Below are 224,363 nucleotides of genomic sequence, written 5' to 3'. Positions count from 1 at the left end.
CTTCCAAGCAAAAATACGCCCGACCCTCGGCTACGCCATATAATCAGGGGCGAAACACAATTCTTGCCCACTCTCTTCGCTCCATCCGGGCTACAGGACCTCGGGTTACAATCCCCATCACAAAGCCATTTCGCCGCTCGATCCGGGACGCTAGCATGGCAGCGGCTATGCGGGGGCGACTGGTATGCGGTTCATCGTGACGATTGTGCTTGCGCTGCTGACGTTGCCGACGGCACCAGCCTCCGCGCAATCCGACCGCCCCGTTGCCGATCGGCTGCCGCTGTTTGCCAAGAACAACTGCCAACAGATTCGCGATCCCGGCAACCAATTGTTCTGCGGCGATGCCGAGCTTGCCGCCGCCGCCGAGAAGCTGAGCACGGCGATCGAGGCACGGCTCGCCCGCCTGCCCGATCGCCTGCCGGCGATCGAGGAGAATGCGATCTGGAACCGCCAGCGCAATCTCAGCTGCGGCATCGTCGGCCAGACCGCGATCCGCGCCGACGATTTCGACCGGGTGAAGGCGTGCCTGCTCAAGGTCACCGAGGAGCGCGCCGCAATCGTGCGCGATCCGGATTTCGACTGTCTCGCGGCCAACACCGCGGCGGGCGCGCTGATCTGCGCGGACCCGACGCTGGCGCTTGCCGAAACCGAGTTGAACAGCCAGGTGCTCGGCCTGATCGGCAAGCTGGACCCGACCGCAGCGCGCTTTGCCTTCGCCGAATATGGAAGGTGGACGCGAGAGCGCGATCGCAAATGCAATCTGGTCGGCAAGGAGAACGTGCCGCTCCTGGAGCTGGAGTCCGCGGAGGACTGTCTCGCCGACCATTTGAAGCGCAAGACCGATGAGATTCGCGCCGCGAAAGGCGACCCCAAGAAGGTGTTCGGCCGGCAGGTCGCGGCCCGCTCGCCCGACACCGACGCGATCGACTTCTGCGCCGCGCGGATTCACGCCGCCAATTCGTGTGGAAATTTCCTCCGCATCAACCGCGTCTACGCGCTCGACAGCCAAGTGACCGGGCAGGAGGCGCAGGTCACGGGCGAGATCGAGATGGCCGTGCTGGCGCCCTTCACCATGTGCAGCAAGGTCGCCTCCACCTGCACCGGCACCTGCTGGGATGCCAGGACCGGTCGTCCGCAGCCGGGAGCCAGCAACAAGGAGCGCGCCGCAGAAGCCTTCAACGTCACGCGCCGCCTGCGGATCCAGCGGACTTTTGCTTTCGTGAAAGCCGCCGATGGCTGGCGGTGTCGCGAGGACGAGCTGGCCCCGGTGAACTCGGGGACAGCGGGTGGGGGATCGTGAACTCTTACCCTCCCCTCGAGGGCAGGGCTATCGCATATGGATTTCACGAAGATTGTCCGCGGGCTTGCTCCGCCTCTCCCGCTTGCGGGAGAGGCCGACGCGCTCGCAGAGCGCGGCGGGTGAGGGCTCTCGCCACGCAGAGACGCCCTCCACAATTCAACAATCCCAACGCGGAGACACCCCCACCCCAGCCCTCCCCCGCAAGCGGGAGAGGGAGCCCAGCGCCGATGCCGCAGCATCGTGCACGCCATATGCGATAGCCCTCCCCTCCAGGGGAGGGTGAAAGCGACGCCTCAATCAAAACATCAGATTGTCCTTCACCAGCACCCAGCGGCCGCCCTTGACCTGCTGCACCTGGGTGATGGTGTTGGCGAGGTGGTCGGTCTTGGAGAACTTGGTCGGGGGCGAGTTGAAGATGTCGAGGAATTTGTCGCCCGACTCCAGCGCGTCCAGCATCTTCTGACCCGTGAGATCCTTGCCCGCCTTGTTCGCGTAGAACGCAAACGTCATCACCGCATTGTAGCCGATGATGGCCTGCGTATTGGCGTCGGTGCCAAACATCTTCTTGTAGTTGACCAGCCAGTCCTTGACCTTGCCCTTGGCGGTGTCCTCGTAAGGAATCTCGAAGCCGCTGGCGGCGTAGAGACCTTCGACAGCTTCCTTGCCGAGCATCGGCACCTCCATCACATTGGTCGGTGTCGCACCAAGGAAGGTGACGTCCCAGCCGAGCTTCTTGGCTTCGGTCATCGCCCCTATGGTCTCGCGGAGCACAGTGCCGAGCAGGACGAGGTCGCAGCCATCGGACTTCATCTTGGCAATCTGCGCGCTGAAATCGGAGGCGCCGCGCTTGTAGCTCGTGATCGACGCCGGCTGCACCTTCATCGCGGTGAGCTGCTGGTTGAAGCCGTCGAGCACGTTCTTACCGTACTCGTCGTCCTGATGCATGATGCAGGGCTTCTTGAAGCCCTTCCACTCCATCATGTATTTCAGCGCGGCCCGCGTGCTCTCGACGTAAGGCAAGAGGTTGTTGAACTTCAGCCGCTCCTGCGGCTTGGCCGGATCGAACTTGAAGGTGAACTCGGCCGCCGTCAGCGGGAAGAGCTGCATGACGCCGGCGTCGAACAGGATGTCCTGCGCGGCGAGCACTGTCGGTGATCCCATCGGTCCCACCATCGCGAAGATCTTGTCACGCTCGATCAGTTTTTGCGAAGCCAGCACAGCTTTTTTCGGATCATAGCCGCTGTCCTCGACGACCAGCCGAATCTTGCGGCCATTGATTCCGCCGGACGCATTGATCTCCTCGGTCGCCATCTTCATGCCGTTTGCGACCGGGACGCCCCAACCCTTGATCGGACCCGACAGATCCTGGTGAGTGCCGATGACGATCTCGGATGCCGAGATGCCCTCATTGGTGACCTTGGTCTGCGCCGCGGCCGGCAGATGCGTGAGCACCACTGCGCTCACCGCAAGGCCGAACGCCCTGAACGACTTCGACATTGATATCTCCTCTCCCTGGCCCGTGTTGCGCGAAGGGCGTGGCCATCGCTCCTTCGCTGATTTCAGCGTCGCCTGGCGCGCGTTCCTGCCATGCGCCTCACGCCACCGCACGCTGGCGATACATCGCCTCGATCTCCGCGGCGTAACGCTTGTTCACGAAGCCGCGCTTCAGCTTCATGGTCGGCGTCAGTTCCTCGTCCTCCGGGGTGAGCTGGCGCTCGATCAAATAGAACTTCTTGATGGTCTCGACGCGGGCGAAATTTCCGTTGACCTGTTCGATCTCGCGCCAGATCAGGTCCTGAATCTCCGTCGCCCGGCACAGGCTGGCATAATTGGTGAACGGGATGTCGTGGTCCTGCGCGAACTTCTCGACGTTCTCCTGGTCGATCATCACGAGGCAGGTCAGATACGGCCGCTTGTCACCGATCACCACGGCGTCCGAGATGTAGGGCGAGAATTTGAGCTGGTTCTCGATCTCGGAGGGCGTGATGTTCTTGCCGCCCGAGGTGATGATGATGTCCTTCATCCGGTCGGTGATGCGGACGAAGCCTTCATTGTCGATGGTGCCGACGTCGCCGGTGTGCAGCCAGCCGCGTTGATCGATGGTCTCGGCAGTCTTCTCCGGCTGGTTCAGGTAGCCCATGAACAGGAAGTCGCCCTTGATCAGGATCTCGCCGTCGGGCGACAGCGCGACCTCGCCCCAGGGCACGGCCGTGCCGACCGAGCCGAGCTTGATCCGCTCCGCCGGCATCATGGTGGCGACCCCGCAATTCTCGGTCTGGCCATAGACCTCGTGCATGTCGATGCCGAGCGCGAGATACCAGCGGATCAGCTCCGGGGCGATCGGCGCCGCGCCGGTGAAGGCAATGCGGCAGCGGTCGAGCCCGATCATGCGGCGGATGTTGCGGAATGCGATGCGATAGGCGAGGCGGTTGGCGAGGCGCAGCGATAGCGGCGGCGTCTTGCCCTCGAGCCGGCAATCGACCATGCGGTGGCCGACACCGATGGCGCGGCGATAGACCCATTGCTGGAGCGGCGTCGCATCCTTCAGGGCGATGGTGATGGCGGAATAGAATTTTTCCCAGATGCGCGGCACCGCCAGGAAAACGGTCGGCTGCACCTCGCGCAAATTATCCGGCACGGTCTCCGGGCTCTCGGCAAAGTTCATCACCGAGCCGAGCGCGACCGAGATGTAGTAGCCGCCGATGCGCTCGGCGACGTGGCAGAGCGGCAGAAAGATCAGCCGGTCCTCGTCTTCCTGCGCCGGGATGAAATCGTTGGCGTGGCGCATCTGATGCGTCACACTGCGGTTGGCATGCATCGCCCCCTTGGGCGGCCCTGTCGTGCCCGAGGTGTAGACGAGGATCGCGAGGTCGCCGGCGCTGCGGCTGTCGATCATCTCCTGCCACAGCGCCTCGCGGCCGACCATGTGGTTGCAGCCGAGCGCGCGGAACTCGTCGAGCGACATCACCATGTCGTCGGAGAAGCCGCGGAGGCCCTCCATGTCGAACACGATGATCTTCTGCAAGGTAGGACAGCGGGCCCGGCAGGCGAGGATCTTGTCGAGCTGCTCCTCGTCCTCGACGAAGATCACCTTTGTTCTGGAGTCGTTGACGAGATATTCGACCTGGGAGGATGCGTCGGTGGGATAGATGCCGGAGGAGACGCCGCCGGCGCACAGGATGCCCATGTCGGCATGGACCCATTCGGGCACGGCATTGGCGATGATAGAGCCGACGTCGCCGGGCATGAAGCCGATTGCGCGAAGCGCATAGGCGACTTCCTTTGAGATCTCCAGCCATTGGCGCCAGCTCGTCGGCTGCCAGATGCCGAATTTCTTCTCGCGGATCGCCGGCCTGTCGCCCCGCGTCTCGACGGCGCGCAGAAAGCTCTTCGCGATCGTATCAGCGACCGTCAGCACCGCCGGTCGGGCCATGCGCCTCTCCTCCTTGTCGCTTTCCCTTCCGCTGCCTGCCTTGCCGGCGGTCTATGTCTTACGGAGGGGCTCCTCCATCTAACGCCACGTTTTCTTCTTTTTCCAGCGCCGTTCGCCTCTGGCGCCCACTTCCTTGGCGCCAAGGTAAAATTCCTGAATGTCCTGGGAATGCATCAAGCGGTCGCAGGTGTCGTTCATGACGATCCGGCCGATCTCCAGGACATAGCCGTAATGCGCGGTCTCCAGCGCCACCTTGGCGTTCTGCTCGACCAGCAGGATCGACATGCCCTGCTCCTCGTTGACGCGGCGGATGATGGTGAAGATCTCCTTCACCAGCAGTGGCGACAGGCCGAGCGAAGGCTCGTCGAGCAGCAACAACGTCGGCCGGTTCATCAGGGCGCGGCCGATCGCCAGCATCTGCTGCTCGCCGCCGGAGAGCTGACCGGCCGGTTGGTCGATGCGCTCCTTCAGCCGCGGAAAATAGCCGTAGACGCGCTCCAGATCTTCCGCGACGCCGTCGCGATCCCGGCGCGGATAGGCGCCCATCATCAGGTTCTCGCGCACCGAGAGGAACGGGAAGACCTCGCGCCCCTCCGGCACGTGGCTGAGGCCGAGTCGCACGATCCTGTCGGCTTCCATGCGCTGGATCGGCTTGCCCATGAACTCGATCGCGCCCTTCTGCGGATCGAGGATGCCCGAGATGGTCTTCAGCACCGTGGTCTTGCCGGCGCCATTGGCCCCGAGCAGCGTGACGATGCGGCCGCGCGGCACCTCCAGCGAGATGCCGCGGATTGCCATGATCGGCCCGTAATAGCTCTCGATGTTCGAGAGCTTCAGGATGGTCTCGGGTGTCGCGGTCACATCCATCGCCTCAGGCTCCCAGATACGCGGCGACGACGTCGGGGTGCTGCTGCACCTCGGCCGGCGAGCCCATCGCGAGCACCCGGCCGTAGTTCAGCGCGATGACGCGATCGGAGACGCGGTTGACCAGCGACATGTCGTGCTCGACCATCAGCACGGTGACACCGAGCTCGTTCTTCAAGTCGCGGATCCAGAACGACATGTCGTCGGTCTCCTCGACATTGAGGCCGGAGGACGGCTCGTCGAGCAGAATCAGCTTCGGCTCCGAGCACAGCGCGCGCGCCAGCTCGATCACCTTGCGCACGCCGTACGGCAGGCCCGAGATCAGCTTGTCGCGATAGGGTTCGAGATCGAGGAACTCGATGACCTGCTCGACCCGGCGCCGGTGCACCTTCTCGTTGGCCCGCACGCTCGGCAGGAACAGCAGATCCTGCCAGAGCTGCGTGGTGGAATGGCGGTGGCGGCCGACCAGGAGGTTGGAGAGCACGGTCGCGTTCTCGAACAGCTCGATGTTCTGGAAGGTGCGGGCGATGCCGAGCTTGGCGATGTCGTAGGGCGGCTGCTCCGTGATGTCCTGGTCCTCGAAGAAGATGCGGCCCGAGGTCGGCCGGTAGATCCGCGAGATCAGGTTGAAGATCGAGCTCTTGCCGGCGCCGTTGGGACCGATGATCGAGAGGATCTCGCCCTTCTCCACCGCGAACGAGACCGCATCGACGGCCTTGAGGCCCCCAAAATGCAGCGACAGGTTCTCGGCGCGAAAATAGCTCATCGGTTGCGCTCCGACTTCACGTAAATCTTCTGCCGCTTGAAGGTGGCGCGCTTGTAGAGCGGAAACAGCTGGAAGAAGAGCTTGATCTTGAGCCAGCGGCCGTAGAGCCCGAGCGGCTCGAACAGCACGAACAGCACGATGATGATGCCGTAGATCGCGCCTTTCAGGCCATTGAGCGAGGCGAAGGCCGCGACTTTTGACTGGACGTTGCCCGCAGTCGTCGGGCTCGCACCAAATGTCGCGGTGATGCCGGCGATGATGCCGGGCATGTCGTCCTTGAGGTAAGTCAGGAACGGATCGATCATGACGATGAAGATCGCGCCCAGCACCGCGCCGTGCAGGCTGAAGGCGCCGCCGATCAGGATCACGATGATGAATTCGATCGAGAGCTGCAGCGTGAACATCTCCGGCGAGATGAAGGAGAGCTTATGCGCGAACAGCACGCCGGCAAGGCCGGTGATCGCTGCCGAGATCGCAAAGGACTTGACCTTGTAGAGCGCGACGTTGACGCCCATGCTGCGCGCCGCCGTCTCGGAGTCGCGGATCGCGACGAAGGCGCGCCCCGTCGGCGAACGCAACAGGTTGAGCGTGCCGACGATGGTCAGCACCAGCACGGCAAGACAGAGGAAATAGAAGGCCGGGCTGTCACGCGGGACCGTGACGCCGAGCAGCGACAACGTCTTGATCCGCATGCCCTCGTTGCCGTTGGTGACGCTCTCCCAGCGCGCCAGGACCTCCTCCACGATCAAGGCAAAGGAGATGGTGGCGATGACGAGGTAAATGCCGGTCAGGCGCAGGGCGGGAAAACCGACCATCGCGCCGATGATGCCGGTCAAGGCTCCCGCGGCGAGGAAGTAGACCGGGAACGGCACGTTGTATTTCTGCAAATAGGCCGCGGTATAGGCCCCGATCGCGAGGAACGCGGCGTGGCCGAGCGAGGCCTGGCCGGTGAACCCGGTGAGGATCAGCAGCGCCACGCCGACGGTCGCATAGATGCAGACGAAGACGAGCTGGCTCATCAGGTAGCTGGAGAGCACATAGGGCGCGATCAGCAGCAGCGCGACCAGGATGCCATAGGTGACGGCGTAGCCCGAATGCGGAAACAGCTTGATGTCGTCTTCATAGTCGGTCTTGAACAGGAAGCGCATGGCGTTCAGACCTTCTTGCGGACGTGGAGGCCGAACAGGCCTTCAGGCTTCAGGAGCAGCACGGTGAGCAGCACGATGTAGGGCGCGACGTCCTTCCAGCCTTCGGGCAAATAAAAGCCGGCCATGCTCTCGATGACGCCGATCAGCACGCCACCAACGACTGCGCCCGGGATCGAGCCGAAGCCACCGAGCACGGCGGCCGGAAACGCCTTCAGGCCGAGCACGAGGCCGACATTGGAGTGAATGAAGGTGATCGGCGCCAGCAGCACGCCGGCGCAGGTCGCGACCGCCGCGCTGATGGCCCAGACGATCGACACCACGCGCTTGACCGGAATGCCCATATAATAGGCCGCCAGCATGTTCTCGGAGCTGGCGCGCATCGCGGTGCCGAGCGTGGTCTTGTTGAAGAACAGCCAGAGCAGCGTGCACAGGATCATCGTCGCCGCGATCACCGAGAGCTTGTCGTAGGCGAGCACCAGCGAGCCCATGCGCAGCACGCCCTGGCTGAACGGCGTCTCGATCTTCAGATCGTCGGTGCCCCAGATCATGCCGGCGATCGAGCGCAGGAAATAGCCGAGCCCGATCGTCGCCATGATGATGGAGAATTGCGGATAGCCGAGGATCGGCCGGACCACCACGCGCTCGGCCAGCATGCCGAACAGCGCCATGGCGGCCACCGCACCGGCAAAGCCGATCCAGTAGTTCAGGCCCATCATGCCGATGAAGGTGAAGGCGAAGAAGCCGCCGAGCATCATCAGATCGCCCTGGGCGAAATTGACGACCTCGGTAGCCTTGTAGACGAGCACGAAGCCGAGCGCGATCAGGCCGTAGACGCAGCCGAGCGCAACACCGCTGACCAGCTGCTGAACGAAATCCAGCATCGCCGCGCATCCTCCCGATGCAACCGGCGGCTCTTCCTGACCGCCTTGTCGCATCTTGTGTCCAGTCGCTACGCAGTCGTTTCGCTGCGTCAGCGCCATTTGCCCAAGACCAATTCAGCCTGAACCGCCAAGCGCTGTCAACAAACGGTGACTTGCCTTTAGGATGACGGAATTTGTCGGCCGTAGATTCACGGTGCCGAAACATCTTCAAGTCATGGTCGCGGGCGATGCAAAACCGGATGGTGGACGTCATGAAGCCAGGCAGCTCGGCGCTGGAAGTCCTGGGGTTAACCAAGCGTTTTGACCGTTTGGCGGTCGATGGCCTCGATCTCACCATTCATGCCGGCGAATTCTATGCCCTGGTCGGCCCCAACGGCGCCGGCAAGACCACCACCCTGCGCATGGTCGCGGGCCTGCTGCGGCCCGATGCCGGCAGCGTCTCGATCTTCGGCATCGATGCGCTCCAAAATCCCGTCGCTGCCAAGCAGATGATGGCGTGGGTGTCGGACGAGCCGATGATCTACGACAAGCTGACGCCGCTCGAATATCTCGAGTTCGTCGCCGGTCTCTGGGGCATCGCGCCGTCCAGCTCGGAACCGGTTGCGCAGGAGCTTCTCGGCTCGCTCGGCCTCGTGCCGCACCGGCACGAACGCTGCGAGGGCTTTTCCAAGGGCATGCGCCAGAAAGTGGCACTGGCCGGCGCGCTGGTGCACCATCCCCGCCTCATCATCCTCGACGAGCCGCTGACGGGGTTAGATGCCGTTTCCGCCCGCCACGTGAAGGGTCTCCTCAGCGAGCGCGTCCGCGCCGGCTGCACGGTCATCATGACCACGCATATTCTGGAGGTGGCCGAGCGCATGGCCGACCGCATCGGCGTGATCGCATCTGGGCATCTGGTCGCCGAAGGCACGCTCGACGAGCTGCGCCGGCAGAACGGCCATGCCGATACCAGCCTCGAAGACCTCTTCATCGCGCTGGTGACGCTTCCGGACGCCGCATGAGCTCGGCGACCGCGCTGTCCTCGTTCACCCGTCACGAGCTCCGGCTCGCCTGGCGCGAATGGTTCGCCATGATGACGGGCGGACGGCGCAAGCGGGCACGCGCCGCCATGATCGGCCTGCTGTTCTTCGCCGCACTCTTGCACGTGCCCGCCTGGGCCGTGATCGGCCGCTTCGCCGACCTGCAACTGCCGCTCGACAAATCCTCGTTGATCGTGATCTCGGCGACGATCTTTCTGGCCTGGACCTTGATGCTGTCGCAGGCGATCGAATCGGTGACGCGGGTGTTTTACGCCCGCGCCGATCTCGACCTCATCATGTCCTCGCCGGCCAGGCTGGCCAATCTGTTCTCGGTGCGCATTGCCGCGATCGCGCTCACCGTCACGACAATGGCGCTGCTGTTCTCGACGCCCTTCATCGACGTGCTGGTGATCGGCGGCGGCGCGCGGTGGCTCAGCGCGTTCGGCGTCGTGATCGCGATGGGCCTTTCGGCAGCTGCGATCGCGATTGCCGTCACCATTCTCCTGTTTCGGCTGATCGGCCCGGCGCGGACGCGTCTCATCGCCCAGATCCTCGCCGCGATCATCGGCGCGGGCTTCGTGATCGCGCTCCAGGTCGCCGCGATCATGTCCTACGGCACGCTGTCGCGCTTCACCATCCTGACCTCGGGTCGCGTGGCCGCCTACGCGCCCGATATCGACAGCATCTGGTGGTGGCCGGCGCGGGCGACCATGGGCGACAGCGAAGCGCTGCTGTTGCTCCTCGCGCTTGCGCTCGTGCTGCTCGGAAGCGTCATGGCGATCTTCTCACGCCGCTTTGCCGACACCGCCATCGACGCGGCGGCGTATGGCACAGCCGGCCGCGTACGCGCCAAGGAGCGCCCGTTCCGCGGCGGATCGCGGCAGCAGGCGCTGCGGCGCAAGGAATTTTCGCTGCTCTGGCGCGATCCCTGGCTGATCTCGCAGACCCTGATGCAGCTGCTCTACTTGGTGCCACCGGCGCTGCTGCTCTGGCGCAATTTTGCCGACAGTTCGGCGGCGCTGACGCTGATCACGCCTGTCATCGTGATGGCGGCCGGACAGCTCGCCGGCGGGCTTGCCTGGCTGACGATCTCAGGCGAGGACGCGCCCGACCTGGTCGCAACCGCGCCGCTGACGCCATCCAGCATCATCCGCGCCAAGATCGAGGTGGTGCTGATCGCGACCGCCGTGATCTTCTGCCCGCTGGTTGCGGCACTGGCCTTCGCCTCGCCATTCCAGGCGGCAACCAGCGCCGGCGCGATCATCATCAGCGCAGCTTCCGCCACCGCGATCCAGCTCTGGTTCCGGGTGCAGGCCCGGCGCAGCCAATTCCGCCGCCGCCAGACTTCCTCGCGGCTTGCAACCTTTGCCGAAGCCTTCTCCTCGATCGGCTGGGCCGCCAGCGCCGCGCTGCTGCTTGCTCTTCCCATCGCCGGCCTCATCAGCGGCCTGATCACAGCCAGCCTCATCGCCATCACCTGGAAGTTCAGTCCAAGGCACGAATAAAAGACGCGGGGCGAGAGGTGCGACACTGACGCGCTGTTGATCGCAGTCCATTGGCCATGCGCAGCATAGCACGCTAGACTTTCTCCGAAGTCATCGGGGACGGATGCATGTGGCGACTGGTTTCGGCGGCTCTGGCGCTGTTCGGCGTATCCCTCGCACCTGCCCTCGCCCAGCAGCCACAGCGCAGCGAATGCCTGGCGATGGCGAACGCGGCGCCCCGCGCGCTGCCGGTCGCGTTCCGGCAGGCCGGCGGCTCAGCCGAGGTCGAGATCACCTATGCCGGCCACTCCACTTATTTCATCGATACGCCCGGGGGCCTGCGCATCGCCACCGACTATAGCGGCGCCTATCAGGTGGGACGGCGACCCGATGTCGTCACTATGAACCGGGCCCATAGCACCCACTACACGCTATTCCCGGACAAGCGCATTCCCCATGTGCTGCATGGCTGGGGCGAGGACGGCAAGCCCGCGGTGATCTCTGAGCGCATCAGCGACACCTTCATCCGCAACGTCACCACCGACATCCGCCGCTATTTCGGCGACGATTCCGGCGCCGACATGATCCGCGACGGCAACTCGATCTTCATCTTCGAGGTCGCCGGCCTTTGCATCGGTCATCTCGGCCATCTCCACCACAAGCTCGACGACAGCCATTTCGCCCAGATCGGGCGGCTCGACATCGTGATGGTGCCGATCGACGGCACCTACACCATGTCGCTGGACGGCATCTCCGAGATCACCAAACGGCTGCGCGCCTCGGTGGTGCTGCCGATGCACCGCTTCGCCACTCCGCTCGACGATTTCATGCGCCGGATCGGCCAGCAGTTCGAGATCGACCGGCGCATCGAGCGGTCGTTCCGGATCTCGCGGGATGCGCTGCCGTCGAAGCCGACGGTGATCATCCTCGACGGGGTCTGACGCGCAATTTTCTCCAAGTCCGCTGAGGCCCGCTCGTGCTGATCTCCTGGCGACAGGAGATCGACATGACAGATTTTGCGAGACTGTTGCACGCGGACGGGCCGAACCCGGAGCACGCGGCGGCGCTGCAGCTTTACGGCCGTTTCGTCGGCGACTGGGACGCCGAAATCACCGCCCACGGGCCCGATGGAACCAAGCACGTCGCGCCCGGCGAAATCCATTTTGGCTGGGTGCTGGAAGGGCGCGCCGTGCAGGACGTCTGGATCATCCCTCGTCCCGAGGGCAGCCCGGCCTTTCCGATCGCCGGCAATTGGTACGGCACGACGCTACGTGTCTATGACCCAACCATCGCCGCATGGCGGATTTCCTGGTTCGATCCCGGCCGCAGCGTGTTCCGGCAGCAGATCGGCCGTCCGCGCGGCGCGGACATCGTGCAGGAAGGCACGACCGAAGCCGGCGAGCTGACGCGCTGGAGCTTTACGGAGATCACCGGCGATTCCTTCCACTGGCTCGGCGAGGTCAAGCCTGCGACCGCAACCGATTGGCGGCTCGTCGTCGACGTGAAGGCGAAGCGGCGCAAGGCTTAAGATCGAATCGCTCTTGAATCAGTCAGCTCCGGGCGCGCAGCAACCTCTCCCGCTTGCAGGGGAGGTCGCGCCGAAGGCGCGGGTGGGGGCTCTCTCCACACTAGGAATCTCTCTGTGGCGGCACCCCCACCCCAGCCCTCCCCCGCAAGCGGGAGAGGGAGCGCACCTTCCGTGTGGCGGCAATCGAGCTTCATCTAGTCGATATCAGTCACACCGCCGCTGTGCACGCGATGATGGGTGCGGTTGCATGGCGTGCGCTGCTGCGTGACGAGATGAGATGCTAGGCTCCCAGCACAAAATACCAAAATACAGAGGGAGCGAACGCCGATGGCCGCAAGCGGGTTGCCCACTAATACCAGCGGGCTGTTTGTCGAGCCGCGCGAGGATTGGCTTGCGCAGCACCAGGAGGAGATCATCGATGCGGCCCGGCCGATCGTCGATCCTCACCACCATCTCTGGAATCGCGGGCATCGCTATCTGATCGAGGCGATGGCAGCCGACATCGCCTCCGGCCACAACGTCATCGCAACCGTCTATGTCGATTGCCGCTCGATGTATCGCGCGCATGGGCCAGAGGCGTTCCGGCCCGTCGGGGAGGTCGAGTTCGCCAATGGCGTCGCCGCGATGAGCGCGAGCGGTGTCTACGGCAAGGCGGCGATCTGTGCGGGCATCGTCAGCCACGCCAATCTGCTGCTGGGCGACGCGGCCAAGCCGGTGCTGGAAGCGGAGATCGCGGCGGGCAACGGCCGCTTCCGCGGCATCAGGCATTCCTCGGCCTGGGACGAGGACCCCGTCGTCGCCGGCATGTATGCGAACCGGCCGAAGGGCCTGTTGCGGGATCCGACCTTCCGCAAGGGTTTTGCCTGCCTCGCGCCGCTGAACCTCAGCTTCGATGCCTGGCTGTTTCATCCGCAGATCGGCGAGCTCACCGAGCTCGCGCGCGCCTTCCCCGATACCAGGATCGTGCTCGACCATTGCGGCGGCCCGGCCGGCGTCGGCCGCTTTGCCGGCAGACGAGAGGAAGTGTTTCCGCAGTGGCGCGCCTCGATCCGGGAGATTGCGAAATGCGAGAATGTGGTGGTTAAGCTCGGCGGGCTCGCAATGTGTCTGCTCGGCTACGACTTCCATTTGCGCGCGAGGCCGCCGTCATCCGAGGAGCTTGCCACGGCCTGGCGGCCTTATATCGAAACCTGCATCGAAGCGTTCGGACCCAAACGCGCGATGTTCGAGAGCAATTTCCCGCCGGACAAAGGCCAGTGCAGCTATCAGGTGATCTTCAACGCCTTCAAGCGCATCGCGGCGCCCCTGAGCGAGGCCGAGAAGACGGCACTGTTCTCACAGACCGCGATTGATTTCTATCGGCTCGCACTGCCGTCGTGACGAGAAAAGGGGCCGGGATGTTGATCCCGACCCCTCTTCCGTCGTGGCCGCTGGGAAGCGTCCTTGAAACTTTGTGAGTTCTAGCCTGCACCCATCAGCGAGGCTGGACGGCGTTCGCCGGTGGAGGTGAACATCTTCTTCAGCTTGTTGACGACGCGGATCAGGAAGCCAATTATCACGGGATTGGTCTTGCGGCAGAACGCGATCTTCTTGACGTGGCCTTCGACATGCCATTTGGCATGCGCGCCGTCGCGGAAGAAAATGACGTCGCCGGGACCGTAGCGCTTCGGCGGCATGCCGTCGCTTTCGAGCACGATCGATCCTTCCATGATCATGATCGTCTCGTCGATGTCGTAGTACCAGTTGAAGCGCCCTTCGGTGCAGGCCCAGATGATGGTTTGGGCCGTGCCGTCGGCGCTGGTGGACAGGACGCGCGAGCGCGACACCGGATTACCCTCGATGATCCAGGACGGCTCGATCGGCCGCAGCTCGAGATCCACATTGCAACTGCCGATTTCAATCATTGCGCGCGACATCTGTTTCCTCAGGGAATAAAATAGGTTTGGCCGGGTCGGAGCCCGGATTGTTTCCAATGATGATCGCAACGCTAGTGACCGCCTTTTAATTCTTCCTTACGCAGGCACCGACAATCAGCCCTAAGTTGCAGGTGCGAAGCAGCTAACGTTGAGATTCCGCTGCGAATTCGCGCACATGAACCCCTCTTTTCCGGGGTGCGACAAAATGCGCGAAAGTGACCATGGAAGGAGCCAATGCCGATGCCCGTCACGCCCGAGGTTCTGACAGCCAACCGCGAGGTCGTCGCCTGGCTCGGCGCCCTCGATGTTTCCTTCGGGCCGGACGAGGAGCCCTGGTTCACCATCGACGGCGTCGAGTCTGGGGGAAGACTGTCGCCGGGATGCTTACCTCTCCCCGACGGGGAGAGGTCGGATTGCCCCTGGCGATGCGAAGCATCGTCCAGTGCAATCCGGGTGAGGGGCCGCGGCATTCAGTGAGACCAGAACCCCTCACCCGGATCGCATCTTCGATGCGATCCGACCTCTCCCTACGGGAGAGGTGAACCGCGTCCTGGGCTGCTATTGGATCAAATCTAGCTTGCTACTTCGCCCACTCGCCCTTGCGGAACACCGGCACCTTGCTGCCGTCGGCGAGAATGCCGTCGATGTCGGTCTCGGCCGAGCCGATCATCCAGTCGATATGGATCAGGCTCTGGTTGCCGCCTTGCGCGGCGATCTGCTGCGGCGTGAGTTGCGCGCCGTTGATGAAGCATTTCGAGTAGCATTGGCCGAGCGCGATGTGGGAGGCCGCATTCTCGTCGAATAGGGTGTTGTAGAACAACAGCCCGCTCTGCGAGATCGGCGAGGAATGCGGCACCAGCGCCACCTCGCCGAGGCGGCGCGCGCCCTCGTCGGTATCGAGCACCTTGTTCAGCACCTCTGCGCCGCGCGAGGCCTTGGCATCGACGATCTTGCCGTCCTCGAAACGCACCGCGATGTTGTCGATCAGGGTGCCCTGGTAGGACAGCGGCTTCGAGCTCACGACGTGGCCGTAGACGCGGCGGCAATGCGGCGTGGTGAAAACCTCTTCGGTCGGGATGTTGGCGTTGCAGCTGATGCCGTTCTTTGAGAGCGAGGCGCCGCCCTCCCATTCGTGGCCGTCGGCGAGGCCGATGGTGAGGTCGGTGCCGGGACCCGAATATTGCAAAGCGCGAAAACGCTGACCGTTGAGCCAGTTGGTGCGCTCGCGCAGCACCGCATTGTGGCTCGCCCAATTGCTTATCGCGTCCTCGCGGTCGACGCGGGACGCGGCGAAGATCGCATCCGCGAGCTTGCCGATCGCGATGTCCTCGGGATCATTAGGAAACACCTGCTTGGCCCAGGACGGGCTCGGATAGGCGATGATGTTCCAGTTGGTATCGAAATTGACGATTTTTTCCAACGCCGGCTGATAGGCCATGGAGTTGGCCTTGCTGGCGCGCGCCACCTTCGACGGATCCTCGCCCGACAGCAGCATCGGATTGTCGCCGACGATGGCGAGCCGCGCGGTGTTGTCCGAGAAGGCCTTCGCCATGCCCTCGTACAGCCAGCCGGCGGCACGATCGAAACTGTTGTCCTGGCCGTGGCGGTAGCGCGCCAGCGTCATCTCCTCGTCCGACAGGATCGGCGTCACGATGCCGGCGCCGGCCTTGTAGGCGTGCACGGCAATCCGCCGCACCAGCGGCAGTGCGATGGCAGGCGCCGTCAGAAGAAGATCCTGCCCCGGCCGCAAGCCCAGGCCCACCTTCACCGCCACCTCGGCCAGCCGGTCGAGTTTCGCGGGATCGATGGGAGTAGCGGAATTGCGGTGATCAGTCATGCGGGGCCCTCTGCCGAAAGTCTCTCATTCAATCTAAGCCTAGCATCGCGAGGCGCAAGTGCGCGAGCACCTTGCGACACCGATAAGATACGCAGTTTCACGCATATTGGTTTTCAACGCGTTGCCGATTTCAGCACCCGGTCGACCATGGCGGGGGCAAGCCCGAGGTAATTTTTCGGTGAGGTGAGCGCCTCGATCGTGGCGCGGTCGATGCGGCTCGAAACGCGGGAGTCGGATGAGAGCGCATCTGCCAGCGTCAAGCCTTCCTCATTGGCGAGCCGGCAGGCGTCATAGACCACGTCATGCGCCTCCTGCCGTCCGATCTGCGGGGCGAGCCCCATCATGACGGCTTCGGCCACAATCAGGCCGCGACTAATGGCGAGATTGTCGTTCATCTTCGCCTCGTCCACGATGAGGCCTGCGAGCGCAAACTTCGCCTGGTGCAGCGCGCCGGCGCTCAGCACGAAGCTTTCGGGGATCGCCATCCATTCGGCGTGCCAGGGACCCGTGGCGCGCTCGAAGTCCTGCACCATGGCATCGAGCATCAGGCTTGCATGTTGGCGCACCGCCTTGGACGCCGCCAGCATCAGCTCGGAGGAGATCGGGTTGCGCTTCTGCGGCATGGTCGAGGAGGCGCCGCGCCCCTTGACGAAGGGCTCGTAGACCTCGGCAAACTCGGTCGAGGCCATGATTATGATGTCGAGCGCGATCTTGCCGAGCGAGCCGGTGACGAGCGCCAGGAAGTTCACGGCCTCGGCAAAGCCGTCGCGCGCGACATGCCAGGTCGAGGCGGGAACGCCGAGCTTCAGCTCGGCGCAGAGCGCCTCCTGCACCTCGAATCCCTTGTCGCCGAGCGAGGCCAGGGTGCCGGCGGCGCCGGCAAACTGGCCGACCAGGACGCGTGGCTTCAATTGCGCCAGACGCTCGGCATGGCGGTCGAACATCGCGAGCCAAATCGCGGTCTTGTAGCCGAACGTCACCGGCAGCGCCTGCTGCAGATGGGTGCGGCCCGCCATCGGCGTGTCGCGATATCGCTTGGAGAGGTCAGCGAGGATACGACGGAGTTCGGCAATGTCCTTTTCGACGATCTCGAGCGCGGCGCGCAGTTGCAGGACTACCGCGGTGTCCATGATGTCCTGCGTGGTCGCGCCCCAATGCACGTAACGGCCGGCCTCGCCGCATTGCTTCACCATCTGATGCACCAGGGGAAGGATCGGATAGCCGACGATGTCGGTCTCCCGCCGCAACAGATCGAAATCCAGCGCGGCAACATTGGTCCGGGCCGCGATCTGGTCGGCGGCATCCTGCGGGATCACGCCGCATCTGGCCTCCGCCTTCGCCAGCGCCACCTCGACCTCGGCATAGCGCGCCACCAGCGCAATGTCGGAGAACACCTCCCGCATCTCAGGCGTGCCGAAGGCGTCGCGGAACAGCATGGAGTCGAGCACAGTGGTCGAAGCGGGAAAAGCGGGCATGGGCGTTTCTTCGTGGCTGGGTGTTTTCTGTGAAGGCAGCTTACGCAGGTCGCGCTGTTCGGCAATGCCCGCCATATAGCCGATGTCGTCCTGGCGAAAGCCAGGACCCATTACCCCAAGGAGACGTTTGGCGAAGACACGCCGTCCGGTACTTCTACCGTCTGCAATCGAGAGATTCCGCGGTATGGGTCCTGGCTTTCGCCAGGACGACATCGGGGAGATGTTCGGCACTGCCGACTCCCTGCTCTTGCGGATTCAGCTGGCGGCAATCTGGCCCAAACCTCACATTCCATCGAGGTCGTATTCCCATCCGATACCGCATCACTGCCATCACGCGATCGTGGTGAACCTGACAGACCGTTCGGCGGACTCACAGACTTCAAGTCGTAATCCATTTTCGATTTTATTATTGCCTGATGTCGTTGTGAGGACTGAGTTTTCGACGTGCAGTTTCTGTTCCGGGATCACCTTCTCGACACCGACCGGCGCGAGCTGAGCCGCGAGCAGGTTCCCGTTGCCGTGGAACCACAGGTTTTCGACCTGGTCGTGCATCTCATGGAGAACCGCGACCGGGTGGTCAGCAAGGACGAGTTGATCGACAAGATCTGGCACGGCCGCAGCGTGTCCGAATCGACCCTGACCAGCCGGATCAACGCGGCGCGCAAGGCAATCGGCGACAATGGCGCGAACCAGGCGTTGATCCGCACCATCGCGCGCAAGGGCTTTCGCTTCGTCGGCGACGTCGAGGCGAAGCGCGGCGCGGCCGCGCCGGAACCCGGCCGCGGCGCGTCGGCGCCGCAGACCACGCTCGCGCTGCCCGACCGGCCCGCGATCGCCGTGCTGCCCTTCACCAATATGAGCGGCGACCGCGAGCAGGATTATTTCTCGGACGGCATCAGCGAGGACATCATCACCGCGCTGTCGAAGCTGCGCTGGTTCTTCGTCGTCGCGCGCAATTCCTCCTTTGTCTACAAGGGCCGCGCCGTGCACCTCCACGAGGTCGCGCGCGAACTCGGCGTACGCTACGTGGTCGAAGGCAGCGTGCGGCGCAGCGGCGAGCGCCTGCGCATCTCGGCGCAGCTCAACGACGTCTCGACCGGCAGCCATCTCTGGGCCGAGCGCTACGACCGCGAGCTGGCCGACGTCTTCGCGGTGCAGGACGAGATCACCGAGGCGATCGTCGCGGCGATCGAGCCGCAGCTCTATGCCGCCGAAAGCTTCCGCGCTCAGCAGAAGCCGCCGGGAAGCCCGGATGCCTGGGATTTCGTGATGCGCGCATTGTCGCATTACTGGCGCATTACGCGCGAGGACAATGCGGCCGCGCAAGGGCTGCTGGAACAGGCGATCGCGATCGACCCCGCTTATGGCAAGGCGCTGGGCCTGCTCGCGACCAGCCATATCTTCGGCGCGCATATGGGCTGGGCGGACATGGCTGTAACCGTGCCGGTCGCCGAACGCGCGGCGCTGGCGGCGGTGGAGGCCGATCGCGACGACGCCTGGGCGCATCACGGCCTCGCCTATACTTATTTATTCCGCCGCCGCTTCGACGACGCACTGGCCGAGTTCGAGCTGGCTCTCAAGCTCAATCCGAATTTTGCGATGGCGTACGCCTTCTACGGCGTGACGCTGTGCTACGCAGGACGATGGCAGGACGGCGACGCCGCCGCGCGCCGTGCGCTGCGGCTGAGCCCGCGCGATCCGCTCGCCGCGATCTATTGCGGAGTTGCGGCCTATGCCCGGTTCATCGGTCGCGACTACGAAGGCGCCGTGCAGATGGCGCGCGAGTCGCTGCGGCAACGCAGCGACTTCGTCGGCGCGCATCGTGTGCTGACCGCCGCCGCCGGCATGTCGGGAAGCTCGGCTCTCGCCGCGTCCGCCCTGGAAGGCCTGCGCCGCGCCCAGCCCGGCATTTCACTCGCATGGATCACGCGCGAGCTGCCGATGCTGCGCGACGAGGATCGCGCGCATTATCTGGACGGATTGCGTCGCGCCGGGATGAGGTGAGGACCTCCCCCTCTCCCCGCAAGCGGGGAGAGGCGAAGCGACCTACTCCTGCATCATCTCACCGCTGCCGCCGAACTCGGCAGGAAAATCCTTCAGCTTGGGCAGACCGTCGCGCATCGGCAGCACCGTCTCGGCGTAATTGACATGGACGCCGGGCATGAACGCCAACGTCGGGATGGTGGCGGTGAAGACGTCGACGAGGCCGAGCGGCGGATGGTTGGTCATGAGATGACCGCCGCACTTCTTACAATATTTGCGCTGGCTGAGCGGCGTCTTGGCGAAGGTCTCGACGTTCTGGGCGCCTTCGGTGATGCGCACGGCTTCAGGCTTCCACAGGCTGAAGGCGTTCACCGGTCCGCCCGACCACGACCTGCAAGAGCGGCAATGGCAATAGCCCATCGCCTCCGGCGCGCCCGTGACCTCGACCGTGACCGCGCCACAGAAGCAGTTTCCGACATGTTTCATTGGTATCTCCTTGATGAAGAATCGTTATCGCGCGTCGGCGCCCCGCGCATCGGTGGACGCGCGGAACGAGGCCAAGACTATACCGATCTGCGCCAGGGAATAAGCATCGACACGCGTTGTTTGTACTGCCGGTAGTCGTCGCCGAAGAGAGCGACGAGGTCGCGCTCCTCCAGCGCGATACCGACGAAGATGTAGAGCGTCGTCACGGCGGCGAACAGCAGGTGGCCCGCGGTCATGACCGGCGCCGCCCAGAACGCGATGATGAAGCCGAGATAGATCGGATGGCGGACGAAATTGTAGAGCAGCGGCGTCTTGAACCGCGCAGGCGCCGCTTCCTTGCCGACGAGATGGTTGGCCACCTGATGCAGGCCGAACAATTCGAAGTGGTTGATCATGTAGGTCGAGGTGAACACCAGCACCCAACCTGCGAAGGACAATGTGACGAGCGTCACGGCAAGATCAGGATCCTGGACCTCCCATATGACCGCAGGCAGCGGACGCCACTGCCAGAACAGGAGCAGCAATGACAGGCTCGCCAGCAGCACATAGGTGCTGCGCTCGACGGGCTTCGGGACGAACTGCGTCCACCAGGCCTTGAAGCTCTGACGCGCCATCACGCTGTGCTGGATGGCGAACAGCGACATCAGGAGGAGATTGACGATGACGGCCTCAACCGGCGGCGTGGCGGTTCCAGTGTCGATGGTCTTCGGCACGACCAGCCCCATGACAAAGCCGATGGCGTAGAGGATGGTGACGAAAAACACGAGATATGCCGCAATTCCGTACAGAAAGGCGACGAACTTGAATATGCGTGAGCCCGCAACCGCCGGGCTGATCGAATGAACCTGATCAATCTGGGACATGGAAAGCTCCGTTGTGCCAAAACATCGGCACTTGTTGGTAGTCCCACCATGCACCTCGGACGGGCCTGAGACTTTCGCTGACAATTGATTTTCGCCTGAGACGCCTTTGAGTTTTGCTTGAGACGACGAAAACGTGCGATTTTGCTTTGAAAACAATGTGCTCGACGGCGACCTGCGGGAACTCACCTGCGCCGGGGTCGCCGTGCCGTTGCAGCCGCAAGTGTTCGATCTGTTGCTCTATCTGGTCGTGCAACGCGCGCGTGTGGTCAGTAAGGGTGACCTGATCAGCCAGATCTGGAGCGACCGCATCGTCTCCGACTCCGCCTTGAACAGCCGAATCAACGCTGCGCGCAAGGCGATTGGTGATGACGGTGCGACCCAGCGGCTGATCAAGACCATTCCGCGCAAGGGTTTTCGTTTCGTCGGCGACGTCCGGGAAGAAATCCGGAAAGACCTGGCGGCTTCGTCTGCGCCCGCTGTATCCGTTCCTGCGCGGCCGCACACCGTGTCGGACCGCCCGGCGGTCGCGGTGCTCGCCTTCGAGAACATGAGCGGCGATCCCGCACAGGATTATTTCGGCGACGGAATCAGCGAGGACATCCTCACCGCGCTGTCGAAGCAGCGCTGGTTCATGGTGATCGCCCGCAACTCGTCCTTCACCTACAAGGGACGCGCGGTCCACGTCAGGCAGATCGCCGAGGAACTCGGCGTTCGCTACATCGTCGAAGGCAGCGTCCGCAAGGCGGACAACCGGGTGCGCATCACCGCGCAGCTCAACGACGCCACATCGGGCGGCCATCTCTGGGCCGAACGCTACGACCGCGAGCTCGTCGACGTCTTTGCCGTGCAGGACGAGATCACCAACGCGATCGTGGCGGCGATCGAGCCGCAGATCCATGCGGCGGAAAGTTTTCGCGCTCACCGCAAGCCGCCTGCGAGCCTGGATGCCTGGGATCTGCTGATGCGGGCGCTGTCGCACTACTGGCGCGTGACGCGGCGGGATCACGAGACCGCGAAGGCGCTGCTGGAGCGCGCGATCGAGATCGATCCGAATTATGGTCAGGCGTTGTCAGTGCTGGCGGCAAACCACATGTTCGGCGTGCATCTCGGCTGGGTCGAGCTTGCCGCGGTGGCGCCGGTCGCGGAATCCGCCGCGCTGGCTGCCGTGCGCTGCGACCATGAGGATGCCTGGGCGCATGCCGCACTCGGGAGCGTCCTGTTCTCGACACGCAGGCTGACCGACGCACTGTCCGAGTTCGAGCGGGCGCTCGCGCTCAATCCGAACTTCTCGCTGGCGCAGGGCTATTACGCGCTGGCACTGTCCTATGCCGGACGCTCGAAGGAATCGTTCGAGGCGGCGCAGAGGGCGATCCGGCTCTCGCCGCGCGATCCCTCGCTGGCGATCTATCATGGCATCGCCGGCTACGCGCGCTTTACCGAGCGGCACTATGACGAGGCGATCGCGCTCGCGCGCGAGGCGATCCGCCACCGCGGCGACCTCACCGGCGCCTACCGCGTGCTCGCGGTCTCCGCCGGCATGACCGGCGACGGAAAGCTTGCGGAGACCGCGCTGGGCGAGCTCCGCCGCACCCAGCCCGGCATCTCGCTGCACTGGATCGCGACGCAACTGCCCTGGGCCAATGAGGCCGACCGCGAGCACTATCTGGAGGGCTTTCGGCGCGCAGGGTTGCGGTGATTCCTTTTACCCTCCCCTGGAGGGACCCTGGAAGGGGAGGGTAAGAGCACAGTGGTGCTACGCGCGCTTGCGGCGCAGATGCACGATGACGTCGAGCCGCGCGATCTCGTGGCCGGGAAGCGCCTCGGGCACCCTGGTGAAAGTCAGGCCCTCGGCGACGTCGACCAGCACATCCTCGCCTTCGAGGTAGAAGTGCGGATGCACGGATGTGTCGGTGTCGAAGAACGATTTGATGCCGTCGGCCGCGATCCGGCGCAACAGGCCCGCTTCGGTGAACTGGTTCAGCGTGTTGTAGACGGTCGCGAGCGACAGATACATGTTCGCCGCCATCGCCTCGTCATAGAGCTTCTCCGCGGTGACGTGACGATGGCCGTTCAGGAACAGCAGCTGGCCGAGCGCCAAGCGCTGGCGCGTCGGGCGGAGGCCAGCCTCGTTCAGCAGTTGAAGACAGCGCTGCACGCCCTCATCCGGCTGCGGCCCGACGGCATCGGGCCCGCTGTCGTTACCGGCAGGGATATTCGTGGCGTACATGTCCATCGATCGTCTCACGTCTGCAAGAACCAGGACGCGCAACACGCTATCCCAGTTGCTATTCGATCGCAGAAGCGACGACTTGGCTTTGATCCGGATCAAATTTGGTACTTCGATTGCCGCCACACCGTCATTGCGAGGAGCCCTTGCGACGAAGCAATCCAGAATCTCTCCGCGGAAAGATTCTTCGCTACGCTCGCAATGACGGAGTTTGGCGCAACAGCGCCTGACACAATGTCGCTTGCGATCGTGGCCGCAGACAATGCTGCTCCTATTTTCCCTTAACCGGGATCGGCTTCGGTGCCGGCACTTGCGCCCATTCCTTGTCGGCGCGGGGACCATTGAGGTCGCCGGTCAGGCCAATGAGCTGACCGGGCAGCACGTCGAGGGTCTGTTGCCAGGTTTGGGTCTGGCACAGGATCTTGATCAGGCATCCCCTGAGCTTGAGGCGGTCGGGGGATTCGCGCCAGAGCGAGACCGAGTACGACTTGCCGTCTTCGGCATTGTAGATGTCGCCGGCAAACCGCCCCTCGGGTGTCGCCTGCAGGCCCATGATGAGCTGGTGGCCGAGCAGCATGCGGGCGCGCTTGTCGGGATCTGGATTCTGGCTGTCGCGGTAAGGCTGGCCGCGTTTGTCGGCCGGCTCCTTCATCCAGACGATGAAGCCGCAAATACGGTCGCGCGACGGACCGCAGCGCTCGAGCCGGATGCGGGCGCGGCCGTCCTCGACCAGCCAGGTGCCGCTCGGATCGGTGGACGCGGCGCCGGCGCGGCCGCCAAACGCCATCATTACGATCGTGATCGCGATGCGCAGCACGAAGCGAAGGAATATGTTCATCGGCAGCACCTTTCGTTGGATGGATCGCGGCGTCAGTTCAGTTGTGCCATCAGCGCGTCGGCGCCCTTGTCGAGCCCGGCGGTGGCGGCCGCGAGCGCACCGACGCTGGCTTTGATGTCGTAGGCGCCCGGGTACTGCTTGGTGACGTAGGCCGAGAGCAGGCGCGAGGTCGTGGCGTCGAAGATCTCGACGCCGTAGACGACCGAGCCGGTCATAGTCCCCTCGCCGTCGCGCGCGGCCTGCACGCCGTTGTAGACGGCACCGGCAAGGTCGAAGCGCGAGAGCGTGCCGAGCACCGGCGTGTTGGTGACGGCGCCGGTGAGCGTCAGCCTGATCCGCAGCGTATTCGGCCCGCGCTCGCGCACAAGCGCGAAGCGGCTGCGCAGCCGGTCGGCGAAACGGGTCTGCATGTAAGCGGCGAGCGTCGCCTTGTCCTTGTCGGACATGTCGCCGAACTGGTGATCCCTCCCCCGGTAGACGACGACGGGATCGAGGATCACTTTATTATAAGCGCGCCAGTCGACCTGCGTGGAATAGCGGTAGGGCACGCGGCCGGAGGCGTCCGACTTGTCCGGAGCCATGTAGGCCGAAGACGCCATCTCCGAATAGGGCACCGGCGCGACCGAGGCGCAGCCGGCCGCGGCCACGCAAAGCACCAGCGTTCCCAGACCGCGCAGGGCGATCGAGCGATTCATTCCAGACTCCTCTTGCGGCTGATTGGGAAGGCCAACCTTTAAAGTTGCGATGGCGACCGCAGCCCGCTTCGGGACCAGACGCGGCTGCGGCGCTCACCATTGCCAGCCCAAGGCATCGTCCGGGGCCATTTCAGATGCCTTAGGCCGTCTCAGTGTTTGCACTTATAAAACCGACCAGTTGGTTTGTAAAGTGCCGAAATGATGATCTGCCACCTTTGGCCGCTGGCGTGACTTTAGGCGGTGTGACCGCCGGACATCGTTAACGATGAATCAGGCCCGCTTGCGCAGGCTGGCCGCCTTTGCTGCACCGGATTTTGCCGCGCGCTTTACGGCCGGCTGTTCGAGGCCGGTCCACTGCGCGTCGTCGAGCAGACGCGCGAACAATCGCTGGTGCTCGTCGTTGCTGAGCGGCGACATGCCAAATAGCGAGCTCAGCAGCAAGCCCATCGCTCCGGCCCAGCGCAGCATCGCAAGATCGGGGTCGGCGGCCTCTTCCCTGATCGCCGCAATCCTCTCCATCTCGCGCTCGCGCGGCAGCGCCATCAGGTTGGGATTCTCGACCATGGCTGCAACCAGCGCCAGCGCGGCAGAATTCGGCGAGGTCGCCGCTTCGCGCACGGTGGCGAGCTGGGTCGCCAGATTGGGATTGGCGGAGGTCGCGCTCACCTTTGCCATATAATCGTTCGAGAACTCCTCGAACCGCGCCATCTGTCGTTCGAGCAGCGCCTTCAGCACCGCCTCCTTGGTGCGGAATTGGTGCATCACGCCGCCCTTGCTGAGGCCGCTCTCGCGCGCGATCGCATCGAGCGTCAACCGCCCCGGCCCGTCGCGCGCGATGATCGCGATGGCCGCTTCAAGCGCAGCGTTGCGGGACCGTTCGGAGCGCGTGGCGTTGTCCATGGCGGACTTGTCTGCGTGACGGGAGAATGAATCAAGTGAAAACAGGACGCGCTGTACATTTTTTGTGCGAACACTGTCGCGACTTTCATCTTGCGGCGCCGAACGAGACTATGTGAGCCTCGATATTGGATGGGGACTGGGATGGGCCGGCCGTCGCTTTGCGCGCGAGGACGTTGCGAAGCGCTCACGGCTGGTCTTGGTTGAGAAAGATACGACATGCCAAAACGAGTGTTGCTTGGTCTCCTCCTGGCTTGCGGCCTCACGGCCCCGGCACTGGCGCAAGAGCCGAAAACGGGGGGTGTGATCAATGCCGTGATCCAGCCCGAGCCGCCCGGCCTGATGCTCGCGATGGTCCAGAACGGCCCGACCCAGATGGTGTCGGGCAACATCTTCGAGGGGCTGCTGCGCTACAGTCCCAAGCTCGAGCCGCAGCCGGAGCTCGCCGAGAGCTGGAGTGTCAGCGAGGACGCCAAGACCTACACCTTCAAGCTCAGGAAGGGCGTGACCTGGCATGACGGCAAGCCCTTCACCGCCGCGGACGTGCTGTTCTCGGTCGAGATGCTGAAGCAGACCCACGCGCGCGCCCGCAACAACCTCGCCCAAGTGGACAAGGTCGAGGCGCCCGACGACTACACGGTGGTGTTCACCCTGAAGCAGCCGTTCGGCCCGTTCCTCGGCATCTTCGAGGTCGGCTCGATGCCGATGGTGCCGAAGCATCTCTATGAAGGCACCGACTTCAAGACCAATCCCTACAACAACGCGCCGGTGGGCACCGGCCCCTTCATGTTCAAGGAGTGGCAGAAGGGCTCGTTCATCCGCCTGGTCAAGAACCCGAACTATTACGAGAAGGGTAAACCCTACATCGACGAGATCTACTGGCAGATCATTCCCGACGCCGCCGCGCGCTCGGTGGCGTATGAGACCGGCAAGGTCGACGTGCTGCCCGGCGGCTCGGTCGAGAATTTCGACGTGCCGCGCCTGTCCAAGCTGAAGGACACTTGCGTCACCGGCGCCGGTTGGGAATTCTTCTCGCCGCTGGCCTGGCTGTGGCTCAACAACCGCCAGGGTCCGCTCGCCGACAAGCGGGTACGGCAGGCGGTCATGTATGCGATCGACCGCGACTTCGCCAAGGACGTGATCTGGAACGGGCTCGGCAAGGTCGCGACCGGCCCGTCGGCCTCGACCATCAAATATTACACCGACGACGTGAAGAAATATCCGTACGATCCGGCCAAGGCCAAGGCGCTGCTGAAGGAAGCCGGCTACAAGGGTGAGAAGATTCGCCTGTTGCCGCTCGCCTATGGCGAAACCTGGCAGCGCTGGGGTGAAGCGGTGAAGCAGAACCTCCAGGACGTCGGCATCAACATCGAGACGATCGCAACCGACGTTGCCGGCGGCAACCAGAAGATCGGCGACTGGGACTACGACATCGCCTTCACCTATCTCTACCAGTACGGCGATCCCGCGCTCGGGGTGGGACGCAATTACGTCTCCAGCGCCATCGCCAAGGGCCAAGTCTTCAACAATGTCGAAGGCTACTCCAATCCGGAGATCGACAAGCTGTTCGCCGATGGCGCCGTCGCGACCCCGGACACCAGGCGCAAGGAGATCTACGAGAAGGCGCAGAAGATCCTGGTCGAGGACGTGCCGGTGGCCTGGATGCTCGAGCTGCAATTCCCGACCATCATGCGCTGCAAGGTCAAGAACCTGATCACCACGGGGATCGGGGTCAATGACGGCTTCAAGGACGCATGGCTCGACAAGTGATAACGCGCTTGCGACCACCGCGGCAGCCTACTGCCACGGCGTCGCTCTAGGGCGAACTGATTCACGATGAAGTCGTATCGAGACGCTGAGGCATCGTCGGTGCCCACCTCTCCCAAAGGGAGAGGTCGGATCGCATCGTCAGATGCGATCCGGGTGAGGGGTTGCGCTCCCTCGTTCGACCTGAGCCCCCTCACCCGCGCCTTCGGCGCGACCTCTCCCCGTCGGGGAGAGGTGTTCCTCGCGGCGAGTCCGCCTCAACCAACTGGCATTCGAGTCTAGATGCTCTCCTTCGTCGCTCAGCGTGTCCTGAAGGGCGTGATCGTCCTGCTCGCGATCGTTGTCCTCAATTTCTTCCTGATCCGGCTTGCGCCCGGCGACCCCGCGGTCGTGATGGCGGGCGAAGCCGGGGCCAGTGACCAGGTCTTCGTCAAGCAGCTCCGGGAAAAATTCGGCCTCGACAAGCCGCTGCCCGAGCAGCTCTTCATCTACGTCAAGGGCGTCGTCACCCTCGACCTCGGCTTCTCCTTCCGCCAGCAGGCGCCGGTCGCAAAGCTGATTGGCGAACGGCTGCCGGCGACGCTGCTGCTGACACTGACGGCATTTGCGATCTCGCTCATGCTCGGCATCCTCTTCGGCACCTTCGCCGCGCGCTTTGCCGGAACCTTCCTCGACACGGCCATCACGGTGTTCGCGCTGATCTTCTACGCCATGCCGATCTTCTGGGTGGCGCTGATGGGGATCCTGCTGTTCTCGGTCACCATGGATTGGCTGCCGAGCTTCGGCTACGAGACGGTCGGCGCCAATCTCACTGGCCTTGCCCACGCGATCGACGTCGCAACACACCTGATCATGCCGGCGATGACGCTCGGGCTGTTCTTCATGGCGACCTACACCCGCATGACGCGCGCCTCGATGCTGGAGGTGAAGCGGCTCGACTTCGTCAAAACCGCGCGTGCAAAGGGGCTGTCCGACGCCGTGATCCAGCGCCGCCACGTGCTGCGCAATGCGCTGCTCCCCGTCGTGACGCTCGCCGGCGTCCATTCCGGCACGCTGATCGGCGGCGCCGTCATCACCGAGACCGTGTTCGCCTGGCCCGGCATCGGACGGCTGATGTACGACGCGCTGCTCCAGCGCGACTACAACCTGTTGCTCGGCGTCTTCGTGATCTGCTCCGCCATGGTGCTGATCTTCAACCTCATCACCGACCTGGTCTATCGACTGGTCGATCCGCGCATCGAATTCGCCTCATGAAACAGTTCTGGAAATCGATGCTGAAGAGCCCCAGCGGCGTCATCGGGCTCGTCATCCTGCTGCTTGCGATTTCGGTCGCGGTGTTTGGACCGATGCTGTTCCCGAACTCGCCCTGGCGCATGGTGCAGCGGCCGTTCCTGCCGCCGTTCACGCTGTCGACCGTGCCGCTCGGCACCGACGCGCTCGGCCGCGACGTGTTCGCCGGCATGATCTTTGGCGCTCGCGTCTCGCTGCTTGTGGGCTTGGTCTCCACGCTGGTTGCGCTGGTCGTCGGCGTCCCGATCGGCGCCATGGCCGGCTATTTCGGCGGCAAGGTCGACGACGCGCTGATGCGCTTCACCGAGTTCTTCCAGACCATTCCGAGCTTCGCGCTCGCGATCGTGCTGGTCGCAATTCTGCAGCCCTCGATCTATTCGATCGTGGCATCGATCGCGGTGGTGAGCTGGCCGCCGGTCGCCCGCCTCGTGCGCGGCGAGGTGCTGTCGCTGCGCACGCGCGAATATGTTCAGGCCGCGGTGGTCACCGGACAGAGCAATACCTGGATCATCCTGCGCGAGATCCTGCCGAACGCGCTGTCGCCAGTGATCGTGCTGGCTTCGCTGATGGTGGCGACCGCGATCCTCCTGGAATCCTCGCTGTCGTTCCTTGGTCTCGGCGATCCCAATCTGATCTCCTGGGGCTACATGGTCGGCGCCGGCCGCACCGTGATCCGCCAAGCCTGGTGGATCACCGTGTTTCCCGGCGTCGCCATCCTGATCTCGGTGCTCGGCCTCAATTTGATCGGCGAAGGCCTCAACGACGCGCTCAATCCACGCCTGTCGCGGGAGGGACGCTGACGATGACCGCACCGCCCGCCATCTCCATCAAGAACCTGAGAATCGCGCTGCCCAAGGGCGCCGAGCGTCCGTTCGCCGTCGATGGCGTGTCGCTCGATTTGCAGCCCGGCAAGATCGTCTGCGTCGTCGGCGAATCCGGCTCCGGCAAGTCGATGTGCGCGCATGCGCTGATGGGCCTGTTGCCGGACACGGTGTCGATCGCCTCCGGCGAAATCCAGTTCGAGGGCCGCGACCTGCTCAGACTGGACGATGACGGCTGGCGCGATCTGCGCGGCCGCAGGCTCGCGATGATCTTCCAGGAACCGATGACCGCGCTCAATCCGTTGATGCGGATCGGCGACCAGATGGCGGAGATGTTCGAGGCGCACGGCCTGCTCACGCCCAAGGAACGGCGCGCGAGAGCGCTCGCATTGGCGCGCGAGGTCGGCCTGCCCGACGCCGAGCGCATCGTGCGCGCCTATCCGCACCAGCTCTCCGGCGGCCAGCGCCAGCGCGCCATGATCGCGATGGCACTCGCGCTGGAGCCTGCCGTGTTGGTCGCGGACGAGCCGACCACCGCGCTCGACGTCACCACGCAGGCACAGATTCTCAAGCTGATCCGCAACCTCCAGCGCAATCGCAACATGGCGGTGATGTTCATCACCCATGATTTCGGCGTGGTCGCTGACATCGCCGACCAGGTCGTCGTGCTGCGCCATGGCAAGGTCGTGGAGGAAGGCTCGGCCTCAGCCGTCTTCAGCGATCCGCAGCACGACTACACCAAGGCGTTGCTCGCCGCCGTGCCATCGATGGACCCGCCGGTGCGCGAGCCTCTCGACGACCTAGCCCGGGCTGTCGAGGTGATCGGGCTTGACAAGACCTATGTCACCTCGGGCGGCTGGTTTCGCGAGGACCGCCGCGTCGATGCCGCGCGCGAAGTCAATTTCAACATCCTCAAGGGCGAGACGCTCGGTCTCGTCGGCGAATCCGGCTCCGGCAAATCGTCGGTCGCGCGGCTCGTAATGCGGCTGATCGAGGCCGACCGCGGCACGGTGCGAATCGGCGAGACCGATCTCACCTCTCTTTCGGGCAAGGCGCTGCGCGCCGAGCGCCATCGCATCCAGATGATCTTTCAGGACCCGTTCGCCTCGCTCAATCCGCGCCGCAAGATCGGCCACATCATCGCCGACGGCCCGATCGCGGCCGGCACTGATCCGAAGGTCGCATTCGACCGGGCCCGCGATCTCCTCAAGATGGTTGGCCTCGACGCCGGCGCGCTCGAGCGCTACCCGCATGAATTCTCCGGCGGCCAGCGCCAGCGCATCGGCATTGCGCGCGCACTCGCGCTCGAGCCCGAGATCATCGTCGCCGACGAAGCCGTCTCCGCGCTCGACGTCTCCGTGCAGGCGCAGGTGTTGAAGCTGCTCGAAGACCTCAAGGCGCGCCTCGGCCTCTCGATGCTGTTCATCACTCACGATCTGCGCGTCGCCGCCCAGATCTGCGACCGCATCGCCGTGATGCAGCGCGGCGCCATCGTCGAGCTCAAGCCAACCGCGCAGCTGTTCGCCGCGCCCGAGCACGCCTATACGCGTGAACTTCTGGCGGCGGTGCCGGGGCGGAAGGAGCGCGCGCCGGCAGCGTGAGCGACGGTCGCCCAGTTCTTCGAACTACAAGATTGTTCCAAAAACTTGCACGCGAGACGGGCGAAACATATTCGCTCGATCAGCATTTGCTTTGCGAGACTGCCTTGCCGGTGACGGCAAGAGTAAGCTGTCACCGGAATTCGCTCGCGCGCTAGTTGCAGCCGCGCGATAGGAAGCGGTGAACAGCCCAAGAACCTGGCAAAGAACACCCGACGTTGGGACGCCGGCGCGGTCACGAGCTTTTTATTCCGTCGTGAACGGGCACGCCATTTCAAAGTCGAGGACGACGCCATAGATGCTGATTGGATGATCGTTATCATCTCATGGCCTACTTGCCCACTGATATTCGGAGCCAACATGGGCGAAGTTATTCGATTTGTCTCGAGATCTGAGCGCGAGCGCGTGCGCCTCATTCGGGAGGCACGTGCAATCTACGACAGCATCTTCCCGCCATCCGATCCGGCCAGCGACGGGCAGGATGGAGACAACGGCCGCACGATCGGCGGCGATAGGAGTAAGCTCTCGTGATCAAGATCATCGCCGTGCTTTGCAGCCTCGCCACTCCGAGCAATTGTCACGAGCAGATCGTGACCACTTCCGATTTTGCTGAGGTCTCGGTGCAGTCCTGCCTGATGGGCGCGCCGCAGCTCGCCGACTGGATGAATCAGCATCCGGCTGAGCGCCTGGCGGCATGGCGTTGCGTGATCGGGAAGCAGGGCGGCAGGGGAATCTAGTGAGGAAGATTCTCGTCCTTTGCGACTTGAAACGATCGCTCGGGACGGCTCCATCAAATCACACAGTGACGACAATCCATCGCCGGGCTAACCTCGTCGCCGTTTGGCAATGAGGGGGAAGTCGGATGGAGGTCGCCAGCCTCGTTCTTCCCGTATTCGCGATCATCGTCACCGGCTGGTTCGCCGGCGAGCTCGGCTATCTCTCCCGCTCGCTTGCCGATGCCCTGGTGCACTTTGCCTACAACGTGGCGATGCCAGCGCTGCTGATCGTCACGATCGCGCAGGAGCCCGCGCGCAATCTGCTGGAATGGCGATTCCTGCTCGCATTCGGCGGCGGCTCGCTGATCTGCTTCGCGCTGGTGTTCCTGGCGGTCCGCGCGAGTGGCAAACACGATCTGGCCAGCAGTACCATCCATGGGATGGCGGCGGCGATGACCAACACCGGGTTCGTCGCACTGCCGATCCTGCACGCAATTTACGGCCAGCCCGCCGTTCTGCCCGCCGCGGTGGCGACAGTGTTCGTGGCCGCCGTGATGTTTCCGATCACGGTCATCCTGCTGGAAGGACGCGACTCGCACGGGTCCGCGCATCCCACGGGACTGGCGAAGCAGATCCTGCTCAATCCGATGGTGCTGTCGACGCTCATTGGGCTGGTGTGGGCGATCACGGGCTTGCCGATTCCAGCGCCGGTCGCGACCTATCTGAACATGATCGCTGCCGCGCTCACGCCCTGCGCGCTGTTTGCCATCGGACTTGGTTTGTCCGTCGAGGGCCTGCGATCCAACCTGAAGGCATCGTTTGCGCTCGCTGCAGTGAAGCTGGTGGTGATGCCTCTGATCGTCTACGGGCTCTGTGTGATCTTGGGCCTCGATCCTCTCTATACGATCGCTGCCGTCGTCTGCGCGGCCGTACCGACGGCGAAAACCGTGTACGTCCTCGCGCACGAGCACAAGGTCGAGGAGAAGCTGGTTGCGGCCACGGTCTCGATCACGACGATGCTGTCGGTCGCAACATTGCTGGTCGCGCTCTACCTGCTCTCCGGCCTCGCGACGGGCACACGCTGATCGGCCATCGGTCTATCTGGTGGTGTTGCTCCACGTGGGCACCGAATTGGTCACGCCGACCGACGGCCAATTGTACGATCCGATCGACGGCGCCGTGACGGTGCCGACCGTCTGTCCGGATGACCCATAGGACGCCCTCGGCTGCGCTGCCGGCGCTCCGGCACCGCCATAGGTCGGCGCCACCACACCGGTGCTGTAATGCCGGCTCGACCGGACCTTCTTCGCTTCAGCCGCGAAAGGCGCGGCAAGCAGTCCGGTCGTGACGAGCGCGGCTATGGCGAATTTGACGCTTGTCATGACTGTTCCTTTCGCCCCGCATGCGCCCCGATATGCCAACTGTTCATTCCTCAGAAAATTTCCATAGGTTCTCCGTTCATAACTCCGTGCGCACGCGAAGGTGCCGCAGCGCGTGCGCCCGCCGCCTTCGGATGGACCCGAATCAGCGCTAGTGCATTGGCTTCATTGACTTCTCTGGACGCAAGCAGCATGACCGGCGCCGAACTGAAGCAACTCCGCAACGACCTCTCCGATGCGCTCAAGCGCAAGCTCACCGCCGCCGACATGGCCAGGCTGTGCGGATTGCCGGAGAAGGGCGGCGCCGACACCATCCGGCGCTGGGAGGTCAGCGGCCCGATACCGTCGGCGACCAAGGTGCTGCGCGTGCTCGCGATGGCGAGCGAGCGCTATCCGATCCTGGAGAAGTTCGACATCTTCGATCGTCACGACATACGCGAGGAAGACCGGCCGGCAAAGCGCGCAGCCTTTCGCGCGCAGATGCGCGACGAGGCGCGGCGGCGTCTTGGTTAACAAGAGGCGCGCGCAAGTTACCTGCGAGGCGCCACGTTAAGCCTTCCTTCAGCATTTCTTAAGGCGGCATTAAGCACGAAAATCATTTGCAGCCCAATAAGTTACGTTGGGCGCCGCTGTGCCACGCATGTGACAGCATTTTCGTCAAAAGCGAGCTATCTGCAAAACCAACGACGGCGCGGAATGCGCGCCTGCCGGGGACCTTACGTGTTGGAGTTCAAGACGATGAAGAAGATTTTGTTTGCGACCGTTGCGCTGCTCGTGGTGGGCATGGCCGCGCCGGCCGTCGGCGCCGATCTCGGCAATCGCAACTATTACAAGGCGCCCGCGCCTGCCTATGTCGCGCCGATCTACAACTGGACCGGCTTCTACATCGGTGGCCATGTCGGCGGCGCGTTCTCCAGCGACAACAATTTCAACGGCCTCTCCACCGGCAACAATGGCAACGGCCGTTTCCTCGGCGGCGTGCAGGTCGGTGCGGACTGGCAGCTCAACCCGAACTTCGTGGTCGGCGTCGAGGGCCAGTATTCCTGGCTCTCCGGCAGCGTCGGCGCGGTATTCCCGGGCGGCATCGCCTACACCAACGACCAGCGCGGGCTCGGCTCGATCACCGGCCGTGTCGGCTACACCTGGGGTCCGGGCCTCCTCTACGTGAAGGGCGGCTATGCCTATTCGGACAACAACGAGAAGGTGACAGTCGGCGGCGTGCCGACCGGCTTCATCATCGATGGCGATCACCGCAACGGCTATACCGTCGGCGCCGGCCTCGAATACATGTTCGCGCCGAACTGGTCGGCCAAGGCCGAGTATCAGTACTACAACTTCGGCGACGCGCACTTCACCGCGGGCCCGCTGGTCGGCACCGGCAACTTCACCACCGACGACCACACCTTCAAGGCGGGCGTCAACTACCGCTTCAACTGGGCCAGCCCGGCCGTCGCGCGCTACTGAGCGGTTAGCAAAACCTTATCATCACGAAGGGCCGGCGATGTCGCCGGCCCTTCTTTTTTCGCTCTGCGGAACGCACGCAACCGATTGCACAAATTGCGATTTTTTAACCGGCGTGCCCGATACTCCCGGCCACAAAACAGAAGCAAGGGCGTGGGGGAATTTCGATGGCGATCCGTCTCAGTCTCGGCCGATTCAAGCCGCGGTTCAAACTGCCGAAATGGGGCGTGCGCGGCAGCCTGTTCGCGGCCTTCGCAGTGATCGCCGGCATGGGCCTCGTGATCTCGGCCGGCGCCGGCCTGGTGCTGCAGAATCTCGGTGGGCGCATGACCGAACTGAGCGGACGGGACATTCCGCGTCTTGCTGCAAGCCTGCAATTGTCGGCATTGAGCGCGAGCCTTGCGGCACAGGGACCTGCCCTGCTTGCGGCCCAAACCGAAGACGCCCTGAACGAGCGCACCAAGAAGCTGAAGGAATTGCAGGAGCAGACACAGCAGAAACTCAACGAGATCATCGAGCTCGGCGCTGACAAGACAGTCGTCTCTGGGTTAAGCGAGACCATCAAGAGCATCAACGAGGCGGCCCAGAGTCTGGCCAAGGCCGCCCGCGAGCGGCTGGATATCGCCGCCCTCCATGACAAGCAATATGACGCCCTGCGCAGCGCACAGAGCGCGTTCGTCGGCGCAGCCAGTCCGGCCATGCTGAACGCCCAGACCCAGGTCAACGCCATTCTGGGGTCGGCCAACCTCTCCGCCGAAGATGCCACCGAAGCCGCGCAGACCGTCGGGCAGCTCGGCAACGTCGTTGCCAGCGGCAATCTCGCAGCCGCCGACATGAGCGCGGCGCTGTCGGCGAACACGGCCGACAAGCTCGACGACATCCAGAAGGAATTCAAGACGGCGCAGGGACGCCTACGGTCCAACCTCGATTTGTTGCCGAACAATCAGGGCACCAAGATGCTGCGCGAGACGGCGGAAAAGCTGCTCGCGCTCGGCACCGGCAAGACCGGCGTATTCAATTTGCGTGAGAAGGAGCTCGACTCCGTCGACTACGGCCAGACCATCCTGGACGAGACGCGCAAGCTCAATGTCGGCCTCGGCATCAGCGTGCAGCAGCTCGTCGACGGCGTGCAGAAGGAGACCAACGCATCGACCTTCCAGGCCCGCCAGGACATTTCGCTTGCGACAACGGCGATGATCGCCCTTGGCGCTATGATGCTTGTCGGTTCGGCGCTGTTCGTCTGGCTCTATGTCGGCCGCAACATCCTGCGCCGCATCAGCGGCCTGCAGCGCGCCATGCAGCTGCTGTCGGCCGGCGATCTCGACACCGAGATCGCACGCGCGAAGCATAATGACGAGATCGGCGCGATGACCGACACGCTTCACGTGTTCCGCGACAGCATGATCGAAGCCCGGGCGCTCGCCAGCGAGCAGGACAAGGATCGTGTCGCGAAAGCCGAGCGTGCGGCGCGCATGGAAGCGAAGATCGCCGAGTTCGAAAGCACGGTGCGCTCCGCGCTCGACAATCTCGCGCAGTCGGCCAATTCGATGCAATCGACCGCACAGAGCATGTCGAACACCGCGGACCAGTCCAACGCGCTGGTGAACGCGGTCGCATCCGCCGCGGAGGAAACCTCGGTCAACGTGCAGACCGTCTCGGCCGGCACCGAGCAGCTGTCGTCCTCGATCGCCGAAATCAGCCGCCAGGTGGTCACCTCTGCGGAGATCGCCAAAAAGGCGGTCGACGAGGCCGGCGCCACCGATACGACGGTGCAGAGCCTCGCCGACAGCGCGAGCCGCATCAGCGTCGTGGTCGATTTGATCCAGACCATCGCCTCGCAGACCAACCTGCTCGCCCTCAACGCCACCATCGAGGCGGCACGCGCGGGCGAGGCTGGCCGCGGTTTCGCAGTGGTCGCCTCCGAGGTGAAGAGCCTCGCGAGCCAGACCGCCAGGGCGACCGAGGAGATCCGCACCCAGATCGCCAGCATGCAGGAGATCACGGCCTCGGCGGTCGGCGCCATCCAGGGCATCGGCCGGATCATCGGCGAGATCAATGACGTCACCACGACGATTGCGGCAGCCGTCGAGCAACAGGGCGCCGCCACCCGCGAGATCGCCCGCAATATCCAGCACGCTGCCGGCGGCACCAGCGAGGTCTCCAGCAACATCGTCGGCGTCTCCACGGCATCCGCCGAAGCGGGCGCTGCGGCGAGCGAAGTGCTGGGCGCTTCCGACGCACTGCGCCGCGAGGCCGACATGCTGCGCGGGGAGATCGACGCGTTCCTCAACAACATGCGGGCGGCGTAAGACGCCGGCCACATCGGGGCTGCACTCCCTCTCCCGCTTGCAGGAGAGGGCTGGGGTGAGGGTGCCTCCGCAATGGGACAGTTCGCAGCTTACTGGGAGTGTCCCGCGAGGAGAGAGCCCCCACCCGGCGCTTCGCGCCGACCTCCCCCGCAAGCGGGAGAGGTAACCGAGCTCCGGGCGCGACTGTCCCACATCGCGGAAAACCGTCGGAATGACCGCTATGCGGCGGCCGCCAGGCATCCTTTTTCGGCTGGCGCCCCGCGCGCGGCGGGGTTAAGCCGGTAGCATGAACTCGAAAACCGACACCGCGCAGTCCTCGGCCGAGGCTCTGCGTTACCCCTGGGAACAGCATCCCGATCCCGAAGAAGTGGTCGAGGTGCGGCCCGGTGTGCTGTGGGCGCGGCTGAAGCTGCCGTTTCGCCTCAACCATGTGAACATCTACCTGCTCGCCGATGGCGACGGCTATGCGATGATCGATGCCGGTTTCGGCAACGAGGAGACGATCGAGGCCTGGACAAAACTGTTCGACGGGCCGCTGAAGGGCGTCAACATCACGCGCCTGATCGTCACCCACTCGCACCCCGATCATGTCGGCCTCGCCGGGTGGATCGTCGAACGATTCAACTGCCCGCTGGTGATGTCGCAGGTCGAATATCTGCAATCGGTCTATCACCAGAACCGCGGCACCGAAGAGCGGCGCGAGGCGCAGCGGCTGTTCTTCCGCCGTCATGGCATGGACGAGTCGCTCACCGAAAAACTGCTCGGACGCGGCCAGGATTATCTCAAGCGCGTCTCGGTGCTGCCGCCGTCCTACCGCCGCATCTCCCACGGCGACGACGTCGTGATCGGTTCGCGCCGCTTCAAGGTGATCACCGGCGGCGGGCACGCACTCGACCAGGTGATGCTCTATTGCGCCGACGACAAGCTGTTCCTCTCCGCCGACCAGGTGCTGAGCAAGATCTCGCCGAATGTCAGCGTCTGGGCGGTCGAGCCCGACCAGAACTCGCTCGGCGAATATCTGGCCTCGCTCGCCAGCCTCACCACGACGCTCCCCTATGACGTGCTGGTGCTGCCCGGCCACGGCGTGCCGTTCTACGGGCTCAAGACCCGCATCAAGCAGCTTGCCGATCACCACGAGGAGCGCTGCCGCCTGATCGCGGAGGCCTGCCGCGAGGTGCCGCAGACCTCGCGCGCCTTGGTGCCAGTCGTGTTCAACAAGCATGTGCTGGACGAGCACCAGATGGGCTTTGCCGCCGGCGAACTGGTCGCCCATGTCAACTACATGATCGTCGAGGGCCGGCTGACGGCCGAGACGCAGGACGGCGTGTTGCGGTTCAGGACGACGTGAGCGCTGGGCCGCCGATGTCCCACGAGGCCATCCGCAGCCTAGTTTTGCGCGACGACGACAAGGCACTGAACGAGCTTCGGACTCTGGCGGCGGCGCGCGATGCCTTCGTGCGGCGGACCGCAATCGAGGTCATTGGACAGCACAAGCGCGGACCCGAACTCCGCGTGATTGTCATTGCTGCCTTTTCCGACCCGTCGGATTACGTCAGGCGCACCGCCTGCGGCATCGTCGAGCATTGGAAGCTTGCCGAAGCTCATGATCCCTTGCTGCCGCTCCTGAGGGAAGCGGAAGCGTCGACGCGCGAGTGCGCGCTCCGCGCCCTTGCGGAGATCTGGCGCGAGACAGATTTCCAGGCGGCGTTCGATCTCTACAGCCGCGATCCGGTGATCAGCGTCCGGAAAGAAGCCGCGTGGACTTTGCGGCAGAACGCCACCGCGGGCGATTGGCGACGGCTGTTCGGTGCCTTTTCCGGAGATCAGCTCCCCCGGCACCGGTCGTGGGCCTGCGAGATCGCCGAGACTTTCGGCGACCCAGATGTCCTGCCCGCGTTGGCTTCACTGACGAACGATGACGACGGGCATGTACGCAAATCCGCAGCGCGCGCCCATCAGGCGATCAGCGCACGCAATTAGCCGCTCACCTCACTTCATATTCGCGATCGCGTGCAGCGCCGCGATATAGCCGTACGGGCCCAAGCCGCAGATTACGCCGGTCGCCACGAACGAGATCTTCGAGTGGCGGTGATATTCGTCGCGGGCGTGGATGTTGGAGATGTGGACTTCCAGCACCGGGCCTTCGAATATCTTGATCGCGTCCATGATCGCCACCGAGGTGAAAGAAAAGCCGGCGGGATTGATGATGATGGCCTCGGCATCCTGTCGCGCCGATTGAATCCAATCGACGAGCACGCCCTCATGGTTGGACTGGTGGAAGGCCAACTTGAGCCCGAGCTCTGCGGCGGCAGCCTCGCAGCTCGCGTTGATCTGCGCCAGCGTCGTCGTGCCGTAGATGTGCGGCTCGCGCACGCCGAGCAGGTTCAGGTTGGGACCGTTGAGGATCATCACACGTTTCATCGGGGCGTCCTTTCGCATGAGCTGTCGGCACGACCGACCCGCGCCCCGCACCGGGGCGAGGCTATGACGTCGGCGCGACCGGCTCCGCAATCATGGACGGAGCCGCATCATGGACAAAATGTCCAAGGCAGCCCTTGCCCTCCCCCGGGTGCCAGTCCCGGCCGGCAGGCCTGTGCTAGACGGTTGATCCAAATCAACAATCGCCGCCGGACCGGCGTTATCAATTGGCACGCGCGCCTTGCCGCAAATGTGCGCAGGCGCATGGACATCGGAGCTGGAAAAGCTCTAAAAATTGGGCGGCCGCCTTGGGCCGAGTTCCGCTGCAGGTTTTGCCGATGGATTACAACGAGTTCTTCAGTTCCGCCCTCGACCGTCTCCACACCGAGCGGCGCTACCGCGTGTTCGCCGACCTCGAGCGCACGGCCGGCCGGTTCCCGCACGCGGTCTGGCACTCGCCCAAGGGCAAGCGCGACGTCGTGATCTGGTGCTCCAACGATTATCTCGGCATGGGCCAGCACCCGAAGGTGGTCGGCGCCATGGTCGAGACCGCAACCCGCGTCGGCACCGGTGCCGGCGGCACCCGCAACATCGCCGGCACGCATCATCCGCTGGTGCAGCTCGAGGCCGAGCTCGCCGATCTCCACGGCAAGGAAGCCGCGCTGCTGTTCACCTCGGGCTATGTCTCGAACCAGACCGGCATCCCGACCATCGCAAAGCTCATTCCGAACTGCCTCATTCTGTCGGACGAGCTCAACCACAATTCGATGATCGAGGGCATCCGCCATTCCGGCTGCGAGCGGGTCGTGTTCCGCCACAACGATCTGGCGCATCTCGAGGAGCTGTTGAAGGCGGCCGACCCGAATCGGCCGAAGCTGATTGTCTGCGAGAGCCTCTATTCCATGGACGGCGACGTCGCCCCGCTCGCCAAGATCTGCGATCTCGCCGAGAAATACGGCGCGATGACCTATGTCGACGAGGTCCACGCGGTCGGCATGTACGGCCCGCGCGGCGGCGGCATCGCCGAGCGTGACGGCGTCATGCATCGCATCGACGTTCTGGAAGGCACCCTGGCGAAAGCCTTCGGCTGCCTCGGCGGCTATATCGCCGCCAACGGCCAGATCATCGACGCCGTGCGCTCCTACGCGCCGGGCTTCATTTTCACCACCGCGCTGCCGCCGGCGATCTGCTCGGCCGCAACCGCCGCGATCAAGCATCTGAAGACTTCGAACTGGGAGCGCGAGCGCCACCAGGACCGCGCCGCCCGCGTCAAGGCGATCCTCAATGCCGCCGGCCTGCCGGTGATGTCGAGCGACACCCATATCGTGCCGCTGTTCGTCGGCGATCCCGAGAAGTGCAAGCAGGCCTCCGACCTGCTGCTCGAGGAGCATGGCATCTATATCCAGCCGATCAACTATCCGACCGTCGCCAAGGGCTCCGAACGGCTGCGCATCACGCCCTCGCCCTATCACGATGACGGCCTGATCGATCAGCTGGCCGAGGCTCTGCTGCAAGTGTGGGATCGTCTCGGCCTGCCGCTGCGCCGGAAGTCGCTGGCGGCGGAGTAGGCGCTCCTTTCACCCTCCCCTGGAGGGGGAGGGTCGGCGCACATTGAGCGCAGCGAAATGTGAGACGGGGTGGGGTGACGGTCTCTCCACCTCGAACGCTGCCCGTGTGGAAAGATCACCCCACCCCGCTCGCGCTGCGCGCGATCGACCCTCCCCCTCCAGGGGAGGGTGAGGGCCGGCCGCTGGCGCTAAGGCTTAACGACAACCCCAGTTCCCGGCCCCACCGGGCATTTCGCTGTCGCTTGCGACCTTTCAACGCGCTAGATTTGCTTGGGAAAATGAGATCGGGCGCTCCAGCGCCCAGGGAGAAGCGCGCTCGCCATGCTGCACGACTGGGGCGTGATCGCCGCCGCCTTCGGCTACATCGGCTTTCTGTTCCTGGTGGCGAGTCACGGCGACCGCCGTTCGCCGGCCGGGCCTGGCCGCGCCTCCGGGCTGATCTACCCGCTGTCGCTGGCGATCTACTGCACCTCCTGGACCTTCTTTGGCTCGGTCGGCTTCGCCACCCGCACCTCGACCGACTTCCTGGCGATCTATCTCGGTCCGATCCTGATGATCGGGCTCGGCGCCGGCGTGCTTCGGCGCGTGATCCAGCTCGCCAAAGCCCACAACATCACCTCGATCGCTGATTTCATCGGCGCGCGCTACGGCAAGAGCCAGGCGGTGGCAGCCACCGTGGCGCTGATCGCCATCATCGGCTCGGTGCCCTATATCGCGCTCCAGCTCAAGGCGGTGGCCTCCTCGCTCGGCACGATCCTGAGCGAAGACCAGGCCTTCTCCCACATCCCGATCCTCGGCGACATGGCGCTGATGGTGACACTGGCGATGGCGGCCTTCGCGGTGTTGTTCGGTACCCGCCACACCGACGCCACCGAGCACCAGCACGGCCTGATGCTGGCGGTTGCGACCGAGTCCATCGTCAAGCTGGTCGCCTTCCTGGCCGCCGGCATCTTCGTCACTTTCTGGATGTTCTCGCCGCAGGAACTGATCGAGCGCGCCATGAAGACGCCGGAGGCGGTGCGCGCCATCAACTACTCGCCGTCGATCGGCAATTTCCTGACCATGACGCTGCTGTCGCTGTGCGCGATCATGATGCTGCCGCGCCAGTTCCACGTCAGCGTCGTGGAAAATTCATCCGACGCCGAGGTCGGCCGCGCGCGCTGGCTGTTCCCGCTCTATCTCGTCGCCATCAATCTGTTCGTGATCCCGATCGCGCTGGCCGGCCTCGTCAGCTTCCCGTTCGGCACGGCCGACCCCGATATGTACGTGCTGGCCTTGCCGATCGAGGGCGGCGCGAATCTGCTCAGCGTCGCCGTGTTCGTCGGCGGACTGTCGGCGGCGACCGCCATGGTGATCGTCGAATGCGTCGCGCTCTCCATCATGGTCTCGAACGACCTCGTGGTGCCCTTGGTGCTGCAACGACGGCCGGAGGGACGCACCGGCGGCGCCGATTTCAGCGATTTCCTGCTGCGCTCGCGGCGGCTTGCGATCTTCGCCATCATGGTAATGGCTTATTTCTACTATCGCGCGCTCGGCAACACCCAGCTCGCAGCGATCGGCCTGTTGTCGTTTGCCGCCATCGCCCAGCTTGCACCAAGCTTCTTCGGCGGGCTGCTGTGGCGGCGGGCGACGGCGCGAGGTGCGATCGGCGGGATGCTGGTCGGCTTCGTGGTGTGGCTCTACACGCTGTTCATTCCGAGCTTCATGGATACCTCGACGACGGGCATCCTGCTGCTCCAGCACGGACCATTCGGAATCGAGGCGCTGCGGCCACAGGCGCTGTTCGGCGCCGATCTGCCGCCGCTGATGCACGGCGTCATCTGGTCGCTGTCGCTCAACATCCTCACCTATGTGCTCCTCTCGCTGGCGCGCCGACCGTCTTCGATCGAGCTGGTGCAGGCCGATCTGTTTGTCCCCAACACGCTCGCGCCAATCTCCCCGAGCTTCCGCCGCTGGCGCACCACCGTCACCGTGCAGGATATCCAGACCACGGTGGCGCAATATCTCGGGCCCGACCGCGCCCGCCATTCGTTCGAGGCCTTCTCGGCGCGGCGCAATGTCCGGCTGGAGTCCGGGGCGCCCGCCGATTTCGAGCTGTTGCAGCACGCCGAGCACCTGATCGCGTCCTCGATCGGAGCCGCGTCCTCGCGCCTCGTGATGTCGCTGCTCCTGCGCAAACGAACCGTGTCGGCCAAGGCGGCGCTAAAGCTGCTCGACGATTCCCATGCGGCGCTGCATTTCAACCGCGAGATCCTCCAGACCGCGCTCAACCATGTGCGTCAAGGCATCGCGGTGTTCGATGCCGATCTGCAACTAATCTGCTCCAACCGGCAGTTCGGCGATCTGCTCAACGTCCCCCCGCATTTCATCCAGTTCGGTACGCCCTTGCGTGAGATCCTGGAATTCATGGGCGTGAGCGATCGGCCCGAGCCGGGCGACCGCGAGGCGATGATCGAACAGCGGCTGGTCGCCTATACCACCGACAGCGAGCCGTATCTCGAACGCCTGCCGGAGCGCCACATGGTGATCGAGGTGCTCACCAATCGCATGCCCGGCGGCGGTTTCGTCATCACCTTCACCGACGTCACGCCCACCTTCGAGGCGGCGGAAGCGCTGGAGCGCGCCAATGCGACGCTGGAAAAGCGCGTCCGCGACCGCACCGAGGAACTGACCCGGCTGAACTCGGAGCTGGCGCTGGCCAAGAGCGCGGCGGAGGATGCCAGCATCTCCAAGACGCGCTTCCTCGCCGCCGCCAGCCACGACATTCTGCAGCCGTTGAATGCGGCGCGGCTCTACATCACCAGCCTTGTCGAGCGCCAGCACAATGGCGAAGAGACCCGGCTGGTCGAGAACATCGACGAGTCGCTCCAGGCCATCGAGGAAATCCTCGGTGCGCTGCTCGACATCTCCCGGCTCGATGCCGGTGCGATGACGACCTCGATCTCGAGCTTCAAGATGGCCGATCTGATGCGCTCGCTGGAGATCGAGTTCGCGCCGATCGCGCGCGCCAAGGGCCTTGAGCTCGCCTTCGTGCCCTGCTCGCTGCCTGTCGAGTCGGACCGGCTCCTGCTGCGGCGCCTGCTGCAGAACCTGATCTCCAACGCGATCAAGTATACCCCGCGGGGCCGCGTGCTGGTCGGCTGCCGCCGCCGCGGCGCCTCGCTCAAGATCTGCGTCTACGACACCGGCGTCGGCATCCCGTCGGTCAAGCGCGCCGAGATCTTCAAGGAATTCCACCGCCTGGAGCAGGGCGCTCGAATCGCGCGTGGCCTCGGGCTGGGGCTCTCGATCGTCGAGCGGCTGGCGCGCGTGCTCAAGCACGGCATTGCCATCGACGGCAATGCAAGCGGCGGCTCGGTATTTTCGGTGACGGTGCCGACGGCGAAGGCGATCACCCACACCGCGGCCGTGACCAGCGCGACGCCGCTGGCACACACGCCGATCTCGGGCGCGCTGATCGTGTGCATCGAGAACGATGCGGCGATACTCGACGGCATGCGCACGCTGTTGAAGGCCTGGGACGCCGAGGTGATCGCGGTCGCCGACCCCGAGGGCGCGATCACCGCGATCGAAGCCGCCGGACGGCGCGTCACCGGCCTGCTCGTCGACTATCATCTCGACCGCGGCAATGGCATCGCCGCCATCCGCGACATCCGCCGCCGCTTCGGCGACGGCATCCCCGCCATCCTGATCACCGCCGATCGCAGCCCCGCCGTGCAAATAGCTGCGCGCGACGAGAAGATCGCCGTGCTCAACAAGCCGGTGAAGCCAGCCTCGCTCCGCGCCCTGCTCGGCCAGTGGCGCACGCAGCAGATGGTGGCGGCGGAGTGAAACAGCCTTGCTGGCGAGGGCCAGCAGGTCTTCCGGTTAGGGTGCCAGCCGCGTGAAGACGTAATCGCGTCCTTTGGCGCGCGCTTCATGGCACGCGAAGCAGGTGCGATGCTGGGCGGCGTCGACCGGCTTGCCGTCGATGAAACGGCCAAACCCCCAGCCGCCGGTGGCGGCATATTTTTTGGAGTCCTTGACCATCACCTGGACCGTCGTGGCAGCGCCGGGAATCGTCGCGGACGCAAATTCAGGAGACTGTGTCCGCTTCCAGGCGCGCTTGACCAGAATGGTGCCGTCCGGGAACGGAAGCTTTCCGGCCTGATAGGCGTCGATTGCGGTCTGGTTGCCGACCACGGCGCGAAGCTCGTCGAGCGGCGCCGCCTCTTCGGCCGGCGCGATTAGCTCCCACGGCTTGTAGCCGGGCGGGATCGTGACGCCGAAGATCGGCGAGGCGTCCGCCGCGCTGCGTTCGGCCGGCCCTTCCGCGGAGGCAATCGTGACGAGATACGGCACGCAGGTCAGGAGCACGACGAGGACGACCACGGTGGGCGCGATCATCGTGGCGTAGGGAGATTTCTTCTTTTCAGGTTCGGATGGCGTCATGAGGTTTCATCAAGCTGGGTTCGACGGGGATCCTCGGTCCAGCCTGGCTGGACCGAGATGCTGACAGATGCTCAGACGCCGTCCGCCTCGATGACGGCCTTGGCAAAGGCTTGCGGTGCTTCCTGCGGCAAATTGTGGCCGATGCCGCCGGTGATCAGGCGAAACTCGTATCGGCCTGAGAACTTCTTGGCATAGACGCTCGGGTCGGGATGCGGCGCGCCGTTGGCGTCGCCTTCCATCGTGATCGTCGGCACGTCGATGATGGGAGCTGCAGCGAGCTTCTTTTCGAGATGCTCGTATTTCGCCTCGCCTTGGGCGAGCCCGAGCCGCCAGCGGTAGTTGTGGATCGTGATCGCGACATGATCCTTGTTGTCGAGCGCCGCCGCACTTCGATCGAAGGTGGCATCGTCGAACTTCCACTGCGGTGAGGCGAGCTTCCAGATCAGCTTGGCGAAATCGTGCGTGTACTTCTCGTATCCGGCGCGGCCGCGCTCCGTCGCGAAATAGAACTGATACCACCATTGTAGTTCAGCCTGCGGCGGCAACGGTGCGTTGCCCGCGGCCTGGCTGGAGATCAGGTAACCGCTGACCGACACCAGCGCGCGACAGCGGTCCGGCCACAGCGCGGCGATGATGTCCGCGGTGCGCGCGCCCCAGTCGAAGCCAGCGACAACGGCCTTCTTGATATCGAGCTTGTCCATCAGCGCGATGATGTCCACGGCCATTGCCGCCGGCTCGCCGTTGCGCGGCGTCTCGTTGGAGAGGAAATGCGTCGTGCCATAGCCGCGCAGATAAGGAATGATCACGCGATAGCCGGCCTTTGCCAGGATCGGCGCGACATCGACGAAAGCGTGAATGTCGTAGGGCCAGCCGTGCAGCAGGATCGCCACGGGACCGTTCGAGGGACCCGCCTCCGCATAGCCGATGTTGAGAACGCCGGCATCGATCTGCTTGATCGTGCCGAAGGACGCATTCGCTGCGGAGGATCGTGGCGCTTCCGTCTCGGCGCGGGCGAGATCGATCACGCCGAGTCCGACGGCGACGGTTCCCGCGGCGACGCCAAAGAACTTGCGGCGATGCTGGTCGATGATCTGCTTCATGGTGGGGTGCTCCCTTTGGGGTAGATGATGGTGCGTCAGATCAGCGCGACCGTGACGTCGATGTTGCCGCGGACGGCCTTGGAATAGGGGCAGGTTTGATGCGCTTCATCGATGATGCCGCGCGCAATCTCGCGATCGAGACCCGGCAGACTGACATTGAGGCGCGCCCTCAGCGAGTACGCGCCCTCCTCGAGCACGAGATCGATCTCCGCGTCGATCGCGCATTTCCTGGGAAGATCCATCTTGCGCTTGCGCGCCGCGATCTCCATCGCGCCTTCGAAACAGGCCGACCAGCCGGCCGCGAACAATTGCTCGGGATTGGTGCCGATGCCTGCACTGCCCGGCGGCGACAGCTTGACGTCGAGGCGACCGTCGGAACTGCGCGACATGCCGTCGTGTCGACCGCCGCTGGTGTGTGTCTTGGCCGTGTAAACCAATTTTGCCGCGTGCGTCATGAAGCTCTCCTTGCCGTCGCGCAACTGACTAGCAGCGGCTGCCGCAGGACACCCGTTTTGAGTTGTGAGAAGTTGTGAGGCCTCAGTTCGCGCGCCTCACAAAGGCCTGCATCCACGGTCTGATGCCGATGCAGGGAGACGCCTTGCCCGATCGCAACCATCTGCTATCGGGTCCCCTGGAAAGGATCAGGATTTCGCCATGACTGAACCGGCCGGGTCTGCGGTGGGAGCCCTATCGTTCGGGCCATTCACCGTGACGCCGCATGAACGGCTGGTGACGCGCGACGGCGTCGCGCTGCCGCTCGGCGCGAAAGCCTTCGACATGCTGATCGCGCTGATGTCGCGGCCGAACGAGGTCGTCAGCAAGTGGGATTTGATGGCGCTGGTGTGGCCCGGCCTGACCGTTGAAGAAGCCAGTTTGCGCTTTCACATCGCAGCCCTTCGCAAGGCGCTCGGCGACGGCAAGGACGGCGCACGCTACATCACCACGCTATCCGGCCGCGGTTATTGCTTCGTGGCGCCGATCTCGCAGACAATCATCCCGCCAGAGCGTCGCCCGGCACCGCAGGGCGGCCTGTCGCCGGTGAAGCTGCCCAACCGGCTGCAACGGATGGTCGGACGCGACGATGCGATCGCCGCCGTCTCGGACAAGCTCATCGCCTCGCGCTTCGTCACGATCGCCGGCCCCGGCGGCGTCGGCAAGACTGCCGTGGCGATCGCGATCGCGCACGACCTGCTCAAGACCTTCGCCGATGCCGCTCACTTCGTCGATCTTGCCGCGCTCAGCGATCCCGATCTCGTGATCACCTCGATCCTGCTGATGCTGGGCTTGCCGGCGCAGACCGACGATCCCTTGCCCGCGCTGCTCGCGCATCTCCACGACAAGAGGATGCTGCTGATCCTCGATAATTGCGAGCACGTCATCGCCGCTGTGGCGCCGCTGGCTGCGGAGATCTTCCACGCCGCGCCGCATGTCCATATTCTGGCCACGAGCCGCGAAGCCCTGCGCGTCGAGGGCGAGCAGGTCTATCGATTGGCGCCGCTCGCCGTTCCGCCGGACGGCTCCGGACTCACCGTCGCTGCAGCGCGGACCTATTCCGCACTTCAACTCTTCCTCGAACGCGCCACCGCCAGCGGCGCGCAGATCGCGCTCGACGATGCCAATGCCGCGATCATCGCAAGGATCTGCCGCAAGCTCGACGGCATGGCCCTGGCGATCGAGCTCGCCGCCGGCCGGGTCGAAGCCTATGGCCTGGAGCAGACGGCAATGCTGCTCGACGAGCGCCTCAATCTGCTCTGGCAGGGCCAGCGCACCGCGCCGCCGCGACAGAAGACGTTGCGGGCGACCTTGGACTGGAGCTACGGGCTCCTGTCCGACCCCGAGCGCCTGGTGCTGCGCCGGCTTGCGGTGTTCGCCGGGCACTTCACCATCGACGCCGCGCTCGAGGTCGTCCCGGACGAACGCGTCGATCGCTCCCACCTGTTCGACGCCATCGACAGCCTCGTCGCCAGGTCCATGGTCGCGCCGCGACCGATCGGCGCAATGATGCGCTACCGCCTGCTCGACACCACGCGCGCCTATTTGCTCGAGATCGAACCGAACGACGCGGAACTCGCCGCACGTCATGCCACCTACTACCGGCAATGGCTGGAGCAGGCGGGCTCGACATGGGCCATGGTGCCGAGCGCCGACGAACGGGCGATCCACTTCTCCGCACTTCATAACGTGCGCGCAGCGCTGGACTGGTGCTTCGGCACGGACGGCAACGCCAGTATCGGCATTGCGCTCGTCGCTGCGGCGGCACCGATCTTCCTCGCAATGTCGCTCCTGATCGAATGCCGGCGTTGGTCGGAACGGGCGCTGCTTGCGATCGATCCCTCCTCGCGCGGCAGCACTGAGGAAATGCACATCCAGGCTGCCCTCGGCCTCACTTTGATGTTCACGCGGGGCGGCAGCGAAGCGGCGCGCACCGCCCTGAGTCGGAGCCTTGCGATCGCGAAGGCGCGCGGCGACGAGATCAACCGGCTCCAGCTGCTCGGCCGCATGCATATCTTCCACGAGCGGATGGGAGAGTTCGACGCCGCGCTCGGTTACGCCCGGCAGAGCCTTGCCGTCGCCGAGGCGCTCGGCGATGCGGCCTCGATCGCACTCGCCCATTCGCTTCTGGGCGTCTCGCTGCATCTGGCCGGCGAGCATCGCGATGCGCTGACGATGCTGGAGGCCGCCTGGCAGGGGCCTGGCACGGAACGGATCAGCACGGTCTACGGCTTCGATCATCGCAACCGGGCCGGCATTTCGCTCGCACGAGAGCTTTGGTTGCAGGGCCGGCCCGCGCAGGCGCAGCAGCTGGCGCGGCAGACGGTCACCGAAGCCGCGCAGATGGATCATCCCATCACGCTCTGCATCGCGCTGATCTGGGCGGTCTCGATCGACCTCTGGAACGGAGATCTCGACGGCGCGGAAGCGAACATCGACCGCTTCATCGCACACGCTGAATCGCGCTCGATGGGCCCGTACCTCGCGGTCGGCCGAGGTGTCAAAGGCGAGCTGGCAATCCGGCGGGGAAACGCCGCCGCCGGCGTCGAGACGATCAGGGCTTGTCTGCGCGAGCTCCACGATGCCGGCTACGAGCTGCTCACCACGACCTTCAACATCGCGATGGTTCAGGGCTTGTTGGCACTCGGACAGATCGAGCAGAGTGCACGCCTGGTCGACGATGCGATCCGCCTCGTCGAGCAAAGCGGCGATCACCTCTTCATGCCGGAGCTACTGCGGATGAAAGGCAGAGTTCTGTTGTCGCTACCGCAGCCCAGGACTGAGCAAGCCGAAGCCCATTTTGTGCAATCCCTGGATTTGAGTCGCCGCCAAGGCGGAAAAGCCTGGGAGCTGCGGGGAGCGATCGATCTTGCCGGGCTATGTGCCGAACGCGGGCAGCGCGAGGAAGCGAAACGATTGCTCCAATCGACCCTCGAGGGCTTTGCCGAGGGCTCCGAAACGGCGGATATTAGCGCGGCCAGCGCGCTTCTGACGACGCTGTAGCGGCCCTCACCCCGTCGGAGTGCCCTGCTTCCATTGGCCGCCGGCGATCTTCGCGGCGGCAATGACGGCCTGAGTGCGGCTCTCGACGCCGAGCTTTTGCAGGATGGCCGAGACGTGCGCCTTGATGGTGGCCTCGGAGACGCCGAGCTCGTAGGCGATCTGCTTGTTGAGGAGGCCCTCCGAGAGCATCATCAGGACACGGACCTGTTGCGGCGTCAGCGTCACCAGGCGGTCGCGCAGGCGGGTCATGTCGGGGTCGGACGCGGCCGACAGATCGGTGTCGGCGGGAACCCAGACGTCGCCTTCCATCACCTTGAGGATGGCGTCGCGCAGCGTCTCGACACCGAACCGCTTCGGGATGAAGCCGGAGGCGCCGAAATCGAGCGAGCGGCGGATCGTGGCGCTGTCGTCGGAGGCCGAGACGATCACGACCGGGATCGCCGGGTATTGCGCGCGCAGATAGATCAGGCCGGAAAAGCCGGAGATCCCGGGCATCGAGAGGTCGAGCAGGACCAGATCCACGTCGGAGGTCTGTTCCAGCAACTTGGTCAGATCCTCGAACGATCCGGCCTCGTCGATCCTGGCCGAGGTCAGGACGCCCGCCACCGCCTGTCGCAGCGCGTCGCGGAACAGGGGATGATCATCGGCAATGACGAGATGGGTCGTGGGAGCGTTCATCGTTCTCTTGCTGTCGTTCGCGACCGGCCGACGAGTCGATGCGGCGGCGGGTCAATTCTTCCCTGCCCGGCCGTGGCATGCAAGTGCACATTATCCCTTTGCTGCAAAGGGGTTAATCCACAATCTCGTCCGGCCGCGCCGCACCCGATACCAGCACCGTCAGCTGCGCGTCAGTGCGCAAGGCCAAAAGTCGTATTGGGGAGGGTTTCACGGCGATGTTACCTTAACGATCAGGTCGCCCGGCTTTCCGACAGCAGCCGGGTCGCGAAACAACCGTTTGGGGAGCGAAAACTGATGACCATGGCTGCGACCGCGGACGGGACCGTCCGCACCCGAGGGATGACTGGCGAAGAGCGAAAGGTCATTTTCGCCTCTTCACTTGGCACCGTCTTCGAGTGGTACGATTTCTACATCTACGGCACGCTCGGCGCCTTCCTGGCAAAATACTTCTTCTCAAACGTGCCGCCGAATGTCGGCTTCATCTTCGCACTGCTCGCCTTCGCAGCCGGCTTTGCAGTCCGCCCCTTCGGCGCGCTGATTTTCGGCCGGCTCGGCGACATGATCGGCCGCAAATACACGTTCCTCGTCACCATGACGCTGATGGGCGTCGGCACCTTCTTCATCGGTCTGCTGCCGGGCTATGCGAGCTGGGGCCTCGCCGCACCGATCGTGTTGATTGGTCTGCGCCTGATCCAGGGCCTGGCGCTCGGCGGTGAATATGGCGGTGCGGCGACTTACGTTGCCGAACATGCCCCGCAGAACCGGCGCGGCTATTACACGTCGTGGATTCAGACCACCGCGACGCTCGGTCTGTTTCTGGCGCTGCTGCTGATCCTCGGCATCCGCACCGCGATGGGCGAAGAAGCATTCGGCGATTGGGGTTGGCGCATTCCGTTCCTGCTCTCCGGCGTCCTGCTGGCGGTTTCGATCTGGATCCGCTTGAGCCTGAACGAGTCGCCCGTGTTCCAGCGCATGAAGGAAGAGGGCAAGACCTCGAAGCGCCCGCTCACCGAAGCCTTCGGCGAATGGAGCAATGCCAAGATCGCTATCTTGGCGCTGTTTGGCGCCACGGCCGGTGAAGCGGTGGTGTGGTACGGCGGACAGTTCTATGCCCTGTTCTTCCTCACCCAGACCCTGAAGGTACCGGCCGTGTCGGCGCAGATCATGATCGTGGTTGCGCTCGCCCTGGGTACGCCCTTCTTCATCATCTTCGGAATTTTGTCCGACAAGATCGGCCGCAAGCCGATCATCCTCGCCGGCTTCCTGCTTGCGATGGTGACCTACTTCCCGATCTTCAAGGGCATCACCCACTTCGCCAATCCGAAGCTCGAAGCAGCGCTGGCAGCCTCGCCGGTGACGGTAATCGCCGACCCCAGCGAGTGCTCGTTCCAGTTCAAGGCAACCGGCACTGAGAAGTTCACCACCGGCTGCGACATCGCCAAGGCCGCACTGGTGAACTTGTCGGTGAACTACCAGAACCAGGATGCGCCGAAGGGCACGGCGGCGACGGTCAAGATCGGCGAGCAGACGCTTACGGCCACCTCGCCCGATTTCGCCAAGGCTTTGCCCGCAGCGATCAAGGCTCATGGCTATCCGGCTTCCGCCGATCCGAACGACATCAACTATGTCATGACGACGGTCCTGCTCTGGATTCTCGTGATTTACGTGACGCTGGTCTACGCGCCGATCGCCGCCTGGCTGGTTGAGCTGTTCCCAAGCCGAATCCGCTACAGCGGCATGTCGCTGCCCTACCACATCGGCAACGGCTGGTTCGGCGGCTTCCTGCCGGCGACGGTGTTTGCGATCGTGGCTGCTACCGGGAACATCTATTCCGGCCTGTGGTACCCAGTCGCCATTGCCGCGATGAGCCTGGTGATCGGTTTCCTGTTCCTGCCGGAAACCAAGGATGTCGACATCAAGCAGATCTAGTTGAGATCAGCCGGAACCAAGGCTCCGGCGATCAGACACGAACGGCCGCGGATTCCGCGGCCGTTTTGCTTATGACGTCGCGCCGACGAACTGCAGCACGATCTCGCGCCGATGCGGCCGGCTGCGATGTTCGATCAGATAGATCGCCTGCCAGGTGCCGAGCGCGAGCTTGCCGTTCAGGACCGGGACCTGAAGCGAGGCACCCGTCAGCATCGTCTTGATATGCGCGGGCATGTCGTCAGGCCCCTCGGTGTCATGCATCCATCCGGCGTTCTCGGGCGCGAGCCGAGACAGCGCCGTGCTGAGATCGGCGAGCACGGAAGGGTCGGCATTCTCCTGAATCGTCAGCGAGGCCGAGGTGTGGCGAATGAACAGCGTCAACGCGCCCTCGCGCGCGTGGGCTTCAGCGATGAACTTGGCTGCCTCGCTGGTCAGATCGGTGAAGCCGTGACCCGGCGCCTGCACGGTGAGCAGCGACGATGTGACGGTGGCGGCCTGCACCGACGAGGGCGCCGAACGCGTTACAGATTTGCCTGATGTCATCAAAAATCCCTCCGGAAGCGCCGTAGGGTGGGCAAAAGGCGCAAAGCGCCGTGCCCACGTCTTGTCTCGTCATCGTGGAAACATGGTGGGCACGGTGCAAGGCGCCTTTGCCCACCCTACAAGAGCTCAATGCTTTGGCCGCGCGAAGGGGTCCTCAAATCTTCCCCGACACGTCCTTCTGCACGCGGTTGGCCATGTCGATAAGCCGGCGCCAGGCTCTTTCCAGGAACGACATCACGCGGTCGACATCCTGGTCGCTCGGCAGCGGGATCTCGATCTTGCGCTCGCCCTCGGCGGCTTTCGGCTCCGCCTTCTTGAGCGGATCGGATTTCGGCAGCGGCTCGTCGATCTTGCCCGATACCGTCGGCCCGGCCGCGAACTGGCCCTTCAGCTTCTCGACTTCGGCCTGAAGCCGGCCGATCTCGGCATCGAGTGCGGACCGCTCGTCAGGCACCGCGTAGCAAGCCCAGCCGGCGCCGTTCTTGGTGCAGGTCGACATGGCGCCGGTGCGGGTGTCGAGCCGCAACACGCCCTCGGGGATCGGCGTCATGCTGTAGCGGCCGTTTTCACTGTCGGGAGCGGATTGCGCGGCGACGAAGCCGCCGCTGACGACCATCACCACGGCGAATGTCGCTCCCGCAAACCATGATGTTGTGGATGACGTCACAGGTCTCATCTTGCGCTCCGCCACGACGTGCAGGTGGCACTTTCGTAATTCTACACCCGCCGAGGCCATCCGCCGCCCAAAACGCACCACCGATATCAACGACCACGACGGTCCCTTTGATCCCGGCAGCGCGGCGAAATGGCGGCTGCATCCGCCGATCATGCGAAGAGCTGCTGCGGTGCGGCGTCACGCTGTGTGCAGCGCTGCTGTGTGCGCCAATATCATCAACCAAATCAGATACATAACGGAAAGCGACGCAATCGTGACTTGGCTTGACTTGATTATAGGCCATCAGTATGGTCCGCGCGGCTTTTGAGGGTGGCGGGCGTAATTTCCATTCAGCCGCGGCGTTTCGGGTCTTCGTTGCATGACACAGGGCACGGGACACGGTGAGAATGGAGATCGCGATAGATCGTCCGAGGAAGCTGCGCTTTCCGAACGGCTCGGAAGTCTTGATCAGCGGTTGTCCGAACTTCGGGACCGGCGGAGCAAGACCGAGCAACCCGCAGGTGACGGTGAAGACGGAGCGGCCAGAGCCTCGGCGATGGCGCTTGGTTTCCGGTTATCCTCGGAGTTGGTCGCCGGCGTCGTTGTCGGAGCGGGGATTGGCTGGGGGTTCGACCGCTTGCTGTCGACGTCGCCTTTCGGATTTATCGTGTTCCTGCTGCTGGGCTTCGTCGCCGGCGTGGTGAATGTGGTGAGAACGGCGGGCGCGGGTCAAAACAGGCGCGGTGGTTCTTAAGCGATCCCCAAGAGAGGAATGATCGTGCCGGCTCGCCGGTACGGGCCGGCCCGGCCGGCAGACCGAGACCCGCCGGCATCGCCCGGCAGACCAAGAGATGCCGCGCTGATGAAAATCGACCCGATCCACCAGTTCAACATCGAGCCTCTCTTCACTCTGGGCCATATCGGCAATCATACGATCGCCTTCACCAATTCGTCGCTCTACATGCTGGTGGCCGTGGCGATCATCTCGATCCTGATGCTCGCCAGCGGCACGCAGCTGATTCCCGGGCGTCTGCAGTCCGTCGCAGAAATCTCCTACGAATTCGTCGCCTCGACCATCCGTTCGACGGCCGGCGCGGAAGGCATGAAGTTCTTCCCGCTGATCTTCTCGCTGTTCATGTTCATCTGCGTCTCGAATCTGGTGGGTATCATCCCCTACACCTTCACGGTCTCGAGCCACCTGATCGTCACCGCGGCGCTTGCGCTCCTCGTGTTCTTCACCGTCCTGATCTACGGCGTCTACAAGAACGGCCTGAAATTCTTCAAGATTTTCGTTCCCCACGGCGTCCCCATCTACATCCTGCCGCTGGTCATGTTCATCGAGGTCCTGTCGTTCTTCCTGCGGCCGGTCTCCCACAGCGTCCGTCTCTTCGCCAACATGCTGGCCGGCCACATCGCGCTGAAGGTGTTCGCAGGCTTCGTCGCCATGCTCGGCTTCTCGCTCGGCGCCATCGGCTGGGTCGGCGGCGTGCTGCCGCTGGCCCTCACGGTCGCGCTGACCTCGCTCGAGATCCTGGTCGCGTTCCTCCAGGCCTATGTGTTCGCGATCCTGACCTGCATCTACCTCAACGACGCCATTCATCCGGGACACTGAGCGGTCCGGGGAATTTCCACCCACAACGCAATCTTTCTTCCAAGGAGTCTAAAATGGATCCGGCAGCAGCAAAACTTATCGGCGCGGGCATCGCGTGCATCGGCATGGGCGGTGCGGGCGTCGGCGTGGGCGTGATCTTCGGCAACTACCTCGCCGCAGCCGTTCGCAATCCGTCGGCCGCTCAGGGCCAGTTCGGCAACCTGATCTTCGGCTTCGCCGTGACCGAAGCGCTCGGCATCTTCTCGCTGCTGATCGCGCTGCTGCTGCTGTTCGTTCCGCTCTGAGGACGAGGTTTTTCGCGCCGTTCCAGTCCATGGGACGGCGCGCGTGACAGCAACAGGAGAACTCCATGGCTGAGAGTCATGGCGACGCAAAAGGTCCGGCGGCGGGCGCTCACACCGAGGCTGACGGTGGTCACCACGGTGGCGGTTTTCCGCCGTTCGAGAGCAGCAGCTTTGCTTCACAGCTGGTGTCGCTCGCGATCTTCTTCGTCCTGCTTTACGTGATCGTGTCCAAGCTCGCTCTGCCGCGCATCGGCGGTGCGATCGAGGCGCGGCAGAACAAAATCGAGGGCGACCTCGCCGAAGCGCAGAAGCTGAAGGACCAGTCCGACGCGGCGCTGAAGGCCTATGAAAGCGAGCTCGCTTCGGCGCGCACGCGGGCACAGGCGATCGGCAACGAATCCCGCGACAAGGCGAATGCGCAGGCGGACGCCGCGCGCAAGGTTCTGGAAGAGCAATTGGCGGCCAAGCTCGCCGGGGCGGAGAAGACCATCGCCTCGACCCGCGCTGCCGCCATGAGCAACGTCCGCGGCATCGCGGCGGATGCGGCAGGCCAGATCGTGCAGCAGCTCACCGGCGTCGTTCCCGACGCAGCGTCGGTCAATGCCGCGGTCGATGCGTCCTTGAAGGGTTAGTCGAGATGTTCTTCGAACCTGAATTTTGGGTCGCCGTCGCCTTCGTGATCCTGATGGTCGTGTTCGGCTATCTCGGGATCTTCAAGACGGCGATGACCGCGCTCGATCATCGTGCCGACCGCATCAAGGCCGAGCTCGACGACGCCGCACGTCTCAAGCAGGAGGCAGCCAAGGTGCTCGCCGACTACAAGGCGCGCAGTGCCGCGGCCGAGCGCGAGGCTGCCGACATCATCGCCAATGCCAAGTCCGAAGCCGAGCGCATCGCGGCCGACGCCAAGGCGAAGATGGAAGACTTCGTCGCCCGCAGAACCAAGACCGCGGAGAGCAAGATCGCGCTCGCCGAGGCCCAGGCGCTGGCCGATGTCCGCGCCGCAGCCGCCGAAGCCGCCGTGCAGGCCGCCTCGACGATCCTGTCGCAGTCGGTCAAGGGCCAGGTCGCCGACGACCTGCTCGCCAAGGGCATCAACGAGGTTCGGCAGAAGCTGAACTGAGGGGGGCGCCTTCACCAATCAAAAAGCCGGCGCGATGAGCGCCGGCTTTTTTGTTTTCGACGCCACGTCAACAAGTACGGTGTCATCACCCGCGCAGGCGGGTGATCCAGTACGCCGCGGCCCCTCGGTTCTAACCTTGCTGTCTCGGATTACTGGATTGCCCGCCGGAGCGCTCGCAGAAGGCGAGATCCGGTGGCGGGCAATGACAGCTGAGGTCGTAGCCAATTACTTCCTCTTCCGCCCCTTCGGCTCGGGCGAGAGTGCCTGCGGGTCGAAGCCGACATAGAAGATGTAGGAATCGGCGACCGCTGCCGAGGGCATCGGGTAAGCCAGGTCCTCGGCGACGAAGGTGAAGGGCACGCTGCCGCCCTCCGACATCTCGACCGTGGTCCGGTAGGCCTTCGAGGCGATCACCTTCTCGCCGACGCCGCCCTGCACCACTGCAATACGCAAGGGGACCTCGACCGTCGCAGGCGCGCCGGCGGGACCGGCGATGACACGGCCCTGGATTCCGATCCGGGCGGTGATATCGCCGCCGCTCCGGGCGCATTCGCGCGCCATTTTGGTGATCGTGGCCTGGAAGCGGATCTCATTGCCGACGGCCGGCTTGCCGCTGGCACCAACCGCATAGGTGGAGGCGCCGGCGCGCACGGTGACCTGCGGGCAATCGACGTCGTCATCGGCTGGCTGGCCGGGCGCGGGCGCCGGCTTGGGCTGGGCCGGCTCGTCGGACTTGCCTCCGAACAGGCTCTTGAAGCGGTCGCTCAAGGACTGGGCCGCCACCGGCGAAACGGACGCGAGCGCAATCGACAACGCCAGCGCGACCGCCGTCCCCTGCCGCAACGCATTCCGCGATGACCGAAGCTCCTTCACCATCGACACCCATACTCCATGACAGCATTCCGGCCGATCGCAGGCCGGCCCGCGCCGTTATATCGCCAAAATCGGCGAACCCAAGGCAGGTAAATTACGGCAGCAAGCAAGGCGGGGCGACCAAGACTTTGGCCGCAGGAGGTGGCGGCTCAGCCGCGAAAATCCTCATGCAGCAGGCCGAACAGCAGGTGATCCTGCCAGATCCCGTTGATGCAGAGATAGCGGCGCGCCAGCCCCTCGCGGGAGAAGCCGCACTTCTCCAGCACCCGGATCGACGGCGCATTGGTGGGGATGCAGGCGGCCTCGACCCGGTGCAGGTTGAGCTCGCCGAACAGCGTCGGCAGCAGCACCCGCAGTGCCGCGGTCATGTAGCCGCGATGGGCGTAGGGCTGCCCAATCCAGTAGCCGATGGTGCCGGCCTGCACGATGCCGCGCCGGACATTGGCCAGCGTGATGCCGCCGACCATGGCGCCGTCGAGCTCGCGAAAGATCAGAAAGGGATAGGAACGATCCGCGGCGATGTCCTCGGAATAGCGGCGCAGACGGCGGCGGAAGCCGGACCGGGTGAGATCGTCCGAGGGCCAGATCGGCTCCCAGGGCGTGAGGTAGTCGCGGCTGCTTTCGCGCAAGTGAGCCCATTGCAGGAAATCCGACATCTGCGGAGCGCGCAGCAGCAACCCGTTGCCGCGCGGCACGAGGGCGGCGGGTCCACTGGATGGCAGGCGAAAGAGGGCCATGGTGATGCTTCCGGGGGCGGCGCCCCTGCGCGGCTCCTAATGCAGCCGCGCCTTGGCGCGCGCCCGGGTCAATCCTTCCGCAAAAGACACCGCCGTGTCCAGCCCCCTGCCGCTGCCCAATGCGACGACCGCAGGGCGGCTGCGCGAAAGCAGCGCACGCGCGGCATCCCGGGTCGATTCGACGCTGACGGCGTCGATCCGGGCCACCAGCTCCTGCACGGTCTGCGGCCGGCCATAGGCCAGCACATGCCGGGCGAGCTGCTCGGCACGGGACGAGCAGCTCTCCAGCGCCATCAACAGGCCCGCCTTCATCTGCGCCTTGGCCCGCGCGATCTCGGCCTCGGTCAGGGTTTCCACCGAATCATTCATGATGTCGACCACGACCTCCATCATCTCCGGCGCGTCGGCGGGATCGGTGCCGGTGTAGAGGCCGAAGAAGCCGGTGTCGGTGTAGGGCGCGTGGAAGGTGTAGATGGAGTAGCAGAGGCCGCGCTTCTCGCGAACCTCCTGGAACAGCCGCGACGACATCCCGCCGCCGAGAATGTTGGTGAAGACCTGGAGCGAAAACAGCGACGGGTCGGTCTGCGGCACCCCCTCGAGCGCCAGCGTCAGATGCGCCTGCTCGAGCTCGCGGTGGACCACTTTGGCGCCGCCCTGGCCGAACTGGGCGGATTGCGGCTTCGGTCCCGGCGTCGCTTCAAAGCTCGCGAAACGCTTCTCGACCTCGGCGACAACCTGCTTGTGATCGACCGCGCCGGCGGCGGCCACCACCATGTCGGGCCCGCGATAATGCGTCGACAGATAGCCGCGGAGCATGTCGCGGTTGAAGCCGCGCAGCGTCTTGGCGGTGCCGAGCAGCGAACGGCCCATCGGCTGGTCGGGATAGCAGAGCTCGTTCAGATGCTCGAACACGACGTCGTCGGGGGTGTCCTGCGCAGCCCCGATCTCCTGCACGATGACGTTCTTCTCGCGCTCCAGCTCGTCCGACTCGAAAACGGGATTGGCGAGGATGTCGGCGAGCACGTCGAGCGCGAGCGGCACGTCGGCTTTCAGCACCCGCGCGTAATAGGACGTGGTTTCGGTCGAGGTGCCGGCATTGAGGTCGCCGCCGACCGCTTCGATCTCCTCGACGATCTCGCGCGAGGAGCGCGTGGTCGTGCCCTTGAACGCCATGTGCTCCAGAAGATGCGAGATGCCGTGCTCGTTCGGCTTCTCGTCGCGCCCGCCGACGCCAGCCCAGACGCCGAGCGCGGCAGTCTCGAGATGGGGCATCTTGTCGGTGACGATGGTCAGGCCGGAGGCAAGCTTGGAAATCTCGACGCTCATCCGGCAACTCCCTGCTTTGCGGCGCGGCTGACCGACAGCACGAACCGCTCGACCTCGGCCTGATCGTTCTTCATCACCTTCATGTGCTCGGATTTGGTCATCAATCCGTCGAGCCAGGCGGGCAGTTGCGGCCGCTGGCCGCAAGCCGCCTCGACCGCGTCGGGGAATTTGGCCGGATGGGCCGTGGAGAGCACGATGCTCGGGACCGTCGTGTCGGTGGTGTCGCGGTCGGCGACCGCGAGCGCCACTGCGGTATGCGGATCGACCAGCTCGCCCGCCTCGCGCCAGGCGGCGCGGATCGCAGCCGCAGTTTCGGTCTCGTCGGCGCGGCCTGCGTCGAACTCCCCGCGGATCGCGGCCAGCGTCGCATCGGGCAGCACGAAGCGCCCGGACTGCTTCAGAGAATCCATCAGGCGACGCACGCCGGCCGCATCGCGCTCGCCCGCCTCGAACAGCAGCCGCTCGAAATTCGAGGAGATCTGGATGTCCATCGACGGCGACGCCGTGGCGTGCACCTCGCGCACCTCATAGATCCCGGTCTTGAGCGTGCGGGCCAGGATGTCGTTGACGTTGGCGGCGATGCGCAGCGTGCGCACCGGCAGGCCTATGCGCTTGGCGACGTAGCCGGCAAAGATGTCGCCGAAATTGCCGGTCGGCACGACGAAATCCACCGCGCGCGCCGGTGCACCGACGGCGACGGCCGAGGTGAAATAGTAGACCACCTGGGCAACGATACGCGCCCAGTTGATCGAGTTGACGCCGGACAGCGAGGTCGCATCGCGGAAGCGATGGTTGTTGAACATCCCCTTCACGAGCGCCTGGCAGTCGTCGAAGGTGCCTTCGACGGCGAGCGCGTGCACATTGGCCGCACCCGTCGTCGTCATCATCCGCTGCTGGACCTCTGAGATGCGGCCATGCGGGAACAGCACGATCAGGTCGACATTCTCCAGACCCGCGAAGGCTTCGACGGCGGCGCCGCCGGTATCGCCGGAGGTCGCGACCACGATGGTGGTGCGCTGGCCGCGCTTGGCGAGCACATGGTCCATCAGCCGCGAGATCAGCTGCATCGCCACGTCCTTGAAGGCGAGCGTCGGGCCGTGGAACAGCTCCAGCACGAACTGATGCGGCGACATCTGGCGCAGCGGCACCACCGCGGGATGTCGGAAGGTGGCATAGGCCTCGTTGGCCATGCGGCCAAGCTCGGCCTCCGTGATCTCGCCGCCGGCGAAGGGGCGAATCACGTCGACCGCGACTTCCCAATAGGGACGGCCGAAGAAGCCCGCGATGGCCTGCGCCGAAAGCTGCGGCCAAATGGCCGGCACATACAGGCCGCCATCGCGGGCGAGCCCGGTCAGCATAACGTCACAGAAGCCGAGTTCGGGGGCCTCGCCCCGGGTCGAGATATAACGAGTCAAACTGCCCTCCAAAGGCCGACCGAGCCTGAGCCCGCTCGTTAAGCCTTTGATTTTACGAAAATACTTGTTAACAGCCAGCGGCTTTCGGCCACCATAAAGTGTTTTGCGGCATCGGGAAACCGCTTCCGGTCGCCCTCGTTGCTGAATGAAAAAGGGCTGCGGCATTGCCGCAGCCCTTCTCTTGGAAGGTCTGTCGTTGTGTGCAGACCGGTTTGCCTCGTCGGGTCCCCCGACCCGCTAAAACTGTTCGCTCAAGCTTTCGTCAGCTGCAATCAAATCGTCAAGAGCCAAAACGGCAGGCGACGAACGACGTTCCTATTTTTCCCGGCGCGCTCAGGGCATTCTGTCGCGGTTACGTGCAATGACTCGCTTTGTATTGCCGCTTTCTCCCGAAACCATGGCCGACCTGAGGAACGAATGCCGTGGCGACCGATTGGGTCGGCGGAGGGTGCCAGCCATCGCCCATGCATTGCCCGGCCGATGGCGACGCCGATCCGTCGACCGAACCGCTGCATCCTGGAGCAGCCGGTTCGGTCGTTGGCGGGAGATCAATTCATCCCGATTTCCACGGCGATCCGGATCAGATCGGAATGGTTCTTGGCCCCGAGCTTCTGCTTGAGGAGGGACGTGGTGTTCGCGACGGTCTTGTAGGAGATACCGAGCGCCTCGGCCACTTCGACGATTTTGTCGCCGCGTCCGAGCAGGCGGAGAATCTCGAGCTCCCGCGGCGTCATCTGCGAGGCGGGATTGGCCTTGATCGCCGCACCGGAAAACGTCACGGCTTCCGCGAGCTGCGGCGAGATGAAATTGTCGCCTGCGACCACCTTGCGCACCGCTTTCAGCAGGATCCTGGGATCGTCGCCCTTGGAGACATAACCCTGCGCCCCAAGCTCGACCGCCCGCACCACGAAGGCCGGATCGTCGTTCATGCTGAACATGATGATCTTGGCGCCCGGATCGTCCTTGCGGATGCGTCGCATCAGCTCGAATCCGGAGACATCAGGCAGGCTGATGTCGATCACGGTGACGTCGGGCCGCTTGCTGACATAGGCGCGATGCCCGGATTTGGCGTCGGTCGCCTCGTCGATACGGATCGAGTGGTCGGAGGCGAACAGGGTGCGACAACCGGACAGCACCACGGGATGGTCGTCGACGATCAGGACCCTGGTCGCCGGTCTGGCGGTATCTTGCATCGCGCGCTCTCTTGTTTTTCGACTCATAGACCGGCGGGAACAAATGGAAAGAGAGAATCCCACCAAAACACGTTAGAATTGACCTAATGTGGCAACGGCTCTCATTCCGGACGCAATTGTTTCTTCCGCTTGGCGCGAGTCTTCTCGCGGCACTGATCCTGGGCGGCATGCTGCTTCAGACCTTCGCAGGGGGCCAGCTCGCTGAGGAGAATGAGCCGCGCCAGCGTTCGGCCCGGGCAATCGCCACCGCGCTCAACAACACCCTGCACGCGTCGGACAATCCACGGCAGACACTCGATGCCTTTGTCCATTCCCTGGGTACCTCCTCCGATATCCAATTCCGCGCCGCCGAGGAGGGTCCCGCGCCCTCCCCGAAAGGCGGCCTGCGCAGCCTGCATGGCGTGCCGCAATGGTTCATCGAGCTGCTTGTCATCCCGGAGATGGACGCGGCGTCCCCGGTCATCATCGACGGCAGGCGTGTAGGAGATCTCGTCTTCCTCCCGGACCTGTCGGCCGACTTGTTCGAGAAATGGATCGGCTTTCTCGCGCTGATCTGCCTCGTCCTCGCGCTCATGGTGCTCACGGGCACCATCGCCTATGTCTTCGCAGGATCGGCGCTGCGGCCCCTGCGAAATCTCGGCGAGGGGCTCACGCGGATACGGCGCGGCGACTACGCAACGCCGATTCCCGTCGCCGGCCCGCCGGAGATCCGGCAGAGCTGCGAGGAGGCCAACGCGCTGGCCGCAACGCTGGCGCAATTGAGCGCGGACAATCGCGACCTCCTGCACCGCCTGGTGTCGCTCCAGGATGACGAGCGGCGCGACCTCGCCCGCGAGATGCATGACGAACTCGGACCGCTGTTGTTCAGTATCCGCGCCGGGACGATCGCCTTGATCGAGGCATCGCGACCTGCAGGAAATCTCGGCAATTCGGCGCAGGAGGTGCTGCAATCGGTCGAGGCGCTCCAGCAGACCAACCGCCGTATTCTCGACCGGCTGCGACCGCTCTATATCGAGGAGCTGGGCCTCGCGACCAGCGTGCAGACACTGCTGCAAAACTTTGGCAAGCAGTCACCGCATATCGGCCTGACGGCCACGATCGATCCCGGTCTCAACGGGATCGACGGACCGCTCGCCCAGACCGTCTATCGCGTGATCCAGGAGGCGCTGACCAATGTGCTGCGCCATGCCAAAGCCAGCAATGCCCATGTGCAGGCGACTGCCGCCGGCGAGACGCTCGTCATCGAGATCTCCGACGACGGCGGCGGCTTTCCCGCCGGCAACGTCTTCGGCCGGGGTCTGACCGGCATGCATGAGCGCGTGCGCGCGCTCAGCGGATCGCTGTCACTGCTGCGCGCGGATGACCGAACCTATGTGCGCTGCCGTCTTCCGGTCAAGACGACGCGGGATGCGCCATCATCAGGCTAAAGCGCGATGAGATTGGGGTGAATCGTCATCGCGCTTTAGGTTATTGCTTGAGCATGATCTTTTCGGAAAACCGCTGCGCACTTTTCCGGATCATGCTTTAGCACGCGCAACCGGCATGCGCGCTCTGCCGCGCCGGCTCGCACAGCGTGCTGCGGATCTTGCCTTCGGGGCTGAAGCGAAACGAAGCATGAATGTGCAGCGCGCCGGCGACTGAATATTCGAGTTCGACGCCATGAGGCGCGGGATGGATCTCCTCCAGTCCGAAACCCACCGACGCGAAGGCGCTGAGCCGCGGCTGCCAATAGGCTTCGAGCTCGCTCCGGCCGCAATATCGGTGCATGCCGTTGCACATGCATTCGAGCTGGGCGTCGTCGGCATAGAGATCGAGCAGCGTCGTGAGGTCGCCCTTCCGACAGGCGTCCACCCAGTCGACGACAATTCCCATCTGATCAAAATCACTCACGCTGCAATCCTCTGCCGGGGACAAGCACTGGCGGCTTAGGACTACACTCGTGAATATGCGCTGAACGGTAAAGCCCGGGCGATACCGGGTTTCCTCGTGGATCTACGGACAAATTCAGCTCGGCCGCCGCCCCCTCACCCACACCGCAAAAGCGATCAACAGGGCGCCTGCGAGCGAGAACCAAGTGATGGCGTATTGCAGGTGATCGTCTTTCAAATGCACGTCGAGCGGACCGGGACGTGGAATGCCGTTCTCGGGCATCGGCTGCTCCAGGTCGATATAAAACGGCGCAACCGTCCCCCAGCCGAGCGCGCTCGCGATTCCCAGATGATCGCGCACGAACCAGAGTCGCTTGTCGCGGTTCTCCGCCGGCGTCAGCCAGCCTGCTGGTTCCGGGAACCGGAGATAGCCGGTGAGCACGGCCGGCTGACCCGTGACGAGCTGACTCACCGCGCGATCCTCGACGCTGCGATCCTGCATCGTGTTCTCCACGAAGCCGGCATCGATCACGACCATCTCACCGCTCGGAAGCCGCGCCGGCAGGAACGCCCAGGTGCCGGGGCCGGCGGCGTCCTTGCGCACGGCCGAGCCGGAGGAATAGACCATCGCATCGGGCAGGGCTGCGTAGATTGCGGTGAAGCTGACGCGGCGAAATTCGTCGCGCGCGGGATTGAGCGCAGCCCATTGCGCGGGCGCAGGCAGCGCGACCGGCGCGGCCGCAAGCCGTTCGGTGAGAGCGGCGATCAACTCGTGCTTGGCTGTCCGGCGCTGCAATTGCCAGATGCCGAGTGCGACGAAGACGGCCGTCAGGAGCAACGTGAACAGCGCAAAGCCGACCACGCGAGGCTTGCGCACACTCCCGTTCATTTCGCGCGGTCGATGAGCCGGCCCGGCGCTGCCTTGTGGTGGAATTGCAGCGCGATCAGCAGCGACTTCATCGCGCGCAGCGGCAATAGCGTGGTGGCGAGGATCAGCGGCAGCCAGAGCACCGCATGCAGCCAGAACGGCGGCTGATACTTGACCTCGACGACGAGCGCGCAGCCGACCACGATCGCTCCGGCCAGCATGATGATGAAGATCGCCGGACCATCACCGCTATCGATGAAAGCGTAGTCGAGCCCGCAGCGGTCGCAGCGAGGCGCGAGCGTCAGGAAGCCCGCATAGAGCTTGCCTTCGCCGCAGCGCGGACATTTGCAGGCGAGCCCGCGCAGCGCGCTTTGCAGGACGGTGGTGTCGGACTCGGATGGGCCGGTGGTGTCGTTCATGATGGCAAACTCTATCACAGTTTCCGCCGAAGCTTCCGGCGGCCGGAAAGCGAAAGGGCGGCCCAGCGGCCGCCCCTTCTGATCATCTGCCTCGCAGGCTCAGTGCGCACCGTGGGCCATGGTCTCGGCGCCGTGTCCCCAGACATAGATGCAGAGGAACAGGAACAGCCAGACCACGTCGACGAAGTGCCAGTACCAGGCGGCGAACTCGAAGCCGAGATGCTGCTTCGGCGTGAAGTGGCCGGCATAGGCGCGGAACAGGCAAACCAGCAGGAAGATGGTGCCGACCAGCACGTGGAAGCCATGGAAGCCGGTCGCCATGAAGAAGGTCGCACCGTAGACGTTGCCGCCAAACGAGAACGCCGCGTGGCTGTACTCATAGGCCTGCACGCAGGTGAAGAGCGCACCCAGCACGACGGTGAGGATCAGGCCGTATTTCAGGCCCTGACGATCGTTCTCGAGCAGCGCGTGGTGCGCCCAGGTCACGGTGGTGCCGGAGGTGAGCAGGATCAGCGTGTTCAGGAGCGGCAGATGCCAGGGATCGAAGGTCTCGATGCCCTTTGGCGGCCAGGTGCCGGGAACGGAGCAGGCGCCGGCCTGGGTGCCGAGGCCGCAGCCGAACACCGCATCGCGCGTGGCATGGACGGCGTCGGCCGGGAACAGCGCCGCGTTGAAATAGGCCCAGAACCAGGCCACGAAGAACATCACCTCGGAGGCGATGAACAGGATCATGCCGTAGCGGTGATGGAGCTGCACGACGCGGGTGTGGTCGCCCTTGTACTGGGCTTCCTTGATCACGTCGCCCCACCAGCTCGCCATGGTGTAGAGCACGCCGACGGTGCCGACGCCGAACACGATCGGCGCAGCCGAGAACATGTGATGCATCCAAGCGATCGCGCCGACCGCCATGATGAAGGCCGACAGCGAGCCGACGGCCGGCCAGGGAGAGGGATCGACCAGGTGATAGTCGTGATGCTTGGTGTGCGCCGTTGCCATTTGCGGTCTCTCTCCTCAATCCCGTGCCTATCAGGCACTTATCCCCTTGTGTCCAACCCCCCGAGCCATGAGCCCGGCGATCAGAGATTTCCCTTGCGTTTGTCGCGTTCGCCGGATGCCAGCGGCTTCACCACGGGATCCTTCACCGGATAGAACGTGTAGGACAGCGTGATCGTGTTCAGCCCGTCGTTCTCGTGGTCGTCGGCGATCGACGGATCGACGTAGAACACGACCGGCATCTCCCGTTTCTCGCCGGGCGCCATGGTCTGCTCGGTGAAGCAGAAGCAGTTGATCTTCTGGAAATATGACCCGACCGTAAGCGGCGCGACGTTATAGGCGGCCTGGCCCGCGGTGGTGCGCGCGGCCTGGTTGGTCACGGTGTAGTAGATGGTCGTGACCTGACCGATATTGACCTCGATCTCGCTCTGCTCGGGCTCGAACTTCCAGGGCAGGCCCGGCGCGACGTTGGAATCGAAACGCACCGAGATTTTTCGCGCGATCGGGCCGGTCGCTGGCGCGGAGGTCGCGACCTGGGTGGTGCCGTTGAAGCCGGTAGCGCGGCAGAACCAGTTGTAGAACGGCACTGCCGCGTAGGATGCCCCCACCATCAGCGCCACCACGCCGCCGCAGATGGAAGCAACCACCACATCGCGACCCAGCCCGCGGCGCTTGGCCGGCTTGGCGCTGACGTCCTGCGATATGGTCGGCTCGTGATCCATCTTCCCTACATCGGCCGCACTAGAACCGCCGGTCCCTTGACCATGGTGACGGCGAAGAACAGCACCACGAGCACGCCGAGCGCGAGCGCGATCGCGATCGAGCGCTGACGACGGCTCTTCTTCTGCGCCTCGGTGAGGACGATTCCATCTGGCTCGGGTTTGTCGGCCATCCCTGCCTCATGCGCCCCATGCCATCGGAGCAAGCGCCCGGAACACGACCTCGGCCAGCAAGGTCGCGAATAGCGCGAACAGATAAAGGATGGAGAAGGCAAACAGCTTGCGGGTCGCGCGCAGCGACTGGCTGCGCTCGCGGCGCATGTAGACGTTGATGGCGAGCACCAGCATGCCGGCACCAAGGATCAGCGAAACGATGCCGTAGACGGCGTCGAAATAGCCGAGCGCCCAGGGTGCGGCAGCGACCGCGATCAGCACGATGGTGTAGAGTAGGATCTGGAGGCGCGTTGCGTCGGGACCGGAGACGTTGGGCAGCATCGGAATGCCGGCGCGGGCGTAATCGTCGGAGCGGAACAGCGCCAGCGCCCAGAAATGCGGCGGCGTCCAGAAGAAGATGATGGCGAACAGCAACAGCGGCTCGACGTCGACCGTGCCTGTCACGGCGGCCCAGGCCACCACCGGCGGCAGCGCGCCGGCGGCGCCGCCGATCACGATGTTCTGCGCGGTCCAGCGCTTCAGACACATCGTGTAGATCACGACGTAGAAGAAGATGGTGAAGGCGAGCAGCGCGCCCGCGATCCAGTTGACGAGGATGCCGAGCGTCATCACCGAGAAGAAAGCGAGCGTCATGCCGAACGCCATCGCCTCGGGACGGGTGATGCGGCCGCGCGGGATCGGCCGGTTCGCCGTGCGCGACATCTTGGCGTCGATGTCGCCTTCGAGCGCCATGTTGAGCGCGCCGGAGGCACCGGCACCGACGGCGATGCAGAGCAGCGAGGTGATCGCCAGCACGGGGTGGAAATGCCCGGGCGCCATCGCCATCCCGACCAGCGCGGTGAAGATCACCAGCGACATCACCCGCGGCTTGAGCAGCGCGATGTAGTCGCCGACCTCCGCTTCGGAGATGCGGGGATTGATGTCGATGGCGTTGTGGTCGAGGACGGACACTTAATTCAACTCGCTTCGTGAACAGCCGCGGCGCCCGTCTCGGGCGCCGCGGACGATGGCTTACTGCACGCGCGGCAGCACTTCGAACTGGTGGAAGGGCGGCGGCGAGGACAGCGTCCACTCCAGCGTGGTCGCCCCCGCACCCCAGGGATTGTTGCCCGCCGGCACCCTGCGCATGAAGGCGTCGAGCACGCAGTAGAGGAAGATCAAGACGCCGAAGCCGGAGATGTAGGAGCCGACCGAGGAGACCAGGTTCCAGCCTGCGAACGCATCGGGATAGTCGACGTAGCGGCGCGGCATGCCCGACAGACCCAGGAAGTGCTGCGGGAAGAACACCATGTTGACGCCGATGAAGGTGACCCAGAAGTGGGCCTTCGCCAGCGTCTCGTTGTACATGTAGCCCGACATCTTCGGGAACCAGTAGTACCAGCCCGCGAAGATCGCGAACACGGCGCCGAGCGACAGCACGTAGTGGAAGTGCGCAACGACGTAGTAAGTGTCCTGCAGCACGCGGTCGACGCCCGCGTTCGCCAGCACGACGCCGGTGACGCCGCCGACCGTGAACAGGAAGATGAAGCCCACGGCCCAGATCATCGGCGCGCGGAATTCGATCGAACCGCCCCACATCGTGGCGATCCAGGAGAAGATCTTCACGCCGGTCGGAACCGCGATGACCATCGTGGCGGCGACGAAATAGGCCTGCGTCGCCGAGGACATGCCGACCGTGTACATGTGGTGTGCCCACACTACGAAGCCGATGCCGCCGATCGCGACCATGGCGTAGGCCATGCCGAGATAGCCGAATACGGGCTTGCGCGAAAAGGTCGAGACGATCTGGCTGACCATGCCGAAGCCGGGCAGGATCAGGATGTAAACCTCGGGATGGCCGAAGAACCAGAACAGGTGCTGGAACAGCACGGGATCGCCGCCGCCGTCGGGTGCGAAGAACGTCGTGTGGAAATTGCGGTCGGTGAGCAGCATGGTGATCGCACCGGCGAGCACCGGCAGCGACAGCAGCAGCAGGAACACCGTCACCAGGATCGACCACACGAACAGCGGCATCTTGTGCAGGGTCATGCCCGGCGCGCGCATGTTGAAGATCGTGGTGATGAAGTTGATGGCGCCGAGGATCGATGAGGCGCCTGCCAGATGCAGCGACAGGATCGCGAAGTCGACGGCCGGGCCCGGATGACCGGAGCTCGACAGCGGCACATACATGGTCCAGCCGGCGCCGACGCCGTTGGCGCCCGGCTCGCCCTCGACGAAGGTCGACATCAAGAGCAGCGCAAAGGAGGCCGGCAGCAGCCAGAACGAGATGTTGTTCATGCGCGGGAACGCCATGTCGGGCGCGCCGATCATCAGCGGCACGAACCAGTTGCCGAAACCGCCGATCATTGCGGGCATGACCATGAAGAAGATCATGATCAGGCCGTGCGAGGTCACGAAGACGTTGTAGGTGTGCGTCTCGTGGAAGATCTGCACGCCCGGATACATCAGCTCGGCCCGGATCGCGATCGACATCGTGGCGCCGATGACGCCGGCGATGACCGCGAAGATCAGGTACATCGTGCCGATGTCCTTGTGGTTGGTCGAATAAACGTAGCGCCGCCATCCGGTCGGATGGGCGTGCTCGTCATGATGCGCGTGATCGCCGTGTGCCGCTGCGCTCGTTGCCATTTTCAAATCCTGCCTTGCGTCCCATTCGGACCTTATGCGGTCCCGCCCTTCATGTCGCTTTCAGTCCCTCGAGCCTGCGCCCGGCGCTTACTGCGTCGGGCCGGCCGCGGAGGCGTAGGTGCTGGTGCCGCCGCTCGCAAATTTCTTCTTCGCGGTCTCGACCCAGGAGGCGAACTCCTGGTCGTCGACCACGCGGATCGCGATCGGCATGAAGGCATGATCCTTGCCGCACAGTTCCGAGCACTGGCCGTAATACATGCCGGTCTTGGTGGCCTTGAACCAGGTCTCGTTCAGTCGGCCCGGAATGGCGTCGATCTTGACGCCGAAAGCCGGCAGCGCGAAGGCGTGGATGACGTCCGCGCCCGTGGTCTGGACCCGAATCACCTTGTTGACCGGCACCACCATCTCGTTGTCGACGCCGAGCAGGCGGGGCTGCTTGTCCTGGGCCATCAGCGAGTCGAACTCGAACTTGCCGTTATCAGGATAGGCATAGGACCAGTACCACTGCTTGCCCGTCGCCTTGACGGTCAGATCCGCCTTCGGCACGTCGAGCTCGAGGAACAGGAGGCGGAACGACGGCACCGCGATGCCGACCAGGATCAGCACAGGAACCAGGGTCCACACCACCTCGATCAGCGTGTTGTGGGTGGTCCGCGACGGCACCGGATTGGCCCTCGCATTGAACTTGATGACCACGAGCACGAGCAGCGCCAGGACGAACAGCGTGATCAGGGTGATCAGCACCAACAGGAAGTTGTGGAACCAGACGATGTTGTCCATCACCGGCGAGCCGGATTGCTGGAGCGTCCACTCCCACGGTGCCGGTTGCCCGAGCTCGGCGAAAGCCACACCGCCCGTCGCCAGCGTCAGACCCGCCACGGCCAATCCCAGCAACTGCCGGCCCATCCGGCCCATCGACATCCTCATGCCGTTCGCGCTCCCCTTACGAAATCACCCCACGTGCATTCCCCTATTTCCGGGAAACGCTTATTCGATCCGCCCGTCTGACAAACCGCCGCGCAAGAATACCTCTAAGAGGAATTGGGGCCAGATCGCTAGAACGCCGTAATCAAGCCTCTCAAACCATAATTCTTGATCTATCGCAATGCAGTCTTGGGCCTCATCTGCCAGGCATCACCCGCAAGATATTTCCTAGTAACATCAGACAAAAATGCCGTTTCCCGGTACGCTGCGACTTGACAGCGGAATTGCCCGCGGTAGGCACTGGCAAACAGCCGCGCAGGAACCTGATTCGTGCGGGCGATGGTGGTGCGCGGCGGCGCGGAATTTGCTTGGGAATTGCCTTCAAGACGCCGTCATTCCCGTATCAGTCCGTCAGGTGCGAGCGACCCAGGCGAGCAGAGGGACCGACCCGATGGGGCTTTCGAGATGCATGGCAAGGCAGGCTGGCGGCCTCACGATGCTGGCCGCCCTGCTGGCGGTTGCCTTCCTGGCGCTGCCCGGTCTTGCCCATGCGCAGGGCGCGGTGCGCTCCGTCCATGGTGACTGGCAGATCCGCTGCGACACCCCGCCCGGCGCCCAGACCGAGCAATGCGCCTTGATCCAGAGCGTGGTGGCGGAAGACCGCTCCAATGCCGGCCTGACCGTGATCGTGCTCAAGACCGCCGACCAGAAGAGCCGCCTGATGCGGGTGGTCGCCCCGCTCGGCGTGCTCTTGCCCTCCGGCCTCGGCCTCAAGCTCGACAACCAGGACGTCGGCCGCGCCGGTTTCGTCAGATGCCTGCCTAACGGCTGCGTCGCGGAAGTGGTGATGGACGACAAGCTGCTGGGCCAGCTCCGCAGCGCCAAGACCGCGACCTTCATCATCTTCGAGACCCCTGAAGAAGGCATCGGCTTCCCGCTCAGCCTGAACGGGCTGGGTGAGGGCTACGACAAGCTGCCGTAGGACGGCTCGACGACCGGGCGATTCCATTGTTTCCGTAATGTGAGGCTTGGCGCCCTCGCGGAACCGGTCCGAAACCATTATCTTGCCCCACATCCCCCGATAATGGACGGACGCATGACCAACCCTGCCACTACCTCCCTGCTCGACCGCGCCAATCTCGACCGCGACCAGGTTCGCAACGAGGTCGCGCGCGGGCTGGCCGGCGCCGACGATGGCGAGCTGTTCCTGGAGTACAGCCAGACCGAAGCGCTGATGTTCGACAATGGGCGGCTGAAGCAGGCGACCTATGACACCTCGCAGGGCTTTGGCCTGCGCGCCGTCAAGGACGATGCGGTCGGCTATGCGCATTCCTCCGACGTGTCGCTACCGGCGCTGATTCGCGCCGCTGATGCAGTCGCGGCCGTGCGCGGCGGCTACTCCGGCAGCTTTGCCGCCCCGCCAGCGCATACCAACGTGCGGCTTTACAGTGACGACAATCCGCTCGATGCCCCCGGCTTCGAGACCAAAGTAAAACTGCTCGCCGAGATCGACGCCTATCTGCGCGACAAGGATCCGCGGGTGCGGCAGGTCAGCGTCAGCTTAGGGGCGACCTGGCAGGTCGTCGAGATCCTGCGGCCCGACGGCGAAAGCTATCGCGACATCCGCCCGCTGGTGCGCGTCAACATCTCCGTCGTCGCCGGCCAGGGCGACCGCCAGGAGAGCGGCAGCAAGGGTTATGGCGGCCGCGCCGGCTATGCCGAGTTCATCGAGAGCAGGAGCTGGCGCGAGGCCGCCGACGGCGCGCTGCGCGAAGCGCTCGTCAACCTGGAATCGATTCCCGCCCCCGCCGGCGAAATGGACGTCGTGCTCGGCGCCGGCTGGCCCGGCGTGATGCTGCATGAAGCGGTCGGCCATGGCCTCGAGGGCGACTTCAACCGCAAGAAGACCTCGGCCTTTGCCGGCCTGATGGGCCAGCAGGTCGCTGCCAAGGGCGTCACCGTGGTCGACGACGGCACCATCGCCTCGCGCCGCGGCTCGCTCTCGATCGACGACGAGGGCACGCCGACCAATCGCACCGTGCTGATCGAGGACGGCATCCTGGTCGGCTACATGCAGGACCGCCAGAACGCGCGCCTGATGAACATGAAGCCGACCGGCAACGGCCGCCGCCAGGGCTACGCCCATGTGCCGATGCCGCGCATGACCAACACCTACATGCTCGCCGGCGAGCGCGATCCCGCCGAGATCCTCGCCTCCGTGAAGAACGGCGTGTTCGCCGCGAATTTCGGCGGCGGCCAGGTCGACATCACCTCGGGCAAATACGTGTTCCAGTGCACCGAGGCCTACAAGATCGAGAACGGCAAGCTGGGGGCGCCTCTGAAGGGCGCCATGCTGATCGGCAACGGGCCGACCGACCTGCACCGCATCCGCATGGTCGGCAACGACCTCGCGCTCGACACCGGCATCGGCACCTGCGGCAAGAACGGCCAGGGCGTGCCTGTCGGCGTCGGCCAGCCATCGCTGTTGATGGAGCGCATTACAGTAGGTGGAACGGGCGCATGAGCGTGGAAGAAAAGGTGACTGTCACCACCAAGCGGAAGAGCAGCGGCTGGGGCGGGCAGCTGATGCAGCTGGCCGGCATCGTCGCCGCCGTGTTCATTGCCAAGGGCGCGCTGGCCGAACCGTTCTACGTGCCGTCGGGCTCGATGGAGCCGACGCTCTTGATCGGCGATGCGCTGCTCGCCTCGAAATTCCCCTATGGCTACGGCACCTCGTCGCTGCCGATCCAGATCAACCTGCCAGAGACCGGCCGCGTCTTCGCGGAGACGCCGAAGCGCGGCGACGTCGTCGTGTTCCGCTGGCCCGGTGATCGCTCGCAGGCCTGGGTCAAGCGCGTCGTCGGCTTGCCTGGCGACCGCATCCAGATGCGGCAGGGCCAGCTCTTCATTAACGACCGTCCCGCTGAGCTGAAGCCCGATGGCGTTGGCGCTGCCGAGGACGACAATGGCGGCCGCGAGCCCGCCTACCGCTATATCGAGACGCTGCCGAACGGCGTGTCGCACCTGATCTTCAAGATGCGCGACAACGGCCCGCTCGACAACACGCCGGAAGTGACGGTGCCAGCAGGCCATCTGTTCGTGCTCGGCGACAACCGCGACAACTCCGCCGACAGCCGCGTGCCGCTGCGCTCCGGTGGCGTCGGCCTGTTGCCGATCGACAATCTGGTCGGCCGCGCGGACGCCGTGCTCGGCTCCTGGGATCTCGGCATCCGCGGCCAACCGGTGTGGACCTGGCTCTCCGGCTTCAGGCTCGCGCGGTTCTTCACCGCCGTGCATTGACTAAAGCGTAGATCGTAGGGCGGGCAAAGCGGAAGCGTGCCCGCCACTTCTGTCGCAACGTGGAGAGATGGTGGGCACGACGCGCGAAGAGCGCGCCTTTGCCCACCCTTACGAAGCCTCCGGTCGGCCATGAGCAAAGACGAATTCCTCGCTCTCGCTCTGCAAAACCCCGTCAACGCCGCGATCATCGATGAGCTCGGTCGACTCGCGCTGCCGGATGCGTGGCTGGTCGCAGGTTGCCTGGTGCAGTCGGTGTGGAACGTGCTCACGGGCCGCCCGATCGATCACGGCATCGCCGATTACGACGTGTTCTATTTCGACTCCGATACCTCGTGGGAGGCGGAGGACGCGGTGATCCGCAAGCTGAATGCGCGGCTCGCGCATCTCGGCGCCAAGGTCGAGATTCGCAACCAGGCGCGTGTGCATCTGTGGTACCCTGACAAGCATGGCCTGCCCTATCCGCCTTTGAGGCGCGCGTCCGATGGCATCGACCGCTTTCTCACGGAGAATACGCAGCTCGGCATCCGGCCGGCCGACGGGAATTTCGAGGTCTATGCGCCGCACGGGTTCGACGACGTCGCGAGGCTGATCGTGCGGCCCAATCGGGCGCTGAATTTTTCCGCTGCCAATTACGAGGCGAAGGCCGCGCGTTGGAAGGCGCTGTGGCCGGAGCTTACGGTGATTGCGGCGGAGTGAGATGCCGTAGGGTGGGCAAAGGCGCGAAGCGCCATGCCCACCATGTTTCCGCAATTGCAATAAGAAATGGTGGGCACGCTTCGCTTTGCCCACCCTACGGGACCGATGCCTTGGCTACGGCATCTTGCCTACCGCACCACGCCCGACGTGAATCCCGCCTTCCGCCGCGGCGGCTTGATTTCCTTTTTCAGGAAGCAGCGCGCCTCGCGCCCGGTGTAGCCTGGACGGGCATAGGTGAAGGCGCGGCATTTGTTGTCGGCGGTGCAGGCCGCCTTGCAGGCCTCCTCGCCTTCGCCGACCTTGAGCTCGAAATTGCGCAGGTCTCCGCCCGGACGATCGATCGAAGTTTCCACGCCCTCGATGCGCGGCTCGATCACGCCGGCGCCGCGGACGCCGGAGATGCAGCAATTGCCCGGCACGCGCGCCGGCACCGTGTTCTTGAGCCAGCACACCGCCGAGCCGCCTTCGACGTCGGGATAGTTGAAACTCCAGGAGCGGCAACGGCGGTCACGCTCGCAGAGCAGCGCACAATCCTCGGGATCACCCGAGGTGACCGGCGTGTTGAAATAGTCGCCGCCCGGGCGGTCGAACGCCGTCTGCGCGCGCGCCGGCACGCTCGCAAACACGAGCGAAAGCAGCAGCGCGGCGCATGCCACGACGCTTGCGATGACGCCCCCGGACAGGCGACCCTTCCCCATCGGAACAGCTTTCGAGTTATTGACGACGCTCAGGTTTTTTCAGCCGATCATTTGATGGCCGCAAACCTGTACGTGCGATGAACGCTCAGTTCCCGATCGTTAGCCTATTGGTCTAGAAAGCGTATTCCGCGTAGGCCGGTTCCACCGAACCCTTCCAGGGACCATTAAACTTATCCAGCATCTCCTCGGCCGGCGTGCGGCCGGAATCGATGATGCGATCAAGCGGCTCCAGATGCCGGGTCTCGTCGCGGCCGAGCTGGTCGATCCGGCCGCGCCGGCGCAGGCCGGCATGTGCCAGGACCAGGCACTCCTTGGCGATCTCGAAGAGATAGCGATCCCTGATCCGCGACTTGAAGCCGAAGCGCGGCACATCGTCGCGCAAGGCCTGACGTTCAGGCGCGCTCCAGTGCTTCACGATTTCCCAGGCGGCGTCGAGCGAGACGTCGTCGTAGAGCAGCCCGACCCAGAACGCCGGTAGCGCCGGCAACCGGCCCCACGGGCCACCGTCCGAGCCGCGCATCTCGAGATAGCGCTTGAGCCGCACCTCGGGAAAGATCGTCGAGAGATGGTTGGCCCAGTCCGACAACGTCGGCCGCTCGCCGGGCAGATTGTTGTTGCGGCCGTCGAAGAAGGCGCGGAACGAGGAGCCCGACACGTCGATGTAGTCCTCGCCGCGCTTGACGAAATACATGGGCACGTCGAGCGCGTAGTCGACATAGCGCTCGAAACCCATGCCGTCCTCGAACGCCCAGGGCATCATGCCCGAACGCGCATTGTCGGTGTCGCGCCAGATCTCGGAGCGGAAGGAGAGGAAGCCGTTCGGCTTGCCCTCGGTGAAAGGCGAGTTGGCGAACAGCGCGGTCGCGACCGGCTGAAGCGCGAGCGAGACCCGCAGCTTCTTGACCATGTCGGCTTCCGAGGAGAAGTCGAGATTGGTCTGCACCGTGCAGGTCCGGTACATCATGTCGAGGCCGTATTGACCGACCTTCGGCATGTAATTGGTCATGATCTTGTAGCGGCCCTTGGGCATCACCGGGATGTCCGCGCGCGACCAGGACGGCGTCATGCCGAGCCCGAGGAAGCCGATGCCGAGCGGGGTCGCGATCTCGCGCACTTGCGCCAGATGCGCCATCAGCTCGCTCTGGGTCTGGTGCACGTTCTCGACCGGCGCGCCGGAGAGCTCGAACTGTCCGCCGGGCTCGAGCGAGATGGCACCGCCGCCGGTGACGTCGTAGAGGCCGATGATGTTGCCTCTCTCCATGATCGGCTCCCAGCCGAGCAGGAGCTTCATGCCCTCGAGCAGCGCGCCAATGCCGCGCGCGCCTTCGTAAGGCACGGGTCGATGGCCTTCGAGCGTGAACGGCGTCTTCTCGTGCTCGGTCCCCAGGCGGAATTCGGAGGGGTCCTTGCAGCCGGCCTCGAACCACGTGACGAGTTCGTCGCGCGATTGCAGTGGCGTCATATCGATCTGGTCTCGCGCCATATCAAACTCTAATCAAAAAGCGCTTCGACCGAACGCGCGGGTGACGGGGAGGGTCCGCGAACCCGCCGGGCGCGCGGACGTGCTGGTTTGCCGCGCGATCATCGCGACGGTGTGCTTTCGTTGACGTTGGCGACGGGCGGCAATTTCATCTCGCCGCACGAACAGCCTAGGCGATCAAGCAGACCACTGAGCTTGACGGCGTCGGCATCCGATAGTTTCGAACCGACATATTTCTCGATTGCGGCCGAATAAGCGCCCCACATCCGCTTCTGCAACTCGCGGCCGGCTTCCGTGATCTCGACGAACTGGCCGCGCTTGTCGATCTTGCATTCGCGCCGCGAGGCGAGGCCTTCATCGACCAGGCGGTCGATCAGCCGCGAGGTCGAGTATTGCGGGATCAGCATCTGGCGTTCGAGCTCCACCGGCCGCAGCTCGCCAGAGGGGGCGCGGGACAGTTCGAGCAGCGCGTCATACCAGGCGAGCGGCGGGAACCCCGCTTTCTTCAGGTCCTGCTCGACGCAGTCGAGCACGCGGCTCTGCACCCGCATCAGGCGGATCCAGGCCGAAGTTGCCTCGGTCGATGGTTTGCGTTTCATGGTCGCGCTCAAGCTCGTCGCCCGCTCTTTACCTCACTCGATGCACCTGCATCAATCTTGACTATTTCATGCAAGCGCATGTAGTCGTTCTTTCGCCCCCACCAAGCGTCACGAGAAGGAAATTCCATGAAACTGTACTATTCGCCCGGCGCCTGCTCCCTGTCCCCCCACATCGCGCTCCTGGAAGCCGGCCTGCCCTATGAGCTGGTCAAGGTCGATATCCGAGCCAAGAAGCTCGAAAATGGCGAGGATTATCTGAAGCTGAACCCCAAGGGCCAGGTTCCTGCGCTGGGCCTCGATAGCGGTGAGATCGTGACCGAAGGCCCCGTGATTGTCCAGATGATCGCCGATCAGGCATCAAGCAAAGCGCTGGCCCCCGCCCGCGACAGTTCCGAGCGCTACAAGCTGCTCGAATGGCTCAACTTCCTCACCTCGGAGGTGCACAAGAGCTTTGGCCCGCTGTTCGCCCCGGCGCTGAACGACGAGGCCAAGGCCTTCTTCAGGGATCGCGTCATGGGCAAGCTGAAATATATCGACAGCCAGCTCGCCGGCCGCGACTACCTCATGGGCAAGCAGTTCACGGTCGCCGATGGCTATCTCTTCACGATGCTGACCTGGGGCGACCGGATGAAGTTCGACCTCTCCGCGATGCCCAACCTGACCGCCTACAAGGCCCGCGTCGCGGCGCGGCCGCAGGTGCAGGAAGCGCTGAAGAAGGAAGGATTGGTCCAGGCAGCGTAAGGCCAGATCACAACAGGCGAGATGATAAAGAGCCGGATCGATGATCCGGCTCTTTTGCTTGAACCGCTCGGGGAAACCCGGAGGTTCGAGATGTCTTGAAATCAATTTTACGAGCATTGTCGGAGTTAACAATAACTCCGCCTTGCGTGCTCGGCGGAGGTCACCATCCTTGTGAGAGCAATCCGGTTGGCTCTACTTCAGCTAGGGCCCGCAATGCGGGCCCCCGAACTGGGAAGCTCTCGTGACAACCGTACTCCTCCTCTTGCTCGCGAGTGCAATCACTGGAATGGCGACGGGGCTATTCTTCCGAGTGTGGGCTTTGTCGCTGGTCTCGCCGGCGACCGCGATCCTTGCCGCAACCGTCCTTCAGACCTCGGGCTTCGGATTTTGGACCGGCATTCCAATCGTCGTCGGCTGTCTTGTTACCGGCCAGCTGGCCTATCTGGCGGCGACGTTCCACCTGCACAGAGGAAAGCTCTCAATGCAGGACGAGATCGACGGCGAACCAGGCGAGCATAGCCATCGCCATATCGAAGAAGAGAACGAGTAGGGCCAGGCCGGCCCACGAGGGAATTTTTCTGCGCCGCCGTAGGAGCCCGCGGCGCGGCCACAGCCGACCCACCAGAAATAGCGGGGCGTGTCTTATCGCAACGCCGGCTGCGCTGTCTTGAGACACCGTCGGGATCATCGCGGGACACCTTCAATGCTAGTGGTCATCCGATGATTCATTAGCAAGAGCGGTGCCAGGGCGGAGCGAGCGTGGCTGGGATTTGAAGCGGCGCCGGTGACCCGATATCGGGCCGCGCATTCTCGCCGTTCGATCACGGAAAATAAAAAAGGCCGGATCGATGATCCGGCCTTTTGTTTCTGCGCAGTCTGCGTAGCCCGGATGGAGCGAAGCGTAATCCGGGTAACTCCAGCATCCGAGGAGATGCTGTCCCGGATTTCGCTTTCGCTCCATCCGGGCTACTGGCTCTCTTAGGCCGCCGCCTTCTTCGGCGCGAAGCGGCCGTAGAAAGTCTCGCCCTTCGCCGCCATCTCTTCCAGCAACTTCGGCGGGGTGAAGCGCGAGCCGTATTTGGCCTCTAACTTGTGGCAGAGCTCGACGAACTTCTTCGTGCCCATGAAGTCGATGTAGGACAGCGTGCCGCCGGTGAACGGCGCGAAGCCGAAGCCGAGGATCGAGCCGACGTCGGCCTCGCGCGGATCGGTGATGACGTGGTCCTCGACCGTGCGCGCGGCTTCCACCGCCTGCACCACCAGGAAGCGCTGCTTCAGCTCCTCGACGTCGAGCGTATCAGGGTCGAGCTGCTTCGGCTGCAACGCGGACAGGCCTGGCCACAGGCTCTTCTGGCCCTTGCCCTTCTCGGGATAGTCGTAGAAGCCCTTGCTGTTCTTGCGGCCGAGCCGGCCCTGCTTCTCGACCATCTCGACCATCAGCTTCTTCTGGTCGGGGTTGATGGCGTTGGGGCCGAGATCGGCTTCCGTCGCCTTCATGATCTTGAGGCCGAGGTCGAGCGCGACTTCGTCCGACAGCGAGAGCGGGCCGACCGGCATGCCGGCCATCTTGGCACAGTTCTCGATCATCGCCGGCGGCACGCCTTCGAGGAACATCTCGTTGCCTTCGGCGACGTAGCGGCCGACGCAGCGGTTGGCGAAGAAGCCGCGGCTGTCGTTGACGACGATCGGCGTCTTGCCGATCTGCCGGACGTAATCGAGCGCGGTCGCGAGCGCGACATCGCCGGTGTTCTTGCCGAGGATGATCTCGACCAGCATCATCTTCTCGACCGGCGAGAAGAAGTGGATGCCGACGAACTTGCCCTGGTCCTTGAAGCTCTCGGCCAGCGAGGTGATCGGCAGCGTGGAGGTGTTGGACGCGAAGATCACGTCGGGCTTCAGGTATTCCTGCGCCTTGGCGAAGGTCTCCGCCTTGACCTTGCGGTCCTCGAACACGGCCTCGATGACGAGGTCGACGTCCCTCAGCGCGGCATAATCCGCCGTCGCCGTGATGCGCGCGAGCAGCGCTTCGGCATCGCCAGGCTTGGCGCGGCCTTTCTTGATCTGCTCCTCGATCACCTTCTGGGCGTGCGCCTTACCCTTGTCGGCGCTCTCCTGGTCGCGGTCGATCAGAACGACGTCGAGGCCGGCACGGGCCGAGACGTAGCCGACGCTCGCGCCCATGAAGCCGGCGCCGATCACGGCGATCTTCTTCACCTTGGTGGGCGGCACGTTCTTCGGACGGCGGGCGCCCTTGTTCAGCTCCTGCATCGACAGGAACAGGCTGCGGATCATTGCAGCCGCTTCCTTCGAGCGCAGCACCGAGGTGAAATAGCGGGACTCCACGCGAAGCGCGGCGTCGATCGGCAGCTGGAGGCCTTCATAGACACAGCTCATGATCGCGCGCGCGGCCGGATAATTGTCGTAGGTCTCGCGGCGATAGATGGCGTTGCCGGCGGGGAACATCATCATGCCGGCCTTGGAGAACACCGGGCCGCCGGGGAGCTTAAAACCCTTCTCGTCCCAGGGCGCGACCGCCTTGCCACCGCCCTTGATCCAGTCCTTGGCCGCCTTGATGAGGTCGGCGGCGGGAACGATGGCGTGGATCAGGTTCAGCGCCTTCGCCTTCTCGATCGTGACCGGATCACCCTTGAGCAGGATCGTCATGGCGTCCTGCGGCGGCACCAGGCGCGGCACGCGCTGCGTGCCGCCGGCGCCGGGGAAGAGGCCGACCTTGACCTCGGGCAGGCCGAGGCGGGTCTTGGGATTCTCCGCGGCCACGCGATAGTGGCAGCATAGCGTGATCTCGAAACCGCCGCCGAGCGCGAGGCCGTTGATCGCGGCCGCCCATGGCTTGCCGGAGGTTTCGATCGAGCGCAGCACCTGCGAGAAGCGGCGGCTCTGGTCGAACAGCATCTGGTTCGCCGCGGTCTCGCCCTGCTCCTTGAAGAGCTTTGCGTAGGCCTGGTTCATGCCTTCGAGCATCGAGAGGTCGGCGCCGGCGCAGAATGCTTCTTTCGCCGAGGTGATGACGACGCCCTTCACCGCGGCGTCTGCCGTGGTCGCCTTGACGATGGCGTCGAGCTCGTTGGTCGAAGTCTCGTCGAGCACGTTCATCGAACGGCCCGGGATGTCCCAGGTGACGAGCGCGATGCCATCGGAATCGGTCTCAACCCTGAAGTTCTTGTACGACATGTTTGTTGCTCCTCGGTGCCGCAGCCGATGCCAGGCGCGGCGGTTGACTTAAGGTCTCGTAGGGTGGGCTAAGGCGCTCTTGCGCCGTGCCCACCCTCGTTCGCGGAGACAGCAGTGGTGGGCACGCTTCGCTTTGCCCACCCTACGACAGCTCGTTACACCCGCTCGATGATGGTCGCGGTGCCCATGCCGCCGCCGATGCACAGCGTCACCAGGGCGGTGGACTTGTTGGTGCGCTCGAGCTCGTCGAGCACGGTGCCGAGGATCATCGCGCCGGTCGCCCCGAGCGGATGGCCGAGCGCGATCGCGCCGCCGTTGACGTTGATCTTGGCGTTGTCGATGTCGAAGGCCTGGATGTAGCGCAGCACGACCGAGGCGAAGGCCTCGTTGAGCTCGAACAGGTCGATGTCCGACTTCTTCATGCCGGAGCGCGCAAACAGCTTCTCGGTGACGTCGACCGGGCCGGTCAACATCATCGCCGGCTCCGAGCCGATATTGGCGAAGGCACGGATCTTGGCACGAGGCTTCATGCCGTATTTCGCGCCTGCCTCCTTGCTGCCGAGCAGAACAGCGCCGGCGCCGTCGACGATGCCCGAGGAGTTGCCGGCGTGGTGCACGTAGTTGACGCGCTCGATCTCGGGGTGCGACTGCAGCGCGACGCCATCGAAGCCGCCCATCTGCGCCATCATCGTGAACGCGGGCTGGAGCTGCGCCAGTGACTGCATCGTCGTCGAGGGACGCATGTGCTCGTCCCTGGCGAGGATGGTGAGGCCGTTGATGTCCTTCACTGGCACTACGGACTTGTTGAAGCGGCCCTCGTCCCAGGCCTTGCCCGCGCGCTGCTGGCTCTGCACCGCGTAGGCGTCGACGTCGTCGCGCGAGAAGCCGTATTTGGTCGCGATCAAATCGGCCGAGACGCCCTGCGGCATGAAATAGGCCGGCACCGCCATCGAGGGATCCATCGGCCAGGCGCCGCCGGAGGCGCCGATACCGACGCGGCTCATCGATTCGGCGCCGCCGCCGATCACCAGCTCATGCTGGCCGCTCATCACCTGCGCGGCGGCGAAGTTCACGGCGTCGAGACCTGAGGCACAGAAGCGGCTGATCTGCACGCCGGGCACGGCGTCGCCGAGACCGGCCTTGAGCGCTGCGAAGCGCGCGATGTCGGAGCCCGCCTCGCCGACGGGATCGACCACGCCGAGCACGACGTCATCGACGGAATCCTTGGGCAGGTTGTTGCGATCCTTCAGCGCCTTCAACGGCACGGTGGCGAGCGCGAGCGCCGTGACTTCGTGCAGCGCACCGTCCGCCTTGCCGCGGCCGCGCGGGGTGCGAACGTGGTCGTAGATGAATGCCTCAGGCATGACGCCCTCCTGGTGTGATGTTCAGATCGATTGGGAGCGGGCAGCGGAAGCAGGCTCAGAACGCTTCCGCCGGCAATTCCATGATGGTGGCGCAGCCGGCCTGGATGCGCGCGAGATTGGCGGCGGTCTCCGGCAGCATCCGCTCCATGAAGAAGCGGCCGGTGACGAGCTTGGTCGAGAGATAGGGCGTCGCCCCGCTCTCGGCAATCTTCGCTTGCGTCACCTTGGCCATCTTCGCCCACATGTAGCCGAGCGCAACGAAGCCGAAGAGATGCAGGTAATCGGTTGCGGCAGCGCCCGCATTGTCCGGCTTCGCCATCGCGTTCTGCATCAGCCAGGTGGTGGCCTGCTGGAGATGGCCGAGCGAGGTCGAGAGCGGGGTGATGAAGGGTTTCAGCGCCTCGTCGCCGCCGTTCTCCTTGGCGAAGGCCATGACCTCGCCGAAGAAGGCCATGATGGCGCGACCGCCGTCGCGCGGCAGCTTGCGGCCGACCAGGTCGAGCGCCTGGATGCCGTTGGCGCCTTCATAGATCATCGCAATACGCGCATCGCGCACGAACTGCTCCATGCCCTGCTCGGCGATGTAGCCGTGGCCGCCATACATCTGCTGCGCCTGCACCGCGTTGGCGAAGCCGTAGTCGGTGAGGAAGCCCTTCAGCACCGGGGTCATCAGGCCCATGTGGTCGTCGGCAGCCTGGCGGTCCTTGGGATCCTCGGAGCGGTGGGCGACGTCGCTCTTCAGCGCGGTCCAGATCACGAAGGCGCGCGCGGCTTCATTGAAGGCGCGGATGGAGAGCAACGTGCGGCGCACGTCGGGATGCACGATGATCGGATCGGCTTGCTTGTCCGGCGCCTTGGCGCCGGTGAGTGCGCGGCCCTGGATGCGCTCGCGGGCATAGGCGACCGCGTTCTGATAGGCCACCTCGGACTGCGCGAGGCCCTGCACGGCGACGCCGAGGCGAGCCTCGTTCATCATCACGAACATTCCCTGCATGCCCTTGTTCTCTTCGCCGATCAGCCAGCCGGTGGCGTTGTCGTAGTTCATCACGCAGGTGGAATTGCCGTGGATGCCCATCTTGTGCTCGATCGAGCCGCAGACCACGCCATTGCGCTGCCCGACCGAACCATCGGCATTCACCAGGAATTTCGGCACCACGAACAGCGACACGCCCTTGATGCCGGCGGGCGCGCCTTCGATGCGGGCGAGCACGAGGTGGATGATGTTGGAGGCGAGGTCATGCTCGCCGGCCGAGATGAAGATCTTGGTGCCCGTGATCTTGAAGCTGCCGTCGGCCTGGCGCACCGCCTTGGTGCGCAGCATGCCGAGATCGGTGCCGCAATGCGGCTCGGTCAGGTTCATGGTGCCGGTCCATTCGCCGGCGACCATTTTCGGCACGTAGGTCTGCTTCTGTTCGGGCGTGCCGTGCACCAGCAGCGCCGCGGTCGCGCCCATGGTGAGGCCGCCATACATCGAGAACGCCATGTTGGCGGAGATCTGGAATTCGTTGACTGCCTGGCTCAGCGTCACCGGCAAGCCCTGGCCGCCATATTCCGTCGGCGCCGACAGACCGAGCCAGCCGCCCTCGACGACCTGCTTGAAGGCGTCCTTAAAACCCTTCGGCGTGGTGACGCTGCCGTCCTCAGTACGCTTGCAGCCTTCGAGATCGCCGACACGGTTGAGCGGCTGCAGCACCTCTTCGGCGAGCTTGGCGGCCTCGCCGAGGATCGCCTCGCGCACGTCGCTCGACGCGTCCGAGAAGCCCGGCAGATTGTCGTAGCGATCGATCTGGAAGACGTCGTTGAGCAGGAAATTCACGTCTTCGACAGGGGCTTTATAGATCGGCATGGCGTTCTCCCGGCATGGGGCTTGAAGTGGTGATGTCGTGATTCCTGCGGCGCAGCCTTGCCCGCGAGCTTAGCGGGTTCCGCAACCTCAGGGCAGGGTCATGATTGGGCGGCAAGCTGCTCCGCCATCAGGCGATGCAGCATGTTGATGGCCTTGATCGGACGCACCATCACCTTGAAATGGGTGATGCGTCCTTCGCTGTCGAAGCTGATGATGTCGACACCGTTGATCTCGATGCCGTCGATGATGGTCTTGAATTCGAGCACGGCGCCATTGTCGCTGCGCCGCCATTCACCGACATAGGTGAAGCCGGGGCCGCCGAGCACCTTCTCGGCGCTGGAGAGGTATTTGAAAGTGATGTCGCGCCCTCGCTGCGGGGTGTGCACGACGGGGCTTTCGAACACGGCATCCGGGTGCAGAAGGTCCCAAAGCGCAGTGCGGTCGTGAGACTTCATGTAGGCGTACCAGGAATCGAGGCCGGTCATTCTCAGGTGCCTCCCTAGGGCAAGGGCATAAATGCGAAAACAACCCCATGCACAGTAGCGAGAAGGTTGATTCCGCTGGATTTTCAGTCGGGGTCTCGGGCCCCGTCTGCAAGCTGCCTCATATGCACATTGACGCATATGCGCCGATGCGCATAAAGTCAAGCAGGTTGGTCAGACCTAAGAAGGGAGGCCGGTCATGGCGCTCGGCGACGCAATCCTCGCATGCCTGACGGAACGTCCGATGACGGGCTACGAGCTCGCCAAGACGTTCGATTCTTCGATCGGCTTCTTCTGGAAGGCCGACCACCAGCAGATCTACCGCGAGCTCTCCAAGCTGCGTGACCGCGGCCACATCCAGGGCCGCGAGGTCGTGCAGACAGGCAAGCCGAACAAGCTGGTTTATACGCTCACCCCCGAGGGCAGAACAGCGCTGCGGCACTGGGCCGCGCGGCCAAGCACGCCGGCTTCGACCAAGGACGACCTGTTGGTCCGCCTCCATGCGCTCGACAGCATCGACATCGAGCCCCTGCGCACCGATCTGATGGCCCGGCTGGAGCACCACCGCGACCGCCACGCCAACTACGAGCGCATCCTGAAGAAGCGTTTTCCGGACGGAACGGCGGAGGGCAGGCTCGATCTCGGCAATCTGCTCCTGCTCCGCTTAGGGGCCCGGCACGAGCAGATGGTGGCAGATTTCTGCGAGGAGGCGCTGGAGGCGCTCTCGGCGATGAGCGGCAAGGCCACGGTGGTGCCGCTGGAAGACGGCAAGCGCGAGAAGGGCTGAGGGCTGGCGAGCCTCGAACTCTCACCACCGTCTCCGCTGTCATCGCCCGCGAAAGCGAGCGATCCAGTATTCCAGAGGCGGCGCGGCTGGAATCGAGAAGCCGCGGTGTACTGGATGCCCCGCTTTCGCGGAGCATGACACCGGTTGTTTGGCGGCCGGACGGGCGCCACAACCAACACCCCCATCCAACTTTAAGACACCCGCGCCGGCGTTCCTTAACTCGTTATTTACCGTAACAGGAAAAAGTCGGTTTTCGAGGCAGACGACCTGCGCCAAATTCGGTTGTGTTTACAACCGGGCACGCGTGGGGAGGCTGGAGGCGCCGGGTGGGGCGCCGGAGTCGGAACCGGACAGAGTCATGAATTCGCGCGTATCGTGGAGTGTTGACGGCATCGATCCCTCCGTCCGGGAGCGGGCCGAAGCTGCTGCGCGCAGAGCCGGCATGTCACTCAACGATTGGCTGAACTCCACGCTCGGCGAGACAGCGCCACCGAACTTTCGCGCACCTTACGACCAGCGTCCGCACCACGTCCCGCAAGGACCGAGCCAGGAAAGCCGCGAAGTCGCCGACATCCACCAGCGGCTCGACGCGATCACCCAGCAGATCGAACGGATTTCAAAGCCCGCCCAGCGCCAGGATACTTCGCGGCAGGACATGTCGCGCGAGCAGGGCGTCGCGCGCCAGCTCAATGATGCGATCTCGCGGCTCGATGCGCGGCTGTCGCAGATCTCGAAGCCGCAGCCGCAGCAGCCTCAGGCCCAGCGGCCGGCACCGCCACCGGTCGAGACGCGCCAGCGCCAGGCCGATGCGGTCGAGCGCGCGGCAGCCCAGGTCTATCGCAATTCGCCGCCCCTGAGCCCCGCGTCTTTCGACGTCGCGGTCGCCGAGATCACGGCGCGACAGAGCGAGCTCGACGGCTTTGCGCCCAGGCAGATGCCGCCACGCGCCGCGCCGTCGATTGCGCCGATGGCTGCGCCACCCGCCCCCGCCTACGCGCCGCCGCCCCCGCAGCCGGGGCCGGATTTCTCGTCGCTCGAGCGCCATCTGCTCAAGATCACGAGCCAGATCGAGTCGCTCCAGCGCCCTGACAATACCGAGCAGGCGATCACCGCCTTCCGCAGCGAGCTTGCCGAGATCCGCAGTGCCATCACCGAGGCGATGCCGCGGCGCGCGATCGAATCGATCGAGAACGAAATCCGCTCGCTGCACCGTCGCATCGACGAGACCCGCTCCAACGGCACCGACGGCCAGGTTCTCTCCGGCATCGAGCGCGCGCTGTCCGACATCAAGCAGGTGCTGCGCACGCTGACGCCGGCCGAGCAACTCACCGGCTATGACGAGGCGATCCGCAATCTCGGCGCCAAGCTCGATCTGATCCTGCGCGCCAATGACGATCCCTCGACGGTGCGCCAGCTCGAAGACGCGATCTCGGCGCTGCGCAGCATCGTCTCCAACGTCGCCTCCAACGAAGCGCTGGCGCGTCTGTCCGAAGACGTGCAGCTGCTGTCATCCAAGGTCGACCAGATCACCCGCGCCTCCGGCCCCAGTGACAGCTTCGCGGTGCTGGAGCAGCGCATCGCGGCGCTCACCGCGGCGCTCGAGACGCGCGAGCGGCCGCAGCCGGCCGAGAGCACCGAGCACCTGGAAGCTGCGATCCGTGCGCTGTCGGACCGCTTCGACCGCATGCAGGTCGGCAACGACTCGGCCTCGACCTTCGCCCATCTCGAGCAGCGCGTCTCCTATCTGCTGGAGCGGATCGAGGCCGCCTCCGATCCGCGCAGCGGCAATCTAAGCCGCGTCGAGGACGGGCTGCACGATATCCTCAGGCACCTGGAACGGCAGCAGGCGACCTATTCCGCGCTGGCCGAGAGCCGCAATTCGGCGCCGACTGCCGATTCCGGCATGGTCGATCTCGTCAAGCGCGAGCTCTCCGACATCCGCTTCAGCCAGGCCGAGACCAACCGGCATACGCAGGATTCGCTCGAAGCCGTTCACAACACGCTCGGTCATGTCGTCGACCGCCTCTCCATGATCGAGGGCGATCTTCGCGCGGTGCGCACCGCGCCGCCCGCCGCTGCGCCGCAGATGCCCGCTCCGATGGAGCCCGCGCCGATGGCGCGCGAGCCGCGGCCGCCACAGCAGCAGCCGAAATACGATCCGAAGCCGGAGCTTCCGAACCCGGCCGCCGCGCAAGCCGCCTTCGTCGCCGCGCCGCGCGAATTCCATGCCGCCGCCCCCGCCGCGCCACCGCCGGTGCCGGCGGCACCGCAAGTCACATCACCCTTGCCGCCGCGGGCGATCAGCGAAATCCTGGAGCCGCACACCGCGCCTGCGCGGGCTGCGCTGGCGCCGGAATTGCCGCCGGATCATCCGCTCGAGCCGGGCACCCGGCCGGGTGGCCGCGCCGCCACGCCGTCGGAGCGCATCGCCGCATCCGAGAGCGCGATCAGCGGAATTCCCACTGCTCCGAAAGAGCCGGTGTCGTCGTCGAGCTTCATCGCCGCTGCGCGCCGCGCCGCCCAGGCCGCCGCCGCGCAGCCGGAAAAGACCGGCCGCGCCGCCAAGGCCGGGGCTGATCGGTCCAAGGACAAGGGCAAGGACGGCGGCTCGACCATCACCGCGAAGATCCGCTCGCTGCTGGTCGGCGCGAGCGTGGTCGTGATCGTGCTCGGCACCTTCAAGATGGCGATGAACCTGCTCGAAGGCGGCAGCGTGCCGCCAGCGCCGCAGGCCATGGAGAATACGTCGAGCCAGCCCACCCCGCTGGCTCCCCCGCCCCCGGTCGAGAGCAAGCCCGCAATGCCCGAGCAGGTCACGCCGTCGATGACCTCGCCGACGCCGATCGGACGACAATCCCAGAACAATGCCGCGCCGGCGCCGGCCGCCAATCCGGGCGGCTCGGCCTCGGTCGAAATCCCGCCCGCGCCTGCCGTGGCCCCGCCGCCACCTGCCTCCAGCGACGTCACCGGCGCACTGTCGGGCACGAGCCGCGTCAAGCTCGGCCTCATCCAGGTGCCGCCGAGCGAGAAGCTGCCTGACGGCATCGGCGGCCCGGGCCTGCGCACCGCCGCGATGAAGGGCGATGCGACTGCGGCCTACGAGATCGGCGTGCGCTTTGCCGAGGGCAAGGGCGTGACTACGAACTACGATGAAGCCGCCAAATGGTACGACCGCGCGGCGCAGGCCGGCGTCGTGCCCGCGACCTTCCGCCTCGGCACGCTCTATGAGAAGGGCCTTGGCGTGAAGAAGGACGCCGACATCGCCCGCCGCTACTACACGCAGGCTGCCGAGCGCGGCAACGCCAAGGCGATGCACAATCTGGCGGTGCTCGATGCCGACGGCGGCGGACGCGGCGCCAATTACAAGAGCGCGGCCCAGTGGTTCCGCAAAGCCGCCGATCGCGGCGTCGCCGACAGCCAGTTCAACCTCGGCATCCTCTATGCCCGCGGCATCGGCGTCGAGCAGAACCTCGCCGAATCCTACAAATGGTTCAGCCTGGCAGCGGCCCAGGGCGATGCGGATGCGGCCGGCAAGCGCGACGACGTCGCCAAGCGTCTCGAACCGCAATCGCTCGCCGCCGCCAAGCTCGCGATCCAGACTTTTAGCGCCGAGCCGCAGCCCGACGATGCCGTCAATGTCGCGACGCCCGCCGGCGGCTGGGACAGCGCGCCGCAGGCGAGCGCCAAGCCCGCACCGAAGCAAGTCGCGACCAAGCGCTCGGCCTCGGCGGCGCATTGAGAGCGGTCGCACTCTCCTCTTGTCGTCTCTTGTCGTCGCCCGGCTTGCCGCCTTCGCTGAAGCTTCGGCGGCCGAGCACCCTTGTGGCCCCGGCGTAGCCTTGGCGGAGCCGGGACCGGGCGACCCAGTATTCCAGAGACGCCGGTGTGGTGCGGAGAAGCCGCGGCGTACTGGATGCCCCGGTCAAGCCGGGGTATGACAGGGGAGAATGTGGCGAGCTACTCAGCGCGCAGTGACGCAGCCATCTGATCCGTCATTCACCACGCCCAAAATTCCTGATCCACCCCTGCGGCGAATTCCGCTATTGAAGGGGGCGGCAATCGTTCCGACCTTCCCGCGAGCAATCCGCGTTAGTCGATCCGTCCCGCCCGCCGGCGTGGTTCAATGCAGCTCTACCTTCCGATCGCCGATCTTCCGGTCAACGTCTTCCTGGTGCTCGCCATGGGCGCCGCGGTCGGCTTCGTGTCCGGCATGTTCGGGATCGGCGGCGGCTTCCTGATGACGCCGCTGCTGATCTTCATCGGCATCACGCCGGCGGTCGCGGTTGCCTCCGTCACGAGCCACATCGCGGCCTCGTCCTTTTCCGGCGCACTGTCCTATTGGCGGCGGCGCGCGATCGATCCGGCGCTGGCGAGCGTCCTGCTCTGCGGCGGCGTGACCGGCACGGCGCTGGGCGTGTGGACCTTCACCCAGCTCCGTGCGCTCGGCCAGCTCGACCTGATGATCGCGCTCTCTTACGTCTTGCTGCTCAGCACCGTCGGCAGCCTGATGTTCTCCGAAGGCCTGCGCGCGTTGATGCGGACCCGTCGCGGCGCGGTGCCGCCACGCCGCACGCATAACTGGATCCACGGCCTGCCGCTGAAGATGCGGTTCAAGCGCTCGAAGATCTACCTGTCGGTGATTCCGGTGGTGGTCGTCGGCATCGTGATCGGCTTCATCGGCGCCATCATGGGCATCGGCGGCGGCTTCATCCTGGTGCCGATCATGATCTATCTGTTGCGGGTGCCGACCTCGACCGTGATCGGGACCTCCATGGTCCTCACCCTGGTCACGATGCTGTTTGCGACCATGCTGCACGCAGTGACCAATCACCTCGTCGATGCCGTGCTGGCGCTGATCTTGATGGTCGGCGGCGTCACCGGCGCGCAGTTCGGCGCCCGTGCCGGCCAGAAGATCCGCGGCGAGCAGCTGCGGCTGCTGCTGGGCCTGTTGATCCTCTCGGTCGGGGTCCGCTTCGCGATCGAGCTGGTGATCCGGCCCGAGGATCTCTTCACCATCCGCGAGCTGGGAGTGAGCACCTGATGCGCGCGCTGCTCGCCCTCCTTCTCGTCCTGCTGCTCGGCTCGGCCGCGCGCGCCGAGCGGCTGATCGTGTCGGTCTCCAACCACCGCGTCACCGTGACGCCGAATTATTCGGGCGAGGAGCTGGTGCTGTTCGGCTCGGTGGAGAAGGACGCGACGACACCGGCCGACCGCACGGCTTACGATCTCGTGGTCACCGTGATGGGCCCGCGCGCCGACATGGTGACGCGGCGGAAAGAACGCACCTTCGGCATCTGGATCAACACCGACTACCGGCAATTCCTGCAGGTGCCGAGCTATCTGGCGCTGTTCGCCAACCGTCCCTTCGACACCATCACCTCGACCGAGATCGCGCGGCGGCAGCAGATCGGGCTCAACAACGTGCGGCTGACCCAGCGCGTCAGCGGCGACTATGCCGACGTGGTGCCGAACGACGCGTTCCGTTCCGCCTTCATCCGTCTGCGCACCCAGCGCGGCCTCTACCGCGAGGATGCGAGCGCGGTGACGTTCCTGACGCCGACGCTGTTCCGCACCGGCATTCCGCTGCCGGCGGAGGTGCCGATCGGCACCTATGAAGTGGAGATCAAGCTGTTTGCGAACGGCGCGTTCATCGGCAAGACCGAGACCGCCTTCGAGATCGTCAAGGTCGGCTTCGAGCAGTTCGTCGCCACCACCGCGCGGCAGAACGGGCTGATCTATGGCCTCGCCACCGCGGCGATGGCGCTGATGACGGGATGGATGGCGTCGATCGTGTTCCGGAAGGACTAACGGCATACTCCGTCATTGCGAGGGCCAACAGCAATCTCTCCGAGTCGTCCTGGCGAAAGCCAGGACCCATAACCACAGGACATTGTTGTTGGGGAGTGCTCTGGCCACAGCGTCCCGCAATCATAGACAGTCGGGGTAATGGGTCCTGGCTTTCGCCAGGACGACGTTGGGAGGCTACGGCGCCTCGATCACCGTCGGCACGCCCGGCTCCAGCAGGCGTAGCCGCGTCCCGAAGCCGAGCACGTCGAAGGTCTTGCGCAGATCCTCGCTGTTCTGGCGGAAATGCGCCCAGCCTTCGGTGTGCACCGGCACGATCATCGCATCGGGAAAGGCACGCGCGGTCTCGATGGTGTCGTTGGTGTCCATGGTGAGATGAAACGGCCCGCGCGTTTGCGCCGCGCCCGCGAAGGGCAGCACCACCCCGCATTTGAAGTGGCGCGCGACTTCGGCGACGCCGTCGAACCAGGTGGTGTCGCCGCTGATATAGACCGGACGCGTGTCCTTCCGGCTCGACGACACCACGAAACCGATGACATCACCCGACAGCGGCTCGATGCCGGCCGGGCCGTGGCGCGCGGGCGTCGCGGTGATCGTCAGCGTATTGCCGTCGCCGTCCCTCAGATGCGCGGCGCTCCAGGGCGCAAGGCCCTCGACATGGCGACCGAGGCGCTTTGCGCCCGCCTCGGTCGTCAGCACGCGCCTGACCTTGAAGAGATATTCGCGGCCGGAATTGTCGAGATTATCGGAATGCTGGTCGTGGCTGAGCAGCACCGCATCGACCGGGCCGATCGCGTCAGGCCTCACCGCAGGTCCGATCGTCTTCTCCAGCTTCACATGCGGCAGTTGATAGGCACCGGGCGCATCGAAGGTCGGGTCGGTGAGCAGGCGAAAGCCGTCGATCTCGATCAGCGCCGTGGGGCCGCCGATCAGGGTGATGGAAACGGGCATGATGAACTCCTGTTACGACACGGGCTTTGCCGGCCGCGTCACCAGATAAATGCCGAGCGCGACTGGAATGATCCCGAGCAAATCGCGGGCCTCGACGTGTTCGCCGAGCACGACGAAGGCGAACAGCATGCCGAGCGGCGGCATCAGGAAATGATAGCTGCTTGCCGCCGTCGCTCCGCACACTTTCAGGAGATGAAACCAGAGCAGATAGGCGAGGATCGAGCCGCCGAGCACGAGGAAGGCAAAGGCGCCGACCAGGCTCGGGGTGAGCACGATCGCGTGAACATCGGCGAAGGTGAGCGCGATCGGCGCCAGCACGATACCGGCGGCGATATTCTGGATGCCGTTGCCGATCCACAACGAACCCTTCGGCGCGAGCAGCTTGAACAGGATGGTGCCGGCAACGATCGAGGCCAGCGAAGCCAGCGTGAACAGGATGCCGTGCAGGCTGTCGGTACCCACCGACAAACGGTGCCAGACGATGAAGGTGACTCCGATGACGCCGAGCATCAGGCCCGCCGCCTTGCGCCAGGTCATGCCTTCGCCGAGCAGCAGCGCGGCGAGCGCAGCCGTGAACACCGGATTGGCCGACACGATCAGCCCGCCGAGGCCGGCGGAGACCGATTGCAGGCCGGTATAGCCGAGCCCGAGATAGAGCGCGTTGTTGGCGATGCCGAGCACGGCGAAGATCGCGGCGTCGCGCCAGGATAGCGACCAGCCATCGCCGCGGATCCAGGTCGCGCCCAGGATCAGAACGCCAGCCAGCGAGAAGCGCGCGGCGAGCAGGATCAACGGCGGGCAATAGGTGACGCCGATCTTGCCGGCGACGAAGGCATAGCTCCAGAGCAGGCAGAATAGGCCGATAGTGAGCGGCAGCGGATTGAAACGGCTGCGGGGGACGGCAATCGATGGGGCGAGCGACATGAGGGCATTCTCCTGAGCCCTCGATCTAGGAACGCAGCTTGTCATTTGGAAATTAAATGATTAACTTCTCTTCAGTGGATTTTCGAATGGAGGCGGCCATGCTCGATCTCGAGCTGCTGCGCAGCTTCGTCTCGGTGGTCGAGGCCGGCGGCTTCACCCGCGCCGGCGAGCGCGTCCATCGCACGCAATCGACCGTGAGCCAGCAGATCAAGCGGCTGGAGGAGGATGTCGGCCAGGTGCTGCTGCACCGCGACGGCAAGGACGTGCGCCCGACCGAAGCCGGCGAGCGGCTGCTGTTCTATGCGCGGCGGCTGCTATCGCTCGCCGAGGAGGCGCGCGACGTGCTGCGCCAGCCCGACGGCGAGGGCGCGATCAGGCTCGGCATTCCCGAGGATTTTGCCGCGTACCGATTGGCGAAACTGCTTGGTGCGTTCTCGCGCTCGCATCCGCGCCTGCGGCTCGACGTGCGCGCCGACCAGAGCAAGCATCTGGCCCGTGATCTCGAACGCGGCGAGCTCGATCTTGCGCTCTACAAACGCGAGGCCGGCGCGAAGGACGCCATCGCGGTGTGGCCCGAGCGGGTGCACTGGGTCACCAGCAAGAGCCATCCGGTCGACGTCACCGTATCGTCCGTGCCGCTGATCGGCTTTCCGCTCGGCTGCATCTATCGCGCCGGCGCCATCCACGCGCTGGAAAGCGCGGGCCGCGCCTGGCACACCGCCTACACGTCATCCAGTCTCGCCGGCATCCAGGCCGCGGTCGCCGCCGGCATGGGGCTGAGCATCCTGTCGGAGATGGCCATCCAGCCCGACCACCGCGTGCTGACTGCCAAGGACGGCTTTGCGCCGATCAACCGCACCGAGGTCGCATTGATGGCCGCACCGGGCGCCAGCCCCGCGACGCTGCGGCTGGCCGATCGGCTCGCCGAGTTTTGCGATGATGTGCAGGCGAAGGCGGCGTGAACTTGCGGGATGCGTAGGGTGGGTTAGCCGAAGGCGTAACCCACCACTGTCTGTCTCAACGGATGCAAAAGAGGTGGGTTACGCTTCGCTAACCCACCCTACGAAGCGCGCTCTTCAATAACAGCGCGACGCGGCAATCGCGTGGACGCGGCGGTCGCCGAGCAGATGGGCGACAAAGCCGTTGGTCGGAAAGATTTTCGCGAACGCTTCATCGCGGATGCTGAGGCCGCCGGCATAGGCGCCGAAGGCCGGCATCACGGCGCGCATCCCGTCACTGGCGAAGCAGCGGCGCTCCATCGAGCGGCCGCGCGCCGAGACGCGGGCCTTGGGATGCAGATGGCCGGCGATCTCACCGCTTGCGCCGGTCGGCTCGTGGCGGAAAGTGATCGGGCCGATCGCGACTTCGTCGGCGACGGTGCCGCCGAGATCGCGCGGCAGCATCGGATCGTGATTGCCGGAGATCCAGATCCAGTCGCGACCGGCCTGGAGTGCGGCGACGGCGTCGCGATCTTCCACCGACAAACGCTGATGCGCGGTGCGGTCGTGAAAACTGTCGCCGAGCGCGATGACGATGCATGGATCATGGCGGGAGATGACAGCAGCGAGACGGCTGAGCGTCGCCAGCGTATCGTAGGGCGGCAGCAGCACGCCGCGCGTGGCGAAGCTGGACCCTTTCTCCAGATGCAGATCGGAAACGACCAGCAGGCGCTGCTCCTCCCAGAACAGCGCGCCGGAGAGGTCGGCTGCGAACGTCACATCGCTGATGGTGACTCTGGAAACGCGCATGTCCTCGACATCCCCTGAAACCAGCGCGCCTGCCGTCACGTCAAACCTGCTCTTATCCCATCGCCTCTTTAACCAGCTCGTTGGCGGCTTCCGCCAACAGCTCGTCTGCAGCTTCGCCATAAACTGACTCGCGGCCGATTTCCAGCATCACGGGGACGGCGAGCGGGGAGACGTGGTCGAGTTCCCGATGCGTGATGCGGCCCTGGATGCGTATCAGCATGTCACTGAGGCGGCGCAGGTCGAGCAGGCCGGTGGCGGCATCGGCGCGCGCGGCGCGCAAGAGCACGTGATCGGCCTGGTGCTTGCGCAGGACGTCGTAGACCAGATCGGTCGAGAACAGCACCTGGCGGCGGCTTTTCTCTTCGCCGGTATGCCGCCGCGCGATCAGGCCGGAGATGATCGCGCAATTGCGGAAGGTGCGCTTCATGAGAGCGGACTCGGCGAGCCAGGCTTCGAGATCGTCGCCGAGCATGTCGGGATCGAATAGCGCATCGAGATTGATCCGGCCGTCGCGGATCATGAAGGAGAGATCGCCAAGCCCCCAGATCGCCACGGCATATTCGTTGGCGACGAAGCCGAGCGGCCGGGCGCGGGCGCGCTCGAGGCGACGCGTCAGCAGCATGCCGAGGGTCTGGTGCGCGAGACGGCCCTCGAAGGGATAGCAGACGAGATAATGCTTGTTGGCGCGCGGAAAGCTCTCGACCAGGAGCTCGCGCACGGCGGGCACGCGAGAGACATCCTTTTGCAGCGACAGCCAGTCGCGCACCTGCTCCGGCAAGCCGCCCCAAGCGCGGCCGTCATCCAGCAGCCGGCGGACACGCTCGGCGAGATAAGTCGAGAGCGGGAATTTGCCGCCCATATAGGACGGCACCTTCGGATCCCTGTCATGCGCGCGCGAGACGTAGACCTGATCCTCGACCAGGGTCTCGTAACGCACCACCTCGCCGCTGAACACGAAGGTGTCTCCGGGGCTCAAGCCCTCGATGAAGGCCTCCTCGATCTCGCCGAGCAGCCGGCCGCCGCGCGCGATCACCCCGGTCGAACCGCCTGCTTTTCCTTGGCCGCCGCGCGAGCGTACCAGCCGCACCTTCAGCATGTCGTCCTCGACGATGGTGCCGACATTCATGCGGTAGCTCTGCCGCACTTTTGGGTTGGCGACGCGCCAGCGGCCCTCCTTGTCCTGCTTGATGCGGGCGAAGCGCTCATAGGTCTTCAGCGCGTAGCCGCCGGAGGCGACGAAATCGACGACGTCGTCAAAGTCCTGACGCGACAGGTTTGCGTAGGGCGCGGCGGTGCGCACCTCCTCATAGAGCTCGTCCGAGAGAAAGGGCTCGCCGCAGGCGCAGCCGAGCACGTGCTGGGCGAGCACGTCAAGCGCGCCCGTGCGCAAGGGCGGTGTGTCCTGCGCGTTCTCGGCGATGGCATCGATGGCGACGCGGCATTCCAGCACCTCGAAGCGGTTGGCCGGCACCAGCACCGCGCGCGAGGCCTCGTCGAGACGGTGATTGGCGCGGCCGATGCGCTGCATCAGGCGCGAAGATCCCTTGGGCGCGCCGATATTGACGACGAGATCGACATCGCCCCAGTCGACGCCGAGGTCGAGCGAGGAGGTGCAGACCACGCCGCGCAAGCGTCCCGCAGACATGGCGTCCTCGACCTTACGGCGCTGCGCGACGTCGAGCGAGCCGTGATGTAGCGCAATGGCAAGGCCGTCGTCGTTCATGCTCCAGAGATTCTGGAACAGCATCTCGGCCTGGCTGCGGGTGTTGACGAAGACCAGCGTGGTCTTGTTCGCCTTGATCAGCTCGTAGATTTCAGGGAGCGCATGGCGCGCGCTGTGGCCGGCCCAGGGCAGGCTTTCGCGGGTGTCGAGCATCTCGACCTCAGGCGGCGCGGCGCCGCCCGCGATGACGATGTCCGCGGCAGCTTGCTTGCCTTCGGGCTGCGGCACCAGAAAGCGCGCGAGCTGGTCCGGCTCGGCCACCGTCGCCGACAAGCCGATGGCGCGCATCTGCGGCGCGAGGCGCCACAGCCGCGCCAGCCCGAGCGACAGCAGATCGCCGCGCTTGGAGGTCACCAGCGCGTGCAGCTCGTCGAGCACGATGCGCGTGAGCGATGAGAACAGGAACGGGGCGTCGTCGGAGGACAGCAGCAGCGCGAGCTGCTCCGGCGTGGTCAGCAGAATATCCGGCGGATAACGCCGCTGGCGCTGCCGCCGCGACACCGGCGTGTCGCCGGTGCGGGTCTCGACCTTGATCGGCAGCGCCATTTCGGCGATCGGTCGCTCCAGGTTGCGCGCGATGTCGACGGCGAGCGCTTTCAGCGGCGAGATGTAGAGCGTGTGCAGGCCGCCGGTGCGCTGCAGGCTGCGGCCGGTGGAGATGAGGCTTTTCTTCGCGCCAGTCTCCCGCTGAGCTGCATCAGAAGACAGCTCGACCAGCGTCGGCAAGAATCCCGCCAGCGTCTTTCCGGCACCGGTCGGCGCGATCAGCAGCGCCGAGCGGTCCTCGCGCGCCTTCTCCAGCAGCGCCAATTGATGCGCGCGCGGCGACCAGCCGCGGGCCGCGAACCACGCATTGAAGCGGTCGGGCAGCAGCGCAGGCGTCTCGGCCGGGGATTTGAGGATGCGGGGCGGCACGGCATAAGAGGTAAGCCGTGCGCGTGGGTTCGTCGAGGGGTGGGCTGTTCGCCTCTCCCCGCTTGCGGGGAGAGGTCGGAATTTGCGCGTCAGCGCGAATTCCGGGTGAGGGGGAGCCTCCGCGAGTCCAACTGCCTCCGTCCTCGCGGAGGCTCCCCCTCACCCTACCCTCTCCCCGCAAGCGGGGAGAGGGGAAGAGGCAGCGGGGCTCCTCACTCCGACATCGGCTTGTCGGAGATGTCCCAGTCCTTGCCGGTGAACGTCGAGATGAACAGCGTCTTCATCGGCGTGTAGTCCGCGGGCGTGTAGCTGTAGGTGACGCCGTCGAGGAAGTAGGGCGAGTGGAAGCCGTTGAGGATTGAGGCCTGCTTCAGCACGTTGGCGCGGGTGAGATCGTCGCCGCAGCGGCGCAGGATCTCGCCCATGGTCACGGCCTGGCCGTAGCCGGCGAAGGCAATGGTGTTATCGGGATCGATTGCCGGCGTGTACTTCTTGCGCAATTCCTCGAACGCCATGACGTCGGGGTCCTTCTCCCATTTGGGCAGGCCGACTTCCTTGTTGTAGCGGATGGCGACGATGCCGGTGGCGTTCTCCAGGCCCGCGGCGCTGAGGATGGAGCGGCCGGTCGAGCCCGCCGACAACAATTGCAGCGGCTTCCAGCCGAGCTCGGCCACTTTCCGGATCGACTGCGACGACGCCTTGCCGGTGGAGATGTTGTAGAAGACATCCGCGCCCGACTTCGAGAGGTTGATGAGCTGGGAATCGACGGTCGGCTCGGTGAGATCGTAGGTCTGCTCCATGATCACCTGCGCGGTGCCGCCGGCGTCAGTCAGTACCTTCTTGAAGGGACCGAGGAAGTCGCGGCCGAAATCGTCGTTCTGGTAGAGGATGCCGATCTTGGCGTTCGGCTTCACGCTGACCACGTGCCGCGCGAGAATGCGCGCCTCGGTCGGATAGAGCGGCAGGCCCGCCATGGTCCATTTGAACTCTTTCGGGTTATTCCACTTCGACGCGCCGGTGTTGAGCAGGAGCTGCGGCACGCCCTTGGAGTTCAGGTATTTGTGCACGGCGGTCTGCGGCGCGGTGCCGAGCGAGCCGTAGAGCGCCAGCACCTCCTCCTGCTCGACCAGGCGCCGCGTCGCCTCGACGCATTTCGGCGCGCTGTAGGCGTCGTCCATGGTGAGGAACTTGATCTTGCGCCCATTGATGCCGCCCTTCTCGTTCAGCATCTGGAAATAGGCTTCACCGATGCGGCCGAGCACGCCATAGAGCGAGCCGGGGCCGGAATGCGGCACAGTCTGCCCGATCTTGATCTCGGTGTCGCTGGCGCCCGCATCGTATTTCTTCTCCGCGGCCCAGACATACGGCGCGGACAAGGTGGATGCGGCGATGGTGGCGAGCGCGGCGGCGCTGAAATCGCGCCGCGATGAATTCTTGGTCATTATTATTTTCTCCCTGGTGCGCGCATTGTGCTGGCATCGCAGCACGGCTCGCAAGTGGGAAGTCGCAGCTTTGCGACGCAATGACGCTCAAATTACAGGTTGGCTAGCGCCTAGACTCAAGTTTTCTCGGCGACGACGACGAGGCCGCGTACCGGCTCGTTGTTTTCGTTGCGCGGCGAGGCCGACTCCAGCGTGAGAAGTTTGAGCCCGGCCTTCGCAATGGCGCCGCGGACATATTCCGCTGCATGGGCATAACGCAGGCCATCGCCGAGCACGATGCCACTACCGTCATGCGTCTCCAGCGTGAAGGCGAGCACGCCGCCTGATACGAGCACGCGCCTGGCCTCGCTCAGCACCGGCGCAAGATCGGAGAGATAGACGAAGGCATCCGCGGCGACGACGAGGTTCGCGCTCGCATCACTCTTGCCGCGCAGGCCATCGATCATGTCGGCGACTTCGAGCTCGGCATAAAGGTTCGTCGCACGCGCCTGCTTGATCATGCCGGGCGACAGATCGATGCCGATGAAATGATCGACCTGCTTGGCGAAGGCGGCGGCAGCTAACCCGGTGCCGCAGCCGAGATCGATGGCGTGCTTGAAGAAGGCGGGCTTCTTGGCGGCGACGCGTGAGGCCAGCACCGCCTTGAAGATCAGGCTCGGAGCGCGATAGCCGAGATCGTTGATCAGCGTGTGCTCGAAGCGTGGCGCATATTGATCGAACAGCGCCTGCACATAGGCCTTCGGCATCTCCGCGATCTCGGCGTCGCCGAGCCGCATCAAATGCAGGCCGGCGCCGTGCTGATCCCCAGGATCGGATCGGCGCGCTTCTCGAAACGCCGCGATGGCCTTGTCGCGTTCGCCGAGCTGCTGCCGGATTTCGCCGAGCGTGAACCAGGCCGAGGTGAAATTCGGCGCGAGCCCGATCGCCTGCTCCAGCAGGCCCGCGGCCTCCGGCAGATCACCCTTGAGCTGGAGGTCGCGCGCGAACTCGAAGCGACGGTCGGCCATGAGATCGCCGGAGGTCAGGAAAAGGCGCAAGGGCATTGGGAACCACTCGTCATTGCCGGGCTTGACCTGGCAATTCAGCAAAAAAGGAACTGTTTAGGGAGATGGATACGCGGGTCAAGCCCGCGCATGACGGATGAATATCGCATCACCGGTCCCTATATCACCACCATGCGCCCCCAAGACATCCTGCTGCCAGTTGCTGCCGGCCTGTGCTGCAAGCCCGGCGGCTTCCATATCGACCCTGTGCGCCCGGTCGAGCGAGCCGTGATCACCCACGGCCATTCCGATCATGCCCGCGCCGGCCATGGCGCGGTGCTGGCGACGCAGGAAACCCTGGACATGATGCGGCTGCGCTATGGCGAGAATTTTGCCGGCTCGACGCAAGCAATCCGCTATGGCGAGGAGATCCGGCTCGGCGATGTCACCGTCAAATTTCGCCCCGCCGGACACGTGCTGGGCTCGGCGCAGATCGCCGTGACCTGCAGGGACACCTGCATCGTTGCGTCCGGTGACTACAAGGACGCGCCCGACCCGACCTGCACCCCGTTCGAGCTCGTGCCCTGCGACGTCTTCATCACCGAGGCCACCTTTGGGCTGCCGGTGTTTCGTCATGGCGATGCCGCCGACGAGGTGAGGAAGTTGCTGGCCTCGGTCGCGCTGTTTCCGGAGCGTGCGCATCTCGTCGGCGCCTATTCGCTCGGCAAGGCGCAGCGCGTGATCGCGCTCTTGCGCCAGGCCGGCTACGACGCGCCGATCTACCTCCACGGCGCGATGGAGACGATCACGCATTACTATCAGAGCCGCGGCATTGAACTTGGCGATCTCAAGCCGGCGAAAGGCGTGAAGAAGGCGGCGCTCGCCGGCACCATCACGCTGGCGCCGCCCTCGGCAACCTCCGATCTCTGGACGCGTCGCTTTCCCGATCCCGTCACCGCGTTCGCATCCGGGTGGATGCGCGTGCGCGCTCGCGCGCGGCAACGCGGCATCGAATTGCCGCTGGTGATCTCCGACCATGCCGATTGGGACGGCCTCACCGCCACCATCGCCGCGACCGGCGCCGGCGAGATCTGGGTCACCCACGGCCAGGAAGATGCGCTGGTGCATTGGTGCCAGAGCAAAGGCCTGAAAGCGCGGCCGCTCGATCTCGTCGGCTATGGTGACGAGGAGGAGAGCGAGACGCCAATTCAAGACGAGGCCGAAGCATGAACCGCTTCGCCGAGCTTCTGGACCGTCTCGCCTACGAGCCCGGCCGCAACAACAAGCTGCGGCTGATCACCGGCTATTTTCGCGAAGTCGGCGATCCCGACCGCGGCTATGCACTGGCCGCACTCACCGGCGCGCTCAGCTTCAAGCACGCCAAGCCCGCCCTGTTCCGCGATCTCATAGCGGCACGCACTGATCCGGTGCTGTTCGGGTTGTCATACGATTATGTCGGCGATCTTTCGGAGACGGTGGCGCTGATGTGGCCGAAGGCGGCGATGACCGCTCACAACAACCCACCGCCTCCGACCCTGACCGAGGTCGTCACCACGCTGCGCACGCTCGGCAAGATCGAGCTACCGAAGCAGCTCGAACGCTGGCTGGACGAGCTCGATGAGACCGGCCGCTGGGCGCTGCTGAAGCTCGTCACCGGCGCGCTTCGCATCGGCATCTCCGCGCGTCTCGCCAAGACCGCGGCCGCCGCGCTCAGCGACAAGGACCCGCATGAGATCGAGCTGATCTGGCCGGGGCTCGCGCCGCCGTATCTCGACCTGTTCGCGTGGCTGGAAGGCCGCGGCGAAAAACCGGTCAATCGCGATCCCGCGCCGTTCCGGCCGGTGATGTTGGCGCATGCGATCGAGGACATGGATTTCGCTGCACTCGATCCCGCTGACTACATCGCCGAATGGAAATGGGACGGCATCCGGGTGCAAGCCGTCGCAGGGCGTGATGATCGCGGCCACATCACGACGCGACTCTATTCGCGCTCCGGTGAGGACATCACAGGCAGCTTTCCCGACCTCGTCCCCTCGCTGCACCTGCCCGGCGCGATCGACGGCGAGCTGCTGATCCTGCGCGAGGGCCGCGTGCAGAGCTTCAACGTCCTGCAGCAGCGACTGAACCGCAAGGTCGTCTCGCCAAAACTGATCAAGGAATTTCCGATCCACTTGCGCGCCTACGATCTGCTCGGCGACGACGAGAACGATTTGCGCGAGCTGCCGTTCGCGGAGCGGCGCGAGCGGCTGGAGATCTTCGTCGCAAAGCTTGGCGATCCCCGCATCGACCTGTCGCCCACCGTCCCGTTCGCAAGCTGGGAGGCGCTGACCGCTGCGCGTGCCGATCCTGCCAGCGCCGGCGCCGGCGAGGATGCGGACGCCATCGAGGGCGTGATGCTGAAGCGGCGCGATGCGCCTTATCTTCCGGGGCGGCCGAAGGGCCAATGGTGGAAGTGGAAGCGCGATCCGCACATCATCGATGCCGTGCTGATGTATGCGCAGCGCGGTCACGGCAAGCGCTCGTCCTATTATTCCGACTACACGTTTGGCGTCTGGACCGAGGGCGATGACGGCGACGAGCTGGTGCCGGTCGGAAAAGCCTATTTCGGCTTCACCGACGAGGAGCTGTTGCAGATCGACCGCTTCGTCCGCCGCAACACCACGGAAAAATTCGGTCCCGTCCGCCATGTCGTGCACGAGCCGGACAAGGGACTGGTGCTGGAGGTCGCTTTCGAAGGGCTTCAGCGCTCGCCGCGGCACAAATCCGGCGTCGCCATGCGCTTTCCCCGTATCAGCCGCCTGCGCTGGGACAAGCCGCCGCGCGAGGCCGACCGGCTGGAAACGCTGGAGAGGATGTTGAAGGCGGAACAAGCGGAGATTGAGGCGTGAAGAATGAGGCTCGATTGCCGCTACGAAGGCGGTGCGCCCCCTCTCCCGCTTGCGGGAGAGGTTAGGGAGCCCGCGGCCGGCGGCGCAGCCAAATCGTGACCCTGGCGCGCCGTCCGAATTAAAATGCAGTAACCCGATTGACGCTCCGTTGCGGGTTCCCCATGTGCCCCGCCGTGCCCTATAATGGGGACGAATCCGCCCAAGGAGTTTGCGATGGCCCACGACGTCAGAGATTTGCCGGCCGGCCGCAGCGATGGCCTGAACCGCTTTCTCGGCGGCACGCCGCTGGCGGTCGCGTTTCGCCTGGTCCTGCTCTCGATCCTGGTCGGTGTCGTGCTGGCCGCGATCGGCTTCGACCCCTGGAATATCATCCACAGCATTCGCCTGTTGTTCCAGCGTCTGTGGGATCTCGGCTTCGATGCCGTGAACTGGCTGTGGCGCTACTTCCTGCTCGGCGCGGTCATCGTGATTCCGATCTGGCTGCTCTCGCGCGTGTTCGGCGCGCCGCGCGGCAGGTAAGGATTAGGGAGTCCGCAGCCGATGCAATTGCGTTTTGTCGGCTGCGGCGACGCCTTCGGCTCCGGCGGCAGGCTCAACACCTGCTTCCACGTCTCGGGGCGTGAAGCCAACTTCCTGATCGATTGCGGCGCGTCGGCCCTGCCGGCGCTGAAGCGGCTCGAGATCGACCGCAACGACATCGACCTCATCCTCATCACGCATTTCCACGGCGACCACTTTGCGGGGCTGCCATTCTTCCTGCTCGACGCGCAATTCTCGCGGCGGACGCGGCCGCTGACGATTGCGGGCCCGCAAGGCATCGAGATGCGGCTTCGTGTGGTTATGGAGGCTCTGTTCGAGCACTCCTCAAAAACCAAGCAGCGCTTCGAACTCAATGTCGTGGAGCTCGCGCCTCAGCAAAGCCAAAGTTTTGGCGCGGTGACGGTGACACCCTACCCAGTCGTGCACGGCGAATCCGGCGGACCCTTCCTGGCCTATCGCGTCGAGGCCGAGGGCCGCACGCTCGCCTACAGCGCCGATACCGAATGGACGGACACGCTCATTCCGCTGGCGAATGGCGCGGACCTTTTCATTGCGGAAGCCTACATGTACGAGAAGGTGGTCAAGAACCATCTCAGCCTGAAAACCTTGGAACAACATCTGCCCGCGATCGGCGCCAAGCGGCTCGTGCTCACCCATATGAGCGACGACATGCTGTCGCGCCTGGATGACATCGAGCATCTCGCCGCCGAAGACGGCATGGTGCTCGTGTTCTGACATGCACGCGCCCGTTCATCCCAGGATAGGCTCCCGCCAGGTGTTCGCCATCGCCGGTCCCGCGATGGTCGCGAACCTCACCACGCCGCTGATCGGCGTGGTCTCAACCACAGCGATCGGACGGCTCGACGATGCCGCCCTGCTCGGCGGCGTCGCGATCGCGTCAGTGATCTTCGACTGTCTGTTCTGGCTGTTCGGCTTCCTGCGCATGAGCACGCTCGCCTTCACCGCGCAATCGCTGGGCGGGGGTGACACGCGCGAGCCGACCGCGATCCTGGCGCGCGGCTTCATCGTTGCTGGCCTGATCGGCGCCGCGCTGATCCTACTGCAGCTGCCGCTGGCCGCAGTGCTGTTCGATCTCATGGGTGGCAGCGAGGGTGTGACACGGGCCGCGAAGACCTACTTCAAGATCCGGATCTGGTCGTCGCCGTTCGCGCTCGCCAACTACGTCATCCTCGGCTGGCTGATCGGGCAGGCCCGCGCCAATTCAGCGCTGTTGCTTCAGGTCGTCATCAATCTCGTCAACATGGCGGCGACGATCCTGCTGGTGCTGATCTACGACGCCGGCATCGCCGGCGCGGCGATCGCCGCGCTGTTGTCAGAAGCGGTCGGATTCGCGCTCGGATTGATCGTCTGCCGCCATTATGCCGACGGCGGCTTCGCCGTGCCGTACGCTACTCTGCTCGACCGCGAGAAGCTGTTGCGGATGCTGGCGGTGAATTCCGACATTCTGGTCCGCACCGCGGCGCTGATCGCCGCGTTCCTGTTCTTCACCGCCAAGGGCGCACAGGCCGGCGACGTGACGCTCGCCGCCAACTCCGTGCTCAACAACTTCCTGCTGGTAGCGCCTTCTTCCTCGACGGTCTCGCCAACGCGGCCCAGCAGCTCTGCGGCCGCACCCTTGGCGCACGCGATCCAAAAGGATTTGCCGATTCGACCCGGCTGGTGCTGCTGTGGGGGCTCGGCTTTGCAGTCGTCGTCGCCGTGCTGTTCGCGCTGTTCGGGCCGGCCCTGATCGATTTCATGACGGCGAGTGACAACGTCCGCCGTGCCGCACGCGAATTCCTGCCGTTCGTCGTGCTCGCGCCCATACCCGGTGTCTTCGCCTTCGGCTTCGACGGCATCTATATCGGCGCGACCTGGGCGCGCGAGATGCGCAATTTGATGCTGGCCTCGCTCGCGATCTTCCTCGGCACCTGGTGGGCGCTGCAATCGTTCGGCAATGCCGGACTGTGGAGCGCGCTGATGGCCTCCTACGTCTCGCGCGGCGGCTTGCAGGCCGCGCGCTATCCGGCGCAGTTCAGGGCGACGTTCGCCAAGCGCTAGAAGAATCGTAGCCCGGATGGAGCGCAGCGAAATCCGGGGCCTTCGCGCGAGCGGATAGATTCCCGGATTGCGCTTCGCTCCATCCGGGCTACGGGGAACGCGAGATGTTCATGTCCCGGACTCGCTGCAGCACGCAGTGCTGCTGCGCAGAGCCGGGCCCCAGTGGCTATGGGCCCCGGATCAGCAGCGCATCACGCCGAAGGCGGCACGCTGCGCTGCATCCGGGGCACGGGCCGCCTTACATCCCCGGCCAGTCTTCCGCCGTGAGCGTCGCAGCATCCGCGCCGACGATCTCGGAGAGCGAATCCCGCCCCGTGCGGAGCAGCGTCGAGGTCAGGTCGCGCTTGATCTCGTCGACGAGGCCGAGACCCTTATAGACCAGCGACGAATAGAGCTGGATCAGGCTGGCACCGGCGCGGATCTTGGTCAGCGCGGCCCCGCCCGAATCGACGCCGCCGACGCCGATCAGCGGGAATGCGCCCTCGACGCGCACATAGGTCTCCGCGACCATGCGCGTCGACAGGCGGAATAGCGGCCGTCCGGACAGACCGCCCTGCTCCCTGGCGCGCATTTCCTCGCGCAGCGTGCTCGGCCGCGCGATGGTCGTGTTCGACACGATCATGCCGTCGACCCGGCGCGAGCGCGCGACCTGCACGACGTCGTCGAGCTGGGCGAGGCTGAGGTCAGGCGCGATCTTGAGCAGCACCGGCGTGTCGCCGGCCTTCTGCCGCACCCGCTCGCGCGCGTCGATCACCCTGGCGAGGAGATCGTCGAGCAATGCGCCTTCCTGAAGGTTGCGTAGGCCCGGCGTGTTCGGCGAGGAGACGTTGATGGTGAAATAGCTCGCGACCGGCGCAAAGGTCTCGATCAGCTTGACGTAGTCGCCGACGCGATCGGGTGAATCCTTGTTGGCGCCGACATTGACGCCGACGATGCCGCCATGCTGCGCGCGCGCAGCTAACCGGCGCAGGGCAAGGTCCGCGCCGTCATTGTTGAAGCCCATGCGGTTGATGACGGCCTCGTCGCGCTCCAGACGGAACAGCCGCGGCCGCGGATTGCCGGCCTGGGGTTTCGGCGTCACCGAGCCGATCTCGACGAAGCCGAAGCCGAGCCGCAGCAGCGCATCCGGCACCTCGGCGCTCTTGTCGAAGCCCGCGGCCATACCGATCGGATTGGGGAAGTTGAGCCCGAAGGCGCGTACCGCGAGCTTGGGATCGTCAGCGCGCGGCTTGACCGGCGGCAAAAAGCGCAGGCCCTGGATCGCGAGGCGATGCGCGTCTTCCGGATCGAGCCAGCGCAGCACCGGTAGCGAAAAGGCGTCGAAGGCGCGGATCACGGCAGCAACTCCGGAACATCGTGGCTACCGTCGGAGCGGATGTTGAGGTTCATCACCGCGATCACCGCGCCGAGATCGAGCTCGCCATAGAGATGCGGAAACAGCTCGTCATTGCGCGAGCGCTCCCAGCGCAATTCGCTGCCGAGCGCGTCGCCGTCGACCTCGACCAGGAACAGCGCGCGCTGCCCGGCATAGTGCTTGCGCAAGGTCTCGGGAACCTGGGCGGCGGTCGAGAAATGGATGAAACCGTCGCGCGCATCGTCCGCGCTGCCGCGGTAGATGCCCTGCCGTTCCGCCTCGCGCCAGGCCGAGGCCGGACAGATTTTGTAGATCTTGACCACCGCTTACGCAGCCCTGTTTGCTCTTTGAGTCTTTTGGGTTTTTTCGTCTCTCGCGGGTCCTGAAAACCCGGGCGCGACCGTAAAGGCGGCCCCTGCCGAACTCAAGACCTAGAGCCTTTTCCGGTCCGATGAAATCGGAACGAGGCTCTGGATTCTCGTTTTGACGCGTTTTCTCGACGTGAACCGGTACCCCACTTCGTTGAAAACGCTTTCCCCCGCCGCCTCTTGCACGGAAAGCGGAAAACCGGTTGATTTGAGGACAGTTTTCCTGAGTTGCGACGGGCTGGACCTTCCATGGTCAAACAGGCCAAAGCGCAGAGGATGCTGACTCACGACCAGATCTGGGGCGCGCTGGATCGGCTGGCCGCGCGCGCCGGGCTGTCGGCGTCCGGCCTTGCCAAACGCGCCGGGCTCGATCCCACCACCTTCAACAAGTCCAAGCGCGTCACCTCCGACGGCCGCGAGCGCTGGCCCTCGACCGAATCGATCGCGAAGGCGCTAGCCGCGGCCGGCTCCTCGATCGACAGCTTTGCGAGGCTGATCGACGAGGACGCCGGCGACGATCGCTCGGTGCCGCTGCTCAGCTTCGCACTCGCCGGTGCCAGCGGCGCTTTCGACGAATCCGGCGTTCCATCCGGCAAGGGCTGGACCGAAATCGCGCTTCCCACCGCCGAGGACGGTCACGCCTTTGCGCTGGAGATTTCCGGCGATGCGCTACAGCCTGCCTATCGCAACGGCGACGTCATCCTGATCTCGCGCGGCACGCCGATCCGCAAAGGCGATCGCGTGGTGGTGAAGACCAGAGCGGGCGAGGTGGTGGTCGCGACGCTGAAGCGCCGCACGGCGAAGGCGCTGGACTTGCAGCCGTTCGATGCGTCACGGGCGGAGCGGACGATCGCGATGAGCGACGTCGCCTGGATCGCGCGGATCGTCTGGGCGAGCCAGTGATTGCGTCCCGCCGGGCGCGGTGACCGGGCGATGACATCACCCGCGCCGCGTTTCGCCGCGGGCGAGCTTGCGACTCACCGGCCCTCTCGCATAGGTTGCGCACCGATTGCCGATCAAAATTCATCTCGGGGGAATACGATGAATCGCCGTCACGCATTGAAGGCCCTGGTGGGTCTCGCGCTTTGTCCGCTCTGCAAGCCGGCCTTCGCCGCCGAAGGCGCGCATTGGAGCTATGAGGGCGCCGGCGGTCCGGCCAAATGGGGCGATCTCGACGCGGCCAACAAGGCCTGCGCGGTCGGCCTGCAGCAATCGCCGATCGACATCGAGGGGGCGATCAAGTCGCAATTGCCCGTTCTGAAGCTGAACTGGGCCAAGAGCGCCGACACCATCGTCAACAACGGGCACACGATCCAGCTCAACTTCGGCGAAGGCAGCACGCTCATGCTCGGCAACGTCAAGTACAAGCTGCTTCAAGTGCACTTCCACCGGCCCAGCGAGCACATGATCGGCGGCAAGAATTTTCCGATGGAGGCACATTTCGTCCATCGCAACGATGCCGGCGGGCTCGCCGTGATCGGCGTGCTGATGGCCGAAGGCAGGCCGAACGCAGCCTTCAGCAAGATCGTCAAGACCATGCCGGCCGCCGAAGGTCCCGCGGTGAAGGCCGATGCGACCATCGATCCTCACGCCATGCTGCCGCAGCGACTCAGCTATTTCCGCTATCCCGGCTCGCTGACGACGCCGCCCTGCTCGGAGGTGGTCGAATGGCTGCTGCTGACCGACCCGATCCAGGTGTCAGCCGCCGATGTCGCCGCGTTCGCAAAACTCTATCCGATGAACGCGCGCCCGGTGCAGAAGGACAACCGGCGTTACGTGCTGCGCTCGATCTAGGCGGGCGTCACTCCGCAACTTCGCTACGTTGTTCAATGTCATTCCCCGCGAAGGCGGGGAATCTAGTACACCGCGGCCTCTCTCGGCTCTATCACAACCGCCTCTGGAATACTGGATCGCCCGCCCCAGTGCGCAATTGCGCACAAGGCGGGCGATGACAGCGGGAGTGCGCTCACGCGCTTCGCGCCAGCGCGCCGTCGATCATGTTGACGGCGTTCTGGATGCCGTACACCGCGACGAAGGAGCCGAAGCGCGGGCCCTTCTCCTGGCCGAGCAGCACCTGGTAGAGCATGTTGAACCAGTCGAGCGTGACGCCGGGACGGCCATCCTTGCCCTTCTTGACCTGATCGAGGAAAGGCTCGCGGCGGCCAACCTCGTAGACGACGTTCTGGATGTCCTCGGCCGAGGCATCCTGCGGCAGTTGCGACAGCGCATCGCGCAGGTCCTGGAGCGCGGCACGCTCTGTGTCCGTGGGCACGCGAAACTGCTTCGTCGGCGCGACGAAGTCGCGGTAATAGTTGATGGCATAGCCGACCATGGCATCGAGCTTCGGATGCGTCTGCGGGCTCACGCCGGGGCGGTAGCGGCCAATAAAACCCCACAGCGTCTCGGCATTCTCAGCGTTCGACGACGACACCAGCGTGAGCAAGAGCTGGAACGTGACGGGCATATCGCCCTTCGGCGGCTTGCCGTTGTGGATGTGCCAGACCGGATTGCCGAGCTGCTGCTTGCCGTCCTGCTTGGCAAAGCCGTCGATGAATTGCTGGTAATCGTCGACATTGCGCGGGATGACGTCGAAATACAGCCGCTTGGCCGCCTTCGGCTCGCGATACATGAAGAGCGACAGCGATTCCGGCGAGGCGTAGCGTAGCCATTCGTCGATGGTGAGGCCGTTGCCCTTCGACTTCGAGATCTTCTGGCCCTTCTCGTCGAGGAAGAGCTCATAGTTGAAGCCTTCCGGCGGCGTGGCGCCAAGCGCCCGGGCGATCGCGCCGGACAGCCTCACCGAATCAATCAGGTCCTTGCCGGCCATCTCGTAATCGACGCCGAGCGCGACCCAGCGCATCGCCCAATCGGCCTTCCATTGGCATTTGACGTTGCCGCCGGTCACGGACGTCTCGACTTCCTGGTTGGTATCGGGGTCGACATAGGTCACCGTGCCGGCTGCGACGTCGCGGCGGATCATCGGCACTTGCAGCACGACGCCGGTCGTCCTGCTGATCGGCAGGAACGGCGAATAGGTGGCGCGGCGATCGGGGCCGAGTGTCGGCAGGATGATGGCCATGATCTTGTCGTAGGCGGCCAGCATCTTGAGCAGCGTCGCGTCGAAGCGGCCCGATGTGTAATAGTCGGTCGAGCTGGCGAACTCGTAGTCGAATCCGAAATGATCGAGGAAGGCACGAAGCCGCGCATTGTTGTGATGCCCGAACGAGGGGTGTTCGTTGGAGAACGGATCCGGCACCCGCGTCAGCGGCTTGCCGAGATGCGCGGCCAGCATGTCCTGGTTGGGGACGTTGTCGGGCACTTTCCGGAATCCGTCCATGTCGTCGGAGAAGGCGAGCAGGCGCGTCTTGATCTTGTCCTCGGTCAGCACGCGGAAGGCGTGGCGCACCATCGAGGTGCGCGCGACCTCACCGAACGTGCCGATATGCGGCAGGCCTGAGGGACCGTAGCCGGTCTCGAACAGCACCTCGTCCTTCGGGCTTTTCTTCAGCCGCGCGACGATGGCCTTCGCCTGCTCGAACGGCCAGGCGTTGGATTGTTCGGCGAGCGCACGCAGGTCGCTCGGGTTCGCGGCAAGATCGATAACGGACATCAGGGGCCTCCGGGCCGCGGAAAATAGCGATTTCCGGGCAGAATGCAATTTTGTGGGCGGTATTGCCTCTTGCACCGTCATTGCGAGCGACTTGTCCGCCGTAGCTCGAAGAGCGAAGGCGGAAGCGAAGCAATCCAGACTGTCTCCGCGGTGACAATCTGGATTGCTTCGTCGCATCAGCGCAAAATTGCTGCGCAATTTTGTCGCGAGCTCCTCGCAATGACGGCGGAGGGAGCAGCGACGCTAGTTAGAACGGGCTCACCGAGAAATACCGCAGCCACAGATCGGTGTAGCGGCCTTTTTCCCAGACGCGGAACAGGGCCCAGTTCAGGGCCTGGCGCAGCACGTCGTTGCCCTTGCGCACGGCGATGCCGATGCCCTCGCCGAAGAAGCGGCTCTCGACGAAGGGACCGCCGGAGAAGGCGCAGCAATCGCCGGAATCGGTGCCGTTGATCCAGAACGCGAGCGAGATGGCGTCGCCGAAGATGAAATCAACTTCGCCCTTGCGTAAAGCGCTGCGGAGCGCATCGTCATTGGGATAGGCGTGCAGCTCGGCGTCGGTGAACATCGCCTTGAGATACGCCTCGTGCGCGGAGCCGGCGATGACGCCGACCTTCTTGCCTTCGAGATATTCGGGACGGATCTCCGGCATCACTGCGTCCTTGCGCGAGACGAAACGTGCCGGCACCCGGTAATAGGGATCGGTGAAGTCGACGCGGGCGCGAAGCTGCGGGCTCACCGCCATCGAGGCGATGATGGCATCGCCCCGGTTGGAGGTGAGCGCGTCGACCAGCGTCTCGAAGCGGCGCATCTGCACCGTGCAGGTGACCTTGATCTCGTCACACAGGCTGCGTGCGAGATCGACGTTGAAGCCGGCCGGATTGCCATCGGCGCCGGTGAAGTTGAACGGCGGATAGTCGGTCTCGGTCAGGAAACGGATCACGGTCAGGCGCGACAGGTCCGGCCGCTCCGGCCGGCGCCTGGGGTCCCAGAAGCCCGGCACGGCCTGTGGGGCGGCCTGGGGCGCGGTTTGCGGCGTGGCCTGGGGCGCCGTGGGCGGCCGCTTGGCTGGTGTCTGGGCATTCGTGGCGCCGAGCCCTGCGAGCAGGCAAGCACCGACGGCCAGCCCCATCAGCAAGCCACGGACAGATTTCGACGATTTCGCCTGTTGCGATGGAGCCATCGGCCGGAAATGAACGAATTACGTTGAGATCGGAGGGCCTTATAGACCATTCGGCCCGGAACGCGAGCGCCGATTGTGGCCAAGACGGAGGTGCGCTCCCTCCCCCGCAAGCGGGGGAGGGTCGGGGAGAGGGTGCCTCCGGGCGAGAACCCCCAAGAGGAGAGAACCCTCACCCGCGCCTTCGGCGCGACCTCTCCCGCAAGCGGGAGAGGTGTCCTAGAGATACCGCTTCAGCTCGGTCGCGGACTCTTCGGGGCTTCGCTTCAAATTGAACGGCGAGACGAAGCGGCCGTCGCGGTCCATCAGATAGACCAGCGCCGTGTGGTCCATGGTGTAGTCGCCGTCCTTGGTCGGGACCTTCTTGGCGTAGACACGGTAGGACGTGATCACCTTGGCGACCTCGGCGGGATCGCCGGAGAGGCCCTCGAGATGCGGATCGAAGCTCGTCAGATAGTCCTTCATCGCCGCCGGCGTGTCGCGCTCGGGGTCGACCGAGATGAAGATGGCATTGACCTTGTCGGCCTCCTTGCCCATCGCACGCAGCACTTCCGAGATCTCGAACAGCGAGGTCGGACAGACGTCGGGGCAATGGGTGTAGCCGAAGAAGATCAGGGTCGGCTTGCCCTTCAGGGTCTTGTCGGTGACGGCCTTGCCGTTCTGGTCGGTGAGCTGGAACGGGCCGCCGATCGCCGCCGGTTGCGCCACCTTGCTCACCCCGCCCATGGCCCAGAACATGACCAGCAGCCCGACAATGAGGCTTGCGGCGAAGGCAGTTGCGATCACCAGCGGACGGGCGATGGAGCTCATTGGCGGAACACTTCCTATCGGGATCAGAAGCAGGCGGCGAAGCCGGTCCTGATCATTTCGAAGAACACCTGGGTGCCGTAATGGAACCAGAGCGCGAGGACGGCGACCACGACCAGCGCGCCGAGACCTGCGCCCGCCCACAGCAGCACGGACGGCATCCGGCCGGCATTGGGCGAATTGTCCGATACAGGATGAGCCGGATGCAGTGGTTGAGCCATGGCAATGATCGGGGGCGAAGGCCCCGGTTCCCAGGCTTTCAGATAGGCTTTGGGCCGCCCGCGGACAAGACGCCCGCGTCGGCCCAAAACGATCCCATCATGCTGCGAAGATCAGTGAAGCAGTTGGCCCCGAGCGGATTCGAGTTGCTCCGCTTGTGGGAGAGATCGGCGCGACGGCCTGTTGCTCGAGGCTTGCGCGTCCAGGTAGCAGGGCTTGTACATGGCCTCGAGCTGCTTGCCCCTCAGGAAGAGCATGCGTGGGGTCAGCCCGCCCCGCTGGCCGATCCAGCGCCTCACCTGCGAGGGATACATCGCATAGAGCATCTGGGTCGCTTCGGGATTGGTGACGGCGCGGCCATTGCTGCCGAAATCCCAGGCGGCGTGGAAACCGAGCGTTGCATGCGAGGTCACGCAGATGCGGTCGCGTGGGATGGCGCCGAGGACGATGGTGCAGGCGGAGGCGCAGAGGCCGTCGATAATGACGGTTTCGCCTGACTGACGCAGGTCCTGGTACCTGTCGACGTAGGTTCCGATCCTGCCGCCGCGGTCATCCGCGATACGAACCACTGCGTGAGAAGCCCCCATGCCGGCGATCAGCAAAATCACCGCAAGCAACCCCGTCAGAAACTTCATTGTCCCCCGCCCCAGTCGGATTCGAATCTGCGTGTCAGGTGGTGATGCACAGCTAGCGTCTGTCGACTCTGCGGTTTTGTCTAGGCGCGCCGGCTCTGTCAAAACAAATTCAAATACAGTGTTGCGTCCGCGCTGCACTCGGCTGGTCTCTATCCCGAAGTGGAACAAGTTAATGTTGTCTTACGGGCCGCACCCTTGATCTCAGTTGCAACCGCTGGCTTCAATCCGGGTAACTACCGGGGGGAACCCGTGGAGGGGGAGATACATGGCGGAAGAAACTGACGTCATCGTGGTCGGCGCGGGATTATCGGGCCTCGTGGCCGCAACCGAGATCGCGGACGCGGGCAAGCGCGTGATCGTGGTCGACCAGGAGGGCGAGCAGTCGCTCGGCGGCCAGGCGTTCTGGTCGTTCGGCGGATTGTTCCTGGTCAATTCGCCGGAGCAGCGCCGGCTCGGCATCAAGGACTCCTACGAGCTCGCGCTCCAGGACTGGATCGGCACCGCCGGCTTCGACCGCGACGAGGATTTCTGGCCACGGCAATGGGCCGAGGCCTATGTGGCGTTCGCGGCGGGCGAGAAGCGCGACTGGCTGCGCGCCATGGGCCATCGCATCTTTCCCGTGGTGGGCTGGGCCGAGCGCGGCGGCTATGACGCGATGGGCCACGGTAATTCGGTGCCGCGCTTCCATGTCACCTGGGGCACCGGCCCCGGCATCGTCGAGCCATTCGAGCGCCGCGCGCGCGAAGCCGCCCGAAGCGGCCGGCTGACCTTCAGGTTCCGCCATCGCGTTGATGCGCTCTCCATCACCAACGGCACCGTGGATGGCGTCAGCGGCGCCGTTCTTGCCCCCGACACTATCGAGCGGGGCAAGAGCTCGTCACGCAACGTCGTCGGCGAGTTTGCGTTGAAGGCGCAAGCCGTGATCGTCGCCTCCGGCGGCATCGGCGGCAATCATGAGCTGGTGCGGCAGAACTGGCCGAAGCGGCTCGGCGAGCCGCCGAAATTCATGATCTCGGGCGTGCCCGAGCATGTCGATGGCCGCATGATCGGCATCACGGAAAAGGCTGGCGCGCGACTGATCAATCGCGACCGCATGTGGCATTACGTCGAGGGCATCCAGAACTGGAATCCCATCTGGCCGCGCCACGGCATCCGCATCCTGCCCGGCCCGTCCTCGATGTGGTTCGACGCCACGGGCACGCGGCTGCCGGCGCCGCTATTCCCCGGCTCCGACACGCTCGGCCAGCTCAAGTACATCATGTCGACGGGCTATGATTATTCCTGGTTCATCCTGACGCAGAGCATCATCAAGAAGGAGTTTGCGCTGTCGGGCTCGGAGCAGAACCCCGACCTCACCGGCAAGAGCTGGCGCATGACCTTGCGCCGCGCCACCAACAAGGGGGCGCCGGCGCCGGTGGAGGCGTTCAAAAGCCACGGTGTCGACTTCATCGTGCGCGACAAGCTCGATGAGCTCGTTGCAGCCATGAACGAGCTCGCCAGCAGCGATCTCCTCAGGCTCGAGCACATCAGGATGCAGATCGAAGCGCGCGACCGCGAGATCGCCAACCCCTACGTCAAGGACGCGCAGGTGATGAACATCCACAATGCGCGCCGCTATATCGGCGACAAGCTGATCCGCACCGCCTCCCCGCACAGAATCCTCGATCCCGCGCATGGGCCGCTGATCGCGGTGAAGCTCAACATCCTCACCCGCAAGACGCTGGGCGGCTTCGAGACCGATCTCGAATCGCGCGTGTTCGGGGAAGAGGGCAGCGTCATCCCCGGCCTCTATGCGGTCGGCGAAGCCGCCGGCTTCGGCGGCGGCGGCGTGCACGGCTACCGCTCGCTGGAGGGCACCTTCCTCGGCGGCTGCCTGTTCTCGGGGCGCAATGCCGGCCGCTCCGCGGCGAAGGCGGTGGGGTGACCGGCGAGACCGGCGCTGCGCGGCGGCGCACCCGCCTCAGCCGCGGCGGACCAAGTCCTGCAACAAGCGTTCGGTCAGCGAGAGCTGATCGAGCCGCAGAGACAACAGCTCGTTCAGCTCGGCCATGTGGGCTCGAAGTCCCTCGGCCTCCGGCCCGTCATCGAGATTTCGGACAAAGTCGCCGAGCGCCCTGAGACATTGCTGCATCGTCGCGATGCTTTGCTGCAGCGATTTGCAGTCTCGGCTGGTGTTGGCGACCAGGCTGGTTTGGCTGAGCGGCAACGCGATGACGTTATCGACCGCGCCCGCGAGCGATTCTTGTGTGGTTCGATCGGCCATCGCGTTCCCCCATGCGATACTGGTAGGGCACCTCGTCTCTTCGGGTCAGGCTGCGCGCACCGTGGTCAGGAACTGCTCGACCTCGGAGTGCAATCGGGCGCTGTCCTTCGACAGCATTTGCGCCGAGGCAAGCACCTGGGTTGAAGCCGAACCAGTCTCCGCCGCCCCGTGCTTCACATCGCTGATGTTGGCTGCGACCTGGTCGGTGCCTTGCGCCGCCTGCTGGATGTTGCGGGCAATCTCCTGCGTCGCCGCTCCTTGCTCTTCGACCGCCGAGGCGATCGCCGAAGAAATCTCTGAGATCCTGCCGATTGTTCCGCTGATCTCCTTGATCGCGATCACCGATTCCTGGGTGGCGGCCTGAATGTCGGCAATCTGGTGACCGATCTCTCCGGTTGCCTTCGCTGTCTGCTCGGCCAGCGCCTTGACCTCGGACGCAACCACGGCAAAGCCGCGCCCGGCTTCGCCGGCTCGCGCCGCTTCGATCGTGGCGTTCAGAGCGAGCAGATTGGTCTGCCCCGCGATCGTGTTGATGAGTTCGACGACGTCGCCGATGCGGGTGGCCGCCTGCGACAGCTTGTTGACCCGATCATTGGTCCTCTGCGCCTGCTCCACCGCCGCGCCGGCGATTCTGGCGGCGTCCTGCACTTGGCGGCCGATTTCGGTCACGGATGAGCTCATCTCTTCGGTGGCGGAGGCAACCGATTGAACATTGGTCGACGCTTCCTCGGACGCGGTAGAGACAACGCTCGAGAGCTCCTGGGTGTTCTCCGCGGTCTTGCTCAGGGTCCGGGCCGCCGCTTCGAGCTCGGTCGATGAGGACGACAGCGTCTTCACGATGTCGCCGACCGCGTCCTCGAACTGACCCGCGAGCCTGTGCATGTCGGCTTTGCGTTGAGCGGCCGCGCGAGCCTCCGTCTGTGCCTGCTCGGCGCGCAGACGATCGGCCTCGATCATGTTGTCTTTGAACACCTGGACCGCATTGGCCATCTCGCCGACCTCGTCGGTGCGGCCCACGCAGGGAACGTTCGTGGAGGTGTCGCCGCCGGCGAGCTTGCCCATAGCAAAGGTCATTCCCCGGATCGGGGCGGCGATCGAGCGGGACGTGAACAATGCGATTGTCCCGCCGAGGCCGACTCCCGCGGCCAACAGAGTCCACAGGATCAGCTTCAGCAGCGAGATGCTGTCCTGCACAACGCGCGTCTCCTCGACGAGCATCCGCTTCTGATTGGACTTGATGCCTCCCGAGCGGGTGCCGTCGACGCCCTTGGGCCCGTCGAGCAGGTCGAGAATCCTTGCGGCGCGTGGCGCGGCTTCGGTCACCAGCAGATAAACCGGCGCGTTCCAGTCCGGGGACTCGCGAAGCGCGAAGATCCTCTCATAGAGGGGCGCGAACTCGCTTTTCGCCTTTGCGATCTTGTCGAAGGATGCCTGTTGCGAAGCAGTGAGCAGGTCCTTTCGCGCATTGACTCCCGCATAGCCTTTCTCAAAGGCCTCCCACGGCCTTGCGAATTTTTCCTTGTCGGTCTTTTCGCCCGAGAGCAGGTACATCCGGAGCAGGGCCGTGGCAGCGGCAAAATTGCCCCGCGTGTCGGCCATCGCCTTGAGCAACTTCTTCCGTTCTGGCGTAGCTTCCTGTGCTTCCTCCTGATCGATCATCTTCGTGATCTCGGAGAATATCACGTCTGCGCGCGGGCCGGCCTCGCCGACCATGAGCTTGGTCGCCGGATAGGCGTCAGGGGTGAAAGCGATCGCTTCGGCCTTGTCCTGCGCCGCACGAAACTCGGCGAGCAGCAGCCTGGCTTGCTCCCATTTTTGCCTGTTCTCGGGATTGGTGAATTGCGCCGCCTGCTCTTCGAACGCAGCTACAGTCCTATCCATCTCCTTCCACATTGACATGCGATCGAGCTTGCCTTGCGGATTCCCGCTCAGCAAATAGCCGCGCAGGGTCGCGAGCGTGGAATAGAGATTGCCGATCAGCTCGGTGCTCGCCAGCGCGACCGGCGTGCGCAGGTTCGTCATGCGATTGACCGTCGTTGAAATGCGCCCGACCTCGAACATGGTGTAGCCGGCGGAAAGGGCGATGATGGCGCAGACTGCAGCAAATCCGGCAATCAACCGGCCACCGATACGAAATTTGAAATAAGAAGACATTGGCAAATACTCCGCAGCTATGGCCGCTATGGCCTAAGACATCGCATGAAAATCCCCGCGCGGACGTTGCCGCAGACGGATATGACCGTTTGACATGACCAGATCGGGCGATACCCCACCATTCCGATCGCGACAGCATTGGCGCACCCGGCTGGCAATGATCCCGGATCGGTCGAAGCGCGTGCCGCTAGAACAATCCGGACGATGATGCAGCGCCCCGTTACCCCGCTACTACCGTCAGTTTTACGCCCCTCCGACTCTGACTTTGACGTGTGTGACCAAGGTGACCAAAATTGCTTATTGCGACATTAAGAAAAATTTGTTCGCGAGGTCTCTCAACGCGCAAAAATTGAGCGCTGCTTCTGCAGCCGGAATTAAAGTGCGAGGCCTTGCCAGGATCTTGTTGTCTCTCAATCGACAGAGCGCTGCGCCAACATCAAAACTGGTGCGAAGCGGACCCGATCTCACTCGATCTGCGCAAAAAAGATGGCTGCCGCGATTGGCTGCTTGACGATCATCTTGGCCTCACGCCAGGTTTCCCGGCTCCGAAGATAAGCTCGATGCCCGCAGACGAGAGCGTGGCGCAAAGAGTCGTCAATGTCTCGTCGGGCAGGCGCAGGAGACCGTTCTGCTCCTCAAGCCGGCGAATCACGGCAGCAGAAATCCCGGTTCGCGCGGCGAGCTGTTTCACCGACCAGTTCAGCATGCCGCGGGCCGCGCGCAATTGCGTCCCCGTCAATCTCGACGGCGCGGCCTGTTGGATCGAGGGTCGCTGCTGGTTCACGTCCGTGGAGATTCCCAACCATTCCCGAATACCGCCATCCGCGTCCGGGACCGGCACAGCCCTGCAATGGTACCAGCGGTAGGAGCCATCGGACTGGCGCAGCTGATGCTCGACATCATAGGGCTGTCCCGTTTCGACGGCGGCCGCCCAGATCCGCAAGGCCGTTTCGCGCTCCTCTTCGGGAAGCAGATCGAGCCAGCCTTTGCCGAAGAACCGGTGCGCGTCCGGCTTGTTCTCCGCATTCAAGAGCGCAGTAATCCGGCCGTCCTGACTGCCGACCCACAGCAATCCGCCGGCGACCTGCATCATCGCCGCGTAGCGACCTGCATCTGTCTTGAGAGGCTGCAGCGAGCTGCGTTGTTCGGTGATGTCGATGGCGACGCCGACCACGCATTCCGGCTCGCCGGCGGAGTTCAAAAAAGTCTCGGACTGGATACGGATCCAGCGCAGTGCACGATTCGGCCGGATGATGCGAAACTCGCCGTCGAGCAAAGACCGGTCGAAGGCCAATTCGCGTGGATCGCGCTGCGGACGGCGATCCTCCGGATGAATTCGTCTCTCAATTTCCGCATAGCTGGGCGCGACGGCTTGGGGATCGAGGCCCAGCAGGCCGTAGAAGCCACGCGACCACTGCATCCGGCCTTCGGCATCGCAGCGCCAGACGCCAGTCCCAAATTTTTCTTCAAAAAGACGAAGTATCTCTGAAGGGTCGAGGTAGTTTTCCAGGTGGCGCAATTCAGCCTCCTGTCGTGAAAATTAAATCTCATCTATTAATTGCAGTCTATCTCACTTCCGCTCGTTGACGCAGCTCAATTCGCGATTGCTGCAAGATATTTGTGCAATCACGCGGTTTGTACATGCGGTTGAAGGTCGCGCCGATATCTTGAACTTGGTTACGTTCGTCGAAGCGGCTAAACGCTATCGATGGTACCGATCATGGCCTGGATGATACGACCCGCCTTGCACGTTGCCTCGTTCTGGCTGGCGATGATCTGCTGCTTCTCTCCTGCATCGGCCGAAACGATCGACGTCAACGGCGTGAAGCGTTCCTACACCGCGCAGCTGCCGGGGAAAAAGCCGGCACCGCTCGTCATCGTGCTGCATGGCAAGACCCAGCGCGGTGCCGACATGGTCGCGCGGACGGCGTGGCCGCAGCTTGCCAAGCGCGAGGGGCTTGCGGTCGTCTTTCCGGACGGGCTCAACCATGCCTGGGCCGATGCGAGGACCAAGGCGGGACCCGCGCTCCGCGGCCCACCCGATGGCACCGATGACGTCGCGTTCATCGCAAAGCTGGTCGAGAAGCTGGTGGCCGACGGCACGGCCGATGCGAAGCGCGTTTATGTCACCGGCATCTCCAATGGCGGCGCCATGGTGATGACGCTGGTTTGCGCCCGCGCCGATTTGTTTGCGGCCGGCGCGAGCGTGGTCATGAATCTCACTGAAGAGGCCGCCGTGACCTGCCATCCGTCGCGGCCGTTGCCGATGCTGCTCATGAACGGCACCGCCGATCCGCTGGTGCCCTACGAGGGTGGTCGTGGATCGAGCTATTATGCCGCAGACGGGTTCTGGTCGACGGACGAGACGCTGGCATTCTGGCGCAGCCTCAATGGCTGTGAGACCGATGACGCCGGGGTGACCGATATGCCCGACAGGGCGCCCGCAGACCAGTCCACCGTGACGCGGATCAGTTCGCGCTGTCCGACCGGGCACGACGTCGTGCTCTATCGCATCAACCATGGCGGCCACCGTATGCCCGGATTTGCACCGGACGCGCGTTTCCCGAGAGTCGCGACCAAACTGCTCGGCCCGCAGAACAGCGACATCGACGGCGCCGAGACGATCTGGGCTTTCTTCAGCCAATTTCGCTGAGCGGCGCATCGCGCGCAGGCAACGCATGCGTGCCTAGCAACGCATGCGTGCCTGGCAACGCATGCGTGCCTGGGGTGGCAGAGCGCGGGTCGCTGGGCTAGACAGGGCCGCCCTTCCACCAGGAGACCCCAAATGAGCATTCAGCGTTTTGAAACCGGCCCGCGCATGAGCCAGGTCGTCGTGCACGGCAACACCGTCTATCTCGCCGGCGTCGTCGCGAACAAGGCCGCCGGCGAAAGCGTGACGAAACAGACCCAGGACATCCTGGCAACCATCGACGGTCACCTCGCCAAGGCCGGCACCGACAAATCGAAGCTGCTCTCGGCCACGATCTACATCACCGACATGAAGACGTTCGGCGAGATGAATGCGGTGTGGGACGCCTGGGTCTCGCCCGGCAATACGCCGGCCCGCGCCACCGTCGAAGCCAAGCTGGCGGCGCCGCAATATACCGTCGAGATCATGGTGACCGCGGCGAAGTGACGCCCGCATGAGATTATGCGTGCGCCTGAGGCGCGATGAAACATCATCGCGCCTCAGTTTTTTGCGCATGGTCTGATCGGAAAACCGCTCCACACTTTTCCGGATCATGCGCATGACCTCCGAGGTAATCGATCGGCGCGCGCATTCCTTCGATAGTCAGGTCAGCCGGACAACACGGCGCCACCGAAGGAGAGCACCATGACCGACCCCGTCACCATCGCCCGCCGCTACATCGAGCTCTGGAACGAACGCGCCGCCGGCCGCCGCCGCGAGCTGCTCCGCGAGAACTGGACCGCGGATGCGAACTATGTCGATCCCCTGATGAAGGGCGATGGCCAGGACGGCATCGACGCGCTGATCGCCGGCGTGCAGCAGCGCTTTCCCGATTTCAAATTCAAGCTGATCGGCGAGCCCAACGGCTACGGCGACCATGTGCGCTTCTCGTGGGGACTCGGCCCTGATGGTGTCGACAGCCCGATCAAGGGCACGGATTTCGCGATGCTGAAGGACGGCCGGATCAGAAGCGTGACGGGATTCTTGGATCAGGTGCCCGCGGGGGCGTGAGGTCTCTTACCCTCCCCTGGAGGGGGAGGATCGGCTCACATTGAGCGCAGCGAAAATGTGAGACGGGGTGGGGTGACAGTCTCTCCACGGCAGCGGTGCCCGAGTGGAAAGATCACCCCACCCCGCTCGCGCTGCGCGCGCTCGACCCTCCCCCTCCAGGGGAGGGTAAGAAATAGTCCGGTGCTTCGCTCTAACTGGCAACCGCCAACCGATACGCAGCCATCGCGTTCACACCAAACGCCTTCTCCCTCACCTGCGGACCAAGCTTCATCAAGCACGCTTCCAGCGCATCCTTGATCTCGCCGTAGCTGCCCGCAAGCAGACACACCGGCCAGTCCGAGCCGAAGATCAACCGATCCTCGCCAAAGCATGTCGCGACATGTTGAACGAACGGAAACAGCCGCTCCGCATCCCAATCGCTCCAGACCGCTTCCGTCGCTAACCCTGAAATCTTGCACCAGACATTGCCGCAGGCGGCGAGCGCTTTGATGCGATCGGCCCATTCGTCGCTTCCACCGTCGGCGATCGGCGGCTTGGCGGCGTGATCGAGCACGAAGCGTGCTTGCGGGAAGGCCTGCGCGGTTGCAATGGCCGAGGGCAGCTCGCGGGTGCGGACGAGGAGATCGTAGGCGAGGTCGCGGGCGAACACCGCCGTGAGTCCGCGCTGGACGTCCTCGCGCAGCAACCAATCCGGATCGGACTCGTCGTGCACCTGGTGGCGGATGCCGACCAGCTTGTCGCCACCGGGGGAGGCTCGAAGGCGATGAAGCGTCTCGTCAAGTGCCCCGTCCGTCAGATCAGCCCAACCGACGACACCGATGACAGAGGGCGTCGCATCCGCGATGCGCAAGAATTCCTCGGTCTCCTCCAGCGCGGAGCGGCATTGCACCAGGATGCTGGCGTCGATGCCGTTTGCTTTCAGCAATGGTGCGAGATCGCCGGGACCGAAGGCACGGCGGATCGGCGTGAGCTCGTCCGCCTCCATCCAGGGATAGTCGGCGCGCGCCGGATCCCAGAAATGCTGGTGACCGTCGATGATCATGGCTCACGCTCCGCCCGGCAGCGGCGCCCGCGCATCGATGAGGTTTCTCGCGCGCAGCTCCTGCCAGAAGGCCTGCGGCACCGCCGCCTCCGACATCGCGATGTTGTCGGCCACCTCGGCGGCATTGCGTGCGCCCATCACGGCGACCGTCACGGCCGGATGGGCCATGCAGAACTGCAGTGCAGCGGCCTTCAGCTCGGTGCCGTGCTTGCGGCAGAGCGCGTCGAGTTCGAGTGCGCGCGCGACGACCGCCGAATCGGCGTCCTGATAATTGAACTTCGCGCTCGTGTGCGGATTGGCCAGGATGCCGCTGTTGTAGATGCCGCCGAGCAGGATGCCGATGTTCCTGGCCTGGCAGGCCGGAAACAGCGCATCCAGCGCGCCCTGATCGAGCAGCGTGTACCGGCCGGCGAGCAGAAAGCAGTCGACCGGCACGGCGTCGGCAAAGCGGAGGGGCATCTCCGACTGGTTCATGCCGGCGCCGATCGCCTTGACCGTGCCGTCCTCGCGCAGGCGCTGCAGCGCGCGGAAGGCACCGGCGACGGCATCGTCATAATGATCGTCGGGATCATGCACGAGCAGGACGTCGACACGATCGAGCCCGAGCCTGGCGAGGCTTTCCTCCACCGAGCGCATCACGCCGTCATGGCTGAAATCGAACACCGGCCGCTCGCGCGGCGTGCCTTTGTAGTGCTCGTCCTCGGCGGCAGAGCCCTCCGGCGCGCGCAAAAGACGCCCGACCTTGGTCGAGATCGCATAGGATTCGCGCGACTGCTGCCGCAGGAACGCACCGAGCCGCCGCTCGGCCAAGCCAAAGCCGTAAAGCGGCGCGGTATCGAAGAAGCGCACGCCGAGCGACCAGGCACGTGCGATCGTCGCTTGTGCATCGGCATCGCTGACGGGGGTGAACAATCCGCCGAGCGGGGCGGAACCGAGGCCGATTGAGGTGACGTCGAGAGAGCCGAGGCGCGACCGTTTCATTCCCGTTGCCTTCCAGGAGTCTTCCTTCCAACGGTCCAAATCATCTCCCCCGCTCGCGGAAACCGCAAGCGGGGGAGGCAGGCAGAAGCGCGGGGCTGGCGGCGCGCTCCTACTTCAACATCTGCGCAACGTTGTCCTTGGTCACGAGATCGAGGCCGGTGTAGACGATCTCCGGCACCTTCTCGCCCTTCTTGATGGCGAGCAGCGTGTCCATCGCCTTCTCGCCCATCTCGAACGGGCGCTGACCGACCAGCGCATTGGCATAGCCGTCGCGCAGCAGCTCGAGCTGCATCTTGAGCGTATCGGCGACGACCAGTGTGAACTTGCCTGAATCGATGTCCTTCTTGTTCCTGGAGGCGAACGCCTTGAAGCCTTCGGGCGCGAACATCGGCCAGCCGCCGACCGGAACAATGGCGGCAAGGTCCGGCGTTGCGGTGCGCATATCCGTCATCTGCTGGACCGCCAGCGCGGGATCGTCGTTGCAGAAGGTCGGCGAGCCCGCGACTTCGGTCCATTTCGAGCCCTCCAGCGCCTCGCGCACGCCGTCGACGCGCTCGGCGAGGTTCTTGGCGCCGGGACCGCCCGAGACCATCGCGTATTTGCCGCCGTCGGGCCGCATCTTCAGCAATTGCTTGCCGAGGGCCAAGCCGAACTCCTTGTTGTTGGTGCCGATATAGGCGATGCGCTTGGAGCCCGGCGCATCGGCATCGAAGGTGATGACGGGGATGCCGGCTGCGGTCGCCGCCTCGATCGACTTGGTCATGGCCGCGACGTCGGCGACCGAGATGGCGAGACCGTCAACCTTCTGCGTGACGAAGTCCTGGATGATCTGGGCCTGCGTCGCCGGCTCATGCTCGACCGGACCCTTGTAGATGCACTCGATATTGCCGAGCTCCTTGGCGCGCTTCAAGCAGCCGTCGCGCGCGAAGTCGAAGAACGGATTGTTCATCGCCTTCGGCACGATGACGAAGCGGTAGTTCGCAGCGAACGCCGGCGTTGCCATTATTGCGACGGCGATGCCGGCAAGAAGAAGTTTCCTCATTGTCTCCTCCACCCTTCTCTTGCGCCTATCCTCTCAAAGAAGCGTCCGGGAAGCGGATAGGCGGCATGTTCGTTGCCCTCCCGAAACGACGTCACCTCAGCTCATCCGCGAACGGATCCGGTCGACCAGCACGGCCAGGATGATGATCACGCCCACCAGCGTCTGCTGCCAGTAGGAGCTGACCTGGGCCAGCACGAGGCCGTTGCGGATCACCTCCAGCAGCACGCAGCCGACGATGGCCCCCAACGGACCGCCGATACCGCCGGCGAGGTTGGCGCCGCCAATGACGGCCGCCGCGATCACGTTGAGCTCGTAGGATGTCGCCATGTTGGCGGGCGCCGATCCGAGCCAGCCGGAGATGATGATGCCCTGCAGGCCCGCCGCGAGCGCGCAGATCACATAGACCTCGATCTTCACCCGCACCACCGGAATGCCGGTGAGCTCGGCCGCCTTCTCGTTGCCGCCGAGCGCGAAGACGTGGCGGCCGAACGAGGTGTGGTGCAGCACCACGGCCATCGCCAGCGCGAGAACCACGAGATAGATGAAAGGCACGGGCACGCCGAGCACGTCGCCGGAGGTAGCTGCGTAGAAATAATCGGCGTCCGGTCCGCCCGGGAAACTGCCGCGGCCGTTGGAGACGACATAGCCGAGGCCACGCACGATCGAGAGCATGCCGAGCGTGGTGACGAAGGGCGACAGGCCAAGCACGGCGATGCAGAAGCCGTTGACGAGGCCGGCGACCAGCGCGACGCCGAGGCCGGCGAGGATCGAGACCAGCAGGATCAGGCCCGGCACGTTGGCGAGCACGGTCTTGCCGTCGGCGGCCAAGTGCACGAACATCGAGCCCACCGGAGATCCGGGCGCCGATAGCTCGGTCATCACCATCGAGGTGATCATGGCGGAGAAGCACATCATCGAGCCGACCGACAGGTCGATTCCACCGGTGATGATCACGAAGGTCACGCCGAGCGTCGCAATGGCGATGAAGGAGAAGTTCTTCGCCACGTTCTGCATGTTGCCTTCGGTGAAGAAGTACGGGCTGGCGAAGTGCATGATCACCAGCAGCACGGCCAGCGCGAGCAGGACATAGCCGGTCTGGGAGGCGAAGAGACCGCGCTGCCACCATCTGATCCGGCCGATATTGGTGAAGCTGATCGGAGATTCCATGGGCATGGCCATCACGCCGCCTCCTTCGCGCCGGTGATGAGGGCGGTGACCTCCTCGGGGGAGGTCTGGTGGATCGGCTTGTCGGCCCGCTTCTCGCCACGGCGCATGACGACCACGCGGTCGCACACCGCGAACACGTCGGGCATGCGGTGCGAGATCAGCATCACGGCGACGCCCTGCTCCTTCAGCCGGTGGATCAGGCCGAGCACCTGCTCGACCTGACGCACCGAGATCGCGGCCGTCGGCTCGTCCATCATGACCAGCCGCGCGTTGGAGAGCCGCGTCCGCGCGATCGCGACGGCCTGGCGCTGGCCGCCCGACATCTGCTTGACGAGGTCATCAGGGCGGGTCTCCGAACGCAACTCGCCGAACAGCTCCAGCGCACGCGCCGCCATCGCCTTGTGGTCCAGCAAGGCAATGGGTCCGAATTTGCGCTTCAGCTCGCGGCCGAGGAAGACGTTGGCGGCCGCGGTCAGATTGTCTGATAGCGCAAGGTCCTGGTAGACGACCTCGATGCCGACGGCGCGGGCATCGACCGGCCGGTTGAAATGGACCGCGCTGCCGGCAAAGCGGATCTCGCCGTGCGTGGGGCGGAAATTGCCGGCGATGATCTTGACCAGCGTCGACTTGCCGGCGCCGTTGTCACCCATCAGGCCGACGACTTCGCCCGGGAAGACCTGCATGTCGACGTCGTGCAGCGCGCGGATCGCGCCGAACTCCTTGCCGATGCCGGTCAGCTCCAGGACCGGGGTCGCGTCAGCATTTGCCATCAGCGGACTTCCTCAGACGTAGCGGTTGATCAGGGATTCCAGATATTCCTGCCGCCCCGAGCGCGGCTGCGGGTCGAAGCCGGGGCCGAGCGCACGGTCGGCGAGATCGGCCAGCGAACGCTGGCCGCCGAGAATGGCCCGGCCCTCGGGGCCGGCCCATCCCTCGTAACGCTTCGCAAGCGGCGTGGTGAGCGCGCCGGCATCGAGCATGTCGGCGGCGGCGAGGAAGGCGCGCGCGCAGGCATCCATCGAGCCGACATGGGCATGGATCAGATCGTCAGGATCGATCGACTGACGCCTGATCTTGGCATCGAAATTGAGCCCGCCCGTGGTGAAGCCGCCGCGGTTCAGGATCTCGTGGAACACCAAGGCGAGCTCCGGCACGTTCATCGCGAATTGGTCGGTGTCCCAGCCGAGCAGATCGTCGCCGCGGTTGATGTCGAGCGAGCCGAACACGCCGAGCGCCTCGGCGAGCGCGACCTCGTGATGGAAGGAGTGGCCGGCGAGGATGGCGTGGTTCTGCTCGATGTTGAGCTTGACGTCCTTCAGGAGATCGTAGCGCTCGAGGAAGCCGTAACAGGTGGCGACGTCGAAATCGTATTGATGCTTGGTCGGCTCTTTCGGCTTCGGCTCGATCAGGATCGGGCCCTTGAAGCCTATTCTGTGCTTGTGCTCGACGACCAGCGAGACGAAGCGGCCGAGCTGGTCGAGCTCGCGCTTGAGATCGGTGTTGAGCAGCGTCTCGTAGCCCTCGCGCCCGCCCCACAATACGTAGTTCTGGCCGCCGAGCCGGTGCGTCACCTCCAGCGCAGCGCGGACCTGGCCGGCGGCATAGGTGAAGATCTCGGGGTCCGGATTGGTCGCGGCGCCCGCCATGTAGCGACGATGCGTGAACAGATTGGCGGTGCCCCAGAGCAGGCGGACCTTCGCGGAAGCCATCTTGGCTTCGAACAGATCGGCGATCGCGTTGAGATTGGCGACGGACTCGGCGAGCGAAGCACCTTCCGGCGCCGCATCGACGTCGTGGAAGGTGAAGAACGGCACGTCAAGCAGGCGAAACAGCTCGAAGGCGATATCGGCCTTGGCCCGCGCCAGCGCCATCGCATCGGTGCCGTGGTGCCAGGGTCGCAGGAAAGTCTCACCGCCGAAGGGATCGCCGCCCGGCCAGCAGAACGAATGCCAATAGCAGACCGCAAAGCGCAAATGGTCTTCCAGCCGGCGGCCATGCACGAGGCGGTCCTTGTCGTACCAGCGGAAGGCGAGCGTGCTTTCCGCATCTTTGCCGGCAAAGGCGACAGGCGTGCTGGCCTCGAAGAATTTGGCTGACGCGTTCACTTAAGATGACTCCTTCAATGCGGGATAAAGCGCGCGCCACCGCAGATAGGCCTCGTCATAGGCCGCCGTGACGGACGGGCGGGGTGTGAAGCTCGCGAGCCGCCGCGGGGGTTTGCAGACCTCCGCAGGGTCTTCGCCGGTCGCGGCGATGCGGCCGAGCCGCGCAGCGCCGAGCGCGGCGCCCACTTCGCCTTCCTCGATGCGATGAACGGGAATGCCGAGCGCGTCGGCGCAGATCTGCGCCCACAGCGGCGAGCGCGAGCCGCCGCCGACGAGATCGAGCTCGGCAAGCGGCCCGCTCGCTGCGCTCAGCGCCGCCAGATTGTCGCGCGCGGCAAAGGCGACGCCTTCGAGCACGGCCTGCACGATCTGCGCCCGCGCGGTCGCGCCGCGCAAGCCGACGAATGCGCCGCTGGCGGCGGCATCGTTGTGCGGGGTGCGCTCGCCATCCAGGTACGGCAGAAAGGAGACGGGGCTCGGTGCGTCGACGCGCTCGCCGAGCGGCGCCAAGAGCGCTGCTGCCGGCGTCTCCATCACGCCTGACAGCCAGGCGAGCGAGGCCGCTGCCGACAGCATCACCCCCATCTGGTGCCAGAGGCCCGGCAGCGCGTGGCAGAAGGCATGCACGGCCGAGGCGGGCGCCGGCGCGAACCGGTCGGTCACGCAGAAGACCACGCCCGATGTGCCCAGCGACAGGAAGGCATCGCCTGGCGCGATCGCGCCAAGCCCGATCGCGCTCGCCGCATTGTCGCCGGCGCCGCCGGCAACCACGACATTCCCTGTCATGCCCCAGCGCTGCGCCCATTCCGGCGCGAGCACCGCGCTCACTTCGCTGCCCTCGACGAGGCGCGGCATGTGATGCAGATCGAGCCCGGTGGCATGCAGCAACAGGGCCGACCAGCGGCGCAGACCAACATCGAGCCACAGCGTGCCAGCAGCGTCCGACATATCCTCGACCATTTCGCCGGTGAGGCGATAGCGAACATAGGCCTTGGGCAGCAGCACCTTTGCCACGCGGTCGAAGATTTTTGGCTCATGCCGCGCGACCCAGAGCAGCTTCGGCGCGGTGAAGCCGGGCATGGCGAGATTGCCGGCGATCGCGTGCAGCGACGGACAGCGCCGCTCCAGCGCTGCGCATTCGGCCTGCGAGCGGCCATCGTTCCAGAGAATCGCGGAACGCAGCGGCCGGCCATCCTCGCCAAGCAGGGTTGCGCCGTGCATCTGGCCTGATAGCCCGATGCCACGGACCGCGGCGACTTCGCGCGGATGGCGAGCGGCGAGATCGTCGACCGCGCCGATCGCCGCATCGGCCCAGGCGTCCGGGTCCTGCTCGGACCACAGCGGCGCGGGATGCGACAGCGTAAGCTCGTGCGCTGCCGTCGCGACAATCGCGCCGTCCTCGCTCACGAGCACCGCTTTCACACCGGACGTTCCGATGTCCACGCCGAGATACACGCCATCCTCCCTTGTGCCTGGCGCGGTGCGCGATCTTGACGTCGCGTTCACCGCTGAGGGCCGTTTCGAAATCGAGCTGCCGCTAGGGCAGATTGTCCCGCATCACGATGTCGATCCTGATCTTCTCCTGTTCGCGCAAGATCGGCTCGCCGCGGGCGAGCGCGAGCAGAACGCGCACGGCAGCACGCGCTTCGTGGCCGGGGTTCTGCGAGATCGCCGCATCCATCACGCCCTGCAACAGCAGCCGCCGTGTCAACGCGGTGACGTCGTGCCCGACGAACACCACCTGCTTGTCGCGGCCGGCGTCGGTCAAAGCCTTGGCCACGCCTTGCGTGCCGGCGCCGACGTTATAAAGGCCGACAATGTCGGCATGCCTGCCGAACAGCCGCGCCAGCAGTTGCTCCGAACGCTCGTCCTCGTCGCGCCCTTCCAGCACCGGCAGCACGCTGAGATCGGGGAATTCCGTCGCCATCACCTGGTTGAAGCCGAAGATGCGCTCGGCGTGGTCGCGCAGGCCCTGCGAACCCGCGACGATCGCGACCTTGCCGGACCTCTGGCCGACCAGCCGCCCGACCAGCGCACCGGCGGTGCGACCCGCAGCGATGTTGTCGATGCCGACATAGTGGTGGCGGCCCGAGGACGGCACGTCCGAGACCAGCGTCACCACCTTGGTGCCGGCATCGACGAGATCGTTGATGGCGGCGCGGACGCCGGGATGGTCCAGCGCCACCACGGCGATGCCGTCGTAATCGCCCGAGAGCGACTCCAGCGAGGCCGCGAGCGCGGAGGGGTCGAACACGTCGGTTGCGATCATCTCGACGCTGAGGCGGCGGGCCGACAGCCAGGCCGACATTTCACCGAGATAGGCTTCGATCTGCTGCATGAACGGATTCGGCCCCGACGGCATCACGAAGGCGAAGCGCCGGACGCGGCTGCGGGCGAGCTCGGCGGCGGCGACGTGCGGTTGGAACGAATTGCGCTCGATCGCCGCCTTGACGCGCCGGACTGTGTCCGGCCGGACGCCCGGACGGTTGTGCAGGACGCGATCGACCGTCGCCAAGCTGACGCCCGCCTCGCGGGCGATGTCCTTCAGCGTCAGCGCAGTCGGGGTGAGCGTCTCGGCCATGGCTGAAGGCTAGCAGAGGTGTTTTGAGGTGCGCAACTCATTTTGAGGGATGCGGGTCGTTTTCCTCCCCGCCACAGCTCCCACGAACAATGCGAACAGGTTGAGGCTGGATGCGCCTCCCGTCGGTCGCAGGCTCAGCCGGTGGTCAGGTCGAGCGTCAGGAACAGGCTGTTGGGGTCCTCGACATAGAACCCGAACGGGCCGCAGGCGACGAAGCCGTGAGCCTGGTAGAGGGCGTGCGCGGGCTTGAAATAATCCCAGGAGCCGGTCTCCAGGCTGAGCCGCGTCATGCCGCGCATGCGGGCTTCCGCGATGATGTGGCGGAGCATCTGGCCGCCGAAGCCGCGCCGGCGCGTGGTCTGCAGCGTGTGCATCGACTTCACCTCGCCGTGGTCAGCCGAAAGCATCTTCAGCGCGCCGGTGGCGACCAGCGTCTCGCCGTCCCAGCCGGTCCAGAACGCGATATCCGGCGCGCGAAGCCCCGCGAGATCGAGCGCATGGGCGCTGCCAGGCGCAGTCTGCGCCCGCGCCGCCTTGACGTGATGATCGAGCAGCGCGATGACGCGCGGATCAAAGGTGTCGCCGGTGCGGATCTGCATCGTCAAGGCCTCACCTGAGGGGTCTCGGATCGCGTCAGTGCCATCATATCTTCCCGTAAGAGGCGCCGCGCCGCGTGATGATGACGTAGCGCGCATCCTGTCGGGTCTCGTTCTCGAACATCACAGCGCGCATCACGTCGAAATCCAGACAGTCGCCCTCGCGCAGCCGCACCGCCTTGGCGTCGATATGCACCGCGATCGCGCCCTCCAGCATCAGCAGTTGCTGGGTGAAGGCGTTGCGGCCCCAGGGACTGTAGGAAACACGGGCACCGGCCGGCAGGTCGACGACGATGATCTCGATGCCGCTTGCCGCATCCGGCGGCGAGGCATGACGCCGCCGATAGCCGCTGTCGGGATCGCGCCAATGCGGCTGGTCGGCAAGCCGCACCAGCCGCTCCGGCGGCTTCTCGGCCAGCGCGACGACATCGCTCAGCGACACGTCGAGCGCCGCGCAGAGTTTTCCGAGCAGCGCCGCCGTCGCACTGCTCTGCGCCCGCTCCACCCGCCCGATCATGGCTCGGCTGACGCCGGAGCGCGCCGCAAGTTCGTTCAACGTCATGCCGGCCTGCGTCCTCAGCGTCTTCAGGCGACGACCGATAGCGCGATCGAGTTTCTGCTGGTCCATTTTTTCAGCCCCGGCCTTCATCCAAGCGTTGCCCGGCAAGGACCGCATGTCGCCTGGGCAAGAGCCTAAGCCGGGCGAGAGGCGAATGCCGGGAGCGACGGTCCAATATATTAGAATATTTGCGCAGCCTGGAGGCCCGATTAGGATGCTCCCAACAATCATGTCAGGGAGGCGACGACATGGGCGAGCCGACGCAGCGGACGATCAAGGCCAACGGCATCAGCCTCAACATCGCCGAGCAGGGCGAGGGGCCAATGGTGCTGCTCTGCCACGGCTTTCCGGAAGGCTGGTACTCCTGGCGTCACCAGCTCGAGGCGCTGGCAGCGGCCGGTTACCACGCTGTCGCGCCCGACATGCGCGGCTACGGCAAGAGCGACCGGCCCGAAGCAATCGACCAGTATACGATCTTCCATATGGTCGGCGATCTCGTCGGCGTGCTCGACGCGTTCGAGGCCAAAGACGCCGTTATCGTCGGGCATGACTGGGGCGCGACAATTGCCTGGCACACGGCGCGCCTGCGTCCCGATCGCTTCCGTGCCGCCGCCATCCTCAGCGTACCCTATCGCCCGCGCAGTCCCGTGCGGCCGACCAGCGTCATGCCGCAGACGGCGGATGCGCAGTTCTATCAGCTGTACTTTCAGGACCCGGGTGTCGCCGAAGCGGAGTTCGAACGGAATCCGCGCGCAACGCTCGGCGCCATGCTGTTTGGCGGTTCCGGCGAAGGGGCGGCGGCGATCCGCGCCAATGCCGAGCGCGCCGGCAGGACCGTCGGCGTCGGAATGGTCTCGCGCAAGGACGGCATGTTGCCGAAGGTGCAGGTGCCGCTACCCTCATGGCTGAGCGTCGCCGACCTCGACCATTATGGCGCCGAATTTGCCCACAGCGGTTTTCGCGGCCCGCTCAACTACTACCGCAACATCGATCGCAATTGGGAGCTGATGGGCGCCTTCGAGGGCGTGAAGGTGGTCGTGCCCTCGCTCTTCATCGCCGGCGACCATGACATGGTCCTTGCCTTCCCCGGCGCCGCCGAGCATCTCGCCAACATGCGACAATGGGTGCCGCAGCTCCGCGAGATCAAGATGCTGCCGGGCTGTGGACACTGGACGCAGCAGGAGCGGCCGGTGGAGGTGAACGCGGCGCTCGTGGAGTTTTTGCGGAGCCTGTCGAACTAGCCGTGCAGCGGCCGAGATTCGCCGGAACTGGAAAAGTTGGAGCGGGCGAAGGGAATCGAACCCTCGTATGCAGCTTGGGAAGCTGCCGTTCTACCATTGAACTACGCCCGCGGATGCGCAAGCCGCGCCCATCCTGATTAGCCGAGACGGCGCCGCGCGCCAAGCGCTTTGGCGCGGCCGGCCTGACGCTTCTTAACGTTTTGGCAAGATTCCAGGTGCGCCGGATTGTGGCGGTGTTATGATCGCCGGTCTGGGGAGAAACGTGCACTGAGTGGGGCGTGTGCATGGTGGGGCGTGCTTACGCGATATTCGACACGGCCATAGGGCGCTGTGGCATCATTTGGAGCAGCACCGGCGTGGTCGCCGTGCAATTGCCTGAGGCGCGGGAGATCGACACCCGCCGCCGGATTTTTGCGCTCCATCCCGAGGCGCGCGAGCAACGGCCGTCCGAGAACGCCGAGCTTGCGATCGACGGCATCGTAGCTCTGCTGCAAGGCAGCGACCCCGATTTTTCCGATGTCAGCCTGGACGCTGGCGGCGTGCCCGGCTTCAACCGGCGCGTCTACGAATTTGCTTGCACCATTCCGCGCGGGGAGACGCGCACCTATCACGAGGTCGCCAAGGCGCTGGGTGCCTCCGGTGCCGCGCATTCGGTGGCGCAAGCGATCGCGAAAAATCCCTACATGCTGATCGTACCCTGCCATCGGGTGCTGGAGGCCGGCAACTATACCGACCGGCTCTCGCCTTACGGCGGCGTGATCTCCAAGCGGCGGCTGCTCGCGCTGGAGGGCGCCCATCCCGTCACCAGCAAAACGCTGTTCGAGGTGTTGCTGCCCGTTGCCCCGCCGCGTGCCCCCACCTAGATAGGCGGCATGGACGCGACCACGCTGCTGACGACACGTTCGATGACCGTCTCCGAGTTTCGCTGCGATGCGGGACCGGACGACACGCCGTTTGCCGAATGCCGCACCGGCCATTCCATCGCCTATGTCCGTTCGGGCAGCTTTGGTTGCCATTGCCGCGCAGGCTTCTTCGAGCTGGTGGCCGGCTCGATGCTGGTCGGCGCCCCCGGCGAGGAATACACCTGCACGCATGAGCACGTGTCCGGCGACGTCTGCCTGTGCTTTTTCCTCAGTGAGGATCTGGTCGACGCGCTAGGCGGACGTCGCGAGGTCTGGCAGATCGGTGCGACGCCCCCGCTGCCCGAGCTGATGGTGTTCGGTGAGCTCGCCCAGACGGCGGCAGATGGCAACAGCGACATTGGCCTCGACGAAATCGGTCACATCCTGGCCGGCCGCTTTATCGATGTCGCCTCGGGCAAGACGCGCAAGCAGACACCGCCAACCGCGCGCGACCGACGGCGCGCGGTGGAAGCTGCGCTGTGGATCGACGACAATTCGCAATCCGAAGTCGACCTGGAGCAGGCCGCGCGGCAGGTGGGCCTTAGCCCATTCCACTTCCTGCGACTGTTCTCGAGCGTGCTCGGTGTCACCCCGCATCAATATCTGGTGCGCTCGCGCTTGCGACATGCGGCGCGGCTGCTCGCTGATGAAGACATCGCGGTCACCGACATCGCCTATGACGTCGGCTTTGGCGACCTCTCCAACTTCGTCCGCACCTTCCACCGCGCCGCGGGCGTGTCGCCGACCAAGTTCCGTCAGGCCTCGAAGGGGGAACGCAAGATTTTCGGGGAATGCCTCGTCCTCAACTGAGACAGGCCCGGCACCGCAGGTAACCCTCTGTTGACCAGACAGGCGCGACGCGCTGGCGCCCGCGGCACATCGCGCTGTACTACAACCGAAGGGCGAATCAACGCCCCGTCAATGCGGCGAGCCGGCAAATGGACAGTCCCTCGGGTAACGTGATTGCGGCCACGCTGATCGCGCTTGCCGTGGGGCTCGCCTTCATCGCGGGCTGCGCCCTCTATTACGGCCGCCAGATCAACTCGCGCAAGATTCCGATGCAATGGGGGCCCGATGGAGAGCCAACCTGGTTTGCACCACGCCTCATCGGGCTCTGGTCCAGCTTTGGCGTCACGGCGGTCCTGTCCGCGTTCCTGCTCGTCCTCGCCCTCCATAAACCGCACAAGCTCACGGCATTGATCGTCGCAACGGTTAGTGTGATCGGAGCCAATATGTGGGTCCAGCTGTATCACCTAAAGCGGGTGATCCGGTGGCAGGCGGAGACGCCGGCGACCTAGCCGGGCGCCGAGCGCAAGATTTTCCAAGAGCGTCTCACCTCACCTCGACTAGCTTCGGCTCCGGCGCGCGCCAGTTGCGGCGCGCTTTGCAAATGGAGACGAAGATGTACGACCACATCGGACTTCGCGTTGCCGATCTCGACGCTGCCACGCGCTTCTACACCGCGGTGCTGGCGCCGCTCGGCCATGTCCTGTGCTCGAGCGGCGACGGCTATGCCGGCTTCGGCCCGAAGGGCGAGCCGGCGCTGTGGCTGCACCTGAACAAAGGACGCAAGGCCGACGGCGTCCACATCGCGTTCCGCGCCAAGGATCACGACGCGGTCAAGGCCTTCCACAGCGAAGGCCTGAAGAACGGCGGTCGCGACAATGGCGGCGCCGGCCCGCGCAAGGATTACAGCCCGACCTATTATGCGGCGTTCTTGATCGATCCTGATGGCAACAATGTCGAGGCGGTTTGCGTGTGAGCTTTAGCCGCTTACGAGAGTTCGTAGGGTGGGCAAAGCGAAAGCGTGCCCACCAACTGCTCGCGACAATGCCGACAAACGGTGGGCACGGCGCTATGCGCCTTTGCCCACCCTACCAATACTGTCTCCGCGGAAAGACTCTGGATTGCTTCGCTGCGCTCGCAATGACGGCGCTTGTGGCGATCACCTATTGAATCAAGGACACCTCCATGGCCTCCATCCACAATGACATTCCCCTTCCCGCCTCCGCACACGATGTCTGGGACGCGGTGCGCGATTTCGGCGCGCTGCATCAGCGGCTGGTGCCGGGCTTCGTCACCGCCTGCACGCTCGACGGCGATGCGCGCATCGTCACCTTCGCCAATGGCTCGGTGGCACGCGAGGTGCTGGTCGATTGCGACGACGCGCGGCGGCGCCTGGTCTACGCCATCAACAACGAGCGGCTGAAGCACTACAGCGCCTCGGTGCAGGTGATTGCCGAGAGTGATGCGAGGTGCCGGCTGGTCTGGATCATCGACATGCTGCCGAACGAGCTTGCGCCTTATGTTCAGGGACAGACCAGCGAAGCCGTGACCGCCTTGCACAGAGCGTTTCCTCCCGCGGCGGCTTGATCATCCTCTGTGGGTTTTGTCACAGAGCTCCGCCCTCGCCAGCCGTATCCATGGCGACGTGCGCCCGGTTGGCTCCGCTCTCCCGGCGGAGCCACGCACGCGAGGAGCATGCCATGAGAGGTGCGGACAAGGTGATCTGCCAGGCGACCGCCGTGCTGCTGTTGTTGTCGATCGCGAGCTCGCCGGCGAAGGCGCAGTTCGCAGGTTTTGGCGGCGGCGGAGGTACCGGCGGCGAGGACACGATGACCCAGATGGCCCCGATGCTGGAAATGATGAAGGCAAAGATGGGCAAGCGCCGCTTCGCCATGCTGATGCAGACCATGGGCCCGATGATGAGCCGCATGATGGAGAATGGCGGCGGGCTCGGCGGGATGATGGGCGGCGGCTTCGGTGCGCCGAACTACGGCGCTTACACCCCGATGGGTGGAGGCGGCTATATGCCGACCGGGCTCGGCGGCATGGGCGGCGGCGACATCATGGGCATGCTCGGTGGCGCCGGTGGCGGCGAGATGATGGCGATGATCCCGCAATTGATGCGGCTCGCCAACACCGGCGGCGGTGGCGGCCATCGCCGCCATAGGCATCGCTAAAGCATGATCCGGAAAAGTGCGCAGCGGTTTTCCGAAAAGATCATGCTCAAACAACAACCTAAAGCGCGTTCATCCTAATCTCATCGCGCTTTAGTCGGCAGCGCCTGACAGAGCTGGCCTGATCGCGGGTTTCGTCTGGCGCGGTCCCCAGCGGGTCAGCACCACGCTGGAGCACGACAGCAGGCCGAGCACGACCATCGAGCTTGCGGCAAGCCAGAAGAAGCTCTGCGCGGTGGCATCGTGGGTCGACAGCCACCAGCCGAGAGCTGCGATGTAGATCAATCGCGCGGTCTGCGCCAGCACCGGCCCGATCACCTTGGCGGCGCCTTGCGAGGAGAAATACATCGTCGTTGCAAGGCCGAAGAAGGCGTAGAACGGTCCGACCGTCGACAGATATTGATGGCTCGCTGCGCGCACGGCGATGCTGTCGGTGAAGATGTTGACCCAGAGATCGGGGAACATCGCAACGAAGCATGCCGGCGCGCCAACCGCCACGAAAGCGGCAGCACTGGCGATCCAGGCGATGCGCCGGGCGCGCGCGATGCGACCTGCGCCGATCGCCATCCCGACCATTGGCACACAGGCGATGCCGAACGAGAACGCGATCGAGGTCAGCAAAAATTCCAGCCGCGCGCCGATGCCGTAGCCGGCGAGAATCGCGGTGCCGAACTTCGCCAGCATGTGGGTGAAGATCGAGATCGTCAGCACCGATTGCAGCGGCGAGAAGCAGGCGATGGCGCCGACCTTCAGGATGTCGAAAAACATCGCCCATTGGATGCGCAAGCCGCGCAGCCTCGGCGCGATGCGGGCGCGGCCCGAGAACAGGTACCAGCCCATGATGCAGATATTCATGGAATAAGCGATCAACGCGCCGGCCGCGACGCCGCGCATGCCGAGCTGCGGCACCGGTCCGAGCCCGAGGCCCAGCGTACCGCCGAGCACGACCTGCCAGGCCGCCGAGTTGAGGATCAACAGCGACGGCAGCTTCATGTTGCCGGTGCCGCGCAGGACGCCGGCCATGGTGTTGAGCAGCCAGGGCAGCACCGCGCCGCCGAAAAACACCTGCGTATAGGCGATTGCATGGGTCAGCACATTGCCGCGGCCGCCGAGCAATTCCAGCAGGCGCGGCCCGAAGATCAGCATGCCCAGCATGAAGACGAGACCGAAGCTGATGCCGATCAGCATCGCGTGTACGGCGAGCGTTCCGGCGCGCTCGCGATCTCCGGCGCCGAGAGCGCGCGCGATGGCGGAGGCCACCGCGCCGCCCATGGCGCCGCCCGACATCGTCATGGTCAGGATCACAGTCGGAAACACCAGCGCCATCGCGGCCAGCGCCTCGACACCGAGCCGGCCGACATAAGAGGTCTCGGCGATCACCACGCACATGCCGGCCGATAATCCGATCACGTTCGGCCAGGCGAGCCCGAGCAGCGTGCGCAGGATCGGGCCGTCGGTCAGCGCGCTCCTGACCGGCCGCGGAGGCGGCGGCAGCGGGCGCTCCTGTGCATCGACCGGGATTTCGGCGATGTCGGACATGTCCTCTCCCGGGCACAAGCACCAATTGCGGCGCGGCAATATCTAGGTGTGCCAATGAATTTATTCGCGCGCAGGGCGCGGCAGGGCTTGTTAGCACGGCGCGGGCAGATTCCTCCTGCGTCAGGTGCAGGAGTGCTCTGCGGCAGCGCATTTCAACCCGCGAATTGCGGCTTTCCTTCTCCCTCTCCCCGTTCTTACGGGGAGAGGGCTGGGGTGAGGGGCTGCTCCGGCAAAGGCAGTGACAGTTGGACTCGTGGAGACCCCCCTCACCCGGAATTTGCTTTCGCAAATTCCGGCCTCTCCCCGCAGGCGGGGAGAGGCGAAGCAACAACGTGATCTATTCGATCGTCCAGACCAAAGGCGGGCGGCCGCCCTTGGCGGTGCGCATGTGCACGCCGATGTGCCGCCCGCAGCCCGCGGCCAGCCCTTCGAACAACCCCTCCAGCACCTTGGTGCAGGCGGGGTGATAGTCGGTGACATCATCCATCAGCTTCCAGCTCTGCTGGCTTGTTTCGAACGCGCCTTCTGATTGCACCGTTTCGGCCACATCGTCCTGCGCGGCGAACAGCGCGTTCAGGAACGATGCGAATTCGCGCGCACCGCCACGGCTCATCGCCAACGCCGCCGCGACCTCGTCGAAATATTGCATGCCGATCAGCTTGCCGGTGAGATGCAGGAGATAGCCGGCATCTTCCGGGCCGAACAGCTGCACCATCACCGGCGCGGCGGTGCGGACATATTCCATCGCATAGTTGCGATAGGCTTTTTCCAGCCGCGGTTTCGGCCAGCTCGCAACTGGCAAAGCCGGCGCGGTCTTCGCGTCGAACGTAGGGGCCTCCAGATGCCGCGCGAACACCAGGCGCTGGTCGAGCTCGAGTGGGTGGTCGTATTGATGGTAATAGCCTTCGAGACCGTCCTGGCCATCGACGCCCTGCTTGGTGCAGACGAAGCCTAAGCGGAGATCGCCGAGCGCGACGCCGTTGTTGGCGTGCCAGCCACGCAGCATCGCGCGGCTGACCTCACCGGGCACGCCGCAGATCGCGGTACCCTTCCAGATCCAGCGCGGCGGCGGATAGCGGATCCAGGCTTTGCGGTCGCTCTCATACATGTATTCGACGTGCACGCCGCCGATCCAGTTGGAGAGATAGTGATATTGCGCAGCAGCCACCGCCGGCGGCAGATGACGGAGGCCGAGCTTTTCCAGGCCCGGCACGAAGCGCTCCTGCTGCTGGCGGCGGAATACGCGGAAGACGAATTCAGCGGCATCCGCCGTGCCGCGCCGAGTGACTACGGTGAGGATCAGGCCCGTGAAGTAGGCGTGATAGAGATCCGCGACCGCGCGCCAGCGTTTCCATTGGGCTTCCTGCGCTGTGTCTGATGCGGCGGTCATGTTCGCTCCCGATCGTTGTTTCGATCGAGTGTGTCACTGCACCCGGTGACAGGCAACATGACGCGCATGCAGGCCGCCCTGCACGGCGGCCCGTCAATTCCGCATCACGAATTTTGCGCGGCCTTGGCAGCGCGCTCGCGCTCGACGCGTTCCGTCACGTCGCGTGCCATCGCCACCGATCCCTGCACCGCTCCAGCGGCATCGCGCACCAGCGCGAAGGTCATCTCGATGTAGAGCTTGCGTCCGCTCTTGTGCAGCGCGCGTGTCAGCGTCGGACGCCCTGCAAGCTTCATCGTGCCGCTGGAAAGCGCAGCCTCAAAACCCCTCCAGTGCGCGGCACGCAGATGCTCTGGAATGATCAGATCGAGATTCTGCCCCAGCGCTTCCCCGGCGGAGAAGCCGAACAGGGCGGTCGATGCCCGATTCCAGCGTGTGATTGTGCCGTAGCGATCCGAATAGATCAGCGCGTCAGCGACGTCTTCGACGATGTTTGCGTCAAGTTCGGATTGATCGGTCATGCCAAGACCTTGTAGCCCGGATGGAGCGCAGCGTAATCCGGGATTGGTGCCACAAGCGAGAGAACTCCCGGATTACGCTTGCGCTCCATCCGGGCTACAGGATCGGGCTACACCCGAAAATGCTTCGATAGTTTGAGGCCCTGCGCCTGGTAGTTGGAGCCGATGCGCTGGCCGTACATCGCATCGGGACGGGCCAGCATCTTCTCATAGACGAGGCGGCCGACGATCTGGCCATGCTCGAGGATGAACGGCACTTCGCGCGAGCGCACCTCCAGCACGGCGCGCGCGCCTTGGCCGCCGGCACCGGCATAGCCGAAGCCGGGATCGAAAAATCCGGCATAGTGCACGCGGAATTCACCGACCAAGGGATCGAACGGCACCATCTCGGCGGCGTAGTCGGGCGGGACCTGCACAGCTTCCTTGGAGGCGAGGATGTAGAACTCGCCGGGATCGAGGATCAGGCTGCCGTCGGGGCGGGCCGAGATCGGCTCCCAGAAATCCTCCACCGCATAGCCGGAGCGGCGGTCGACGTCGACGACGCCGGTGTGGCGCTTGGCGCGATAACCGACGAAGCCATTCGCTTTCTCACCCGACAGGTCGACGGAGACGGCGACGCCACCGGAGAGATCGGCATCGTCGATGTCGACCAGGCGTTCGGCGGCATGCAGCGCATCGAGCTCGTCGGCATTGAGGATGGCGTCGCCAGTGCGGAAGCGCACCTGCGACAGGCGCGAGCCCTCGCGCACCAGCACCGGAAACGTCTTCGGGCTGATCTCGGCATAGAGCGGGCCGTGATAGCCGGCGCCGATCATGTCGAAGCGGCGGGTACCGTCGGCGATCACGCGGGTGAAGACGTCGAGCCGGCCGGTCGAGCTCTTGGGGTTCGCGGCCGCGACGATCTCCGGCGGCAGCGCGAGGCTTTCCAGCAGCGGCACAATGTAGACGCAGTTGGTCTCCAGCACCGCGCCGTCGGCCAGGCTGAACTCGTGCAGCTTCAATTCGTCGATGCGTTCGGCGACGGTGGCGCCGGGACCGGGCAGGAAGCTGGCGCGGACGCGATAGGCGATGTCGCCGAGGCGCAAATCGAGGCTCGCCGGCTGGATCTGGCTCTCGACGAAGTCGTACGCGGGCAGGATGAGCCCCGCCTCCGCCATCGCCGCGATCATGCGGTCGGGCAGGATACCATTGGCGTCGGCAGCGACCGTGAACGTCAACCGGGGATCCTCAGCAAGGGGCAAACGCATCCCGATATACGGGAAATACTAGCCTTTTACGGCTATCCGATGGACGCCTTGACGGAAAGGGCGTTGCGGAATATGAGCATCACTTATCCCGTGGTGATTTGAGCCGGCCGGCTTGCAGCCACGTTAAATAAGTCGCTAAACAGGCCGGGGACCTCTGTGATCCCGGCCCGTGGAGATATCCAGGCCGGTTTTTTTGTGACCGTTCTCGCTCGACGGTCATGTCGGAGGGTCCTATGTCGAAGTCGCCTGCCACCTACCGTCCCGAAACCCGCTTGGTCCATTCCGGGACCCTGCGCTCGCAATATGGCGAGACCTCGGAGGCGCTGTTCCTGACGCAAGGGTACGTCTACAACAGCGCCGAGGAGTGCGAGGCGCGGTTCAAGGGCGAGGATCCCGGCTTCATCTATTCGCGCTACTCCAACCCGACCATCGCGATGTTCGAGCGCCGCATGATCGAGCTCGAAGGCGCCGAGGCGGCCCGCTCGGCGGCCACCGGCATGGCGGCGGTGACGACCGCGATCCTGGCGCCGCTGAAGGCGGGCGACCATGTGGTCGCTTCGCGGGCGCTGTTCGGCTCATGCCTCTATGTGGTGCAGGATCTGCTGCCGCGCTACGGCATCGAGACCACGCTGGTCGACGGGCTCGATCTCGACCAGTGGCAGCGGGCGCTCAAGCCCAACACCAAGACGTTCTTCCTGGAGAGCCCGACCAATCCGACGTTAGATGTGCTCGACATCCCCGGCATCGCCGAGATCGCGCACAAGGGTGGCGCGCGGCTCGTCGTCGACAACGTGTTCGCAACGCCGATCTGGCAGAGCCCGCTCGCGCTCGGGGCCGACGTCGTGGTCTATTCGGCGACCAAGCATATCGACGGCCAGGGCCGCTGTCTGGGCGGCATCATCCTGTCCTCGGAAGCCTTCATCGCCGAGCACATCCACAATTTCATGCGCCAGACCGGCCCGTCGATCTCGCCGTTCAACGCCTGGGTCCTGCTCAAGGGCCTTGAGACGCTGGGCGTTCGCGTGCGCGCGCAGACCGACACCGCCGCGCGCATTGCCGAGGTGCTGGCGAGCCATCCGAAGATTTCGCGGTTGGTCTATCCCGGCCGCGCCGATCACCCGCAGGCGGCGCTGGTGAAGAAGCAGATGCGCGGCGGCTCGACGCTGGTCGGCTTCGAGGTCAAGGGCGGCAAGCAGGCCGCGTTCCGCGTGCTCAATGAATTGAAGCTGGCGAAGATCTCCAACAATCTCGGCGACGCCAAGAGCCTCGTCACGCATCCGGCGACCACGACGCATCAGCGTCTGAAGCCGGAAGACCGCGCCGCGCTCGGCATCAGCGAGGGCTTCATCCGCTTCTCCGCCGGGCTCGAGCATGCGGACGATCTGATCGAGGATTTGACCGCTGCGCTGGAGAAGGCGTGAGCTTCTTACCCTCCCCTGGAGGGGGAGGGTCGGCTCATATGGAGCGCAGCGAAATGTGAGCCGGGGTGGGGTGATCTCTCCGCGTCCAACACTGCCCGAGTGGAGCGATCACCCCACCCCGCTCGCGCTTCGCGCGATCGACCCTCCCCCTCCAGGGGAGGGTAAGCAAAACCTACATCGGCCGATACGCCCGCACGTCCGCGGGCACGTTCACACCCAGCTTGATCTGGCCGACGGAGTGGATGATGTCGTCGCCGAGGAGCTGGGCGAAGCAGGCATAGCCCCAATCGTTCATGTGCAGGCCGTCGGCGATGACGAAGCCCTCGACCGGGATCGCCTGCTTCTCGTGCCAGTCGCGCATCACCTCGAAGCGCGGGAAGATGCCGACGTGACGGAGCTCTGCGACCTTGCCGAGCAGCTTCACCATCTTGCCGGCGCTCTCGGCGCGCCGGTTGACTGCCGGCGAATATTGCGGATCGACCAGCACGATGTCGGCGCCGCCCGCAGCCTGGATGCGGGAGATGCCGTCCTCGACTATCTTTGCGGTCTCGCCGGGATCGAGGTTGCGCAGCACGGCGTTGGTGCCGACCTGCCAGATCACCATATCCGGATGCACGTCAATCACCTGCGTCTGAAGGCGCTTCATCATCTCGGGCGCATCCTCGCCACCAACGCCGGCATTGACGACGGTGATGTCGGCGGTCGGATAATGCCGGCGCAGCTGTGCGGCGAGACGGTTCGGATAATTGAACTCCGGCGAGCTCGCACCGAATCCTGCGGTCGACGACGAGCCGAACGCGACGATGACGACGGGCTGGCCGGCGACGAGCTTGCTTGCGACATGCGGCAGCGTGCCCATCGCCTTCGAGCCGCCCTTCGGCGGCAGGCAGGGCACGCGGCTGAAGATGTCGCCGGCGGACTTTGCGACCTCCTTCACCTTGTCGATGGCGCGCGCGGTGATGCCGCGCTGGTCGGGGGACGTTGCGGCGACGGTGGTTTGGGAGGGCGGTGCGGAAGCGGGATCAGCCGGCTGCGCGGGCGCGGGCGTCGCCTGTGCGGCGTGCGTCTGCGCGCGCAGCTGCGAAGCAGGTGCCAGCACCAGCAGCATTGCTGCTGCGGGCGCAGCCAGCCATGACCTCAGACAAAAAGGGCGGAGAGAACTCATTAACGCTAGACCTCAATTTTGCTGCTGGGCCGGCTCCAGATGGGCAGCGTCGATCACGAATTGTGCCAACGCCCGGCCAAGGCAATCATGAACCTGTTTCGCCAGCTCAGGCCCGCGGGACGGGTTGAACAGGTCGAACTGGCCCTGATCATTCCACTGCCGCATGATCGCGAAACGGTCGAACAGCGGGATGTCGTGCTCCTGCGCCACCACGCGCATATTATCGAGAAAAGGCTGCGCCGCGATCATGGTTTCGGTACGCGGGCTGTACTGCAAATTCATCAAGACGACGTCAGCCCCTGTCTTTTGCAACGCAGTAACCCCTTCGGTTACCGCGCTGCGAAATTCGTCGGGATCGATGGATCGGATAGCATCCACGGTCCCGGTCTGCCAGATGACCAAAGTAGGCGTTTTTGCTTCCATCAGCTTAACGAAGGTGGCGGCGGTCTCCTGTGCCGTCCTCTTGCTCTGTATTTCTACGGAGACGTGCACCGCTTCCGAGGGCGGCAGCTTGTCCTTGAGGTTCACCTCCATGCGCGCCGGATATGAGCTGCTCTCCGAGGAAGGAATCGTGGTCGAGCGGCTGCCGATGACCAGAATCTCGAGCGGCTTGCCGGCCTTGACGGCGCCGGCGACCTTGGGCAGCCGGCTCTCGCTGGTGAGCAGATAGGACGGCAATTCGCAGGCCGCGGGCGCGGCCGGGGCGGCAGGCGCAGCATCGCCCGCGCGCGCCATGGGCGCGGCGAGGCCACCGCATAGCAGGATCAGGCTCAGGAGAACCTTCGCCTTCATCAGCCCCCTCCCGCCAGATCGGCGTTGCCGACGGCGTTTTTGGTTTTCGCACCGCTCTTGTCAGCCACGCTCTTGTACCACGAAATGACCCAGGCCACCCCCCACATGATCAGGATTCCGGAGAGACTAATCAACGCATGCATGGCTGCGCCGCCGGAGACCTCGGCCAGGATGAAATGGCCGGCGAAGGCCAGGAAGACGCCGAGACAGAAGATCTCGAGGGAATGCTGCCCACATAGAATGAGCGGCCGTAGCCAGCGCGATTTCAAGCCCGGCCAGGTCCGCGGCAGGAAGCGCACGGTGAGCGCGGCCAGCGCCAGGAAATGGGTGAAGCGCAGCACGTCGAGATCGGTCTTGTCGATCGGATACATCCACTGCTCGATGCGCTTCGGCATGAGGTGACCAAGCTGCGGCACGTACCAGGTCAGCGTCACGTAGAACGCCGCGACCAGATAAGCGATCGCAATCCACATCGTCACCGGTGAGGCCAGGATGCGCGACATGCGTCGCGCACCTCCGAGCGCGCACCATGCACCGAAGACGAAAAGCAATTGCCAGGCCAGCGGATTGAACGCCCAGAAGCCGTTCGGATAGGCCGAGAAGTAGAGGTCGTATTCCCAGGTCACCGCGTAGAGCACGACCGACAGGCCGAGCGTGACGTCGGGCTTCCACCTCATCGACCACAGGATCAACGGCAGCGCCAGCATCAGCACGATGTAGAGCGGCAGCACGTCCATGTTGACGGGCCGGAAGCGCAGCAGCAGCGCCTGCACGATGGTGACGTCGGGCTGCTTGAGGAAATCCATGATGCCCATCTCTTCGGTGTAGAGCGGGTTCTCGAAGCTGGTCGCCACATAGGAGATCTCGGCGAGGAAGATCGTGAACAGGAAGACGTGGGCGACGTAGATCTGCCAGACGCGGCGCAGGATGCGCGCGGTGGCGATGACGACGCCGTTCTCCAGCATCGCCCGCCCGTAGACGAAGGCGGCGGTGTAGCCGGAGATGAAGATGAAGATCTCGGTGGCGTCGCTGAAGCCGTAATTGCGGATGGTGAACCAGGTCAGCAGGCTGGTTGGCAGATGGTCGATGAAGATCAGCCACAGCGCCAGCCCGCGGAACAGATCGAGCCGGAGCTCGCGCTCGCCGATGGCCGGCAGCGTGATGGCCGGCGCGGCGGCCCGCGGCGTGATGCCTGCGGGTTTGGCATCCGCGGTTCCCGCGATCGTCGATCCCGTCACTTGGTCGGCAATGGTCATCGGGGGCCAAAAACCCTTCCGCAAATCGCGACGTGCAATGGAGTTTACCGTTCCAGCCGTCGTCCCGCAAAGCGGCACGATCACATAAGGGTGTCTTCCCTTGGGGGAGTCCTTCCCCGCGAATTCTGGCGGGACGATGTCGCCAAAGCCGTCTCCAGCGTTTGGTTCCCCGGGCGGATTTCGGTATGATGGAGGTTATGTACCGCGCCGTGACCCGCCAGATCGAAGTGACCGTCGAGCCGAACTTTGTTCCGGAGCAGTCTTCGGCCGATCGCTCCCGCTATTTCTGGTCCTACACCATCGTCATCACCAATTCCGGCGACGAGACCGTGCAGCTGAAGACGCGGCACTGGATCATCACCGATGCCTCCGGCCGCCAGCAGGAGGTGAAGGGCGAGGGCGTCGTCGGCGAGCAGCCGATCCTGGCCCCCGGCGAACGCTTCGAATACACCTCCGGCGTGCCGCTCACGACCGCCTCCGGCTTCATGACCGGCCGCTACCAGATGGTCAGCGAAAGCGGCGAGCGCTTCGAGATCGACGTGCCGACGTTCTCGCTGGACAGCCCGGACAACAAGCGGGTGTTGAATTAGGGGCGGTGCGGCGACGCCCACCGCTGTCATGCCCCGCCACCGGGTCTCGCCTTCGGCGAGCCCGATGACAGGCTCCGGCGGGTACGCCGCGGCTTATCGGTTCAATCAGCGCCGGTCAAGCCGGGCGATGACAGCGCGTATGTGGCGAGCAGCTTCCACAACATCGTCATTGCGAGCGCAGCGAAGCAATCCGGAATCTCTCCGCGGAAAGACTCTGGATTGCTTCACTGCGCTCGCAATGACGGAGTATGAGGCGGCTGCGCCGTTCTCCAAATGACGCTGTCATTCTCCGCGAAAGCGGGGAATCCAGTACGCCGCGGCCTATCGGTTCAATCACTGTTGTCTCGGAGTACTGGATCGCCCGGTCAAGCCGGGCGATGACAGCGAGAACGAGGCGCGAGCGTGCCCCAAACTCGTCACTGCGAGGAGCTCGCGACAAAATTGCAAAGCAATTTTGCGCTGATGCGACGAAGCAATCCAGACTGACACCGCGGATGCATTTCTGGATTGCTTCGCTGCGCTCGCAATGACGGGAAATGGGGGCCTACGCGTCCTCCACACCCGCCTCGTGCGGAGTGAACTGGTAGACCGACGAGCAGAATTCGCAGGTCACCACGACCTTGTCGTCCTTGACCATGGCGGCGCGGTCGTCCGACGAGAAGCTCTTCAGCATGGACGCGACCGCATCACGCGAGCAGGAGCATTGCGCCTTCAGGACCTGTGGATTGAACACGCGCACGCCGCGCTCGTGAAACAAGCGGAACAGCAGCCGCTCACCGGACAGCTCGGGATCGATCAGCTCGACGTCCTCGACGGTCTCGATCAGCGAGCGCGCCTCGACCCAGGCGTCGTCTTCCGCGACGCTGTGCACCTCGGTGCCTTCGGGCGCGTTGCCGGGATGCAAATCGGCCTGCCGCGCGCGCTCCGGTGCCTTCGGCAAAAACTGCATCAGCATGCCGCCGGCACGCCAGCGATGCTTGCCGCCGTCGCTACTGCGCCATTCCTCGCCGACCGCGAGGCGCACGCGCGTCGGGATCTGCTCGGAGCGCAGGAAATATTCGTGGGCGGCCTCTTCGAGGCCGCCGCCGTCGAGCGCGACCAGGCCCTGGTAACGGCTCATGTCGGGGCCCTGGTCGATGGTCATGGCGAGATGGCCGCGGCCGAGCAGCGTCCCTGAATCCCTGGCGTCACCGAGGCGCGCAGCATCGAAGCGCGCATAGGCGCGCAGACGATCCGGCGCCATGTAGTCGACGACCAGGAACGACACCGGACCGTCGGTCTGGGCTTGAAGGATGAAGCGGCCCTCGAATTTCAGCGCCGAGCCGAGCAACGTCGTCAGCACGATGGCCTCGCCGAGCAGCTTGCCGACCGGGGCGGGATAATCGTGCTTGGTGAGGATGTCGTCGAGCGCCGGGCCGAGCCGCACCAGGCGGCCGCGCACGTCGAGCGCGTCGACCTCGTAGGGCAGCACGGCGTCATCGATCGGAACTGCTGATGGCGCGCGAACCGGGCCTTCGAGCCCGGTTTTCATGTCAGGGGATTGGAAAACCATGGCGCTCTATCTGGGGTCGGAGGTGACGGATTGGAAGGGGTGCGAGGCGGCGTGTTCCGGATGCAGTTATGATTGCCCGACATTACCGCAAACTCGATGTCGTCCCGGCCTAGTGCGCAATTACGCACTAGGCCGGGACGACGAATAAATAATCTACCGTCGCGCGTTACTTCACCGCGTCAAAGCACCAGGCCAGAATGCCCTTCTGCGCATGCAGGCGGTTTTCGGCCTCGTCGAACACGACCGATTGCGGGCCGTCGATCACGTCATCGGTGACCTCTTCGCCGCGGTGGGCGGGCAGGCAGTGCATGAACAGCGCATCGGACTTGGCCAGCGACATCAGCTTGGCATTGACCTGGTAGGGCTTGAGCACGTTGTGGCGGTGCTCGCCTTCCTTGTCGCCCATCGACACCCAGGTGTCGGTGACGACGCAATCGGCACCGCGCACGGCGGCTTCCGGATCGGTGCCGAGCACGATCGGCGCATTGGTCGTCTTGATCCAGTCACGCATCGCCTTCTTCGGCGCGAGCTCCGGCGGCGTTGCGACGTTGAGCTGGAATTTGAAGCGCTCGGCGGCGTGGGCCCAGGACGCCAGCACGTTGTTGTCGTCACCGGTCCAGGCCACCGTCTTGCCCTCGATCGGGCCGCGATGCTCCTCATAGGTCATGAGGTCGGCCATCACCTGGCAAGGGTGCGAACGGCGCGTCAGGCCGTTGATGACGGGCACGGTCGCATAGGCCGCAAGCTCCAGCAGCGCCTCGTGATTGAGGATGCGGATCATGATGGCGTCGACATAGCGCGACAGCACGCGCGCGGTGTCGGCGATGGTCTCGCCACGGCCCAGCTGCATTTCTGCGCCGGTGAGCATGATGGGCTCGCCGCCGAGCTGGCGCATGGCGACGTCGAACGACACCCGCGTCCGCGTCGAGGGGCGCTCGAAGATCATCGCCAGCGTCTTGCCTTCGAGCGGCCTGACCGGCTGATGCGCCTTCTGCTTCGCCTTCATGGCCGAGGATGCGGCGAGCATGCGCTTGAGCTCCGACAGCGGGAGCTCGTTGATGTCGAGGAAGTGCTTTGGCGACTTGCTCATTAGCTTGCCGCCCGCTTGGTCTGACTGGACGAGATCGCCGTGCAGGCGCGCTCGAGCCGCCCGATGCTGTCCTCGATCTCGGCTTCGGTGACGATCAGAGGTGGCAGAAAGCGCACGACATTGTCGCCGGCGCCGACGGTGAGCAGTTTTTCGTGGCGCAAGGCGGCAACGAGATCACCCGAAGGCACGACCGCCTTGATGCCGATCAGGAGACCCTCGCCACGAACTTCGCTGACGACATCAGGATGGCGATCGATCACGGAGGCGAGCTTCTGCTTGAGCAGCAGCGACATCTTCTGCACGTGGTCGAAGAAGCCAGGCTTGAGCATGACGTCGAGCACGGCGTTTGCAGCAGAGATCGCGAGCGGATTGCCGCCGAAGGTCGAGCCGTGCGAGCCGGGCGTCATGCCGGAGGCCGCTTCCGCGGTCGCAAGGCAAGCACCGATCGGAAAGCCGCCACCGAGCGCCTTCGCCAGCGACATCACGTCGGGCGTGACGCCGAGACGGCGATGCGCGAACAGATCGCCGGTGCGGCCCATGCCGGTCTGCACCTCGTCGAACGCGAGCAACAGGCCCTTTTCGTCGCAGAGCTGGCGCAGCGCCTTGAGAAAGGCGGGTGTCGACGAACGCACACCGCCCTCGCCCTGGATCGGCTCGATCAGGATGCCGGCGGTCTGCGGACCGATCGCCTTCTTCACGGCCTCGATATCGCCATGCGGGACCTGGTCGAAGCCGTCTATCGGCGGGCCGAAACCTTCGAGATATTTTGCCGAGCCCGTCGCAGCCAGCGTCGCCAGCGTACGGCCATGGAAAGCGCCCTCGAAGGTGATCATACGATAGCGATCGGGATGGCCTTTGGCAGCGTGATAGCGCCGCACGACCTTGATCACGCATTCCAGCGCTTCGGCGCCCGAATTACAGAAGAACACGAAGTCCGCGAAACTCTCGTTGCACAGACGCGTTGCAAGCCGTTCGCCATCCGGGCTCTGGAACAGGTTCGACATGTGCCAGAGCTTGGTCGCCTGCTCCTGCAATGCCTTGACCAGCGCGGGATGGGCATGGCCGAGCGCGTTCACCGCAACGCCCGACGTGAAATCGAGATAGCGATCGCCATTGGTCGCGATCAGCCAGCAGCCTTCGCCGCGCTCAAAACCAAGGTCGGCCCTGGCGAAAACGGGAAGCAGATGCGGCGCGGCGCTGTTGGTCATGACCATCACTTGGATGTTGCATTTGAATGTTGAGACCTGCCTGGCATGCCTTGCGCAGCGCACCATTGACCGGTCCGGAAAACGAAACGTGCCGCCTTTTAAGGGCGGCACGCGGCACTATCTTATGCCTGGCAAGACCGGTGTCAATGCCGCCCGGAAAGCCTCGCGAAACGCTGAATCCGTAGTCTTGCGGTGCCGATTTTGCGGGGTTTTCACCACGGAACATGTGGAAGCGAGTCGGCGGACTCTTGCGCGGGAGTCACGCCATATTGTAGCGTTTGGCCTGTCAGATACGACATCTCGTGCAGCGGTTCTGATCCTCTAAGTCCTCATGTACCGGCGTAAACGTTCGGGCGTCAGTAGCGCGCCCGGCGAGCCTTAAGGGATTCTGGCGGCACGGGTTTTTCAAGGCTTAGGCATTCGCTGTGAGGCCCCAGGATGGCGGCGCGCAGCGAGGGAAAGGGTGCAATGACGGTTTTGACCTGGTCCGACGATCGCGTCGAGCAGCTGAAAAAGCTCTGGGAGGCCGGACTTTCGGCCAGCCAGATCGCGGCCGAGCTCGGCAATGTGACCCGCAATGCCGTGATCGGTAAAGTGCACAGGCTCGGCCTGTCGGGCCGCGCCAAGAGCCCATCTTCGGCCGCGCCGCGGCCGCGCAAGGCGCGCCCAGCACAGCACATGATGCGGGTGACCCGGCCGATCTCGCGCGGCAACACCGCGCTGGCGCAGGCCTTCGAGGTCGAGGTGGAGGCCGAACCGGTCACCTACGACAACGTGGTGCCGATGAGCCAGCGGCTGTCGCTGCTGGAATTGAACGAGGCAACCTGCCACTGGCCGGTCGGCGATCCCTCGAGCCCGGATTTCTTCTTCTGCGGTGGCAGGGCGCTGTCCGGCCTGCCCTACTGTGCCCAGCACTCGCGCGTCGCCTATCAGCCGGCCGCGGATCGCCGGCGCGCGCCGGCCAAGCCGAGCACGCGGTGAGTTCGTTCTGAGATCAAAACGGCAGCCGTCACGCAATGACGGCTCTACAAATCCGATGTCGTCCCGGACAAGCGCGCCTAGATCCGGGACCCATAGCCACCGCAAGCTGTGGTTACGGGGACTCGGAGCTACCTTTTTCGCGCAACAATCACTCCCTGTGGCTATGGGTCCCGGATCTGGGACGACAGTGAGGGTGTGGCAGCCGCCTGCTAAAGCAACACCGCCTAACTTACGTCTGCTCCGCCTTCGCAAACCGATCATCCAGCGCATAGCCGGCGCCGCGGACGGTGCGGATCGGGTCCTGCTCGCGGCCGAGATTGAGCAGCTTGCGCAGGCGGCCGATATGGACGTCGACGGTGCGCTCGTCGATATAGATGTCGCGGCCCCAGACGCTGTCGAGCAGCTGCTCGCGCGAGAACACGCGGCCGGGATGCTCCAGGAAGAACTCCAGCAGGCGATATTCGGTCGGGCCGAGATCGATCGGCCGGCCCGAGCGCGCCACACGGCGCTTGTCGCGATCGAGCTCGATGTCGCCATAGGCGAGCACGGTGGCGAGCCGCTCCGGACTTGCGCGCCGCAGAAGGCCCTTCACGCGCGCGAGCAGCTCCGGCACCGAGAACGGCTTGACGATGTAGTCGTCGGCGCCGGTCGCAAGACCCCGCACCCGCTCGCTCTCCTCGCCGCGCGCGGTGAGCATGATGATCGGGAGCTGCTTGGTCTCGGGACGGGTGCGCAGCCGCCGGCACAGCTCGATGCCTGATAGTCCCGGCAGCATCCAGTCGAGCACGATCAGATCCGGGATGTGTTCCTTGAGGCGGGTGTCGGCGTCGTCGCCGCGCATCACCGTCTCCACGTCATAGCCGTCGCCTTCGAGGTTGTAACGGAGAAGCTCGGTGAGAGCTTCCTCGTCCTCAACCACCATAATGCGTGCGCCCATGTTGTCGTCGCTCCCTCAGGTATTCGGTACCGTCGTGGCGAAGGTCGTCATATCGCCCTTCGGCCGCTTGTCGGTGATCGCCTGACCCTCGATCATGTAGAACACGGTCTCGGCGATGTTGGTGGCGTGGTCGCCGATCCGCTCGATGTTCTTGGCGCAGAACATCAGATGGATGCAGAACGAGATGTTGCGCGGATCCTCCATCATGTAGGTGAGGAGTTCGCGGAACAGCGAGGTGCAGATGGCGTCGACTTCCTCATCGCCCTTCCACACCGCCATTGCCGCCGGCAGATCATGCGCGGCATAGGCGTCCAGCACCGACTTGACCTGCTGCTGCACGAGGTCGGTCATGTGCTCCAGGCCGCGAAACAGTTTTAGCGGATGGAAGTCCGTCTCCAGCGCCGCAACGCGCTTGCCCATGTTCTTGGCGAGGTCGCCGATGCGCTCGAGATCGGTGGCGACGCGCATGGCGCCGACGATCTCGCGCAGATCCACCGCCATCGGCTGGCGACGGGCGATGGTGAGCACGGCGCGCTCCTCGATGCGCTTCTGCAGCGCATCGAGCTCGGCGTCGGTGGTGACGACGCGCTGACCGAGCGCGACGTCGCGGCGGATCAGCGCATCGACGGAATCGACGATCATGCGCTCGGCGATGCCGCCCATCTCGGCGACCAGGCGGGTGAGCTCCTGGAGGTCGGTGTCGAAGGCCTTTGCGGTATGTTCAGTACCCATGTCCCGTCTCCTCAGCCGAACCGGCCGGTGATGTAATCCTGCGTACGCCGGTCGCTCGGCGACGTGAAGATCTTGCTGGTGTCGTCGAACTCGATCAGTTCGCCGAGATACATGAAGGCGGTCTTGTCGGAGACGCGCGCCGCCTGCTGCATGTTGTGGGTGACGATCGCGATCGTGTAGTTCTCGGACAGTTCCTGGATCAGCTCCTCGACCTTGGCGGTCGAGATCGGATCGAGCGCCGAGCAGGGCTCGTCGAACAAGATCACTTCAGGCCGCACCGCGACCGTGCGGGCGATGCAGAGGCGCTGCTGCTGGCCGCCGGAGAGCGACAGGCCCGAGGCGTTGAGCTTGTCCTTGACCTCGTTCCACAGCGCGCCGCCGCGCAACGCCTTCTCGACCCGGTCGTCCATCTCCGACTTCGAGATCTTCTCGTAGAGGCGGATGCCAAAGGCGATGTTCTCGTAGATCGTCATCGGAAACGGCGTCGGCTTCTGGAACACCATGCCGACCCGGGCGCGCAGCAGATTGAGGTCGAGCTTGGGATCGAGGATGTTGGTCTGGTCGAGCATCAGCTGACCGGTGACGCGCTGGCCCGGATAGAGGTCATACATCCGGTTGAAGATGCGCAGCAGGGTCGACTTGCCGCAGCCCGACGGGCCGATGAACGCCGTGACGCGGTTGGTGCCGAGCGTCAGGTTGATGTTCTTCAGCGCGTGATGCTCGCCGTAATAGAAGTTGAGGTTGCGCACCGTCACCTTGGCGGGCGCTTCCGGCAGCGGATGCGAGGCCAGGTGACCGTTGGAACTCACGGATACGGACAGGTCGGTCATTTTGCGGTCCTCTCGGCACCGAGGATGCGGGCGCCAATGTTCAGGGCAAGCACGGTGAGCGTGATCAGCAGTGCGCCGCTCCAGGCGAGCTGCTTCCAATAGGCGTAGGGGCTCTGCACGAAATTGTTGATGGTCACGGGCAGGTTCGCCATCGTCTTGTTCAGGCCGAGGCTGAAGAACTGGTTCGACAGCGCGGTGAACAGCAGCGGCGCGGTCTCGCCGGCGACGCGGGCGGTGGCGAGCAGCACGCCGGTGATGAGGCCGGAGCGCGCGGCGCGGTAGGCGATGCGCTTGATCACCAGCGAGCGCGGCAGGCCGAGCGCGGAGGCCGCCTCGCGCAGCGCGTTCGGCACCAGAAGCAGCATGTCCTCGGTGGTGCGCAGCACCACGGGGATGACGATCACGGCGAGCGCGAGGCTACCCGCGATCGCCGAGAAGCCGCGCATCGGCACCACCACCGCGCCGTAGATGAACAGGCCGATGATGATCGAGGGCGCCGACAACAGGATGTCGTTGATGAAGCGGATCACCGAGGTCAGCTTGTCGTTGCGGCCGTACTCGGCGAGATAGGTGCCGGCGAACAGGCCGAGCGGCGCGCCGATGCCGACGCCGAGCACGGTCATGATCAGCGAGCCGACGATGGCGTTGAGCAGGCCGCCTTCGGACGAGCCGGGCGGCGGCGTGTTCTCGGTGAAGACCTGCAGGTTCAGGCCGCTAAGGCCGTTGTAGAGCAGCGTGATCAGGATCAGCGCGAGCCAGGTGACGCCGAAGGCGGCGGCGGCGATGCAGAGCCCGCGGATGACGATGTCGGTGCGGCGACGGCGTGCGTAAATCGGGTTCATGTCACTTCCCCGCCTTCTGTTCCAGACGCAGCAGCATCAGCCGCGCGGCCGCGAGCACGAAGAACGTCAGCACGAACAGGAGCAGACCGAGCAGGATCAGGCCGGACTGGTGCAGGCCGTCGCTCTCGGCGAACTCGGAGGCGATCGCCGCCGAGATCGTGGTGCCCGGTGCGAAGATCGACGAGGAGATCCGGAACGAGTTGCCGATGATGAAGGTCACCGCCATGGTCTCGCCGAGCGCGCGGCCCAGCGCCAGCATGACGCCGCCGATGATGCCGACACGGGTGTAGGGGATCACCACGCTGCGGACGACTTCCCAGGTGGTGCAGCCGACGCCGTAGGCGGCTTCCTTCAGCACCGGCGGCACCGTCTTGAACACGTCGACCGAGATCGAGGTGATGAAGGGCAGCACCATGATGGCGAGGATCAGCGCGGCGTTGAACAGGCTGAGATAGGACGGTGGACCTGCGAAGATCGCTCCCAGCACCGGGACGCCGTCGAAGACCCTGATCATGAAGGGCTGGAAGGTGTTGGCCAGGAACGGGCCCAGCACGAAGAAGCCCCACATGCCGTAGATGATCGACGGAATGCCGGCGAGCAGCTCGATCGCCATGCCGATCGGGCGGCGCAGCCATTGCGGGCAGAGCTCGGTGAGGAAGATCGCAATGCCGAGACCGACCGGAATGGCGATCAGCATCGCGATGAAGGAGGTGACGAGCGTGCCGTACATCGGCCCGAGCGCGCCGAGCACGGGCGGATCGGCCGAAGGCGCCCAGCGCTGCGTCCACAGGAACGACAGGCCGTATTCCTTGATCGCCGGGAAGGCGCCGACGATTAGCGAAATGATGATCCCGCCGAGGATCAGCAGCACCGAGATCGCGGAAAGCCGCGTGATCCAGTAGAAGGTGACGTCGCCGAGCTTGAACGCGCTCAAGGCCTTGGCGCGGTCATACGGTCCGGCGTCGTCGATTACATCGCTCTGAACAGCCATCTCTGCCACGCCGATCCCCTGTACCCGTTCTCTATACGCTTGTTGCCGGAGTTGTGCCCCGGATGCGGCGCGAGCTGCGAAGCGGTGCGACGCTGATCCGGGGCCCGGTTCTTGTGGGTCCCGGGCTGCGCAGCAGCGTTTCACGCTGCAGCGCGTCCGGGACATTCGCTTCAGCTCTTGATCTCGGCAGCCCAGGTCTTCTCGATCAGCTGGACGACGCTGTCCGGCATCGGGATGTAGTCAAGCTCTTCAGCCGCCTTGCCGCCGTTCTTGAAGGCCCAGCGGAAGAACTTGATGGCTTCCTGGGAGGCGGCCTTGTCCGTCGCAGACTTGTGCATCAGGATGAAGGTCGCCGCCGTGATCGGCCAGGACTTGTCGCCGGGCTGGTCGGTCAGGATGACGTAATAGCCGGGAGCCTTGGCCCAGTCGGCGTTGGAGGCGGCGGCCTGGAAGGCCTCGACGGTCGGCTGCACCGGCTTGCCGGCCTTGTTGACGAGACCGGTGTAGGTCAGCTTGTTCTGCTTGGCATAGGCGTACTCGACATAGCCGATCGAGTTCTTGGTCTGGCTGATGTTGCCCGACACGCCTTCGTTGCCCTTGGCGCCGACGCCGACCGGCCACTCGACCGCGGTACCCTCACCGACCTTGCTTTTCCAGTCCGCGCTGGCCTTGGAGAGGTAGTTGGTGAAGTTGAAGGTGGTGCCCGAACCGTCCGAACGGCGGACTACGGTGATCGCCTCCGCGGGCAGCTTCACGTTCGGATTGAGCTTCTTGATCGCGGCGTCGTCCCACTTGGTGATCTTGCCGAGATAGATGTTGGCCAGCGTCTCGCCGTCGAACACCAGTTCGCCGGGCTTCACGCCCTCGAGGTTGACGACGGGGACGATGGCGCCCATCACCATCGGCCACTGGACGAGGCCATCCTTCTCGAGTTGCTCGGCCTTGAGCGGCGCGTCGCTGGCGCCGAAGGTCACGGTCTTGGCCTGGATCTGCTTGATGCCGCCGCCCGAGCCGATCGATTGGTAGTTCAGACCGTTGCCGGTCTCCTTCTTGTAGGCGTCAGCCCACTTCGAATAGATCGGGAACGGGAATGTCGCACCGGCACCCGTGATGTCGGCTGCAAACGCCGCCGTCGTCGATGCGGCGACCAAGCCGGCAGCGACGATAGTTTTGAGGAAATTCATGCTGGTCTCCATACAGGGGAGCGAAGCGCCATCCGCGCCCGATCGCGCTCCCCGCGCCGCCCCTTTAGGAGCGGTCGGCTGTGCTTTTACGAAGGTTTCGTGACAGCTGGATGACACCCTCAAGCGATTGGAATCGCTCGATTTTCACATCGATGCCGGAGGCCTGGCCTGGGGAAAACAAGCGGTAAAAGTGGCGCCCTGTTTGGGTACGCTTTCGATCAGGAGCCGGCCGCGATGACGGTTAAGAATATGTTTCACCAGCGATAATCCGAGCCCGGTTCCACCCTGCGAGCGGCTGTCGCCGACATCGACCCGGTAGAAGCGCTCGGTCAGCCGGGGGAGGTGCTCCGGCGCGATGCCAGGGCCGAAATCGCGGACCATGACGCGGATTTCCTGAGCTCCATCAGTGGCCGCGCTTGACGTCAGCGACACGATGACGCGTCCGCCCGAGGCGCCGTATTTGAGCGCGTTCTCGATCAGGTTCTCGAACAGGCGGAGCAGCTCCTCGCGGTCGCCTGCGATCATCACGGGCGCTTCTGGCAGATGGGTCTCGACATCGACCTGGCGTTCCCGCGCCAGCGGCTCGAGCCCGTCGGCGACCTGGAGGATGATCGGCAAGAGGTCGACCAGGGTGTCGGGGCGGACATGGGCCGACAGTTCGACCCGCGACAGCGACAGCAAATCGTCGATCAGGCGCGCCATGCGGGTGGCCTGATTGTGCATGATGCCGAGGAAGCGCTCGCGCGCCTTGGGATCGTCCTTGGCCTGGCCCTGGAGCGTGTCGATGAAGCCCGACAGCGCGGCAAGCGGGGTGCGCAGCTCGTGGCTGGCATTGGCGACGAAGTCGGCCCGCATCTCCTCGACCCGGCGCAGCGGCGTCTGGTCGTGGAAAGTCATCAGCATGCATTTGTCGGCGCCACCGAAGGTGGTCGGCACCGGCACCGGCGTGATCATGAGCTCCATCCAGCGATCGACCGGGACATGGTCGAGATAGGTCGCGCGCCGCGGCTCGGTAGTCGCGATCGCCTCGCGCAACGCCGTGATGATCTCCGGCGAGCGCAGCGCGAACTGGGCGAGCTCGTTCCTGCGCAGCGCCGGTGCAAGCTGGGCGGCGGCGGCATTGAGATGGATGACGCGGCCGGCGCGGTCGAGCAGCACCGCAGGATCCGGCATGCCGGCGACGACGGCAGCCACCGCCGCGCTCTCGACCGGGTTGATGCGCCTGACATCGTCGCGCGAGGCTGTGGGATCGTGCAGGCGCCAGGGGATCAGCGCCGCGGCTGCGATGCAGAGGAAAACGATCGCGGCATGCAGCGCCGACAATTCGCCGAGCGAGACCACCACCGACAACGCCAGCGCCGCCGCGATCAGGATGATAGTCGAGTGCCGCAGCCGATCGGACCAGGGCTGGGTGTTGGGAGAAGATGGGGCATCGATCGCCATCGGGGAGGGCTTCTCCTTAAAGGCTTGCGCCGGTCAGGCGCCGCTGTCGCTGCGCTCTCTCACATAAGCGGCCTCATGCGCCGGGCCGGGATCGAGCTTGAGCGCCGCCTGCTGCAAGCGCTTCGAACGTGCGCCGATGATAACTTCGCGAAACGTCAGCAAGATTACAGATAGAACGAAGGGGGACAAATAATAGAGGACGCGGAACAGGAGCATCCCGCCCAGGAGCTCCTCGCGGTCCATCTGCCAGAGGCCGACCAGCATGGCGGCATCGAACACGCCAAGACCTCCGGGCGAATGGCTGGCAAAGCCGAGCAGTGTCGCCGAGACGAAGATCACCGCGACCACGACGAAGCCGAGGTTGGGCTCGTCCGGGACCAGCACGTACATCGCGAGCGCGCAGAAACCGAGATCGACGATGCCGATCGCGATCTGGAGCAGCGTCAGCGGGCCGCCCGGCAGCACCACGGTCCAGGGCCCGCGGCCGACCACGCGCGGCTGGGTCCAGACCCAGACCACATAGGCAACCAGCCCCACGATGATCATCATCGCCAGCGCCCGGTTCAGCCAGGGCGGCAGCTGGTCGATCGCGGCGGCGGCCTCCGGATGGTAGGAGATGCCGAGGCCGAGCACGGCGGCATTGCCGAGCCAGAAGGTCAGGCCGGCGAGAAAGCAGATTTTTGCGACGTCGATCGCGTTCAGCCCATAGGCCGAATAGATGCGGTAGCGCACGGCGCCGCCGGTGAAGACGCTGGCGCCGACATTGTGGCCGATCGAATAGCTGGTGAAGGCGGCGAGCGCGTTGATCCGGTAGGGCACGTGGGAATGCCCGATCGCGCGCGTGGCGAACAGGTCGTAGAAGGTCAGGGTGAAATAGCCCGCAGCCACGAACAGCGCCGCCATCGCAATCTGGCTCGGCTCGGTGCTCTTGATCGCCTCGAGAACCTCGTTGCGATCGATGCCGCGGAGCATGTGGTAGAGCACATAGCAAGCGATGCCGATGACCGCGACGCTGATCACAACTCCAAGCTTATGCAGGATTTGCTTCTGGCGCAGAAACGTCGTCGCCCTGCGTATGGCTTCCAGCATCTAGACCTCGAACAACGCTTCAGCGGCCAGGTTGGCCGGCAGACAGGCGGACGACGCACCGGCACTCAACGACCCCTCGCCGCCGGCTTCGGCATCGCGCATGCCCCCTGCCCTTCCACTAGCGCGTTTTCGGGCGAAGTGGAATTCGCCAATTCGAACAAAAACACGTGCCTTCAATATTTTAGGCAGGGTTGCGGGCTCCTGATGCACGGTTTGGCGCTTTCGGCGGCAAGGCTTGACGCGAATCTCCTTGGCAATCCTGCGCAGACGCCATGAAGTTTTGATGATTTCAACCGCACAATGTTCCGTCACGGCTTAAGCCGACGTCAATCTATGGGGCGCGCCGGCCTGTTGAAAGGGGGCGTCGAAGCGGCCGGTCACGGATTTCTGATGCGCCGAAAGGCCGTGGCGGACGGGCACCCATGCCTGGGAGTGAGGGTGCACGGCAACATCACAGGGCAGCCGGCGGTGTGCTTCGCGTGACCACCCGGTCGCGTAGCCATGCACCGATGGCGCAACCCACGAGATAGCACGCGAACATGATCAGGCCGAGGTCGAGCCAGTAGCCGAAACGACCGGGGACCACATGTGACAACGAAGCTGCGACCAGACCCGCGGCGAGCGCGGCGAGCCACCGCGCGGTCACCTTCGAGGTGCCGTTGCCGCGCTGGACCACCGAGATCCAGCCCATGCAAAAGCCCAGCAGCAGCGAGCCGATCAGCCAACCCATATGGAACGAGACGAGGTAGGGCATCGTCACCTCACCAGAAATTCGATGCGGCGGTTCTGCGCCTTGCCCTCGTCGGTGTCGTTGCCGGCGAGGGGCTGCGTGCTGCCGTGGCCGACCGCAGTGAAGCGGCTGGCGGGCAGGCCGGCCTTGACCAGATAATCGATCACCGCCTGGGCGCGCTTCTCCGAGAGAGCCTGGTTGAAGGAGTCCTCGCCGTCGGCATCGGTATGCCCGACGACCTCGATATTGGTGGTGGGGCAGCGCAGCGCCGTCTCGATCAGATGGTCGAGAATGCCGGCGGAATCCGGATCGATGTCGGCGCGCTTCGCCGCGAAGCGGATCTTGCCTTTGGCCAGGAGGTCCGAGAACAATTGCTGGCACACGGTGCCGTCGACGGGACCTGCCGCAGGCTTCACCGTGATCTCCGGCTTGTATTGCCAGTTCTTCGGAAAGTCCTTGCCGAGCCCTGCGCGGATGTCGTTGGCAGCACCCTCATAGAGCGCATCGCCCGACAGCTTCACCTCGCGATCCGAGACCACGAGTGTGCCGGTGGACAGCCGCGACAGCGCGCCGAGCGCTGCGACCACGGCGGTGTTGAAGGCGCCTGGCGCGCCGATGCTGGCCTTGAGATTGTCGACGACCTTCTCGTTGAAGAGCTTTCGTGAAGCGCTGGTCGCGATCGCGGCGTGGATGGTGTTGTCGGGGACGTAGCCGGTCAGCGTCACCGTCGCGGCCACCGGATCCTTGTAGGCCTGGAAGATGTAGGGCGGCGCCTTGACGTCGTTGGCGGCGATCGAAAAACCCTCGGGCAGGTTCTTCAGCGCGGCCGCAATCGCCTCGCGACCGCCGAGCTCGCGCGCCATGCCCGACAGATTGACTTTGGTGTCTGTGATCGTGATCTTGCCGTCCTTGAGCTTGCCGATCTGGTCGAGCAGCAACGTCGCGGCGGCCTCGAACCGTGGCGGCGCACCGCGCGCCAGACCCATCTGATCGGTCACCTCGACGCCGGCGACTTCCTTGCGCGCCGCCTCGGTCAGCCGCGCCCGCATCGAGGGCAGCGGCGCGGAGCCCGACAGGGTCACCCGCACCACGTCACGTTCGGCATTCCAGACGAAGGGTTTGGCCTCGGGAACAAGGCGGGTCCGGTCGTCGACCAGCCGCACGCCGGGCACGGTTTCGACCGCCATCACGGCGTCGCGGCGACCCTCCTCGGAGAAGGCATCCGCGGCCAGGCTGACGTCGCGGCCGTCGACCGCGATCCGGGTCTTGTCCAGAACGGTATCCTTCAGCGCCGCCGAGCTGCGGGCCGCCAGGTCCGCCTCGACCGGCAAGGTATTATTCCAGTCCGCAAATCCCCACATGACGGCCAGGGGGATCAGCCCCGGCCACCATTTGCTGGCCCACCTGAAAAGCTTCTGCATTCGACGACCCGAACTCTGGAACCGGAGACAAAACAAACCCTTGGCGGGCTGTCAAACCGGAAATGGTGCCCTTGTGGAGGCCCTGCGTGGACAACCGGAATAACTTTTTCTTCAAGGGTCCTTCCGTAAGTTGTGGGCGGAATGCCCGGGGGTCCGCCAGCCTGCAATGAAACAACTCCGCAACAACGTCATCCGCGCCGGGCTGGAAGCGCTCTATTTCAGCGGGGCGCACCATCTGTTGCGCCCGTTGCTGTCGGGCGTCGGTGCCATTTTCATGCTGCATCACGTGCGGCCGGCCCGTAAGGCTGCGTTCCAGCCGAACCGGCATCTCGAAGTCACCCCCGATTTCCTGCGCGCCACGCTGTGCCATTTGCGCTCACGCGACATCGACATCGTCGGCATGGACGAGCTGCATGAGCGGCTGGCGCAGGGCCGGTTCGCCCGCCGGTTCGCCGCCTTCACGCTCGACGACGGCTATCGCGACAATCTGGACTATGCGCTGCCGGTGCTGCGCGAATTTGACGCGCCTTTGGCGGTCTATGTCGCAAGCGATTTTGCCGAGGGCAATGGACGTCTGTGGTGGATTGCGCTGGAGGCAGTGATCGCCAAAGCCGAGCACATTGACGTCAGAATCGGCCATTCCAAGCTGCGGCTCGATGCGACGACGCCCGCTGCCAAGCAGGCGGCGTTCGACCGCTTGCACGACTGGCTGCGCGCGCTACCGGGCGAGCACGACCTCAAGCGCGAGATCGAAGCGCTGTGCACGAATTATGGCGTCGACATGGAAGCGCTGTGCCGCAGCCTCTGTCTGTCATGGGACGAGGTGAAGAGGTTGGCCGCTGATCCCCTGGTCACGATCGGCGCGCACAGCATCAGCCATAGCAATCTCGCCAAACAGGCGGCGGAGATCGCCACGCAGGAAATGGCGATGAGCCGCGCACGGATCGAGCAGGCGCTGGAGCGCCCCGTGCTGCATTTCGCCTATCCCTATGGCGACCGCGAAGCGGCGGGCGAGCGCGAATTCGCGCTCGCTGCGGCAGCCGGGTTCAAGACCGCAGTGACGACGCGGCCCGGCATGCTGTTCGCCGACAACGCCGGCCACATGACCGCGCTGCCGCGCGTCTCGCTCAACGGCAACTACCAGGCCACGCGAATCTTGCCCGTGCTGACCTCGGGCGCCGCGACCGCGATGTGGAACGGTTTTCGCAGGATTGCGGCGGCGTAGCATCAACCTGTCATCGTCGTCCCGGCGAAGGCCGGGACCCATACCGCGTGATCCATCGATTGCGATGGGTAGAAATGCCGAACGACGAATCTTCGCCAAACTGCTCCCTGGGGTTATGGGTCCCGGCCTTCGCCGGGACGACACCCAGTCTGTGGGACCGCTGTCGCGCCGCACTCTCACCGGCTTTCGTCCATTCCTTGACTCCCCTCCTCGCCCCGCTCACAACCGGTGGCAACCCAAGGGAGGCACCATGTTCAACGATCTGTTCTCGCTCAAAGGCCGCGTTGCGCTCGTGACCGGCGGCTCGCGTGGCATCGGCAAGATGATCGCGGCGGGATTTCTCAGCGCCGGTGCCGCAAAGGTCTACATCACTGCGCGCAAGGCGGGGCCGTGCGAGGAGACCGCCAAGGAGCTCACCGCGCGATATGACGGCGAATGCATCGCACTGCCGATCGACATCTCGACGGTTGCCGGCGCCGAGCTGCTGGCCAGCGAATTTGGGAAGCGCGAGCCGAAGCTCGACATCCTCGTCAACAATGCCGGCGCGGCCTGGGGCGCGGCGTTCGACGAATTCCCCGAAAGCGGCTGGGACAAGGTGATGAATCTGAATGTGAAGGCGCCGTTCTTCCTGACCAAGGCACTGGCCGGCCCCTTGCGCGCGGCAGCCTCCGCCGAGCGACCGGCGAAGGTGATCAACATCGCCTCGATCGACGGCATCTTCGTCAATCCGATGGAGACCTATTCCTATGCCGCGAGCAAGGCCGGGCTGATCCACCTGACCCGGCGCATGGCGGTGAAGTTGATCTCCGACCATGTCGTGGTCACCGCGATCGCGCCGGGCCCGTTCCAGTCCGACATGAACCGCGCCGCGCGCGATCATGGCGACGAGGTCGCAACGCGCGTGCCCGCGGGGCGCATCGGCACCGACGAGGACATGGCGGGCGCCGCGATCTATCTCGCCTCGCGCGCGGGGGATTACGTGGTGGGCGCGACCATCGCGGTCGATGGCGGCATCGTCTATGCGAATCCGGGGATCAAGGGGAGCGGATGGGATAGCGAGTAGGATTGATTGGTACTCCGCTCTCACCCCATACTCAGTGTCATGCCCCGCCACCGGGTCTCGCCTCTGGCGAGCCCGATGACAGGCTCCGGCGGGGCATCCAGTACGCCGCGGCGGATCGGCTCAATCACTGCTGCCTCGGAGTACTGGATCACCCGCTTTCGCGGGTGATGACAGCATTCGTGTGGCGCAGTCGTCGCGCCTCGCGAGCAGCCCCTACGACTCGATCTTCACATACTCGAAATCGCCGGGCTTGTTGTCGATGCCGACCTTCGGCGGCGAGATCCAGGAGGCGAACTTGCCGGTTTCGGTGACGGGCTGCATCAGGGAGGTGATGAAGTCGCCGTCGCTCGTCGACGGCAGCCACTCGTCCTTGCGCTTCGCCCAGGTGGCCTCGTCGATCAAAATGCCGTCGGGCGTGGCGTGGATATCCTTGAACTCGCCGATGTGGCGGTGGAAGGCGACGTTGGGCAGGGTCAGCTTGTAGTCGTACCCCGCGGTCGAGATCACCTTGTTCCAGCGCAGCATGCCCTTGACACAGTCCTGGCTGTAATCGTCACGCAGGCGCATGTTGAGCGCGGTCAGCGCCGGCTCGTCGACCAGCTTGATCTCGCCGTTAATGAACTTCAGTACCGGATAGGTGGCGTTCTTGAGCTGGTGATCATCCTCGATCTGGGTCTCGTGGTAGCGGCCCTTGATGCCGGCATTGAAGGCATTGGCCGCGTTGGTCGAGACCTCAGAGCCGAACAGGTCGAGCGACAGCGTGTAGTGCAGGTTCAGCTTCTTCTGGATGGTCGGCAGGTCGATCACGCCGAGCGCGCGGACTTTTGCGATGTCGGTGGGGTCGGTGATGCCGGCTTCGCGCATCGCATCGCAAGTGCGCTGCACGACGCGAGTGATGCCGGTCTCACCGACGAACATGTGATGTGCTTCTTCCGTCAGCATGAAGCGGCAGGTGCGCGAGAGCGGATCAAAGCCGGACTGCGCGAGTGAGTGCAGCTGCATCTTGCCGTCGCGGTCGGTGAAATAGGTGAACATGAAGAAGGACAGCCAGTCCGGCGTCGCCTCGTTGAAGGCGCCCAGCATGCGCGGCGCGTCTGCATCGCCGGAGCGGCGGCGCAAGAGATCATCGGCTTCCTCGCGGCCGTCGCGACCAAAGTACTTCTGAAGCAGATAGACCATCGCCCAGAGGTGACGGCCTTCCTCGACATTGACCTGGAACAGATTGCGCATGTCGTAGAGCGAGGGCGCGGTCTTGCCGAGATGGCGCTGCTGCTCGACCGAGGCGGGCTCGGTGTCACCCTGGATCACGATGAGGCGGCGCAGCATGGCGCGGTGCTCGCCCGGGACTTCCTGCCAGGCCGGCTCACCATAATGCTCGCCGAAAGGAACGACGCGATTTTCTTCCTGAGGAGCAAGGAGGATGCCCCAACGATATTCGGGCATGCGGACGTAGTCGAACTTGGCCCAGCCGCGCGGATCGACGGAGTAGGCGGTGCGCAAATACACCAGCGATTCCTGGAAGCCCTCCGGCCCCATGTCGCTCCACCAGTCCATGTAGCCGGGGTGCCAGCCTTCCAGCGCTTTGAGCACCTGGCGGTCTTCGGCGAGATTCACATTGTTCGGAATCTTGGTCGAGTAGTCGACGTTCATGATGTTCATGTTCATGGCCGTGCTCCTTGCGATTTCGTTCCGTCATGCCCGGCCTTTGTGCCGGGCATCCACGTTCTTGCTTCCTTGAGCCAGGGACGTGGATGGCCGGGACATTTGTGCGAAGACGCGCTTCGCGCTTTTGCCCGGCCATGACGCAGTGAATGTCGTTACACCCGTGTCATATCGAATTTCGGCTTCTGACCGCTGCCGTAGCGGCGCAGTGCGCCTTCCTCGCCGACCGCGTTCGGGCGCTGGAAGATCCAGTTCTGCCAGGCCGTCAGGCGCGCGAAGATCTTCGATTCCATCGTCTCGGGGCCGACGAAGCGCAGGCTCGCTTCCATGCCGGTGAGGCTGTCGGGCGAGAAGCTGGCGCGCTCCTCCAGGAAGACGCGGACTTCATCATCCCAGTCAATGTCGTCGAGCGCGAAGGTGACGAGGCCGAGCTCTTCCGCCTGCTCGGCGTCGAGCGCGGTGCCGAGCGTCGCCTCCGCGCGCTCCACGTCGGACGGATCGGCCTGGAAGCGCGATTGAAGCCGCGTCAGGCCGTGGCTCATCGGATACGGGCCGAAATTCATCGCGGACAGTTCGATCGATGGCGGCGGGCGGTTGTCGCCCTGGCGCGTGCCGATCAGCATGTAGGAGCGGTCGGCGGCGAACACGAGCTCGGCGAGCGTGCCGGCAAAGCAGGAGCCGGGCTCGACCAGCGTCACCAGCGTGCGCGAGGTGACGTCGATGCGCTTGAGGACTCGCTTCCAGTAGTGCCTGATTTCGTTGACCAGCCAGTGCGCCTTGTTGGCTTCGAGGAAGGCGTCGCTGGCAAGCACGTGGGCGCGGTCGCCATGGCTCTTGAACACCAGCATGGCGATCTCGAGCTCGTTGATGCGCAAGTGCAGGACAGCGTCATCCAGCTCGCGCGCGAGCTGGAGCGGCCAGAACGAAGCCCCTTGCGCCATCATGCCGTCGATGTCGGCCGGCGGCGCCGCTTCCGGCGCCTTGATCGAAATGGTGGCGATGCGCGCTGTGCGATCGATATCGACCGTGACGAAGCCATAGCGGATGCTGGTCTCGTCGATCAGGCGCTTGAGCGGCGTCAGCGCGATGCCCTTGCCGCTGCCCTTGCGCTTCGAGGCGGCCGCGAATTCCTTGGCGCGCTCGTTGATCTTGGCCTCGAGCTTCGAGTTCGGCGCGATCTCGTCGACGAGGCGCCATTGCACGGCGCGCTTGCCTTTCACGCCCTCCTCGATGGTGCAGAAGAAATCGGCGTGGTCGCGGCGCACTTTTCGCTTGTCGACGACGCGTGTCAGCCCGCCGGTGCCGGGCAGCACCGCGAGCAGCGGCACTTCGGGCAGCGCAACAGCGGACGAGCCGTCATCGGCGAGGATGATGTGGTCGGTCGCGAGCGCGAGCTCATAGCCGCCGCCGGCCGCCGAGCCGTTCACCACGGTGATGAAGCGCTGGCCGGAATTCTCCGAAGAATCCTCCATGCCGTTACGGGTCTCGTTGGTGAATTTGCAGAAATTGACCTTGTGGGCGTGGGTGGAGCCGGCGAGCATGCGGATGTTGGCGCCGGCGCAGAACACGCGGTTTTTGGCCGAGCGCATCACGACGACCTTCACCTCGGGATGCTCGAAGCGCAGCCGCTGGAGCGCATCCGCGAGCTCGATGTCGACACCGAGATCGTAGGAATTGAGCTTGAGCAGATAGCCCTCGAACAGGCCGCCATTCTCGTCGACGTCCATGGTCAGCGTCGCGACGTCGCCATCGACCGCGAGCTTCCAATGCCGGTAGCGGGACGGATCAGTCTGGAAATCGATGAATGTCGCGCCGCCTGCGAGGCGCCGATCTTCCCCGGCCATGGGTCACACCCCTGAGCTTGATTATGCATTTTCGCCGTAGCGTTAGATGCACAATAGTGCATCTTTTTGGGTGTGTCTAGCCCTTAACGACCATCGCATGCACTTTGTTTCATGACGGGAGCCCAAGGCCGCGCTGATTTGCGAGCCCGCTCCGGTCTGGGCGGGTCTTGGACTTGTCACACCGTTGCCGCCATCATGCGGCGCGTCCTTGCAGTCCCTGATCGTCGCGCAGGGCCGCTGTCGCAAATTGCCCAATCGCCTCAAGCGTCGCCGCCGGCGCCTCACGATGCGGGGAATGGCCCGCGCCTGGAATGATTTTCAGATCGACCGGGCAGTAGCACTCCTGCTGCGCAATCTCGACCTGACGCAGGGTGCCATATTGGTCGTCCATGCCCTGCAGGACCATGACGGGAACGCGGATGTAGGCGAGAAATTCCGAGATGTCCCAGTCGCGGAATTTCGGATCGAGCCAGGCGTCGTTCCAGCCGTAGAAGGCATTGTCGACATCCTGATGCCAGCGCGCGAGCTTTGCCTTGAGGTCCGTGGACTCGTAGGCGGTCTTGATCGCAGAGATCGATTTCACCGAGATGTCCTCGACGATGAAATGCGGCGCGATCAGCACGAGACCGCTGAGGCGATGATCCTGATGCGCGCCGGCATAGATCGTCGCGATCGAGGCGCCGTCGGAATGGCCGAGCAGGAGGCCGCGCTTGAAGGAGATCGCGTCGAGCAGCTTCGGCAGCACGTCCAGCGCCTCGCGCTGCATGTAATCGAGCGGTCGCGGCAGCGTCACCTTGCTCGACTGGCCGTAGCCTGCGCGCGAATAGACGAAGATGCCGGCGCCTGTGGCTTGCTGAAGCTTGTCCGGGAAGTCGCCCCACTGCCCGACCGAGCCGAGACCTTCATGCAGCATGACGATGGTGGGCGCGTCTGCAGCTTGCGGCGCGAGCCATTTGTATTCGAGGCTGGCGCCAGCGATGCTGAGGAAGCCGGTGGGGGTGAGGTTGATCATTGTCGAATTCCCATTCCTAGCCACTGCCGAGATGCCCACCCTCCCCTGGAGGGGGAGGATCGATTCACAGCGAGCGTAGCGAGATGTGAAGCGGGGTGGGGTGACAGTCTGTCCACGGATGCGGTGCCCGCGTGGAGAGATCACCCCACCCCGCTTCGCATTGCGCTTTGCTCCATGCGAAGCGACCCTCCCCCTCCAGGGGAGGGTAAGGCGCGGCGAGTGCGGTGCGCTCAGCACCCAGCATCAATGCGCCCCTTCCCGCAGCTTGAACCGCTGGATCTTCCCGGTCGCCGTCTTCGGCAGCGAGTCCACCACATCGATCCAGCGCGGATATTTCCACGGGCCGATCTTCTGCTTGACGTGCTCCTTCAGCATCTCCTGAAGATCGTTCGTCGTTGCGCCGGGGCGCAGCACGACAAAGGCCTTCGGCTTCAGCAGGCCTTCAGGATCGGCTTCCGGCACGACGGCGGCTTCCAGCACGGCGGGATGCGTGATCAACGCGCTCTCGACCTCGAAGGGCGAGACCCAGATGCCGGAGACCTTGAACATGTCGTCGGCGCGGCCGCAAAAGGTGTAGCGGCCCTCGGCATCCCTGACATATTTGTCGCCGGTCCGTGTCCACGGTCCCTCGAAGGTGCGACGGCTCTTGTGGCGCTGATTCCAATAGCCCTCGCCGGCGGAGGGGGCATCGACCAGGAGTTCACCGACCTCGCCATCAGCCACATCCTGGCCGGCCTCGTTGACGAGCCGCACCGCATAGCCGGGCACCGGCTTGCCCGAGGAGCCATACTTGATGTCGCCGGGCGCGTTCGACAGGAAGATGTGGAGCAACTCAGTCGAGCCGACACCGTCGAGAATGTCGACACCGAAGCGTGCCTTCCAGCTGTTGCCGACGGACTCCGGCAGCGCCTCGCCGGCCGAGGTGCAGATGCGCAGCGCCTTGCCGCCGCGCTCATTCTTCATGGTCTCGTCGTTGAGCATGGCCGCGAACAATGTCGGCACGCCGTAGAAGATCGAGGGGTTGTAACGGTTCATCAGGTCGAACATGCGTGCCGGTGTCGGCCGCTCGCTGTTCAGGATCACCGTGGCGCCGACCGACATCGGGAAGGTCAGCGCATTGCCGAGGCCATAGGCGAAGAACAGCTTTGCGGCGGACAGGCAGACGTCGTTCTCGCGGATGCCGAGCACCTGTTTTGCGTAGGTGTCCGCGGTCGCCTGCAAGTTCGAATGCAGATGGCGCACGCCCTTGGGCATGCCGGTCGAGCCCGAGGAATAGAGCCAAAACGCCGGCTCGTCGGGATGCGTCGCGGCGGTGGTGAACTGATCGTTCTCGCCGGCGATCTCCTCGGCGAGCTGCTTGTGGCCATTCTGCTTGACGCCGGAGACCACGACATGCTCGAGATCGGGCATGCGGCCGACGACGTCCTTGATGACGGGATAGAGCGCCTCGGACACGAACAGCACGCGCGCGCGGCAGTCGGCGAGGATGTAGGCGTATTGGTCCGCGGTCAGCAGCGTGTTGAGCGGCACCGGCACGATGCCGGCGCGGATCGCGCCGAGGAATACGATCGGGAAATCGACCGTATCAAGCATGATCATCGCCACGCGCTCCTCGCGGCGAACGCCGAGCCGGCGCAGCATATTGGCGGCGCGGCGGCTCTCATGCTGGAGCTCGCCATAGGTGAGCCGCGAGACAGTATCGTCGAAGACGATCTTGTTGGCCCTGCCCTCCTCGACGTTGCGGTCGAGCAGCCAGGTCACCGCATTGTAGGATCCCTCGCTCACGGACGCCTCCCCGAATTTAGAATTATAATTCATAGAAAGACACCACAGCGGCTTGCTGTCAATGCCAGCAGGCACTATGTTTCATTAAAACGCGCCGCAGGACATCCGCTAAAGAAGCCTCATGACCGACAGTCCCGACGCCGAATCCCGATTTCTCGAACAGCTCGGCCAGCGCGTGCGCACCATGCGCGCGCTGCGCGGCATGTCGCGCAAAGTGCTCGCCAAGGTATCGGGAATTTCGGAGCGCTACATCGCGCAGCTCGAGAGCGGCAAGGGCAATGTCTCGATCGTGCTGCTCCGCCGCGTCTCCGATGCGATGGGCGCACATCTCGAAGACCTGCTTCCTAGCGCCGATCCGACGCCGGACTGGCAGATGTTTCGCGATCTGTTGCGCAAGGCGACACCAGCGCAGATCGCGCAGGCCAAGGATCTGCTCGCCGGCGGCAGCGCGTCCGCGCCGCGGCGCGCGCCGTTCTGCGGCATTGCGCTGATCGGCCTGCGCGGCGCCGGCAAATCCACGCTCGGTCGGATGCTGGCGAAGAGGATCGGCTGGAGTTTTGTCGAGCTCAACAAGGAGATCGAGCAGCAGAACGGTCTCTCGGTCGCCGAGATCATCGCGCTGTACGGCCAGGAAGGCTTTCGCCGCATGGAGCAGGCGGCGCTGCAGCAGCTGCTCGCGCGCAACGAGCTGATGGTGCTGGCGACCGGCGGCGGCATCGTCTCTGAGCCCCTGACCTTCGACCAGATCCTGACCTCGTTCTACACGATCTGGCTGAAGGCCGAGCCCGAAGAGCACATGGCCCGCGTCCGCCGCCAAGGTGATCTGCGTCCGATGGCCGATGATCGCTCCGCAATGGCCGAGCTGCGCAACATCCTCTTGAGCCGCGAGCCACTGTATTCGCGCGCGACGGCGGTGGTGGATACCGCCGGCCTCTCCGTCGATGCCGCGTCCGCACGGCTGATCGATGCGGTGCGCCCAGTGCTGCAGAACGAAGCGCGCAGTTTTGGATTGCGCAGTGTGGCGCTGTAAGGATGACCGACAGCGACGTCGCAGTTTCCATGTTCGAGCGGATCGGCGGCAGTGCCACTGCTCGAGCTTCTGGTCGATCGCTTCTACCAGCGCATGGACACGCTGCCGGAGGCGAAAATCATCCGCGCGATGCATGCGGACGACCTCGGCCTGATCAGGGACATGCTGAAGCGCTATCTCACCGAATGGACCGGCGGCCCGCGGCTTTACTCTGTCGAGAAAGGCCATCCGCGGTTGCGACAGCGCCACATCGGTTTTTCCATCGGCGATGCCGAGCGCGACGCGTGGATGGCCTGCATGCGCGGCGCGCTGGAGGAGACGGTGACGGATCGTGCCGCGCGGCAGGATCTCGATAAGGCGCTGTCCGGCCTCGCCGACTGGATGCGCAACCGGAATTGATCGGAGCGTGGAGCTCCCGACCTTTAGCCCGCACGCAGCAGCTGCGACGCCGCTAGATCGACCAGTAATGCGGATGCGGATAGGGCCGCGAGCGGTCGCCCCAATCGAACGCGTCGCCGTCGAACTCGCATGGGCCGCTGCTGAGATCGTCCAGCGTCAACTCGATCTGGAACGCCTGGCGGCTTGGATCGTATTTCAGCGCGCTCCACTGGAGAGGATAGTGGTTGCGGGTGCCGAGCAGCCCGCCGGTCTTGATCACGGCATAGGCGACCATTCCGCTCATCTTGTCGAGCATCAGTCGCTCGATCGTGCCGAGCTTCGTGCCGTCGCGTCCGTAGACGGCGACGTGCTCCACGCGATCACTGGGAACCATGGTATGGTGCATGGCGGCCTCCCTGGTCTCTTGTGCTCACGCCCATTATAGCACCGGTTTCGAGGCGGCGGGAATGCAGCTACAGCAGTTGCGAACGCACCGCCTCCGCGCCGTCGCGCAGCAGCGGCAGGAAGCGATCGAGCAGTTCCTGAGCGGGCACGCGGTCGACATGGGCGCCCATGTTGATGGCGGCAACGATCACGCCGTCATAACGGCGGACGGGGACTGAGATCGAGCGGAAATGCGGCTCCGCTTCGCGGTCAACCAGCGAGTAGCCCTGTGCGCGGTCGGCGCTGATGCGCGCCAGCAGCGCCTTCGGATCGGTTTCGGTCTGCGGCGTCAGCGCCTGGCGGTTCATCGCATTCAGGCGCGCGGCGAGATCGGCATCGTCGAATTGGCCGAGCATGGCGCGGCCAACCGAGGTGCAGAAGGCCGGCAGCCGGTAACCGATCTCCAATCCGCCGGAAAACACCCGCGTCGGACCGCCGCGGGCGATAAACACGACGTCATCGCCATCGAGCACCGCCAGCGAAGAGATTTCCTGCGCCGCGATTGCGATGCGATCGAGCACGGGCTGCAGCACGCCAATGATCTGACTCGAGCGCAAATAGGATGCGGCCAATGTCAGCACATGCGGCGTCAGCGAGAACAGCTTGCCATCGCCGGCGACGTAACCGCCGCGCTGCAGCGTGAACAGCATGCGCCGCGCCGTGGCGCGCGGCAGATCGGCCGCACGGGCGAGATCGCTCAGCGTCATCGGGCCGGCCGTAGCGCCGAAGCACTGCAGCAGCCGCAGACCGCGATCGAGGCTCTCGACGAAATCCGTCGCGCGCTCGTCGCTCTCGCTGCGCTTCAACTTAGGCATGGCTTCGGGACAATCCTGCAAAATAGTGCTTGCTGCCGCTCCAAGGCATGGCATAATTCGCCCATTCGTTCAATAGGCGAACAAACGCCCTCCACAAGGATGCACGCGCCATGATGAGCCAGGAGCAGAACGACCTGATCACCCGCACCGGTCCGAAGGATCCTTGCGGCAAGCTGATGCGGAGCTATTGGCAGCCGGCGGCGCTGGTGGACGAGCTGGAGGGTGCGCGGCCGATCCGTCCCGTAAAACTGCTCGGCGAGAGCCTAGTGCTGTTCCGCGACGAGCAAGGGCGTTACGGCCTGATCGATCGCCACTGCGCGCATCGCGGCGCCGACCTCGCCTTCGGGCGGCTCGAACATGGCGGCCTGCGCTGCGCCTTCCATGGCTGGCTGTTCGACGCCACCGGCCAGTGCATCGAGACGCCGGCCGAGCCGAAGGACTCAAAACTCTGCCAGAACATCCGCCAGCGCTCCTATCCCGTGGTGGAGAAGAGCGGCATCCTCTGGGCCTATCTCGGCGAGGGTGAGCCGCCGGCATTTCCCGAGATCGACTGCTTCATCGCGCCCGGCACGCACACCTTCGCCTTCAAGGGCCACATGGCGTGCAACTGGCTGCAGGCGCTGGAGGTCGGCATCGATCCCGCGCACGCCTCCTATCTGCACCGCTTCTTCGAGGATGAGGACACCTCCACCGCCTACGGCAAGCAATTCCGCGGTGCCTCGGCCGGCTCGGACCTGCCGATGACCAAAATCCTGCGCGAATACGACCGCCCGATCATCAATGTCGAGCATACCGAATACGGCCTCAGGCTGATCGCACTGCGCGAGATCGACGAGGAGCGCACTCATGTGCGCGTCACCAATCAGCTCTTCCCGCATGGCTTCGTCATCCCCATGAGCACGGAGATGACGATCACCCAGTGGCACGTGCCGGTCGACGACGAGAACTGCTATTGGTACGCGATCTTCACCAGCTACACCAACCCGGTGGACAAGACGAAGATGCGCGAGCAGCGGCTCGAGCTCTATGAACTGCCCGACTACAAATCGCGCAAGAACAGCAGCAACGATTACGGCTTCGATCCGCACGAACAGCAGACCGCGACCTACACCGGCATGGGCACCGACATCAACGTCCACGACCAGTGGGCGGTGGAATCGATGGGCGCGATCCAGGACCGCACCAAGGAGCATCTCGGTCAGAGCGACAAGGCGATCGTGCAATATCGCCGCCTGCTGCGGCAGCAGATCGAGAAGGTGTCGGGTGGCGAGAAGCCGATGCTGTTCCTGGACGAAGCCAACGCACGCAGCATCCAGGGACCGGCGACCATGGACGGCATCGGTCCGACGCGGGGCTGGGAGACCTATTGGATGGAGGTCGACGTCAAGCGCCGCCGCGGCGCGCCATGGACCGCGCCGGTGCCGAAGGACATTGCCGACAACGTGCATCGGCTGACGGCGGCGGAGTGACCTTAGTGCACCGAACCCGTAGGGTGGGCAAAGGCGCAAAGCGCCGTGCCCACCATGCTTTCTTTCAGACGATAGGCACGCGGTGGGCACGCTACGCTTTGCCCACCAACGTGATGGCCTATCCTCGTCATTGCGAGCGCAGCGAAGCAATCCAGAAATGCACCCGCGGAGAGAGACTCTGGATTGCTTCGCTACGCTCGCAATGACGGAGTATGTTGCAGCAGCTTCGCGTCGAACGACTAGAGGAGTGGAGAAGTGACTTTCGTCGCGCGTCATGGGCTGTGGTCGGATGAGCAGAGGGACGCGGCGACGCGCATGCGCCGCATCGTCGAGGAAAAGAACCTCGAGGTCATCCGCCTCGCCTTTCCCGACCAGCACGGCATTCTGCGCGGCAAGACCATCATCGCCGCCGAAGCTCTCGCGTCGCTGGAGAGCGGCTGCTCCATCACCACAACCATGCTCGCCAAGGACACCTCGCACCGCACGGTGTTTCCGGTGTTCACGTCAGGCGGCGGCTTCGGCATGAAGGAGATGGAGGGCGCGGCCGACGTGCTGATGGTAGCCGATCCCACCACGTTCCGCGTTTTGCCGTGGGCGCCGGCGACGGGCTGGGTGCTGTGCGATCTCTATTTCAACGACGGCCGTCCGGTGCCGTTCGCAACCCGCGGACTCTATCGCAAGGTGCTCGATGAGCTCGGCATGCGCGGCTACGATTTCGTTGCGGGCCTCGAGGTCGAATTCCACATCTTCAGGCTCGACGACCCGCATGTGCGCCCGGAAGACGCAGGCCAGCCCGGCACGCCGCCTTCGGTGAGCCTGCTCAGCCACGGCTATCAATACCTCACCGAGCAGCGCTTCGATCAGATGGAGCCGGTGCTGGAGATTTTGCGCCGCGACATCGTCGCGCTCGGATTGCCCTTGCGCTCGGTCGAGGTCGAGTTCGGGCCGAGCCAGTGCGAGTTCACCTTCGCGCCGAGGAAAGGACTCGAACCGGCCGACAACATGGTGCTATTCCGCTCCGCCGTGAAGCAGATCGCGCGCCGGCATGGCTATCACGCCACCTTCATGTGCCGGCCGAAACTGCCGAACGTGTTCGCGAGCGGCTGGCATCTGCACCAGTCGATCGTCTCGCGCACGACTGGCGAGAACCAGTTCATGGCCAAAGAAACGGCAAAGGAAGCGCCAACGGACGGCGGCGAGCCGCTCAGCGCCTTCGGCAAGGCGTATCTGGCCGGCCTGCTCGACCACGCCCGCGCCTCCACCGTGTTCACCACGCCCACCATCAACGGCTACAAGCGCTACCGCTCCTATTCGCTGGCGCCGGACCGCGCGATCTGGGGCCGCGACAATCGCGGCGTGATGATCCGCGTGCTCGGAGCGGCCGGCGATGCGGCGACGCGCCTGGAAAACCGCATCGGCGAGCCCGCCGCCAATCCCTATCTCTACATGGCCTCGCAGATTCTGTCGGGCCTCGACGGCGTCGACCGCAAGCTCGATCCGGGCTCCTCCGCCGATACCCCCTACGAGACCAAGGCGCCGCTCCTGCCGAAATCGCTGCGCGATGCGGTTTCCGCACTCAAGGACGATCCGTTCTTCCGCGAAAAGCTCGGGCCTGAATTCGTCGACTATTACACCCACATCAAGAACGCCGAGATCGATCGCTTCCTCGCCGAGGTGACCGACTGGGAGCACCGCGAATATTTCGAGGTGTTCTGATACGTGGGCGCCGTCGTTCCGGGATAGTGCGAAGCACCAGACCAGGAACTGCGAGATTCCGGGGGTTCGGTCCTGCGGACCGCCTCCTGAATGACGGCAGGTCGCGCTCACACCCGCGTGAGGCAGTTTCGTCCCGCCGGTTCCGACGACATCGCAAACCCGCCCCACGAAGCCATTTTCCAACAGCGGCGAAAATCCCCGGAAAGAATGCGGGCGCAGACTACTGCCCATGATGAACAATGGAGTTCGATCATGTTGAGTCAGTTGTTCAGTCTGATCTATCGCCTCTCCTGCCGGTCCACTCTGATCGAAATCGGCACCCACCGTCTGGCGCGTTAGCCCCCGGCCGGCGCGATCAGGTAAGACGGACTGACCAGATGACGGGGATTCCCATGCGCAAGCTGATCCTGATTGCCGCGATGTCGCTGCTGGCGACGCAAGTGCATGCCGGTGGGTCGCGGAGCCTGAGCTTGGCGGCAACAAATCCGAACCAGCAGGCAGCCGAGCAGCCGGCCCCGACGGCTGCAACGCAGGCTCCGGCAGCAACGCCGCCGACAAATATCCAAACCGCGACCACCACGCCGACGACTACGACCGCGCCGACCGCGCCCGCTCCGGTTGCCACAGCACCTGCACAGTCAGCCGCAGCATCGGTATCCAGCACGACCGAAGCGGCCAAGCCAAAGCGCCGCCAGCCCTCGGTCGAAGCGCGTGTGATCCGCGAATTGCATCGGCACGGGATTTATTGGTGAGAGCACCCGCCTTCTCCACCGTCATTGCGAGGAGCCCTTGCGACGAAGCAATCCAGACTGCCTCCTCGGAGATGGTCTGGATTGCTTCGCTGCGCTCGCAATGGCGCGAAGAGAGCGAGGCTCAAATCCCCAAATATTTGTGCTGAAGATCCGGCGCGGCCATCAGCTCGTCGGAGGTGCCGCTCCACACCGTCTTGCCGCGCTCGATGATGTAGTGGCGGTCGCAGATCCGAGCGAGGTGATCGACATTCTTGTCGACTACCAGGATCGACTGTCCGCGGCTCTTGAGCAGCGACAGGCAATTCCAGATCTCTTCGCGGATCAGCGGCGCGAGGCCCTCGGTCGCTTCGTCCAGAATCAGGAGCTTCGGGTTGGTCATCAGCGCGCGGCCGATGGCGAGCATCTGCTGCTCGCCGCCGGAGAGCTGGTTGCCCATGTTGGAGGCACGCTCGGCGAGGCGCGGAAACAGCACGTAGATCGCAGCCAGCGTCCAGGGATTGGGGCTGCCGAAGCGATCGGCGGCGGCCGCCACGAGATTTTCGCGCACGGTGAGGTTCGGGAAGATCTGGCGTCCCTCAGGGACCAGGCCGACGCCGAGTTTGGCGATCCGGTACGACGGAAGCTGCCGCACCTCGGCGCCCGCAAAGCGGATCGCGCCTGATCGCGCCGGCGTCAGGCCCATGATCGAGCGGATCGTCGTGGTCTTGCCCATGCCGTTGCGGCCCATCAGCGAGACCATCTCGCCGGGCTTGATCGACAGCGACAGCCCGAACAGCACCTGGGAGAGGCCGTAGCAGGTTTCGATGCCGTCGACGTCGAGCAGCGTGTCAGCCATGATGCGTCACCACATGCTGATCGCCGAGATAGGCGCGCTTGACGTCCTCGTTCTGGCGGATCGCGGACGGATCGCCGGAGGCGATGACGCGGCCATAGACCAGCACCGAGATGCGATCGGCGAGCGCGAACACCGCCGGCATGTCGTGCTCGACCAGCACGATCGAGACCTCTTTGCGCAGCTCCTGGAGCAGCTTCACCATGCGCTGGGATTCGGTGACCCCTAAGCCGGCCATCGGCTCGTCGAGCAGCAGGAGCTTTGGCTTGCTCGCGAGCGCAACCGCAAGCTCGAGCTCGCGGCGCTCGCCATGGCTGAGCCTGGACACCACGACATCGGCGCGATGCGACAGGCCGACGCGATCGAGCGCGGCACGGGCGGCATCGCGCAGGCCCGTCTCCTTGCGCGCGTTGGCGAAGAAGCGGAACGACGTGCCGGCATGCGCTTGGGCTGCCAGCGCGACATTGTCCGCGGCGGTGAAATCGAGCAGCAGCGAGGTGATCTGGAACGATCGGGCAAGGCCGAGCGCGCAGCGGCGATAGGCCGGCAGATAGGTGATGTCCCGCCCGGCCAGTGAGACGGTGCCGGAATGCGGTTCGAGATGCCCGGTGAGCTGGCTGATCAGCGTGGTCTTGCCGGCACCGTTCGGGCCGATGATGGCGTGCAGCTCGCCGCTAGCGACGTCGAGCGAGACGTTGTCGGTCGCGATGATGCCGCCGAAGCGGCGCACCAGCTTTTCGACGCGGAGCAGGGGTTCAGCCACGGCCAGCCCTCCCGAGCGCACCCATGATGCCGCCGCGGCCGAACAGGACGATGAGCAACAAGAGCGGGCCCATGATCAGCGCCCAGTATTCGGTGATCTGCGACAGGAACTCTTCCAGCAGCAGGAACACCACCGCACCCATGATCGGGCCGAACAGCGTGCCCATGCCGCCCAGGATCACCATCACCATGAGATCGCCGGAGCGGGTCCAGTACATCACGGCCGGGCTGACGAAATCAGTGTTGTTGGCGAGCAGCGCGCCGGCAAGGCCGCACATGGTGCCTGATATGACGAAGCATACCAGCTGGTAGCGTTTTGCCGGAAAGCCGATCGCCTGCATGCGCTGCTCGTTGGAGCGCAGGCCCTGCACGACGAGGCCGAAGCGCGAATTGACGATGCGCCAGATCAGGAAGATGACGCCGAACAGGCAGGCGAGGCAGAGATAATAGAACTGCGTACGGTTCGAGAGATTGATCAACCCGGAGAAGTCGCTGCGCTGGTAAACGGTGAGGCCGTCGTCACCGCCATAGCGCGCCAGGCCCGAGGCGACGTAATAGGCCATCTGCGCGAAGGCCAGCGTGATCATGATGAAATAGACGCCGCGGGTGCGAAGCGAGAGCGCGCCGATCACCAGCGCGTAAGCCGCGGAGGCCGCGAGCGCGACCGGAAACTGGATGAAGCCGCTTCCGACACCTTCCTGCGCCAGCATCCCGACTGCGTAGCCGCCGATGCCGAGATAGGCGGCGTGGCCAAAACTCATCATGCCGCCGAAACCCATGATGAGGTTAAGGCTCGCGGCCGCCAGCGCCAGGATGATGATGCGGGTGAACAGCGTCAGGATGAAGATGTTGCCGGTCAGATGCGAATAGAGCGGCAGCAGCACGAGGCCCGCCAGCATCAGGGCCGTGACGGCCTTGCTCACAGTGAAAGCCTTCATCGACGACTGGCCGGAAACAGCCCCTCCGGCCGCACCACCAGCACGATCGCCATGAGGAGGTAGATCAGCATGGACGACAGCGCGGGCGCCGCGGTGGAGGCGGCGGCGCCGCTCAGCACCTGCCGCAACAGGTTGGGCAGGAAGGCGCGCCCGAGCGTGTCGATCATGCCGACGAAGATCGCGGCGAGGAACGCGCCGCGGATCGAGCCGATACCGCCGATCACGATGATGACGAAGGCGAGGATCAGGATGTTCTCACCCATGCCGATCTGCACGGTGAGGATCGGCGCTTGCATCAATCCGGCAAGGCCCGCGAGCGCGGCACCTAAGCCAAACACCAGCGTGTAGAGCAGCTTGATGTTGATGCCGAGCGCGCCGATCATCTCGCGGTTGGAGGCGCCGGCCCGGATCAGCATGCCGATGCGGGTGCGCATCACGCCGAGATAGAGCAACAGCGCCACCAGCAGCGCGACGACGATGATGGCGAGCCGATAGGCGGGGTAGTGGATGCCGGGCAGGATCGGCACCGGCACGGTGAGCCAGGCCGGCAGCGGCAGCGCAAGGCCGGCCGGGCCCCAGATCAGCCGCACGGCTTCATTGAAGAACAGGATCAGGCCGAAGGTTGCGAGCACGTGGTCGAGATGGTCTCGCCCGTAGAGATGGCGCAGCGCGCTCATCTCGAGCACGATGCCGAGCACCAGCGTCGCGCCCAGCGCCAGCAGCGCACCGAGCAGGAAGCTGCCGGTCCAGGCTGCGAAGGTCGCGGCGAAATAGGCGCCCATCATGTAGAGCGAGCCGTGCGCGAGGTTGACGAGATCCATGATCCCGAACACCAGCGTCAGGCCGGCGGCGAGCAGAAACAGCAGCAGGCCGAACTGCAATCCGTTCAAGAACTGTTCGACGACGAGCAGCATCAAGACTCTTTCAGGCGCACGCGGTGTCGCGCCGATGTTCGAACACAGTCGCCATCAGTGAAAGAGCTCCCCCTGCCTGTTCAAGGCCGAAAAATGGGTAATGGCAGTATCGTTCCGAGGCAAGAGCGATTTGACACCAAACATGCACTTTGTTGCATCTCGGCGTGCGCGGCCGAAACCTGCTCGGCAATGCAAAAAGGCTGCCGCGCGGTATGGGGCAACCTGCCGCACCCAAACGATCACCCTCCCCCGGCAGGCCGAGGGAGGGTGCGAATGTCGTCGAAAGATGCGTCTAGTGCGACGTCATCTGCTGGGGAAAGTCGTCCGGTTCGGCGAGCACGCTGTTGGCCGTCGAGGCCTCCAACGCGGCCATCCGGAACAGGTAGGCCAGCGTCGCCAATCCGGAATCGTCCGCCATCTGCGCCAGCTCGAGCGCCATGTCGGACATGTAGCCGAGGTTCTCGTCCTTGGTCTGCGCCATGATCTGGCTGTCCCGCATCAAGTTCGACATTTCAGGCGCTCTTTCGTTGCGCGGCAAGGCCGCGGAGGTTGGCACGGGCAACAGCGTCGAGGCGAGGGCCGTCCTGGCACACGACCGAAGGCATGCCGATGCGGTTATGCAGGGCATCGAGCGTCTCGCGACGAATGTCGATGGTCGCCGCCATGGTCCACGCGTTCTCGACCAGGGCCGGAAGGCCAAGCGGCGTCACGACGAAGCCGGCCTCATGGAAGCGCGGCAACCACCAGGTTTCCATGATCGCGCTGACCTGCGCGATTCCCTGATCAAGGCAGAACTCCTGCACCGCCGCCATCAATTGCAGATTGAGCACGCCGTCGCGGCGATCACGGACGACGAAGTAGCGCGACCATTCCCAGATCAACGGATCTACGGGGCAACCGCGAACCGCAGCCAGATGCGGGAACACCTCGCTCATCATCGAGGGCTTGGTCGTCGGATAGAGCCGATGGCCGCCGATGACGCGGCGTCCCTCCAGCGCGAGCAAATAGACCGTGTCCTCGTCGTCATAGGAATCGATCTCGCGGCAATCCGGCCTGCGCAACGTCTCCCAGCGCCGCTCCTCGACGAAGATGTCGTGACGCAGCCGGAAATGCTGCTCGAGCACGTCTTCATAAAGGTGGCGATTTACCGCGGAAATTGCGTGAATCATGAAATCCCCCGTTCATCCTCAATGGGGGAAGAATCGGCCAAAAGAGGCAGGTGCGATATTGGGAAATTTCCCAGTACGCCGCTCAGGGAGAGATGATCTTGCCGCGAATCGCCAGTGCCACCGCATGCGTACGGTTGACGGCGCCGAGCTTGCGCGCAGCAGTTGAAAGGTGCTCTTCGGCGGTGCGCTGCGTGATGTGCAGGATCTCGCCGATTTCCCAGGCCGACTTGCCCTGAGAGGCCCAGGAGATCACCTCGCGCTCGCGCGGGGTGAGGCGCGTCGACGGATACGGCGCCGGCTCGAGCAGACGGCGAATGTGGTCGAAGCCATACATCGCCATCAGGTGCAGGGCCGGCTTGCTGCGCGGGTTGAGGTCGAGATGAACGCCCCCGAGCGACACCGCGGCCTCATAGCCGGTGAGCCCGTGAATGGGCACGATGAAGCCGCGCGACATGCGGAAATCGCCAGCGCGGTTCATCACTTCGGCCGCGTTCGGCTCGAGTTCGGCATCGTAGGGCGCTTCCGACCACTCGAACGGATTGACCGATTGACGGCACAACCGCACCACCGGATCGTACCGATCATAATTGTTATCGGTGTAGAGGCTGAACCAGCCGGCGGGCCAGCGCTTGGCGAGCACCATCTGCGCAAAGCGCTGATCGGGATTCGGCAATCCCGTCACGATGATGGTTTCGAAGCCGAAACGACCGAAGGCCGTTTCAAGCGCGTCCATGGCGTCCGGAACCTTGGTATAGGCTCCCAGGCCTTCAATGAAGTCGAGCGCCTCCCGGCCATAGTCTACGGCGGACATCAGTGCATTTCCTGACTCTCGCCCTGCCGTATAGCATGTATTTGGGGGCTGCCTCAATTCGCTGCTCCCGTAGTTTGCCGGTGTTCCGTCCGCACTGAAGATTTAATCTACTTGTGGAAGAAGTGAGGTCCAGATACACCTGAACGCGTCCGTAGCGGGAAAACCACGATGCAAGACGAGGACATCGCCCTCAACAGCGTGCTCGGCCTGGAATTGAACCGCGTGTTTTTCGCCGTCCGCCAAACGGCAAACAAGCAGAAGATCATCGAGTTCGCGCGCGAGGTGCTGCAAAGCGAGCGCGCGGAGCTGGCGGACAGCCTCTTGCCCGAGGGCCCGGCAAGCTAGCCAACGCAGTTGCAGCAAACGACGCGTCCAGCGCGAGCGACGCCCTTGAACGTGCCGATTTTCGTCGAAACAGTTTGACCATTGCCTTCCCTTCTCCCCTTGTGGGAGAAGGTGGCGCGAAGCGCCGGATGAGGGGTTGTCTCCGCGCGTTCAAACGCGAGAGCTCGCAAGGCGGAGAGAACCCCTCACCCGTCTCGCAGCTTTGCGGCGAGCCACCCTCTCCCCCAAGGGGAGAGAGAAGGCCCCCCGCCACCACGATCATGCTTCGGATGCCCAGGACATGATGACGCTGCGCCAGGTTGAAGTGATCCGTGCCGTCATGGTGACGGGCACCATCGGCGGCGCGGCAAAGCTGCTCAACGTCTCGGCGCCGGGGATCAGCCGCCTCGTCAAATACACCGAGCGCTCGCTCGGCATCCGCTTCTTCCAGCGCCAGAACGGGCGCTACTTCCCGACGCCGGAAGCCGAGAACATCTTCGAGCAGATCAACGGCGTCTACAAGAAGGTCGACGATCTCTCCGAGATAATCTCCAAGATCGGCCGCGGTGGATTGTCGGAGCTGCGCATCGGCTCGGTGCCGAGCATCTCGCAGGTGATGGTGCCGCGCGCGATCGAGCGCGTGCGTCGCCGCTATCCCGATCTCGGCATCGACATCAACATCCTCAAGCTCGAGGAAGCCATCGACTATCTGATGCTCGGCCGCGGCGAGTGCGTGGCGATGAGCTACCGGCTGGAGCATTCCGGGCTCGACTTCATGCCGCTCGCCTCGGGCGAGCTCTATTGCATCGTGCCGCCGGGCCACGAGCTCGCCGGCCGCAAGCAGGTCTCCGCCGCCGAGATCACCCGCTATCCGCTGATCGGCATCGATCCCAACGATCCCTACGGGCGGATCATGGCCGAGATCTTCGCGCGCAACCGGCTCGACTACAACATCACCATCCGCGCGCGCTTCGGCACCACGGTCTGCGCGCTGGTGAAGGCCGGGCTCGGCATCGCCATCATCGACCAGTTCACGGTGGCCCATGGCGGCTATCCCGGAATCGAGCTGTTGAAGATCACCGAGCCGACGCGGTTCGACACCTACATCGCAGTGAAGCGCGGCGCGCCGTTGTCGCTCCATGCCGAGTACTTCATCGACGCCCTGCGCGCCGAGATGCGCGCAGTCGAGCCGTCCCGCGGCAACAGCAAGGCCGGTCCGGCACGCGCGCGGAAGAAATAACATTATGTTAGGTTTGCCGGATAAAAGGGTAATTGTGTTAGGCCGGGGAAAGACTATCGTCAGAGCTGGAATCGCGCGGATTTCCCCGCTAATGGCCGGGACCGGACGCTCCCAACGAGACGATAGCAAACCATGTCGAAGCGCGGATACGCCGCCAGCAAGAAGCTTCTCACCGGCCTGATCGGCGCTCCGATCGCGCATTCCGCGTCCCCCGCCATGCATGAGCGCGCCGCCGAGGCGCTCGGCCTGCGCGGCCACTACCAGCTCATCGAAGTGGCCGGCGCCGATGCGGCCGGGCTCCGCATGATGCTCGAAGGCGTGCGGCGGCTCGGCTTTGCCGGCGTCAATGTCACTTATCCTTACAAGGAAGCCGTGGTCCCGCTACTCGATGCGCTGGCGCCAGGCGCTGCCGCCATGGGTGCGGTCAACACCGTCGTCGTCAGGGACGGCCGGCTGACCGGCCACAACACCGACACCACGGGCTTTGCGCGCGCGGTGGCCCCGCTGCTGGCCCCGTCCGCCAACGCCGTTGCCGTGATCGGCGCCGGTGGTGTCGGCAAGGCGATCGCGTTTGCGCTGGCAAGCCTGGACGTGACCGACATCCGCATTTTCGACAGCGAACCTGCGCGCGCCGAGAAACTCGCCTCGCTGCTTGCCAGGCAGGGCGGCGCGAGGATGGCCGGAAGCGTCGAGGATGCGCTCGATGGCGCAACCGGCCTCGTCAACGGCACGCCGGTCGGCATGCTACCGAACCGAGACACGCCAGTGCCGGCGGCGCTGCTCAGGGCAGACCTGTGGGTCGCCGATGCCGTCTATTCGCCGCTGATCACGCCGCTGCTTGCCGCAGCGCGAGAGAAAGGCGCTCGGATCATGACCGGCCGCGAGCTCGCGATCTACCAGGCCGCCGACGCCTTCGAACTGTTCACCGGCCTTGCCCCATCGACCGAGATCATGGGACAGGCTTTTGATACCGTGATGGCCGCGCGCAGCGCCGCCTATCAGGCAGCTTGAGACGAAGCGGCCGGGCACAAGGCCGCTTGCAAGATTTGAAACGGGAGGAGAGGACGATGAAATCAACGCTACTGGTGGGCGCGCTGCTCACCGCCATGACGGCAACGAGCGCCTTTGCCCAGGCGATCAAGCTCGCCGACGTCGCCGAGCTCTCGGGCGGCGGCGCCACCGTCGGCACCAATTGGAAGAACGGCATCGACCTCGCGATCGAGGAGATCAACGCCAAGGGCGGCGTGCTCGGCCGCAAGCTCGAGGTCACCCACGCCGACTCGCAGTCCAACCCGGGTGTCGCCCGCGCCCAGGTGCAGAAGGCGCTCGACGCCGAGCCCTATGTGCTGCTCGGGCCCGGCTATTCCGGCTCGGTCAAGGTCACCGCGCCGCTCGCCGCCGAAGCCGGCATCGCGCAGGTCATGGGCGGCGAGGCCGCCGAGCTGACGCAAGCAGGCAACAAGTTCCTGTTCCGCACGTCGTTCGGCCAGCAATCCTCGATGCCGAAGGTCGCCAAATACATCCACGACGAGATGAAGGCGAAGTCGGTCGCGGTGGTCTGGGTCAACAACGATTTCGGCCGCGGCGGCCGCGACGTCATCGTGAAAGAACTCGACCGGCTCGGCTCCAAGGTGGTCGCCGACCTCTCGACCGAAGCGGGCCAGGCCGATTTCGCCGCCGACGTCGGCAAGATCAAGGCCGCCAATCCCGATGCCGTGTTCGTCTACCTGAACGAAGAAGAGAGCGCGCGCATCCTGAAGGAGCTGAAGCGCCAGGGTGTCACCGCGCCGCTGATGGGCGAGACCACGCTGATCGGCCAGAAGGTGATCGAGCTCGCCGGCGATGCCGCCAATGGCGCGCGCGGCCATGTCGGCCTCACCACCGACGCGCCGGTCGACCTCATCAAGGCGTTCCGCGACAAGTTTTCCAAGAAGTACAATTACGTACCCGACCACAACGGCCTGAAGGGCTATCTCGCCGTCTACATGGTGAAGGCCACCACCGAGAAGATGGGCAAGGTCGACCCGAAGAAGTTTGCCGACACGCTGCACGGCCTGACCATCAAGGCCGCGGACGAGCCGGGCATCCTGATGGACGTCACCTTCAGCGACACCGGCGACATCGACCGCCAGAGCTTCCTGGTCGAGGTGGTCGAAGGCAAGCAGGTGGTGAAGCAGGTGCTGCCGAAAGTGAAGTGAGGCTCTTTTCGCCTCTCTCCGCACCCGTCTCGCCGAAGCTTTAGCGAAGGCGGATGCGGGGAGAGATGTCTTCTCTCCCTCTCCCCGCCCTTCGCGGGGAGAGGGTGGGGTGAGGGGTGCTTCCGCGTAGACGGTGAGAAATGATCTTGCCGAGACGGCCCCTCACCCCGCCCTCTCCCCGTAAGAACGGGGAGAGGGAGACGACAGAGCGGGGCTAGGGACACGAGAGGGGAACATGTCCAATCTGTTCGATCTTCTGGTCGCGGGACTTGCCACCGGCGCGATCTATGCGCTGGTCGCGGTCGGCTTCACGCTGCTGTGGCAGACCTCGCAGACCATCAATTTCGCCCAAGGCGAGTTCGTGATGCTGCCGGCATTCCTGATGCTGGCGGCGATGCATGCCGGCGCGCCGTTCTGGCTCGCGATCATCCTCGGCATCCTCTTATCGATGATCCTGCTCGGCCTCGCCTTCAAGATGCTGCTGGTCGATCCGATGATGCGCCACGGCGTGCTGCCGCTGGCGATCGCGACCATGGCGCTGGCGATCGGCATCAAGGAATCCGTCAAGCAGTTCTTCAGCGCCGAGGCCTCGCCCTTCCCGTCGATCGTGCCGACTGGCGACATCTCCATTCTCGGCCATGCGGTGTCGCTGCAAAGCATCGGCGTGCTCGTCGTCGCTATTCTCGCTGTCTTCGGACTGACGGCACTTCTCAACCGCACCTCGCTCGGCCACCAGATGCAGGCGGCAGCGCAAAACCCGACGGTGGCGCGCATTATCGGCGTGCCGGTCGAGCGCATGATCCTGCTGACCTTCCTGATCAACGCCTTCCTGGTGGCGCTGGCTTCGCTGCTGATCACGCCGATCTATCTCGCCAAATTCTCCTCTGGCGAAGTGCTGGGCCAGGCCGCCTTCATCGCCGCGATCGTCGGCGGCTTCAACCAGGTGCGCGGCGCGATCGCCGGCGGTCTCTTGATTGGCGTGCTCGACAATCTCGCGGCCGCCTATGTCTCGACGCAGTACCGCGCCGCGGTGCCGATGATCTTCCTAATCGCCGTCATCCTGTTCCGGCCGCAGGGCTTGCTCGGCCGCGCCGAGGAGCGCACCGTATGAGCGGCTTCGCCAAACCCCTGAAGATCGCGCTCGGCCTTGCCGTCATCGCCGCGCTGATCGTGGTTCCCATGAACTTCAACCGCTACGGCCTGTTCATCCTCAGCCAATGGGCGGTGATGAGCATCGCCGCGATGGGGCTCAACCTCACGCTCGGCTATGCCGGCCAGGTCTCGCTGGCGCAGGGGGCCTTCGTGGGCATGGGCGCCTATGCGGCGGCGATCATGACCACCCATGGCTGGCCGCTGCCGGCGGCAATACTGGTCGCGATTGCCTTAAGCTTCGCGGTCGGCTGGGTGCTCGGCTATCCGGCGCTGCGCGTGCAGCACCACTACCTCGCCTTCGTCACGCTCGCCTTCTCCACTCTCGCCTTCCTGGTGTTCCGCAACGAGAGCTGGCTCACCGGCGGCATCTACGGCATCTCCAACATCCCGCGCCCGCATATCTTTGGGCTAGCGACCAACAAGCCGCTGCCGTTCTACTATGTCTGCCTCGGCTCGCTCGCGATCGTATCGCTTGCGGTGTGGTGGCTGATCCGCTCGCCATGGGGCCGCGCCTTCATGGCGCTGCGCGAAAACCCGCTGCGCGCGCAATCGCTCGGCGTCGACACCCGCCGCTACACGCTGATGGCGTTTGCGATCGGCTCGGCGCTTGGCGGCGTCGCCGGCGCGCTCTACGCGCCGCTGACGCAATATATCGATCCCGTGCCGTTCAACCTGTCCCTCTCGCTCGATCTGTTGATGATGGTGATCGTCGGCGGTGCCGGCTTCTATTTCGGCCCCTTCCTCGGCGCGATGATCGCGGTGCTGTTGCCGGAATGGCTGCGCTTCACGGAGGGCTATTATCTCATGCTCTACGCGATCGCCGTCATGCTGCTGCTGATCTGGTCGCCGACCGGCATCTTGGGAATCCTCGACCGCGCCATGGCGGCACGGCGGACCAAGGCAGCGTCCGCGCTGCGCGCCGTCGCCAAATCCCGCCTGGAGACGGTGCAATGAGCGCGGTCCTCGAGGTTACCAATATCAAGAAGAACTTTGGCGGCATCAGCGCCGTCGACGGCGTCTCGTTCGACGTGCGCGAGGGCGAGATCCTCGGCCTGATCGGGCCGAATGGCTGCGGCAAGTCGACCCTGTTCAACTGCATCCTCGGCCAGCTCACGCCATCAGGCGGCGAGGTCAAGCTCGACGGCAAGCTCGTCACGGGCCTGCGGCCCGCCGAGCTCAACAAGCTTGGGGTCAGCCGCACCTTCCAGCTCCTGCAGGTCTTCCCAAAGCTCTCGGTGCGCGAGAACCTGATCCTCGCGGGCCAGGAGCACCAGGGCAACATGGCCTCGCGTCTGGTCGGCCGCTCCGATGCCGGGCTGACTGATAGCGCCAACCAGATGATCGGCTTCTTCAAGCTCGACCATCTCGCGGACGAGCCGGCCGGCGGTCTCTCCTACGGCCAGCAGAAGCTGCTCGATGCCGCCATGGCCTTCATGGGCGGCCCGCGCCTCGTGCTGCTCGACGAGCCCGCCGGCGGCGTCAACCCCTCGATGCTGGCGGACCTCAAGGACCGCCTGGTCGCGATCAACCGCGAGAAGAACGCCACCTTCGTCGTGATCGAGCACAATATGGAATTCGTGATGTCGCTGTGCTCGCGCGTCATGGTGATGGCGGAGGGCAAGGTGCTGGCGATGGGACGACCGGACGAGGTGCGGAAAAATCCTGCCGTGATCGAAGCCTATTTGGGTCATTGAAGGAGCGAGCCATGAGCGACCCGATCCTCTCGGTTCACAATCTCGTCGGCGGCTACGGCAAGATGACGATTTTGAACGGCACGACCTTCGCCGTACCTCAAGCCACGATCACGACGATCATCGGCCCGAACGGCGCCGGCAAGTCGACCGTGTTCAAGGCCATCTTCGGCCTGCTCAAGCTGCGCGAGGGCAAGATCAGCTTTGCTGGCCGCGACGTCACGAACTTGAGCCAGCGTGCGCTGCTCAATGCCGGCATCTGCTACGTGCCGCAGGGCCGCAACATCTTTCCCGAGCTGTCCGTGCGCCACAATATCGAGCTCGGCGGCGTCGCGGCCGGGAAGGGCCTCGACCTGCAGAGGCGGATCGAGGCAGCACTCGACCTGTTCCCGGCGCTGCGGCGGAAATCGACGCAGCAGGCTTCTACACTGTCCGGCGGTGAGCAGAAGCAGCTCGAGATCGCCCGCTCGCTGCTGCTCGAACCCAAGCTGGTGCTGATCGACGAGCCCTCGATCGGCCTGTCGCCGCTGATGGTGCAGCAGACTTTCGACATCCTCAAAAGCCTACGCGACCGCGGCGTCACGATCCTGATGATCGAGCAGAATGCCCGCTCGGCGCTGGAGATTTCCGACATCGGCATCGTACTCGAGCTCGGCCAGACCCGCATGGTCGACGACGCCAAGCGCATTTTGAACGATCCCCGCATCGGCCAACTCTTCCTGGGCGGTGCCATGGAAGAGAGCGCGGCATGAGCGCCAAGATGCGCATCGCCGTTGCCGGCGCGGGCCTGATCGGCCGCCGCCATATCGAGCTGATCGAGGCATCGCCGGATTGCGTGCTGGCCGGCATTGCCGATCCTTCGCCGGCCGCTGGCGATTTTGCGCGGGCGCGCAACACGCCCTGCTATGCCGATCATCGCGCATTGCTGGAGCAGGAGAAGCCGGACGGGCTGATCATCGCCTCGCCGAACACGCTGCATCTGCCCATGGCGCTCGACTGCGCCGCGGCGGGCGTGCCGGCGCTGATCGAAAAGCCGGTGACCGACAGCGTCGCAGCGGCACGTCGCCTCTGTGAGGCGGTCAAGCGCAGCGGCGTGCCGATGCTGGTCGGTCACCACCGCCGCCACAATCCGATCATCAAGTCGGCCCGCGAGGCTGTCGCGACCGGCAAGCTCGGCCAGCTCACCGCCGTGGCCGGGCTGTGGCTGCTGAAGAAACCCGACGATTACTTCGAGGTCGCCTGGCGGCGCGAACAGGGCGGCGGGCCGCTGCTGATCAACCTGATCCACGACATCGACAATCTCCGCTTCGTCTGCGGCGAGATCGCCGAGGTGCAGGCGCTGACGTCGAACAAGGTGCGCGGCTTTGCGGTCGAGGACACCGCCGCGCTGCTGCTGCGCTTTGCCAATGGTGCGCTTGGAACCGTGACGGTCTCCGATGCAACGCCGGCACCCTGGAGCTGGGAGCTGACGGCGGGCGAGAACGCGGTCTATCCCAGACAGGACCAGCCCTGTTACGTCTTCGCCGGCACCAACGGCTCGCTGTCGGTGCCGACCATGGAGCTGTGGTCGTATTCAGAAAATCCCGGCTGGCACGCGCCCCTGGTTCGCGAGCCCGTCGCACTCTCCGCTTACGATCCGCTCGCCGAGCAGCTCAGACATTTCCAGGCCGTGATCGCGGGCCGCGAGCAGCCGCTGATCTCGGTCGAAGATGCGATGGGCACGCTCGCGGTGGTGGAAGCCGTAAGCGAAGCCGCGCGCACGGGACGCACGGTATCGCCGGGCCGGATCATGGAGCAGGCAGCATGAACAAGCGCTCGATCGCAACGGTTTCCCTCTCCGGCGCACTGGACGAGAAGCTCCGCGCCATCGCAGCCGCCGGGTTCGACGCGGTCGAGATCTTCGAGAACGATCTACTGTCGTTCGGCGCCAGCCCGCGCGAGGTCGCGCGCCTCTGCAAGGATCTCAATCTCGAGATCTGCGCGTTCCAACCGTTCCGCGATTTCGAGGGCATGCCCGAGCCGCAGCGTTCGCGCAACTTTGCCCGCGCGGAGCGCAAGTTCGACCTGATGCAGGAGCTCGGCACCGATCTCTTGCTCATCTGCTCCAACATTTCGCCCGCCTCGCTCGGCGGCATCGACCGCGCCGCCGACGATTTTCGCGAGCTCGGCGAGCGCGCCGCGAAACGTGGCTTGCGCGTCGGCTACGAGGCGCTGGCCTGGGGACGCCATGTCAACGACTATCGCGACGCCTGGGAGATCGTGCGCCGCGCCGATCATGCCGCGATCGGCGTCATCCTCGACAGTTTTCATGCGTTGGCCCCGGGATTTCCGACGCGCGCGATGGCCTCGATCCCCGGCGACAAGATCTTTCTGGTGCAGCTTGCGGACGCGCCAAAGCTCGAGCTCGACATCCTCTCCTGGAGCCGGCACTTCCGTTCTTTCCCCGGCCAGGGTGACCTGCCGGTCGGCGAGTTCATGGCGGCGGTCGCGGCGACCGGCTATGCCGGGCCGCTGTCGCTGGAGATCTTCAACGACCAATTCCGCGCCGGCTCGGCGGCGCAGACCGCGATCGACGGCCTGCGCTCGCTGATCCTGCTCGAGGACCAGCTGGCAGCGGACTGGCCAAAGCTCGTCCACGAGCCGCTGGCACCGAAGGCCAGGAGCTACGGCACCGGCTTCGTCGAATTCGCCGTCAACGAGACCAAGGCGGGCGAGCTTGCCCGCCTGTTCGCGCAGCTCGGTTTCCGCAAGACCGGCAAGCACCGCAGCAAGGCGGTGGAGCGCTGGTCGCAGGGCAAGGTCGAGCTCGTGATCAATTGCGAGACCGACGGCTTCGCGCATTCGCATTACGTCACCCACGGCCCCGGCGTCTGTGCGATCGCGCTCGACGTCGACAATGCGGGCCTTGCCATGCAGCGCGCCGAAGCGCTGAAGGCGCGCACCTTCTATCAGCCGGTCGGACCGGGCGAGCTGGAGATCCCGGCGATCCACGGCGTCGGCGGCAGCCTGCTCTATTTCCTCGATCAGGCCGGCAAGAACTGGGATACCGATTTCGAGCCGGTCGCGAGCGAGACAAGCGCGGATGCACTTTTGGCGGTCGATCACATCGCGCAGTCGATGCCCTATGACGAGATGCTGTCCTGGCTGCTGTTCTACACCGGCATTCTCGACCTGACGCGGCTGCCGCAGATGGAGATCGCCGACCCCAGAGGCCTGGTGCAGAGCCAGGCCATCATCAACGCAGACCAGAGCCTGCGCTTCGTGCTCAACGGCTCCTCCGCCAACCGCACACTGCCGTCGCGCTTCATCTCGGAGTTCTTCGGCTCCGGCGTGCAGCACGTCGCGTTCTCATGCCGGGACATTTTTGCGACGGTCGCGGAGATGCGCAAGCGGGGCGCGGATTTCCTGGATATCCCGGATAATTACTACGACGACATCGAAGCCAAATACGACCTCGCGCCCGAGTTGATGGCTCAACTGCGCGCCAACCACATCCTCTACGACCGCGACGGTGACGGCGAATTCTTCCAGGTCTACACCCACATCTTCGACGAGCGCTTCTTCTTCGAGATCGTCGAGCGGCGAAACTATCAGGGCTTTGGCGCGGCCAACGCCGGCATCAGGCTTGCGGCGCAAGCCCGCGAAGTGCGCCCCTCGAGCGTGCCAAGAATTTAACTCTGCAAGCGCGGCCCTTCGCCTCTCCCCGCCAGCGGGGAGAGGCCGACGCGCGTAGCGCGGCGGGTGAGGGGGACTCTCCGCGAGTCATATGTCCGTCGGGGGCAGCGCTCTTCCAACACGTCATTGCGAGCGCAGCGAAGCAATCCAGAATTTTTCCGCGGAGGGATTCTGGATTGCTTCGCGGAGCCTGTCATCGGGCCGCGCTTCGCGCGGACCCGTTGGCTCGCAATGACGGTGTGGGGAGCGTCGAGGAATTCGACTGTCTCCGTCCCCGCGGAGGCTCCCCCTCACCCTACCCTCTCCCCGCAAGCGGGGAGAGGGTAAGAAGCAGCGGGGATGGGGAGAGGAAACAGATCAGCTCACTTCATCTTGCACTTGTCGTGGAAACGATCCTGGTCGTGCTCGACGATGGTGGCGACGGTCTTCAGTGCGAGCTGGCCGTCGGCGTCCTTGACCACGTCCTGCAGGTAGAAGTTCTGGATCGGGATGTGGTTGTTGCCGTATTTGAACGGGCCGCGCACCGACTTGAAGTTCACCTTCTCCATTTCGGCCTTCATCGCGTCCTTCTTCGAGGTGTCGCCCTTCACGGCGACGACCGCGCTGTTGATCAGGTTCGCGGCGTCATAAGACTGCGCGCCGTAGAATGTCGGGCGCAGGCCGGTATACTTCTTGCGGTAGTCGGCGACGAATTTCTTGTTTTCGTCGTTGGGCAGATCGTTGACCCATTGCTGCGCACCAGGCACGCCGAGCGCGTTGTCCTTCTGCAGCGGCAGCGACAATTCGTCGATCGTGAAGGCGGTGTAGAGCGGAATCTGCGCTTTGATGCCGGCCTGGGCGTATTGATTGAGGAACTGGACGCCGGCCGCGCCCGGATAGAACACGAAGATCGATTCGGCCTTGGAGTTCTTGGCCTTGGTGAGCTCGGCGGAGAAGTCGAGCTGGCTCGGCCACACCGTGTATTCCTCACCCACGACCTGACCCTTGAAGGTGCTCTTGACGCCGGCCAGCATGTCCTTGCCGGCGGCGTAGTTCGGCCCGATCAGGAACACCGACTTGACGCCCTTCTGGTTCATATAGGTGCCGACCGCCTGCGGGGTCTGGTCGTTCTGCCAGGAGGTCGAGAACACGTAAGGCGAGCACAGCTCGCCGGCGAGCTGCGAGGGACCGGCATTGGCCGAGATCAGGAAGGTCTGCGAATCGACCGCGGTCTTGAGCGAGGCCAGCAGCACGTTCGACCAGATGTAGCCGACGATGAAATCGACCTTGTCGGATTGCACCAGCTTCTCGGTCTTCTGCTTGCCGACATCCGGCTTCTGCCCGTCGTCCTCGTAGATCACCTCGACCGGCTTGCCGGCCATCTTGCGGCCGAGATGGTCGAGCGCGAGCTCGAAGGAATTGCGCATGTCATTGCCGATTACGGCGGTCGGGCCGCTGAAGGTCGAGACGAAGCCGATCTTGATGGTGTCGCCGGCGAATGCCGGATTTGCCAGCACCAGCGCCGCTGCGCCCGCCAGCCAGAATGCCGTCCTCATAACCACTCCCCTCCTTGATTATCGATCCCGGAAACGGGGTGATCGCCGCACCGGGCCAGTCTTTATTGAACGCAAAATCTGTCGAGCCGCCAATGGCTCAGCGTCCGTCCCTGCACCATATTTCGCCAGAATTGGGGATGGCAAGAAATATAATTCTACTCACTTCGGCCAAGGCATGGTCAAGGCTGCGGCACTTTTTCGCGGCGGATCGATGCACCAGGCCTATGCGGCGATTGATGACGGCTATTGGACCGCGGCGCCCAATCCGCACTTAAATGAGAAGGTAGAGCAGCGAGATTCGAGGGGCACATCATGACCACGACACCGCACCGCGTCGTCATCGTCGGAGCCGGCTTTGGCGGGCTGGAGACAACCTACCGGCTCGCGGGCGCGCCGGTCGAGATCACGCTGATCGACCGCCGCAACCATCATCTGTTCCAGCCGCTGCTCTACCAGGTCGCGACTGCTTCGCTCGCGACCAGCGAGATCGCCTGGCCGGTCCGCCATCTCATGCGGGGCCGGCGCGAGGTGACGACGCTGTTTGCGACCGTCAGCGGCGTCGACACCGACAGGCGCTGCGTGCTGATCGACGACGGCAGCGAGGTGCCTTACGACACCCTCGTGCTCGCCACCGGCGCCCGGCACGCCTATTTCGGCCATGACGAATGGGAGCAGTTCGCGCCCGGCCTGAAGACGCTGGAGGACGCCACCACGCTGCGCCGGCACATCCTGGTGGCATTCGAGCGCGCCGAGCGCGAGACGGATCCGGAGAGGCGCGCGGCGCGGCTGACCTTCGTCATCGTCGGCGCCGGCCCGACCGGCGTCGAGCTCGCCGGCACCATCGCCGAGATGGCGCACCACACTCTGCCCGGCGATTTCCGCAACATCGACACGACGAAGGCGCGCGTCGTGCTGATCGAAGCCGGCCCGCGCGTGCTCGCGGGGTTTGCCGACGACCTCTCGGCTTACGCGCAGGCCTCGCTGGAGAAAATCGGCGTCGAGGTGGTGCTGGGGCAACCCGTGACCGAGATCGACCGCGACGGCGTGGTGTTCGGCGGCACGCGGCTCAACGCCAAGACCAGGATCTGGGCCGCCGGCGTGCGCGCTTCGCCCGCTGCCGAATGGCTGGGCGCACCAAGCGATCGCGCCGGGCGCGTGCAGGTCGAGGGCGACCTGACGATTCCGGGCCATCCCGAGATCTTTGCGATCGGCGACACCGTCAACATCAACGCCTGGGAGGGCAAGCCGGTGCCCGGCATCGCGCCCGCGGCCAAGCAGCAAGGCCGCCATGTCGCCGAGACCATCGGGGCGCGGCTGCGCGGCGAGACGAAGGGCGCCTTCCGCTACAAGCACGCCGGCAGCCTCGCGCAGATCGGCAAGCGGCTCGCGGTGATCGACTTCGGCCGCATCAAGCTGCGCGGCACCATCGCGTGGTGGATCTGGGGCATCGCCCACATCTACTTCCTGATCGGCCTCCGCCACCGCCTCAGCGTCGCGCTCAGCTGGCTCTGGATCTACTCCCGCGACCAGCGGGCGGCGCGGCTGATCACGCAGGGAAGTAGCAAGGTGGTGTAGAGGGCGTTTCTCTTACCCTCCCCTGGAGGGGGAGGGTCGCTACGCATGCAGCGAAGCGAAATGCGTAGCGGGGTGGGGTGACAGTCTTTCCGCAGAAGCGGTGCCCGAGTGGAGAGATCACCCCACCCCGCTCGCGCTGCGCGCGATCGACCCTCCCCCTCCAGGGGAGGGTGACGGAGACCGCGCTCGCTCCCCTACTTCACCAGTTCGCAGCCGCCCTCGGCCAGCGGGCGGAACGCCTGGTCCGCTGGGATGGTCGAGACCAGCTTGTAATAGTCGTACGGATATTTCGACTCCTCCGGCTTCTTCACCTCGAACAGGTACATCGGATGCACCACGCGGCCGTCCTGGCGGATGATGGTGTCGCCGAACAGCTTGTCCTTGCCCCTGAACTTCTTCATCTCGGGCACGACGTTCTTGGCATTGTCGCTGCCGGTGGCGGCGACGGCGTTGAGATAAGCGAGCGTGGAGGCGTAGACGCCGGCCTGGTTGCCGCTCGGCATCTTGCCGTTCATGCCCGGACGCGCCGCGAAGCGTTTTGCAAAGGCGCGGGTGTCATCGTTCATATCCCAGTAAAAAGCTTCCATGAGCTGGAGCCCTTGCGCGACCTTGATGCCCATGCCGTGGACGTCGTTGATGAAGAGCAGGAAGGCAACCAGCTTCTGGCCGCTCTGCTGGATGCCGAACTCGGCGGCCTGCTTCACAGCGTTGATGGTGTCGCCGCCGGCATTGGCAAGGCCGATCACCGGCGCTTTCGAGCTTTGCGCTTGCAACAGGAAGGACGCGAAATCGGAGGTGCCGAGCGGATGCTTCGACGAACCGATCACCTTGCCGCCATGCGCCTCGATATATTTCTGCGCTTCCGATTCGATGCCCTTGCCCAGCGCAAAGTCGACCGTGAGGAAGTACCACTCCTTGCCGCCACGCGACACCATCGCCGCTGCCGTGGTGCTACCGGTCGCCCAGGTGTCGTTGACCCACTGGATAGTGTTGGGCGAGCAGGCCTTGCCGGTGAGATCGGAGCTTGCGGTCGAGGACGCCAGGAACGTCATGCGGCTGTCGCGCAAGAGCGTGTTGATGGAGAGCCCGACGGCCGAGTTCGGCACGTCGACGATGGCGTCGACGCCTTCGACATCGAGCCATTTGCGCGCGATGGCGCTGCCGACATCGGCCTTGTTCTGGTGATCGGCATAGACGATCTCGACCTTGATGCCTTTGCCGCCCCCGTTGAAATCCTCCGCCGCCATGCGCGCGGCCTCGACCGAGCCCATGCCGTTGGTGTCCTGGAAGATGCCGGAGATGTCGTTGAGCACGCCGACGCGCACGACATTGTCGGATATCTCGGCGCTTGCCGCGCCGGCCACCAGGCTCGCAGCCAGTGCGAGTGCCCACTTCAGATGCTTCATCGTTCCCTCCCCTGTTGGATGTGGTGCCGCGCCGATCGTTGCCGGCGCGATTCAAGTTTCAGACCTGCCGCTCCGGCAGCCTCACGACGAGCCCGTCGAGCGCGGGCGTGACGTGGATCTGGCAGGACAGCCGGCTGTTCGGCAGCCGCGCGCTCGCGGTGCCGTCGAGCAGCGCATCCTCGTCGTCCGCCATATCAGGCAGGCGCGTCAGCCAGCTCTCGTCGACATAGACGTGACAGGTCGCACACATGGCGTTGCCGCCGCATTCGGCCAGAATGCCGTCAAGGCCGTGGCGGGTCGCGGCCTGCATGGCGCTCTCGCCATCGCCGGTCTCGACGCGATCGGACCTGCCGTCCGGATGGATGAAGGTGATGGCGGGCATAAAACTCCTCGTCAGGCCGGGGTGATGGTGACAGGCAGGCTGTCGAGCCCGCGCAGCGTGTTGTTGAAGCGCCGTTTTGGTTCGCCCGTGATCTCGATCTTCGCGATGCGTCGGGCCAGCGCCGTCAGCATCACCTCGCCTTCGAGGCGGGCGACGAGCTGGCCGACGCACATGTGGATGCCGGAGCCGAAGCCGACATGGCCGGAGGTGCGGCGGGTGATGTCGTAGCGGTCGGGCTTGTCCCAGCGCCGCGGATCGCGGTTGGCGGCGGCGAGGAACATCAGCACTTTCTCACCCTCGCCGATCTTCGCGCCGGAGAGCTCGACCTCCCGCGTGGTGGTGCGGAAGAAGGTCTGCACCGGGCTTTCGAAGCGCACAGCCTCCTCGAAAGCGCCGCGCGCGAGCGAGAGATCCTCGCGCAGGCGCTGCCATTGATCCGGGAAGCGCGCGAGGCAATAGACCGCGGCGCCGATGCCGTTGACGGTGGTGTCGAGGCCGGCCGACAGCAGCGAGCGCACCAAGAGTGGCGCTTCGGTCGCGGTGATCTCGCCGTCATCGACGCGGGCGTGGATGCAGGCGCCGAATCCGCCGGGCGCCAGATTTTCGCGCTGGCACTGCTCGGCGACATAGGCCTGATGCGGCGCCGAGCGTTCGATCGCCTCCTGGCGCAACTGGTTGGGCGGGCCGAAGGCGTTGAACACCACGCTCGCATAGGGGATCAGATGCTCGCGTCCTTCCGGCTTCAGCCCGAGCGCATCGGGAAAGATCGAGAGCGGATAGGCTTCCGCGAGGTCGGCGATCGCATCGAAGCTGCGCTGCTCCAGTAACGCTTCGACCCGCGCCTCGGCCGCTGCGGCAAAGCGGTCGCGCACCTGCTTCATCACGGTCGGCGACAGCACCTTTGACAGCACGGCCCGGGTGCGGGTGTGCGCGGGCGGATCGGCCTCCAGGATCAGGCTCGGCGGCCGCCACGGCGTCTCCTTCTTGAAATCACTGAGGCCGACGCCACGGCTGGAGCAGAAGGTCGCGGGATCGTTCAGCACGGCATGGACCTCGGCATAGCGCGCCACGCCGTACACACTCCATTTGTCGAGATAGACGACCGGGCCTGCCTCCCGCAGCAATTCATGCGTGGGATAGGGATCGGCGAAAAAATTCATCGCGAAGGGATCGACGTCGAGATGCGGGACGGCGGCGACGCCAGCTGATACGGAGGAGCCGGATGCAGTCATGGGAGACCTCCCTCATTTTGATCTTGTGAAAGGGCGGCGCATGCCCTTAGGTCTCTCGGCCCGCCGCGAGTCAGAACCCCGATATGCCGCCGTCTTCGACCAGAGTCCGCCAAAAGCCTGCGCCCAATGATGCGGGACCGACGCTCGATCTCGATCGTTACGTCCCGGCGTTCGTCACCTTCATCGCTAATAAGCTCTCGAACAGCGCTACCGCGTTCTATCAGCGGCAATTCGGCGTCAACGTCACGGAATGGCGGATCATGTCGCTGCTGGCGATCGAGCCCGGCATCCCGGCCTCGCGCATCTGCCACGTCATCGGCTTCGACAAGGGGCCGGTGAGCCGGACGCTCGCGGGGCTCGAAAAGCGCGGGCTGGTGTCGATCCGCACCGACCCGAACGACGGCCGCACCCATTCGATCTCGCTCACGGCGAAGGGCCGCGCCACCCACGACAAGGTCATCGTCGCCGCGCTCGAACGCGAGCGGCGCCTGTTGTCCTGCCTCAGCAAGGACGAGCGTGAGGTGCTGATCGACCTGCTCCGCAGGCTGCACGAAAATCTCGGCGCGGTGACCGGCGGCACCGAGACCTGACAGGCCGCGCGCCGGCGGTCCGCCTCCCTCATGTCTAGGCATGCGCCAGCATTTGCCGACGGCACCAGTCCGGCCGCGCATCGTTTCCTCCGAGATCGGACGCGGCGGTTCCTCCGCCGTCGTCCTTGTCCGGGAAACGGTTCGCACAAATTAGTTGCTTAGGCAACAAAATAATGCAGGATAATGCGGCAGGACGGTTGGCCTATTGGGCGAGGTATCTCCTGTTTCCCCCTTGTGGGAGAGGCTAAAGAGCAACCTCAATCCAGTTTCGCCTCCATCCCCCGCTTCACCGCGGGCCGCGCCATCAAGGCGTCGTACCAGCGCTTGACGTTGGGGAAGTCGGCGAGATCGACCTTGTGGCGCGGATGGCGCCAGGCCCAGCCCAGGATCGCGAAATCGGCAACCGAGAGCTCGCCGGCGACGAAGTCGCGGCCCTCCAGCCGGCGGTCGAGCACGCCATAGAGCCGGCGCGTCTCCGCCATGAAGCGCTTCAGGCCATAAGCGCGGTCCTGCTCGTTCTCGAGCGCGATGAAATGATGCACCTGGCCGGGCATCGGGCCGAAGCCGCCCATCTGCCACATCAGCCATTCATAGACGGGGATGCGCGCGGCAAGCGATCTCGGCAGGAATTTGCCGGTCTTTTCGCCGAGATAGAGCAGGATCGCGCCGGATTCGAAGATGCTGACAGGCTTGCCGTCGGGACCCTCGGGGTCGACGATCGCGGGGATCTTGTTATTGGGAGAAAGCTTGAGGAACTCCGGGGCCATCTGCTCGCCCTTGGTGATGTTCACCGGGATCACCTTGTAGGGCAGCCCCATCTCCTCCAGCGCGACCGAGATCTTGCGGCCGTTCGGTGTGTTCCAGGTGTGCAGTTCGATGGTCATGCCTTGCTTCCCTTCCCCAGGTTCGGCCCTCACCTACTCCAGAAGGTTGCACCCCCACAACCGGCGGGCCGGAATAGCCGATCCCTGTTGACGGGAGACGCCCCCTCTGGAATGTCGCGGCAGTCGCGGATAAATTCCGCCTCCTTCAAAAACGCTGTTCGAGGGACCGTCGTGTCGAAATCAGCCTCCCGCGCCCGCCTGTTCGAAATCATCCGCCGGCGCTCCTTTGGCCGCGGCGAGGTGACGCTCGCGTCGGGCCGCAAGAGCGATTTCTACTTCAACCTCAAGCCGACCATGCTCGACCCCGAGGGCGCGACGCTGCTCGCCGAACTCACTTACGAGGCGCTGAAGGACGACAAGCTCGATTTCATCGGCGGGCTCGAGATGGGCGCGGTGCCGCTCGCCGGCGCGCTGGCGCAGATCTCCTGGATCAAGGGCCATCCGATCGCGGCGTTCTTCGTGCGCAAGAAACCGAAGGAGCACGGCGCCAAGCTCGCGATCGAGGGCTTGCCCAAGGGCGAGACCTTGGCGGGCAAGCGCGTCGTGATCGTCGAGGACGTCACCACCACAGGCGGCTCGGCGATGAAGGCGGTGGAATCCGTGCGCGAGACCGGCGCCAATGTGGTGCTGGTGCTGACCATGGTCGACCGCGAGGAAGGCGCCACGGACACTTTCGGCGCGGCCGGCCTGCCGTTCCGCTCGCTCTACAAGGCGTCGGAATTCTTGAAGGCTTGAGGCCGCGAAACAGCCCTGGACGTTACGCTCGGGCGTGGCCCGGAAGCAACGATCTGTCGGAAGCTGTGCCCGGCCTCAAAGAGGTCACGGCCTCGACTTGAAACCGCCTCCGCTCAACTGCTCATTTACCATCCCGCTTTATGGTGAATCATGCGCCAAGACCTCGCTGGTCGCGGCCAGGTTCAGTAGCGTCCGTGGAGTGAGCGTTGCGTACAATCTCGTCCCATGCGCGCCGGTGGCGTCGCGCGATGCTTGTGGCCGCCAGCCTTGCGGCACCGCTGCTCGCGGCCCCGGCTCCGGTTTCGGCCGAAGGCCTGTTCGACTTCTTCTTCGGCGGCCTGCAGCAGCAGCGCCCGCAGCGCGAAGTGCCGCAGCAGGCGGGCTCCTACACCGATCCCTTCACCGGCCAGCAGAATGCGGCAACCCCGCAATATGCGCCGCCGACCCGTTCGGCGGCGGCCGGCGGCTCCGGTCCGGCCTTCTGCGTGCGCAGCTGCGACGGCAAATATTTTCCGCTGATGCGCGGGCTCGCCTCGCCGGCGCAGATGTGTCAGGCGTTCTGCCCTGCCAGCGCGACGAAGGTCTATTTCGGCTCCTCGATCGAGGGTGCCGCGTCGCAGACCGGCGAGCGCTACGCCGACAGTGAGAACGCGTTCGCCTACCGCAAGGCGCTGCGCGCCGACTGCACCTGCAACGGGCGCGAACCCGTGGGCCTCGCCCCGGTCGACCTCGCGCTGGATTCATCGCTGAAGGCCGGCGACGTGATTGCGACCGCCGACGGCCTCGTTGCCTATACCGGCATCCGTGTCGGCAACGACCAGGCTGCGGACTTCACTCCGGTTGCCTCCTATCCCGGCCTCACCGCGCAGGTCCGCGCGCGTCTTGGCGAGATGAAGGTAGCACCGGTGCGCGCCGAGACGGTCGCGGCGGACGCGCCGGCCGCGGAGATCGTGCGCGAGGTGCTGCCCGACGTGACCGTGCCGAAGACGCAGAAGCCGGCGAAGCGGGCGGGATTGGACTGATCTCGTGTCCTGGACGCGGCGCAGCGCGAAAGCGATGCGACGCTGAGCCGGGACCCAGCAATTTCTGGGCCCCGGTTCAGCAGCGCATCACTGACGTGCTGCGCTGCGCCCGGGGCACGAGTCTACCGTCCGATGATCACCCCGATCACGTTCGGCGCCGCCAGATATTTCTCCTCGATCGCCGCGCGCGCAGCGGCGCGGTTTTCCGGCGTCAGGAGGCCGCGCTTCTCGGCCAGGATCATCCAGCAAAAGCCCCACCAATCGGTCAGCATGCCCTGGTCATCGACGAGGTCATAACCCTGCTCGGCGGCGAAGATGCGCGCTTGCGCTTCATCCAGCGTGTCGAGGAACAGATGGTCGTCGGTCGAAAACAGCTCGTCGCTGATGTCGTCGATGGTGTAGCCCCAGATCGACTGGCACACCGCGTTGAACTCGCGGTCGAACTGGTCGTCATCGATCCTCTGGCGCCGCGCCGCCCGATGCAGTCGCGACAGCGACCGCGCGAAATCGGCGATCCGGGTGAGGGCGAATTGATCGAAGGCAATGGTGGACATGTAGTCCTCGTGAAGTCTGAAGGACGCTAGATATTGTGTCGGCGAGATGCCGAATCACAATGATATATCAAAGACTTGCTAAAATGTTCTTAATTTGTTCTGATGCTCCGGCGCTCTTGTTGAGAACGTCGTCCTGGCGAAAGCCAGGACCCATTACCCCGGTCGGCGTTGTCTTTGCGAAGGGAGCCATGAGCACAGGCAGCTACTACGTCTATATCCTCGCAAGTCGTCATCACGGTACGATTTACGTCGGCGTCACCAACGACGTACGCGCGCGGCTTGAGTCGCATCGCTCGGGGCGAGGCTCCAAGTTCGTGTACAGATACAAGGTATTCCGGCTCGTCCATGTCGAGGCCTTTGCGACACCGCAAGAAGCGATCGCACGCGAGAAGCAACTGAAGTTCTGGAAGCGCGACTGGAAGATCAAGTTGATCGAGCAGGAAAATCCGGATTGGAATGACCGGTCGGGCCTCATCTAGCAGTTGGGGTAATGGGTCCTGGCTTTCGCCAGGACGACGCGCGGAAGCAGTCTCGCCTCGCCCCAACGCCCTCAATTCACCGCCGACATCAGCCTGTCCCCGCATGCGCTCGCATAAAACTTGCCGCCACATTGGCGCTTGATGGCGGCGCAGCGGGCTGCTGGCGTTGCGTTTTGCGGGAGCGAGACTGCGCAGCTGAGGCCGTCGGCGCTGCGGCCCATTTTGCCGGCGGCGGAGGCGGCGGTGGAGACGCTGATGCAGACAATGAGCAGGGTCGCAGTGGCGATTTCGATCAGCAGTCTCATCAGAGGTCTCATGAGGGCTCCTCCACAGTGATGGCTGAATTGGCCGCCATTGTAGCAGCAAATCCGTGTTTCTCCGTGCTGGTCCGGGTTCCCAAATCGGCCCGTTCCTTGCATAAATTTGCATCAACGCAGTGCACGACCGCGCCAGCGATGGTTCCGGTGCAGGGGCATGACGCGTAGGGTGAGTGGTGTTCGTTCGACTAGGAAGTGACGGCCTTGCAAGATCAATCGTTCCAGCCAAATTTTCCCGCCCCCGGCCAGCCCATCGACGAGCTCGCGCTGGCTGAGATCAAGGGTGCGATCCTGGCGAAGCTGCGCCTTGCCATCGGCAAGGACGCGGGCATGGCGACCAGGCACGACTGGTACCAGGCCGCGGCGCTCGCGCTGCGCGACCGCGTCGTGCATCGCTGGCTTACGGCGGAGAAGCGCAGCTACGACGCCGGGCGCAAGCGCGTCTATTATCTCTCGCTCGAATTCCTGATCGGCCGCCTCTTCACCGACGCGCTCAACAACATGGGGCTCCTGAAGATCTTCGAGCTCGCGCTCGGCGATCTCGGCGTGTCGCTGCCCGAGCTGCGCAAATGCGAGCCGGACGCGGCGCTCGGCAATGGCGGCTTGGGGCGGCTCGCCGCCTGCTTCATGGAAAGCATGGCGACACTGTCGATCCCTGCGATCGGCTATGGCATCCGCTACGATTACGGCCTGTTCCGCCAGATCATCAATCAGGGCTGGCAGCAGGAATATCCGGACGAATGGCTGAGCTTCGGCAACCCCTGGGAATTGCAGCGGCCGGAGGTGATCTACGACGTCAATTTCGGCGGCGGCGTCGAGCATGTCGACGACAAGGGCCGTGACCGCGCCATCTGGCACCCGGGCGAGACCGTGCAGGCGATCGCCTATGACACGCCGATCGTCGGCTGGCGCGGGCAGCACGTCAATGCGCTCCGCCTGTGGTCGGCGCGCTCGCCCGATCCGCTCAGGCTCGATGCCTTCAACAAGGGCGACTATGTCAGCGCCAGTGCCGAGCAGGCGCGCGCGGAAGCGATCTGCAAATTCCTCTATCCGAACGACGAGAGCCCGGCGGGCCGCGAGCTGCGGCTGCGCCAGGAATATTTCTTCGTCTCCGCCTCGCTCCAGGATCTGGTGAAACGGCATCTCGCCTCCGACGGCCAGCTCCGCAGCCTCGCCGGCAAGGTCGCGGTGCAGCTCAACGATACCCATCCGAGCCTCGCCGTCACCGAACTGATGCGCATCCTCGTCGACCTCCACAATTTCCGCTGGGACGAGGCCTGGAAGATCACGGTCGCCACGCTCTCCTACACCAATCACACGCTGCTGCCCGAAGCGCTCGAGACCTGGCCGGTCGAGCTGTTCGAGCAGCTGTTGCCGCGGCATCTGGAGATCATCTACCGCATCAACGTGCAGCATCTGGCGCTGGCGGAGGCGCGCTGCCCCGGCGACATCGACTTTCGCGCTTCGGTCTCGCTGATCGACGAGAAGAGCGGCCGCCGCGTGCGCATGGGCCAGCTCGCCTTCGTTGGCTCGCACCGCATCAACGGCGTCTCGGCGATGCATTCCGACCTGATGCGCGAGACCGTGTTCCACGATCTCAACCATCTCTATCCCGGCCGCATCACCAACAAGACCAACGGCATCACCTTCCGCCGCTGGCTGATGCTGGCGAACCCGAAGCTGACCGATCTGTTGCGCGAGACCTGCGGCGATGCCGTGCTCGACGATCCCTCCCAGCTCAGCCTGATCGAAGCCCGCGCCAGCGACGTCGAATTCCAGAAGAAATTCCGAGCCGTCAAGCACGCCAACAAGGCGGCGCTGGCGCGGCTGATCGGCGAGCGGCTCGGCATCAAGGTCGATCCTGGCGCACTGTTCGACGTGCAGATCAAGCGCATCCACGAGTACAAGCGCCAGCTCCTCAACATCATCGAGACGGTCGCGCTGTACCAGGCGATCAAGGACGATCCCAACGGCAATTGGGTGCCGCGGGTGAAGATTTTCGCGGGCAAGGCCGCGGCGAGCTACCGCTACGCCAAGCTGATCATCAAGCTGATCAACGACGTCGCCGAGGCCGTCAACAACGATCCTGCGATCGGCGGCAAGCTCAAGGTCGCCTTCCTGCCCGACTACAATGTCAGCCTGGCCGAAGTGATCATTCCCGCAGCCGACCTGTCCGAGCAGATCTCGACCGCCGGCATGGAAGCCTCCGGCACCGGCAACATGAAGCTGGCGCTGAACGGCGCCATCACCATCGGCACGCTCGACGGCGCCAATATCGAGATTCGCGACCATGTCGGCGCCGAGAACATCGCGATCTTCGGCCTGGAGGCCGGCGACGTGATGATCCGGCGCAAGCAGGGTCTGGATGCGTCCGACGTCATCCGTAATTCGCCGAAGCTCCAGCGTGCCATCAATGCGATCGGGACCGGCGAATTCTCAAACGGCGATCCCGGCCGCTTCGAATCCATCGCGCATGCGCTGCGCTATCTCGACCATTACATGGTCAGCGCCGATTTCGATTCTTATTACGAGGCGCAGCGCGCGATCGATGCGCGCTGGCAGGTGGCGCCGGCCTGGACGCGCGCGTCCATCCTCAACGTCGCGCGCATGGCGTGGTTCTCGTCCGACCGCACCATCCGCGAATACGCCGAGGAGATCTGGAACGTGCCGGTCAATCCGACCACGCCGCTGCTGCCAGATCTGCGCGACGTCGCAGGCTGATTTTCCGCAGCGTGAAATCGGCCTTACCTGCGAGGTTATTGCACCTTGCAAGGCGGATGATGATATGATTGTCGTCATCCCCAAGCCGGCGTCAGTGATACGGACGCCCTAGCTTCAACACCGTCATTGCGAGCGCAGCGAAGCAATCCAGATTCTTTCCGCGGGGACAGTCTGGAGTGCTTCGCTGCGCTCGCAATGACCGTCGGGGAGATACCGAGGAACACAATGCACGCCAAGCTCCCGCATCCTTTCGACGACGCCACCCGCATCACCGCCGGTGACTCCAGCTGGCAGGGGCACACCAGCGACGATTACTGGGCCTTTGTCGGTCCGTTCGGCGGCGCCACCGCCGCGACCATTTTGCGCGCGCTGATCGATCATCCCGAACGCGCCGGCGATCCGCTCGCGCTCACAGTCAATTACTGCGCACCGATCGCCAAGGGGCCGTTCGATCTCGACGTACGGCTGGTGAAGGCCAACCGCTCCAGCCAGCATTGGAGCGTCGAGCTCAGCCAAGGCGGCGGCGAGGTCGCAACGCTCGCCACCGCCGTGTTCGCCGAGCGCCGGCCGTCCTGGGAGCACGGGGTGACGAAGTGCCCGGACGCCAAGCCGTTCGAGCAGACGCTGCCATTCCCGACGATCGCGGCGTCTTGGGCCAATCAGTATGAATTCCGCTTCGTCGAGGGCGAGATGCGGATCGGCCCGCCGCAGGCCGAGCCCGCCAGCACCTATTCGAAGATCTGGATCAGCGACCGCACGCCGCGCAAGCTCGACATGCTGTCGCTGATGTCGATGTCGGATGCCTTCTTCGGCCGCATCTTCCATGCGCGGCGCGAGCTGGTGCCATTCGGCACGGTGTCGCTGACGACGTATTTCCACACCGATGCCGAAGAGCTGGCGGCGGAAGACATCACGCGCGTGCTGGCGACGGCCGACGCGAAGATCTTCCACAAGAGCTATGGCGACCAGAACGGCGAGCTGTGGTCACCGAACGGACGACTGCTCGCGACCACGACGCAGATCGCGTATTTCAAGGCGTGAGCTGCTCCCGCAGGGCACGTCATTGCGAGCGCAGCGAAGCAATCCAGACTGTCTCCGCGGAGGGATTCTGGATTGCTTCGCTGCGCTCGCAATGACGGTGGAGAGAGCTCGCGCAAAGAAAAAAGGGCGGCCTCGCGGCCGCCCTTTCGCAATTCAAACAGCGCAAGCTCTACTCCGCCGCGAGCTTCACGTCCGGCGCGGCTGCGCGCACTTCGGCGTCGACCTGGGCTTCGAACTTGGCGAAGTTCTTCTGGAACATGCCGATCAGCGCGCGCGCGGTCTTGTCGAACTCGTCCTTGTCCTTCCAGGTGTTGACCGGGTTGAGGATTTCGCTCGGTACGCCAGGCAGGGCGGTCGGGACCGCGAAACCGAAATATTTGTCGGTGCGGAATTCGACGTTGCGAAGCGAGCCGTCGAGCGCGGCGGTGAGCAGCGCGCGCGTCACCTTGATCGGCATGCGGGAGCCAACACCATACTTGCCGCCGGTCCAGCCGGTGTTGACCAGCCAGCAGTCGACATTGTGCCGGGCGATGAGCTCACGCAGCATGTTGCCGTAGACGCTGGGGTCGAGCGGCAGGAAGGGCGAGCCGAAGCAGGTCGAGAATTCCGGCTGCGGCTCATTGCCGAGACCGCGCTCGGTGCCGGCGACCTTGGCGGTGTAGCCGGACAGGAAGTGGTACATCGCCTGCGCCGGCGAGAGCTTTGCGATCGGCGGCAGCACGCCGAACGCGTCGGCGGCTAGCATCACCACGTTCTTCGGCTGCGGCGCACGGCCAGTGCGCGAGGCGTTCGGGATGAAGTCGAGCGGGTACGCCGAGCGCGTGTTCTCGGTCTTGGAGCCGTCGTCGAAATCGACGACGCGGGTGTCCTTGTCGAGCACGCAATTCTCGAGCACCGCACCGAAGCGCGTCGATGCAGCAAAGATCTCGGGCTCGGCTTCCTTCGACAGCTTGATGCACTTGGCATAGCAGCCGCCTTCGAAATTGAACACGCCGTTCGGGCCCCAGCCGTGCTCGTCGTCGCCGATCAGGGTGCGGTTGGGATCGGCCGACAGCGTGGTCTTGCCGGTGCCTGATAGCCCGAAGAAGATCGCGGTGTCGCCGTTGGCGCCGACATTGGCGGAGCAGTGCATCGGCATCACGCCGCGCTCGGGCAGATAGTAGTTCAGCGTGGTGAACACCGACTTCTTCATCTCGCCTGCGTAGTAGGAGCCGCCGATCAGGACGATCTTGCGGGCGAAATCAATCGCGACGACGTTCTCCGAGCGCACGCCATGGCGCTTCGGATCGGCGCGGAAGCTCGGCATGTCGATGATGGTGAGCTCGGGCGTGAAGCTCGACAGCTCGACGGCCTCGGGGCGGATCAGCAGCGTGCGGATGAACAGCGAGTGCCAGGCGAGCTCGGTGAAGACGCGCGTCTTGATCCGGTAGGCCGGATCGGCGCCGCCATAGAGATCCTGCGCGAACAGAGTCTTGCCTTCGGCGTGCTTGAGGAAATCCTGATGGAGCGTCTCGAACTGCTCCGCGGTGATCGACTGGTTGCCGGCCCACCACATCTTCTTGTCGGTGGTGGCGTCACGCACCGTGAACTTGTCCTTCGGGCTGCGGCCGGTGAACTCGCCGGTGTCGGCGCAGAGCGCACCGTCGGCGGACAGCACCGCCTCGCCTGCTGAGAGCGAGTATTGATAGAGTTGTGGCGCACCGAGGTTCCAGTGAACCTGCTTGAGATTCTTTAAGCCGAATTTGTCGGCGCCGAAGGCACCGTTGCGCACGCCCGTCTCTTGCACGAAAAAATCCTCCTAGAACCCGCGACACTTAGCGCGACCAAACTTTGGCGCCATCGCGGTCACCGTGAATATAGGCCATTTAGCCTCGGTTGGGCGACCTAATACTGATGAACGCTGGCGTTGCCAAGCTGATCCCGTAGGATTTGGTTTATTCAAAGACCGCGCCAAACGTCGCGCATGTCAGCTCTGAGCAGGCGCATTCAAAAAGTTCGAATGATCGCGCAACCAAATGCGCATTTGCGCGTTACTTGAGGTTATTGCGACGCACAATGCCCGACGTGGCTTCCTATCGTACCTCACCTTCGCCGATGAGTGCGAACGGCCCCCACATCGCAGGGTAGGCGTTGCGCGGTGACGAGGCGTCATCGAGATAGCTTAACATCGCGCGGCGCAAGGCTTCGGCGCGACCGATCTTCGGTTCGTTCTTGAGCAGCTCGAACGTCGACGTGGTCAAGCGCGTGGCAGCTTCTGAATCCACCGCCCAATGCGAGACCAGGAGCGCGCGGGCACCGGCATAAAAGAACGAACGCGCCAATCCCGACAGGGCTTCGGCGCCGGGCTTGTCGCCCGCGATGGTGTTGCAGGCCGACAGCACAACCCAATCCGCATTGAGCTTGAGCTGGGCCACCTCGCTCGCGGTGAGCAGGCCGTCGTCGAGCTCCGATGGCTGATCGGGAATGGAGAGTGCAAGCGAGGGCTCACCCAATCCCTTGATGTCGCCGGCGACAAGGCCGTGGGTGGCAAAGTAGATGATGCCATATTGAGCAAGCGCTGCACGCTTGAGCGTCGTTTCGCTGGCGTCGCGGCCGAGATGGATGTCGGCATCAGTCGCGCCGACATCCCTCGCCACCGCGTTCAGCTCGTCCGCAGTATCCGGCAGTTGCGGCAGCGCCTGCGCCAGCCGCGCCCGATCGACGCCGGCACCGCGCCAGAAGTCGGTATAGGCGATGGTCGCGATGCTGCGCGCTGCGACCTTGCCGCTTGCGGCACGACGCTCGGCCGGTCCCTCCAGCGCAGGGTTGAACACGGGATCGCCGAAGCCGGTCATCGGCTTGATGCCTTGATCCCTGCGCGCAAAGGCGCGCAGCGATTTCAGGCTGATCACCGACGGCAGCACCGAGACGGCCTGACGCCGCAACAGCCAGGCGGCGCTGCGATAGCCTTCGAGCCTGTCCGGGATCGCAGCTTGCGGCTTCTCCGTGACCAGCAGATGAAACGGCAACGCGGTCAGCGCCGCCGACGGCACGACCAGCAAGTTGCGCTTGTCTTTCGTCAGCGCCTCCACCGGACCAAGCAGCGCGGCATAGAGCTCGTTCGCGAGCGCAAGGTCGAACAATCCGGCTTTGCCGGAGGCATCGTGCGCCTTGCCGACGTCCAATCCCCGGCGGAAGGCGGACACTTTCTGCGCCAACGCGTCAGCGCCGAGCGGGATCTCCTTCCAGTCGACGCCGTCGCGGGTGATCGCGATGACGTAGCTTTGCTTGTCGACGATCGAATAAAGCACCATCGCCTCGTCCGCCGACAGCAATGCCTGAATGTCCTTCACCGCCAGCGGCAGCGGGTTGGAGAGTGAAGAATAGTCGGGAAACTCGACGGCGAGGGTCTTCTGCAATCCGCTGCGCTCGCTCGCGATTGCCGCGATCCGCGCGCGGCTGCGCTGTTCGGCCGCGCGGTCGCGTTGAGCGGAAGGCTTCGACACCGCAGCGATCATCGCTTTGTCGAGCGCGTCGGACTCGGCCGCGAGATCCTGATCTTTACGCACGAGCTCGGCGAGCCGATCGCTGCCGGCGGCCAACCGCACCGCGAGCTTGTTCACGGCGGAGGCGGCAGAGGATTGCGTGCCGCGCTGGATCGCCGCGAGCGCCTCGTCCAGTGCCTTGTCGTCCGGCAGGAGATGCTGCTGCCGCGCGGAAAACAGGATCGGCAACACGACGCGCAACTGCGCACGATTGTTGGCGAGCGTCTTTTCCGCGAACGGCAAGGCGTCGGCAGTCCGCCCGGATACCTGGAGGAAATAGGCGAAATTGCTGGTCGAGATTGCGACGTCGGGGTGATCGGCGCCGAATGCGCGCTCGCGGATCGCCAGCGCGCGGCGATACAGCGGCTCGGCCTCGGCATAGCGCTGCTGGTGTTGATAGAGACCCGCGAGATTGTTCAGCGAGCGGGCGACGTCGGGATGCTCCGGCCCCAACACCTTCTCGCGGATCGCGAGCGAACGCTTGATCGGCGCTTCGGCATCAGCATCGCGATTGAGGTCGCGATCGACCTGACCGATGTTGTTCAGGACTGTCGCAACCGCGGGATGCTCGGGCCCGGCGGCTTTCTGGTAGATCGCAAGCGCCCGCTGGAACAGCGGCTCGGCGTCGGCAAAATGCTCCTGCTTGACGTAGAGCGTGGCCAGATTGTTGAGGGCCTGGCCGACGTCGGGATGCTCGCGCGGCAAGCTCTTTTCGCGCACGGCGAGCGCGCGCTTGAACAGCGGCTCGGCCTCGGCGAAGCGGCCCTGCCGCTGATATAGCGCGGCGAGATTTGTCAGTTCGGACGCGACCAATGGAGTGTCGAGGCCGAGCGACTTTTCCATCAATGCGATCGCGCGCTTGTAGAGCGGCTCGGCCAGATCATCGCTCCCCTGGCCGGCATGGACCTGACCGAGATTGTTGAGCGCAGCGGCGAACTCGCGGCCGTTGTCGCTCTTCTCCAGGCTCGCGACCATCGCCTGCGCGAGCGGGAGCGCTTCCGAATACTTGCCGGCACTCATGAGCGCGTTGATCCTGGCGCCCTGCGCCGCGAGATTGCCCTTCTGGGCAAGGCCAGCCGTGGACAGCGATGCGCTCGCCGCGAGCGCGAGGCCTGCGATCAGCGCCAGTCGATTCCATCTTGCCATGAACACTCTCGCTGCCGCCGTCGGACCGATTACGGTCTTGGGTCGCAGCGATGAGCGGCGACGTTCAAAGCGTTGCGCCCTGGTCCATCTTCTTGCGCGCCTCACCAGCGAGGCGGACCAGCATCTTGCGCAGTGCCGTGCCATCCGTCACCCGCTCCGGGAAGTCCAGCCGCAGGGCGGTCTGATCCATTTGCATATCGAAGCCTTCCGGATCGCAGCCGGTGCAGCGCCAGTCGCCCTCGGCGGCGCCGAGCAGCCTTGTGGCATAGAGGTTCATGGTGTCGCGATGGTCGGCATTCATATGTTCGACGGCGCCCTGTTCCGCCGCGAGCAAATCCTCGGCGCCGGTGAGATCCGTGAGGAACTGCTCGGGCTTGAGGTCGACGATCCGGCCGAAGCCGGCGACCAGATGGGTTCCCGAGGGACGGATCCGGAAGAAGGAGAAATCCCTAAACGAAACAAAGCCCTCCGCCGACGGATGGGCATTGAGATACCGTCGCTGGAGCAGCTCCTTGTCGGTGCCGGCCTGTTCCGCCCGGCCGGAGAGCATGATCCGGGCCCCTTCCAGGGGATCGCCGGCCACGCGCTCGTCCAGCATCAGCGAGATCCGGCTGTCCGCGAGGATGTTCCGGGTATGCACGGCGAGGCGCGAGATCAGCAGGATCGGCGAGCCATCGGGATGGCTCGCCAGATTGATCAGGGAACAATAGGGATCGCCACTACCGGCCATCAGGGTTGCCAGCGCCCCCTGCCGCAACCGTCGCAGCAGCGATTTGGCGAGTTTCGCGGGGTCGAAATCCGGGGTCGGTTGCATCGGCTTTCTCGGGGTCAGGTGGTTGCAAGGGAGGCCTTTTTTCGGGTAAACGGGGGCCAGGTTATGGGTCGAGACGCGGCGGATCTGCCGCGTTTCGTGGAACTTGGTCACACTTCAGCCTAGCTTGCATTGCTCGGTGACAAGGTTCGTATGCCGAGTTCGGCACCCATTGTATGCGGCGCATCACTGGATTGCTCGCCGTTTCAAGCCACGACCCAAACGGAAAGCAGAAAGCAGAGGCTCATGCCCACAATCGCTTTGGTCGACGACGACCGCAACATTCTCACATCCGTCTCGATCGCGCTGGAAGCCGAAGGCTACCGCATCATGACCTACACCGACGGTGCCTCCGCGCTTGACGGTTTTCGCACCACCCAGCCCGATCTCGCGATCCTCGACATCAAGATGCCGCGCATGGACGGCATGGAGACGCTGCGTCGTCTCCGGCAGAAATCCGATCTGCCGGTGATCTTCCTGACCTCCAAGGACGAAGAGATTGACGAGCTGTTCGGCCTCAAGATGGGCGCCGACGACTTCATTCGCAAACCGTTCTCGCAGCGCCTTTTGGTCGAGCGCGTCAAGGCGGTGCTGCGCCGCTCGGCGCCGAAGGACCCGACCGTCGCGCCGAAGGAGAACGACGCCAAGGCGCTCGACCGCGGCCTTTTGCGCATGGATCCGGAACGGCATACCTGCACCTGGAAGAACGAGCCGGTGACGCTGACCGTCACCGAATTCCTGATCCTCCAGGCGCTGGCGACCCGCCCCGGCGTGGTGAAGAGCCGCAACGCGCTGATGGATGCGGCCTATGACGACCAGGTCTATGTCGACGACCGCACCATCGACAGCCACATCAAGCGGCTGCGCAAGAAGTTCAAGGTGGTCGACAACGAGTTCGAGATGATCGAGACGCTCTACGGCGTCGGCTACCGCTTCAAGGAAGCCTGAGGCGGCAGGCAGCTTCACGAAAGACGAGAGCATCGCCGGTTCTGATTCCATCGGGACCGGGATCGCTCTAGGATGCGGGGACCTTCTCAACGAGCTGTCCTAACGCGGGCGTAAGCATTGCTTGACCGAACGCAGCCTGATCCAAACCAGAGCGCCGAGGATGTCGCATCCCACGGCGTTCCGGAGCACGTTGCCGAAGACAAGCCGCAGGGTTGGCGGCCGCTGAACTGGTTGAAGCGCGCCGGGCAGTTCTTCTTCGCGCTGTCCTTCTCGAGCCTGACCCGCCGCATCGTCTCGCTCAACCTCGCCGGCCTCGTCGCGCTGGTCGCCAGCATCCTGTATCTATCGCAATTCCGCGCCGGCCTGATCGACGCGCGGGCGCAGAGTCTCCTGGTGCAGGCCGAGATCATCGCCGGCGCCATCGCGGCCTCTGCGACCGTGCAGACCAATGCCATCACCATCGATCCCGACCGGCTGCTCGATCTGAAGCCGGGCGAGACCTATGGCGGCTCGGACGAATATTCGCCGCTGGACTTCCCGATCAATCCGGAGCGCGTGGCGCCGGTGCTGCGCACGCTGATCTCGCCGACCAAGACGCGCGCGCGCATCTACGATCCGAACGGCAGCCTGCTGGTCGACAGCCGCAACCTCGAAAACGTGCTGCGCTACAATCTGCCGCCACCGGCCGAGAAGCCCGGCATCGTCGAGCGCGGCATGGTCGCAGTGCGGACCTGGCTGAACCGCGGCGACCTGCCGCTCTACCGCGAGCTCGGGCCCGAGAATGGCAATGGCTACGCGGAGGTGGGTGACGCACTCCAGGGCCAGAAGCGCTCGATGGTGCGGGTCAATGCCCGCGGCGAGGTGATCGTCTCGGTCGCGGTCCCCGTGCTGCGCTCGCGTGCCATCCACGGCGCCTTGATGCTGTCGACTCAGGGCGACGACATCGACCAGATGGTCACCGCCGAGCGCCTCGCCATCCTGAAGGTCGGCGGTGTTGCCGCAACGGTCATGATCATGCTGTCGCTGCTGCTTGCCAGCACGATCGCAGGTCCGGTGCGCCGGCTCGCCGACAGCGCCGAGCGCGTCCGCCGCCGCATCAAGGCCCGCATCGAGATCCCCGATTTCACCCGCCGCCGCGACGAGATCGGCCACCTCTCCGGCGCGCTGCGCGACATGACCAGCGCGCTCTACAGCCGCATCGAGGCGATCGAGATGTTCGCCGCCGATGTCGCCCATGAACTGAAGAACCCGCTGACCTCGCTGCGCTCGGCGGTCGAGACGCTGCCGCTGGCGCGCAACGAGACCAGCCGCGCACGCCTGCTCGAGGTGATCGAGCACGACGTCAAGCGGCTCGACCGTCTGATTTCGGACATCTCGGACGCCAGCCGCCTCGATGCCGAATTGCAGCGCCAGGATGCGATCCCGGTCGACTTGCGCCGCCTGCTGACGACGCTTGCGTCCGTCGCCAACGAGACCAAACTCGGCCACGACGTCGCGGTCGAGACCCGCTTCGAGGGCCGCGGCCCGACCGACACGTTCGCCGTGACCGGTCACGATTCACGGCTCGGACAGGTCGTCTCCAACCTGCTGTCCAACGCGCAATCGTTCTCGGAAGCCGGCAGCAAGGTACGCCTCACCTGCCGCCGCGCGCGCGGAGAGATCGAGATCGTGGTCGACGACGAGGGCCCCGGCATCCGCGACGACGCGCTGGAGCGGATCTTCGAGCGCTTCTACACCGACCGTCCGCATCAGGGCTTTGGCCAGAACTCCGGCCTCGGATTGTCGATCTCCAAGCAGATCATCGATGCCCATGGCGGGCGCATCTGGGCCGAGAACCGCGCAGGCCCGCTCGATGCCGACGGCGCGCCGACGGTCACGGGCGCGCGCTTCGTGGTGAGGCTGCCGGCGCTATGAGCGACGGCGGCCCCAGCGTGCACGCCTCCGCCGTCAAGGTCGGGAATTTTGCCGTGCTGATCCGCGGTCCCTCGGGCTCCGGCAAGTCGCGCCTTGCCTTCGATTTGATCATGGCGGGCCGGTCGGGCCTGATCGAAAGGGCCGTCCTGGTCGGGGATGACCGTGTCCATCTGGCGACAGTCGGCCATGAAATTGAAGTCCGCCCCGCTCCGGTATTGGCTGGTCTGATCGAGATCCGGGGCTTGGGAATCCGCCGCTGCGACTTCGTGGAGCATGCGATGGTCGGCCTCGTGGTCGATCTCGACGCGGCGGACGCCGAGCGCCTGCCTGCGACAGAATCGCTGAAAACCAGCATTTCTGGTGTCGAAATACCGCGAATCCCTGTTAGCCGCGGCTATTCGCCCCTCCCATTGGTTGTTGCGGCCTTGACCACTACTAAGAGTTCATCTTCCGTTAAGCCCTCAGCCGATTGTTTGAAGGGAAATGGTAACCATATGAACCCCACTATCGCGACCGAATAGACCGGCGCAGCTCCCCTCATCCATCCGTCTAGATTCAGGGAGATACGCAACATCCCCTCTTGCGCAGGGGCTCTGGATGGTCAAAGTGGCGCGTTCGTGCGGCGCACCAAAAGCGCCCGCGAGGAGTTTTCCGATGATTGGTCTAGTACTTGTGACCCACGGGCGCCTTGCCGACGAATTCAAGGCAGCGCTTGAGCATGTCATGGGCCCACAAAAGCAAATCGAAGCGATCACGATCGGTGCCGAAGATGATTCCGATCTCTGCCGAAGCGACATCATCGAGGCGGTTAACCGCGTCGATTCCGGCGACGGCGTTGCGATCCTCACCGACATGTTCGGCGGCACGCCGTCGAACCTCGCAATATCCTGCATGAGCCGGCCCAAGGTCGAAGTGCTCGCGGGCATCAACCTGCCCATGCTGGTGAAGCTCGCCAAGGTGCGCGAGGAGCGTCCGCTACCCGACGCGATCGCGATGGCGCAGGAAGCCGGCCGCAAATACGTCACCATCGCCAGCCGCGTGCTCGCCGGCAAATGAGCGACGACGCGCCGCAAGCCGCAACGGGCGTGCCCGCGGGGGCGATCTCCAAAGAGCTTCTGATCATCAACAAGCGCGGCCTGCACGCCCGCGCCTCGGCGAAGTTCGTCCAGGCGGTCGAGCGCTTCAACGCGCAAGTGTGGGTGACGCGCGGCGGCGAGACCGTCGGCGGCACCTCGATCATGGGCCTGATGATGCTGGCTGCGGGTCCCGGCACGACCATCACGGTCGCGGCTGCCGGCGACGAAGCCGAAGCGGCACTCACGGCGATCACCGAGCTCGTCGAGAGCAAGTTCAACGAGGAAGGGGTTTAGGCCCTTCTCTCGCCACGCGCCGTGCGGCGCTCCCTCGCCCCGTTCTTACGGGGAGAGGGTTGGGGTGAGGGGCCTCCCTCCGCGCATGAGATCGTTGTGAGACCTGTACCCCCTCACCCGGATCGCAAGAGCGATCCGACCTCTCCCCGCAAGCGGGGAGAGGTAAAGAGAGCTCACTTCCCCGGCGGTGCGATGTAGATGTTCCAGCTCATCGCCGGACCGGCCTTGCCGTGGGTGAAGCGGCGCGTCGTCATCACCATGCGCTCGGTGTTCGGCGCGACTTCCGAGACCCACTTCTCGAACTTGGGCAGACGTTCGTCGGTCGGATCGAACACGCCGATGAAGCCGTAGGTCCTGACGTCCTCGAGCGAGGTCAGCCCGGACGCCCAGGCTTCGTTCGGCGTGAACGGGCTGGGGTGATCGGGGCTGTAGAACACCATCGGCTGAATCGTCTCCATGGTCCCGGCGACGACCGCCCAGCGCGAGGCAAAGCGCGCGTGCCAGGCCTGCGTCAGCTCGCGCGCCAGCTCCGAGCGCGCGCCATAGGTCGCCGTGTTGCCTGCATTGGCCGCCATCTCGCGTGCGGCGATCCAGGGCGAGGCGGCGAGCGTGGCGGCGCTGAGCACGAGCCAGATCGCGGCGATGTTGAACAGCACCGAGCTCTGCACCCGCAATGCGGGGATCGCGACCAGCGCCAAGGGCACCAGGAAGAACAGCGAGATGCCCCAATCGGTCTTCATGTAGATGCTGAACACCAGCGCGCCGAGCGGCGGGCCGAACGCGACGATGATCTGGATGATCCAGACGTTCAGCGCCTGCGAGAGGTTGACGCCCGGATTGGTCCCGCGCGCCCAGGCTCGCGTGACGATGCGCAAGGGCGCGCGCATGAGCAGCGTGAGCCACGGCGGCACCAGCGCCATCGCCAGCGCGGCGAGCGCGACCGGCAGGGCCAGCAGCGCGAAATTATGCAGGAAGTAGCCCGCGACGAGCTGATGCACCTGGCTGCTGTCCTCGAGGCTGTAGGTGTCGCCGGCATAGGTCAGCGGCACGAAATGCGCATCCGCCAGCCAGACGATGTGCGGGATCATCGCCACCACCATCGTCGCGATCGCGACCCATGGCGCCGGCGACGACAGGAAGCGCAACCGCTCGGGATGGATCAGCGCGGCAAGGCCGATGGCGCCGATCATGGTCAACACCCAATATTTGGTCATCAGCGCCAGCGCGCCGGCAAGCCCGAGCAAGACTCCGGATTGCCAGCTCCGCTTCGCGAAGGCGTTGAGATAAGCGAGCACGAGCAGCGGCAGCGTGACGAGCTGGAGCAGATCCGGGTTGTACTTGAATCCCTTGAAATTGAAGATCGGATAGAGCGCGATCATCACCACGACCAGGAACGCGCGCCGCGCGTCGACCACGCGCAAGGCAACCAGCCAGCAGATCACCATGCCGACACTGACGGTCGCCATCGCAAGCGCATAGGTCGCCCAGTCCGCCGCCGGGAACAGCTTGAACCAGAGGCCGGCGATCCAGCCCGACAGCGGCGGATGCTTGCCATAACCCCAGAGGAATTTCTGGCCCCAGCCATAGGCTTCTGCGACGTCCATGTGAACGTCCTGCGCCGCCTTGAGATTGATCAGGATGAAGGTCCAGAGCACCGCATGCAGGATGGCGAGCTGGATCACCAGCCAGAGGCGGGCCTCGGGGCGGATCGCGCAGGCAACCAGCCAGGCCCGAAAGCGGGCATAGCTTACCCGGGTCTTCGCGCGCGCTCTGGCGGAGGGAAGTGACGTAGTCGACATGGAGCGTTGCGTAGCGCGTTTTGCGCTGGAGTGAAATCAGCTTGGCGTGAATGAAGGACGCGGGGACCCCGAGCACGAAAAGTCCGCAATCACCGGGCCAGCAGTTCCGGGCGATATTCAAAGTGCATCGTGTCGTAGTGATACCATTTGCCGCCCCAGATGAACCCGTGGCGTTCGAAGATGTCGACGATCTCCTTCGGAATCCTGTTCTTGTACGGGATGGACTTGCCCCGGCCCGCCCACAGCCAATAGTCGGAATATCGCAAATTCAGGTCGATCGCGGCTGCATAGCCATGCATGCTCATCTTTCCGGTATCGGCGACCGGCCGGCACGACAGCACGCCGGCAATTGGAAATGCAGCGGCCTTCAGCGCCGGCGCGAGCTTGTCGATTTCCGCCGACACCTCCTTGAGTCGGTCCGCTACGCCATTGATCCGGGTCACCTGGATCGCCTTCCCCCATGTTCGAGGCAGCCAGGTGATGGTGACGAGATTCCGCTGAACCGCTCCACTGTGACAGTCGCCATACATCTTCCTGAAGAACGCTTCGTTCCGAAACCTTCCTGGGTCGGCGTTCAATGCGGGCGGCGCGGAAACGCCGACGGGATAGGGCAAACGGAGCTGGTCCACGATCGAGGCGTCGCGCAGGCGCTGATCAAATGACTTGTCGTCGATGCCGTCGTCGACAGGCATTGCGGTGCCATCGCGCCAGACAATTTGCTTGCCGTCGTGACCGGACAGAGCTTCGGGATAGGCGCGAACCAGCCGATCGAGAAGCTCGGTTCTGGTCTGGGCCTTCGCCGGGGCAGAGGCAAGCACGAGAACGAGGAGGACGCGTCCTGCCCGCAGCGCCATCGTCATCGACGCTTGGCGGCCTGATCGAGCAGCGCGACATTCGCCTCCTCGATCGAATTGAGCTTTGGATTCCATGTATTGGGCGAATACCATGAAAAGCGCTGAAAGCGGGCCTTGAGATCTGCCGCTTCGAAATATCGTCCGCGTCGCGCAAAGATCTCGTTGCGCGCGATACGGAGTTCGTCGTTCGAAAGCCCACGCAGATCAGCGGACGTGAGCAGGCGTCGATCGGAATCGGGAAAGATGAAGCCGCTCTGAGCCGGGCCGCCGGATTCATAGCGTTCGATCAAGGCGACATTATCCTTCTCGACGGCGCTGAGCTGAGGGTCCCAGGTCCGGGGGACGTACCAGGCGAACTTGCTGAATCTCGCTGTCAAATCGGGCGCGCTGAAGTAGCGTCCTCGCCGGGCAAAGATCTCGTTGCGCGCAAGGCGCAGCTCATCCTTGCTCAGCGCCCTCAGATCGGCATCGGCAAGCAGCCGGCTATCGGAATCCGGAAACAGGAAATCCGACTGAGTCCTCGTCACCGGCGCGGAAGACGGAAGGTTTGAGGTGGGCGCCGTCACCGTCGCCGGCACGTCGACTGCCGCGACCTGCCCTGCCGCTGCGCCCGAAAAGTAGAATGAGCCGTCGATTGGCGAGGTGGAAACCCAGGGCTGCTGGGCGCTGCCGGTCGCACGCTTGACGATGAGACCCACCTGATTGAACGTCTGCAGCACGTCGAGCCCGGGTCGCTGCATCGTTTCGACCAGCGCCCGCGTGTAGGGACTATGCCCGTCGGCGCCGTCGAGCGCGACGTTTCCAGGCTGGGTGGCGTAGGAGAGCAGCGTTCCCTCCGGAGCGCGGATCTGCGCCAGGCCGCCGTCGGAGCCACGCAGCCCACGCCCGCCGAATGGATTGTTCCTGCAAGCATCGAGAATGACGATGTTCAGCTTGGTTCCTGCCCCATCCATCTGCCGAAGCACCAGTGCGGCATCGACCATCTGGAAATCCACGTCGGTCTCGCGCGTCGGATTCGCCGTGATCGGCACGAGATAGTTCGTCCCGCGAACCTGGATGCCGTGCCCGGCGTAGTAGAACAAGGCGACGTCGGCACCGATCAATTGGTTGCCGAAGCGCTGGACGGCGTTGTCGAAGCCCGCCTTGTCCAGCTCGACCTGGGCACCCCCGCCGACCAGCGCGAAGCCGAGCCGCTGCAACGTATCGGCCACCAGCTGCGCGTCGTTCGCGGGGTTCTCCAGCCGCGGCACGCTCCGGTAAGCGGAGTTGCCGATGACGAGGGCGACGCGCTTTTCAGCGGCGGCCGGGACGGCGAAACATGCGGCAAACAACAAGGCAGAAAGAATCTTCCAATGCATGGCCCGTTTCCATGACCGAAAGGTGGGAAAATAGCAGAGGCCGCCACTGAAATCGACGGCGGGAGCCTCATGCCGGCGCAGGAGGGTAAGTGAATGGTTGCCGCACGGGGATGTGAGTGGTATCCCGCGCCCATGACGACCGTCCCCATTTCCAACATCCGCAATTTCTCCATCGTCGCCCATATCGACCATGGCAAATCGACGCTGGCAGACCGCCTGATCCAGATGACCGGCGGCCTCTCCGACCGCGAGATGGCGGGCAAGGAGCAGGTGCTCGATTCCATGGATATCGAGCGCGAGCGCGGCATCACCATCAAGGCGCAGACGGTGCGCCTCGCCTACCGCGCCAAGGACGGCAAGGATTACATCTTCAACCTGATGGACACGCCCGGCCATGTCGATTTCGCCTATGAGGTCTCACGGTCGCTGGCGGCCTGCGAGGGTTCCCTCTTGGTGGTCGACGCCAGCCAGGGCGTCGAAGCGCAGACGCTCGCCAACGTCTACCAGGCGCTCGACAACAATCACGAGATCGTCCCGGTCCTGAACAAGGTCGACCTGCCCGCCGCCGAGCCCGAGAAGATCAAGCAGCAGATCGAGGATGTCATCGGCATCGACGCCTCCGACGCGGTGATGATCTCGGCCAAGACCGGCCTCGGCGTCCCCGACGTGCTGGAGGCGATCGTCACCCGCCTGCCGCCGCCGAAGGGCGATCGCGACGCGACCTTGAAGGCGCTGCTGGTCGACAGCTGGTATGACGTCTATCTCGGCGTCGTCGTGCTGGTGCGCATCGTCGACGGCACGATGAAGAAGGGCCAGCGCGTCCGCATGATGGGCACGGGCGCGGCCTACGACGTCGAGCGCGTCGGCTTCTTCACGCCGAAGATGCAGCAGGTCGACGAGCTCGGCCCCGGCGAGATCGGCTTCATCACCGCCGCGATCAAGGAGGTCGCCGACACCCGCGTCGGCGACACCATCACCGACGACAGGAAGCCGGTCGCCGACATGCTGCCCGGCTTCAAGCCGGCGATCCCGGTGGTGTTCTGCGGCCTGTTCCCGGTCGATGCCGACGACTTCGAGACGCTGCGCGCCGCCATGGGCAAGCTGCGACTGAACGACGCCAGCTTCTCCTTCGAGATGGAGACCTCGGCCGCACTCGGCTTCGGCTTCCGCTGCGGCTTCCTCGGCCTCTTGCATCTGGAGATCATCCAGGAGCGGCTGTCGCGCGAGTTCGACCTCAACCTGATCGCGACCGCGCCGAGCGTCATCTACAAGATGAAGCTCACCGACGGCCAGGAGATCGAGATCCACAATCCCGTCGACATGCCCGACGTGGTCAAGATCGCCGAGATCGACGAGCCCTGGATCGAGGCGACGATCATGACGCCCGACGAATATCTCGGCAGCGTGCTGAAGCTGTGCCAGGACCGCCGCGGCTCGCAGAAGGAGCTCACCTACGTCGGCTCCCGCGCGATGGTGAAATACGACCTGCCGCTCAACGAGGTCGTGTTCGATTTCTACGACCGCCTGAAGTCGGTTTCCAAGGGCTACGCCTCGTTCGACTATCACCTCACCGACTACAAGCCGGCCGATCTCGTCAAGATGCAGATCCTGGTCAATGCCGAGCCGGTCGATGCGCTCTCCATGCTGGTGCATCGCACCCGCGCGGAAGGACGCGGCCGTGCCATGGTCGAGAAGATGAAGGAGCTGATCCCGCCGCACATGTTCCAGATCCCGATCCAGGCGGCGATCGGCGGCAAGGTGATCGCGCGCGAGACGGTCCGCGCGCTGCGCAAGGACGTCACCGCAAAATGCTACGGCGGCGACATCACCCGTAAGCGCAAACTTCTGGAGAAGCAGAAGGAAGGCAAGAAGAAGATGCGGCAGTTCGGCAAGGTCGACATCCCGCAGGAAGCCTTCATTGCCGCGCTGAAGGTGGATAGCTGAGACGGGGCGGGCCCGTTTCAAGCGTAGCGAGATTGGTCGGTCCGGGACGTCTGGGGCCCGAAAACAAAATTATCGAAAAACAACCCCATGCACAGTAGCCGGGGTCTTGTTTGCATTGCGCTTTTTCGATTTTACGAAATCCATTTGACCCGTCGGGCAAAACAGGGGCATGATGGCATCCTCACAACGGGCGTGACGCTGGCACCCATCAGCACGCAACATCTCGACCGCCGACCGATTAGCCTTCGATCTCGGCATCCGAGCGCCACATCGGTGATGGCTTCCGGCCCGTAAACCTTCCTGCCAAGCCGTTCTGTCCGAGGTCAAGTTCTGAACTTAGCTACGGCATGCACTCATTAAGCGGCTGGCCGATTGACGTCCGGTCATTCCCAGCAGCGGCCGAAGAGCGGACATTCCCCGAGGTCGCGGATGGGCCTTGGTTGTGTGCAAACGCATAGGCCTGACGCGGCGTGGTCGCCAAGTATTGCGCGCGGCCGGTATTTGCGTATCGAATCGTCCAATGACCGGCCAAAGTAGGTACCGCGACCGGGGGATTGTAGTTTTGGACGCACTTCCGGCCGTCAGGCGGCGCGGATGGCTGCAATCAGGCTTGGTTTGCCGAGGATGTTCATCACCCGTGTGAGGTTATAGGCGAGAACATGCAGCGCCATCTCAGCAGCGACATTCCGCAGGCGCTTCATCAGGAAGTGGGTCGCACCCATACGGGCCTTGATCGTGCCGAAGGGATGCTCGACCGTCTCGCGCCGCGTCCGCATGGCGTCGGGATTGGA

208 protein-coding genes, 1 tRNA gene, 2 pseudogenes and 1 riboswitch are annotated in these 224,363 nt (G+C 64.6%); of the genes and pseudogenes, 92 read left to right on the top strand and 119 right to left on the bottom strand.

Annotated features, from left to right (window positions below):
- The first annotated feature begins 184 nt into the window (after positions 1–184).
- Positions 185–1,300, top strand: a complete 1,116-nt coding sequence (locus tag BLV07_RS12590) for a lysozyme inhibitor LprI family protein (RefSeq protein ID WP_091885386.1) — start codon at positions 185–187, stop codon at positions 1,298–1,300.
- Between the two features lie 297 nt (positions 1,301–1,597).
- Here the strand turns inward: BLV07_RS12590 and BLV07_RS12585 are convergent, their stop codons facing one another.
- The 6 genes from BLV07_RS12585 to BLV07_RS12560 all read right to left on the bottom strand — a co-directional run bounded on the left by BLV07_RS12585 (position 1,598) and on the right by BLV07_RS12560 (position 8,392).
- Positions 1,598–2,797, bottom strand: a complete 1,200-nt coding sequence (locus BLV07_RS12585; RefSeq protein ID WP_091885382.1) for an ABC transporter substrate-binding protein — start codon at positions 2,795–2,797, stop codon at positions 1,598–1,600.
- A gap of 97 nt (positions 2,798–2,894) precedes the next feature.
- The gene (locus BLV07_RS12580) at positions 2,895–4,733 is read right to left on the bottom strand and encodes an AMP-dependent synthetase/ligase (protein WP_091885379.1); all 1,839 of its coding nucleotides are present in this window, start codon (positions 4,731–4,733) and stop codon (positions 2,895–2,897) included.
- Between the two features lie 78 nt (positions 4,734–4,811).
- Positions 4,812–5,600, bottom strand: coding sequence for an ABC transporter ATP-binding protein (locus tag BLV07_RS12575; protein ID WP_091885376.1), 789 nt, complete (start codon positions 5,598–5,600; stop codon positions 4,812–4,814).
- 4 nt (positions 5,601–5,604) lie between these two features.
- Positions 5,605–6,363, bottom strand: a complete 759-nt coding sequence (locus BLV07_RS12570; protein ID WP_091885373.1) for an ABC transporter ATP-binding protein — start codon at positions 6,361–6,363, stop codon at positions 5,605–5,607.
- The gene (locus BLV07_RS12565; RefSeq protein ID WP_091885371.1) at positions 6,360–7,511 is read right to left on the bottom strand and encodes a branched-chain amino acid ABC transporter permease; all 1,152 of its coding nucleotides are present in this window, start codon (positions 7,509–7,511) and stop codon (positions 6,360–6,362) included. The genes BLV07_RS12570 and BLV07_RS12565 overlap by 4 nt, the downstream gene beginning before the upstream one ends.
- A gap of 5 nt (positions 7,512–7,516) precedes the next feature.
- The gene (locus tag BLV07_RS12560; RefSeq protein ID WP_091885368.1) at positions 7,517–8,392 is read right to left on the bottom strand and encodes a branched-chain amino acid ABC transporter permease; all 876 of its coding nucleotides are present in this window, start codon (positions 8,390–8,392) and stop codon (positions 7,517–7,519) included.
- Positions 8,393–8,643: 251 nt separating this feature from the next.
- Here BLV07_RS12560 and BLV07_RS12555 point away from each other — a divergent pair, with 251 nt between their 5' ends.
- The 5 genes from BLV07_RS12555 (at position 8,644) to BLV07_RS12535 (ending at position 13,803) form a co-directional block, all read left to right on the top strand.
- Entirely contained in the window at positions 8,644–9,393 is a 750-nt protein-coding gene (locus BLV07_RS12555) for an ABC transporter ATP-binding protein (RefSeq protein WP_091885444.1), read from the top strand.
- On the top strand, positions 9,390–10,916 hold the full coding sequence (locus BLV07_RS12550; RefSeq protein ID WP_091885365.1) for a permease: 1,527 nt from the start codon (positions 9,390–9,392) through the stop codon (positions 10,914–10,916). Before BLV07_RS12555 ends, BLV07_RS12550 begins: the two co-directional genes overlap by 4 nt.
- Before the next feature lie 107 nt (positions 10,917–11,023).
- Entirely contained in the window at positions 11,024–11,836 is an 813-nt protein-coding gene (locus BLV07_RS12545) for an MBL fold metallo-hydrolase (RefSeq protein ID WP_091885362.1), read from the top strand.
- A gap of 65 nt (positions 11,837–11,901) precedes the next feature.
- Positions 11,902–12,423 (top strand): hypothetical protein, encoded by a 522-nt coding sequence (locus tag BLV07_RS12540; protein WP_176945496.1) that lies wholly within the window; start codon positions 11,902–11,904, stop codon positions 12,421–12,423.
- Positions 12,424–12,750: 327 nt separating this feature from the next.
- On the top strand, positions 12,751–13,803 hold the full coding sequence (locus BLV07_RS12535; RefSeq protein ID WP_091885355.1) for an amidohydrolase family protein: 1,053 nt from the start codon (positions 12,751–12,753) through the stop codon (positions 13,801–13,803).
- Between the two features lie 80 nt (positions 13,804–13,883).
- On the opposite strand, the gene BLV07_RS12530 is transcribed toward BLV07_RS12535, so the two are convergent.
- From BLV07_RS12530 to pcaB, 3 genes are all read right to left on the bottom strand, one after another.
- Positions 13,884–14,339 (bottom strand): cupin domain-containing protein, encoded by a 456-nt coding sequence (locus tag BLV07_RS12530; RefSeq protein ID WP_091885352.1) that lies wholly within the window; start codon positions 14,337–14,339, stop codon positions 13,884–13,886.
- 580 nt (positions 14,340–14,919) lie between these two features.
- Complete coding sequence (locus tag BLV07_RS12520) at positions 14,920–16,176, bottom strand: aminopeptidase (protein WP_091885349.1); 1,257 nt, start codon at positions 16,174–16,176, stop codon at positions 14,920–14,922.
- A gap of 113 nt (positions 16,177–16,289) precedes the next feature.
- Positions 16,290–17,651 carry a 3-carboxy-cis,cis-muconate cycloisomerase gene (gene pcaB / locus BLV07_RS12515; protein ID WP_091885441.1) on the bottom strand — a complete coding sequence of 454 codons (1,362 nt, stop codon included), beginning with the start codon at positions 17,649–17,651 and terminating at the stop codon, positions 16,290–16,292.
- 444 nt (positions 17,652–18,095) lie between these two features.
- Between pcaB and BLV07_RS12505 the strand changes: the two genes are divergently transcribed.
- Positions 18,096–19,655, top strand: coding sequence for a winged helix-turn-helix domain-containing tetratricopeptide repeat protein (locus BLV07_RS12505; protein ID WP_091885343.1), 1,560 nt, complete (start codon positions 18,096–18,098; stop codon positions 19,653–19,655).
- 42 nt (positions 19,656–19,697) lie between these two features.
- On the opposite strand, the gene BLV07_RS12500 is transcribed toward BLV07_RS12505, so the two are convergent.
- Both BLV07_RS12500 and mddA read right to left on the bottom strand, forming a co-directional pair.
- On the bottom strand, positions 19,698–20,120 hold the full coding sequence (locus tag BLV07_RS12500) for a GFA family protein (protein ID WP_091885340.1): 423 nt from the start codon (positions 20,118–20,120) through the stop codon (positions 19,698–19,700).
- 77 nt (positions 20,121–20,197) lie between these two features.
- Positions 20,198–20,983 (bottom strand): methanethiol S-methyltransferase, encoded by a 786-nt coding sequence (gene mddA, locus BLV07_RS12495; protein WP_176945495.1) that lies wholly within the window; start codon positions 20,981–20,983, stop codon positions 20,198–20,200.
- A 133-nt stretch (positions 20,984–21,116) separates the two neighbouring features.
- Here mddA and BLV07_RS12490 point away from each other — a divergent pair, with 133 nt between their 5' ends.
- Positions 21,117–22,679 carry a winged helix-turn-helix domain-containing tetratricopeptide repeat protein gene (locus BLV07_RS12490; RefSeq protein WP_091885334.1) on the top strand — a complete coding sequence of 521 codons (1,563 nt, stop codon included), beginning with the start codon at positions 21,117–21,119 and terminating at the stop codon, positions 22,677–22,679.
- A gap of 57 nt (positions 22,680–22,736) precedes the next feature.
- On the opposite strand, the gene irr is transcribed toward BLV07_RS12490, so the two are convergent.
- The 4 genes from irr to BLV07_RS12470 all read right to left on the bottom strand — a co-directional run bounded on the left by irr (position 22,737) and on the right by BLV07_RS12470 (position 25,643).
- Complete coding sequence (gene irr, locus BLV07_RS12485; protein WP_176945494.1) at positions 22,737–23,216, bottom strand: Fur family transcriptional regulator Irr; 480 nt, start codon at positions 23,214–23,216, stop codon at positions 22,737–22,739.
- Positions 23,217–23,481: 265 nt separating this feature from the next.
- Positions 23,482–24,048, bottom strand: a complete 567-nt coding sequence (locus BLV07_RS12480) for a DUF2147 domain-containing protein (RefSeq protein ID WP_091885331.1) — start codon at positions 24,046–24,048, stop codon at positions 23,482–23,484.
- A 32-nt stretch (positions 24,049–24,080) separates the two neighbouring features.
- Entirely contained in the window at positions 24,081–24,743 is a 663-nt protein-coding gene (locus BLV07_RS12475) for a DUF3313 domain-containing protein (protein WP_091885328.1), read from the bottom strand.
- Between the two features lie 270 nt (positions 24,744–25,013).
- Positions 25,014–25,643, bottom strand: coding sequence for a TetR/AcrR family transcriptional regulator (locus BLV07_RS12470; RefSeq protein WP_091885325.1), 630 nt, complete (start codon positions 25,641–25,643; stop codon positions 25,014–25,016).
- 216 nt (positions 25,644–25,859) lie between these two features.
- On the opposite strand from BLV07_RS12470, the gene BLV07_RS12465 reads away from it, so the two are divergent.
- The 7 genes from BLV07_RS12465 (at position 25,860) to BLV07_RS12435 (ending at position 32,917) form a co-directional block, all read left to right on the top strand.
- Entirely contained in the window at positions 25,860–27,410 is a 1,551-nt protein-coding gene (locus BLV07_RS12465; RefSeq protein WP_091885322.1) for an ABC transporter substrate-binding protein, read from the top strand.
- Positions 27,411–27,689: 279 nt separating this feature from the next.
- Positions 27,690–28,661, top strand: a complete 972-nt coding sequence (locus BLV07_RS12460) for an ABC transporter permease (RefSeq protein WP_091885318.1) — start codon at positions 27,690–27,692, stop codon at positions 28,659–28,661.
- Positions 28,658–29,497, top strand: coding sequence for an ABC transporter permease (locus BLV07_RS12455; protein WP_143035393.1), 840 nt, complete (start codon positions 28,658–28,660; stop codon positions 29,495–29,497). Before BLV07_RS12460 ends, BLV07_RS12455 begins: the two co-directional genes overlap by 4 nt.
- A 2-nt stretch (positions 29,498–29,499) precedes the next feature.
- Complete coding sequence (locus BLV07_RS12450) at positions 29,500–31,119, top strand: ABC transporter ATP-binding protein (RefSeq protein WP_176945493.1); 1,620 nt, start codon at positions 29,500–29,502, stop codon at positions 31,117–31,119.
- A gap of 357 nt (positions 31,120–31,476) precedes the next feature.
- Positions 31,477–31,647: a hypothetical protein gene (locus tag BLV07_RS47475; protein WP_176945492.1), complete on the top strand. Its 171-nt coding sequence runs from the start codon at positions 31,477–31,479 to the stop codon at positions 31,645–31,647.
- Positions 31,644–31,853 (top strand): hypothetical protein, encoded by a 210-nt coding sequence (locus tag BLV07_RS12440; protein WP_091885309.1) that lies wholly within the window; start codon positions 31,644–31,646, stop codon positions 31,851–31,853. The genes BLV07_RS47475 and BLV07_RS12440 overlap by 4 nt, the downstream gene beginning before the upstream one ends.
- 125 nt (positions 31,854–31,978) lie before the next feature.
- Entirely contained in the window at positions 31,979–32,917 is a 939-nt protein-coding gene (locus BLV07_RS12435) for an AEC family transporter (RefSeq protein WP_091885305.1), read from the top strand.
- Positions 32,918–32,929: 12 nt separating this feature from the next.
- Here BLV07_RS12435 and BLV07_RS12430 read toward each other — a convergent pair whose 3' ends face one another.
- Positions 32,930–33,214, bottom strand: a complete 285-nt coding sequence (locus BLV07_RS12430; protein WP_091885302.1) for a hypothetical protein — start codon at positions 33,212–33,214, stop codon at positions 32,930–32,932.
- Between the two features lie 189 nt (positions 33,215–33,403).
- Between BLV07_RS12430 and BLV07_RS12425 the strand changes: the two genes are divergently transcribed.
- From BLV07_RS12425 to BLV07_RS12405, 5 genes are all read left to right on the top strand, one after another.
- Positions 33,404–33,724 (top strand): hypothetical protein, encoded by a 321-nt coding sequence (locus BLV07_RS12425; RefSeq protein WP_091885299.1) that lies wholly within the window; start codon positions 33,404–33,406, stop codon positions 33,722–33,724.
- 225 nt (positions 33,725–33,949) lie between these two features.
- Positions 33,950–34,675, top strand: coding sequence for an outer membrane protein (locus BLV07_RS12420; RefSeq protein WP_091885435.1), 726 nt, complete (start codon positions 33,950–33,952; stop codon positions 34,673–34,675).
- A 164-nt stretch (positions 34,676–34,839) separates the two neighbouring features.
- Entirely contained in the window at positions 34,840–36,981 is a 2,142-nt protein-coding gene (locus BLV07_RS12415; RefSeq protein WP_091885296.1) for a methyl-accepting chemotaxis protein, read from the top strand.
- A 286-nt stretch (positions 36,982–37,267) separates the two neighbouring features.
- Entirely contained in the window at positions 37,268–38,329 is a 1,062-nt protein-coding gene (locus BLV07_RS12410; RefSeq protein ID WP_091885293.1) for an MBL fold metallo-hydrolase, read from the top strand.
- Between the two features lie 44 nt (positions 38,330–38,373).
- Positions 38,374–38,961 carry a HEAT repeat domain-containing protein gene (locus BLV07_RS12405; RefSeq protein WP_091885290.1) on the top strand — a complete coding sequence of 196 codons (588 nt, stop codon included), beginning with the start codon at positions 38,374–38,376 and terminating at the stop codon, positions 38,959–38,961.
- A gap of 9 nt (positions 38,962–38,970) precedes the next feature.
- Here the strand turns inward: BLV07_RS12405 and aroQ are convergent, their stop codons facing one another.
- Positions 38,971–39,402 carry a type II 3-dehydroquinate dehydratase gene (gene aroQ, locus BLV07_RS12400; protein ID WP_091885287.1) on the bottom strand — a complete coding sequence of 144 codons (432 nt, stop codon included), beginning with the start codon at positions 39,400–39,402 and terminating at the stop codon, positions 38,971–38,973.
- 335 nt (positions 39,403–39,737) lie between these two features.
- On the opposite strand from aroQ, the gene hemA reads away from it, so the two are divergent.
- The gene (gene hemA / locus BLV07_RS12395; protein ID WP_091885284.1) at positions 39,738–40,967 is read left to right on the top strand and encodes a 5-aminolevulinate synthase; all 1,230 of its coding nucleotides are present in this window, start codon (positions 39,738–39,740) and stop codon (positions 40,965–40,967) included.
- A gap of 321 nt (positions 40,968–41,288) precedes the next feature.
- Complete coding sequence (locus BLV07_RS12390; RefSeq protein WP_091885281.1) at positions 41,289–44,798, top strand: PAS domain-containing hybrid sensor histidine kinase/response regulator; 3,510 nt, start codon at positions 41,289–41,291, stop codon at positions 44,796–44,798.
- Positions 44,799–44,834: 36 nt separating this feature from the next.
- Here BLV07_RS12390 and BLV07_RS12385 read toward each other — a convergent pair whose 3' ends face one another.
- The 3 genes from BLV07_RS12385 to BLV07_RS12375 all read right to left on the bottom strand — a co-directional run bounded on the left by BLV07_RS12385 (position 44,835) and on the right by BLV07_RS12375 (position 46,953).
- Positions 44,835–45,398: a cytochrome P460 family protein gene (locus tag BLV07_RS12385; protein WP_091885278.1), complete on the bottom strand. Its 564-nt coding sequence runs from the start codon at positions 45,396–45,398 to the stop codon at positions 44,835–44,837.
- 71 nt (positions 45,399–45,469) lie between these two features.
- Complete coding sequence (locus BLV07_RS12380; protein WP_091885275.1) at positions 45,470–46,498, bottom strand: alpha/beta fold hydrolase; 1,029 nt, start codon at positions 46,496–46,498, stop codon at positions 45,470–45,472.
- A gap of 35 nt (positions 46,499–46,533) precedes the next feature.
- Entirely contained in the window at positions 46,534–46,953 is a 420-nt protein-coding gene (locus tag BLV07_RS12375) for an organic hydroperoxide resistance protein (protein WP_091885432.1), read from the bottom strand.
- Positions 46,954–47,152: 199 nt separating this feature from the next.
- Here BLV07_RS12375 and BLV07_RS12370 point away from each other — a divergent pair, with 199 nt between their 5' ends.
- Entirely contained in the window at positions 47,153–49,993 is a 2,841-nt protein-coding gene (locus BLV07_RS12370) for an ATP-binding protein (protein ID WP_091885270.1), read from the top strand.
- A gap of 6 nt (positions 49,994–49,999) precedes the next feature.
- Here the strand turns inward: BLV07_RS12370 and BLV07_RS12365 are convergent, their stop codons facing one another.
- Positions 50,000–50,671, bottom strand: a complete 672-nt coding sequence (locus BLV07_RS12365; RefSeq protein ID WP_091885267.1) for a response regulator — start codon at positions 50,669–50,671, stop codon at positions 50,000–50,002.
- Between the two features lie 339 nt (positions 50,672–51,010).
- Here BLV07_RS12365 and BLV07_RS12360 point away from each other — a divergent pair, with 339 nt between their 5' ends.
- Positions 51,011–52,600: an MFS transporter gene (locus tag BLV07_RS12360; RefSeq protein WP_091885429.1), complete on the top strand. Its 1,590-nt coding sequence runs from the start codon at positions 51,011–51,013 to the stop codon at positions 52,598–52,600.
- Positions 52,601–52,669: 69 nt separating this feature from the next.
- On the opposite strand, the gene BLV07_RS12355 is transcribed toward BLV07_RS12360, so the two are convergent.
- Both BLV07_RS12355 and BLV07_RS12350 read right to left on the bottom strand, forming a co-directional pair.
- Entirely contained in the window at positions 52,670–53,143 is a 474-nt protein-coding gene (locus BLV07_RS12355; protein WP_091885264.1) for a secondary thiamine-phosphate synthase enzyme YjbQ, read from the bottom strand.
- A 154-nt stretch (positions 53,144–53,297) separates the two neighbouring features.
- Complete coding sequence (locus BLV07_RS12350; protein ID WP_091885427.1) at positions 53,298–53,819, bottom strand: hypothetical protein; 522 nt, start codon at positions 53,817–53,819, stop codon at positions 53,298–53,300.
- Between the two features lie 358 nt (positions 53,820–54,177).
- Here BLV07_RS12350 and BLV07_RS12340 point away from each other — a divergent pair, with 358 nt between their 5' ends.
- The 5 genes from BLV07_RS12340 to BLV07_RS12320 all read left to right on the top strand — a co-directional run bounded on the left by BLV07_RS12340 (position 54,178) and on the right by BLV07_RS12320 (position 56,817).
- Positions 54,178–54,552: an AtpZ/AtpI family protein gene (locus BLV07_RS12340; protein ID WP_091885261.1), complete on the top strand. Its 375-nt coding sequence runs from the start codon at positions 54,178–54,180 to the stop codon at positions 54,550–54,552.
- Positions 54,553–54,660: 108 nt separating this feature from the next.
- A complete protein-coding gene (locus BLV07_RS12335; RefSeq protein WP_091885258.1) occupies positions 54,661–55,410 on the top strand; it encodes a F0F1 ATP synthase subunit A in 750 nt (249 codons plus the stop codon).
- Positions 55,411–55,463: 53 nt separating this feature from the next.
- Positions 55,464–55,694, top strand: a complete 231-nt coding sequence (locus tag BLV07_RS12330) for a F0F1 ATP synthase subunit C (protein ID WP_007599451.1) — start codon at positions 55,464–55,466, stop codon at positions 55,692–55,694.
- Between the two features lie 65 nt (positions 55,695–55,759).
- The gene (locus BLV07_RS12325) at positions 55,760–56,326 is read left to right on the top strand and encodes a F0F1 ATP synthase subunit B family protein (protein ID WP_091885256.1); all 567 of its coding nucleotides are present in this window, start codon (positions 55,760–55,762) and stop codon (positions 56,324–56,326) included.
- 5 nt (positions 56,327–56,331) lie between these two features.
- Positions 56,332–56,817, top strand: a complete 486-nt coding sequence (locus BLV07_RS12320; protein ID WP_091885253.1) for a F0F1 ATP synthase subunit B family protein — start codon at positions 56,332–56,334, stop codon at positions 56,815–56,817.
- 225 nt (positions 56,818–57,042) lie between these two features.
- On the opposite strand, the gene BLV07_RS12315 is transcribed toward BLV07_RS12320, so the two are convergent.
- The 5 genes from BLV07_RS12315 to BLV07_RS12295 form a co-directional block, all read right to left on the bottom strand.
- A complete protein-coding gene (locus tag BLV07_RS12315; RefSeq protein WP_091885251.1) occupies positions 57,043–57,693 on the bottom strand; it encodes a hypothetical protein in 651 nt (216 codons plus the stop codon).
- A 146-nt stretch (positions 57,694–57,839) separates the two neighbouring features.
- Positions 57,840–58,427, bottom strand: a complete 588-nt coding sequence (locus BLV07_RS12310) for a GNAT family N-acetyltransferase (RefSeq protein WP_091885248.1) — start codon at positions 58,425–58,427, stop codon at positions 57,840–57,842.
- A gap of 36 nt (positions 58,428–58,463) precedes the next feature.
- Positions 58,464–59,753, bottom strand: a complete 1,290-nt coding sequence (locus BLV07_RS12305) for a M16 family metallopeptidase (RefSeq protein ID WP_091885245.1) — start codon at positions 59,751–59,753, stop codon at positions 58,464–58,466.
- Positions 59,750–61,168, bottom strand: coding sequence for a threonine synthase (gene thrC / locus BLV07_RS12300; protein WP_176945491.1), 1,419 nt, complete (start codon positions 61,166–61,168; stop codon positions 59,750–59,752). Before thrC ends, BLV07_RS12305 begins: the two co-directional genes overlap by 4 nt.
- Positions 61,169–61,716: 548 nt before the next feature.
- A complete protein-coding gene (locus BLV07_RS12295; protein ID WP_091885239.1) occupies positions 61,717–62,361 on the bottom strand; it encodes a response regulator transcription factor in 645 nt (214 codons plus the stop codon).
- Between the two features lie 86 nt (positions 62,362–62,447).
- Between BLV07_RS12295 and BLV07_RS12290 the strand changes: the two genes are divergently transcribed.
- The gene (locus tag BLV07_RS12290; protein WP_091885234.1) at positions 62,448–63,788 is read left to right on the top strand and encodes a histidine kinase; all 1,341 of its coding nucleotides are present in this window, start codon (positions 62,448–62,450) and stop codon (positions 63,786–63,788) included.
- A 97-nt stretch (positions 63,789–63,885) separates the two neighbouring features.
- Here BLV07_RS12290 and BLV07_RS12285 read toward each other — a convergent pair whose 3' ends face one another.
- The 9 genes from BLV07_RS12285 to coxB form a co-directional block, all read right to left on the bottom strand.
- The gene (locus BLV07_RS12285) at positions 63,886–64,251 is read right to left on the bottom strand and encodes a nuclear transport factor 2 family protein (RefSeq protein ID WP_091885231.1); all 366 of its coding nucleotides are present in this window, start codon (positions 64,249–64,251) and stop codon (positions 63,886–63,888) included.
- A gap of 114 nt (positions 64,252–64,365) precedes the next feature.
- Positions 64,366–65,118, bottom strand: coding sequence for an SURF1 family protein (locus tag BLV07_RS12280; protein WP_091885227.1), 753 nt, complete (start codon positions 65,116–65,118; stop codon positions 64,366–64,368).
- A complete protein-coding gene (locus tag BLV07_RS12275; protein ID WP_091885224.1) occupies positions 65,115–65,516 on the bottom strand; it encodes a DUF983 domain-containing protein in 402 nt (133 codons plus the stop codon). Before BLV07_RS12275 ends, BLV07_RS12280 begins: the two co-directional genes overlap by 4 nt.
- 99 nt (positions 65,517–65,615) lie before the next feature.
- Positions 65,616–66,512, bottom strand: a complete 897-nt coding sequence (locus tag BLV07_RS12270; RefSeq protein ID WP_091885221.1) for a cytochrome c oxidase subunit 3 — start codon at positions 66,510–66,512, stop codon at positions 65,616–65,618.
- Positions 66,513–66,592: 80 nt separating this feature from the next.
- A complete protein-coding gene (locus BLV07_RS12265) occupies positions 66,593–67,231 on the bottom strand; it encodes a cytochrome c oxidase assembly protein (protein WP_091885218.1) in 639 nt (212 codons plus the stop codon).
- A 5-nt stretch (positions 67,232–67,236) separates the two neighbouring features.
- Positions 67,237–67,401 (bottom strand): cytochrome c oxidase system small membrane protein, encoded by a 165-nt coding sequence (locus BLV07_RS12260; RefSeq protein WP_018644977.1) that lies wholly within the window; start codon positions 67,399–67,401, stop codon positions 67,237–67,239.
- A gap of 7 nt (positions 67,402–67,408) precedes the next feature.
- Positions 67,409–68,353 carry a heme o synthase gene (locus tag BLV07_RS12255; RefSeq protein ID WP_091885215.1) on the bottom strand — a complete coding sequence of 315 codons (945 nt, stop codon included), beginning with the start codon at positions 68,351–68,353 and terminating at the stop codon, positions 67,409–67,411.
- Between the two features lie 60 nt (positions 68,354–68,413).
- Complete coding sequence (gene ctaD, locus BLV07_RS12250) at positions 68,414–70,030, bottom strand: cytochrome c oxidase subunit I (RefSeq protein ID WP_091885212.1); 1,617 nt, start codon at positions 70,028–70,030, stop codon at positions 68,414–68,416.
- Between the two features lie 87 nt (positions 70,031–70,117).
- Positions 70,118–70,957, bottom strand: coding sequence for a cytochrome c oxidase subunit II (gene coxB / locus BLV07_RS12245; protein WP_091885209.1), 840 nt, complete (start codon positions 70,955–70,957; stop codon positions 70,118–70,120).
- A gap of 448 nt (positions 70,958–71,405) precedes the next feature.
- Between coxB and BLV07_RS12240 the strand changes: the two genes are divergently transcribed.
- From BLV07_RS12240 to BLV07_RS12225, 4 genes are all read left to right on the top strand, one after another.
- Positions 71,406–71,936 (top strand): invasion associated locus B family protein, encoded by a 531-nt coding sequence (locus tag BLV07_RS12240; RefSeq protein ID WP_091885207.1) that lies wholly within the window; start codon positions 71,406–71,408, stop codon positions 71,934–71,936.
- 114 nt (positions 71,937–72,050) lie between these two features.
- Positions 72,051–73,478: a metalloprotease TldD gene (tldD, locus tag BLV07_RS12235; protein WP_091885424.1), complete on the top strand. Its 1,428-nt coding sequence runs from the start codon at positions 72,051–72,053 to the stop codon at positions 73,476–73,478.
- Positions 73,475–74,254, top strand: coding sequence for a signal peptidase I (lepB, locus tag BLV07_RS12230; RefSeq protein ID WP_091885205.1), 780 nt, complete (start codon positions 73,475–73,477; stop codon positions 74,252–74,254). The genes tldD and lepB overlap by 4 nt, the downstream gene beginning before the upstream one ends.
- 129 nt (positions 74,255–74,383) lie before the next feature.
- Positions 74,384–74,950 carry a nucleotidyltransferase family protein gene (locus BLV07_RS12225; RefSeq protein ID WP_091885203.1) on the top strand — a complete coding sequence of 189 codons (567 nt, stop codon included), beginning with the start codon at positions 74,384–74,386 and terminating at the stop codon, positions 74,948–74,950.
- A 128-nt stretch (positions 74,951–75,078) separates the two neighbouring features.
- Here BLV07_RS12225 and BLV07_RS12220 read toward each other — a convergent pair whose 3' ends face one another.
- The 3 genes from BLV07_RS12220 to BLV07_RS12210 all read right to left on the bottom strand — a co-directional run bounded on the left by BLV07_RS12220 (position 75,079) and on the right by BLV07_RS12210 (position 77,727).
- Positions 75,079–75,648, bottom strand: coding sequence for a PAN domain-containing protein (locus BLV07_RS12220; protein WP_091885201.1), 570 nt, complete (start codon positions 75,646–75,648; stop codon positions 75,079–75,081).
- A 112-nt stretch (positions 75,649–75,760) separates the two neighbouring features.
- The gene (locus BLV07_RS12215; RefSeq protein WP_091885199.1) at positions 75,761–77,131 is read right to left on the bottom strand and encodes a glutamate--cysteine ligase; all 1,371 of its coding nucleotides are present in this window, start codon (positions 77,129–77,131) and stop codon (positions 75,761–75,763) included.
- A gap of 98 nt (positions 77,132–77,229) precedes the next feature.
- A complete protein-coding gene (locus tag BLV07_RS12210) occupies positions 77,230–77,727 on the bottom strand; it encodes a MarR family winged helix-turn-helix transcriptional regulator (RefSeq protein WP_018644966.1) in 498 nt (165 codons plus the stop codon).
- A gap of 126 nt (positions 77,728–77,853) precedes the next feature.
- Between BLV07_RS12210 and gstA the strand changes: the two genes are divergently transcribed.
- Both gstA and BLV07_RS12200 read left to right on the top strand, forming a co-directional pair.
- Positions 77,854–78,468, top strand: a complete 615-nt coding sequence (gstA, locus tag BLV07_RS12205) for a glutathione transferase GstA (protein WP_091885197.1) — start codon at positions 77,854–77,856, stop codon at positions 78,466–78,468.
- Between the two features lie 241 nt (positions 78,469–78,709).
- Positions 78,710–79,018, top strand: a complete 309-nt coding sequence (locus tag BLV07_RS12200) for a hypothetical protein (RefSeq protein ID WP_091885195.1) — start codon at positions 78,710–78,712, stop codon at positions 79,016–79,018.
- A gap of 428 nt (positions 79,019–79,446) precedes the next feature.
- Here the strand turns inward: BLV07_RS12200 and BLV07_RS12195 are convergent, their stop codons facing one another.
- The 4 genes from BLV07_RS12195 to BLV07_RS12175 form a co-directional block, all read right to left on the bottom strand.
- Positions 79,447–81,660, bottom strand: a complete 2,214-nt coding sequence (locus BLV07_RS12195) for an FAD-dependent oxidoreductase (protein ID WP_091885193.1) — start codon at positions 81,658–81,660, stop codon at positions 79,447–79,449.
- 155 nt (positions 81,661–81,815) lie between these two features.
- Positions 81,816–83,024, bottom strand: coding sequence for an acetyl-CoA C-acetyltransferase (locus tag BLV07_RS12185; protein WP_091885191.1), 1,209 nt, complete (start codon positions 83,022–83,024; stop codon positions 81,816–81,818).
- A 55-nt stretch (positions 83,025–83,079) separates the two neighbouring features.
- Positions 83,080–84,870 (bottom strand): acyl-CoA dehydrogenase C-terminal domain-containing protein, encoded by a 1,791-nt coding sequence (locus BLV07_RS12180; RefSeq protein ID WP_091885189.1) that lies wholly within the window; start codon positions 84,868–84,870, stop codon positions 83,080–83,082.
- Between the two features lie 98 nt (positions 84,871–84,968).
- Positions 84,969–85,355, bottom strand: coding sequence for a nuclear transport factor 2 family protein (locus BLV07_RS12175; RefSeq protein ID WP_091885187.1), 387 nt, complete (start codon positions 85,353–85,355; stop codon positions 84,969–84,971).
- A gap of 196 nt (positions 85,356–85,551) precedes the next feature.
- Between BLV07_RS12175 and BLV07_RS12170 the strand changes: the two genes are divergently transcribed.
- From BLV07_RS12170 to BLV07_RS12155, 4 genes are all read left to right on the top strand, one after another.
- Positions 85,552–86,139, top strand: coding sequence for a PadR family transcriptional regulator (locus BLV07_RS12170; protein WP_091885184.1), 588 nt, complete (start codon positions 85,552–85,554; stop codon positions 86,137–86,139).
- 358 nt (positions 86,140–86,497) lie between these two features.
- The gene (locus BLV07_RS12165) at positions 86,498–89,878 is read left to right on the top strand and encodes a tetratricopeptide repeat protein (RefSeq protein ID WP_176945490.1); all 3,381 of its coding nucleotides are present in this window, start codon (positions 86,498–86,500) and stop codon (positions 89,876–89,878) included.
- A 384-nt stretch (positions 89,879–90,262) separates the two neighbouring features.
- Positions 90,263–91,180: a sulfite exporter TauE/SafE family protein gene (locus BLV07_RS12160; protein WP_091885178.1), complete on the top strand. Its 918-nt coding sequence runs from the start codon at positions 90,263–90,265 to the stop codon at positions 91,178–91,180.
- Positions 91,180–91,947, top strand: a complete 768-nt coding sequence (locus BLV07_RS12155; RefSeq protein WP_244551073.1) for a TIGR02186 family protein — start codon at positions 91,180–91,182, stop codon at positions 91,945–91,947. The genes BLV07_RS12160 and BLV07_RS12155 overlap by 1 nt, the downstream gene beginning before the upstream one ends.
- Positions 91,948–92,121: 174 nt before the next feature.
- On the opposite strand, the gene BLV07_RS12150 is transcribed toward BLV07_RS12155, so the two are convergent.
- Both BLV07_RS12150 and BLV07_RS12145 read right to left on the bottom strand, forming a co-directional pair.
- Positions 92,122–92,895, bottom strand: coding sequence for an MBL fold metallo-hydrolase (locus tag BLV07_RS12150; protein WP_091885174.1), 774 nt, complete (start codon positions 92,893–92,895; stop codon positions 92,122–92,124).
- A 12-nt stretch (positions 92,896–92,907) separates the two neighbouring features.
- Positions 92,908–93,819, bottom strand: coding sequence for a DMT family transporter (locus tag BLV07_RS12145; RefSeq protein ID WP_091885172.1), 912 nt, complete (start codon positions 93,817–93,819; stop codon positions 92,908–92,910).
- Between the two features lie 98 nt (positions 93,820–93,917).
- On the opposite strand from BLV07_RS12145, the gene BLV07_RS12140 reads away from it, so the two are divergent.
- Entirely contained in the window at positions 93,918–94,781 is an 864-nt protein-coding gene (locus tag BLV07_RS12140) for a LysR substrate-binding domain-containing protein (RefSeq protein ID WP_176945489.1), read from the top strand.
- Between the two features lie 114 nt (positions 94,782–94,895).
- Here BLV07_RS12140 and pdeM read toward each other — a convergent pair whose 3' ends face one another.
- The 4 genes from pdeM to BLV07_RS12120 form a co-directional block, all read right to left on the bottom strand.
- A complete protein-coding gene (pdeM, locus tag BLV07_RS12135) occupies positions 94,896–95,567 on the bottom strand; it encodes a ligase-associated DNA damage response endonuclease PdeM (protein WP_176945488.1) in 672 nt (223 codons plus the stop codon).
- Positions 95,568–95,619: 52 nt separating this feature from the next.
- A complete protein-coding gene (locus BLV07_RS12130) occupies positions 95,620–98,205 on the bottom strand; it encodes a ligase-associated DNA damage response DEXH box helicase (protein ID WP_091885169.1) in 2,586 nt (861 codons plus the stop codon).
- 212 nt (positions 98,206–98,417) lie between these two features.
- On the bottom strand, positions 98,418–99,647 hold the full coding sequence (locus BLV07_RS12125; protein WP_176945487.1) for an ABC transporter substrate-binding protein: 1,230 nt from the start codon (positions 99,645–99,647) through the stop codon (positions 98,418–98,420).
- Positions 99,648–99,763: 116 nt separating this feature from the next.
- Positions 99,764–100,690 carry a class I SAM-dependent DNA methyltransferase gene (locus tag BLV07_RS12120; RefSeq protein ID WP_091885421.1) on the bottom strand — a complete coding sequence of 309 codons (927 nt, stop codon included), beginning with the start codon at positions 100,688–100,690 and terminating at the stop codon, positions 99,764–99,766.
- A 132-nt stretch (positions 100,691–100,822) separates the two neighbouring features.
- On the opposite strand from BLV07_RS12120, the gene BLV07_RS12115 reads away from it, so the two are divergent.
- The 5 genes and pseudogenes from BLV07_RS12115 to BLV07_RS12095 all read left to right on the top strand — a co-directional run bounded on the left by BLV07_RS12115 (position 100,823) and on the right by BLV07_RS12095 (position 106,119).
- A complete protein-coding gene (locus BLV07_RS12115; RefSeq protein ID WP_091885418.1) occupies positions 100,823–101,860 on the top strand; it encodes a ligase-associated DNA damage response exonuclease in 1,038 nt (345 codons plus the stop codon).
- Positions 101,857–103,518, top strand: a complete 1,662-nt coding sequence (locus BLV07_RS12110; RefSeq protein ID WP_091885163.1) for an ATP-dependent DNA ligase — start codon at positions 101,857–101,859, stop codon at positions 103,516–103,518. Before BLV07_RS12115 ends, BLV07_RS12110 begins: the two co-directional genes overlap by 4 nt.
- A 213-nt stretch (positions 103,519–103,731) precedes the next feature.
- The gene (locus tag BLV07_RS12105; protein ID WP_091885415.1) at positions 103,732–104,037 is read left to right on the top strand and encodes a DUF6460 domain-containing protein; all 306 of its coding nucleotides are present in this window, start codon (positions 103,732–103,734) and stop codon (positions 104,035–104,037) included.
- Positions 104,038–104,058: 21 nt separating this feature from the next.
- The gene (locus BLV07_RS12100) at positions 104,059–104,793 is read left to right on the top strand and encodes an MBL fold metallo-hydrolase (RefSeq protein WP_091885143.1); all 735 of its coding nucleotides are present in this window, start codon (positions 104,059–104,061) and stop codon (positions 104,791–104,793) included.
- A gap of 1 nt (position 104,794) precedes the next feature.
- A pseudogene (locus BLV07_RS12095) lies at positions 104,795–106,119 on the top strand (MATE family efflux transporter).
- 238 nt (positions 106,120–106,357) lie between these two features.
- On the opposite strand, the gene BLV07_RS12090 reads toward BLV07_RS12095, so the two are convergent.
- Complete coding sequence (locus tag BLV07_RS12090) at positions 106,358–107,455, bottom strand: quinone-dependent dihydroorotate dehydrogenase (protein ID WP_091885141.1); 1,098 nt, start codon at positions 107,453–107,455, stop codon at positions 106,358–106,360.
- Positions 107,452–107,796 (bottom strand): DUF952 domain-containing protein, encoded by a 345-nt coding sequence (locus BLV07_RS12085; RefSeq protein WP_091885138.1) that lies wholly within the window; start codon positions 107,794–107,796, stop codon positions 107,452–107,454. Before BLV07_RS12085 ends, BLV07_RS12090 begins: the two co-directional genes overlap by 4 nt.
- 294 nt (positions 107,797–108,090) lie before the next feature.
- On the opposite strand from BLV07_RS12085, the gene BLV07_RS12075 reads away from it, so the two are divergent.
- The gene (locus BLV07_RS12075; protein ID WP_091885132.1) at positions 108,091–108,744 is read left to right on the top strand and encodes a S24 family peptidase; all 654 of its coding nucleotides are present in this window, start codon (positions 108,091–108,093) and stop codon (positions 108,742–108,744) included.
- A 138-nt stretch (positions 108,745–108,882) separates the two neighbouring features.
- A complete protein-coding gene (locus tag BLV07_RS12070; protein ID WP_091885127.1) occupies positions 108,883–109,635 on the top strand; it encodes a carbonic anhydrase in 753 nt (250 codons plus the stop codon).
- 172 nt (positions 109,636–109,807) lie between these two features.
- Here BLV07_RS12070 and BLV07_RS12065 read toward each other — a convergent pair whose 3' ends face one another.
- From BLV07_RS12065 to BLV07_RS12040, 5 genes are all read right to left on the bottom strand, one after another.
- Entirely contained in the window at positions 109,808–111,451 is a 1,644-nt protein-coding gene (locus BLV07_RS12065; protein ID WP_091885122.1) for a lysine--tRNA ligase, read from the bottom strand.
- A 247-nt stretch (positions 111,452–111,698) separates the two neighbouring features.
- Positions 111,699–112,634, bottom strand: a complete 936-nt coding sequence (locus tag BLV07_RS12060) for an ABC transporter substrate-binding protein (RefSeq protein ID WP_091885117.1) — start codon at positions 112,632–112,634, stop codon at positions 111,699–111,701.
- Between the two features lie 216 nt (positions 112,635–112,850).
- Entirely contained in the window at positions 112,851–113,441 is a 591-nt protein-coding gene (locus tag BLV07_RS12050; protein ID WP_091885112.1) for an SCO family protein, read from the bottom strand.
- A gap of 23 nt (positions 113,442–113,464) precedes the next feature.
- Entirely contained in the window at positions 113,465–113,659 is a 195-nt protein-coding gene (locus tag BLV07_RS12045; protein ID WP_091885107.1) for a hypothetical protein, read from the bottom strand.
- Positions 113,660–113,770: 111 nt separating this feature from the next.
- Complete coding sequence (locus tag BLV07_RS12040) at positions 113,771–114,292, bottom strand: Clp protease/crotonase-like domain-containing protein (RefSeq protein WP_164935102.1); 522 nt, start codon at positions 114,290–114,292, stop codon at positions 113,771–113,773.
- Between the two features lie 265 nt (positions 114,293–114,557).
- On the opposite strand from BLV07_RS12040, the gene BLV07_RS12035 reads away from it, so the two are divergent.
- Positions 114,558–116,216 (top strand): FAD-binding dehydrogenase, encoded by a 1,659-nt coding sequence (locus tag BLV07_RS12035; RefSeq protein ID WP_091885103.1) that lies wholly within the window; start codon positions 114,558–114,560, stop codon positions 116,214–116,216.
- 36 nt (positions 116,217–116,252) lie between these two features.
- Here the strand turns inward: BLV07_RS12035 and BLV07_RS12030 are convergent, their stop codons facing one another.
- From BLV07_RS12030 to BLV07_RS12020, 3 genes are all read right to left on the bottom strand, one after another.
- Positions 116,253–116,555, bottom strand: a complete 303-nt coding sequence (locus BLV07_RS12030; RefSeq protein WP_091885099.1) for a hypothetical protein — start codon at positions 116,553–116,555, stop codon at positions 116,253–116,255.
- A gap of 45 nt (positions 116,556–116,600) precedes the next feature.
- On the bottom strand, positions 116,601–118,709 hold the full coding sequence (locus BLV07_RS12025) for a methyl-accepting chemotaxis protein (protein WP_091885095.1): 2,109 nt from the start codon (positions 118,707–118,709) through the stop codon (positions 116,601–116,603).
- 514 nt (positions 118,710–119,223) lie between these two features.
- Entirely contained in the window at positions 119,224–120,228 is a 1,005-nt protein-coding gene (locus tag BLV07_RS12020) for a PAS domain-containing protein (RefSeq protein WP_091885090.1), read from the bottom strand.
- 210 nt (positions 120,229–120,438) lie between these two features.
- Here BLV07_RS12020 and BLV07_RS12015 point away from each other — a divergent pair, with 210 nt between their 5' ends.
- The 3 genes from BLV07_RS12015 to BLV07_RS12005 all read left to right on the top strand — a co-directional run bounded on the left by BLV07_RS12015 (position 120,439) and on the right by BLV07_RS12005 (position 122,409).
- Positions 120,439–121,362, top strand: a complete 924-nt coding sequence (locus tag BLV07_RS12015; RefSeq protein WP_502689958.1) for a CE1 family esterase — start codon at positions 120,439–120,441, stop codon at positions 121,360–121,362.
- 132 nt (positions 121,363–121,494) lie between these two features.
- The gene (locus tag BLV07_RS12010; protein ID WP_027575148.1) at positions 121,495–121,845 is read left to right on the top strand and encodes a RidA family protein; all 351 of its coding nucleotides are present in this window, start codon (positions 121,495–121,497) and stop codon (positions 121,843–121,845) included.
- A gap of 198 nt (positions 121,846–122,043) precedes the next feature.
- A complete protein-coding gene (locus tag BLV07_RS12005; RefSeq protein WP_091885086.1) occupies positions 122,044–122,409 on the top strand; it encodes a nuclear transport factor 2 family protein in 366 nt (121 codons plus the stop codon).
- A gap of 190 nt (positions 122,410–122,599) precedes the next feature.
- Here BLV07_RS12005 and BLV07_RS12000 read toward each other — a convergent pair whose 3' ends face one another.
- The 10 genes from BLV07_RS12000 to BLV07_RS11955 form a co-directional block, all read right to left on the bottom strand.
- Positions 122,600–123,451, bottom strand: coding sequence for an amidohydrolase family protein (locus BLV07_RS12000; RefSeq protein WP_091885081.1), 852 nt, complete (start codon positions 123,449–123,451; stop codon positions 122,600–122,602).
- A 3-nt stretch (positions 123,452–123,454) separates the two neighbouring features.
- Positions 123,455–124,432 carry an aldo/keto reductase gene (locus tag BLV07_RS11995; RefSeq protein WP_091885077.1) on the bottom strand — a complete coding sequence of 326 codons (978 nt, stop codon included), beginning with the start codon at positions 124,430–124,432 and terminating at the stop codon, positions 123,455–123,457.
- Between the two features lie 109 nt (positions 124,433–124,541).
- Positions 124,542–125,474 carry a sugar-binding protein gene (locus tag BLV07_RS11990; RefSeq protein WP_176945486.1) on the bottom strand — a complete coding sequence of 311 codons (933 nt, stop codon included), beginning with the start codon at positions 125,472–125,474 and terminating at the stop codon, positions 124,542–124,544.
- Positions 125,475–125,570: 96 nt separating this feature from the next.
- Positions 125,571–126,653 (bottom strand): ABC transporter permease, encoded by a 1,083-nt coding sequence (locus BLV07_RS11985; protein WP_176945485.1) that lies wholly within the window; start codon positions 126,651–126,653, stop codon positions 125,571–125,573.
- Positions 126,653–127,411 carry an ATP-binding cassette domain-containing protein gene (locus tag BLV07_RS11980; RefSeq protein ID WP_091885062.1) on the bottom strand — a complete coding sequence of 253 codons (759 nt, stop codon included), beginning with the start codon at positions 127,409–127,411 and terminating at the stop codon, positions 126,653–126,655. Before BLV07_RS11980 ends, BLV07_RS11985 begins: the two co-directional genes overlap by 1 nt.
- Before the next feature lie 12 nt (positions 127,412–127,423).
- The gene (gene xylA, locus BLV07_RS11975; protein ID WP_091885058.1) at positions 127,424–128,746 is read right to left on the bottom strand and encodes a xylose isomerase; all 1,323 of its coding nucleotides are present in this window, start codon (positions 128,744–128,746) and stop codon (positions 127,424–127,426) included.
- The gene (gene xylB, locus BLV07_RS11970; RefSeq protein ID WP_091885054.1) at positions 128,747–130,201 is read right to left on the bottom strand and encodes a xylulokinase; all 1,455 of its coding nucleotides are present in this window, start codon (positions 130,199–130,201) and stop codon (positions 128,747–128,749) included. It lies immediately after the preceding gene.
- An 82-nt stretch (positions 130,202–130,283) separates the two neighbouring features.
- Positions 130,284–131,327, bottom strand: coding sequence for a LacI family DNA-binding transcriptional regulator (locus BLV07_RS11965; RefSeq protein WP_091885050.1), 1,044 nt, complete (start codon positions 131,325–131,327; stop codon positions 130,284–130,286).
- 134 nt (positions 131,328–131,461) lie between these two features.
- Positions 131,462–131,926, bottom strand: a complete 465-nt coding sequence (locus BLV07_RS11960; RefSeq protein WP_176945498.1) for a GNAT family N-acetyltransferase — start codon at positions 131,924–131,926, stop codon at positions 131,462–131,464.
- 43 nt (positions 131,927–131,969) lie between these two features.
- A complete protein-coding gene (locus tag BLV07_RS11955) occupies positions 131,970–132,551 on the bottom strand; it encodes a helix-turn-helix domain-containing protein (RefSeq protein WP_091885042.1) in 582 nt (193 codons plus the stop codon).
- 179 nt (positions 132,552–132,730) lie between these two features.
- Between BLV07_RS11955 and BLV07_RS11950 the strand changes: the two genes are divergently transcribed.
- A complete protein-coding gene (locus BLV07_RS11950) occupies positions 132,731–133,723 on the top strand; it encodes an alpha/beta fold hydrolase (RefSeq protein WP_091885038.1) in 993 nt (330 codons plus the stop codon).
- 37 nt (positions 133,724–133,760) lie between these two features.
- On the opposite strand, the gene BLV07_RS11945 is transcribed toward BLV07_RS11950, so the two are convergent.
- Positions 133,761–133,834, bottom strand: a tRNA-Gly gene (locus BLV07_RS11945).
- 173 nt (positions 133,835–134,007) lie between these two features.
- On the opposite strand from BLV07_RS11945, the gene BLV07_RS11940 reads away from it, so the two are divergent.
- From BLV07_RS11940 to BLV07_RS11915, 6 genes are all read left to right on the top strand, one after another.
- Positions 134,008–134,586: a methylated-DNA--[protein]-cysteine S-methyltransferase gene (locus tag BLV07_RS11940; RefSeq protein WP_091885034.1), complete on the top strand. Its 579-nt coding sequence runs from the start codon at positions 134,008–134,010 to the stop codon at positions 134,584–134,586.
- A gap of 9 nt (positions 134,587–134,595) precedes the next feature.
- Positions 134,596–135,435, top strand: coding sequence for a helix-turn-helix transcriptional regulator (locus BLV07_RS11935; protein ID WP_091885031.1), 840 nt, complete (start codon positions 134,596–134,598; stop codon positions 135,433–135,435).
- Between the two features lie 128 nt (positions 135,436–135,563).
- A complete protein-coding gene (locus BLV07_RS11930) occupies positions 135,564–135,923 on the top strand; it encodes an SdpI family protein (protein WP_091885028.1) in 360 nt (119 codons plus the stop codon).
- Between the two features lie 104 nt (positions 135,924–136,027).
- Positions 136,028–136,387, top strand: a complete 360-nt coding sequence (locus tag BLV07_RS11925; RefSeq protein WP_176945484.1) for a VOC family protein — start codon at positions 136,028–136,030, stop codon at positions 136,385–136,387.
- Between the two features lie 209 nt (positions 136,388–136,596).
- Positions 136,597–136,998, top strand: coding sequence for an SRPBCC family protein (locus BLV07_RS11920; protein WP_091885020.1), 402 nt, complete (start codon positions 136,597–136,599; stop codon positions 136,996–136,998).
- Positions 136,999–137,111: 113 nt separating this feature from the next.
- Positions 137,112–137,588, top strand: a complete 477-nt coding sequence (locus BLV07_RS11915; RefSeq protein ID WP_176945483.1) for a hypothetical protein — start codon at positions 137,112–137,114, stop codon at positions 137,586–137,588.
- Between the two features lie 90 nt (positions 137,589–137,678).
- Here the strand turns inward: BLV07_RS11915 and BLV07_RS11910 are convergent, their stop codons facing one another.
- The 4 genes from BLV07_RS11910 to BLV07_RS11895 all read right to left on the bottom strand — a co-directional run bounded on the left by BLV07_RS11910 (position 137,679) and on the right by BLV07_RS11895 (position 142,276).
- Positions 137,679–139,124 (bottom strand): MATE family efflux transporter, encoded by a 1,446-nt coding sequence (locus tag BLV07_RS11910; RefSeq protein ID WP_091885010.1) that lies wholly within the window; start codon positions 139,122–139,124, stop codon positions 137,679–137,681.
- A 337-nt stretch (positions 139,125–139,461) separates the two neighbouring features.
- Positions 139,462–140,514 (bottom strand): hypothetical protein, encoded by a 1,053-nt coding sequence (locus tag BLV07_RS11905; protein WP_091885005.1) that lies wholly within the window; start codon positions 140,512–140,514, stop codon positions 139,462–139,464.
- 104 nt (positions 140,515–140,618) lie between these two features.
- Entirely contained in the window at positions 140,619–141,032 is a 414-nt protein-coding gene (locus BLV07_RS11900; protein WP_091885000.1) for a PAS domain-containing protein, read from the bottom strand.
- 107 nt (positions 141,033–141,139) lie between these two features.
- Positions 141,140–142,276, bottom strand: a complete 1,137-nt coding sequence (locus BLV07_RS11895; protein ID WP_091884996.1) for a 2'-deoxycytidine 5'-triphosphate deaminase — start codon at positions 142,274–142,276, stop codon at positions 141,140–141,142.
- 80 nt (positions 142,277–142,356) lie between these two features.
- Positions 142,357–142,436: riboswitch (SAM riboswitch) on the top strand.
- A 73-nt stretch (positions 142,437–142,509) separates the two neighbouring features.
- Between BLV07_RS11895 and BLV07_RS11890 the strand changes: the two genes are divergently transcribed.
- Positions 142,510–143,697: an O-succinylhomoserine sulfhydrylase gene (locus BLV07_RS11890; protein ID WP_176945482.1), complete on the top strand. Its 1,188-nt coding sequence runs from the start codon at positions 142,510–142,512 to the stop codon at positions 143,695–143,697.
- Between the two features lie 172 nt (positions 143,698–143,869).
- Here the strand turns inward: BLV07_RS11890 and BLV07_RS11885 are convergent, their stop codons facing one another.
- From BLV07_RS11885 to BLV07_RS11875, 3 genes are read right to left on the bottom strand one after another with little or no spacing between them, the layout of a single operon-like run.
- Positions 143,870–144,862 (bottom strand): SGNH/GDSL hydrolase family protein, encoded by a 993-nt coding sequence (locus BLV07_RS11885; protein ID WP_091884989.1) that lies wholly within the window; start codon positions 144,860–144,862, stop codon positions 143,870–143,872.
- 12 nt (positions 144,863–144,874) lie between these two features.
- Positions 144,875–145,654 (bottom strand): SGNH/GDSL hydrolase family protein, encoded by a 780-nt coding sequence (locus BLV07_RS11880; RefSeq protein ID WP_091884982.1) that lies wholly within the window; start codon positions 145,652–145,654, stop codon positions 144,875–144,877.
- Positions 145,654–146,910: an OpgC domain-containing protein gene (locus tag BLV07_RS11875; RefSeq protein WP_091884976.1), complete on the bottom strand. Its 1,257-nt coding sequence runs from the start codon at positions 146,908–146,910 to the stop codon at positions 145,654–145,656. Before BLV07_RS11875 ends, BLV07_RS11880 begins: the two co-directional genes overlap by 1 nt.
- Positions 146,911–147,107: 197 nt before the next feature.
- Between BLV07_RS11875 and apaG the strand changes: the two genes are divergently transcribed.
- Entirely contained in the window at positions 147,108–147,500 is a 393-nt protein-coding gene (gene apaG, locus BLV07_RS11870; RefSeq protein ID WP_176945497.1) for a Co2+/Mg2+ efflux facilitator ApaG/CorD, read from the top strand.
- Between the two features lie 544 nt (positions 147,501–148,044).
- On the opposite strand, the gene BLV07_RS11860 is transcribed toward apaG, so the two are convergent.
- The 3 genes from BLV07_RS11860 to BLV07_RS11850 form a co-directional block, all read right to left on the bottom strand.
- The gene (locus BLV07_RS11860) at positions 148,045–149,052 is read right to left on the bottom strand and encodes an Hsp33 family molecular chaperone (RefSeq protein WP_091884965.1); all 1,008 of its coding nucleotides are present in this window, start codon (positions 149,050–149,052) and stop codon (positions 148,045–148,047) included.
- A gap of 166 nt (positions 149,053–149,218) precedes the next feature.
- On the bottom strand, positions 149,219–150,142 hold the full coding sequence (gene argF / locus BLV07_RS11855) for an ornithine carbamoyltransferase (RefSeq protein ID WP_091884961.1): 924 nt from the start codon (positions 150,140–150,142) through the stop codon (positions 149,219–149,221).
- Positions 150,142–151,350, bottom strand: coding sequence for an aspartate aminotransferase family protein (locus BLV07_RS11850; RefSeq protein ID WP_176945481.1), 1,209 nt, complete (start codon positions 151,348–151,350; stop codon positions 150,142–150,144). The genes argF and BLV07_RS11850 overlap by 1 nt, the downstream gene beginning before the upstream one ends.
- A 468-nt stretch (positions 151,351–151,818) precedes the next feature.
- On the opposite strand from BLV07_RS11850, the gene BLV07_RS11845 reads away from it, so the two are divergent.
- On the top strand, positions 151,819–152,331 hold the full coding sequence (locus BLV07_RS11845) for a GcrA family cell cycle regulator (RefSeq protein ID WP_091885401.1): 513 nt from the start codon (positions 151,819–151,821) through the stop codon (positions 152,329–152,331).
- A gap of 229 nt (positions 152,332–152,560) precedes the next feature.
- Here the strand turns inward: BLV07_RS11845 and phoB are convergent, their stop codons facing one another.
- The 11 genes from phoB to BLV07_RS11795 form a co-directional block, all read right to left on the bottom strand.
- Complete coding sequence (phoB, locus tag BLV07_RS11840) at positions 152,561–153,268, bottom strand: phosphate regulon transcriptional regulator PhoB (RefSeq protein ID WP_008143479.1); 708 nt, start codon at positions 153,266–153,268, stop codon at positions 152,561–152,563.
- Between the two features lie 15 nt (positions 153,269–153,283).
- Positions 153,284–154,000, bottom strand: a complete 717-nt coding sequence (gene phoU / locus BLV07_RS11835; RefSeq protein ID WP_091884957.1) for a phosphate signaling complex protein PhoU — start codon at positions 153,998–154,000, stop codon at positions 153,284–153,286.
- Between the two features lie 11 nt (positions 154,001–154,011).
- Positions 154,012–154,830 carry a phosphate ABC transporter ATP-binding protein PstB gene (gene pstB / locus BLV07_RS11830; RefSeq protein ID WP_091884952.1) on the bottom strand — a complete coding sequence of 273 codons (819 nt, stop codon included), beginning with the start codon at positions 154,828–154,830 and terminating at the stop codon, positions 154,012–154,014.
- Positions 154,827–155,672, bottom strand: coding sequence for a phosphate ABC transporter permease PstA (gene pstA, locus BLV07_RS11825; protein ID WP_091884948.1), 846 nt, complete (start codon positions 155,670–155,672; stop codon positions 154,827–154,829). The genes pstB and pstA overlap by 4 nt, the downstream gene beginning before the upstream one ends.
- A gap of 1 nt (position 155,673) precedes the next feature.
- Complete coding sequence (pstC, locus tag BLV07_RS11820) at positions 155,674–156,663, bottom strand: phosphate ABC transporter permease subunit PstC (protein WP_164934782.1); 990 nt, start codon at positions 156,661–156,663, stop codon at positions 155,674–155,676.
- A 170-nt stretch (positions 156,664–156,833) separates the two neighbouring features.
- The gene (gene pstS / locus BLV07_RS11815) at positions 156,834–157,847 is read right to left on the bottom strand and encodes a phosphate ABC transporter substrate-binding protein PstS (RefSeq protein WP_091885397.1); all 1,014 of its coding nucleotides are present in this window, start codon (positions 157,845–157,847) and stop codon (positions 156,834–156,836) included.
- 144 nt (positions 157,848–157,991) lie between these two features.
- Complete coding sequence (locus tag BLV07_RS11810) at positions 157,992–159,290, bottom strand: ATP-binding protein (RefSeq protein WP_091884939.1); 1,299 nt, start codon at positions 159,288–159,290, stop codon at positions 157,992–157,994.
- 33 nt (positions 159,291–159,323) lie between these two features.
- Positions 159,324–160,379 carry a putative bifunctional lysylphosphatidylglycerol flippase/synthetase gene (locus tag BLV07_RS11805; protein WP_091884934.1) on the bottom strand — a complete coding sequence of 352 codons (1,056 nt, stop codon included), beginning with the start codon at positions 160,377–160,379 and terminating at the stop codon, positions 159,324–159,326.
- Positions 160,380–160,691: a hypothetical protein gene (locus BLV07_RS46080; RefSeq protein ID WP_128955835.1), complete on the bottom strand. Its 312-nt coding sequence runs from the start codon at positions 160,689–160,691 to the stop codon at positions 160,380–160,382. It lies immediately after the preceding gene.
- A gap of 139 nt (positions 160,692–160,830) precedes the next feature.
- Positions 160,831–161,133, bottom strand: a complete 303-nt coding sequence (locus BLV07_RS11800) for a hypothetical protein (protein ID WP_176945480.1) — start codon at positions 161,131–161,133, stop codon at positions 160,831–160,833.
- Between the two features lie 2 nt (positions 161,134–161,135).
- Positions 161,136–162,530: an OmpA family protein gene (locus BLV07_RS11795; protein ID WP_091884926.1), complete on the bottom strand. Its 1,395-nt coding sequence runs from the start codon at positions 162,528–162,530 to the stop codon at positions 161,136–161,138.
- 166 nt (positions 162,531–162,696) lie between these two features.
- Here BLV07_RS11795 and BLV07_RS11790 point away from each other — a divergent pair, with 166 nt between their 5' ends.
- Together BLV07_RS11790 and BLV07_RS11785 are read left to right on the top strand one after the other, a co-directional pair.
- Complete coding sequence (locus BLV07_RS11790) at positions 162,697–163,755, top strand: polysaccharide deacetylase family protein (protein WP_091884922.1); 1,059 nt, start codon at positions 162,697–162,699, stop codon at positions 163,753–163,755.
- A gap of 250 nt (positions 163,756–164,005) precedes the next feature.
- On the top strand, positions 164,006–164,818 hold the full coding sequence (locus tag BLV07_RS11785; RefSeq protein ID WP_091884917.1) for an SDR family oxidoreductase: 813 nt from the start codon (positions 164,006–164,008) through the stop codon (positions 164,816–164,818).
- Between the two features lie 213 nt (positions 164,819–165,031).
- Here BLV07_RS11785 and boxB read toward each other — a convergent pair whose 3' ends face one another.
- The 4 genes from boxB to BLV07_RS11765 form a co-directional block, all read right to left on the bottom strand.
- Positions 165,032–166,483, bottom strand: a complete 1,452-nt coding sequence (gene boxB, locus BLV07_RS11780) for a benzoyl-CoA 2,3-epoxidase subunit BoxB (protein WP_091884914.1) — start codon at positions 166,481–166,483, stop codon at positions 165,032–165,034.
- Positions 166,484–166,635: 152 nt separating this feature from the next.
- Positions 166,636–168,324 carry a 2,3-epoxybenzoyl-CoA dihydrolase gene (boxC, locus tag BLV07_RS11775; RefSeq protein ID WP_091884911.1) on the bottom strand — a complete coding sequence of 563 codons (1,689 nt, stop codon included), beginning with the start codon at positions 168,322–168,324 and terminating at the stop codon, positions 166,636–166,638.
- Between the two features lie 193 nt (positions 168,325–168,517).
- Entirely contained in the window at positions 168,518–169,336 is an 819-nt protein-coding gene (locus BLV07_RS11770) for an alpha/beta fold hydrolase (RefSeq protein ID WP_091884908.1), read from the bottom strand.
- A gap of 243 nt (positions 169,337–169,579) precedes the next feature.
- Complete coding sequence (locus BLV07_RS11765; RefSeq protein ID WP_091885394.1) at positions 169,580–171,121, bottom strand: benzoate-CoA ligase family protein; 1,542 nt, start codon at positions 171,119–171,121, stop codon at positions 169,580–169,582.
- A gap of 121 nt (positions 171,122–171,242) precedes the next feature.
- On the opposite strand from BLV07_RS11765, the gene BLV07_RS11760 reads away from it, so the two are divergent.
- Both BLV07_RS11760 and BLV07_RS11755 read left to right on the top strand, forming a co-directional pair.
- Entirely contained in the window at positions 171,243–172,151 is a 909-nt protein-coding gene (locus BLV07_RS11760; RefSeq protein WP_091884905.1) for a helix-turn-helix transcriptional regulator, read from the top strand.
- Between the two features lie 2 nt (positions 172,152–172,153).
- Positions 172,154–172,550: pseudogene (locus BLV07_RS11755) on the top strand (group II truncated hemoglobin).
- A gap of 52 nt (positions 172,551–172,602) precedes the next feature.
- Here BLV07_RS11755 and BLV07_RS11750 read toward each other — a convergent pair.
- Positions 172,603–172,935: a PRC-barrel domain-containing protein gene (locus BLV07_RS11750; protein WP_091884901.1), complete on the bottom strand. Its 333-nt coding sequence runs from the start codon at positions 172,933–172,935 to the stop codon at positions 172,603–172,605.
- 67 nt (positions 172,936–173,002) lie between these two features.
- Positions 173,003–173,788 (bottom strand): IclR family transcriptional regulator domain-containing protein, encoded by a 786-nt coding sequence (locus BLV07_RS11745; protein ID WP_091884898.1) that lies wholly within the window; start codon positions 173,786–173,788, stop codon positions 173,003–173,005.
- 110 nt (positions 173,789–173,898) lie between these two features.
- Between BLV07_RS11745 and BLV07_RS11740 the strand changes: the two genes are divergently transcribed.
- From BLV07_RS11740 to BLV07_RS11725, 3 genes are all read left to right on the top strand, one after another.
- The gene (locus tag BLV07_RS11740) at positions 173,899–175,257 is read left to right on the top strand and encodes an aromatic ring-hydroxylating dioxygenase subunit alpha (protein ID WP_091884894.1); all 1,359 of its coding nucleotides are present in this window, start codon (positions 173,899–173,901) and stop codon (positions 175,255–175,257) included.
- Between the two features lie 255 nt (positions 175,258–175,512).
- Positions 175,513–176,973, top strand: coding sequence for a glutamine synthetase family protein (locus BLV07_RS11735; protein ID WP_091884891.1), 1,461 nt, complete (start codon positions 175,513–175,515; stop codon positions 176,971–176,973).
- A 377-nt stretch (positions 176,974–177,350) separates the two neighbouring features.
- Positions 177,351–177,725 (top strand): hypothetical protein, encoded by a 375-nt coding sequence (locus BLV07_RS11725; protein ID WP_244551072.1) that lies wholly within the window; start codon positions 177,351–177,353, stop codon positions 177,723–177,725.
- A gap of 121 nt (positions 177,726–177,846) precedes the next feature.
- Here the strand turns inward: BLV07_RS11725 and BLV07_RS11720 are convergent, their stop codons facing one another.
- The 7 genes from BLV07_RS11720 to BLV07_RS11690 all read right to left on the bottom strand — a co-directional run bounded on the left by BLV07_RS11720 (position 177,847) and on the right by BLV07_RS11690 (position 183,151).
- On the bottom strand, positions 177,847–178,560 hold the full coding sequence (locus tag BLV07_RS11720; protein WP_091884882.1) for an ABC transporter ATP-binding protein: 714 nt from the start codon (positions 178,558–178,560) through the stop codon (positions 177,847–177,849).
- Positions 178,553–179,320, bottom strand: a complete 768-nt coding sequence (locus BLV07_RS11715) for an ABC transporter ATP-binding protein (RefSeq protein WP_091885391.1) — start codon at positions 179,318–179,320, stop codon at positions 178,553–178,555. Before BLV07_RS11715 ends, BLV07_RS11720 begins: the two co-directional genes overlap by 8 nt.
- Complete coding sequence (locus BLV07_RS11710) at positions 179,313–180,257, bottom strand: branched-chain amino acid ABC transporter permease (RefSeq protein WP_091884879.1); 945 nt, start codon at positions 180,255–180,257, stop codon at positions 179,313–179,315. The genes BLV07_RS11715 and BLV07_RS11710 overlap by 8 nt, the downstream gene beginning before the upstream one ends.
- Positions 180,254–181,171 (bottom strand): branched-chain amino acid ABC transporter permease, encoded by a 918-nt coding sequence (locus tag BLV07_RS11705; RefSeq protein ID WP_091884876.1) that lies wholly within the window; start codon positions 181,169–181,171, stop codon positions 180,254–180,256. The genes BLV07_RS11710 and BLV07_RS11705 overlap by 4 nt, the downstream gene beginning before the upstream one ends.
- A gap of 292 nt (positions 181,172–181,463) precedes the next feature.
- The gene (locus BLV07_RS11700; protein WP_091884873.1) at positions 181,464–181,682 is read right to left on the bottom strand and encodes a hypothetical protein; all 219 of its coding nucleotides are present in this window, start codon (positions 181,680–181,682) and stop codon (positions 181,464–181,466) included.
- Between the two features lies 1 nt (position 181,683).
- Positions 181,684–182,340 (bottom strand): acyl-homoserine-lactone synthase, encoded by a 657-nt coding sequence (locus tag BLV07_RS11695; protein ID WP_091884869.1) that lies wholly within the window; start codon positions 182,338–182,340, stop codon positions 181,684–181,686.
- A gap of 82 nt (positions 182,341–182,422) precedes the next feature.
- On the bottom strand, positions 182,423–183,151 hold the full coding sequence (locus BLV07_RS11690) for a LuxR family transcriptional regulator (protein ID WP_091884865.1): 729 nt from the start codon (positions 183,149–183,151) through the stop codon (positions 182,423–182,425).
- Between the two features lie 168 nt (positions 183,152–183,319).
- Between BLV07_RS11690 and BLV07_RS11685 the strand changes: the two genes are divergently transcribed.
- The 10 genes from BLV07_RS11685 (at position 183,320) to BLV07_RS11640 (ending at position 193,431) form a co-directional block, all read left to right on the top strand.
- A complete protein-coding gene (locus BLV07_RS11685; RefSeq protein ID WP_091884862.1) occupies positions 183,320–183,496 on the top strand; it encodes a hypothetical protein in 177 nt (58 codons plus the stop codon).
- Positions 183,497–183,776: 280 nt separating this feature from the next.
- Complete coding sequence (locus BLV07_RS11680) at positions 183,777–184,715, top strand: LysR family transcriptional regulator (RefSeq protein ID WP_091884859.1); 939 nt, start codon at positions 183,777–183,779, stop codon at positions 184,713–184,715.
- Positions 184,716–184,847: 132 nt separating this feature from the next.
- Positions 184,848–185,726, top strand: a complete 879-nt coding sequence (locus tag BLV07_RS11675; RefSeq protein WP_091884857.1) for a shikimate dehydrogenase — start codon at positions 184,848–184,850, stop codon at positions 185,724–185,726.
- Positions 185,727–185,782: 56 nt separating this feature from the next.
- Positions 185,783–186,913 (top strand): ABC transporter substrate-binding protein, encoded by a 1,131-nt coding sequence (locus BLV07_RS11670; protein ID WP_091884853.1) that lies wholly within the window; start codon positions 185,783–185,785, stop codon positions 186,911–186,913.
- Positions 186,914–187,148: 235 nt separating this feature from the next.
- Positions 187,149–188,024: a branched-chain amino acid ABC transporter permease gene (locus BLV07_RS11665; protein WP_091884849.1), complete on the top strand. Its 876-nt coding sequence runs from the start codon at positions 187,149–187,151 to the stop codon at positions 188,022–188,024.
- Complete coding sequence (locus BLV07_RS11660) at positions 188,021–189,019, top strand: branched-chain amino acid ABC transporter permease (RefSeq protein ID WP_091884846.1); 999 nt, start codon at positions 188,021–188,023, stop codon at positions 189,017–189,019. The genes BLV07_RS11665 and BLV07_RS11660 overlap by 4 nt, the downstream gene beginning before the upstream one ends.
- Positions 189,016–189,759 carry an ABC transporter ATP-binding protein gene (locus BLV07_RS11655; RefSeq protein ID WP_091884839.1) on the top strand — a complete coding sequence of 248 codons (744 nt, stop codon included), beginning with the start codon at positions 189,016–189,018 and terminating at the stop codon, positions 189,757–189,759. The genes BLV07_RS11660 and BLV07_RS11655 overlap by 4 nt, the downstream gene beginning before the upstream one ends.
- 11 nt (positions 189,760–189,770) lie before the next feature.
- Entirely contained in the window at positions 189,771–190,508 is a 738-nt protein-coding gene (locus tag BLV07_RS11650; protein ID WP_091884836.1) for an ABC transporter ATP-binding protein, read from the top strand.
- Positions 190,505–191,563 (top strand): Gfo/Idh/MocA family protein, encoded by a 1,059-nt coding sequence (locus BLV07_RS11645; protein WP_091884831.1) that lies wholly within the window; start codon positions 190,505–190,507, stop codon positions 191,561–191,563. The genes BLV07_RS11650 and BLV07_RS11645 overlap by 4 nt, the downstream gene beginning before the upstream one ends.
- On the top strand, positions 191,560–193,431 hold the full coding sequence (locus tag BLV07_RS11640) for a bifunctional sugar phosphate isomerase/epimerase/4-hydroxyphenylpyruvate dioxygenase family protein (protein ID WP_091884827.1): 1,872 nt from the start codon (positions 191,560–191,562) through the stop codon (positions 193,429–193,431). The genes BLV07_RS11645 and BLV07_RS11640 overlap by 4 nt, the downstream gene beginning before the upstream one ends.
- A gap of 362 nt (positions 193,432–193,793) precedes the next feature.
- Here BLV07_RS11640 and BLV07_RS11635 read toward each other — a convergent pair whose 3' ends face one another.
- Positions 193,794–194,966, bottom strand: a complete 1,173-nt coding sequence (locus BLV07_RS11635; RefSeq protein ID WP_091884824.1) for an ABC transporter substrate-binding protein — start codon at positions 194,964–194,966, stop codon at positions 193,794–193,796.
- Positions 194,967–195,278: 312 nt separating this feature from the next.
- Here BLV07_RS11635 and BLV07_RS11630 point away from each other — a divergent pair, with 312 nt between their 5' ends.
- Positions 195,279–196,541, top strand: coding sequence for an NAD(P)/FAD-dependent oxidoreductase (locus BLV07_RS11630; RefSeq protein WP_091884820.1), 1,263 nt, complete (start codon positions 195,279–195,281; stop codon positions 196,539–196,541).
- 194 nt (positions 196,542–196,735) lie between these two features.
- Here the strand turns inward: BLV07_RS11630 and BLV07_RS11625 are convergent, their stop codons facing one another.
- The 3 genes from BLV07_RS11625 to BLV07_RS11615 are packed head-to-tail and all read right to left on the bottom strand — an operon-like array spanning position 196,736 to position 199,561.
- Entirely contained in the window at positions 196,736–197,947 is a 1,212-nt protein-coding gene (locus BLV07_RS11625) for an ABC transporter substrate-binding protein (RefSeq protein WP_091884816.1), read from the bottom strand.
- Positions 197,948–198,005: 58 nt separating this feature from the next.
- Positions 198,006–198,329 (bottom strand): 2Fe-2S iron-sulfur cluster-binding protein, encoded by a 324-nt coding sequence (locus tag BLV07_RS11620; protein WP_091884813.1) that lies wholly within the window; start codon positions 198,327–198,329, stop codon positions 198,006–198,008.
- Positions 198,330–198,340: 11 nt separating this feature from the next.
- Entirely contained in the window at positions 198,341–199,561 is a 1,221-nt protein-coding gene (locus BLV07_RS11615; protein ID WP_091884810.1) for a cytochrome P450, read from the bottom strand.
- An 83-nt stretch (positions 199,562–199,644) separates the two neighbouring features.
- On the opposite strand from BLV07_RS11615, the gene BLV07_RS11610 reads away from it, so the two are divergent.
- The gene (locus tag BLV07_RS11610; protein ID WP_091884807.1) at positions 199,645–200,151 is read left to right on the top strand and encodes a MarR family winged helix-turn-helix transcriptional regulator; all 507 of its coding nucleotides are present in this window, start codon (positions 199,645–199,647) and stop codon (positions 200,149–200,151) included.
- A gap of 257 nt (positions 200,152–200,408) precedes the next feature.
- On the opposite strand, the gene BLV07_RS11605 is transcribed toward BLV07_RS11610, so the two are convergent.
- Positions 200,409–201,035, bottom strand: coding sequence for a glutathione S-transferase family protein (locus tag BLV07_RS11605; protein WP_091884802.1), 627 nt, complete (start codon positions 201,033–201,035; stop codon positions 200,409–200,411).
- Positions 201,036–201,206: 171 nt separating this feature from the next.
- Here BLV07_RS11605 and pyrE point away from each other — a divergent pair, with 171 nt between their 5' ends.
- Positions 201,207–201,770, top strand: coding sequence for an orotate phosphoribosyltransferase (gene pyrE / locus BLV07_RS11600; protein ID WP_091885388.1), 564 nt, complete (start codon positions 201,207–201,209; stop codon positions 201,768–201,770).
- A gap of 248 nt (positions 201,771–202,018) precedes the next feature.
- A complete protein-coding gene (locus BLV07_RS11595) occupies positions 202,019–202,792 on the top strand; it encodes a DUF2865 domain-containing protein (protein WP_091884797.1) in 774 nt (257 codons plus the stop codon).
- 122 nt (positions 202,793–202,914) lie between these two features.
- Here BLV07_RS11595 and BLV07_RS11590 read toward each other — a convergent pair whose 3' ends face one another.
- Positions 202,915–203,346 carry a hypothetical protein gene (locus tag BLV07_RS11590; RefSeq protein ID WP_091884794.1) on the bottom strand — a complete coding sequence of 144 codons (432 nt, stop codon included), beginning with the start codon at positions 203,344–203,346 and terminating at the stop codon, positions 202,915–202,917.
- A gap of 188 nt (positions 203,347–203,534) precedes the next feature.
- Here BLV07_RS11590 and BLV07_RS11585 point away from each other — a divergent pair, with 188 nt between their 5' ends.
- Entirely contained in the window at positions 203,535–203,825 is a 291-nt protein-coding gene (locus BLV07_RS11585) for a GIY-YIG nuclease family protein (protein WP_091884789.1), read from the top strand.
- Between the two features lie 71 nt (positions 203,826–203,896).
- On the opposite strand, the gene BLV07_RS11580 is transcribed toward BLV07_RS11585, so the two are convergent.
- Entirely contained in the window at positions 203,897–204,130 is a 234-nt protein-coding gene (locus tag BLV07_RS11580) for a hypothetical protein (protein WP_244551071.1), read from the bottom strand.
- Positions 204,131–204,346: 216 nt separating this feature from the next.
- Between BLV07_RS11580 and BLV07_RS11575 the strand changes: the two genes are divergently transcribed.
- Positions 204,347–206,863 carry a glycogen/starch/alpha-glucan phosphorylase gene (locus BLV07_RS11575; protein ID WP_176945479.1) on the top strand — a complete coding sequence of 839 codons (2,517 nt, stop codon included), beginning with the start codon at positions 204,347–204,349 and terminating at the stop codon, positions 206,861–206,863.
- A 225-nt stretch (positions 206,864–207,088) separates the two neighbouring features.
- The gene (locus tag BLV07_RS11570) at positions 207,089–207,904 is read left to right on the top strand and encodes an acyl-CoA thioesterase (RefSeq protein WP_091884775.1); all 816 of its coding nucleotides are present in this window, start codon (positions 207,089–207,091) and stop codon (positions 207,902–207,904) included.
- A 169-nt stretch (positions 207,905–208,073) separates the two neighbouring features.
- Here BLV07_RS11570 and BLV07_RS11565 read toward each other — a convergent pair whose 3' ends face one another.
- The 3 genes from BLV07_RS11565 to BLV07_RS11555 form a co-directional block, all read right to left on the bottom strand.
- Positions 208,074–209,690 (bottom strand): phosphoenolpyruvate carboxykinase, encoded by a 1,617-nt coding sequence (locus BLV07_RS11565; protein WP_091884769.1) that lies wholly within the window; start codon positions 209,688–209,690, stop codon positions 208,074–208,076.
- Between the two features lie 286 nt (positions 209,691–209,976).
- Positions 209,977–212,574 carry a CHAT domain-containing protein gene (locus tag BLV07_RS11560; RefSeq protein WP_091884765.1) on the bottom strand — a complete coding sequence of 866 codons (2,598 nt, stop codon included), beginning with the start codon at positions 212,572–212,574 and terminating at the stop codon, positions 209,977–209,979.
- A 64-nt stretch (positions 212,575–212,638) separates the two neighbouring features.
- On the bottom strand, positions 212,639–213,388 hold the full coding sequence (locus BLV07_RS11555; protein ID WP_091884762.1) for a HugZ family pyridoxamine 5'-phosphate oxidase: 750 nt from the start codon (positions 213,386–213,388) through the stop codon (positions 212,639–212,641).
- A 243-nt stretch (positions 213,389–213,631) separates the two neighbouring features.
- Between BLV07_RS11555 and BLV07_RS11550 the strand changes: the two genes are divergently transcribed.
- The 5 genes from BLV07_RS11550 to BLV07_RS11530 all read left to right on the top strand — a co-directional run bounded on the left by BLV07_RS11550 (position 213,632) and on the right by BLV07_RS11530 (position 217,617).
- Positions 213,632–214,333, top strand: a complete 702-nt coding sequence (locus BLV07_RS11550) for a response regulator transcription factor (protein WP_008542552.1) — start codon at positions 213,632–213,634, stop codon at positions 214,331–214,333.
- Between the two features lie 117 nt (positions 214,334–214,450).
- Entirely contained in the window at positions 214,451–216,247 is a 1,797-nt protein-coding gene (locus BLV07_RS11545; protein ID WP_091884759.1) for a sensor histidine kinase, read from the top strand.
- Positions 216,244–216,768, top strand: a complete 525-nt coding sequence (locus tag BLV07_RS11540) for an HPr kinase/phosphorylase (RefSeq protein ID WP_091884756.1) — start codon at positions 216,244–216,246, stop codon at positions 216,766–216,768. Before BLV07_RS11545 ends, BLV07_RS11540 begins: the two co-directional genes overlap by 4 nt.
- Before the next feature lie 133 nt (positions 216,769–216,901).
- A complete protein-coding gene (locus tag BLV07_RS11535; RefSeq protein WP_007597752.1) occupies positions 216,902–217,303 on the top strand; it encodes a PTS sugar transporter subunit IIA in 402 nt (133 codons plus the stop codon).
- Positions 217,300–217,617: an HPr family phosphocarrier protein gene (locus BLV07_RS11530; protein ID WP_091884753.1), complete on the top strand. Its 318-nt coding sequence runs from the start codon at positions 217,300–217,302 to the stop codon at positions 217,615–217,617. The genes BLV07_RS11535 and BLV07_RS11530 overlap by 4 nt, the downstream gene beginning before the upstream one ends.
- 173 nt (positions 217,618–217,790) lie before the next feature.
- On the opposite strand, the gene BLV07_RS11525 is transcribed toward BLV07_RS11530, so the two are convergent.
- From BLV07_RS11525 to BLV07_RS11515, 3 genes are all read right to left on the bottom strand, one after another.
- Entirely contained in the window at positions 217,791–219,416 is a 1,626-nt protein-coding gene (locus BLV07_RS11525; RefSeq protein ID WP_091884749.1) for a glycosyltransferase family 39 protein, read from the bottom strand.
- 89 nt (positions 219,417–219,505) lie between these two features.
- A complete protein-coding gene (locus BLV07_RS11520; protein ID WP_091884747.1) occupies positions 219,506–220,276 on the bottom strand; it encodes a M15 family metallopeptidase in 771 nt (256 codons plus the stop codon).
- On the bottom strand, positions 220,273–221,628 hold the full coding sequence (locus BLV07_RS11515) for a caspase family protein (RefSeq protein ID WP_091884744.1): 1,356 nt from the start codon (positions 221,626–221,628) through the stop codon (positions 220,273–220,275). Before BLV07_RS11515 ends, BLV07_RS11520 begins: the two co-directional genes overlap by 4 nt.
- A gap of 132 nt (positions 221,629–221,760) precedes the next feature.
- On the opposite strand from BLV07_RS11515, the gene lepA reads away from it, so the two are divergent.
- Positions 221,761–223,572: a translation elongation factor 4 gene (lepA, locus tag BLV07_RS11510; RefSeq protein WP_091884741.1), complete on the top strand. Its 1,812-nt coding sequence runs from the start codon at positions 221,761–221,763 to the stop codon at positions 223,570–223,572.
- Between the two features lie 581 nt (positions 223,573–224,153).
- On the opposite strand, the gene BLV07_RS11505 is transcribed toward lepA, so the two are convergent.
- Positions 224,154–224,363, bottom strand: a 210-nt coding sequence (locus BLV07_RS11505) for a transposase (protein WP_143035390.1), incomplete at its 5' end; no start/stop codon positions are given.

It is taken from the genome of Bradyrhizobium sp. Rc2d, from assembly GCF_900099855.1.
Classification (GTDB): Bacteria; Pseudomonadota; Alphaproteobacteria; order Rhizobiales; family Xanthobacteraceae; genus Bradyrhizobium.
This window is presented reverse-complemented; position numbering and strand designations above follow the sequence as displayed.

Coding starts and splice junctions, on each gene's coding strand:
- BLV07_RS12590 (WP_091885386.1), top strand. CDS start 185: ATGCGGTTCATCGTGACGATTGTGCTTGCGCTGCTGACGTTGCCGACG.
- BLV07_RS12585 (WP_091885382.1), bottom strand. CDS start 2,797: ATGTCGAAGTCGTTCAGGGCGTTCGGCCTTGCGGTGAGCGCAGTGGTG.
- BLV07_RS12580 (WP_091885379.1), bottom strand. CDS start 4,733: ATGGCCCGACCGGCGGTGCTGACGGTCGCTGATACGATCGCGAAGAGC.
- BLV07_RS12575 (WP_091885376.1), bottom strand. CDS start 5,600: ATGGATGTGACCGCGACACCCGAGACCATCCTGAAGCTCTCGAACATC.
- BLV07_RS12570 (WP_091885373.1), bottom strand. CDS start 6,363: ATGAGCTATTTTCGCGCCGAGAACCTGTCGCTGCATTTTGGGGGCCTC.
- BLV07_RS12565 (WP_091885371.1), bottom strand. CDS start 7,511: ATGCGCTTCCTGTTCAAGACCGACTATGAAGACGACATCAAGCTGTTT.
- BLV07_RS12560 (WP_091885368.1), bottom strand. CDS start 8,392: ATGCTGGATTTCGTTCAGCAGCTGGTCAGCGGTGTTGCGCTCGGCTGC.
- BLV07_RS12555 (WP_091885444.1), top strand. CDS start 8,644: ATGAAGCCAGGCAGCTCGGCGCTGGAAGTCCTGGGGTTAACCAAGCGT.
- BLV07_RS12550 (WP_091885365.1), top strand. CDS start 9,390: ATGAGCTCGGCGACCGCGCTGTCCTCGTTCACCCGTCACGAGCTCCGG.
- BLV07_RS12545 (WP_091885362.1), top strand. CDS start 11,024: ATGTGGCGACTGGTTTCGGCGGCTCTGGCGCTGTTCGGCGTATCCCTC.
- BLV07_RS12540 (WP_176945496.1), top strand. CDS start 11,902: ATGACAGATTTTGCGAGACTGTTGCACGCGGACGGGCCGAACCCGGAG.
- BLV07_RS12535 (WP_091885355.1), top strand. CDS start 12,751: ATGGCCGCAAGCGGGTTGCCCACTAATACCAGCGGGCTGTTTGTCGAG.
- BLV07_RS12530 (WP_091885352.1), bottom strand. CDS start 14,339: ATGTCGCGCGCAATGATTGAAATCGGCAGTTGCAATGTGGATCTCGAG.
- BLV07_RS12520 (WP_091885349.1), bottom strand. CDS start 16,176: ATGACTGATCACCGCAATTCCGCTACTCCCATCGATCCCGCGAAACTC.
- pcaB (WP_091885441.1), bottom strand. CDS start 17,651: ATGCCCGCTTTTCCCGCTTCGACCACTGTGCTCGACTCCATGCTGTTC.
- BLV07_RS12500 (WP_091885340.1), bottom strand. CDS start 20,120: ATGAAACATGTCGGAAACTGCTTCTGTGGCGCGGTCACGGTCGAGGTC.
- mddA (WP_176945495.1), bottom strand. CDS start 20,983: ATGTCCCAGATTGATCAGGTTCATTCGATCAGCCCGGCGGTTGCGGGC.
- irr (WP_176945494.1), bottom strand. CDS start 23,216: ATGGACATGTACGCCACGAATATCCCTGCCGGTAACGACAGCGGGCCC.
- BLV07_RS12480 (WP_091885331.1), bottom strand. CDS start 24,048: ATGAACATATTCCTTCGCTTCGTGCTGCGCATCGCGATCACGATCGTA.
- BLV07_RS12475 (WP_091885328.1), bottom strand. CDS start 24,743: ATGAATCGCTCGATCGCCCTGCGCGGTCTGGGAACGCTGGTGCTTTGC.
- BLV07_RS12470 (WP_091885325.1), bottom strand. CDS start 25,643: ATGGACAACGCCACGCGCTCCGAACGGTCCCGCAACGCTGCGCTTGAA.
- BLV07_RS12465 (WP_091885322.1), top strand. CDS start 25,860: ATGCCAAAACGAGTGTTGCTTGGTCTCCTCCTGGCTTGCGGCCTCACG.
- BLV07_RS12460 (WP_091885318.1), top strand. CDS start 27,690: ATGCTCTCCTTCGTCGCTCAGCGTGTCCTGAAGGGCGTGATCGTCCTG.
- BLV07_RS12455 (WP_143035393.1), top strand. CDS start 28,658: ATGAAACAGTTCTGGAAATCGATGCTGAAGAGCCCCAGCGGCGTCATC.
- BLV07_RS12450 (WP_176945493.1), top strand. CDS start 29,500: ATGACCGCACCGCCCGCCATCTCCATCAAGAACCTGAGAATCGCGCTG.
- BLV07_RS47475 (WP_176945492.1), top strand. CDS start 31,477: ATGGGCGAAGTTATTCGATTTGTCTCGAGATCTGAGCGCGAGCGCGTG.
- BLV07_RS12435 (WP_091885305.1), top strand. CDS start 31,979: ATGGAGGTCGCCAGCCTCGTTCTTCCCGTATTCGCGATCATCGTCACC.
- BLV07_RS12430 (WP_091885302.1), bottom strand. CDS start 33,214: ATGACAAGCGTCAAATTCGCCATAGCCGCGCTCGTCACGACCGGACTG.
- BLV07_RS12425 (WP_091885299.1), top strand. CDS start 33,404: ATGACCGGCGCCGAACTGAAGCAACTCCGCAACGACCTCTCCGATGCG.
- BLV07_RS12420 (WP_091885435.1), top strand. CDS start 33,950: ATGAAGAAGATTTTGTTTGCGACCGTTGCGCTGCTCGTGGTGGGCATG.
- BLV07_RS12415 (WP_091885296.1), top strand. CDS start 34,840: ATGGCGATCCGTCTCAGTCTCGGCCGATTCAAGCCGCGGTTCAAACTG.
- BLV07_RS12410 (WP_091885293.1), top strand. CDS start 37,268: ATGAACTCGAAAACCGACACCGCGCAGTCCTCGGCCGAGGCTCTGCGT.
- aroQ (WP_091885287.1), bottom strand. CDS start 39,402: ATGAAACGTGTGATGATCCTCAACGGTCCCAACCTGAACCTGCTCGGC.
- hemA (WP_091885284.1), top strand. CDS start 39,738: ATGGATTACAACGAGTTCTTCAGTTCCGCCCTCGACCGTCTCCACACC.
- BLV07_RS12390 (WP_091885281.1), top strand. CDS start 41,289: ATGCTGCACGACTGGGGCGTGATCGCCGCCGCCTTCGGCTACATCGGC.
- BLV07_RS12385 (WP_091885278.1), bottom strand. CDS start 45,398: ATGACGCCATCCGAACCTGAAAAGAAGAAATCTCCCTACGCCACGATG.
- BLV07_RS12380 (WP_091885275.1), bottom strand. CDS start 46,498: ATGAAGCAGATCATCGACCAGCATCGCCGCAAGTTCTTTGGCGTCGCC.
- BLV07_RS12375 (WP_091885432.1), bottom strand. CDS start 46,953: ATGACGCACGCGGCAAAATTGGTTTACACGGCCAAGACACACACCAGC.
- BLV07_RS12370 (WP_091885270.1), top strand. CDS start 47,153: ATGACTGAACCGGCCGGGTCTGCGGTGGGAGCCCTATCGTTCGGGCCA.
- BLV07_RS12365 (WP_091885267.1), bottom strand. CDS start 50,671: ATGAACGCTCCCACGACCCATCTCGTCATTGCCGATGATCATCCCCTG.
- BLV07_RS12360 (WP_091885429.1), top strand. CDS start 51,011: ATGACTGGCGAAGAGCGAAAGGTCATTTTCGCCTCTTCACTTGGCACC.
- BLV07_RS12355 (WP_091885264.1), bottom strand. CDS start 53,143: ATGACATCAGGCAAATCTGTAACGCGTTCGGCGCCCTCGTCGGTGCAG.
- BLV07_RS12350 (WP_091885427.1), bottom strand. CDS start 53,819: ATGAGACCTGTGACGTCATCCACAACATCATGGTTTGCGGGAGCGACA.
- BLV07_RS12340 (WP_091885261.1), top strand. CDS start 54,178: ATGACACAGGGCACGGGACACGGTGAGAATGGAGATCGCGATAGATCG.
- BLV07_RS12335 (WP_091885258.1), top strand. CDS start 54,661: ATGAAAATCGACCCGATCCACCAGTTCAACATCGAGCCTCTCTTCACT.
- BLV07_RS12330 (WP_007599451.1), top strand. CDS start 55,464: ATGGATCCGGCAGCAGCAAAACTTATCGGCGCGGGCATCGCGTGCATC.
- BLV07_RS12325 (WP_091885256.1), top strand. CDS start 55,760: ATGGCTGAGAGTCATGGCGACGCAAAAGGTCCGGCGGCGGGCGCTCAC.
- BLV07_RS12320 (WP_091885253.1), top strand. CDS start 56,332: ATGTTCTTCGAACCTGAATTTTGGGTCGCCGTCGCCTTCGTGATCCTG.
- BLV07_RS12315 (WP_091885251.1), bottom strand. CDS start 57,693: ATGGTGAAGGAGCTTCGGTCATCGCGGAATGCGTTGCGGCAGGGGACG.
- BLV07_RS12310 (WP_091885248.1), bottom strand. CDS start 58,427: ATGGCCCTCTTTCGCCTGCCATCCAGTGGACCCGCCGCCCTCGTGCCG.
- BLV07_RS12305 (WP_091885245.1), bottom strand. CDS start 59,753: ATGAGCGTCGAGATTTCCAAGCTTGCCTCCGGCCTGACCATCGTCACC.
- BLV07_RS12295 (WP_091885239.1), bottom strand. CDS start 62,361: ATGCAAGATACCGCCAGACCGGCGACCAGGGTCCTGATCGTCGACGAC.
- BLV07_RS12290 (WP_091885234.1), top strand. CDS start 62,448: ATGTGGCAACGGCTCTCATTCCGGACGCAATTGTTTCTTCCGCTTGGC.
- BLV07_RS12280 (WP_091885227.1), bottom strand. CDS start 65,118: ATGAACGGGAGTGTGCGCAAGCCTCGCGTGGTCGGCTTTGCGCTGTTC.
- BLV07_RS12275 (WP_091885224.1), bottom strand. CDS start 65,516: ATGAACGACACCACCGGCCCATCCGAGTCCGACACCACCGTCCTGCAA.
- BLV07_RS12270 (WP_091885221.1), bottom strand. CDS start 66,512: ATGGCAACGGCGCACACCAAGCATCACGACTATCACCTGGTCGATCCC.
- BLV07_RS12265 (WP_091885218.1), bottom strand. CDS start 67,231: ATGGATCACGAGCCGACCATATCGCAGGACGTCAGCGCCAAGCCGGCC.
- BLV07_RS12260 (WP_018644977.1), bottom strand. CDS start 67,401: ATGGCCGACAAACCCGAGCCAGATGGAATCGTCCTCACCGAGGCGCAG.
- ctaD (WP_091885212.1), bottom strand. CDS start 70,030: ATGGCAACGAGCGCAGCGGCACACGGCGATCACGCGCATCATGACGAG.
- coxB (WP_091885209.1), bottom strand. CDS start 70,957: ATGAGGATGTCGATGGGCCGGATGGGCCGGCAGTTGCTGGGATTGGCC.
- BLV07_RS12240 (WP_091885207.1), top strand. CDS start 71,406: ATGGGGCTTTCGAGATGCATGGCAAGGCAGGCTGGCGGCCTCACGATG.
- tldD (WP_091885424.1), top strand. CDS start 72,051: ATGACCAACCCTGCCACTACCTCCCTGCTCGACCGCGCCAATCTCGAC.
- lepB (WP_091885205.1), top strand. CDS start 73,475: ATGAGCGTGGAAGAAAAGGTGACTGTCACCACCAAGCGGAAGAGCAGC.
- BLV07_RS12225 (WP_091885203.1), top strand. CDS start 74,384: ATGAGCAAAGACGAATTCCTCGCTCTCGCTCTGCAAAACCCCGTCAAC.
- BLV07_RS12220 (WP_091885201.1), bottom strand. CDS start 75,648: ATGGGGAAGGGTCGCCTGTCCGGGGGCGTCATCGCAAGCGTCGTGGCA.
- BLV07_RS12215 (WP_091885199.1), bottom strand. CDS start 77,131: ATGGCGCGAGACCAGATCGATATGACGCCACTGCAATCGCGCGACGAA.
- BLV07_RS12210 (WP_018644966.1), bottom strand. CDS start 77,727: ATGAAACGCAAACCATCGACCGAGGCAACTTCGGCCTGGATCCGCCTG.
- gstA (WP_091885197.1), top strand. CDS start 77,854: ATGAAACTGTACTATTCGCCCGGCGCCTGCTCCCTGTCCCCCCACATC.
- BLV07_RS12195 (WP_091885193.1), bottom strand. CDS start 81,660: ATGTCGTACAAGAACTTCAGGGTTGAGACCGATTCCGATGGCATCGCG.
- BLV07_RS12185 (WP_091885191.1), bottom strand. CDS start 83,024: ATGCCTGAGGCATTCATCTACGACCACGTTCGCACCCCGCGCGGCCGC.
- BLV07_RS12180 (WP_091885189.1), bottom strand. CDS start 84,870: ATGCCGATCTATAAAGCCCCTGTCGAAGACGTGAATTTCCTGCTCAAC.
- BLV07_RS12175 (WP_091885187.1), bottom strand. CDS start 85,355: ATGACCGGCCTCGATTCCTGGTACGCCTACATGAAGTCTCACGACCGC.
- BLV07_RS12170 (WP_091885184.1), top strand. CDS start 85,552: ATGGCGCTCGGCGACGCAATCCTCGCATGCCTGACGGAACGTCCGATG.
- BLV07_RS12165 (WP_176945490.1), top strand. CDS start 86,498: ATGAATTCGCGCGTATCGTGGAGTGTTGACGGCATCGATCCCTCCGTC.
- BLV07_RS12160 (WP_091885178.1), top strand. CDS start 90,263: ATGCAGCTCTACCTTCCGATCGCCGATCTTCCGGTCAACGTCTTCCTG.
- BLV07_RS12155 (WP_244551073.1), top strand. CDS start 91,180: ATGCGCGCGCTGCTCGCCCTCCTTCTCGTCCTGCTGCTCGGCTCGGCC.
- BLV07_RS12150 (WP_091885174.1), bottom strand. CDS start 92,895: ATGCCCGTTTCCATCACCCTGATCGGCGGCCCCACGGCGCTGATCGAG.
- BLV07_RS12145 (WP_091885172.1), bottom strand. CDS start 93,819: ATGTCGCTCGCCCCATCGATTGCCGTCCCCCGCAGCCGTTTCAATCCG.
- BLV07_RS12140 (WP_176945489.1), top strand. CDS start 93,918: ATGCTCGATCTCGAGCTGCTGCGCAGCTTCGTCTCGGTGGTCGAGGCC.
- pdeM (WP_176945488.1), bottom strand. CDS start 95,567: ATGCGCGTTTCCAGAGTCACCATCAGCGATGTGACGTTCGCAGCCGAC.
- BLV07_RS12125 (WP_176945487.1), bottom strand. CDS start 99,647: ATGACCAAGAATTCATCGCGGCGCGATTTCAGCGCCGCCGCGCTCGCC.
- BLV07_RS12120 (WP_091885421.1), bottom strand. CDS start 100,690: ATGCCCTTGCGCCTTTTCCTGACCTCCGGCGATCTCATGGCCGACCGT.
- BLV07_RS12115 (WP_091885418.1), top strand. CDS start 100,823: ATGCGCCCCCAAGACATCCTGCTGCCAGTTGCTGCCGGCCTGTGCTGC.
- BLV07_RS12110 (WP_091885163.1), top strand. CDS start 101,857: ATGAACCGCTTCGCCGAGCTTCTGGACCGTCTCGCCTACGAGCCCGGC.
- BLV07_RS12105 (WP_091885415.1), top strand. CDS start 103,732: ATGGCCCACGACGTCAGAGATTTGCCGGCCGGCCGCAGCGATGGCCTG.
- BLV07_RS12100 (WP_091885143.1), top strand. CDS start 104,059: ATGCAATTGCGTTTTGTCGGCTGCGGCGACGCCTTCGGCTCCGGCGGC.
- BLV07_RS12075 (WP_091885132.1), top strand. CDS start 108,091: ATGGTCAAACAGGCCAAAGCGCAGAGGATGCTGACTCACGACCAGATC.
- BLV07_RS12070 (WP_091885127.1), top strand. CDS start 108,883: ATGAATCGCCGTCACGCATTGAAGGCCCTGGTGGGTCTCGCGCTTTGT.
- BLV07_RS12065 (WP_091885122.1), bottom strand. CDS start 111,451: ATGTCCGTTATCGATCTTGCCGCGAACCCGAGCGACCTGCGTGCGCTC.
- BLV07_RS12060 (WP_091885117.1), bottom strand. CDS start 112,634: ATGGCTCCATCGCAACAGGCGAAATCGTCGAAATCTGTCCGTGGCTTG.
- BLV07_RS12050 (WP_091885112.1), bottom strand. CDS start 113,441: ATGAGCTCCATCGCCCGTCCGCTGGTGATCGCAACTGCCTTCGCCGCA.
- BLV07_RS12045 (WP_091885107.1), bottom strand. CDS start 113,659: ATGGCTCAACCACTGCATCCGGCTCATCCTGTATCGGACAATTCGCCC.
- BLV07_RS12040 (WP_164935102.1), bottom strand. CDS start 114,292: ATGAAGTTTCTGACGGGGTTGCTTGCGGTGATTTTGCTGATCGCCGGC.
- BLV07_RS12035 (WP_091885103.1), top strand. CDS start 114,558: ATGGCGGAAGAAACTGACGTCATCGTGGTCGGCGCGGGATTATCGGGC.
- BLV07_RS12030 (WP_091885099.1), bottom strand. CDS start 116,555: ATGGCCGATCGAACCACACAAGAATCGCTCGCGGGCGCGGTCGATAAC.
- BLV07_RS12025 (WP_091885095.1), bottom strand. CDS start 118,709: ATGTCTTCTTATTTCAAATTTCGTATCGGTGGCCGGTTGATTGCCGGA.
- BLV07_RS12015 (WP_502689958.1), top strand. CDS start 120,439: ATGATACGACCCGCCTTGCACGTTGCCTCGTTCTGGCTGGCGATGATC.
- BLV07_RS12010 (WP_027575148.1), top strand. CDS start 121,495: ATGAGCATTCAGCGTTTTGAAACCGGCCCGCGCATGAGCCAGGTCGTC.
- BLV07_RS12005 (WP_091885086.1), top strand. CDS start 122,044: ATGACCGACCCCGTCACCATCGCCCGCCGCTACATCGAGCTCTGGAAC.
- BLV07_RS12000 (WP_091885081.1), bottom strand. CDS start 123,451: ATGATCATCGACGGTCACCAGCATTTCTGGGATCCGGCGCGCGCCGAC.
- BLV07_RS11995 (WP_091885077.1), bottom strand. CDS start 124,432: ATGAAACGGTCGCGCCTCGGCTCTCTCGACGTCACCTCAATCGGCCTC.
- BLV07_RS11990 (WP_176945486.1), bottom strand. CDS start 125,474: ATGAGGAAACTTCTTCTTGCCGGCATCGCCGTCGCAATAATGGCAACG.
- BLV07_RS11985 (WP_176945485.1), bottom strand. CDS start 126,653: ATGGCCATGCCCATGGAATCTCCGATCAGCTTCACCAATATCGGCCGG.
- BLV07_RS11980 (WP_091885062.1), bottom strand. CDS start 127,411: ATGGCAAATGCTGACGCGACCCCGGTCCTGGAGCTGACCGGCATCGGC.
- BLV07_RS11965 (WP_091885050.1), bottom strand. CDS start 131,327: ATGGCCGAGACGCTCACCCCGACTGCGCTGACGCTGAAGGACATCGCC.
- BLV07_RS11960 (WP_176945498.1), bottom strand. CDS start 131,926: ATGCAGATCCGCACCGGCGACACCTTTGATCCGCGCGTCATCGCGCTG.
- BLV07_RS11955 (WP_091885042.1), bottom strand. CDS start 132,551: ATGGACCAGCAGAAACTCGATCGCGCTATCGGTCGTCGCCTGAAGACG.
- BLV07_RS11950 (WP_091885038.1), top strand. CDS start 132,731: ATGGGCGAGCCGACGCAGCGGACGATCAAGGCCAACGGCATCAGCCTC.
- BLV07_RS11940 (WP_091885034.1), top strand. CDS start 134,008: ATGGTGGGGCGTGCTTACGCGATATTCGACACGGCCATAGGGCGCTGT.
- BLV07_RS11935 (WP_091885031.1), top strand. CDS start 134,596: ATGGACGCGACCACGCTGCTGACGACACGTTCGATGACCGTCTCCGAG.
- BLV07_RS11930 (WP_091885028.1), top strand. CDS start 135,564: ATGGACAGTCCCTCGGGTAACGTGATTGCGGCCACGCTGATCGCGCTT.
- BLV07_RS11925 (WP_176945484.1), top strand. CDS start 136,028: ATGTACGACCACATCGGACTTCGCGTTGCCGATCTCGACGCTGCCACG.
- BLV07_RS11920 (WP_091885020.1), top strand. CDS start 136,597: ATGGCCTCCATCCACAATGACATTCCCCTTCCCGCCTCCGCACACGAT.
- BLV07_RS11915 (WP_176945483.1), top strand. CDS start 137,112: ATGAGAGGTGCGGACAAGGTGATCTGCCAGGCGACCGCCGTGCTGCTG.
- BLV07_RS11910 (WP_091885010.1), bottom strand. CDS start 139,124: ATGTCCGACATCGCCGAAATCCCGGTCGATGCACAGGAGCGCCCGCTG.
- BLV07_RS11905 (WP_091885005.1), bottom strand. CDS start 140,514: ATGACCGCCGCATCAGACACAGCGCAGGAAGCCCAATGGAAACGCTGG.
- BLV07_RS11900 (WP_091885000.1), bottom strand. CDS start 141,032: ATGACCGATCAATCCGAACTTGACGCAAACATCGTCGAAGACGTCGCT.
- BLV07_RS11895 (WP_091884996.1), bottom strand. CDS start 142,276: ATGCGTTTGCCCCTTGCTGAGGATCCCCGGTTGACGTTCACGGTCGCT.
- BLV07_RS11890 (WP_176945482.1), top strand. CDS start 142,510: ATGTCGAAGTCGCCTGCCACCTACCGTCCCGAAACCCGCTTGGTCCAT.
- BLV07_RS11885 (WP_091884989.1), bottom strand. CDS start 144,862: ATGAGTTCTCTCCGCCCTTTTTGTCTGAGGTCATGGCTGGCTGCGCCC.
- BLV07_RS11880 (WP_091884982.1), bottom strand. CDS start 145,654: ATGAAGGCGAAGGTTCTCCTGAGCCTGATCCTGCTATGCGGTGGCCTC.
- BLV07_RS11875 (WP_091884976.1), bottom strand. CDS start 146,910: ATGACCATTGCCGACCAAGTGACGGGATCGACGATCGCGGGAACCGCG.
- apaG (WP_176945497.1), top strand. CDS start 147,108: ATGTACCGCGCCGTGACCCGCCAGATCGAAGTGACCGTCGAGCCGAAC.
- BLV07_RS11860 (WP_091884965.1), bottom strand. CDS start 149,052: ATGGTTTTCCAATCCCCTGACATGAAAACCGGGCTCGAAGGCCCGGTT.
- argF (WP_091884961.1), bottom strand. CDS start 150,142: ATGAGCAAGTCGCCAAAGCACTTCCTCGACATCAACGAGCTCCCGCTG.
- BLV07_RS11850 (WP_176945481.1), bottom strand. CDS start 151,350: ATGACCAACAGCGCCGCGCCGCATCTGCTTCCCGTTTTCGCCAGGGCC.
- BLV07_RS11845 (WP_091885401.1), top strand. CDS start 151,819: ATGACGGTTTTGACCTGGTCCGACGATCGCGTCGAGCAGCTGAAAAAG.
- phoB (WP_008143479.1), bottom strand. CDS start 153,268: ATGGGCGCACGCATTATGGTGGTTGAGGACGAGGAAGCTCTCACCGAG.
- phoU (WP_091884957.1), bottom strand. CDS start 154,000: ATGGGTACTGAACATACCGCAAAGGCCTTCGACACCGACCTCCAGGAG.
- pstB (WP_091884952.1), bottom strand. CDS start 154,830: ATGACCGACCTGTCCGTATCCGTGAGTTCCAACGGTCACCTGGCCTCG.
- pstA (WP_091884948.1), bottom strand. CDS start 155,672: ATGAACCCGATTTACGCACGCCGTCGCCGCACCGACATCGTCATCCGC.
- pstC (WP_164934782.1), bottom strand. CDS start 156,663: ATGGCTGTTCAGAGCGATGTAATCGACGACGCCGGACCGTATGACCGC.
- pstS (WP_091885397.1), bottom strand. CDS start 157,847: ATGAATTTCCTCAAAACTATCGTCGCTGCCGGCTTGGTCGCCGCATCG.
- BLV07_RS11810 (WP_091884939.1), bottom strand. CDS start 159,290: ATGGCGATCGATGCCCCATCTTCTCCCAACACCCAGCCCTGGTCCGAT.
- BLV07_RS11805 (WP_091884934.1), bottom strand. CDS start 160,379: ATGCTGGAAGCCATACGCAGGGCGACGACGTTTCTGCGCCAGAAGCAA.
- BLV07_RS11800 (WP_176945480.1), bottom strand. CDS start 161,133: ATGCCCTACCTCGTCTCGTTCCATATGGGTTGGCTGATCGGCTCGCTG.
- BLV07_RS11795 (WP_091884926.1), bottom strand. CDS start 162,530: ATGCAGAAGCTTTTCAGGTGGGCCAGCAAATGGTGGCCGGGGCTGATC.
- BLV07_RS11790 (WP_091884922.1), top strand. CDS start 162,697: ATGAAACAACTCCGCAACAACGTCATCCGCGCCGGGCTGGAAGCGCTC.
- BLV07_RS11785 (WP_091884917.1), top strand. CDS start 164,006: ATGTTCAACGATCTGTTCTCGCTCAAAGGCCGCGTTGCGCTCGTGACC.
- boxB (WP_091884914.1), bottom strand. CDS start 166,483: ATGAACATGAACATCATGAACGTCGACTACTCGACCAAGATTCCGAAC.
- boxC (WP_091884911.1), bottom strand. CDS start 168,324: ATGGCCGGGGAAGATCGGCGCCTCGCAGGCGGCGCGACATTCATCGAT.
- BLV07_RS11770 (WP_091884908.1), bottom strand. CDS start 169,336: ATGATCAACCTCACCCCCACCGGCTTCCTCAGCATCGCTGGCGCCAGC.
- BLV07_RS11760 (WP_091884905.1), top strand. CDS start 171,243: ATGACCGACAGTCCCGACGCCGAATCCCGATTTCTCGAACAGCTCGGC.
- BLV07_RS11750 (WP_091884901.1), bottom strand. CDS start 172,935: ATGCACCATACCATGGTTCCCAGTGATCGCGTGGAGCACGTCGCCGTC.
- BLV07_RS11745 (WP_091884898.1), bottom strand. CDS start 173,788: ATGCCTAAGTTGAAGCGCAGCGAGAGCGACGAGCGCGCGACGGATTTC.
- BLV07_RS11740 (WP_091884894.1), top strand. CDS start 173,899: ATGATGAGCCAGGAGCAGAACGACCTGATCACCCGCACCGGTCCGAAG.
- BLV07_RS11725 (WP_244551072.1), top strand. CDS start 177,351: ATGACGGGGATTCCCATGCGCAAGCTGATCCTGATTGCCGCGATGTCG.
- BLV07_RS11720 (WP_091884882.1), bottom strand. CDS start 178,560: ATGGCTGACACGCTGCTCGACGTCGACGGCATCGAAACCTGCTACGGC.
- BLV07_RS11710 (WP_091884879.1), bottom strand. CDS start 180,257: ATGAAGGCTTTCACTGTGAGCAAGGCCGTCACGGCCCTGATGCTGGCG.
- BLV07_RS11705 (WP_091884876.1), bottom strand. CDS start 181,171: ATGCTGCTCGTCGTCGAACAGTTCTTGAACGGATTGCAGTTCGGCCTG.
- BLV07_RS11700 (WP_091884873.1), bottom strand. CDS start 181,682: ATGTCGAACTTGATGCGGGACAGCCAGATCATGGCGCAGACCAAGGAC.
- BLV07_RS11695 (WP_091884869.1), bottom strand. CDS start 182,340: ATGATTCACGCAATTTCCGCGGTAAATCGCCACCTTTATGAAGACGTG.
- BLV07_RS11690 (WP_091884865.1), bottom strand. CDS start 183,151: ATGTCCGCCGTAGACTATGGCCGGGAGGCGCTCGACTTCATTGAAGGC.
- BLV07_RS11685 (WP_091884862.1), top strand. CDS start 183,320: ATGCAAGACGAGGACATCGCCCTCAACAGCGTGCTCGGCCTGGAATTG.
- BLV07_RS11680 (WP_091884859.1), top strand. CDS start 183,777: ATGATGACGCTGCGCCAGGTTGAAGTGATCCGTGCCGTCATGGTGACG.
- BLV07_RS11675 (WP_091884857.1), top strand. CDS start 184,848: ATGTCGAAGCGCGGATACGCCGCCAGCAAGAAGCTTCTCACCGGCCTG.
- BLV07_RS11670 (WP_091884853.1), top strand. CDS start 185,783: ATGAAATCAACGCTACTGGTGGGCGCGCTGCTCACCGCCATGACGGCA.
- BLV07_RS11665 (WP_091884849.1), top strand. CDS start 187,149: ATGTCCAATCTGTTCGATCTTCTGGTCGCGGGACTTGCCACCGGCGCG.
- BLV07_RS11660 (WP_091884846.1), top strand. CDS start 188,021: ATGAGCGGCTTCGCCAAACCCCTGAAGATCGCGCTCGGCCTTGCCGTC.
- BLV07_RS11655 (WP_091884839.1), top strand. CDS start 189,016: ATGAGCGCGGTCCTCGAGGTTACCAATATCAAGAAGAACTTTGGCGGC.
- BLV07_RS11650 (WP_091884836.1), top strand. CDS start 189,771: ATGAGCGACCCGATCCTCTCGGTTCACAATCTCGTCGGCGGCTACGGC.
- BLV07_RS11645 (WP_091884831.1), top strand. CDS start 190,505: ATGAGCGCCAAGATGCGCATCGCCGTTGCCGGCGCGGGCCTGATCGGC.
- BLV07_RS11640 (WP_091884827.1), top strand. CDS start 191,560: ATGAACAAGCGCTCGATCGCAACGGTTTCCCTCTCCGGCGCACTGGAC.
- BLV07_RS11635 (WP_091884824.1), bottom strand. CDS start 194,966: ATGAGGACGGCATTCTGGCTGGCGGGCGCAGCGGCGCTGGTGCTGGCA.
- BLV07_RS11630 (WP_091884820.1), top strand. CDS start 195,279: ATGACCACGACACCGCACCGCGTCGTCATCGTCGGAGCCGGCTTTGGC.
- BLV07_RS11625 (WP_091884816.1), bottom strand. CDS start 197,947: ATGAAGCATCTGAAGTGGGCACTCGCACTGGCTGCGAGCCTGGTGGCC.
- BLV07_RS11620 (WP_091884813.1), bottom strand. CDS start 198,329: ATGCCCGCCATCACCTTCATCCATCCGGACGGCAGGTCCGATCGCGTC.
- BLV07_RS11615 (WP_091884810.1), bottom strand. CDS start 199,561: ATGACTGCATCCGGCTCCTCCGTATCAGCTGGCGTCGCCGCCGTCCCG.
- BLV07_RS11610 (WP_091884807.1), top strand. CDS start 199,645: ATGCCGCCGTCTTCGACCAGAGTCCGCCAAAAGCCTGCGCCCAATGAT.
- BLV07_RS11605 (WP_091884802.1), bottom strand. CDS start 201,035: ATGACCATCGAACTGCACACCTGGAACACACCGAACGGCCGCAAGATC.
- BLV07_RS11595 (WP_091884797.1), top strand. CDS start 202,019: ATGCTTGTGGCCGCCAGCCTTGCGGCACCGCTGCTCGCGGCCCCGGCT.
- BLV07_RS11590 (WP_091884794.1), bottom strand. CDS start 203,346: ATGTCCACCATTGCCTTCGATCAATTCGCCCTCACCCGGATCGCCGAT.
- BLV07_RS11585 (WP_091884789.1), top strand. CDS start 203,535: ATGAGCACAGGCAGCTACTACGTCTATATCCTCGCAAGTCGTCATCAC.
- BLV07_RS11580 (WP_244551071.1), bottom strand. CDS start 204,130: ATGAGACTGCTGATCGAAATCGCCACTGCGACCCTGCTCATTGTCTGC.
- BLV07_RS11570 (WP_091884775.1), top strand. CDS start 207,089: ATGCACGCCAAGCTCCCGCATCCTTTCGACGACGCCACCCGCATCACC.
- BLV07_RS11560 (WP_091884765.1), bottom strand. CDS start 212,574: ATGGCAAGATGGAATCGACTGGCGCTGATCGCAGGCCTCGCGCTCGCG.
- BLV07_RS11555 (WP_091884762.1), bottom strand. CDS start 213,388: ATGCAACCGACCCCGGATTTCGACCCCGCGAAACTCGCCAAATCGCTG.
- BLV07_RS11550 (WP_008542552.1), top strand. CDS start 213,632: ATGCCCACAATCGCTTTGGTCGACGACGACCGCAACATTCTCACATCC.
- BLV07_RS11540 (WP_091884756.1), top strand. CDS start 216,244: ATGAGCGACGGCGGCCCCAGCGTGCACGCCTCCGCCGTCAAGGTCGGG.
- BLV07_RS11535 (WP_007597752.1), top strand. CDS start 216,902: ATGATTGGTCTAGTACTTGTGACCCACGGGCGCCTTGCCGACGAATTC.
- BLV07_RS11530 (WP_091884753.1), top strand. CDS start 217,300: ATGAGCGACGACGCGCCGCAAGCCGCAACGGGCGTGCCCGCGGGGGCG.
- BLV07_RS11525 (WP_091884749.1), bottom strand. CDS start 219,416: ATGTCGACTACGTCACTTCCCTCCGCCAGAGCGCGCGCGAAGACCCGG.
- BLV07_RS11520 (WP_091884747.1), bottom strand. CDS start 220,276: ATGACGATGGCGCTGCGGGCAGGACGCGTCCTCCTCGTTCTCGTGCTT.
- BLV07_RS11515 (WP_091884744.1), bottom strand. CDS start 221,628: ATGCATTGGAAGATTCTTTCTGCCTTGTTGTTTGCCGCATGTTTCGCC.
- lepA (WP_091884741.1), top strand. CDS start 221,761: ATGACGACCGTCCCCATTTCCAACATCCGCAATTTCTCCATCGTCGCC.